Origin of the sequence: Pontibacter oryzae (assembly GCF_003576375.1) — a bacterium.
Taxonomy (GTDB): domain Bacteria; phylum Bacteroidota; class Bacteroidia; order Cytophagales; family Hymenobacteraceae; genus Pontibacter; species Pontibacter oryzae.
Genome location: NZ_QWGE01000007.1, coordinates 1 through 185,418, shown reverse-complemented (window position 1 = coordinate 185,418; position 185,418 = coordinate 1). Strand labels below are relative to the sequence as shown.

General features: G+C 48.1%; 159 protein-coding genes, 3 tRNA genes and 1 pseudogene. 93 read left to right on the top strand and 70 right to left on the bottom strand.

What is annotated here, in order from left to right; all coding sequences use genetic code 11:
• Positions 1-162 precede the first annotated feature (162 nt).
• The 3 genes from D1627_RS18220 to typA all read right to left on the bottom strand — a co-directional run bounded on the left by D1627_RS18220 (position 163) and on the right by typA (position 3,555).
• Positions 163-747 carry a hypothetical protein gene (locus tag D1627_RS18220; RefSeq protein ID WP_119433712.1) on the bottom strand — a complete coding sequence of 195 codons (585 nt, stop codon included), beginning with the start codon at positions 745-747 and terminating at the stop codon, positions 163-165.
• A 65-nt stretch (positions 748-812) separates the two neighbouring features.
• Positions 813-1,229, bottom strand: coding sequence for a hypothetical protein (locus tag D1627_RS18215; RefSeq protein WP_119433711.1), 417 nt, complete (start codon positions 1,227-1,229; stop codon positions 813-815).
• A 517-nt stretch (positions 1,230-1,746) separates the two neighbouring features.
• Positions 1,747-3,555, bottom strand: coding sequence for a translational GTPase TypA (typA, locus tag D1627_RS18210; protein ID WP_119433710.1), 1,809 nt, complete (start codon positions 3,553-3,555; stop codon positions 1,747-1,749).
• 215 nt (positions 3,556-3,770) lie between these two features.
• Between typA and msrB the strand changes: the two genes are divergently transcribed.
• The 4 genes from msrB to D1627_RS18190 all read left to right on the top strand — a co-directional run bounded on the left by msrB (position 3,771) and on the right by D1627_RS18190 (position 6,082).
• Positions 3,771-4,319 carry a peptide-methionine (R)-S-oxide reductase MsrB gene (gene msrB, locus D1627_RS18205; RefSeq protein WP_119433709.1) on the top strand — a complete coding sequence of 183 codons (549 nt, stop codon included), beginning with the start codon at positions 3,771-3,773 and terminating at the stop codon, positions 4,317-4,319.
• A gap of 135 nt (positions 4,320-4,454) precedes the next feature.
• Positions 4,455-5,231 carry a DUF3050 domain-containing protein gene (locus tag D1627_RS18200; RefSeq protein WP_119433708.1) on the top strand — a complete coding sequence of 259 codons (777 nt, stop codon included), beginning with the start codon at positions 4,455-4,457 and terminating at the stop codon, positions 5,229-5,231.
• Between the two features lie 99 nt (positions 5,232-5,330).
• Entirely contained in the window at positions 5,331-5,591 is a 261-nt protein-coding gene (locus D1627_RS18195; protein WP_233555703.1) for a hypothetical protein, read from the top strand.
• A 149-nt stretch (positions 5,592-5,740) separates the two neighbouring features.
• Complete coding sequence (locus D1627_RS18190; RefSeq protein ID WP_147383371.1) at positions 5,741-6,082, top strand: hypothetical protein; 342 nt, start codon at positions 5,741-5,743, stop codon at positions 6,080-6,082.
• Positions 6,083-6,131: 49 nt separating this feature from the next.
• Here D1627_RS18190 and D1627_RS18185 read toward each other — a convergent pair whose 3' ends face one another.
• Complete coding sequence (locus D1627_RS18185; protein WP_119433706.1) at positions 6,132-6,359, bottom strand: hypothetical protein; 228 nt, start codon at positions 6,357-6,359, stop codon at positions 6,132-6,134.
• Positions 6,360-6,556: 197 nt separating this feature from the next.
• On the opposite strand from D1627_RS18185, the gene metG reads away from it, so the two are divergent.
• A complete protein-coding gene (metG, locus tag D1627_RS18180; RefSeq protein WP_119433705.1) occupies positions 6,557-8,596 on the top strand; it encodes a methionine--tRNA ligase in 2,040 nt (679 codons plus the stop codon).
• Positions 8,597-8,686: 90 nt separating this feature from the next.
• On the opposite strand, the gene D1627_RS18175 is transcribed toward metG, so the two are convergent.
• The 7 genes from D1627_RS18175 to purL form a co-directional block, all read right to left on the bottom strand.
• Positions 8,687-9,361, bottom strand: coding sequence for a GAF domain-containing protein (locus tag D1627_RS18175; RefSeq protein WP_119433704.1), 675 nt, complete (start codon positions 9,359-9,361; stop codon positions 8,687-8,689).
• A gap of 186 nt (positions 9,362-9,547) precedes the next feature.
• The gene (locus D1627_RS18170) at positions 9,548-10,813 is read right to left on the bottom strand and encodes an MFS transporter (RefSeq protein WP_119433703.1); all 1,266 of its coding nucleotides are present in this window, start codon (positions 10,811-10,813) and stop codon (positions 9,548-9,550) included.
• Positions 10,814-10,946: 133 nt separating this feature from the next.
• On the bottom strand, positions 10,947-11,510 hold the full coding sequence (pth, locus tag D1627_RS18165; protein WP_119433721.1) for an aminoacyl-tRNA hydrolase: 564 nt from the start codon (positions 11,508-11,510) through the stop codon (positions 10,947-10,949).
• A gap of 273 nt (positions 11,511-11,783) precedes the next feature.
• Entirely contained in the window at positions 11,784-12,368 is a 585-nt protein-coding gene (locus D1627_RS18160) for a 50S ribosomal protein L25/general stress protein Ctc (RefSeq protein WP_119433702.1), read from the bottom strand.
• A gap of 120 nt (positions 12,369-12,488) precedes the next feature.
• Positions 12,489-13,418, bottom strand: coding sequence for a ribose-phosphate pyrophosphokinase (locus D1627_RS18155; protein ID WP_119433701.1), 930 nt, complete (start codon positions 13,416-13,418; stop codon positions 12,489-12,491).
• 170 nt (positions 13,419-13,588) lie between these two features.
• Positions 13,589-13,661 (bottom strand) — tRNA-Gln (locus D1627_RS18150).
• A gap of 107 nt (positions 13,662-13,768) precedes the next feature.
• Positions 13,769-15,991, bottom strand: a complete 2,223-nt coding sequence (purL, locus tag D1627_RS18145; RefSeq protein WP_394342591.1) for a phosphoribosylformylglycinamidine synthase subunit PurL — start codon at positions 15,989-15,991, stop codon at positions 13,769-13,771.
• Between the two features lie 237 nt (positions 15,992-16,228).
• Here purL and D1627_RS18140 point away from each other — a divergent pair, with 237 nt between their 5' ends.
• The 3 genes from D1627_RS18140 to atpC all read left to right on the top strand — a co-directional run bounded on the left by D1627_RS18140 (position 16,229) and on the right by atpC (position 18,696).
• Positions 16,229-16,462, top strand: a complete 234-nt coding sequence (locus tag D1627_RS18140; protein WP_147383370.1) for a hypothetical protein — start codon at positions 16,229-16,231, stop codon at positions 16,460-16,462.
• Between the two features lie 388 nt (positions 16,463-16,850).
• Positions 16,851-18,362 (top strand): F0F1 ATP synthase subunit beta, encoded by a 1,512-nt coding sequence (atpD, locus tag D1627_RS18135; RefSeq protein ID WP_119433698.1) that lies wholly within the window; start codon positions 16,851-16,853, stop codon positions 18,360-18,362.
• 88 nt (positions 18,363-18,450) lie between these two features.
• Positions 18,451-18,696: an ATP synthase F1 subunit epsilon gene (atpC, locus tag D1627_RS18130; protein ID WP_119433697.1), complete on the top strand. Its 246-nt coding sequence runs from the start codon at positions 18,451-18,453 to the stop codon at positions 18,694-18,696.
• Between the two features lie 174 nt (positions 18,697-18,870).
• On the opposite strand, the gene D1627_RS18125 is transcribed toward atpC, so the two are convergent.
• Both D1627_RS18125 and D1627_RS18120 read right to left on the bottom strand, forming a co-directional pair.
• Positions 18,871-19,251, bottom strand: a complete 381-nt coding sequence (locus D1627_RS18125) for a VOC family protein (RefSeq protein ID WP_119433696.1) — start codon at positions 19,249-19,251, stop codon at positions 18,871-18,873.
• A 253-nt stretch (positions 19,252-19,504) separates the two neighbouring features.
• A complete protein-coding gene (locus tag D1627_RS18120; protein WP_119433695.1) occupies positions 19,505-20,227 on the bottom strand; it encodes a tetratricopeptide repeat protein in 723 nt (240 codons plus the stop codon).
• Between the two features lie 167 nt (positions 20,228-20,394).
• On the opposite strand from D1627_RS18120, the gene D1627_RS18115 reads away from it, so the two are divergent.
• A complete protein-coding gene (locus D1627_RS18115) occupies positions 20,395-21,525 on the top strand; it encodes a trans-sulfuration enzyme family protein (RefSeq protein ID WP_119433694.1) in 1,131 nt (376 codons plus the stop codon).
• A 219-nt stretch (positions 21,526-21,744) separates the two neighbouring features.
• Here the strand turns inward: D1627_RS18115 and D1627_RS18110 are convergent, their stop codons facing one another.
• Positions 21,745-22,875, bottom strand: coding sequence for a DegT/DnrJ/EryC1/StrS family aminotransferase (locus D1627_RS18110; protein ID WP_317125223.1), 1,131 nt, complete (start codon positions 22,873-22,875; stop codon positions 21,745-21,747).
• A gap of 244 nt (positions 22,876-23,119) precedes the next feature.
• On the opposite strand from D1627_RS18110, the gene ispE reads away from it, so the two are divergent.
• Positions 23,120-23,929 (top strand): 4-(cytidine 5'-diphospho)-2-C-methyl-D-erythritol kinase, encoded by an 810-nt coding sequence (gene ispE, locus D1627_RS18105; protein WP_119433692.1) that lies wholly within the window; start codon positions 23,120-23,122, stop codon positions 23,927-23,929.
• Here ispE and D1627_RS18100 read toward each other — a convergent pair.
• The 3 genes from D1627_RS18100 to tgt form a co-directional block, all read right to left on the bottom strand.
• Entirely contained in the window at positions 23,885-24,826 is a 942-nt protein-coding gene (locus D1627_RS18100) for a DMT family transporter (RefSeq protein WP_119433691.1), read from the bottom strand. The genes ispE and D1627_RS18100 overlap by 45 nt on opposite strands.
• Positions 24,827-25,903, bottom strand: coding sequence for an LptF/LptG family permease (locus D1627_RS18095; protein WP_119433690.1), 1,077 nt, complete (start codon positions 25,901-25,903; stop codon positions 24,827-24,829). It lies immediately after the preceding gene.
• 93 nt (positions 25,904-25,996) lie between these two features.
• The gene (tgt, locus tag D1627_RS18090) at positions 25,997-27,127 is read right to left on the bottom strand and encodes a tRNA guanosine(34) transglycosylase Tgt (protein ID WP_119433689.1); all 1,131 of its coding nucleotides are present in this window, start codon (positions 27,125-27,127) and stop codon (positions 25,997-25,999) included.
• Positions 27,128-27,396: 269 nt separating this feature from the next.
• Between tgt and D1627_RS18085 the strand changes: the two genes are divergently transcribed.
• From D1627_RS18085 to rsmG, 4 genes are all read left to right on the top strand, one after another.
• A complete protein-coding gene (locus D1627_RS18085) occupies positions 27,397-28,500 on the top strand; it encodes a glycosyltransferase (RefSeq protein WP_119433688.1) in 1,104 nt (367 codons plus the stop codon).
• Positions 28,491-29,099 carry an RNA polymerase sigma factor gene (locus D1627_RS18080; protein WP_025609480.1) on the top strand — a complete coding sequence of 203 codons (609 nt, stop codon included), beginning with the start codon at positions 28,491-28,493 and terminating at the stop codon, positions 29,097-29,099. Before D1627_RS18085 ends, D1627_RS18080 begins: the two co-directional genes overlap by 10 nt.
• A 220-nt stretch (positions 29,100-29,319) precedes the next feature.
• On the top strand, positions 29,320-29,538 hold the full coding sequence (locus D1627_RS18075; RefSeq protein ID WP_119433687.1) for a hypothetical protein: 219 nt from the start codon (positions 29,320-29,322) through the stop codon (positions 29,536-29,538).
• A gap of 40 nt (positions 29,539-29,578) precedes the next feature.
• On the top strand, positions 29,579-30,211 hold the full coding sequence (gene rsmG / locus D1627_RS18070) for a 16S rRNA (guanine(527)-N(7))-methyltransferase RsmG (protein WP_119433686.1): 633 nt from the start codon (positions 29,579-29,581) through the stop codon (positions 30,209-30,211).
• A 147-nt stretch (positions 30,212-30,358) separates the two neighbouring features.
• Here the strand turns inward: rsmG and D1627_RS18065 are convergent, their stop codons facing one another.
• Complete coding sequence (locus D1627_RS18065) at positions 30,359-31,312, bottom strand: YheT family hydrolase (protein ID WP_119433685.1); 954 nt, start codon at positions 31,310-31,312, stop codon at positions 30,359-30,361.
• A 140-nt stretch (positions 31,313-31,452) separates the two neighbouring features.
• Here D1627_RS18065 and D1627_RS18060 point away from each other — a divergent pair, with 140 nt between their 5' ends.
• Complete coding sequence (locus D1627_RS18060) at positions 31,453-31,872, top strand: hypothetical protein (RefSeq protein WP_119433684.1); 420 nt, start codon at positions 31,453-31,455, stop codon at positions 31,870-31,872.
• A 67-nt stretch (positions 31,873-31,939) separates the two neighbouring features.
• Here the strand turns inward: D1627_RS18060 and D1627_RS18055 are convergent, their stop codons facing one another.
• The 6 genes from D1627_RS18055 to D1627_RS18030 form a co-directional block, all read right to left on the bottom strand.
• Positions 31,940-32,941, bottom strand: coding sequence for a hypothetical protein (locus D1627_RS18055; RefSeq protein WP_119433683.1), 1,002 nt, complete (start codon positions 32,939-32,941; stop codon positions 31,940-31,942).
• A 4-nt stretch (positions 32,942-32,945) separates the two neighbouring features.
• On the bottom strand, positions 32,946-34,019 hold the full coding sequence (locus D1627_RS18050; RefSeq protein WP_119433682.1) for a cytochrome-c peroxidase: 1,074 nt from the start codon (positions 34,017-34,019) through the stop codon (positions 32,946-32,948).
• On the bottom strand, positions 34,019-34,795 hold the full coding sequence (locus tag D1627_RS18045; RefSeq protein ID WP_119433681.1) for an MbnP family protein: 777 nt from the start codon (positions 34,793-34,795) through the stop codon (positions 34,019-34,021). Before D1627_RS18045 ends, D1627_RS18050 begins: the two co-directional genes overlap by 1 nt.
• A gap of 240 nt (positions 34,796-35,035) precedes the next feature.
• On the bottom strand, positions 35,036-35,413 hold the full coding sequence (locus D1627_RS18040) for a hypothetical protein (protein WP_119433680.1): 378 nt from the start codon (positions 35,411-35,413) through the stop codon (positions 35,036-35,038).
• A gap of 21 nt (positions 35,414-35,434) precedes the next feature.
• Positions 35,435-36,178: an MbnP family protein gene (locus D1627_RS18035; protein WP_119433679.1), complete on the bottom strand. Its 744-nt coding sequence runs from the start codon at positions 36,176-36,178 to the stop codon at positions 35,435-35,437.
• Between the two features lie 8 nt (positions 36,179-36,186).
• A complete protein-coding gene (locus tag D1627_RS18030; protein ID WP_119433678.1) occupies positions 36,187-37,287 on the bottom strand; it encodes a cytochrome-c peroxidase in 1,101 nt (366 codons plus the stop codon).
• A 197-nt stretch (positions 37,288-37,484) separates the two neighbouring features.
• Between D1627_RS18030 and rpsT the strand changes: the two genes are divergently transcribed.
• A complete protein-coding gene (gene rpsT, locus D1627_RS18025; RefSeq protein ID WP_025609491.1) occupies positions 37,485-37,742 on the top strand; it encodes a 30S ribosomal protein S20 in 258 nt (85 codons plus the stop codon).
• Positions 37,743-38,081: 339 nt separating this feature from the next.
• Here rpsT and pyk read toward each other — a convergent pair whose 3' ends face one another.
• Positions 38,082-39,509 (bottom strand): pyruvate kinase, encoded by a 1,428-nt coding sequence (gene pyk, locus D1627_RS18020; RefSeq protein WP_119433677.1) that lies wholly within the window; start codon positions 39,507-39,509, stop codon positions 38,082-38,084.
• Between the two features lie 2 nt (positions 39,510-39,511).
• Entirely contained in the window at positions 39,512-39,940 is a 429-nt protein-coding gene (locus D1627_RS18015) for an IPExxxVDY family protein (RefSeq protein WP_119433676.1), read from the bottom strand.
• Between the two features lie 153 nt (positions 39,941-40,093).
• Here D1627_RS18015 and D1627_RS18010 point away from each other — a divergent pair, with 153 nt between their 5' ends.
• The 5 genes from D1627_RS18010 to lgt all read left to right on the top strand — a co-directional run bounded on the left by D1627_RS18010 (position 40,094) and on the right by lgt (position 45,497).
• Positions 40,094-40,330 carry an acyl carrier protein gene (locus D1627_RS18010; RefSeq protein WP_025609494.1) on the top strand — a complete coding sequence of 79 codons (237 nt, stop codon included), beginning with the start codon at positions 40,094-40,096 and terminating at the stop codon, positions 40,328-40,330.
• Between the two features lie 59 nt (positions 40,331-40,389).
• Positions 40,390-41,643, top strand: coding sequence for a beta-ketoacyl-ACP synthase II (gene fabF / locus D1627_RS18005; RefSeq protein WP_119433675.1), 1,254 nt, complete (start codon positions 40,390-40,392; stop codon positions 41,641-41,643).
• Positions 41,643-42,386 carry a ribonuclease III gene (gene rnc / locus D1627_RS18000; protein ID WP_119433674.1) on the top strand — a complete coding sequence of 248 codons (744 nt, stop codon included), beginning with the start codon at positions 41,643-41,645 and terminating at the stop codon, positions 42,384-42,386. Before fabF ends, rnc begins: the two co-directional genes overlap by 1 nt.
• 210 nt (positions 42,387-42,596) lie before the next feature.
• Positions 42,597-44,483: an NAD(+) synthase gene (nadE, locus tag D1627_RS17995; protein WP_233555702.1), complete on the top strand. Its 1,887-nt coding sequence runs from the start codon at positions 42,597-42,599 to the stop codon at positions 44,481-44,483.
• Positions 44,484-44,651: 168 nt separating this feature from the next.
• The gene (gene lgt, locus D1627_RS17990; protein WP_119433673.1) at positions 44,652-45,497 is read left to right on the top strand and encodes a prolipoprotein diacylglyceryl transferase; all 846 of its coding nucleotides are present in this window, start codon (positions 44,652-44,654) and stop codon (positions 45,495-45,497) included.
• 63 nt (positions 45,498-45,560) lie between these two features.
• On the opposite strand, the gene D1627_RS17985 is transcribed toward lgt, so the two are convergent.
• Positions 45,561-46,412, bottom strand: coding sequence for an SdiA-regulated domain-containing protein (locus D1627_RS17985; protein WP_233555701.1), 852 nt, complete (start codon positions 46,410-46,412; stop codon positions 45,561-45,563).
• 114 nt (positions 46,413-46,526) lie between these two features.
• Between D1627_RS17985 and D1627_RS17980 the strand changes: the two genes are divergently transcribed.
• Positions 46,527-46,925 (top strand): VOC family protein, encoded by a 399-nt coding sequence (locus tag D1627_RS17980; protein WP_119433671.1) that lies wholly within the window; start codon positions 46,527-46,529, stop codon positions 46,923-46,925.
• 74 nt (positions 46,926-46,999) lie between these two features.
• Here the strand turns inward: D1627_RS17980 and D1627_RS17975 are convergent, their stop codons facing one another.
• The 3 genes from D1627_RS17975 to cdd all read right to left on the bottom strand — a co-directional run bounded on the left by D1627_RS17975 (position 47,000) and on the right by cdd (position 49,376).
• Positions 47,000-47,986 (bottom strand): alpha/beta hydrolase, encoded by a 987-nt coding sequence (locus D1627_RS17975; protein WP_119433670.1) that lies wholly within the window; start codon positions 47,984-47,986, stop codon positions 47,000-47,002.
• Between the two features lie 53 nt (positions 47,987-48,039).
• A complete protein-coding gene (locus tag D1627_RS17970; protein WP_119433669.1) occupies positions 48,040-48,696 on the bottom strand; it encodes an alpha/beta hydrolase in 657 nt (218 codons plus the stop codon).
• 197 nt (positions 48,697-48,893) lie between these two features.
• Positions 48,894-49,376: a cytidine deaminase gene (gene cdd / locus D1627_RS17965; RefSeq protein ID WP_119433668.1), complete on the bottom strand. Its 483-nt coding sequence runs from the start codon at positions 49,374-49,376 to the stop codon at positions 48,894-48,896.
• A 128-nt stretch (positions 49,377-49,504) separates the two neighbouring features.
• Here cdd and D1627_RS17960 point away from each other — a divergent pair, with 128 nt between their 5' ends.
• Both D1627_RS17960 and D1627_RS17955 read left to right on the top strand, forming a co-directional pair.
• The gene (locus D1627_RS17960) at positions 49,505-50,845 is read left to right on the top strand and encodes a saccharopine dehydrogenase family protein (RefSeq protein ID WP_119433667.1); all 1,341 of its coding nucleotides are present in this window, start codon (positions 49,505-49,507) and stop codon (positions 50,843-50,845) included.
• Between the two features lie 9 nt (positions 50,846-50,854).
• Positions 50,855-51,241, top strand: a complete 387-nt coding sequence (locus tag D1627_RS17955) for a nuclear transport factor 2 family protein (protein ID WP_119433666.1) — start codon at positions 50,855-50,857, stop codon at positions 51,239-51,241.
• Positions 51,242-51,313: 72 nt separating this feature from the next.
• Here D1627_RS17955 and D1627_RS17950 read toward each other — a convergent pair whose 3' ends face one another.
• The 5 genes from D1627_RS17950 to aroQ form a co-directional block, all read right to left on the bottom strand.
• Positions 51,314-52,030: a tRNA1(Val) (adenine(37)-N6)-methyltransferase gene (locus tag D1627_RS17950; protein ID WP_119433665.1), complete on the bottom strand. Its 717-nt coding sequence runs from the start codon at positions 52,028-52,030 to the stop codon at positions 51,314-51,316.
• Between the two features lie 93 nt (positions 52,031-52,123).
• The gene (gene rnhA, locus D1627_RS17945) at positions 52,124-52,585 is read right to left on the bottom strand and encodes a ribonuclease HI (RefSeq protein WP_119433664.1); all 462 of its coding nucleotides are present in this window, start codon (positions 52,583-52,585) and stop codon (positions 52,124-52,126) included.
• 122 nt (positions 52,586-52,707) lie between these two features.
• Entirely contained in the window at positions 52,708-53,268 is a 561-nt protein-coding gene (locus tag D1627_RS17940; protein ID WP_119433663.1) for a MarC family protein, read from the bottom strand.
• 165 nt (positions 53,269-53,433) lie between these two features.
• On the bottom strand, positions 53,434-54,495 hold the full coding sequence (locus D1627_RS17935) for an aminotransferase class V-fold PLP-dependent enzyme (protein WP_119433662.1): 1,062 nt from the start codon (positions 54,493-54,495) through the stop codon (positions 53,434-53,436).
• An 87-nt stretch (positions 54,496-54,582) separates the two neighbouring features.
• On the bottom strand, positions 54,583-55,032 hold the full coding sequence (gene aroQ / locus D1627_RS17930; RefSeq protein ID WP_119433661.1) for a type II 3-dehydroquinate dehydratase: 450 nt from the start codon (positions 55,030-55,032) through the stop codon (positions 54,583-54,585).
• A 206-nt stretch (positions 55,033-55,238) separates the two neighbouring features.
• Here aroQ and xerD point away from each other — a divergent pair, with 206 nt between their 5' ends.
• Entirely contained in the window at positions 55,239-56,138 is a 900-nt protein-coding gene (gene xerD, locus D1627_RS17925) for a site-specific tyrosine recombinase XerD (protein ID WP_119433660.1), read from the top strand.
• A gap of 153 nt (positions 56,139-56,291) precedes the next feature.
• Here xerD and D1627_RS17920 read toward each other — a convergent pair whose 3' ends face one another.
• Positions 56,292-57,434: a DEAD/DEAH box helicase gene (locus tag D1627_RS17920; protein ID WP_119433659.1), complete on the bottom strand. Its 1,143-nt coding sequence runs from the start codon at positions 57,432-57,434 to the stop codon at positions 56,292-56,294.
• 180 nt (positions 57,435-57,614) lie between these two features.
• Here D1627_RS17920 and D1627_RS17915 point away from each other — a divergent pair, with 180 nt between their 5' ends.
• The 16 genes from D1627_RS17915 (at position 57,615) to D1627_RS17835 (ending at position 73,025) form a co-directional block, all read left to right on the top strand.
• Entirely contained in the window at positions 57,615-58,331 is a 717-nt protein-coding gene (locus D1627_RS17915; protein WP_119433658.1) for a VIT1/CCC1 transporter family protein, read from the top strand.
• Positions 58,332-58,517: 186 nt separating this feature from the next.
• Entirely contained in the window at positions 58,518-59,549 is a 1,032-nt protein-coding gene (locus D1627_RS17910) for a quinone-dependent dihydroorotate dehydrogenase (protein WP_119433657.1), read from the top strand.
• Between the two features lie 76 nt (positions 59,550-59,625).
• On the top strand, positions 59,626-62,262 hold the full coding sequence (locus D1627_RS17905; RefSeq protein WP_119433656.1) for an FtsK/SpoIIIE family DNA translocase: 2,637 nt from the start codon (positions 59,626-59,628) through the stop codon (positions 62,260-62,262).
• A 25-nt stretch (positions 62,263-62,287) separates the two neighbouring features.
• A complete protein-coding gene (locus D1627_RS17900) occupies positions 62,288-62,932 on the top strand; it encodes a LolA family protein (protein WP_119433655.1) in 645 nt (214 codons plus the stop codon).
• Positions 62,933-63,087: 155 nt separating this feature from the next.
• The gene (gene pyrF, locus D1627_RS17895; protein WP_119433654.1) at positions 63,088-63,915 is read left to right on the top strand and encodes an orotidine-5'-phosphate decarboxylase; all 828 of its coding nucleotides are present in this window, start codon (positions 63,088-63,090) and stop codon (positions 63,913-63,915) included.
• Positions 63,916-64,091: 176 nt separating this feature from the next.
• Positions 64,092-64,493, top strand: a complete 402-nt coding sequence (locus tag D1627_RS17890; protein ID WP_119433653.1) for a hypothetical protein — start codon at positions 64,092-64,094, stop codon at positions 64,491-64,493.
• Positions 64,494-64,586: 93 nt separating this feature from the next.
• Positions 64,587-64,787, top strand: coding sequence for a DUF4926 domain-containing protein (locus tag D1627_RS17885; RefSeq protein ID WP_119433652.1), 201 nt, complete (start codon positions 64,587-64,589; stop codon positions 64,785-64,787).
• Positions 64,788-65,063: 276 nt separating this feature from the next.
• Entirely contained in the window at positions 65,064-65,816 is a 753-nt protein-coding gene (locus D1627_RS17875) for a hypothetical protein (RefSeq protein WP_119433650.1), read from the top strand.
• Positions 65,817-65,938: 122 nt separating this feature from the next.
• Complete coding sequence (locus tag D1627_RS17870) at positions 65,939-66,439, top strand: YkgJ family cysteine cluster protein (RefSeq protein ID WP_147383368.1); 501 nt, start codon at positions 65,939-65,941, stop codon at positions 66,437-66,439.
• Positions 66,440-66,516: 77 nt separating this feature from the next.
• A complete protein-coding gene (locus D1627_RS17865) occupies positions 66,517-66,846 on the top strand; it encodes a zinc ribbon domain-containing protein YjdM (protein WP_233555700.1) in 330 nt (109 codons plus the stop codon).
• 106 nt (positions 66,847-66,952) lie between these two features.
• Positions 66,953-67,417, top strand: a complete 465-nt coding sequence (locus D1627_RS17860) for a YehS family protein (protein WP_119433647.1) — start codon at positions 66,953-66,955, stop codon at positions 67,415-67,417.
• Between the two features lie 118 nt (positions 67,418-67,535).
• Entirely contained in the window at positions 67,536-68,819 is a 1,284-nt protein-coding gene (locus D1627_RS17855; protein WP_119433646.1) for a DUF2851 family protein, read from the top strand.
• Positions 68,816-70,111 (top strand): hypothetical protein, encoded by a 1,296-nt coding sequence (locus D1627_RS17850; protein ID WP_147383366.1) that lies wholly within the window; start codon positions 68,816-68,818, stop codon positions 70,109-70,111. Before D1627_RS17855 ends, D1627_RS17850 begins: the two co-directional genes overlap by 4 nt.
• Positions 70,112-70,170: 59 nt before the next feature.
• Positions 70,171-70,806, top strand: a complete 636-nt coding sequence (locus tag D1627_RS17845) for a NeuD/PglB/VioB family sugar acetyltransferase (protein WP_119433644.1) — start codon at positions 70,171-70,173, stop codon at positions 70,804-70,806.
• A 199-nt stretch (positions 70,807-71,005) separates the two neighbouring features.
• Positions 71,006-71,974, top strand: coding sequence for an oxygen-dependent tRNA uridine(34) hydroxylase TrhO (gene trhO, locus D1627_RS17840; RefSeq protein ID WP_119433643.1), 969 nt, complete (start codon positions 71,006-71,008; stop codon positions 71,972-71,974).
• A 193-nt stretch (positions 71,975-72,167) separates the two neighbouring features.
• Positions 72,168-73,025 (top strand): nucleoside phosphorylase, encoded by an 858-nt coding sequence (locus tag D1627_RS17835; RefSeq protein WP_119433642.1) that lies wholly within the window; start codon positions 72,168-72,170, stop codon positions 73,023-73,025.
• Between the two features lie 106 nt (positions 73,026-73,131).
• On the opposite strand, the gene D1627_RS17830 is transcribed toward D1627_RS17835, so the two are convergent.
• The 3 genes from D1627_RS17830 to D1627_RS17820 all read right to left on the bottom strand — a co-directional run bounded on the left by D1627_RS17830 (position 73,132) and on the right by D1627_RS17820 (position 74,959).
• Positions 73,132-73,431 (bottom strand): hypothetical protein, encoded by a 300-nt coding sequence (locus tag D1627_RS17830; RefSeq protein WP_119433641.1) that lies wholly within the window; start codon positions 73,429-73,431, stop codon positions 73,132-73,134.
• A 126-nt stretch (positions 73,432-73,557) separates the two neighbouring features.
• Complete coding sequence (locus D1627_RS17825) at positions 73,558-73,857, bottom strand: hypothetical protein (RefSeq protein ID WP_119433640.1); 300 nt, start codon at positions 73,855-73,857, stop codon at positions 73,558-73,560.
• A gap of 91 nt (positions 73,858-73,948) precedes the next feature.
• Entirely contained in the window at positions 73,949-74,959 is a 1,011-nt protein-coding gene (locus D1627_RS17820; protein ID WP_119433639.1) for an acyl-CoA reductase, read from the bottom strand.
• A 115-nt stretch (positions 74,960-75,074) separates the two neighbouring features.
• On the opposite strand from D1627_RS17820, the gene D1627_RS17815 reads away from it, so the two are divergent.
• From D1627_RS17815 to D1627_RS17795, 5 genes are all read left to right on the top strand, one after another.
• The gene (locus D1627_RS17815; protein WP_119433638.1) at positions 75,075-75,425 is read left to right on the top strand and encodes a 4Fe-4S binding protein; all 351 of its coding nucleotides are present in this window, start codon (positions 75,075-75,077) and stop codon (positions 75,423-75,425) included.
• A 186-nt stretch (positions 75,426-75,611) separates the two neighbouring features.
• Complete coding sequence (locus D1627_RS17810; RefSeq protein WP_119433637.1) at positions 75,612-78,245, top strand: valine--tRNA ligase; 2,634 nt, start codon at positions 75,612-75,614, stop codon at positions 78,243-78,245.
• Between the two features lie 480 nt (positions 78,246-78,725).
• On the top strand, positions 78,726-80,084 hold the full coding sequence (locus D1627_RS17805; RefSeq protein ID WP_233555699.1) for an undecaprenyl-phosphate glucose phosphotransferase: 1,359 nt from the start codon (positions 78,726-78,728) through the stop codon (positions 80,082-80,084).
• A gap of 107 nt (positions 80,085-80,191) precedes the next feature.
• Positions 80,192-80,650 carry a hypothetical protein gene (locus D1627_RS17800; RefSeq protein WP_119433635.1) on the top strand — a complete coding sequence of 153 codons (459 nt, stop codon included), beginning with the start codon at positions 80,192-80,194 and terminating at the stop codon, positions 80,648-80,650.
• A 124-nt stretch (positions 80,651-80,774) separates the two neighbouring features.
• Positions 80,775-81,599, top strand: a complete 825-nt coding sequence (locus D1627_RS17795) for a carboxypeptidase-like regulatory domain-containing protein (protein ID WP_119433634.1) — start codon at positions 80,775-80,777, stop codon at positions 81,597-81,599.
• A gap of 53 nt (positions 81,600-81,652) precedes the next feature.
• Here the strand turns inward: D1627_RS17795 and D1627_RS17790 are convergent, their stop codons facing one another.
• The 4 genes from D1627_RS17790 to D1627_RS17775 all read right to left on the bottom strand — a co-directional run bounded on the left by D1627_RS17790 (position 81,653) and on the right by D1627_RS17775 (position 88,664).
• On the bottom strand, positions 81,653-84,058 hold the full coding sequence (locus D1627_RS17790; protein WP_119433633.1) for a TonB-dependent receptor plug domain-containing protein: 2,406 nt from the start codon (positions 84,056-84,058) through the stop codon (positions 81,653-81,655).
• Between the two features lie 96 nt (positions 84,059-84,154).
• Complete coding sequence (locus tag D1627_RS17785) at positions 84,155-84,694, bottom strand: hypothetical protein (protein WP_119433632.1); 540 nt, start codon at positions 84,692-84,694, stop codon at positions 84,155-84,157.
• Positions 84,695-84,706: 12 nt separating this feature from the next.
• Positions 84,707-85,216 carry a PepSY-associated TM helix domain-containing protein gene (locus tag D1627_RS17780; protein ID WP_233555698.1) on the bottom strand — a complete coding sequence of 170 codons (510 nt, stop codon included), beginning with the start codon at positions 85,214-85,216 and terminating at the stop codon, positions 84,707-84,709.
• Positions 85,217-85,466: 250 nt separating this feature from the next.
• Positions 85,467-88,664, bottom strand: a complete 3,198-nt coding sequence (locus tag D1627_RS17775) for a WD40/YVTN/BNR-like repeat-containing protein (RefSeq protein WP_233555697.1) — start codon at positions 88,662-88,664, stop codon at positions 85,467-85,469.
• A gap of 931 nt (positions 88,665-89,595) precedes the next feature.
• On the opposite strand from D1627_RS17775, the gene D1627_RS17770 reads away from it, so the two are divergent.
• The 4 genes from D1627_RS17770 (at position 89,596) to D1627_RS17755 (ending at position 97,673) form a co-directional block, all read left to right on the top strand.
• Positions 89,596-92,559, top strand: coding sequence for a SusC/RagA family TonB-linked outer membrane protein (locus tag D1627_RS17770; RefSeq protein WP_119433629.1), 2,964 nt, complete (start codon positions 89,596-89,598; stop codon positions 92,557-92,559).
• Between the two features lie 11 nt (positions 92,560-92,570).
• Positions 92,571-94,055 carry a RagB/SusD family nutrient uptake outer membrane protein gene (locus D1627_RS17765; protein WP_233555696.1) on the top strand — a complete coding sequence of 495 codons (1,485 nt, stop codon included), beginning with the start codon at positions 92,571-92,573 and terminating at the stop codon, positions 94,053-94,055.
• 211 nt (positions 94,056-94,266) lie between these two features.
• Entirely contained in the window at positions 94,267-97,404 is a 3,138-nt protein-coding gene (locus tag D1627_RS17760; protein WP_119433628.1) for a WD40/YVTN/BNR-like repeat-containing protein, read from the top strand.
• Positions 97,405-97,591: 187 nt separating this feature from the next.
• Positions 97,592-97,673, top strand: a tRNA-Leu gene (locus D1627_RS17755).
• Positions 97,674-97,958: 285 nt separating this feature from the next.
• Here D1627_RS17755 and D1627_RS17750 read toward each other — a convergent pair.
• Positions 97,959-99,395, bottom strand: a complete 1,437-nt coding sequence (locus D1627_RS17750; RefSeq protein ID WP_119433627.1) for a dicarboxylate/amino acid:cation symporter — start codon at positions 99,393-99,395, stop codon at positions 97,959-97,961.
• A 316-nt stretch (positions 99,396-99,711) separates the two neighbouring features.
• Between D1627_RS17750 and D1627_RS17745 the strand changes: the two genes are divergently transcribed.
• From D1627_RS17745 to D1627_RS17725, 5 genes are all read left to right on the top strand, one after another.
• Entirely contained in the window at positions 99,712-100,701 is a 990-nt protein-coding gene (locus D1627_RS17745) for an enolase C-terminal domain-like protein (RefSeq protein WP_119433626.1), read from the top strand.
• Positions 100,702-100,869: 168 nt separating this feature from the next.
• Entirely contained in the window at positions 100,870-101,319 is a 450-nt protein-coding gene (locus D1627_RS17740; protein WP_119433625.1) for a MarR family winged helix-turn-helix transcriptional regulator, read from the top strand.
• A gap of 36 nt (positions 101,320-101,355) precedes the next feature.
• Entirely contained in the window at positions 101,356-102,012 is a 657-nt protein-coding gene (locus D1627_RS17735) for a YceI family protein (RefSeq protein WP_119433624.1), read from the top strand.
• Positions 102,013-102,112: 100 nt separating this feature from the next.
• Complete coding sequence (locus D1627_RS17730) at positions 102,113-102,772, top strand: YceI family protein (RefSeq protein WP_119433623.1); 660 nt, start codon at positions 102,113-102,115, stop codon at positions 102,770-102,772.
• 111 nt (positions 102,773-102,883) lie between these two features.
• Positions 102,884-103,648, top strand: coding sequence for a DUF6503 family protein (locus D1627_RS17725; protein WP_119433622.1), 765 nt, complete (start codon positions 102,884-102,886; stop codon positions 103,646-103,648).
• An 81-nt stretch (positions 103,649-103,729) separates the two neighbouring features.
• On the opposite strand, the gene D1627_RS17720 is transcribed toward D1627_RS17725, so the two are convergent.
• A complete protein-coding gene (locus D1627_RS17720; protein ID WP_119433621.1) occupies positions 103,730-104,275 on the bottom strand; it encodes a hypothetical protein in 546 nt (181 codons plus the stop codon).
• Between the two features lie 3 nt (positions 104,276-104,278).
• The gene (locus D1627_RS18480) at positions 104,279-104,902 is read right to left on the bottom strand and encodes a hypothetical protein (protein ID WP_199688470.1); all 624 of its coding nucleotides are present in this window, start codon (positions 104,900-104,902) and stop codon (positions 104,279-104,281) included.
• 363 nt (positions 104,903-105,265) lie between these two features.
• Here D1627_RS18480 and D1627_RS17710 point away from each other — a divergent pair, with 363 nt between their 5' ends.
• The 5 genes from D1627_RS17710 to D1627_RS17690 all read left to right on the top strand — a co-directional run bounded on the left by D1627_RS17710 (position 105,266) and on the right by D1627_RS17690 (position 110,480).
• Positions 105,266-105,553, top strand: a complete 288-nt coding sequence (locus D1627_RS17710) for an ATP-dependent Clp protease adaptor ClpS (RefSeq protein WP_119433620.1) — start codon at positions 105,266-105,268, stop codon at positions 105,551-105,553.
• A gap of 18 nt (positions 105,554-105,571) precedes the next feature.
• Positions 105,572-106,180 carry a recombination mediator RecR gene (gene recR, locus D1627_RS17705; protein WP_119433619.1) on the top strand — a complete coding sequence of 203 codons (609 nt, stop codon included), beginning with the start codon at positions 105,572-105,574 and terminating at the stop codon, positions 106,178-106,180.
• A 286-nt stretch (positions 106,181-106,466) separates the two neighbouring features.
• The gene (locus D1627_RS17700; RefSeq protein WP_119433618.1) at positions 106,467-107,681 is read left to right on the top strand and encodes a pyridoxal phosphate-dependent aminotransferase; all 1,215 of its coding nucleotides are present in this window, start codon (positions 106,467-106,469) and stop codon (positions 107,679-107,681) included.
• Positions 107,681-108,700, top strand: a complete 1,020-nt coding sequence (locus D1627_RS17695) for a bifunctional heptose 7-phosphate kinase/heptose 1-phosphate adenyltransferase (protein ID WP_119433617.1) — start codon at positions 107,681-107,683, stop codon at positions 108,698-108,700. Before D1627_RS17700 ends, D1627_RS17695 begins: the two co-directional genes overlap by 1 nt.
• A gap of 40 nt (positions 108,701-108,740) precedes the next feature.
• The gene (locus D1627_RS17690; protein ID WP_233555695.1) at positions 108,741-110,480 is read left to right on the top strand and encodes a TrkH family potassium uptake protein; all 1,740 of its coding nucleotides are present in this window, start codon (positions 108,741-108,743) and stop codon (positions 110,478-110,480) included.
• Between the two features lie 274 nt (positions 110,481-110,754).
• Here D1627_RS17690 and hemE read toward each other — a convergent pair whose 3' ends face one another.
• A complete protein-coding gene (gene hemE / locus D1627_RS17685; protein WP_119433615.1) occupies positions 110,755-111,795 on the bottom strand; it encodes a uroporphyrinogen decarboxylase in 1,041 nt (346 codons plus the stop codon).
• 207 nt (positions 111,796-112,002) lie between these two features.
• On the opposite strand from hemE, the gene D1627_RS17680 reads away from it, so the two are divergent.
• Together D1627_RS17680 and D1627_RS17675 are read left to right on the top strand one after the other, a co-directional pair.
• Complete coding sequence (locus tag D1627_RS17680) at positions 112,003-113,676, top strand: hypothetical protein (RefSeq protein WP_119433614.1); 1,674 nt, start codon at positions 112,003-112,005, stop codon at positions 113,674-113,676.
• Positions 113,677-113,687: 11 nt separating this feature from the next.
• Positions 113,688-114,167 (top strand): hypothetical protein, encoded by a 480-nt coding sequence (locus D1627_RS17675; protein ID WP_119433613.1) that lies wholly within the window; start codon positions 113,688-113,690, stop codon positions 114,165-114,167.
• A gap of 243 nt (positions 114,168-114,410) precedes the next feature.
• Here the strand turns inward: D1627_RS17675 and D1627_RS18620 are convergent, their stop codons facing one another.
• The 3 genes and pseudogenes from D1627_RS18620 to D1627_RS17665 all read right to left on the bottom strand — a co-directional run bounded on the left by D1627_RS18620 (position 114,411) and on the right by D1627_RS17665 (position 116,479).
• Positions 114,411-114,593, bottom strand: coding sequence for a MarC family protein (locus D1627_RS18620; protein WP_262697048.1), 183 nt, complete (start codon positions 114,591-114,593; stop codon positions 114,411-114,413).
• Between the two features lie 64 nt (positions 114,594-114,657).
• Positions 114,658-114,978 (bottom strand): annotated as a pseudogene (locus D1627_RS18615) (MarC family protein); the annotation flags it as partial.
• Positions 114,979-115,672: 694 nt separating this feature from the next.
• On the bottom strand, positions 115,673-116,479 hold the full coding sequence (locus tag D1627_RS17665; RefSeq protein WP_119433612.1) for an NYN domain-containing protein: 807 nt from the start codon (positions 116,477-116,479) through the stop codon (positions 115,673-115,675).
• A 279-nt stretch (positions 116,480-116,758) separates the two neighbouring features.
• Between D1627_RS17665 and D1627_RS17660 the strand changes: the two genes are divergently transcribed.
• Together D1627_RS17660 and D1627_RS17655 are read left to right on the top strand one after the other, a co-directional pair.
• Complete coding sequence (locus D1627_RS17660) at positions 116,759-117,724, top strand: DUF1028 domain-containing protein (RefSeq protein ID WP_119433717.1); 966 nt, start codon at positions 116,759-116,761, stop codon at positions 117,722-117,724.
• A gap of 213 nt (positions 117,725-117,937) precedes the next feature.
• Entirely contained in the window at positions 117,938-119,365 is a 1,428-nt protein-coding gene (locus tag D1627_RS17655; RefSeq protein WP_394342589.1) for a M20/M25/M40 family metallo-hydrolase, read from the top strand.
• 80 nt (positions 119,366-119,445) lie between these two features.
• On the opposite strand, the gene D1627_RS17650 is transcribed toward D1627_RS17655, so the two are convergent.
• The 6 genes from D1627_RS17650 to D1627_RS17625 form a co-directional block, all read right to left on the bottom strand.
• The gene (locus D1627_RS17650) at positions 119,446-120,660 is read right to left on the bottom strand and encodes an S-adenosylmethionine:tRNA ribosyltransferase-isomerase (protein WP_119433611.1); all 1,215 of its coding nucleotides are present in this window, start codon (positions 120,658-120,660) and stop codon (positions 119,446-119,448) included.
• A gap of 29 nt (positions 120,661-120,689) precedes the next feature.
• Complete coding sequence (locus D1627_RS17645) at positions 120,690-121,088, bottom strand: DUF2721 domain-containing protein (RefSeq protein ID WP_119433610.1); 399 nt, start codon at positions 121,086-121,088, stop codon at positions 120,690-120,692.
• A 12-nt stretch (positions 121,089-121,100) separates the two neighbouring features.
• Positions 121,101-121,643: a hypothetical protein gene (locus D1627_RS17640; RefSeq protein ID WP_119433609.1), complete on the bottom strand. Its 543-nt coding sequence runs from the start codon at positions 121,641-121,643 to the stop codon at positions 121,101-121,103.
• A 149-nt stretch (positions 121,644-121,792) separates the two neighbouring features.
• A complete protein-coding gene (locus D1627_RS17635) occupies positions 121,793-122,791 on the bottom strand; it encodes a PorP/SprF family type IX secretion system membrane protein (RefSeq protein ID WP_119433608.1) in 999 nt (332 codons plus the stop codon).
• Between the two features lie 12 nt (positions 122,792-122,803).
• Positions 122,804-130,114, bottom strand: coding sequence for an Ig-like domain-containing protein (locus D1627_RS17630; RefSeq protein WP_147383364.1), 7,311 nt, complete (start codon positions 130,112-130,114; stop codon positions 122,804-122,806).
• Positions 130,115-130,691: 577 nt separating this feature from the next.
• Positions 130,692-131,471 (bottom strand): PepSY domain-containing protein, encoded by a 780-nt coding sequence (locus D1627_RS17625; RefSeq protein WP_119433606.1) that lies wholly within the window; start codon positions 131,469-131,471, stop codon positions 130,692-130,694.
• Between the two features lie 1,055 nt (positions 131,472-132,526).
• On the opposite strand from D1627_RS17625, the gene D1627_RS17620 reads away from it, so the two are divergent.
• The 3 genes from D1627_RS17620 to D1627_RS17610 all read left to right on the top strand — a co-directional run bounded on the left by D1627_RS17620 (position 132,527) and on the right by D1627_RS17610 (position 136,647).
• On the top strand, positions 132,527-134,209 hold the full coding sequence (locus tag D1627_RS17620; protein ID WP_158607216.1) for a T9SS type A sorting domain-containing protein: 1,683 nt from the start codon (positions 132,527-132,529) through the stop codon (positions 134,207-134,209).
• 123 nt (positions 134,210-134,332) lie between these two features.
• The gene (locus tag D1627_RS17615; protein WP_119433604.1) at positions 134,333-135,280 is read left to right on the top strand and encodes an NAD(P)-dependent alcohol dehydrogenase; all 948 of its coding nucleotides are present in this window, start codon (positions 134,333-134,335) and stop codon (positions 135,278-135,280) included.
• A 194-nt stretch (positions 135,281-135,474) separates the two neighbouring features.
• A complete protein-coding gene (locus tag D1627_RS17610; protein ID WP_119433603.1) occupies positions 135,475-136,647 on the top strand; it encodes a serine hydrolase domain-containing protein in 1,173 nt (390 codons plus the stop codon).
• 81 nt (positions 136,648-136,728) lie between these two features.
• Here the strand turns inward: D1627_RS17610 and D1627_RS17605 are convergent, their stop codons facing one another.
• From D1627_RS17605 to rpsF, 7 genes are all read right to left on the bottom strand, one after another.
• Positions 136,729-137,589 carry a DUF4846 domain-containing protein gene (locus D1627_RS17605; protein WP_119433602.1) on the bottom strand — a complete coding sequence of 287 codons (861 nt, stop codon included), beginning with the start codon at positions 137,587-137,589 and terminating at the stop codon, positions 136,729-136,731.
• A gap of 250 nt (positions 137,590-137,839) precedes the next feature.
• The gene (locus D1627_RS17600; protein ID WP_233555693.1) at positions 137,840-141,139 is read right to left on the bottom strand and encodes an amidohydrolase family protein; all 3,300 of its coding nucleotides are present in this window, start codon (positions 141,137-141,139) and stop codon (positions 137,840-137,842) included.
• Between the two features lie 144 nt (positions 141,140-141,283).
• Positions 141,284-143,347 (bottom strand): thioredoxin domain-containing protein, encoded by a 2,064-nt coding sequence (locus D1627_RS17595; protein ID WP_119433601.1) that lies wholly within the window; start codon positions 143,345-143,347, stop codon positions 141,284-141,286.
• Positions 143,348-143,578: 231 nt separating this feature from the next.
• Positions 143,579-144,559 (bottom strand): GSCFA domain-containing protein, encoded by a 981-nt coding sequence (locus tag D1627_RS17590; protein WP_119433600.1) that lies wholly within the window; start codon positions 144,557-144,559, stop codon positions 143,579-143,581.
• Between the two features lie 100 nt (positions 144,560-144,659).
• Entirely contained in the window at positions 144,660-145,103 is a 444-nt protein-coding gene (rplI, locus tag D1627_RS17585; protein ID WP_119433599.1) for a 50S ribosomal protein L9, read from the bottom strand.
• 12 nt (positions 145,104-145,115) lie between these two features.
• On the bottom strand, positions 145,116-145,367 hold the full coding sequence (rpsR, locus tag D1627_RS17580) for a 30S ribosomal protein S18 (protein WP_007652662.1): 252 nt from the start codon (positions 145,365-145,367) through the stop codon (positions 145,116-145,118).
• Positions 145,367-145,735 (bottom strand): 30S ribosomal protein S6, encoded by a 369-nt coding sequence (rpsF, locus tag D1627_RS17575; RefSeq protein ID WP_119433598.1) that lies wholly within the window; start codon positions 145,733-145,735, stop codon positions 145,367-145,369. The genes rpsR and rpsF overlap by 1 nt, the downstream gene beginning before the upstream one ends.
• Positions 145,736-146,291: 556 nt before the next feature.
• Here rpsF and D1627_RS17570 point away from each other — a divergent pair.
• The 18 genes from D1627_RS17570 to D1627_RS17480 all read left to right on the top strand — a co-directional run bounded on the left by D1627_RS17570 (position 146,292) and on the right by D1627_RS17480 (position 170,873).
• Positions 146,292-147,599, top strand: coding sequence for a c-type cytochrome (locus D1627_RS17570; protein WP_119433597.1), 1,308 nt, complete (start codon positions 146,292-146,294; stop codon positions 147,597-147,599).
• A gap of 44 nt (positions 147,600-147,643) precedes the next feature.
• Positions 147,644-150,625, top strand: coding sequence for a TAT-variant-translocated molybdopterin oxidoreductase (locus tag D1627_RS17565; protein WP_119433596.1), 2,982 nt, complete (start codon positions 147,644-147,646; stop codon positions 150,623-150,625).
• Positions 150,626-150,645: 20 nt separating this feature from the next.
• Positions 150,646-152,079, top strand: a complete 1,434-nt coding sequence (nrfD, locus tag D1627_RS17560) for an NrfD/PsrC family molybdoenzyme membrane anchor subunit (protein ID WP_119433595.1) — start codon at positions 150,646-150,648, stop codon at positions 152,077-152,079.
• Positions 152,072-152,596: a DUF3341 domain-containing protein gene (locus D1627_RS17555; RefSeq protein WP_119433594.1), complete on the top strand. Its 525-nt coding sequence runs from the start codon at positions 152,072-152,074 to the stop codon at positions 152,594-152,596. The genes nrfD and D1627_RS17555 overlap by 8 nt, the downstream gene beginning before the upstream one ends.
• Positions 152,596-153,261, top strand: coding sequence for a c-type cytochrome (locus D1627_RS17550; protein ID WP_119433593.1), 666 nt, complete (start codon positions 152,596-152,598; stop codon positions 153,259-153,261). The genes D1627_RS17555 and D1627_RS17550 overlap by 1 nt, the downstream gene beginning before the upstream one ends.
• Positions 153,262-153,285: 24 nt before the next feature.
• Complete coding sequence (locus tag D1627_RS17545; RefSeq protein ID WP_119433592.1) at positions 153,286-154,557, top strand: quinol:cytochrome C oxidoreductase; 1,272 nt, start codon at positions 153,286-153,288, stop codon at positions 154,555-154,557.
• A 24-nt stretch (positions 154,558-154,581) separates the two neighbouring features.
• On the top strand, positions 154,582-155,655 hold the full coding sequence (locus D1627_RS17540; RefSeq protein ID WP_119433591.1) for a cytochrome c oxidase subunit II: 1,074 nt from the start codon (positions 154,582-154,584) through the stop codon (positions 155,653-155,655).
• A 19-nt stretch (positions 155,656-155,674) separates the two neighbouring features.
• Positions 155,675-157,501, top strand: coding sequence for a cytochrome c oxidase subunit I (locus tag D1627_RS17535; protein ID WP_119433590.1), 1,827 nt, complete (start codon positions 155,675-155,677; stop codon positions 157,499-157,501).
• 8 nt (positions 157,502-157,509) lie between these two features.
• Positions 157,510-158,586 carry a COX15/CtaA family protein gene (locus D1627_RS17530; protein ID WP_119433589.1) on the top strand — a complete coding sequence of 359 codons (1,077 nt, stop codon included), beginning with the start codon at positions 157,510-157,512 and terminating at the stop codon, positions 158,584-158,586.
• A 41-nt stretch (positions 158,587-158,627) separates the two neighbouring features.
• The gene (cyoE, locus tag D1627_RS17525) at positions 158,628-159,482 is read left to right on the top strand and encodes a heme o synthase (RefSeq protein WP_394342588.1); all 855 of its coding nucleotides are present in this window, start codon (positions 158,628-158,630) and stop codon (positions 159,480-159,482) included.
• A gap of 10 nt (positions 159,483-159,492) precedes the next feature.
• Positions 159,493-160,077: a cytochrome c oxidase subunit 3 gene (locus tag D1627_RS17520; RefSeq protein ID WP_119433587.1), complete on the top strand. Its 585-nt coding sequence runs from the start codon at positions 159,493-159,495 to the stop codon at positions 160,075-160,077.
• A 23-nt stretch (positions 160,078-160,100) separates the two neighbouring features.
• Complete coding sequence (locus D1627_RS17515) at positions 160,101-160,847, top strand: cytochrome c oxidase subunit 3 (protein WP_119433586.1); 747 nt, start codon at positions 160,101-160,103, stop codon at positions 160,845-160,847.
• Between the two features lie 80 nt (positions 160,848-160,927).
• Positions 160,928-161,272 carry a cytochrome C oxidase subunit IV family protein gene (locus D1627_RS17510; protein ID WP_119433585.1) on the top strand — a complete coding sequence of 115 codons (345 nt, stop codon included), beginning with the start codon at positions 160,928-160,930 and terminating at the stop codon, positions 161,270-161,272.
• 14 nt (positions 161,273-161,286) lie between these two features.
• Positions 161,287-161,949, top strand: a complete 663-nt coding sequence (locus tag D1627_RS17505) for an SCO family protein (protein ID WP_119433584.1) — start codon at positions 161,287-161,289, stop codon at positions 161,947-161,949.
• Complete coding sequence (locus tag D1627_RS17500; RefSeq protein WP_119433583.1) at positions 161,927-162,481, top strand: DUF420 domain-containing protein; 555 nt, start codon at positions 161,927-161,929, stop codon at positions 162,479-162,481. The genes D1627_RS17505 and D1627_RS17500 overlap by 23 nt, the downstream gene beginning before the upstream one ends.
• 565 nt (positions 162,482-163,046) lie before the next feature.
• Entirely contained in the window at positions 163,047-166,718 is a 3,672-nt protein-coding gene (locus D1627_RS17490; RefSeq protein ID WP_233555692.1) for a sensor histidine kinase, read from the top strand.
• Positions 166,719-166,746: 28 nt separating this feature from the next.
• Positions 166,747-170,199, top strand: a complete 3,453-nt coding sequence (locus D1627_RS17485) for a hypothetical protein (RefSeq protein ID WP_119433581.1) — start codon at positions 166,747-166,749, stop codon at positions 170,197-170,199.
• Between the two features lie 59 nt (positions 170,200-170,258).
• A complete protein-coding gene (locus tag D1627_RS17480; RefSeq protein ID WP_119433580.1) occupies positions 170,259-170,873 on the top strand; it encodes a DUF4369 domain-containing protein in 615 nt (204 codons plus the stop codon).
• 1 nt (position 170,874) lies between these two features.
• Here the strand turns inward: D1627_RS17480 and D1627_RS17475 are convergent, their stop codons facing one another.
• The 3 genes from D1627_RS17475 to rfaD form a co-directional block, all read right to left on the bottom strand.
• Positions 170,875-171,333, bottom strand: a complete 459-nt coding sequence (locus D1627_RS17475; RefSeq protein WP_119433579.1) for a YciI family protein — start codon at positions 171,331-171,333, stop codon at positions 170,875-170,877.
• Positions 171,334-171,342: 9 nt separating this feature from the next.
• Complete coding sequence (locus tag D1627_RS17470; RefSeq protein WP_119433578.1) at positions 171,343-171,897, bottom strand: DUF4287 domain-containing protein; 555 nt, start codon at positions 171,895-171,897, stop codon at positions 171,343-171,345.
• Positions 171,898-172,023: 126 nt separating this feature from the next.
• Positions 172,024-172,989: an ADP-glyceromanno-heptose 6-epimerase gene (gene rfaD / locus D1627_RS17465; RefSeq protein ID WP_119433577.1), complete on the bottom strand. Its 966-nt coding sequence runs from the start codon at positions 172,987-172,989 to the stop codon at positions 172,024-172,026.
• 86 nt (positions 172,990-173,075) lie between these two features.
• Here rfaD and D1627_RS17460 point away from each other — a divergent pair, with 86 nt between their 5' ends.
• From D1627_RS17460 to lpxB, 4 genes are all read left to right on the top strand, one after another.
• The gene (locus tag D1627_RS17460) at positions 173,076-173,966 is read left to right on the top strand and encodes an ABC transporter substrate-binding protein (protein WP_119433713.1); all 891 of its coding nucleotides are present in this window, start codon (positions 173,076-173,078) and stop codon (positions 173,964-173,966) included.
• Positions 173,963-174,973 (top strand): FecCD family ABC transporter permease, encoded by a 1,011-nt coding sequence (locus D1627_RS17455; protein WP_233555691.1) that lies wholly within the window; start codon positions 173,963-173,965, stop codon positions 174,971-174,973. Before D1627_RS17460 ends, D1627_RS17455 begins: the two co-directional genes overlap by 4 nt.
• Positions 174,974-175,396, top strand: a complete 423-nt coding sequence (locus tag D1627_RS17450; protein WP_119433575.1) for a 6-pyruvoyl trahydropterin synthase family protein — start codon at positions 174,974-174,976, stop codon at positions 175,394-175,396.
• 71 nt (positions 175,397-175,467) lie between these two features.
• On the top strand, positions 175,468-176,589 hold the full coding sequence (lpxB, locus tag D1627_RS17445) for a lipid-A-disaccharide synthase (protein WP_119433574.1): 1,122 nt from the start codon (positions 175,468-175,470) through the stop codon (positions 176,587-176,589).
• A 171-nt stretch (positions 176,590-176,760) separates the two neighbouring features.
• On the opposite strand, the gene clpX is transcribed toward lpxB, so the two are convergent.
• The 4 genes from clpX to D1627_RS17425 all read right to left on the bottom strand — a co-directional run bounded on the left by clpX (position 176,761) and on the right by D1627_RS17425 (position 180,618).
• The gene (clpX, locus tag D1627_RS17440; RefSeq protein ID WP_119433573.1) at positions 176,761-177,984 is read right to left on the bottom strand and encodes an ATP-dependent Clp protease ATP-binding subunit ClpX; all 1,224 of its coding nucleotides are present in this window, start codon (positions 177,982-177,984) and stop codon (positions 176,761-176,763) included.
• Positions 177,985-178,340: 356 nt separating this feature from the next.
• A complete protein-coding gene (locus D1627_RS17435; protein ID WP_262697049.1) occupies positions 178,341-179,039 on the bottom strand; it encodes a ClpP family protease in 699 nt (232 codons plus the stop codon).
• Between the two features lie 94 nt (positions 179,040-179,133).
• Positions 179,134-180,456: a trigger factor gene (tig, locus tag D1627_RS17430; protein ID WP_119433571.1), complete on the bottom strand. Its 1,323-nt coding sequence runs from the start codon at positions 180,454-180,456 to the stop codon at positions 179,134-179,136.
• A gap of 80 nt (positions 180,457-180,536) precedes the next feature.
• Positions 180,537-180,618 (bottom strand) — tRNA-Leu (locus D1627_RS17425).
• Between the two features lie 249 nt (positions 180,619-180,867).
• Between D1627_RS17425 and D1627_RS17420 the strand changes: the two genes are divergently transcribed.
• From D1627_RS17420 to D1627_RS17405, 4 genes are read left to right on the top strand one after another with little or no spacing between them, the layout of a single operon-like run.
• Entirely contained in the window at positions 180,868-183,060 is a 2,193-nt protein-coding gene (locus D1627_RS17420) for a RelA/SpoT family protein (RefSeq protein WP_119433570.1), read from the top strand.
• 27 nt (positions 183,061-183,087) lie between these two features.
• A complete protein-coding gene (locus tag D1627_RS17415; protein WP_119433569.1) occupies positions 183,088-183,588 on the top strand; it encodes a Fur family transcriptional regulator in 501 nt (166 codons plus the stop codon).
• A complete protein-coding gene (locus D1627_RS17410; protein ID WP_119433568.1) occupies positions 183,560-183,910 on the top strand; it encodes an STAS domain-containing protein in 351 nt (116 codons plus the stop codon). The genes D1627_RS17415 and D1627_RS17410 overlap by 29 nt, the downstream gene beginning before the upstream one ends.
• A gap of 8 nt (positions 183,911-183,918) precedes the next feature.
• Entirely contained in the window at positions 183,919-185,190 is a 1,272-nt protein-coding gene (locus tag D1627_RS17405; RefSeq protein WP_119433567.1) for an adenylosuccinate synthase, read from the top strand.
• The last annotated feature ends 228 nt before the right edge of the window (positions 185,191-185,418 follow it).

The window sequence follows — 185,418 nt, the reverse complement described above, 5'->3', positions numbered from 1 at the left end:
CCTTTGATGCCCTCCAGCCCCTTAAAAAGCCTGAAAGACACGCCACTTTAAAACCCGAAAATAATCCCAATCACGGCCAACGGTTAGTATAAAAAACGTGCGCGGCCGTCGGCCGAAGCATGATTTTTATACAGTGTTACCACTAGTTATTTTTATAAATTATTAGACAGTAAGTTTTAGATAACTATATAAACGTCTGGCGAAGTCGGCAAGGTTATTCTCTTTTTCAAATTTGTAGGAGTTATCTGCATATTGAATTGAAACTGTGTAAATATATCCTGCTTTTGCTTTATCTGAATAAACTACTAAGTCAAATCTACTTTGATTTAAGCCCTTTGATTTTCTATAAAACCGCGTGTTAAGCATATAGGCTTCTTCTCCTTGTGTTAGTTTAATCTTCTCCTGTCCGTCAATAAATCGTTCAGGAAATTCTCTGTCAGGATTGGTTCTATAACCATTTAAGCATTTATCTTTACAGTCATCCAGATTTTTTCCGTCTTGCTTCACAAAGAAAATTGTAACCATAACAGGTGAACCATTCATTACAGCTGGGAGAGCCTGTCCGCTAGCTTCTAGGAGTTGTTCTGGTCCTTGTCCACCCGTAGGAATATGCCTCCATTTGGAGGGAAATTTAATTTCATAATTTTCAGTCGAGATAGTTTTTAAATTATCCCATATGGATTGGTCAACTTGTCCATAAGCTGAAATAGATAAAAGGGCTAAAAGAACAGTAAAAAGTTTATTCATTTTTTAATTTTTAATTAGTGGTAACGGTTTTGCTATAAGGTGGTGTAGCTAACTTATAGGTTTGGTTAGGGCTTGTTGTTTTTAGAACTTATATTGCTTTTTAAGGAGATTGAAAACAATGTGCTTAAAAATAATCCGAATCCTAAATGAATTAAGATAAGAAGAATATTTTCGCCAAAACTATTCTCTATATTAAATTGGCCCTTAAGAATTTTATAAACAGTTGATAAAGTTATTGATACCATATAAGAGCCTAAACCCACTTGGACTTTTTCCCCAAATCTAATACCGATTTCTTCCCTTTTATAGAACAGGATACTGCTAAAAACAATAAGACCTAAAGTAATAATAAGTAAATACCCTCCAACATAATATAATTTGAAAGGGTCGTGACTTAATAAGGACAAAACGATCCCTCCACTAAATCCAGCATACAGACTTATCTTAAAACCACTAAAACTTATTACTCTAAATTTATCCAATTCTTATTTCAAATTACCCCTAACTACTGTGTATAAGGAGTTATTCCGGTTATTGGCCTTTTAGCTGGACTATACTGATCCTGTTTCTTGCGATAGCTAGACTCCAGCTGTTCCTCGGTTTTACCCTTCATACATTCAAGCTAAATTTAAAACATTTCTATAAACTATCAAGCGGGTTATCGGTTTTATCTAGTGCATAGCTCTACTGCGCATATAATCCTGTGGCATATTGCTGCATCTTTGACGTAGCAGCTATTGGTTCAGGTGCAAACAGCAGCCTAACATTCATAGAATACACAGGTTATTACTATAAAGGTAAATTGCAGTTCGGTAATCGGGGCATAGCTATTTATATACGTTTACGAACGTTTTTAAACGTATATAAATGCGGATGTTGAAGCAGGAGCAAGGCTATATCATGCCATGGAGAACTGGCCCACTGAGCTGAGGTAATAAAAAACGCCTGCCACATTGCTGCGGCAGGCGTTCCTGTATATAGTAAGCTTAGTAGTAACTACTAGTTAGCATCAGCTCTCGACATGCGGTTACGCTCGTTCTCGTCGAGGTAAATCTTACGCATACGGATGCTCTTTGGCGTTACTTCCAGCAATTCATCCTTCTGGATGTATTCCATGGCTTCTTCCAGAGAGAACTTCTTGGCAGGCGCGATTTTCACGTTGTTATCAGAACCGGAAGCACGCATGTTCGTCAGCTTCTTACCTTTCTGGATATTTACCGTGATATCGTTTTGGCGGCTGTGCTCACCAATTACCTGGCCCATGTATACTTCTACACCCGGATCAACGAAGAACACACCTCTGTCCTGCAGCTTGTCGATAGAGTAAGCAGTACCGGCACCAGTTTCCATCGAGATGATAGAACCGTTGTTACGGCTAGGGATGTTTCCTTTATGCGGCTCGTAAGCCAGGAAACGGTGGTTCATGATCGCCTCACCGGCAGTAGCTGTAAGCACGTTGTTACGCAGGCCAATCAAACCACGCGCCGGGATGTTGAACTCCAGGTGCTGCAGGTCGCCTTTAGGCTCCATGATAGTCAGCTCACCTTTACGCTGCGTTACCAGCTCAATTACCTTACCGGCAGTCTCCTCAGGCACGTCAACAACCATGTGCTCGATTGGCTCGTGGCGCACACCGTCGATTTCTTTGTAGATTACCTGTGGCTGACCAACCTGAAGCTCATAGCCTTCACGGCGCATAGTTTCGATCAGTACAGACAAGTGCAGGATACCACGACCAAATACCAGGAAGGTATCCTCACGGTCGGTTTCCTGTACACGCAGGGCAAGGTTTTTCTCAGTTTCCTTGTACAAACGGTCGCGTAGGTGGCGTGATGTCACGAACTTACCCTCTTTACCGAAGAAAGGAGAGTTGTTGATCGTGAACAACATGTTCATCGTTGGCTCATCGATAGAGATACGCGTCATTGGCTCCGGGTTCTCTGCATCTGCGATAGTATCGCCAATGTCAAATCCTTCGATACCAGTTACAGCGCAAATCTCGCCAGAAGAAACAGACTCTACTTTCTGCTTGCCTAAGCCTTCAAAAACCTGAAGCTCGGCAATTTTGCCTTTCTTGATAGAACCATCCGCTTTGCACAAGCTAATTGGCATACCTTCTTTCAAGGTACCACGGTGAACGCGGCCAATGGCGATACGACCAACAAAAGAAGAGTAATCCAAAGAAGTGATCTGCATTTGTGGCGTACCCTCGTTTGTAGGAGCAGCCGGGATCACATCGATGATAGCATCCAGAAGTGGCGTGATGTTATCCGTAGGCTGAGTCCAGTCGGTGCTCATCCAACCCTGCTTCGAAGAACCATAAAGCGTTGTGAAGTCCAGCTGGTCTTCAGTCGCATCCAGGTTAAACATCAGGTCGAATACTTGCTCGTGCACCTCGTCAGGGCGGCAGTTTTCTTTATCTACTTTATTTACAACCACAATTGGCTTAAGGCCCAGCTGGATAGCTTTGCCCAGTACGAAACGAGTCTGAGGCATAGCACCTTCAAAGGCATCCACCAGAAGCAGAACGCCATCAGCCATTTTCAGAACACGCTCTACCTCACCACCGAAATCGGCGTGACCAGGGGTGTCGATGATGTTGATTTTAACGTCTTTGTAACGAACCGACACGTTTTTGGAAACGATCGTGATGCCGCGCTCGCGCTCCAGGTCGTTGTTGTCCAGAATCAGGTCGTCGAACTGCTGGTGCTCCGCGAAAAGCTTTGAAGCATGGATGATCTTGTCCACGAGCGTTGTCTTGCCGTGGTCTACGTGTGCGATAATCGCAATATTTCGAATATTTTGCATTGAATTGATTTTTCGAGCCGCAAAAGTACTAAAAAGGCTTCATACTTTTACTAGGTAGCTCGAAATAAACAGGTTATGGGTATATTAAATTATTTTTAAGCTGCATCGGGCGCAGGTTATTGGGCAAACACCGGATCGTTAAAGTTTGTTTCCTAGTAAGTTAGTTAATTTTGGGGCGCTAAAGCCGAAAGGCAATTTGGGCCGTAAGTATACGTATGAAAGTGATACACTATTTTATGATGATCGGGGCGCTGCAACTCGCAGCCTGTACCCAACAGAGCAAGCCAACTGAAATGGCTTATACCACCGCCAGCACCGGCGATAAACCACTTCCAGACTATATCGTGCAAGCCTTAAACAGCGAATCGCTGCAGGATACAGTGGTTAAAACCGAGGAAGAGTGGCGTGCCATACTTACTAAGGAAGAATACTTTGTGCTGCGGCAGGAAGGTACCGAAAGGCCTTTTGCCAACGAGTATAACGATAACAAAACGGAGGGGATTTACTATTGCGCCGCCTGCCATAACCCGATGTTTTCATCGGGTACCAAGTTTGACTCCGGCACCGGCTGGCCTAGTTTTTACCAACCAATCGCTAACGAAAGGATCAAGGAAGTGCAGGACAGGACCTTGGGCATGGTGCGCACAGAAGTTGAGTGCGCCCGTTGCGGCTCGCACATCGGGCATGTTTTCGATGATGGCCCCGCGCCAACCGGCTTACGCTACTGCCTGAACTCAGCCGCCCTGGACTTCGAGAAAAAATAATAAAACACACCTTAACGTTTGCTGTTATACTTTTGCATTTGCAAAGCCGATACTGTTTGGTTCTGCAAATGCATTTTTAATGTTCTGCCTTGCCTGTTGCAGCGGCAATAGGGCCAGGCACACTTTCACATACCCATGAATAAGAGAATAGAAGCGCTGCAAAACGCCTTGCAGGAGCACCGGCAGCAACTGCTGCAGCACAATGTTTACCAAAGCCTGGAAACCCTGGAAGACCTGAGGCTTTTTATGGAGCACCACGTGTTTGCCGTTTGGGATTTTATGAGCCTGCTTAAGGCCCTGCAACGCGACCTTACCTGCACCACGCTGCCCTGGATGCCTACGGCCAGCCCAAGTACCCGCCGCCTGATCAACGAGATTGTGCTGGAAGAGGAAACCGACGTAGACCCGCAAGGCAACCCGATCAGCCATTTCGAGCTATACTTGCTGGCCATGGCCGAAGCCGGTGCCAGCAACAGCCAGATTGCGCAACTGCTGCAAAGTATACGCGAGGGCAAAAGCGTGAACAGCGCCCTGGACCAATTGCCGATAGATGCCTCTGTAAAAGCCTTTGTGCGCAATACGTTCCGCATCATTAACTCCGATAGCCCGCACGCTGTTGCTGCCGCCTTTACCTTTGGCCGCGAAGACCTGATCCCGGACATGTTCCGCCACCTAATCGCCGACCTCAACAAACGCTTCCCGGGCAAGCTCGATACGTTTATCTATTACCTGGACCGCCACGTGCAGCTGGATGAGGAAGTGCACACGCCCCTGGCGCTGCAAATGGTAAGCGAGCTGTGCGGAGAGGATGACCAAAAGTGGGCGGAGGCGCTGGAAGTGTCGAAAAACTGCATTACGCAGCGCATCGAACTCTGGACCGGTATCCGTAACCTGCTGCCCTCTAAGGTATAGCTTTCGTGTGGGCTGCCTACTTTATGAAAAATGAGCATCCACCAACGAATAGCATTGCTCTGCCGTAGGTAAAGGCTGAAACTAACACAGCATAAAACTATGACAGAGCTACATTCAGAAGCAGAAAATATAGAAAACACGGCACAATGCATTATAGATGCCTTTAAGCAATTTGATGTGAAAGAGGGGGCGGTGCTCCGCTACGACCAGCTATACCCATACTTGCAGGAGCGCTACCCGCACTACAAGGATGTACAGAAAGAGGCCGAGCACCATTTAGGCAAGGAGGGCTATATAAATCCGGCGCCAGATGGCCTTATGCTTACCCAAGTGGGGCACAACCATGTTTGGGGCAAATAAGCGTAGCGGTTTATAGCAGAGTACAGAACGGGGCCAGCAGGTTTTATACTTGCTGGCCCCGTTTGTTTTGCACAAGTTTTATACTTTATCGCCCACGGCGTAGCCACTCGCCCGTATACTTTAAAGTATAAATCAAGCAGTTAAGAACGATGCACGCATATAAAACTTATACCCTAAGTATGGCCCTGATCGGTTTAGGAGCCTGCACCTCGCTCTCGGAAGGGCAGGAGAACCTGCCGCCGCCGGGTGCGCCAAACAAGCGGGTTACGCTATACAACAACCCAACCGAAACGCTCCGTGACCGCATGGATGAGCAGGCCAGCGAGATTAACCGCAAGCGCAATATTGAGCAGTTCAACAGCAACAGCCCGGCCATGACGCCCAACACGCTTCGGCCACTGCAGCTGCCTTTGGCACCCATCGACTCCACGCGGCACAACATTTACTGGCCTATATCCCCGGTGGTGCGGCCACTGCCGGCAAACCAATAAGCACCACGGCCCCGGTTATACTTTAATCGGGGCCGCGCTGTTTATGGCGTTATTTCTTCTTCTTTTTCTCCTGCACATTTTCAGCTTCTTCCTCATCGCTCAGGTGCAGCTCGTCCGGTTCCAGGTCTACGTACACTTCATGGTCGGGTGGGGTGTTTTCAGATTCGCGGTCTACCTGGCGCGGAGCAGGTTTTTTGGTTGTTTTCTCGGTGCTGTCGCGCTCGCCTAGGTTGTCGCCATTGTTTTTGGAGGTTCTGAAATTATCGTTGCTCTTCATAGGTTAGGATGAATTTGATTTCTGCTTTGGTTGCGGCAAACCTTATGTAAAGGTTATGCTTTTGCGCCTGTAAACTAGTGTCTGCATCCTCTTACGGGAAATAAGCCGTTGCAGCTATACTTCTCTTTTACGGGATTGGGGCTACTTGGCGCATCTTTCCGCGCGGGATTTGTATATTTGCTTTTTAAACACACGTCATGACACATAATCCTAAAAGATATACTGTTACGGCAGCCTTGCCGTACGCCAATGGGCCGGTGCACATTGGCCACCTGGCAGGGGTATACTTGCCAGCCGATATTTACGCACGTTACCTGCGCCTGCAAAACCGCGATGTGAAGTTTATCTGTGGCTCTGACGAGCACGGGGTGCCCATCACGATTCGGGCCAAAAAAGAAGGCATTACGCCGCAGCAAGCCGTTGATAAATACCACGAGCTTATCCGCGATTCTTTCCGGGATTTTAACATCTCGTTTGATGTCTACGACCGCACATCCTCTAAAATACACGCCGAAACCGCTGGCGATTTCTTTAAGAAGCTGCATGCAGAAGGCAAGTTTATAGAGCAAACCACGCAACAGTACTACGACGAGAAGGCGCAGCAGTTCCTGGCTGACCGCTACATAGTAGGCACCTGCCCGAAATGCGGCAACGAGAACGCTTACGGCGACCAGTGCGAAGCCTGCGGGACCTCGCTCAACGCTACCGACCTCATCAACCCGAAAAGCACGCTGAGCGGCGCTGTGCCCGTAATGCGCGAAACCAAGCACTGGTACCTGCCCCTGAACGAGTATGAGCCCTGGTTGCGCGAGTGGATTGTGGAAGGGCATAAAAGCGACTGGAAATCTAACGTGTACGGCCAGTGCAAATCCTGGATAGACCAGGGGCTGCAGCCGCGCGCCGTAACCCGCGACCTGGATTGGGGTGTGCCTGTTCCCGTGGAAGGTGCCGAAGGCAAGGTGCTGTACGTATGGTTCGATGCGCCGATCGGTTACATCTCGGCCACCAAAGCCCTGACAGACGATTGGGAAAAGTACTGGAAAGACGAGGAAACCAAGCTGGTGCATTTCATCGGCAAGGATAACATCGTGTTTCACTGCATCATTTTCCCGAGCATGCTGAAGGCGCACGGTGATTATATTTTGCCAGACAACGTGCCTGCCAACGAGTTCCTGAACCTGGAAGGCGAGAAGATATCCACCTCGCGCAACTGGGCAGTGTGGCTGCACGAATACCTGCAGGATTTTGAGGGCAAGGCCGATGTGCTGCGCTATGTGCTCTGCGCCAACGCCCCCGAAACCAAAGACAACGACTTCACCTGGAAGGACTACCAGGCCCGCAACAACAGCGAGCTGCTTTCCATACTTGGTAACTTCATTAACCGCGCCGTGGTGCTCACACAAAAGTACTATGAAGGCGACGTGCCCGCACGCGGCGAACTAACGGATTACGACAAAACAGTACTGGCCGACCTGGAGGGCATGCCGTTGGTAATCTCGACCTACATTGAGCGCTACCGCTTCCGCGATGCCCTGTCTGAGCTGATGAACCTGGCACGCCTGGGCAACAAGTACCTGGCCGACACAGAGCCTTGGAAACTGATCAAGACGGATGCTGAGCGCGTGAAAACCATCATGAACATTGCCCTGCAGATATCAGCCAGCCTGAGCATTCTGATGGAGCCGTTTTTGCCAGCCTCTGCCACAAAGCTGCGTACCATGCTAAACATGCCGCAAGGGCAGTGGGCCGATGCCGGTGCCGCCGATCTGTTGCAGCCGGGCCATACCATTGGCAAGCCGGAGTTACTGTTTGAGAAGGTAGAAGATGCCGCCGTAGAGGCGCAGGTGCAGAAGCTGCTGGACACCAAAAAAGCCAATGAAATGGCAAATGCCGTGGTCGAGCCAGCCAAAGAAGACATCACGTTTGAGGACTTCACCAAGCTCGACATACGCGTAGGCACGATCTTGGAGGCCGAGAAGGTAGCTAAAACTAAAAAGCTGCTGAAGCTGAAAGTAGATACCGGCATAGACCAACGCACCGTGGTAAGCGGCATAGCAGAGTTCTTTAAGCCGGAAGATATTGTAGGGCAGCAGGTAAGTATACTTGTAAACCTGGCCCCGCGCGAGATCAAAGGCATCACCAGCCAAGGCATGATCCTGATGGCCGAAAACGCTGACGGATCCCTAGCCTTTGTGCAGCCAAGCAAGGAAATCCGAAACGGCGGCACGGTAAGCTAAAGCTTGAGGGGTACGAAAACAGAAAGCGCAGGCTGCCTAAATCATTCTAGGCAGCCTGCGCTTTCTGTTTTGTATCAGTAAGAGGTTACTTTAGAGATACTGTTGCTTTTGGCTGTGCAAGTGGTCATTAATATGAGAAACTATCTCGCGTGAAGCTTCTGCAATCTTGCTAATACCCTCTTTCCGCTCGGTGATTGGAATGCCAGCAATCTCTATCACTGTGTCCTGCAAATGTGAGCGCGTGGCTTCCAGTAACTGATTAACCTCTTTTGCCGATTTTCGGGCTGCTAACCTGAGCTCAATCTCATCCATAGCAATGCCAGCCAGTTCTTTGAGGGTTTCCTGCTGCGACTCGGTAAGGTAGCGTTGTTTATTATCAATGATAGCAAATGTGCCAATGTTAAAGCCATCTATAGTTTTAAGTGGCACAGCCGCGTAGAAACGTAACCCAAACTCTGATACCACTAAAGGGTTGGTTAAGGTGCGTGGGTCTTCAATAGCATTTTCTACAATATAGATATCGTCCGATAAAATGGCTGTTGTACATAAACCCGGGTCTGTACCAATTTCTCTAACATCCAGGCCGTAATGCGATTTAAACCAGATCCTGTCCGTATCCACTAAACTGACGACAGCAATCGGCATGTTAAACACTTTAGCAGCCAAACGAGTCAACCTGTCCCAGCTACCATCTTCCGGTGTGTCAAGAATATCATAGCGTTTCAGCGCTTTTATTCTTTCGTCTTCGTTATATTCTACATTCATAGTGTTATTCGTTAATCTGTGGGTGAGTATGCAAGCATCATTCCAGTACTGCTTAGATAGTATAAGGGATGCGCTTAATTAAGTGAAAATAAGGAAATATACAGTAATTACATAAGTATAGCCTAACTAAGTTGATTTGAGGTTAGGGCAAGCAATCTGGTTTGATGTAAGCTGCGCTGATACGGTTTACCCAATCACTATTCCCTTTGCTTCGGAAGCCGCCATAGATAGTTTGCTAGTATGATCCCCCTCCATGTGCTGCACCACAAAGTATAGACCCACCGCAGTTGTCACGGATAGCCCGCCTACAAACCACCAAAGCGTTGCAAAGCCATAGGTGGCTGCCAGCGTGGTACCCAAGTATGGCGCCACCACATGCGCCGCGGCGTAGGAGATAGTATAAAGGCCCATATAAGCCCCACGGTTAGCAGGGCCTGAGCGTTCTACGGTGATGGTGGCCATAAACGGCATTGCCAGAATCTCAGCAATGCTTAGCAGCAGCATGGCAAGGTAAAGAATGCCTGCATGTTGGGTAAGGTTGAGCAGCACAAACGAAAAGCCCAGCACCAGCACGCCACCCGCAATCAGCCATGACTTTCGGAATCTCTCGCCAATCAGGTAAACCACTATCATCTCCAGCATAAAAACGATTAGCCCGTTTAAGCCTAGCAGTATGCCGATTCTAGTCTCAGATAATGTATAAACCTGGCGGTAATAGAGTGGCAACGTAACAAACAGCTGAAAAAAGATGATGGCAAAGCAGCAGCAAAGTATGGCGAAAAGTATAAAACAGCCGTCGCGGTAGGGGGAGCGGAGCTTGGCTGTAGGCTTTTCTGTAGTGTTCTGGGTTTGCTGCGGTTGGTGGCCCTGGCGGTTCCGGAAGTAGAAATAGAAAAACAGGCCCGCTAGGATGCAGGTGGTACCATCAGCAATAAAAAGCCACTTATAAGAAACCGCCGCCAGCAAACCGCCAATGGCCGGGCCAATAGAAAAGCCCAGATTAATAGCCATGCGGTTGAGTGAGAAAGCGCGCGTTACGTTCTCGGGGCGGGCGTAAGAGGCTATGGACGATGCATTGGCTGGCCGCAGTGTATCGTTTACGAGGCTAAGTATAAACACGCCAAAAGCCAGTGAGACAAACTCCTGCAGGCTCAGTAGCACAAAGTATAAACTGCCGCCAAGCGTAAGGCTGAGCAGCTGCACCTTAAAATGACCGACCTTATCGGTGAGCCAGCCGCCCAGAAACGAGCCGCACACCGAGCCCAGGCCGTACATGCTCAGAATCAAACCGACCTCCTTTAAAGTATAGCCAAGCACCTCGGTCAGGTACACGCTCAGGAAAGGTGTAACCATGGCGCCGCTGCGGTTTATCAGCATCACCACCGACATCATCCAGGCTGGGCGGGAGAGGCCTCCGAAGGCGTTGCGGTAAAGTAGAGCGATTCTTTTCATGGGCGAGGCTAAGCAGTGGCGTATCAGCAAAAGTATACTTTCGGGGCAAGATTGGCGAGTGAAATCTAAAAGAAAAAGTCCCCGCCCAAGATTTACCTGAGCGGGGAATTTTTTATACTTCGGCTGGGGCTTTCTACTTAGTATTAAACTGGTTCATGGTACGCTCCAGCCCAATCGTGCCGAAGGAGATAACAGCGTCTGCGGCTTTTTCTATAAGCGTTTGGAGCTCGGGTTGCTCGTCTTCGCTGAACTTGCTGAGCACGAAGTCCACTTGCTTGCCTTTGCTAAAGCTGTCGCCAACTCCGAAGCGCAGGCGTGGGTAATTGTTATGCCCCAGCGTTTGCTCGATGTGCTTCAGGCCGTTGTGCCCGCCGGCGCTGCCTTTGGCGCGTATGCGCAGCTTGCCGAAAGGTATGGCAATGTCGTCGGTGATCACCAGCATTTGGTCGGCGGTAAGTTTCAGGCTGTTTAGCCAGTGGCCCACGGCCTTGCCGCTCAGGTTCATGTAAGTGGTAGGCTTTACCAGCACAAAGGTGCGGCCCTTGGATTTGATCTCCGTCACAAAGGAGTGGCGCCCGGTGTCAAAATTGCCATCATACTTTTTGGCCAGGTAATCCAGTACCATAAAGCCGATGTTGTGCCGCGTGTCAGCATACTCAGGGCCGATGTTACCTAGGCCCACTATCAGGTATTTCATACGTGTATCTTCGGTAGCGGCAGCCCCGGCAGGGGAGGGGCCGAGCCACTTTTTTATTTTTTCTAAGATGCTAGACATTAGACGCTAGGTGTAAGACATTTTATGCATGGAGTATAGTTATAGAATTACTCACCATTTCGCCTAATTTAACATCTTGGGGATGATATTTAAAATTTAGCGCCTAGTATCAATAAATCAACGTTTAAAAGAAAAAATCCTGCCCCGCTTTGGAGCAGGACAGGATTAATTTTTATTCTGAGCTGTGGCTCAAAATTACTTTTTGCCACGAGCTTCTTCAGCCTGCGCGCTCTTAAGGGCACGAGGAATAGTTACTGTAGCTACCGGAGCGCTCGGGTTAGTCAAGATCTCAAAGTTATCAGCTTTAATCTTAGATACTTTGATTGACTTACCAAGTTCCAGGTCAGAGATGTCAACCTCTACAAAGTCTGGCAGGTTAGCAGGAAGCGCCTTCAGCTTGATAGTGCGTAGCTTCGTTACTAGTTTACCACCGGCGATCACACCTGGTGAGTTACCTACAAACTTAACAGGAACATCTACCTTCACGGCCTTGTTCTCGTTCAGCTCCAGGAAGTCAACGTGCAGCAGCATGTCGTTTACCGGGTGATACTGTGCATCCTGCAGGATAGCACGGTAGTGCGTACCTTCGATGTTCAGGTCAACCTCGTGTACTTCCGGCGTGTAAATCAGTTCGCGGAACAGGATAGCTGGAGCATAGAAGTGCACTTGCTCTCCACCGCCGTACAGTACGCCTGGTACAAAAGATTCGTTGCGAAGTTCTTTCGACTTCTGCTTGCCGAGATTTGCTCTTTTAAACCCTATAATCTCTAACGTTTGCATAATAGTGTGTTGTTAAAATATATATCGCTACAAAAGTATAGCCTGGTTAAATTGCCAATTGTTAAATGGTTGACTGTTGCTCATTTAGTGTAAAAACAATTAACAATCATCAACTAACAATTAGATAAACAGCGAGCTTATCGACTCGTGGGTAACCACGTTGTTAATGGCTCTGGCAAAAAGGTCTGCAAAAGACAGCACCTTAATTTTTGAACTTTGGTGTTTCAGCGGAATCGTGTCTGAAACAATCAGTTCTTCAAGCACTGAATTCTCGATGCGCTCATAGGCCGGGCCCGAAAGCACCGGGTGCGTGGCAATGGCTCGCACGGTTTTAGCGCCTTTCTCTTTCAGGAGCGCCGCTGCTTTGGTAATCGTACCGGCAGTATCTACCATGTCATCGACCAATACCACATCCATACCTTCCACATCACCGATCACCTGCATCGAGGCAATCTCGTTAGCCCGTTTGCGGTGTTTGTCGCAAACAACCATTTCGGCGCCAAAGTTCTTTGCAAATGATCTTGTTCTTACCACACCCCCTACGTCCGGCGATGCGAAGATAAGATCGGCGCCCAAGTTCAGGTTGCGCAGGTAAGGCACAAAGATAGCTGAGCCATCTAGATGGTCTACCGGTATATCAAAGAAGCCCTGGATCTGGCCTGCATGCAGGTCGCAAGTCATCAGGCGGTCAGCGCCACAAGACTGTATAGCATTAGCTACTACCTTAGAGCCAATCGCAACACGCGGCTTGTCTTTCCGGTCCTGGCGGGCATAGCCATAGTATGGCATCACCACAATTACCTTATGTGCCGAGGCGCGCTTGGCGGCATCCACCAGCAGCATCAGTTCCATCAGGTTATCGGCAGGCGGAAACGTAGAGAGTACAATAAACACCTCTGCGCCACGCACTGACTCGTTGTAGTGTACGCCTATCTCACCGTCGCTAAAGCGGGAGATAGTAAGGTCGCCGAGTTTAGTGCCGTAAGAGGCAGCTATTTTCTCAGCCAGGTAACGGGATTCTGAACCAGAGAAGATTTTAACGTGTGGCATAATGGTGCTAAAAACTAAGTAACGGTTGTTTTAGGTTTAGTTGACTATGCCCGCAAAGCTACCAAAATTCCTGATGGTAGGCATCAAATATTTCTGATTTTTAAATAGTTACGTTACCCGTAAGCATAAAAAAAAGAACAACACTCGTTAGAGTGTTGTTCTTTTTAAAGTTGTCCGACCAGGGCTCGAACCTGGACTCTTCTGAACCAAAATCAGACGTGTTGCCAGTTACACCATCGGACAATCTCCGCATCGATTTTCGAACTGTCGTTCTGTTATCGTTTGGTGATGCAAAGATAGAGAGACGAATTTAAACTGCAAACAATTGTCTCAAAATTTTTAATAAATTTTTAGTCTAAAATCTGCTCCAGCGCCGTGTCATAGTGCTTTTTGGCGACAGTTATGCCTCCGAAAAGCTCTCCGTCGATATGGCAATCGTGGCCTGTTACAGAACCTAATTTAGTGAAATTCACGCCTTTATTTTGCAAAGCTTTCTCAAAATCGGCTTGCTTATCGGGGGCAACAGAAACTACTACGCGGCTCTGGCTCTCGCCAAATAAAAATGCGTCTTTTCTGAAGTTTTTATCCGTCTCGATATCGAAGCCGAGTTCTTTCGGCATGGCAGACTCCAGCAACGCGATGTATAAACCACCATCGGCCACGTCGTGCGCCGAGTTTATAAGCTTCTGCTCGATCACCTCTTTCACGGCGGCCTGTAGCTTCAGTTCCTCATCCATGTTAAAGTATGGCGCAGGCGTCAGCTTGATTTTGTGGTACGAGTAAACATACTCCGAAGAGGCGATGTCATTCTGCGCATCACCCATCATGTATATCGCATCGCCGGCGTTCTGGAAAGCCAGCGTCATTTTGTTGTCTTTGTTCTCCAGGATGCCCAGCATACCGATGGTTGGGGTAGGGAATACCGGACCCTCGTCTGATGACTGGTTGTAGAAGCTCACGTTACCGCCAGTAACCGGCGTTCCGAAGGCTTCGCAGGCTTTGCCCATACCTTTAATAGCGCCCACAAAGTGCCAGTATACTTCCGGCACATACGGGTTGCCGAAGTTAAGGCAGTTAGTGATGGCCACTGGCTCGGCACCGGAGCATACTATATTACGGGCAGCCTCGGCTACAGCAATTGCCGTTCCCTCTTCCGGGTCGGAGTACACGTAGCGGCTGTTGCAATCCACGGTTACAGCGATAGACTTGTTCGTGCCTTTTACCTTAACTAAAGCCGCATCAGATGGTGCGTTTGTCGTCATGGTGGCCGTGCCTACCATAGAATCGTACTGGCGGTATACCCAGCGCTTAGAGGCGATGTTGGGGTGCGTGGTCAGGAATTCGGCTACGGCCTGGTAATCGGTTGGCTCTTCTACCTGGTCGATGCTGAATTTCTTGGCTTCCTGGTAGTATGCAGGCTCGCGGTACTCGCGGTGGTATACTGGCGCGCCTCCACCCAGTACTAAATCATCAGCAGGTACTTCAGCTACCAACTCGCCATCCTGATAGTAGCGCAGCTGGCCGCCTTCGGTTACCACACCAATTTGCTCGCAGTATAAATCCCATTTGTTGCAGATATCGATGATGCTTTGCTCATGGCCTTTTTCCATCACAATCAGCATACGCTCCTGGCTTTCCGAAAGAAGGATCTCGAAAGGCAGCATATTCTTCTGGCGCGTAGGTACCTTGTCCAACCAGATATCCATGCCGTGCTCGCCTTTGGCGCTCATCTCAGACGTGGAGCAGGTAATACCGGCGGCCCCCATATCCTGCATCCCGATTACGTGGCCTGTCTGGATAATTTCCAGCGTAGCCTCCAGTAAAAGCTTCTCCTGGAAAGGGTCGCCTACTTGTACCGATGGCAGGTCGTTCACGGAGTCCTCGGTGATGTCTTTTGATGCGAAAGCCGCGCCATGTATACCATCCTTGCCGGTAGCAGAACCCACGATGAATACCGGGTTGCCAACGCCATAGGACGTGGCGGAAGCTGTTTCGCCTACCTTCACGATGCCCGCCGAGAAGGCATTTACCAATGGGTTTATATTATAGCATTCGTCAAAAAACAGCTCGCCACCAACGGTAGGGATACCAAAGGCATTGCCGTAATCGCCGATGCCTTTCACCACACCGCGTAAGAGGCGCTGCGTTTTCTCAGATTTTGGGTTGCCGAAACGAAGCGAGTTTAGCTGCGCAATCGGGCGGGCACCCATTGTAAAAATATCTCTGTTTATGCCGCCCACGCCAGTAGCTGCGCCCTGGTAAGGCTCAATGGCAGAAGGGTGGTTATGGGATTCGATCTTGAAACTGCAAGCATAGCCATCGCCGATATCTACCAGGCCAGCGTTCTCTTCGCCGGCTTTGGCCAGCATGCGTGGCGAGTCTTTTGGCAGGGTTTTAAGCCAAACAATAGAGTTTTTGTAAGAGCAGTGCTCCGACCACATAACTGAGAAGATGCTGAGCTCAGTGAAGTTTGGCGTACGCCCTAAGATTTGTTTGATGCGTTCAAATTCCTCTTCCAGAAGGCCTAGCTTCTGGGCTGTTTCTACGGTTGTGAGTTGATGTTCCACGTTTATCTGGCTTATTGTAACGGATTAACAAAAGTAAGAACTTATACTTTAAGACCACAGCAGAACTTAATGCTTTTTAATGAGATGGGGCAGAGCGAGGTGTTTGCTGGCAAAGTTTGTACTACGCGGGCAAAGATTTGCAACCTTCTCAGCATTTTACAAGCAAGTGTTTTTTTGTGGATTAAAAGTGTCACCTCGTGCAGCTTTATGCGTAAAGAACATCCAATCACTTAACTTACCTAAATGCAATCTATGACCATTGTTAACCCCGACCTGGTAGTAACTACCTGTGGCCGCGAGCTAGACCTGAGCACAACAGAGTTGGTAATTGAGCGCGCAAACAGCCTCTTTAGTTACAACATCCATAAGCTTAGCACAGGTGAGTACGTGATCGTGGAGAAATTCTTCGCCAACCCCTTCAATAACCGCTATATCCTGCTCAACGACGAGCAGATTGAGGTGCTTAAAAACCTCTAATAATACTTTTAACGGCAAAACATTACCCAACGAACAGCAGCGCAGCAAATGCGATTCCTTTCTTTTTCTGGGCTGTAACAAGGGCTGACACTGGTTTAGTAGTCTGTAGGGGCTTACTATATAGTATTAGTTTGAGCCGGAAGCAAGGCAGCCATTCCTGAAAATTACCAAAGTATAAACGGGTGCCTAGGTGGCACAGGTGCGCATAGGCCGGCGGTAGCTATAGTATAAATCTGTTGTGCGGGGAGTGCTGCCTTCTGCCAGTGCACCAGGTATAAACAGATGGGGCAAAACTTTTTAGAGCCCGGCATGGTTTTAAGAGATTTATCCATTAGTTTTGCACCCTGAAATAACTCCGTTATACTAGTTAATCAATATAAAAAGTCAAATGGCAAATATTGGCAGAATAACCCAAGTTATCGGTCCTGTAGTGGACGTTAGCTTTGCGGGTGAAAACTCTAAGCTACCAAATATTTTGGATGCCCTTCAAGTGACGAAAGACAACGGCCAGGTAGTAGTACTGGAAGTGCAGAATCACTTGGGCGAGGACCGTGTACGTACCATTGCGATGGACTCTACCGAAGGTCTTACCCGTGGAGCTGAAGTTATTGACTTGGAAGGTCCAATCAAAATGCCGACAGGCGAAGGCATCAAAGGCCGTCTTTTCAACGTAATCGGCGAAGCCATTGACGGTATCCCACAGCCTGTGAGCACTGGTGGTCTGCCAATTCACAGATCTGCCCCTCGTTTCGAGGACCTTGCCACTTCTTCTGAAGTACTGTTTACAGGTATCAAGGTAATTGACCTGATTGAGCCATACTCTAAAGGTGGTAAAATCGGATTGTTCGGTGGTGCCGGTGTAGGTAAAACCGTACTGATCCAGGAACTGATCAACAACATTGCGAAAGCGCACGGTGGTCTTTCTGTATTTGCCGGTGTAGGCGAGCGTACCCGTGAGGGTAACGACTTGCTTCGTGAGATGATCGAGGCTGGTATCGTACGTTACGGTGCTGAGTTCTTAGAATCTCTGGAGCACGGCGGATGGGATCTATCTAAAGTAGACCTGGAAGAACTGAAGGAGTCTAAAGCGACCTTCGTATTCGGACAGATGAACGAGCCTCCTGGGGCGCGTGCACGTGTGGCCCTTTCTGGTCTTACTATGGCGGAGTACTACCGCGATGGCGAGCCAGGCTCTAGCGACGCTGGCCGTGACATCCTGTTCTTCGTGGATAACATTTTCCGCTTTACGCAGGCGGGTTCAGAGGTGTCAGCACTTCTTGGCCGTATGCCATCTGCGGTAGGTTACCAGCCAACGCTGGCTACTGAAATGGGTGCCATGCAGGAGCGAATCACATCTACTAAGCGTGGTTCCATTACATCGGTACAGGCCGTTTACGTACCTGCGGATGACTTGACTGACCCAGCTCCGGCAACAACATTTGCCCACTTGGATGCAACTACTGTACTTTCCCGTAAGATCTCTGAGCTTGGTATCTACCCAGCGGTAGACCCTCTAGATTCTACATCTCGTATCCTGACGCCAGATGTAGTAGGCGAAGAGCACTACAACACAGCGCAGCGCGTGAAGGAGATTTTGCAGCGTTACAAAGAACTTCAGGATATCATCGCCATCCTTGGTATGGACGAGCTATCTGATGAAGATAAGCAGGTTGTACACAGAGCGCGCCGTGTGCAGCGTTTCCTGTCTCAGCCATTCCACGTAGCCGAGCAATTTACAGGCCTGAAAGGTGTACTTGTTGATATCAAGGACACTATCAGAGGTTTCAACGAGATCATGGACGGCAAGTATGACCACCTTCCGGAATCAGCATTTAACTTGGTAGGAACCATTGAAGACGCTGTTGCCAAAGGTGAGAAAATGATGGCCGAAGCAAAATAGGTTAAACAAGTCCTGAGTTCTGAGTTCTGAGTCTCGAGTTGTTCGGGGTAACTCATGACTCAGAACTCGAGACTCAGAACTCATAGAAATGTATTTAGAGATAATCACACCTGATAAAAAGGTTTATGCCGGTGAGGTAGAGGCCGCTCAGTTCCCGGGAGCCAACGGTTCTTTTGAGGTACTGGACCTGCACGCTCCACTCATCAGCACCCTCGATAAAGGCGATATCCGTATCACTACCAACAAAGGGCAAGAGTTCTTTACCGTGGACGGTGGTGTGGTAGAAGTGCTAAATAACAAAATCATCGTGCTCGCGGAGTCGGTGACAGCGTAACAGCCTTTTCTAAAGTATAAACAGCAAGGCCTCCTGTTCTTCGTGAGCAGGAGGCCTTGCTGTTTATTTATATCAACGATTGTTGCATAATATGGGCAAAGCGTTGCTGCAGCCTAAATTATGAACTATGTTGGGTATTAGCGATTTTGCTTTTTGTTAGCGAGCAAATTATGTTTATCGGTGTTGGTCAAAGAGTATTGTATTTCCGTCCGGGTCCGTAACCATAAAGCTTGCCGGGCCTGAGGCACTTTCATCCACCTCTGGATTTATTGTCAAACCGTTGGCTTTTAAATGTCGTTGAATTTCTCTTATATCATCAAAGGTTTCTAAGTTATTAGCATTCTCGTCCCACCCAGGGTTAAAAGTCAGGATATTGCCTTTGAACATACCTTGAAACAGCCCAATCAACGTATTCTCATTTTTCATGATCAGATAATTCTGTTCTAAGCTACCTGCAAAGGTTGTAAAGCCAAGTTTCTCATAAAACGCTTTCGAAACATGAATGTCCTTGACACTGAGGCTTACCGAAAATGCCCCTAATTTTAAATTATCCATACGTTATTATTTGAGTTTATTGCTGATTGTTGCGTAGCGGTTGTGTTTTGAGATGAAGGGAATTTAATAAAATCCATTCCAAAATGATACAAGCGGCCTAGCGATTTCTAATGTTGCCTCTTTCATTTTGACAACTTTGATTCTTTTGCTAGCCATGCTGTTGTTTTGGAAGTACGAGCTACAAGCTCGCACTAGCGGAGGAGCAAGGCGTAGTCACAGCTTTTCACATGTTCTTTGTTAGCGGAAGGAGTTCTTATTTACAGTACTGTTTCATAAAAGCCTTAATCTGAGTTACACCAAGCTCAAGGCTCTTTTGCCAATCTTTACAAGCTCCATCCATGTCTTGCAACTCCACTTTAGCGGCTCCCCTATTTTGATAGGCAAGAGCATAATCTGATTTTAACTCAATGGCTTTATCAAAAGCTTCTATTGCTTTCTTGAATTTTCCTTTTTCAAGATTGGCTCTTCCAATGCCATAAAATGCTTTTTCAGATTTAGGGTTTATTTGTGCCATACTCTCAAACTCCATTATAGCTGAATCCAGCTTACTCTCCTGAAGATACCCATATCCTATATTTTCAAATAGGCGAATGTCTGCAGGTCTTAATCCTTTTCCTTGGTTAAAGTATTTTCTCGCTTTTTCAAAATTGCCCATACTATTGTATGCGACACCAATATTCCAGATTGCTTCATAATCAACTTGTGATGTAGGATCAAAAGACACTACAATCATCTTCTGACAATCATCTATTACACCTTGATAATCTTTCAGTTTATACTTTATCTGACTTCTTAATAACAAAGCTCTTTTCTCTTCAGGATATTTTTCAAGAACAATGTTGATAGTCCTGAGCTGTTCTTCAAGCTTTTGTCTGTCCGCCTTTGAGATCGCATTATTAGCGCCATCACTTACACTTTGAGCACTACAAATGCAAAAAGTAAAAAGCGAGAGAGTTATGAGTAAAAGCTGCTTCATTCTGTTTTTATTATTACCGCTAACTTGCGGCTAGACGGAAAATTATTCGCCTTATCTGCACTATGTGCAGAGTTAGTAAAGTAATAAAATAAGAGTACCACTTTCCCTACTCCTTTACAATATAACAATTCCTGCTTACTTTTAGCCATACTAATACCCTCCTTACCATGCCAAACATCCACCCGAAAACTACACCGATTTACCAGACCTCAGTGTTTGCCTTTGAAGACCTGAATGCCCTGGAGTTATACTTTGAACAGCCAGGCCAAAGCTATATGTACACGCGCTACGGCAACCCGAATACCGATGAGCTGGCGCAGGAGGTTAATAAACTGGAGCAGGGCGCGGGAGCGGTGGTAACGTCTTCGGGTATGTCGGCGATACTGGCGGCGGTGCTGGCGGTTTGCAAGGCCGGCGACCATGTGCTGTGTGCGGAGGAGATCTATGGCGGCTCGTCTACCTTGCTTTCGCAGGAGCTGACGCGCATTGGCATTGATGTGAGTTTCGTGCCTCCGGCAGATATGTATACCCTGAGTGCCTACGTGCAGCCAACCACACGCCTTTTGCTGGCCGAAACCATGAGCAACCCGCTGCTGCAGGTACTGGATATTGCCAAAGTAGCCCAGGAAACACAGCGGCAAGGTATAAAACTGGTCATCGATAATACGTTTGCCACACCTATACTTACCAAACCGCTTCACCTGGGCGCAGACTTGGTTATTCATAGTGTAACAAAATACCTGTCGGGGCACAGCGATGTAACGGCGGGCGTGGTAGTGTGCAAAGCAGCCGAAGACCTGCAGCGGGTGCAGCGCGTTATGATGGTATACGGCCTAAACCTTAGCCCTTTTGAAGGCTGGCTGGCCGCCCGTGGCCTGAAAACCTTGCGCCTTCGCATGAAGCAGCATAGCAATAATGCGCTGGCTGTTGCCCGCTTCCTGCAGCAGCACCCTGCTGTGGAGCAAGTATGGTACCCGGGGCTGGAGGAGCATCCGCAGCACATGCTGGCTAAAGCACAGGGGCAGGGGCTGTTTGGCGGTATGCTCAGCTTCCGGATCAAAGACAATGCGGAAGCCGTAAACCGCTTTATGCAGGCGCTGCCAAGTATACCTTTCGCGCCATCGCTGGCTGGTGTGAATACGTCTATCTCTTACCCGCTGGGCACCTCGCACCGCGCCCTTACACCGGAACAACAACAGAAAATGGGTATTACAGCAGGCGTTATCCGCTTCTCTACTGGCATAGAGGAACCCGAAGAAATTATCGCTGAACTGGAAACGGCTCTGGCTGCGGTTTAGGTTGCAGCTATACTTACACGCCCTGCCATACTTTCTTGTGGCCTGTAAGTAGACAAGCTTCAGGCTGAGAAAGTATAAGTATTGATTTCTGATGATGATCGCAAACTGGAAGCTTGCTGGCATGCTAGGCCACGAGTTGAAAACTACGAGAGATTAGCGATTGGTTTTATACTTAGGTGCTGGCTAGAACGGTTGGGGAAAATGTAAAAGAGGCCTTCGCTATACTTCCAGCAGGCGTTTGAGGTGCTTTGCTACTTTGTCTAGGTCTTCGTCGGTGAGGCTGCTGCTGCTGGGGAGGCAGAGCCCACGCTCAAATAGTTTTCCGCTTAGGTTGTTGCCTTCGTAAGGGTGATGCTGGAACAGCGGTTGCAGGTGCATCGGTTTCCAGAGGTGGCGCGTTTCTATGTTTTCCTCTTCCAGGGCCAGGCGTATACTTTCGGGTGTGTGTGGCTCCGGCAAAAGCACAGTTGTAAGCCAGCGGTTAGCAAAGCAGGCTTTCGGCTCAGCTACAAACTCAAGTTCCTCAATGTGGCCCAGCTGGTTTTTGTAAAACGTATAAATTTCGCGGTGCTGCTTGATGCGTTTCTCCAGCACCTCCATTTGTCCGCGGCCAATGCCGGCACTTACGTTGCTCATGCGGTAGTTATAGCCCATCTGCGAGTGCTGCTCGTAAGGGGCAGGCTCTGTGGCTTGCGTTGCCAGAAATGCGGCATGCTCAGCTAGCTGCGCATCTTCGGTAATAATGGCACCTCCGCCAGATGTGGTAATTATCTTGTTGCCGTTAAATGAGAACACGCCCAGGCGCCCAAAGGTACCTACCTGGTGCCCGCTGTACCGTGAGCCCAAAGCCTCTGCCGCATCCTCCACGACGGGTATCCCAAACTCATGGGCCACGGCCATCAGCTCCTTCATTTTGGCAGGCATCCCGTAGAGATGCACCAGCACGATGGCGGCCGGGCGCTTGCCAAGTTTCAGGCGGTTGGCAATGGCTTTGTGCAGCGTATCTGGGCACATGTTCCACGTGTCAGGCTCGCTCTCTACAAAAACAGGCGTGGCGCCCAGGTATAAAATAGGGTTGGCAGTGGCTACGTAGGTAAAGGTGGAGCAGAGCACTTCGTCGCCGGGTTTTACGCCCAACACCCGCAGCGCCAAATGCAGGGCGGCAGTGCCGGAGTTTAGTGCCACGGCATGGCGCGCGTTGGTGTGCTGGCAAATGTCGTGCTCAAAGCCGGGCAGGTTAGGGCCTGCGGTGGTTACCCAATTATCCTCGAGTGCTTTCTGGACATAGTTTTTCTCATGCCCGCCCATGTGCGGTGCTGAAAGCGGAATACGGCCTGGCCTATACATCATAATCTTAGTATTTAAGCTGGTTTGCCGGTAAAGTAGCCTGAGTTGCCAATGCTGTTACTACGCTACGCACGTTTATTTAGCTGCCTTTCCTATGCGGGAGTATTGCAGTGCTATGCTTTAATTTACAAGTTTAGGTGATACTACTCCAACTTATTGCCGTAGATTTTTAGAAAGCGGCGCGCCAGGAGAAATCTTTTCGGCGCATTTTTATAGATTGCAGCCTCTAAACAGCACCTTTCAGACAATGCTCGATTTCCCTAACGCAAAGATTAACCTGGGCCTGTACATTACCGAGAAACGCCCCGATGGCTTCCATAACCTTCAGTCGTGCTTTTACCCGGTGCGCTGGTGCGATGCCCTGGAGATTTTGCCTGCGGAGAAAGAGCAGTTCGACATAACCGGACTGCCCGTGCCGGGCAAACCTGAAACGAACCTATGTTTGAAAGCTTATAAACTGCTGAAGCAAGACTACCAACTACCGCCTGTGCACCTGCATCTGCACAAGGTTATCCCGATGGGAGCGGGGCTGGGTGGAGGCTCTGCCGATGCGGCCTTTACGCTACGGATGCTCAATAAGCTGTTTGAGTTGAACCTAAGCAATGATGCGCTGGAGAATTACGCCCGCCAGTTGGGCTCCGACTGCGCTTTTTTCGTGCGCAACCAGCCAGTTATAGCTACAGAGCGCGGCGATGTGTTTACACCCGTTAACCTTAACCTAAGCGGCTATTCTTGTGTCATCGTGTACCCGGGCATCCATATCACCACTGCCGAAGCCTATGGAAGTATAAAACCTGAGATGCCTAACTGCGACATGCACATGCTGCTAAAGCAGGAGATAAAGGTATGGCGCGATGTACTAAAAAATGATTTTGAAGAGGCGCTTTTTCCGAAATATCCGGAGTTGCCGCAGGTGAAGGAAAAGTTGTACGAGGCCGGCGCAGCCTACGCCTCCATGACGGGCTCAGGCTCGGCGGTATACGGGCTGTTTGCCGGCGAAGCTCCCGATAACCTAGTCTTCCCGGACCACTACGCTATCTGGAAAGGGCTGCTTTAGCCTTTTCCGGCGCCTGTCAAAAGCATCCAGCACCGGGTAAATAAACACGCTCAGCAGGATAACCGCGGCCCCCACATAAAACCCGGACGACATCTGCTCATCTTCGTTAAAAATGATCCAGGCTAGGATAATGCCATAAAGCGGCTCCAGATTCACGGTCAGGTTCACGGTATAGGCGGATATGCGCTGCATCAGGCGCACAGAAGCCGTGTAAGCGTACACCGTGCAAGCCAGCGAAAGTATGAGCAGGTATACCCAATCCATGGTGCTGAGGCTGAAGTTTAATGTGCCGCCCGTGGCAAAGTATGACGTATACACCGGGAAGAAAATAAGCGTGCCCAGGCAGGCACCGGCCATCTCGTAAACGGTAATCGTGGTGGATGGGACCTTCTTTACAAAGTTGGCATTGATGATCGTGAAAATAGAACCAAGCAATGCCGCCCCTATCGCCATACTTATCCCTAGCACACTGTCGAAACTGGTTTCGTGCTGGAAGATGATGTATAGGCCCATGATAACCAGCATGGCCAGAAATATCTCGTGCGGCTTTACTTTCCCTTTGTTGAAGAGAGGATCCAGAAAGGCAGTCCAGAGGCTGCAGGTAGCCAAGCCAACCAAACAGATAGATACCGAAGAAACGCGCGCGGCTGCAAAAAACAAAATCCAGTGCCCGGCAATCACGAAGCCCACCGCCAGCATTTTAAGCGCCATGCTGCGGCCCATCCAAAAGGGAGTACCGCGCTTGTAAACTACTGCGCCTAGGGCAAGGGCAGCAATAAGCGTACGCAACGTAACCAGCTCTACTGCCGGTATCGAAATAAGTTTGCCTAGAATGGCGGTAAAGCCCCACAGAAAAATGATGAAGTGGAGCTCTACAAAATCTTTAAGACGTGGCATTTAGCGCGGAACGTAACGGTACAACAAAAAGCCTATACCTGTAAATACGATTGTCGGGATCCAGGCGGCAATTTGGGGTGCAATATCGCCAACCTGTGCTAAACTGCGGCTGGTAATCACGAAAATAATGAAGATGAATGCCAGGAAGAAGCCGAGCGCAATCTGGAAACCCACACCGCCACGCGCCTTTCGAGCACTCACTATCACGCCGATAACGGTAAGTATAACAATGGCAAACGGGTAGCTGAAGCGCTCATACTTCTCGATAAGGTATATCTCAATATCGTCGGCGCCCCGGTTGATTTTCTCATTTATAAAATCGTTGAGTTGCGTGAGGGTAAGGGTTTGCTCCAACTTGTAGGTGCTCTCGAAGTCTTTGGGCCGCAGGTTCAGCGTGGTATCCAGGTTCTCGCCTTTATAGATGGTTTCGTTTTCGCCATCGAATGTGCGCAGGGTATACCTGTCGATGTGCCATTTCTCTTTCTCGGCGTTCCAGGTAATGCTGTTGGTGCTTAGCTTGCGGGTGAGCTTGGTACTGTCTATGGTTTCCAGGGCAAAGTTGTAGCCTACGTGCGCCGTGTTGTTGTAGCTCTCCATGTACACATAGGTTTCAGGGCCTATTTTGATGTGTATGTTACGGCTGTCGTAGGTAAAAGGGCTCTTAATGTACTTTACTTGGAAGGCCACGCTCTTTTTGTTAGCGTTCGGGATCACCCAACCGATCAGCACAAAAATAGTTGCCCCGATCAAAGAGGCCCCCATAATGTATGGCACCAGAAACCGCCGGAAGCTCACGCCACTGCTCAGCACGGCAATGATCTCAGTATGCGAGGCAAGCTTGGCCGTCACAAACACCGTGGCGATAAACACGGTGATCGGGCTCAGCATGTTGGCCCAGAACGGAATCAGGTTGAGGTAATAGTCGAAGATGATCTCCGTAATGCTTGGGTTAGTCTTGATGAAGTCATCGTTCTTCTCCGTGAAGTCAATCACTAGAATAACGGCCACCAGGATCAGTACCGTAAATACATACGTCGTCAGGAACTTCTTTAATATATACTTATCGAGGAGCTTCAACTTGAGTTATAAAGTTAGAAGGTTAAAAAGTTAGAAAGTGAGCGAGCCAGAAAGAACAACTTTTTAACTTTCTAACGCTCTAACTTTCTAACTCTACAGTCTTGTCATCAGTTTCTTTACCATCACATCTTTCCAGTCGCGGAAAGTTCCGTTCAGGATATGCTGGCGGGCTTGCTTTACCAGCCACAGGTAAAATGTAAGGTTGTGCACGCTGGCGATCTGGCCGGCCAGGTACTCGGTGCTGTGGATGAGGTGGCGCAAATAAGCCTTGCTGTAAAAGGTGCTTACATAGCCGCCCAGTTCCGCATCTATCGGGCTGAAATCATCGGCCCACTTTTTATTTCTGATATTGATAACGCCCTGCGTGGTAAACAGCATGCCGTTGCGGGCGTTGCGCGTCGGCAGCACGCAGTCAAACATATCCACGCCCAAGGCAATGTTCTCCAAAATGTTAGCAGGCGTGCCAACCCCCATCAGATAACGTGGTTTGTCCTTGGGCAGTATGTCGCAAACCACCTCAGTCATTTCATACATCATCTCGGCAGGCTCGCCTACTGATAAGCCACCAATAGCGTTGCCCTCGCGGCCAAAGCTGGCAATGGTCTCTGCGGATTGTATGCGCAAGTCTTTATAAGTGCTGCCCTGCACAATCGGGAACAGTGTTTGATTATAGCCATACTTTGGCTCGGTGCTGTCGAAGCGGTCTACGCAGCGCTGCAGCCAGCGGTGCGTGCGCTCCATAGACTGGCGGGCATACCCGTAGTCGCAAGGGTAGGGCGTGCACTCGTCAAAGGCCATGATAATGTCGGCGCCGATAGTGCGCTGCGTGTCCATCACGTTTTCCGGGGTAAAGTTCAGCGTAGAACCATCAATATGCGATTTAAACTTTACGCCTTCCTCCTTGATTTTGCGCGTGCCGGCCAGCGAGAACACTTGGTAGCCGCCGCTATCGGTAAGTATGGGGCGGTCCCAGCCGTTGAATTTATGCAGTCCGCCGGCTTTCTCCAGCACGTCGAGGCCGGGGCGCAGGTATAAATGGTAGGTGTTGCCAAGTATGATCTCGGCTTTGATATCTTCTTTGAGCTCACGCTGATGCACGGCCTTTACGGTGCCTGCCGTGCCTACGGGCATAAAAATAGGCGTTTCGATGGTTCCGTGGTCGGTTTGCACCACACCGGCGCGCGCTTTGGATTGAGCGTCTGTTGCTACGAGGTTAAATTGCATGGTTGTATGGTTGCCGGCGCATCATCTTGCAAAAACAACATCAAATGCCGGCCTGCCCCAAGGGCTTCTATTTCTTTTAGTTCCGAAAAATTAACTAACCGGCAAAGATACAAACTCCACCTGCACAAACCATAGCCAACTTTAAAATTAGGACTTGCTTCCTAAATGGCTATACTTTACCTAATTTTGAGAAGGTGATGTGCCCTGGCCACGGTGACGGCAAAGCAGGCGCCTTGCAATTTAACAATCCAACAAGCAATTAATTAAAATTGGTTACAGTTCTGCTCCTCGGGGCACTGGCGCTTTGCGTGCTGGTGCAGGTATACTTTTCGCTATTCAGATTTTTGCCCTTATCCAAGTACGAGGACCCCGCGCCCGATGTGCAGCGGCCCGTGTCAGTGATTGTGGTGGCCCATGACGAGATGGATAACCTGATAGAACTGTTGCCGCAGCTGCTGGACCAGGAGTACTCCGAGTTTGAGGTGCTGCTGGTAAACGATCGCTCCGAAGACGATACTGAGTTTTATACTTACGAGCTGGAGCGCCAGTTCCCGAACTTTAAGGTAGTAACGGTTAAAAAAACGCCGGATTACCTTAACCCCAAAAAATATGCGCTGGCCCTGGGCATACGCGCGGCCAGGTATGAGCATATGCTTTTTACCGATGCCGACTGCCGCCCATACAGCAAGCACTGGATTAGCAGGATGCAGGCAGGTTACGCAAACGGTGCCGAAGTAGTACTTGGCTACTCTCCGTATGCACAATTAAAAGGATTTTTAAATCACCTTATCCGGTATGAAACCTTGCTGACCGGAATCCAGTATTTGTCTCAAGCAAACGCAGGTCGTGCCTATATGGGGGTAGGCCGAAACTTATCTTACACTAAAGCGTGTTTCTTTAAGAACAAGGGGTTTGCATCGCATATCAAATTAATGGGCGGCGACGATGATCTTTTTGTGCGCGATGCCGCCAACAATAGTAATGTTAGTCTTGTTATCGACAAGGAGGCACAGACAGTAAGCATTCCCAAAAGGACGTTTCGGGAGTGGATAATTCAGAAGCGTAGACATTTGTCGGTTGGGGGGCGGTATAGAGCGACGGATAAGCGAAGGATAGGAGCTTTTATAGCATCAAATATACTTTTTTACATACTTTCCTTTATTCTTCTTGTTCTAAATAGCCATTTCGCTATATTAGGAGCGCTTGTAGGCGTTCGCTACCTCACGGTCTTCCCGGTGTATCTGGCGGCCGCCCGCAGACTCGATGATAGGATATCCTTGTTGCTGTTGCCTGTGTTAGATGTGGTTTACTTTGTAAATTACCTGTTCCTTGGGATATCTGTGTTACTGTATAAACAATTCAGATGGAAGTAAATAAACAATTTTCTGCGAAAGCAAAGCATGACTTCAAGCTTATTCAGGCTGCTGTAGAAGAAAACGATGAGAAGGCCTACGCCGAGCTCATGAGCATCTATAAAAAGCCTGTATACCATGTGGTGCTGAAGATGGTGCGCAACGCTGACGACGCCGAAGACCTGACGATAGAGGCTTTCGCGAAAGCCTTCAAAAACCTGCATAAGTTTAACCCGGAGTACGCCTTCAGTACCTGGCTGTTCCGTATCGCCACGAACAACTGCATCGACTTTATCCGCAAGAACCGGATTAAGACCATGTCTATCGACTCGGCCATCAAGATTGATAACGGCGATGAGATCACGATCGATTTTAAGGATAAGAACCTGAACCCGCAGGAGGAGGCGATTAAAAACCAGAAGATCGAGATTATGCAGTACGTGGTGGCCAAGCTGCCCGAGAAATACCAGCGCCTGGTTACGCTGCGTTACTTTAATGAGCTGAGCTATGAGGAGATCGCCACGGAACTGAACGCACCGCTAGGCACTGTAAAGGCCCAACTGCACCGCGCCCGCGAGCTGCTTTATGACATGGTGAAGAACAAAAAGCACTTAATTTAACGTTGAATGGTTAATTGTTACATCAGCAAGAGTGCTTTAAGATAGCATTGAATTAAGGTTAATATATTTGATTACGTTTAAAGCCCCTGTTGCCTGTTTGGTAGCAGGGGCTTTATAATTTACCGCTATATCCCGTAGTTATTTTATACTTTTGCAGCATTATAGACGCAAGTAGCAAGACACAGGACACAAGATTTATACTTGTAGAGTATAAAAAGACATGCCAAAAGTAGCTGATACTATACTTGAAGGAATTGGGAGGCAGTACTTGCATTTGCGATTACGCAGCCAAGAACGAGTAGAACGAGAACTACAGGTAAAGTATGAAGGACGCTACAGAAATGCGGCGATTGTGCTGTTGGCTGATATTTTTATGGCGCTAGCCGTTGTGGCTTTTGTGGTGATAATAGCAGCCGCCTTATACTTTGTTGTGTCTTAATTGCCCATTCATAATTCGTAATTCTTCATTTGTAATTAATATGACCGCTATCCGCACCTTACTTTCCGGTTACTTCCCTGAGCTTACTGAGGACCAGTTGCAGAAATTTGAGCACATGGGCGAACTCTACAAAGAATGGAACCAGAAGATAAACGTGATCTCACGCAAGGATATGGATATGCTGGGCGTGCACCACATTCTGCACTCGCTGGGCATAGCCAAGGTGGTTAACTTCCCGGACCATACCTCGGTGATGGATGTAGGCACTGGCGGCGGACTGCCGGGCTTGCCGCTGGCGGTTATGTTTCCGGAGGTGAAGTTTCACCTGGTGGATTCTATTGGCAAGAAGATACACGTGGTAAACGAGATAGCCCGCGAATTACATTTACACAACGTATCGGCAAGCCATACCCGTGCCGAGCAGGTGCGCGATAAGTATGATTTTGTGGTAAGCCGCGCCGTAACCCGCTTAGCCAACTTCTGGCCCTGGGTAATGAACAGCTTCAAGAAAACCGGCTTGGAGACCGAAGGCTTATACTACCTGAAAGGCGGCGACCTGCAGGAAGAACTGGCAGAGTCGGGCCTCATCGCCCAAACTTACGACCTGAAGGATTATTTTAACGAAGAGTTTTTCGATACCAAAAAGGTGGTTTACGTGCCCCTGAAAAAGTAGGGCCGGTTGAGCCATTTCGGAGATATTGCTTATCTAGCGCAGGGCAATGGGAGTATGCATTAGCGAGAGTAGTTTATGCAAACAGAATCTGAGCCAAGAAACTTACATGGCAGCATACGCTCGATGAACCTTCAGGAAGCAGCAACGTTACTTTTCCTCCAGCAAAAAACGCAAGGCGCGCTCTTCGGAGTAATAGCGGTTGTTTCTAAAGTCCTCGGCAAAGCCCACATGGCCGCCTTCCTCAGGCATTTCTAAGTATAGGTTAGGGTTCTGTTTGGCTTCCGCGATCGGGTAGCACTCCTCAGAAAGGAAAGGATCGTTCTTGGCGTTTACCAGCAACGTCGGGATGCGAATATCGGCAAGAAACTGCTTGGAACTGACGCGGGCATAATAATCTTCGGCGTCTTTAAAGCCGTGCAGCGGCGCAGTATACCTGTCATCAAACTCTGGAAACGACCAAAATAAGCTATAGTTTGTCAGATCAACCTCGTCGGGGTACATCTGCCGCTTTTGTTCCAGCTTCTGGCCCAAAGACTTTAAAAACCGCTGCGTGTATACCCTTGAAATTTTCTGGGCAGAGCCTTTCAGATCTACTGGGGTGGAAAAAACTGCTGCACGTGTTACCTGTTCAGGTACTTGGCTTGGGGCCTCGCCTAGGTATTTAAGGGTAATGTTTCCGCCTGCGCTAAAGCCAATAAGGTAAATTGTTTTGTAAGCATATGCCTTGAGTGCATGCTGGATAACCAGATCCAGGTCGTCGGATGCGCCGAGGTGGTAGGAGCGGAGCAGCTTGTTTGGTTCGCCGCTGCAACTGCGGTAATTCCAGGCCATCGCGTCCACGCCTTCAGCATTAAACACTTTCACCATGCCCGTAATGTATGGCCGGCCCGTGTCGCCCTCTAGCCCATGCGAAAGTACAACCAAGGCATCAGAACCAACCCTAGACCAATCCAGGTCAATAAAATCCTCATCAGGGGTAACGAGGCGTTCCCGCTCGTAAATTACTCCAGCCACTTGCCTAAATAGCCCGGGAATAATGGTTTGCAAATGGCCGTTGAACAGGTAAAAAGGTGCTTTATGCTTTGATGGTATTAATGGCATGTTGATGGTCGCTAAAAACTTTCACATCCATATATTAAATACGCTAAAAACGCGAATTTAATTTAATTTAAGCAGTTAATATATCTATATTTTGTTTCTGCCCGTATGGAAAATAACAATACAAAATTAAGAACATAACTATGGAAATTATATCAAAGTTTAAAACAGTAGGTATGGCGCTTGCCATCGGTTCGTTTATGTTTGCCTGTAGCCAGGAAACCCAAAACGAGACAAACGAGGAAGTAAATGAGGCGCAAGCCGAAATGAGCGAGGCTAACATGGAAGCCAAAAGCTCTTACAATGAGTTTGCAACCTGGGTAAATACCAGCACAGAGCGTGCCGAGAACGTGACTGCCGACGAGTACCGCGAGATGCGTGCCGAATATAAGCGCCGCGAAGCCGAACTTGAGGCAGAAGCATCTGATTGGGATGATGAAACCCGCCAGGAGTGGGAAGAAACCAAGGCTGAATGGAATCAGTTCGAGAACAAAGTTCAGGAGCGCCTAGGAAAAATTGATGATATTGACGTAGACGTTGATGTTAAAAGAGAGAAAAACTAAGCTTTCTAGCTGATACAAGTATAAAAGCCGCTGTGGATTCCCGCAGCGGCTTTTCTTGTTTTTAGCCCTAGATGTTCATAAAAACGCCCACCTGGAAACGGCCCGCATTACCGATTTGGTTGCCGTTTAAATACTGGTTGAGCGGCTGGAAATAGCTGCCCGAAAGGGTAAACTTTTTCAGCGCCACATCCATGCCGGCCTGGCCGAAAAGTGCATTACCTCCGGTTTGAACAGCTTTCAAGCCATCCTGCGCCGATCTTTTAGCGGACTCATAGTATAAACCCAACCGTGGTATTAGCTGCACCGAGCCTTTGCGCGCCACATAAAACGCCGAGGCCGTATAGTTAAACTGATCCCCGAAACGATAGCCGTTGCTGCCCTCGCTCATCCATTGCTGGCTTATGCTTTGGTCCAAACCGATCTGCTCGTTCAGCAGCAAGGTGTAGCCTAACTTTAACAAGTAAGAAAAAGCGCTTGTGCCAGGCTGCAGGTCGGGGTCATACTTTTCTTCTGCATTTATTTTTTTATTGTGCACACCGGTTGGCAGTTTTATGCCCAGGCCAGGCCGCAAAATGTGCTTTACCTGGCCTGTGCTAAAGTTATGCAAATACTCCGTGGTGAGCAGCAGGTCGCCGGGGCCGCCTACGGTAAAGGTGGTGTCCTTGATGGGTTGCGGCAAATGGAAAACCTCTGCATAGTATACCGTGTTCCTCCGGATGGGCAGCACCGCCTGCAAGTTTAGCTTGGGCAATATCCGGAAGTTGGCCCGTATCTCCCAGGTTTCGTAGCGCTCGTAATCATCCTGATGCTCTGCTACCTGGTATACTTCGCTTTGGTCGGGCACGTGCTGCACGCCGGTAGTGCCCTCGGTGGCCAGCATACTTTGCGTGCCGAAAAAACTATGGCTTTGGTTGAGGTGGCTGTAGCCGTTAAACACACTCTGCCGGTAAAAAACACCGATGTAGCTTTTAGAGTCGATGGGGTTAAACTCGTAAAGGTTGCAAATGTCGCAGGCCTGCGCAGCTCCCGCGTAGAGGAGGGGCAGCAGCAACAGTATAAACTTCTTCATGTAGTTAAAAAGGGTTGGTAAAGGCTTGGTTGTGCACAAAGTCCTCGTCTGTTAAGGTGTTGAGAAACAAAATGATCTTCTCTTTTTCTTCTTTGGTGATAGGTATGCCCAGCTGCCCGTTTGGCTGTTTCAGCTCGGGGGCCAGCGAGGGCGAAGACACAACGCCTGTGCGGTAATGCTCTACCACCTCATCCAGGGTGGCAAAGCGACCATCGTGCATGTAGGGTGCCGTAAGGGCGATGTTACGGAGGGTAGGCGTTTTATACTTGCCGATGTCCTGCTGCTGCCGCGTTATACGCCCGCGCCCAAAGGCCAGCTCCTCAAACTCCGCCGAGAACGCTGCGTCTAAGCCATTGTTATGGTACGCCTGGTCGGTGAAGAAATCAGAAGTATGGCAGGAGGCGCAATGCTGCTTAAACAAGGCCAAACCCTGCAACTCCGGCCCGGACAGCTGCCCGCCGGCTTCTTGGCGCACATACTTATCATACCTGGAGTTGGCCGAGATGAGCGTGCGCTGAAACTGGGCCAGCGCACGCGCTATGCGTGCCGAGGTAATGGAGTCGGAGCCGAAAGCAAGCCGGAACAATCCTGGGTACTTGGGGTGCTGCTGCAACTCGCTGGCTAGCGCCTTCAAATCCTGGCCCATCTCGTCGGGGTGCGTTATCGGCCCAAACACCAGCGACTCTATGTCCTTGGCACCGCCATCCCAAAACAAGCCATCCATCCAGGCCAGGTTTAGCAGGGCAGGGGCATGTCTTTTCAGCGGGTTGCCGGTTACGCCAGCCACACTCAGGGCCGTTCCATCCGAGAAGGCTTTGCCCTGCTGGTGGCAGCTGGCGCAGCTAACCTGGTTGTTAACTGACAGGATAGGGTCGTAGAACAGCATGCGGCCAAGCTCCACGCCCTCCACGGTAAACGGGTTGCGCTCCGGGTAAGGCACGGCACTGGCCAAGTTAGCGGGCACCGCCGGGCTGAAGCGCCTGGTTTGTGGGGCAGGCGCTTCAGAGGCAGGCTCGTCGCAGGCTGTAAGCAGCAGGCTAAGTCCAAGTATCGCTATGTATCGCAGCGGGCAGGGCATTACTCCATTTTCATACTATGGGCGTGATGCACGGTAAACATACTTGCGTAGTTGTCTGCCACCTGGGTAGCCACCTCAGCCGTCGCAGACCCCGACATCACTGTTTTATACTGAAGTATGTTTACTTGGTTAAACAGCTTGCTTAGTTCCGCCACCAGCATCACTTCGCTGGTTGTGCGCTTCTCTACCTCAATGGCGGTAGGCAAAGCCAACGTAACAGTGCGGTAGTTGGCATCGGTACCGATGTGGTAAGTTATGCTTTCCCAGGCATCTGTTTGAGGGTCCAGTGCTTGCCCTTCGGCCACAATAAACTTATAGCCGGTGTTCCAGCTCCAAGCCATCCCCGATGTTGTTTTCAAGTCGCCGGCGGCTAGGTCAAGGCTGTGGTTTACGGCTTGGTCCACGCCAACCGAAAAGGTAACCGATGTATACTTGCCAGCCGGGATGTTGGTCAGCTCTACCTTGCTGCGCTCAGCAGCCGAAGTTTTCTCGAGTACATAATAGCTCTCCGGTACCTTATACTTGCTGCCGTCTGCGGCGGTAAGCTCCACATTGCTGATGATGTAGCGCAGCTGCGTGAACTTAAACTTCGTGCCGCTGCTGGTGTTGTACTCGTTGTCAAGCTGCAGTGCCTGGCTATTGTACTGGTTATGCACGTCGAGGGTGATGCTTCCAGGTTCCTGTACCCCGGGCGTGCCGTCATCATTGCAGGATGTGGTGAAGAGGGCAAGCGGAAGAAGTATAGCGTAAAGTATGATTTTGTGTAAGGATTTCATCTGATAAAAATTAATTAGGCAGGTACGCGCTTTCTGCCCTCGTTTCTGCAGTATCCAAAGTATAGATTTTATGACTTTAGGTGCAGAAATAAGAGCTGTGCAAACCAGGTTATAATGTGATTAGGTGCCTGCCCTCAAAACAACAGGCACTGGCGCGTAAACCTTCAGTTTTAGATCCAAAGGAATAGGCAAGGCATGCCACCATCGTATGGTGGAGCCAGTGTAAGTATGCAGATGAAATTATACCTGCGGCGGATGCAGAATTTTAGAGGAGTAAGCGTTATAAGCGCTCAGGCTATAATACCCGTAGGTACGTGCCGGCAACCAAACCTTAGCAACAGGAGTTGCGGCTTCTGTAACGCTGATGAAATCGTATGAAAGCGATTTAGCTTTGAAGTTGGTCTGGTCCTGGCTTTCTTGGTTAGCCGCTTTCACACTTTTGCTGAGATGGCATTTGCCTTCGCACTGCAGCTGCGGCTTATCTCGGTTTACGCAGAGGTTCTGGATAATGTATTCTTTGTTCAGCTCATAGCCAAGCCGGATCAGGGGCATAGACAGCACGTTCACCATCACAAGGATGGCCAGGCTGATGCTCCAGATATATTTTGCGTGTGGCATGTGCTGCAAAGGTACGGCAGGTTATCTTAATTCTGCTAACGAAAAGAAACCGTTGGTATAATTGTCTGCTATTTTTCGGGCATTGGCACCGCCCATGGCAGTATTCAGCTCGTCGAAATCAATGGTATGCGGATTCTGGAATAAAGCATCAAGCTCAGTAGTTACGCGCAAAGTATGGTACGGCTCTGTTCTGATATCCAGTGGTACCTGCAACGGAATGTTGAATGTGGTGTAATTGGCATCCTCTCCGATATGGAAAATTAGGCCGCCGCTTTTTGTATTGCCGGTGTAAGTGCCCTCCAGCAGTAGAAACTTATACCCTGTGTCCCAATCCCAAACCATGTCTGAGCTCGGGTCGAGGTCACCTTCCTGGTCGGTGGAGTGGTTGTGTGCCTGGTCTACGCCCAGGCTAAAGGTAATCTGGCTGTAGCTGCCTGCCGGCACATTCTTGAGCACGAAGCTGGTTTTGCCTGCGGTTTGGTTTATCAGGTGGTAGCTGTTGGGCTCTGTAAATACAGCAGCGCCGTTAGCATCCAGCAGCTTCACGTTACTAATAAAATACTTGAAATCTTCCACGGCATAGGTATCGCCGGCGGGGCTGGTGTAAGTTTTGCCCAGCTCAATTTCAGCGCCATTAACGGTGTTCAGGAATTCGACTGTAATATCAGCCTGTGCTACTGTGTCGTCATCGTCATCACAGGATGTGAGCAGCGGCGTAACTGCTACTAACAGAAAGGCAAGTAAAGTATGAATCGGTCTTTTCATAGGTATGGTTAATTAAAAGGGTCTGAAAAGCGCTTATCAGTAATAAACGTGGAGTCGGTGAGGGTGTGCAAAAACCTTATGATCTTGCGTTTCTCGTCGGCGGTAAGCATCAGTGTCTTGCCGTTTGGCTCGTTACTGGCCTCGATAATAAGTGGGTCCAGATTGGGGCTGTTATACTTGATATGATCGTTGTAGTGATCCAGTACTTCCTCAAGGGTGGCAAAGCGACCATCGTGCATATAAGGTGCCGTAAGGGCGATGTTGCGCAACGTTGGCGCCTTAAACTTGCCTTTGTCTTTTGCCAGCCCTGTCACGTCGCCTAGGCCGTTGTCGGTAAAGGTGGCGTCCAGGCCGTTGTTATGGAAGGTTCTGAGAGAGAACAAGGTGCCGCCGTGGCAGTCGCCGCAGTTTCCGCCGCGGGTGTTGGTGCTTGGGTCCGGGTGAGTAAGAAACAGCTTCATGCCCTCCAGTTCGTCTTTAGAGAGTTGGCCCTTTTGGTTCATGTAGCGGTCGTAGCGGGCATCGGCTGAAATAAGCGTGCGCTGAAACTGCCCCAGGGCTTTTAAAACATTTGTTTCAGTGATGATGCTATCGCCAAAGGCTTTCCGGAACATGGCCGGGTAGGTTTTTGTGGCCTGCAGCTCGGCAACGGCATTAGCCAGGTCCTCGTGCAATTCTATCTCATTCTCGATCGGGCCGCGGGCCTGTTCTTCCAGGCTCAGGGCGCTGCCGTCCCAGTTAAGCTGGCTAAACCAAAGCATGTTTGCCAGGCTCATGGCGCTGCGCCTGTGCTTAATGCCGTCTATGCCAACGCTAACGGCAAGCCCATCGGTAAAGGCTTTATCCTGCTGGTGGCAGCTACCGCAGGACATAGTGTTATTGCCAGACAGCTTCACCTCGTAAAATAAATGGCGGCCCAGCTCCACGCCTTCTTCGGTTAGAGGGTTATTAGCCGGTGTAACAAAATTCTGCGGCAGGTGCTTCGGAATTGTGAGCTGGTAGGGAGTGGGTTCTTCGTTTGCCGCAACCGGGTCCTGGTCCTTATCAGCGGAGCAGGAGAAGAAAAGTAGCGGTAAAATAATGAAATGGGTGTAGCGGATCGTTGCCATACTTCCTGTAACTGTTAAATTTGCAACGGAGTTTCGATAACAAAGGTAGGTTAAAGTCGCTGAAATTGTTACCTTTGGAAGAATGATCCGGGCTGAAATATTTTTGTTTTAGCTACTTTGGAAATTAAGTGTAAAGGGTTTACCTTTGCAAACTCATTTAGGAAACGCATCAAAAGAATCAATTATTATAGGATAACATGGCTAACCATAAGTCGGCATTAAAGAGAATCAGAGCGAATAACGCTAAACGTCTTCGTAACAGATATCAGGCGAAAACTACTCGTACGTTTATCAAGAGACTGAGAAACACAACCGATCAGGCTGAGGCGCAAGAGCTGTACAAGACAGTTTCTTCAATGCTTGACCGTTTGGCTAAGAAAAACATCATCCACAAAAACAAAGCGGCTAACAACAAGTCGAAGTTAGCGAAGTTCGTTAACGGACTGGCAGCCTAGTTTTTAGGGTATCCCAACACAAAAAGCCTTGCACATACACGTGCAAGGCTTTTTGTGTTGGTGCCGTACAGTAGTGCTTTAAGGTTACGCTACTAGTTTTAACACGTGTGTTGATGAACGATTTTAAAGATAACGTATGTGGTTGGGGCAGCTTAGACAGAATATATACCGAAGGCGGCTGATAACGCTAGGGACGGAGCAAGATATCAAGGCTTCTTACGTATGCTTGTGTAAAGCCAGGTAGCATGATTGAGGTATAAAGATAAAGAACCGCTACTAAACAGAAAGGCCTGCCATGATAACATGGCAGGCCTTTCTAGTATAAAAGCAATTGGCCTTTTAAGCTACACTCAGTTTAATCATGTTGGTGCGTTTCTGCTCGTTTATTGGCATGCTGGCTGTGTTAATGAATACATCGCCTTTCTGAATATAGCCGCCATCCAGCAGTATTTGCTTAATGTCGCTGATTGTGCCGTCGGTAGATTCCACTTTATCATAGAAGAAGCCGCGTACGCCCCAAACCAGGTTCAGGGTGTTCAGCAGCCTGTGGTTACCTGTGAAGATAAAGATGTCGGCCTGCGGGCGATACTTAGCCAACTGGAACGCAGTATAACCAGACTTTGTCATGCCAATAACTGCTTTAGCATTGGTGTCGCTGGCAAGGTTGCAGGCATTAGCTACCAGGCTATCGCTCAGGAAAGTTTCAGAGTTCGGGTTAATCGCGAAGCTTCTGTTGAACACGCCGGAGTGCTCCTCCACCATGCGGATTGTCATGTTCATGCTACGGATTGTCTCGATAGGGTAGGCGCCTACCGCTGTTTCTGCGCTTAGCATAAGGCAGTGGGCTCCGTCCAGCACGGCATTGGCCACGTCATTGGTTTCGGCACGGGTTGGGCGCGGGTTAACGATCATGCTTTCCATCATCTGGGTAGCTACAATCACTGGCTTGGCGGCTTCGTTACATTTTGCTACCAGCATTTTCTGGATCATCGGAACCTTTTCCATGCCAACTTCTACGCCCAGGTCGCCACGAGCCACCATAATAGCGTCTGTCGCAGCAATAATCTCATCAATGTTTTCGATGGCTTCCGGCTTCTCAATTTTAGCGATTACACGGGTGTCCTTTCCGCGCTCCTTAATAATGCGCTTAATCTCGTGGATGTCCTCTACTTTGCGCACAAAAGAAAGTGCTACCCACTCTACATCGTTATCGAGGCCAAAATGTAAATCCTCTATGTCTTTTTCGGTAAGAGAAGGTGCTGACACTTTAGAGTGAGGCAGGTTTATACCTTTGCGGGGCTTCACGATGCCACCATAGATAACTTCTGTTTCAACCTCGAGCTCATTATCGGTAGAGATAACTTTCAGCTCAAGCTTGCCATCATCTAAAAGTATGGAGTCGCCTGCCTTTACGTCTTTTGCCAAGCCTGTGTAGATAGTCGAAAGCCTATCTGCTGTGCTGATAGAGCCATCGCAAACTAACTTTACGCGCTGCCCTTCCTCAATCTCCACGCTTCCGTTCTCAATGTCGCCCAATCTAATTTTCGGGCCTTGCAAGTCTTGCACCAGGCAGATGTTGGTGTTGTGCTCACGGTTTACCTGGCGCACATGGTCAATCACTTTCTGATGCTCTTCATAGGCGCCATGCGAGAAGTTCAGGCGGAATGCATCAACGCCCTCTTGCACAAGCGCAACCAGGCGCTCGTAGGAATTACTGGCTGGCCCAACGGTGGCCAGTACTTTAGTTTTATTAAAAGAAATTTCCATACTTAGAAAATCAGGTTCTCCTTAAATTTAAGTGTAAGCGGGTCAAATTTTTTTACGTACTGTACCAGCGGAACACCTCGCAATCTATTGATTAGTTCCGATGGGTACAACTGCTGCATTGCCCCGGTTATCTGCAGCACGTAATCATACTCTTTTATATCAGGCAGCAAGAACGGCTTTTTAAGGGTGGAGTTGCCAAGGGCTTTATTCCGGAAAAGCCTTACTTCGCTGTGTTCGGTTGCAAACTGGTAGTTCGAAATTTCCAGGCATCCTATCCCGGGCAGTTCATAACATAGGTCCTGCTGCTTAGTCAGGCGCAGGTGTAATAGCTTGTTAAGTGCCCAGGCCAGTTTATAATCTCTCCCCGACGATACGAGCCCGTATACATCGAAGCTATAGTCATACGCTATGTCCAGGCGGTGCTTCGTCATATTTTCAATTGATCTGCTAAAATAAGAAGCTCTGCCCGCAAATGGGAATACAAGGTATAAAACTTTTGTTAGATAGCGAATAGAGTAATTTTTTTTGACATTGTCTGTTAAAAACTATTTCTTTGCACAGTGTTTTAATTAACTATAAGAAAAATGTCAGAAATCGCAGAAAAAGTAAAAGCTATCATCATCGATAAGCTTGGTGTTGAAGAGTCAGAGGTAACGCCAGAGGCTAGCTTCACAAACGACCTTGGCGCTGATTCACTGGATACTGTTGAGCTTATCATGGAATTCGAGAAAGAATTCAACGTGTCTATTCCAGATGATCAAGCTGAAAACATCTCGACCGTAGGTCAGGCAGTTAGCTACCTGGAAGAGCACGCGAAGTAATATATCCTTCCCTTAGTTTATTAAGAATTTTCAACTATCTATCCCTCTACTAACAGCTTATGGAGCTTAAGAGAGTCGTAGTTACTGGGTTAGGCGCACTCACGCCACTTGGGAAAACCGTTTCAGAGTACTGGGACGGATTAGTCAATGGCGTGAGTGGCGCTGCGCCTATTACACGCTTTGATGCGAGCAAATTTAAGACCCAGTTTGCCTGTGAGGTTAAAGGATACGATCCTGAAACATACTTCGATCGTAAGGAGGCCCGCAAAATGGACCTGTTTACGCAATTTGCGATGATAGTAGCCGATGAGGCGGTTATCGACGCGAAATTAACTGAGGGAACTTATAATCCTGACCGTGTAGGTGTGGTTTGGGGTTCTGGAATCGGGGGCTTGCGCACCTTCCAGGAAGAGTGTGTGAACTTTGCCAACGGCGACGGTACACCACGCTTCAACCCATTCTTCATTCCTAAGATGATCGCCGACATCAGTGCCGGTCAGATCTCAATTAAACATGGCTTCCGCGGGCCTAACTTTGTTACCGTTTCTGCCTGCGCCTCTGCTACCAACGCCATCATCGACTCGTTTAACTATATCCGTTTGGGTATGGCCGACGCAATCGTGACGGGCGGTTCTGAGGCTGCTGTTACAGAGGCTGGTATCGGTGGTTTTAATGCCCTGAAGGCCCTTTCTGAGCGCAACGACGCTCCAGAAACCGCTTCCCGACCGTTTGATGCAGACCGTGATGGTTTTGTACTGGGCGAAGGAGCCGGTGCCCTAATACTGGAGGAGTATGAGCACGCCAAAGCGCGTGGCGCTAAAATCTATGCCGAGATCATAGGCGGTGGTATGTCAGCCGACGCTTACCATATCACGGCACCACATCCTGAAGGCCTGGGCGCACTGAACGTGATGCGTAATGTGCTGCGCGATGCCAACATCCAACCCGAGGAAGTTGATTATATCAACGTACACGGTACATCTACGCCACTAGGCGATATCAGTGAGGTAAAAGCCATCCAGACAGTGTTTGGGGAGCATGCCTATAAACTGAATATCAGCTCTACCAAGTCGATGACCGGCCACTTGTTGGGTGCAGCGGGCGCAATTGAGGCTATTGCTTCTATCCTGGCTGTTCAGAACAACATCGTGCCACCAACCATTAACCACTTCAACGACGATCCGAACATCGATACCCGCCTGAACTTTACGTTCAATAAGGCGCAGGAGCGCAACGTGAAGATCGCTTTGAGCAATACCTTTGGTTTTGGTGGACACAACACTTCTGTTATATTCCGTCAACTGATTGATTAGTGTTTGGGCCTTTTAAACCAGTTCGTCGCGTTTACCACAGGTTATTTAACAAAGACAAGGTACTAGTACGCGCACTCGCTGGCATTATTGGCAGTACTCCCGATAATCTCCGCCTGTATAAATTAGCCCTGACGCATACTTCGTTTGCCCGGCAGAATGCTGCCGGTAAACACGAAACCAATGAGCGTTTAGAGTTTTTAGGTGACGCTGTGTTAGGTGCCGCCGTAGCGGAGCATTTGTTTAAAAAGTTTCCTTACGAGGACGAAGGCTTTTTAACAGAAATCCGTTCGCGCATCGTTAACCGGGAGTCGCTGAACCAGATGGCTGTAAAAATAGGTTTAAACCTGTTGGTGAAGATCGATACCAGCAGCCATGGAGGCATGCGCCATAAATCCGTGAACGGCAATGCCCTAGAGGCTTTGGTGGGCGCTATCTATCTGGATAAAGGCTATAATACCACGCATAACTTTATACTTAACAAGCTGGTAAAACCACATGTGGATCTGCACAAGCTGGTGAATACCACGGCTAATTTTAAAAGCAAGCTTATTGAGTGGGCACAAGGCCAGAACCTGGAAATCCGTTTCGACATTATCAAGCGTAAGCAGCAAGGCAATACCACGGAGTTTACCTCTGAAGTGTACATCGATGATAAGCCTATTGCCATTGGTGTTGGGCTCTCCAAGAAAAAGGCCGACCAGGCCGCTGCTGAAAAAGGACTCGAGTTCCTGAAAATCGGTTAAAGACTTTCCTGAGTTTTAAGTAGCTGTTTGTAGGCTGGGTGTATGCTCAGCCTTTTTTATTGCCCGCTTCCAAAGCCAATCATACTTTTACCCGCAGTTATACTTTAAAGCAAACCTTCGCGGTATTTTTGCAACAAAATAGCCCTTAATCAATTTAACAAATGCATTTAAGGCTTAACTTGCTTTCATAAAGTTGCGTTAAAAAACCCCATGAAAGAAACTAGACTGATGCTGGCTGCGGCCGCCCTTAACCAGACGCCAATGGACTGGGCCGGCAACCTGCAGCGTATACATACCGCTATCACAGAAGCAAAACAGAACAACATACAATTGCTGCTCCTGCCCGAGCTGGCCATAACCGGTTATGGTTGCGAGGATATGTTCCTGAGCCCTTGGGTCTCAGAAATGGCGTTTAACCAATTGCTGCAGCTAAAAGAGTGGTGCGATGGAATTACGGTTGCGGTTGGCCTGCCGGTTTTTCTGAACAAGAGCGTGTACAATACAGCCTGCGTCATAAAAAACAAGGAGATTGTGGGGTTTACGGCCAAGCAATTTCTGGCAAATGATGGCGTGCATTACGAGCCGCGCTGGTTTACGCCCTGGCCTGCCAATGAGGTGCAGGAGTTCGAGATGCTGGGGCAGAAGTATAAAATCGGCGACATTATCTATGAAGAGCAGGGAGTAAAGTATGCTTTTGAGATTTGTGAAGATGCCTGGCGGCCCAACCGACCGGCAGAGCGGCACATGCCCAAAGGCGTGCAACTTATACTTAACCCAAGCGCCAGCCACTTTGCCCTGAGCAAGACCGATGTGCGTTACCGCTTGGTGGTGGATGCCTCCAAAAAATACCAGTGTGCCTACTTATATGCTAACCTGTTAGGCAACGAATCTGGCCGTATGATTTATGATGGCGAGGTGCTGATCGCCCAGAATGGTAAGCTGATCCGCAGAAATGAGCTACTTTGCTTTAAGGACGTGGACATGGAGTGCGCCGAAGTATGCTTTTCGGCTAACCCTGAAATTGCAGAAGTAATAGAATACCTTCCACCGATCGATGAGAACAAAGAGCTGATCTCGGCGCTGAGTCTGGCCCTATTCGATTACATGCGCAAAAGCCGTAGCCGTGGCTTTGTGCTCTCGCTGAGTGGTGGTGCCGACTCCTCGTTGTGTGCCGTGGCTGTGGCCGAGATGGTGCGCCGCGGTATAGAGAGCTTAGGGCAAAACGAATTTATGGAGAAAGCGTTGCTCTTCTCTGCCGATGATAAAGCCGCTATTGCAAAGCTCCCAAGCGATGAGGCCCAGAAAGCCATCGTTAACAAGCTGCTCACTTGCGCCTACCAGGGCACTGTAAACTCCTCCGACGATACTTATACTTCGGCAAAGGAACTGGCAGAGTCTATCGGGGCAAAGTTTTATAACTGGACCATCGATGAGGAAGTGCAGGGCTATACTTCGAAAATTGAGCATGCGCTGGGCCGCCCATTAACCTGGGAGCATGACGATATTACGCTACAAAACATACAGGCGCGTGTGCGTGCCCCAGGCATCTGGATGCTGGCTAACATCCAGAACGCCCTGCTGATGGCTACCTCAAACCGCAGCGAGGCTTCGGTGGGCTACGCTACCATGGATGGCGACACGGCTGGCAGTATTTCCCCGATTGCAGGTATAGACAAAGCCTTTATCCGCCAGTTCCTGGTTTGGGCGCAGCAAGAGCTTGGCTATATTGGTCTGCAATATGTAAACAACCTGCAGCCAAGCGCAGAGCTACGGCCATCGGAAGAGGAGCAGACCGACGAGAAAGACCTGATGCCTTACGAGGTGCTGAACCAGATCGAGCGCATGGCCTTCCACGACCGCTACTCGCCGGAGGAGGTGTATACTATACTTCTGGAGCAGCAAGTGGCCGAACCGGAAATGCTCAAGGCCTGGATCACGAAGTTTTACAGCCTCTGGAGCCGCAACCAATGGAAACGCGAGCGTTATGCCCCGGCCTTCCACCTGGATGACTACAACGTGGACCCGCGCAGCTGGCTACGCTTCCCGATACTGAGCGGTGGTTTTAGAGAAGAACTGCTGCGGGTGCGGAATAGATAAGCAAAGAAGGCTTCCGAAAACGGGAGCCTTTTTTGATGCTTGCGTCTATACTTAACTACCTATTTCATATGTATAACATTAAATTAGAGTTGCTGCTGCACGGCTCATGCTGCATGAATTTTTTCGGTGGCTGATTTATCGTAACTTTGGGACACAAGTATCACCCCTATGAATCTACTAAACTATATCCTCTGGAATGTTGATCCGGAGATTTTCAGCATTGGCCCGCTCAGCATCCGTTGGTATGGGCTGCTTTTTGCCCTGGGCTTCGTTTTCGGCCAACGTATCCTCACCAAAATATACGTTGCTGAAGGGCGCACCGAAGGCGATGTGGACGTTATCACGCTGTACATGATCATCGGTACCGTGGTTGGCGCACGCCTTGGCCATACTTTGTTCTATGCCCCGGATTATTACCTGAGTAACCCCATCGAGATCCTGAAAATTTGGGAAGGCGGACTGGCTAGCCATGGCGCTACCATTGGTATACTTTTCTCGCTGTGGCTGTTTAGCCGCAAGCAAAAGTTCGATTATATGTGGGTGCTTGACCGTATCGTGATTGTAGTGGCCCTGGGAGGTGCGTTAATCCGGATGGGTAACCTGATGAACTCTGAGATCATTGGCCGCCCAACAGATGTGCCCTGGGCCTTTGAGTTTGTGCGCCTCGGAGAAAACCCGCTGGTGCCGCGCCATCCAACGCAGCTTTACGAGTCTTTGAGCGTGTTTGCCCTGTTTGTGCTGCTGCTTTGGCTGTGGAGCAAGTATAGAAGTGCCCTCCCGAAAGGCCTGCTCTTCGGCATATTTGTAACGGCGCTGTTCACTTTCCGCTTTTTGGTAGAGTTCTTGAAAGAAAACCAGGAAGCCTTTGAGGATCAGCTGACGCTTAACATGGGCCAGATACTCAGCATCCCACTTATACTTGTCGGTTTGGTTATTTTGTTCAGAGTATGGCAGAATCCAACGCCAGCACTGCCCGGGGGCAGGCTCCCGGAAAAAGAAAAAACTAAAGTATAACCCAGTATAAAAAGAGCCCCCTTTCGCAGCTGCAAAAGGGGGCTCTTTTCTTTTCAGGATGCTCTATAACGTATAACGGTATAAGTTGCCGCCCTCGCTGGTAATTATCAGTACATCCTCACTTTCAAAGGCAACACCTTCTGTTTGGCCAGCCTCTTTCAGGCTCTGCCGCTCATAAACACCTTCATAAAACTTTGCGGGAGAATCAAAGTCGGTGAAAAGATGCAGTGCGCCTTCGCTTAGCAACACCACGGTGCTTTGGTCTGGGCTGATGGTGGCCCCTGTAACCTGAGCCTTTAACTTATGCTGGCCTATCAACTTCGCCTTGTGCGTGCCGGCTTGGTCTGGTAGTTGGTATACTTTGGCAGTCTCGCCGCGGCCTCGGTCTTTAGAGATAACATACAGGTTGCCCTCGCTCCAGAACAGTGCTTCGCTATCGAAATTGCGGTCTTTCTTTTTAGGCGGATACTTTGTTTGGTCCTCGTAGGTAAAGCGTATGGCCTGCACGTTCTCGGGCTCGTCGGGATTTACCTTGTACACAGCCAGCTCTGTGCGGTCGTTTTCGTTATTGCCTGTGTCAGCGATGTATACATTTCCGTCATCGTCTTGCGCAAGGTCCTCCCAGTCTACATTTGGCAGCTTTAGCTTAATGGTTTGCAATAGTTTACCCGATGCATCCAGCTCGTATAGATAGGGCCGATTGCCCGCATCGTTGTGCGTTAGATAGTGCCCCGCAGCTAGTATGGCTAACCCAGAGCTCTCGTTAACCTCGGATGGCAGCTTGGCCAGCCGCTCAAAAGCGGCAGAAACTGCAGGGGCGCCTTCGGTGGCAGGGGGGGCAACGAACAATTCGTTCCGGAAAACAATAAGCATTAACCCGACAAGGGCAACAAATATTATAATCGTTTTTGTCATGAGTTTCATGTGTAACTGGATATCAGGAGTACTTTATAAACGTGAAGCAGCTGTATGCGTTAAGACAAAAATTAATTTGCAAAACATACCTATGCACATCCAGTCTTAAGAAGTATGGAAATCAAGAAGATTAAAGAAACCTGTTTGTACGTGCAAAACCTAGAGGCGACTAAAAAGTTTTATCATAACAAACTAGGGTTTAAGGTGATAGGAGAGGTGCCGGGGAGGCATGTATTCTTTAGGGCCGGCGCTTCGGTATTGCTATGCTTCAACCCCGAGGCCTCGAAAAAAGGGGGAACCTTGCCGCCGCATTACGGCACAGGGCAATTACACTTGGCTTTTGAAGTGGCTAAAGAGGAGTATCAGCCCTGGAAAGACAATATCCAGAAGCTGGGCATTACTGTGGAGCAGGAATACGATTGGGGCAATGGCTTCCTATCGTTCTACTTCCGTGACCCGGACCAGCACCTGCTGGAGGTGGTGATGGAGGGAATGTGGGAGAAGGGAGGGTGAAGAAGTAGAGTGTGTGTTGGGCAATGGACTTGGTTAATAAATGTCAGTATGATTTAGTTGAACTTTGTCGATTTCTAATTCAAATTTCCTAACCATTCTCTAATTTTGCTCAATGATTCACTGTTATCAATAACAGCCAAATGAGCTGCTCCTTTAATAACATGTGTTTCTGCATAATCTGATTTAGCAAAAACCTCTGCGAATTTATCTGGATAAAAACTTTCATCATCCCCGCCAACCAATACTATAGTTGGCGCATAAATATTTTCAATATCAGCTCTAAAATCTTCAGGATCCATACTCATTGCCATCCGATACGAGTAGCTGGCAACCTGTAGGCTATCGTTCCATTCTGATGCTCGGTTGAAAAACAGCACCGGTTGTCCGTTAAAACTATTGATGCCAACATGGTTTAGCATAGAAAGCCCAATATACCGCTTTACTGAAACAGTGACCCAATTACCGTTTCCAGGCCTGAGTGTTGGAGATTTGTAACCAAGGTATGGTGAAAACATAATGGAGCCATTCACTTTAATCAGTTTGTTGTTACCTAGGTACCTTAATGCTAAACCTCCTCCGGAAGAATGCCCTGTAAGGATGATGTTTTCAGCATGAAGGTTTTCTTTTGCATACCGCACAATATCTTCAAGGTCTTCTTCCAACTGCCCTATGTGTTCTATATCTCCACGGCTACCAGAATTTCTACCGTGCCCTCTTAGATCTGGGGTAATAACTGTGAATAATTTTGAATCAGCAAAATGCTTGCTGGCTTTGCTTAAGTAGCGACTATCAGAACCTGAGCCATGTAAAAAAATCAAGACATTCTTTGTCTCCCCATCGTAAACTCTGCTAAAAATCTCTTTCCCGTCTCTTAGTTTTATCCAAGCTTCTTTGGCAGAAATTTCATTCCCTGAACTTTCCCTCACAGAAGAAAAATCATAATTTTCTGTGTTTTCAATTTTAGGTGTGGGCCAGTAAGTCAATGCAAAAGCTGCTATAAGATAGATGGCAGCATTAATTATTAAGAATTTAAGCAAAAACTTCAGAGCTTTACTTTTCATGTTTATGCATTATATATGAAGATGATAGACCAACGATCAAGTTAATTTAAAAATTAACAGGTTAGCAACTCCCCATCCACGAGTTTTAAAGTTTCGGGGTGCAAAGTATGGCTGCCCTCAAAAGTATAAACCTGAGGCGCGATACCAAGTTCCTGCATCAGCTGCTGTTTGCGCTGCAGGGTTTCAGGCGTGATAAATTCATCCTCAGTGCCGTAGACCATGGCTACAGGCAGGTTGGTAAAAGCGGCTTTTCCGGTAGCAAAGTCAATATCTTCGGGGAAGGAAGCGGCCCAAAGTATGAGGCGGTGCACCGGCACTTGCTGCGTAGCGAGCCAGCGGCTCACCGTAGCCCCGCCCTGCGAAAAACCTAGCACTGTTATGCGTACATTCTCCGGAAGCTGGGCCAATTGCTCTTTTAGCAGGAGGTTCAGATAAGCAGCCTGGTCCTCGATTTCAGAGAGGCGATCTTCTTTGGTCATCCAGGTAGCGCCAACACGGCCCGAGAAACCATCCAGATAGAACCTCGATAACGCCTCAGGCGCTACTACTAACGTATGGCCATTATCCAGCACGCTGAAGTGCCTCAGGAAGTAGCGGGCCAGCTGGCCATAACCGTGGCACACAATCCAAAGATCGGTTATACTTTCAGAAGGAGTGCCTAGGGTATAATACCGGGCCGTGCGAGGCACGGTTAAGTTATGCTCAGTCATAATCAATGTTAAGGTATTTTACACTTCCGCCATTCCTGCCCTGACGGGTACTCAGGTTTAAAGTATATCTGGCTCTCCAAGCAAGTTGGGTTGCAAACTCAACATTAAGGAAAGATACAGGTTGAAACCCGCGCCAGCCCGGGAACTATGAGTAGAAAAGTACGGCAGCAAGCCTAAATTCTCTACCTCCTAACCTCCTACAAATGTTCTTTGTTAAACTGGAAGGGCAGCAAATCGGCTACGGCTTTAAAACGGTAAAACTTGCCATCAGGTGCCTGCAGCAACACCGGAATCGGCTCTTGCTGCTTGTGCTCATACTCGGCCATTACCTGGCGGCAGGCGCCACAAGGCATCGCAGGAAGGTATTCCTGTTCCTGGCGGCGGCGTGCCGTTACGGCTAGTAGTTTAATTTTGGTGTGCGGATGGTAGGCGCTCAGGGCAAAAAGTGCCGTACGCTCTGCACATAACCCCGATGGGTAAGCAGCGTTTTCTTGGTTGCTTCCTTTAAACAGGGTGCCGTCTTCCAGCAGCAGTGCAGCGCCCACCAAAAAATTGGAGTATGGCGCGTAGGCATCGTTGGCAGCATCTTGCGCCAGTTGCATGGCCTGCTGCTCTTGGGCGCTCAGTTCTGAGGTCTCCAGCACGTCTACACTAATTTGTACTTTCAGTTCACTTGCCATTCAGTTACAAGTAGGTTCAAAAATTAGAAAAGGGCTATAAATTTAAACTATTATCCCGATAAAACCATAGCTTTTGTTGGCCTTGCCCTAGCTAATTTCTATCTTATGCCTGAACCTAAGATGCTGCTATGAAAAAAATTCTGCTGTTGGGAGCAGGCCGTTCGGCCATGGCCCTGATCAAGTATCTCTTCGATAATGCTACTGCCGAGCACTGGTATATCACAATCGGGGATATTCAGGTGGCGCACCTAGAACCATTGGTGGCACCTATAGACTTTGCCAAAACCATCACGTTTAATGTGCACCATGCCGAGCAGCGCGCCAAAGAAGTTAGTGAGGCTGACCTGGTCATTTCGCTGCTGCCAGCTATTTTCCATATTGAGGTGGCAAAAGAATGCTTGCAACAGCAGAAGCATCTGATTACGGCTAGTTATGTGTCTCCTGATTTTCTAGCACTGCATGCTGAGGCTCAAAAGAATAACCTGACAATCCTGATGGAGTCGGGCTTAGACCCCGGTATCGACCATATGTCGGCCATGCAGGTCATCAGAAATATACAAGGGGCTGGCGGAAAGCTTATTTCTTTCAAGTCATACACGGGCGGGTTAGTGGCCCCGGAATCCGATAACAACCCATGGAACTATAAGTTTACCTGGAACCCGCGCAACGTGGTGCTGGCCGGGCAGGGTACGGCCAAGTATATCAAAAAAGGGCAGTACAAGTATATTCCATATCACAAACTGTTTCAGCGCACCGACGAATTTTATGTAGATGGTTTTGGGTATTTCGAAGGTTACGCCAACCGCGACTCCCTGAGCTACCGGGAGCCTTACGGCCTGCTTGATATTCCAACTATGCTGCGGGGTACCCTACGCCGCAAAGGCTATTGTGAGGCTTGGAATGTGTTCGTGCAGCTTGGCCTCACCGACGACAGTTATACCCTGGATGGCTCCGAGCGCATGACGCATCGTACTTTTTTAGAATCTTTTCTGCCTCCAGCTGCTGCGCAGGGCCAAAGCATGGCTGAGCGCGTTAGTTTATACTTAGGGGTACCTCGAGAGAGCGAAATAATTCAGAAACTGGAGTGGCTGGAGCTGTTTGAAGATACTCCTGTAGGCTTAGAATCAGCCACACCTGCCCAAGTGTTGGAGAAGATCCTGAAACAAAAACTAACACTAGCCCCAGGCGATAAAGATATGATTGTGATGCAGCACCTTTTCGAGTATGAGTTTGACGGGGAGCAGCGCGAAATTACATCCACGCTAGTGGTTCTTGGGGAAGACGAAGTGCAAACCGCCATGGCTAAAACCGTTGGTTTGCCAGTGGGCATCTTGGCTAAACTGCTTTTACGGGGTGAAATCTCGCATCGGGGCATTGTAATACCCATTTACCCAGAACTGTACGAGCCGGTGCTAAAGGAGCTGGAGCAGTATGGGGTAAGGTTTGTGGAGACAGAGCGAATGCTTTAGAAAAATGTAATGAGTAACAATGCGCAAAAAAAAGAGATAATAGAAAGTTACGTGAAAGCCTATAACGCTTTTGACGTGGCCGGCATGAGTAAGCATATGCACCCGGATATAGTATTCGAGAACATCTCTAATGGCATCACAAGCATCAGAATTATGGGTATTTCAGCTTTTAAGCAGCAAGCTGAGGCAGCCGCGCATTACTTTCTAGAAAGGCAGCAGCAGATTAAAAGTATAGCATTTAAGAGTGATGAGGCAGAAGCGGAAATCGCTTACAAGGGCATTGTGGCAATGGATTTGCCCAACGGAATGAAAGCCGGAGATAAACTAACCCTGGCAGGAAAATCAATCTTCTATTTTGAAGGCGATAAAATTACGAGGCTTCAGGATATTAGCTGACTCATCAATATTGCTTTAACGTAAAAGACCCATGTATTAAGATGCTGATGTGTGCTCTACCCAATAGGGCAACTAAAACATGAGGTAATACGCCTGTAGCAAATCTGAAAAGTCTGAAGTATAGGTTACTTTATCTACTTCCCTAATGAAAAACTCTTTGGTGTAAGCCGCTGCAGTAGCGGCAAAAGTATAAGTTTGAATATGGCGTATGCATTTGCCACCGTGATATGTATGCATGTGTAGCACATCGGACAGGTATAGATCCGAGGCCTTTGCAAGCTTTTCGAACACAGCGGCCTCGGGCGGAGGGAGCAGCAAGTATAGCTTTCCGGCTTCGGTCAGGTTTTGCTGTGCAAATGTAAGTATGTCTTCAAATAATAATTCGCCAGTATGCCTTGCTGTATTTCGAGCCGCGTCCGGAGATTTTAGCGAGGAGATGAAAAACGGCGGGTTAGAAAGTATGACATCATACTTGGCGCGTGGCTGTTTGGCAAATTCCTGCAGGCTCACGGGGTGCAGGTGCAGCCGCTGCTGCCATTGGCTCGCTGCAAAGTTTGCCTGCGCCTGCTGCTGCGCCTCAGGGTTAATCTCAACGGCATCAATTTCAGCCTCGCTGCGCTGCGCCACCATCAGCGAAAGCAAACCCGTACCTGCGCCAATATCAAGCACACGCTTGGCCGAAGACACCTCAGCATACGCACCAAACACGCAGGAATCGGTGCAAACCTTCATGGCGCACCTGTCCTGCTCTACCCGGAACTGCTTAAACTGAAAGTATGAATTGCGCATGACGAAAGGGAATTCTGAATGACTGAATAACTGACTTTTGAATGGGTGGCTTTGTTCTTATTCAATCATTCAAAAATCAGTTACTCAAAATTTCTAGTTGTTATACATGCCGGATTCGAAGCCTTCGTCGATGAGGAGTTTGGGGGAGAGGGCGCTGGCCACGGCCAGTTCGTCGCAGCGTTCGTTTTCGGGGTGGCCGGCGTGCCCGCGCACCCATACAAACTTCACCTTGTGCTTGGCATAGATGCGCAGGAAGCGCGCCCACAGGTCGCCGTTGGCTTTGCCTTTAAAGCCTTTTTTCTGCCAGCCAAACACCCAGCCTTTTTCCACGGCATCCACCACATACTTAGAGTCCGAGTAAACTGTGATCGGGATGCCCGGCTTGGAAATAGCCTCTAGGCCCACGATCACAGCCAGAAGTTCCATGCGGTTGTTGGTGGTTTTCCGGAAGCCGGCGGTAAGTTCTTTTTCGTGCTGTTTCCAGCGAAGTATAGCGCCATAGCCTCCCGGCCCCGGGTTTCCACGTGAAGCCCCGTCAGTGTATAGTTCGATCATGGATTTAATGTTGAATAATTGAATAACTGACTTTTGAGTGAGTTTGGCTGAGTAAATGAAGTTGAGGGTTAGGAATGAGTTTACCTTTTCAATTCAGCTATTCAAAAGTCAATTATTCAAAATTAAAGATTCGTCTTAAAGAGTTTTATGGCGATGGCCAGCAGGATGATGCCGAACACTTTGCGCAGCACATTGGCTCCGTCTTTGCCCAGTTTGCGTTCTATCCAGCTGCTTGCCTTCAGTACAATGTATACAAACACGAGGTTCAGCACAATACCGACAAGCACGTTCGGTAGCGAATAAGCGGCACGCAGTGAGAGCAGTGTCGTCATGGTGCCGGCACCCACGATGAGCGGGAAAGCCAGAGGCACGATAGAGCCGCTCTTCGTTTCAGGGTCGGTATGAAAAAAGTCTTTGCCCAGGATCATCTCAAGGCCAATCAGGAAAATAATGATGGCACCTGCCATGGCAAAGGACTCAAAGTCGATGCCGAACAGACTTAGAATAGACTGCCCCAGAAAAAGAAATGCAATCATCAGCACGCCTGAGATAATTGTTGCTTTCTCAGACTCAATCTTCCCCTCCCGCTTGCGCAGGTCAATGATGATCGGGATAGAGCCGATGATATCAATCACGGCAAATAAGGTTAGCGTAACCGACGCTATCTCTTTTATGCTAAACATGACTAGAGGAAAGAGTTAAAAATTATGAGTTAAAAGTTAAAAAGTTTAGGTGTTTGTGAGTTAAAGATTTAGAGAGTTAGGTTTGATTTGAGAGCCTTTAAACTTGCAATGCAAAATAACTCTTAAACGCTCTACCTTACAAACTCTTTAACTCCTCAACTCCAATCAGGCGTAATAATGCAGGAAAAAGCGCTTTAGTTCTTCATACTCCTCGTCCTGGATGGCTGGGAAATTAGCAATACGGAACGTGTTGCGGGCCCAGTTGCCGTAACCGTTGCCTAGGCGCATGTTGTGGTGCAGCGCGCGTTTCTTGGCATCTTCCACCAGTTTTTCGTTTGCTTGCAGCGTTATGACGGTTTTAGAGCGAACGTCGGGGTTCTCGATCAGCATCTGGAAATCGGAGAACTGCTCAAAGAAAGTATACAGGTCGTTGGCCCGGTCGGTGAGGTGCTGCTCTATGCCCTTAATAAATGGGCGCTCTTCGAGCACGCGCTTCATCAGGTAAATGTTAAGTATGTTTGGCGTGTGCGTGGTCTGGTAGTTCAGCATTTTCTCATACATAAACACCAGGCTGTTGTAATGCGCCCGCTCGGCCATTTGCTTGGCCCTGAAAATAGCGCGCGGCGAGCAGGCCATCACGGCCAGCCCCGGCGGCAGGCCAAAGCACTTCTGCACCGAGGCAAACCAGATATCAGCCTTAATCAGCTTCAGGTTTAGCCCGGCCATAGAGGAAGTGGCATCCACGGCAATCAGCGTATCGCGGAAGCGGTTGTGCAGGTTAAGTATAGTTGTGGGTGTAACCTGCGTGCCGTTGGATGTCTCGTTCTGCGTGAAACAGATCAACTCGGTGTCCGGGCTGATGGGCAGCTCGCTGACAGGGATGGCCTCGTTTATGCCATAGGCGATGCCCTCGGAGTGGGGGCGCAGCTTTTGCGCATACTGGAACCACTTCTCGCCGAACGCACCGTTGTAAATGTGCGAGCTTTTATACTTGGTTAGGCTTTGGATCAGGATCTCCCAGCACTCGGTGGCCGAAGAGGCGAAAAAAATATAGTAATCCTGCGGGATGTTGAGCTTACGCTTAATAAGGCCTACCACTGCCCGCGACAACTGCACGAACTGCTCTCCCCGGTGCGGAGCCTCCAGGATACCCTCATCATAGGCATCCAGCAAGTACTGGCGAACCTCAGGGTATACTTTAGACGGACCGGGATAGAAGTTAAGCATGCGGCAATCGATTTTATATAGTAAATATACTATATTTTGGGTTAAATCTTATTACAGACGAAGGTATAACGGTATGGGTTTCAGAAATTATACCGAAAACCCGATTTGTTTTGGCTTGAGGCGCTCAAAGTACTGCAGGGCAAGGCGATAGCTTTCCAGGCCAAAACCGCTGATGCTGCCTGTGCAGAACGGGGCCATCATACTTTTGTGGCGAATGGCATCGCGGGCAAACACGTTGGAAATATGCACTTCCACCACGGGCGTGTCGATGGCCTTAATCGCGTCTGAGATGGCCAGGGAAGTATGGGTATAGGCGCCGGCGTTAAAAATGATGCCTTTATACGCGCCAAAACCAGCCTCATGTAGCTTATCGATCAGCGTGCCCTCGGTGTTCGACTGAAAATACGACAGCTCCAGCGCCGGGAAGGCCGCTTTCAGTTCCTCGTAGTAATCTTCGAAAGAGCGGTTTCCGTACACCGATTTCTCGCGTACGCCCAGTAGGTTCAGGTTCGGGCCGTTCAGGATGAGTATTTTCATAGTATGGCTTTTAGCAAATTTCCAAGGATACAAAGGTAAGGATTAACTATCTTTGCTGTTTAAAAATTGTTTAATTGTTAGCTAGGGAGTAGTAGTTGATTGTTAATTGATGGTTGTTAGTTGATGAGGACTAATCATACCTCACTAACTCTTTACCCCTTTAACTCTTAAACTCTAAATCGTTCTAACTTCCAAACTTCCCACCTGTGAACTGGCGCATCTGTATCAAGCAATTTGAGGAGTACCTGAAACTGGAGAAATCGCTATCGAAGCACTCCGTGGAAGCTTATGTGCGCGATGTGCGCAAGCTAGTAGAGTTTATGGATAGCAAAGGACTGCAAGTGGCTCCCGAAGACATGAAGCCAACCATCCTCCGCGATTTCCTGGAGTGGGTACACGAACTGGGCATGACGGCACACTCGCAGGCACGCACGCTTTCTGGCATCCGGGCATTCTACAAGTTCCTGATTATGGAGGACATGATGCAGACCGACCCGACCGATACCATCGAAGCGCCAAAGCTGGACCGGAAACTGCCCGATACGCTGGCCTTTCATGAGATTGAAGAGCTGCTTGCGGCCATCGACCTGTCTACACCTGAAGGTACCCGCAATCGCGCCATGCTGGAAACGCTGTATAGTTCTGGCCTGCGTGTTTCCGAGCTGCTGGACCTGCGTATCAGCAACCTTTACGAAGATGCAGGTTTCCTGAAAATAGCCGGTAAAGGTGAGAAAGAGCGTTTGGTGCCCATTGGCCGCGATGCCCTCAAGCATATCAAGTTGTACCGCGAAGGCATCCGTTGCCACCTCAACATCAAGAAAGGCCACGAGGATATACTTTTCCTGAACCGCCGGGGCGCTAAGATGTCGCGGGTTATGGTTTTTACAATTATAAAAGAGTTGGCTTTAAAGGCAGGCATCCAGAAAACCGTGAGCCCACATACGTTTAGGCACTCTTTTGCCACGCACCTGATAGAAGGCGGCGCCGATTTGCGTGCCGTGCAGGAAATGCTAGGCCACGAGTCTATCACCACCACCGAGATCTATACCCACCTCGACCGCGATTACCTGAAACAAGTCATCAAGGATTTTCACCCAAGAAGTTAATCATACACACCCACACATGCCATACATGCCGCAAGTTTTCAACTTGTGGCTCACCATGAGGCCAGTTTTCAACTGGCGCAAGTATAAATACCAATGTATCGCCTTCACTAAAACCGGAGTAACAGGCGGCTTAAGGCTAAGAAATTCCCGGACTTAAAATCCTTTCAAATCAATATTCTCAGTTTCGAGGATCTCGACCTGCTTGCCCATTTTTTTCTGGATGATCTTGAAGTGATGTTCGTCATCGGGGCAGATCAGGGAAATAGCCTGGCCAGCGGCTCCTGCGCGCCCGGTGCGGCCAATGCGGTGCACGTAATCTTTCGGCGAGCGGGGCAGGTCGTAATTGATGACATAAGGCAGCAACTGTATGTCGATACCGCGCGAGGCAAGGTCTGTGGCAACTAATATGCGCAGTTTGCCTGTTTTAAACTTTTGGAGTGCATCGGTGCGCGCGCCCTGGCTTTTCTTGCTGTGCATGGCTGCTGCCTCAATGCCGTTTTTGGTGAGCTTATCTACCAGGTTATCGGCGGTGCGGGTAGCCGACACAAACACCAGCACCTGCTGCAGATCGCCCTGCTTAAGTAAGTAGCGTAAAAATGGGCCTTTCTTCTCGGGTGTTAGGCGGTAAGCAATTTGCTCGATCTGCTCTGGGCTTATACTTTCCGATTCGATTTTGATGGTGAGCGGGTTGTGCAGCATCGTATCGTTGATGTTTTGCACGCCCTCGCCCAACGTGGCCGAGAAAAGTATGTTCTGGCGCTTGGCAGGCAATAGCCCGAAAATCTCATCCATTTCATCCTTAAAGCCCAGGTTCAGCATTTTGTCTGCTTCATCCAGCACCAGCAGCTCCACCTGCGCCAGGTGCACCGCCTTCAACCTTACCAAGTCCAGCAAACGGCCGGGCGTGGCAACCAGCACATCGGTGCCGTGCAGCTGCATCATCTGCGGGTTTATGGATACCCCGCCATACACGGCTACTGTTTTAACACGTCGGGATAAACCTGCACTAAAGGTTCTGAACACCTCGTTAACCTGCATGGCCAGCTCGCGGGTTGGCACCAGCACCAGCGTTTTCACAAAACGGTTGCCGGCAATTTCGGTGCGCTGCAGCTTCTCCAGTATGGGTAAAGCAAAGCTGGCCGTTTTGCCCGAGCCGGTCTGCGCAATGCCCAGCACATCCTTGCCCTGCAAAATAGCCGGAATGGCCTGCTGCTGAATGGCATAAGGTTGCTCATACTTCTGGGCTTCGATATTTTTAAGTAACGGCGCTGATAAGCCAAGCTTGGAAAACGACATGGGTTCCGGGGATAAAGTATAAAATGTACAGCCAACCTAAGCATTGGCACGCTGCAAAGGTACGCTATTTATACTTTTGAAATCTGTTCTGGCAAAAGTATGAGGTCAGGTATGCCACACCCCCAGCAATTAAGTCAAAGTTTTGTATCTTACTAAGGCAAACCTTTAAAGCTCAACTAGATGGATGAGGCGCACAGAACAGGTCGGTTGCTTGGCATCAACATCGCGTTTTTGCCCGAGTTCGTGTATGGTGGCATCGATGGGGCAATTACCACCTTTGCCGTGGTGGCCGGTGCCACAGGCGCTGACCTGGATATACCGGTGGTGATCATACTTGGCTTCGCTAACCTGATAGCAGACGGCTTCTCGATGTCGGTGGGTAACTACTTTTCAACCAAAGCCAGTGTGGACGATTACGACAAGCACAAGGCAACCGAATACTGGGAGATCGAGAACAAAAGAGATACGGAGGTGGAAGAGGTGCGGGAGATTTACCGCCAGAAAGGCTTTACAGGCGAACTGCTGGAGCAGGTGGTTTCCGTGATCACTGCTGATAAGGATGTGTGGGTGGACACCATGATGAAGGAGGAACTGGACATGACCCGCGACCATAAATCGCCTTACCAAACAGCAGGCATGACTTTTTTCTCCTTCCTAATGATTGGCTTTATACCTTTGGCCGCCTATGTTTTCGCCCTGCTTTTCGACACAAGCACCGAGCGCTTATTTCTTTATGCCTGTATACTTACAGGGCTTGCGCTAAGTATAATTGGGGTGCTGAAAAGTACGGTAACCGGCAAAAACATACTTCAGGGCATTGCCGAAACGCTGGTCTTAGGTGGCGTGGCTGCTATACTTGCCTATTATGTGGGCGCTGTGCTGGAGAACCTGTTTTAACCAGTGCTGCTTTATCAGCTTTATACTTAAGGCATCAACCCGGGATTTATACTTTCAGCATTGTGGCAACCTTAGTATAAAAGTGCTTTATCTCTGGTAAGCTGAGTTATTTACATCTTTCGGCCTGCAATCCTAAGTTTCAGACCTTATATTTGTAAACTGCAACCAAACTCAAAATTAGCTGCCGTGTATAAAAGCCTTCTCCGTCCGCTGCTGTTTCAGCTTGATCCCGAAAAAGTACATTACCTCACCACCGATGCCCTGCGCACTTCCCTAAAACTGCCTTTCGCCAAAAGTATAACCGAAAGTATGTTCAAGGTCGAGGACCCAAGTTTGGAGCGCGAGCTGTTCGGCCTGAAGTTTCCGAACCCGGTAGGCCTGGCCGCTGGCTTTGATAAGGATGCGAAACTGGTGGATGAGCTGGCCGAGCTTGGCTTTGGCTTTGTGGAGATCGGCACCCTAACGCCCAAACCGCAAGCCGGCAACGAGAAGCCGCGCCTGTTCCGTTTGCCGCAGGACCAGGCCATCATTAACCGCATGGGCTTTAACAACGAAGGCGTGGATGCGGCCGTGCGCCGCCTGGAGAAGCGGAAAAGCAACATCATCGTAGGCGGAAACATCGGCAAGAACAAAGTAACGCCTAACGAGGAGGCCCTCAGCGATTACCTGTACTGCTTCCGGGCCTTGTTCCACGTGGTAGATTACTTCGTTGTGAACGTTAGCTCGCCGAACACGCCCGACCTGCGCGCCCTTCAGGACAAGGAGCCATTGCAAAGGCTGTTGGTATCCTTGCAGGATGAAAACCAGAAAATGGGAACGCCCAAGCCGCTGCTGCTTAAAATAGCCCCGGACCTGAACCTGAACCAGCTAAACGACATCATCGAGATTGCCATTGAGGCCAAGCTGAGCGGTATTATCGGCACCAACACCACCGTTAGCCGGCAAGGACTGTATACCCCGGAAGCGCGCGTACAGGAGATAGGTATGGGGGGCTTGAGCGGCAAACCACTCACTACGCCATCTACGCAGATAATACGGCACTTGCGCACCTTTTTGCCGCCCGAAATACGCCTGATCGGGGTTGGAGGTATAATGACAGCAGACGATGCCGTGGAAAAAATTCAGGCAGGCGCGGATCTGGTGCAACTCTACACGGGCTTTATCTACGAGGGCCCCTCGCTGATTACGCAGATCAATAAAAAATTACGCTCCAGATAATGCAGATTACACACCGGACGCACAAGGCATTGCCACGAAAAAGTGTAAATTTGAAATCTTAACTAGAGCTGAGGGTATGGCCAAGAACACTTACAGAGACGACACGCTGCAAGCAGGGCGGAAGAATGAGGTGCGTGGTAAGAATGAGCCGCGCAAGGCAAATATGCCAAAAGGGGAGAAGCCGAAGAAAGCTAAGAAAAAATGGTCCTTCCGGATTCCCACACCTAAAATAAATCTACAAATCGGTTTTTTGCAGGACCGCCGTTTTAAACTCACGGTGGGCTTCACGTTCCTGCTGTTTTCCTTTTTCCTGACGATCGCCTTTGTTTCCTACCTGTTTACAGGCAACGCGGACCAGAGCGTGGTGGAAACTGTAAGCGGCACCGGCCTGAAAGAGTCGGGGCAGGAAGCAGAGAACTGGCTGGGGTTGTTTGGAGCCTGGCTATCGCACTTTTTCATTAGCGACCTGGTAGGTATCGGAGCCTTTTTCCTTATACCTGTGCTGTTCTTTACAGGCAGTAAAATCGTGTTTAAGCGCGTCAACGTGTCGCTAAGCTATGTGCTGGGGCTTTGCAGCTTTAGTATGCTTTGGCTGAGTCTGACCATGGGCTACATCGTTTTCTCTTCTGATACCATTGGCCGGCTTGGCTTTCTGGGCGGAGCCATTGGCGTGGAAACAGCCATTTGGCTAAACAGCCTGATTGGTTGGGGTTCTTGGCTGCTGCTGGGCTTCCTGCTGCTGATATTTGTGGTGAGCTTCTTTAACGTGACAAGTATAAACTGGGGCACTGCCAAGCCTGCCGTAATAGGCCCGGATGCCGATGCCGCCCCTGAAAGAAACTATGCCGAAAGCCTGGGCGATGTGCTGGGCTCAAAGGCCAACAGCGTAAACCACAACGCAGACCCAACGGCCTCGCTGGAGTATGATGAAGACGACGAAGAGGAGGTGCCGTTTGATGATAACGACGATGAAGAAATAAACCGCGCCCTGGAAATGGAGTTAAGTGCCCTGCAGCAGCAGGAGCGAAATCCTGAACCGCCTGCCGCGCCCGAAAAACCTGCCATACCTGCCCTGGAACTGGATATCGACCTGCCGGAAGATACGCTTCTGGATGATGCCATGGCAGATGACGAAGACGAGGAGCCGGAAATGGCGCTGCAAATTGAGGAAGTGCCGGAGGAGGAAACTGCCATCGGGAACATGGAAAACTATGACCCGACCCTGGACTTGGCTCGCTACCAATACCCGCACATCGACCTGCTGACGGACTATGGCGTTAATAAAATTCAGGTAAGCAAGGAAGAGCTAGAGGCCAACAAGGATAAGATTGTTGAAACGCTTGGTCATTACAACATAAGCATAGCCAGCATTAAAGCCACCATCGGCCCAACCGTAACGCTCTACGAGATCGTGCCGGACGCCGGGGTGCGTATCTCCAAGATCAAAAACCTGGAAGATGACATTGCCCTGAGCCTTGCCGCCCTGGGTATCCGTATTATTGCCCCGATTCCGGGTAAGGGTACGATCGGTATTGAGGTGCCGAACACCAAAAAGGAGATGGTATCTATCAAATCCATACTTTCCACGGAGAAGTTTATGAAGAGCGATATGGATCTGCCGATCGCTTTTGGTAAAACCATCACCAATGAGGTATTTGTGACGGACCTTGCCAAAATGCCGCACTTGCTCATGGCGGGTGCCACGGGGCAGGGTAAATCCGTTGGCTTAAATACCATACTTACCTCTTTGCTGTACAAGCGCCACCCCTCGCAGCTCAAGTTTGTGCTCGTAGACCCGAAGAAGGTGGAACTATCGCTGTTCAACAAGATTGAGCGCCACTTCCTGGCCAAGCTGCCGGATAGCGAGGAAGCCATCATTACTGATACCAAAAAGGTAGTGAACACGCTGAACTCGCTCTGTATGGAAATGGATATGCGCTACGACCTGCTAAAAGATGCCGGCTGCCGTAACCTAAAAGAGTATAACCGCAAATTTGTGGAGCGCAAGCTGAACCCGCAGAAGGGCCACCGCTTTATGCCATACATTGTGCTAGTTATAGATGAGCTCGCCGACCTGATGATGACCGCCGGTAAAGAGGTGGAAACCCCGATTGCGCGTTTGGCACAGCTGGCCCGGGCCATTGGTATACACCTGGTAGTAGCCACGCAGCGCCCATCGGTAAACGTAATCACGGGTATTATCAAAGCAAACTTCCCGGCGCGTATCTCCTTTAAAGTAACATCTAAAATCGACTCGCGCACCATTCTGGATGCCGGTGGCGCCGACCAGTTAATTGGCCAGGGTGATATGCTCTTCTCCATTGGCTCAGACATGATCCGTATTCAGTGTGCCTTTGTGGATACCCCGGAGGTAGACAGGATCTGCGAGCACATTGGCGAACAGCAAGGTTACAGCGATGCCTACCTGTTGCCGGAGTTTGTGGGCGATGAAGGCGGAAACGATAGAGCCGACTTTGACGCCAGTAACCGCGATGCCCTGTTCGAGGAAGCCGCCCGTGTTATTGTGCAGCACCAGCAGGGAAGCACCTCGCTGCTGCAGCGCCGCCTGAAGCTGGGCTATAACCGCGCAGGCCGCCTGATAGACCAGTTGGAGTCGGCGGGCATTGTTGGGCCGTTTGAAGGAAGCAAGGCGCGCGAAGTTTTAATTCCGGACGAATACAGTTTGGAACAGTTATTGAATACCCTCGGGTAGAATGTTTAAACGACTTACTTACGACATGAAAAATTTACTATCTCTACTGCTGGTTATGCTGATGTTTGTATCTGTGGCGAATGCGCAGCAGGATCCTCAGGCCTCAAAAATACTGAACGCCATGAGCCAGAAGTATAGAAGCATGAAAGCCTTTAAAGCTGATTTTGCGCAAACCCTGGAAAACCCTTCCGCTAAAGTAAAGGAAACCATGAACGGCAACATTACCGTGAGCGGCGACAAGTATAGATTGGGCGTAAGCGGCCAGGAGATCATCAGCGATGGCAAGAACATGTACACTTTTCTGAAGGATGCCAACGAGGTAACTATTACCGAAGCCGACGAAGAGGCAGAGGCCATGGCACCGAGCAAAATCTTCGACATGTATAAGAAAGGCTACAAGTATGCGTATGCGGGCACAGAAACCCTGGGCGGCGTGAAGCACGACGTAATCGAGCTTTCTCCGGAGGACCGTAAAAACCCGATCTACAAAGTACGCCTGTACATCAGCCAGAAAGACAAGACCTTGAAAAGCTGGAAGATGTTCCGAAACAACGGAAACCAGTACAGCTACACCATCAATAACTTTCAGGCAAACCCAACGCTTGCTACGGATGCCTTTACCTTTAACAAGGCCAAGTATAAAGGCGTTACCGTGGTTGATTTAAGATAACACAACCTTTATGATATAGAAAAGGCTGCTCCGTGTGGGGCAGCCTTTTCTGTTATAGGCCCATGTTAAAGTATGCATCCCGTAAAATAGACTGCTAAAGTTTCCGGCTGTGCGCCAAATTCATACTTTTGTAGAAACCAAACAGCCCGCAAGCCATGACAAGAGAGCAGCTTTTTGAGCAGATCCTGAAGAAAAAATCATACTTATGCATCGGCCTCGATACGGACCCCCAGAAATTGCCGCAGCACCTGCTGGAGTTTGAAGATCCGGTTTTCGAGTTTAACCGCCAGATAATTGAGGCAACCGCCGATTTGTGTGTGGCTTATAAGCCGAACATCGCTTTTTATGAGGCGCAGGGGCCGCAAGGTTGGGTAAGTCTGCAGCGTACACTGGATATTATCCCGAAGGAGATCTTTACGATTGCGGATGCCAAGCGCGGCGATATCGGGAACACCTCGGAGCTGTATGCGCGCGCCTTCTTCGAAAACATGGATTTCGACTCGATCACTGTTGCCCCATACATGGGCGCCGACTCAGTGAAGCCGTTCCTGAAGCAGGATGGCAAGTGGGTTATACTTTTGGCCCTTACCTCCAATGCCGGCAGCCAGGATTTTCAGATGTTGCGCCTGGAGGATGGCAATGAGGAGTACCTGTTTGAGCAAGTGCTGCGAACAAGCAAGGAGTGGGGCACAGCCGATAACATGATGTATGTAGTGGGTGCCACCCAGGCCGATTATGTGCAGCGCGTGCGCCGGATAGCACCGGACAGCTTCCTGCTGGTGCCGGGTGTGGGTGCCCAAGGCGGCAGCCTGGAAGAGATTTCGCGCAATGGCATGAACCGCCAGTGCGGCCTGCTGGTAAACTCTGCCCGCGCCATTATTTACGCCTCCTCTGGCTACGACTTTGCCGAACGCGCCCGCGAAGCTGCCTTCATGGTTCAGCGCGAGATGGAAGCGCTGCTGGAAGAATTGGTGTTGGGGTAGGTTTTGCTTGTCAGAAGCATTATAAAATTCATATATAGTATATTCGTTAGTCCGATTCCGTTTAGCCACCGTATTTGGGTGTATATATGGAATAGACATCCTTATATACAGTAGTTGAGCTTAATAAGAATTTATAGACCTTCGTTGCCTGAAGGTAGAGGTGAACCATAGCACTAATGCAAAAGCTTAGCAAAAAATCAAGGACTCTAATTGTAGCTGGTGCAGTTATATTCTTGCTGTTCCTATACTTTCGAAGTATAAAAATAGATAAGGGAATTAAAAAAGAGCAAGCACAAGCAGTAGCAACAATAGCAGAATTGAAGGCAGGTTATCGAGGTGGCATAACCATGACTTATAGATTCTTCTACAACAACAAGAGTTACTCAGGAACAAGAAAAGTATTTATCAGCAGTTCATATATTAAAAGGTTCAAGGACAAACACTTTATAGTCGTCTTTAATAAACTTGAGCCAAGTAAAAACAGGCTGTTACTATTGGCTAAAGATTTCGAAGAGTTTGACGTGGCCTATCCAGATAGTTTGGAATGGATAGAAGTTTTGAAAAGAAAGTCTCTATGACACCTATAAAACCTGAAGAATTACTGAGCTCAACAAAAACTATAGGTTAGCGTTGCCACCCTATAGCCCAGACCGTTGTGCGGTATCCTAAGTATGAAAATAGAACAGTACGACATAATCGAATTAGCTGAAGACTTAAATGCTAACCTCAAAAAAGGTATGTGTGGTACTGTTGTTGAAAAATTCAGCGAAGATGAATTTGAAATAGAAGTTATAGATAACAAGGGTAGTACTGTACAGCTCGGAAATAATTTCACCTTCACAGTAAGGAAAGACCAAATAATTAAAATTTAGAAATGACTAAATCAATTCGGATAATTCTTTTGGTACTTCTTATCATTGTAGGGTGGTTGCTGGCTGGAATTGGCTTCACAACAACTATGGGACATCCAGTAAACACGATTCTGTTCCTAGCAGGTATAGGTCTCTTTATTGGCGGAATAGTAAGTGTAGCAATATCAGCAAATAGAAAATAAGAAGGTCCATCGCACAACAAAACCTATAAGTTAGCTACGCCACCTTATAGCAAAGCCGTTGATAGAAATTTTAATAATTTAATTAGTAGAGGAAATGCAAAAGCTGCTTTCTAGGATCATTATTGTTTTAGTATTTATATTATCAGTTGGCTGTTCATCGGATGAACCCGTACCGGAAGTAACAACAGGCAATCTCGTAGGTGCTGTAACTCTTTTTGACAAATTCCAAAAGGAACTTCCTAGTAAGGAAGGAGTAATAGTGGAAGTTTTAATGGGGGATAATAAGGTTTCATCTACAACTAACGACAAAGGAGAGTTCTCTTTCAATAATATAGCTTTCGGTAAGCTAATTATCAACTTCAAAAAAGATAATTACCGTGGTTTTGACTCCCTAAGCTATAACTATACGTCCTCCACAGACTCACTTAAATTCATTAAGTTGGTAGAATTACCTCCTGCATCGTCTACCTTATTAGATCCGAGTTTTAAGAATGGTCAAGTTGCTATACCAATTATTACAGAGTTCAATTCTACAGAATGGTATTTAGCATCTCATTGGTTCTTCTTTAGCAAAAGCTCAACAGTATCTTCCTCTGATTTTAAAATAATAAGAAATATCGGCAGTTTTGGAGGAGAAACAGGCAACGCTGCTTCTTTTTCTTCTCTAATACCTCTTCAGCTTTTTCGCGATAACGGTTTTGTGTCAGGAGACAGAGTTTATTTAAAATTATATCCAGGAAATTCGATGTTTATATCATACAACAAGCCAGAAGATGGATATACTAACCATCTTTTCCCGACTTATGGGAATAATTCTTCTAACACTGTCAGCTTTATTTTGCCCTGAAAAGGTTAGATTATCAACAACACCTAATCTTTAGCTATGCCACAGTTTAGGCCTATACCGTTACCACCAATTTAAAAATGCGCTAAGAGAGCGCATGAACAAAGTATCTACAATTAGAAAACGTGAACGATTCGACGAATATTTGTTTGGCTTGTGGATGCTGCTGCGACGGTACCATGATTGGTTTTGTTGAGGTTGACTCTGAAGAAGTGCCGAGGTTAAGAGAGTTGTTAGAACTGGAAGAGGCAAACGAGAAGGGCTTCTTCATGCAACCCTGCAAAAGGTTTTGCGATGGCTGTACCATCTACGAGCAAAGGCCCAAGAGATGTGCGAGCTTTCAATGCGGACTTTTAATAGCTGTCGAGCAGAAGGAGATAGCTTTCAACGCGGCTGTCGAAATAGTGAAGGTAGTGAAGCAAAAAAGGATTGATATAGAGGAAAAGCTGGCAAAACTAGATATAGAGTTGCAATCTAAATCGTTTTACTTTAAAATGGTCGAGTTGAAGAACCTGTTTAATAGAACAACTCGTGAATCATCCTTATTGCAGGGCCATCAAGATCTAAGGTCTGATCTAGAGCAACTCGATCAATTGCTGTCAGAAAAGTTTGATCTCTCTTTTTGATAAAGCTTGCAAGGTAAAATATTAGTAATCAGTTTGAAATAAAATAGTATAAATAGAATAGTGCTATGCCAGAAGAAATGAAACAGTGCCCCAAATGCAATTCGCCGTATGGCTATGCGATGGGCGACGAAACCTATGCCTGCCCGGAGTGCGGAAATGAGTGGAATGTTAATGAAGTTGAGCAGGAGGCAGGAGTAAAGGTACTGGACGCTAACGGAAACGAACTTCAGGATGGAGATGCTGTTGTTGTAATTAAAGATTTGCCGGTAAAAGGTGCGCCAAAACCGGTGAAAGCAGGTACAAAAGTAAAAAACATCCGCTTAACAGACGGAGACCATAACATAGACTGCAAAATAGATGGCTTTGGCTCCATGGCGCTTAAATCCGAATTTGTGAGAAAGGCATAGTTCTCCCGGAAAATATTAGGAGCCATACTTTGGAATAAGTAAAAGGAAATACAAATACTATGTGCGCCAGCCAATAGCCTGCTGCACACATAAAGTTTAATAACTGATGAACAATAACGATATACTACGCCGCATCCGGTACACTTTTGATTTTAACGATGACCAGATGATTGCACTATGCGGTTCTGGCAGCATGCAGGTAACGCGTGCCGAGGTTAGCGACTGGCTGAAGAAAGAGGACGACCCAGAATGCAAAGAGTTGGGTGATGAGCAACTGGCGGCTTTCCTGAACGGATTTATTAACGAAAAGCGCGGCAAAAAAGAAGGTCCGCAGCCCGAGCCGGAGAAAAAGCTGAACAACAACATCATTCTGCGTAAGCTCAAAATCGCCCTGAACCTGAAAGACGAGGACATGCTGGATATATTGGAGCTGGTGCGTTTCCGGTTAGGCAAAGCCGAACTGAGCGCTTTTTTCCGGAACCCAAGCCAAAGCCAGTACCGCGCCTGCAAAGACCAGATCCTGCGCAACTTCCTGCACGGCATGCAGCTAAAGTATCACGGCAAAAGCTAAATGCCAAACCGGTTTCTGTAGCACAAGTATAAACGCCTGTTCCCGCACTGGAGCAGGCGTTGCTGTTCAGGTTGATTTTAAAGTATACTTTCCGCATCTTGAAGTATAAATCTGGCTCATGAAAGAAGACTTCCTGCACTATATCTGGCAGCATCAGTATTTTGATAAAACAGCGCTGGTCACCACCAATGGCGAGCCGCTGCAGGTGCTGCGTGTGGGCTTTTACAACACCGATGCCGGCCCGGATTTTAAGGAAGCCATACTTCGGCTGGGAGAGGTGGAGTGGTCGGGTAGCGTGGAGGTGCACCTGAAAGCCTCGGACTGGCACCGCCACTACCACCAGCATGATCCAAAGTATGACCAGGTGGTGCTGCACGTAGTATGGCAAGCCGACCAGCCAGTGCTGCGAACCGATGGCTCGGCAGTTCCGGTGGTGGAGTTGCAGGGGCGTGTAGACCTTGGCATGATTCATACCTATGAGCAGCTGCGCGAGTCTAAAAACGAAATACCCTGTGCCCCTTTTTGGCCAGGCGTTCCGGAGGTTACCAAGGCCCTGATGCTGGAGCGCGCCCTGATAGAGCGCCTCGAAGAGAAAGGCCACGATGTGCTGCAAGTATACCAGGCTGCCACCCACGACTGGGAACAAGCGACGTACCATGCTTTACTCCGGGCATTTGGCTTTAAGATAAACCAGCAGGCTTTTGAGTTATTGGCAAAGGCATTGCCTTTTCAGGTGGTGCGTAAACACCAGCGCAACCTGTTGCAACTGGAGGCGCTGCTACTGGGCCAGGCCGGCTTTTTATCCGACCCCGAAGATGAGTACGCCGAACAACTGCACCGTGAGTATGCTTTCCTGAGCCATAAATATAGCCTGCAGCCGTTGCAGCGCCACCAATGGAACTTCCTGCGCATGCGCCCTGCCAACTTCCCGACGGTGCGCTTGGCCCAACTGGCGGCCATGCTGCACCAAACAAATTCTCTGTTCTCTAAAATATTGGAGACTGATGCTGTTAAAAAGTATGAGCAGTTGTTTCAGGCACCTGTTTCAGATTACTGGCAGCGGCATTATATGTTTGGCCGGCCCAACAAAACCAGCAGTAAGAGTATGGGAAAAAGCAGCGCCCATAACCTTGTGGTAAATGTTGCCGTGCCCATACTTTCGGCCTACGCCATACAAAGCAGCGAGCGCACTTATCTTGAAAAAGCTGTTAACTTGCTGGAGCAGGTTCGGGAGGCAAGCAATAAATACACCCGCTTGTACGAGGAGCTTGGCTGGCAGGCCAAATCCGCAGCCGACAACCAAGCTGCGTTGGGGTTGTATAAACGCTACTGCCTGCCCGTTAACTGCATGCGCTGCGCTGTCGGTAACAAAATCATGAAAAAGAATTCGGCTTCCCTGTGAGTTTACTACTAGTTTACCTGTTTAACGCACTCATACTTTCGGGCTTAGTTTACTGGATGTTCCGCCAGAACTGGGTGCGTTCCATCCGGCCATACGTTTTGCCGGCGCTTGGGCTTAAACTTTTGCTGGTCGTTTTTCTGACGATACTATACTTTCGGGGCGAATTCATCGGCGACAGGACCACGTTCCATAAAGCGGGCATTACTTTGTGGGAGTATGCGCAGGCGGAGCCTTTGGCGTACCTCAGGCTTCTGTGGTTTAATGAGTTGGAGAGCGAGCAGCTTCGGCAGGATTTGCCTTTTACGGCCTATCATACGTACTCTAACTCCTTTTACTTCATTAAGCTTATCAGTGCCCTAAACTTTATAAGTGCCGGAGATTACTTCCTGAATAACCTGTACCTGGCGCTCTTTAGCTTCTGGGGCAGTGCGTACTTGGTTGCCATGCTGGCAAGGCAGTTCGCAGGCTGTAAACCGGTCGCTGCCATCGCCTTTGTCTTCTTCCCGACAGTGCTTTTCTGGAGCGTTGGCCTACTGAAAGACCCGGTTATGTATGGCAGCATGTGCTGGCTGGTGGCTATGGCAATTGCGCTGGCGCATAAGCAGACTGTAGGGCCATGGCAGCTATTCCTTCTGCCCCTGCAAGTTTACTTGTTCTTAAAAATCAAGATGTTTTATGCTGCCGTGCTCTTACCGCTTTTGCTGGTATATGTTTTGATTAAGCGCTTGCAGGTAAATATTAAGTGGCTTCGGCAGATAGAGCGGCAAATAAGCTTATTGATTATACTTGTAGTAGTAGTAATGCTGTTAATTGTACTTAGAATAAAATATTTTGATATCGACTTCTTGCTCTATAATGTGATCTACAGTTATGAGGGCATTTTGCCCCGATCACTTGATGACCCTCATATTTCATTTACAAACCTGCAGCCCACGTTGCAAAGCCTCATCGTTAATTATCCCAAAGCGACTTTAAGCTCCATTTACCGCCCGTTTATTGGAGAGTCTTGGAAGCCATTATACGTAGCAAGCGCCCTGGAAAACCTGCTGTTACTGTTCTTGACGATTTTAAGTATAGCGTCGGCATTTAGGAAAAAGGCAAGTATAAAGATAGAGTTGCTGTACGTGGTGTTCCTGGTTTTTATACTTGTGATGGCAGGCGTAACGGGGCTTTCAACACCTAACTTCGGCACCCTGAGCCGCTACCGTATTGTATACCTTCCGTTTCTGGTTTTCCTGCTGCTGCAGAACGTATATGCGCAGCGCCTGTTGCGGTGTTTGCGCCTACCCTAGCCCATACTTTCAAACTCCCACACTTCTTCGTACCTTTGCGCCTTATTTAAGATTGACTTATGCAAAATCCGGTAATCATATTAGGTGCCCAAAAGCTAGGTACCACAGCCCTGGATATCTTTAACAGCAACAGCGTTATTGTGTATTGCTTTTTAGATGACAGCCAGCAGCTGCAGCAGGAAGAAATAAACAACGTAGCGGTGATGAGCAACACCGAAGACAATGAATTTCTGAAACTGGTAGGCAAAAAGTGTGACGTGTTTGTTGCCGTAGAAGATACCGCTGCCCGCAAAGGCCTAATAAAAATGCTGAAGGATGAGCACAAGGTTGTGCCGGTAAATGCCATCCATCGCTTTAGCGCGGTATCAGAGTTTGCCTGGTTAGGCCACGGAAACATGGTAGGAGCGGGTGCTGTTATCAATAACAATGCAAAGGTTGGCGATAACTGCATTATCCAATCCAGAGCATTGGTTGATACAAAAGCCGAAATTGCCAACTTCGTGGAGATCGGTGCGGGTGCCATTATTAACTCGGAGGTTATTGTGGAAGAAGGAGCCTTTATCGGTTCTGGTGCAGTGATCGTGTCTGGCGTAAAGATTGGTAAGAACGCACGCATTGGCGCAGGCTCTGTGGTAGTGGCAGATGTACCGGCCAAAGCAACCGTATTCGGAAATCCGGCGGCACCGATAAAGTAAACTTTTATAATTGCCCTTGCTGTTCCACAACTAACAAAGGTCATTGTGCGGCAGGGAGGCACCTATTAGCTTTGTATTATATTGTTAGTTGTTGATCATCGATTGCTGGAGTATGAGCATGATGCTCTGCTTGAGAAACAACAATTAGCAATCAACAATTTAACAATCAATTTTAACACTAAGCCGAAACTTAGCAGTTATGAATAAACCCTACAGCATACTACTGTACTATTGCTATGCGCCGATCGAAGACCCGGAGGCGTATCGTGAGCAACACCACTTACTCTGCCTGGAGCTTAACCTGCTGGGCCGCATCATTGTATCCAAGGAAGGCCTTAATGGCACCGTTTCCGGTCTGAAAGAAGACTGCGAAAAGTATATGGCCATTATGCATGCCGATCCGCGCTTCGCTAAAACCGACTTTAAGGTAGATGCCTCGGATGCCCACGCTTTCACCAAACTGCATGTGCGTACGAAGGCTGAAATCGTGCATTCAGGATTGCTGCACATCGACCCAAACAAGCGCACAGGCAAGCACCTGGAACCTAAGGAGTTTAAGGCCATGAAAGACCGCGACGATGTGGTGGTACTGGATGTGCGCTCAGATTATGAGCACAGCGTAGGTCGCTTCAAGAATGCCGTTACCCTAGATATTGAGAACTTCCGTGAGTTTCCGGAGAAGGTGAACGAGCTGAAGGAAAAGTATAAGGACAAGAAGATTCTGACCTACTGCACCGGCGGCATTAAGTGCGAGAAGGCGAGTGCCTTTTTGCTGGAAGAAGGTTTCGAGAATGTATACCAATTGCACGGCGGTATTATAAAGTATGGCATGGAGGCCGGAGGCGAGGACTTCGAGGGCAAATGCTATGTGTTTGACAACCGCGTGGCTGTGGATGTGAATAGCGTAAACCCGACAATCGTTTCGGAGTGCCACGTATGCAAGACCAAAAGCGACCGCATGGTGAACTGTGCGAATCCGGTTTGCAACCTGCATGTGCCTATTTGTGAGGCCTGTGGCTGGGAACTGGAAGGCGCCTGCTCTGCGGAGTGCAAAGAACACCCTGAAAAGCGCCCTTACGATGGTACAGGCTACTACCAGAAGGAGCTTAATGGCTACAATCCACTCAAGGGATTCAACCGTAAGAAGAAAACTGACGTACAAGTATAAGTATTCTCTAAAGCTCAGAAAAGCGTGTGCCTTATAGCCACGCTTTTCTCTTTTTAGGCATGCTTCATGCCTATTTATCTTGATTTCTTACGCTTAAGTACTTTCTATGCATGCATTGGCAATGTATTGAGCTTTTGCGTCTTTTAAATTCAAGAAATATTGCCCAAGTTGCTATTCAAACTTATATAACTATATGGCTGCGATTCCAGAATCAGAACTGATAATTAACTCCAATGGCACGGTTTACCACCTTAACCTGCTGCCCGAGCATATTTCCGATACTATTATAACCGTAGGCGACCCGGAGCGCGTAGCCAAAGTAAGCCAGTACTTCGATGAGATGGAGATACAGATTGCCAAGCGCGAGTTTGTTACTCACACAGGTTACTATAAAGGCAAACGCCTCACCGTGATCTCGACCGGGATGGGCACCGATAACATCGATATCCTGATGAACGAGCTGGATGCGCTGGTAAACATCGACTTCCAGAGCCGCGAGGTAAACGAGGAAAAGATCAGGCTTAACATTATTCGGATCGGAACATCAGGCTCGTTGCAGCAGGATATACCCTTGGGCAGCCACCTGGCCTCCCATACTAGCATAGGTTTAGACTCCCTGATGGAGTTTTACCCGCTGGAGCAAAGCGAGCAGGAGCAAAGTATAACAGCGGCGCTGCAGGAGCAACTTGGCATTGGTTTCAGGCCATACTTTGTAAATGGATCCGAGAAACTACTAAAGCAACTCGCCTTCGACATGGTGCCGGGAAATACACTTACCTGCCCGGGATTTTATGCGCCGCAAGGTCGTGTGCTGCGTGGCGGCTTGCGTAACCAGCAGTTGCTCCAAACTTATAACGGATTCCGGCACAATGATTTTCGGTTAACGAACTTTGAGATGGAAACAGCCGGTTACTATAGCATGGGTCGGATTCTGGGGCACGAAATGCTGTCGCTGAACGCAATTGTGGCTAACCGCATCACGCAGAAGTTTGCCGAAAATGCCGAAGAAGTGATTGACAGCCTGATCAGAAAAGTACTGGACCGCATTTAAAAATAACAAAGGCCCTAAAACATAAACAGCTTGCCAGTTTTATACTTTGGCAAGCTGTTTATGTTTTAAGCTTTATGAATACATGTACGGACAGTGTTTGCATGGCCTAGCAATAGTTAATTTCTACAATGGAGCGCAACGGCAGGAACATCCCAGACTTCAAAAGAACAAAATCCTTATCTAAACCCCATAAGGCAGCTTCAACGCATTTTTTCTCGCCGGAAGCGGTAATAAAGGTAATAATAGACTTGTTCTTATAAACGTTGCTAAGAATGGTGGCGCGGTTAGCGTCGTAATAACGGCGGCTTCTAGCTGATGCGTCTTTTAATACATCCTGCTTGCTGAAACGTAATGTCGGGATGCGTTCTTTCTGAATTCGTGCGGTACTTGTGGTCTGTTGTTGCATGATTTATATAGTTGGTTCAGGCTATATAATGCAGATACCATACCAAACAGTGTTGAAACTTCGTTCTTTAGCCAATTCGATGTGATTAAAGTAGGCATCCCTACCAAGAAGGAAAAGGGCTCTTCTTTAGAAGAACTCTATTCCGATGATAGAAGTAACAGGGATGGAGCATCCTGCTTTAAGGGTCATATACTTTTCGTCTACGGCCCAAACGGTGGTATCAACGCGCCTTTGCTCGCCGTCAGCTGTCTGAAACGTAATTTCCACTTTGCCCTGGTACACGTTACCGAGCGAAGTGGCGCGGTTTAGGTCCCACATGCGTCTCTTGCGCGCCTCTGGATCGGTTAGCACATCTTCTTTTCCAAAGTGGAGGGCAGGAATTTGCTCTTTCTCCACAATCGGGATGGTGTTTAAATAGGTTTGCATAATCGGTAAACGTTAAATTCTATATGAACTGTTTATCAATATAGAAAACCGTCTAAACCAATGCAATGTTTTAACGATGAATTTTATTGGACTAAATTTTCTGTAAAAAGGCAATAGTGTCTACGCCGTCGGCATAGTCCCATACCATAGGGCACTGCGCTTCGCCAAAAGCTATACTTTCATCCATCCAGCTGTGGGCAGAAACAATGCACTGGGTCTTATCCTTAACAGCGTTAAGTTTTTGGCGCAAATCTGCCAGCGAGCTGAAGGTCTCGTAAAACAGAACCGAGATAGGGGAAACCAGCTTTTCGCTGGGCTGCACTAGCATAAAGCCATTATCGAAATGCGGCACGCGGTTTACCAGAAGTATGGATTTGTTGTAATCGTAGTTGTTCTGATACTTGTGCAGGTCCAGGATGTTGGCGCGGTGCTCGTTAGCCTCAAAAAACTTATCAAAAGTATAACCCTCAGGCACAAACACTTTAGAGACGTTGCGGCAGCCCAGGCCGTAGTAACGGAAGATATCCTCACCTAGCGCTCTCAGGTCATCAGCCTCCTCGTGGCCCGTAAGCACGCCTATGCTGCTGCGGTTCTTGCGGATAATGTGCGGGCGCTTGGCAAAATAGTACTCAAAGTACCGAGCGGTGTTATCAGAGCCGGTAGCGATAATGGCATCAGCTTTTTTCAGCAGGTTCACAAACTCTATGCGCGTGGCAAAGGCTGGCTCAATGCCGATCAGCATATCGGCGATACGCTTAATAAGAACTTCGTCATCAGAGCTGAGTTTGGCCATTAAGCAGTGTCCGCTTATCAGAACAGATAGGAAATCATGGAAACCCACCATCGGGATATTGCCTGCCATGACCACGCCAACCTTTTTCGGTGCAACCTGTTTGAGGTGATATGGGTAAAGCCATTCGCGGAGGTATTGCTCCTCTAGCATGGTAATAACTCCGTTTAGCGCACAAGCGACGTTCTCTTCAGTAAACCAGGTATTGCGCGAAGCCGCTGCAAAAGCCCAGGCCTGTCTTTCTTCCGGTGTAAGGTTGCGCAGGCGCTTCCCCAGCTCAACAAAGGCTTCAATCCTGTTTTCGAGTGTCATGGCAAATTGGTGAGTTTATACAAATTTATTTGATAGGGATACTGTTTGTTCCTAATTTTGTTCATTAATAGAAACCAGATTACAAAAGTATAAAAAATATACAGGAGATACGACTATGGCTATAATGATAACCGATGAATGTATAAACTGCGGAGCCTGCGAGCCGGAGTGCCCAAATACTGCCATCTACGAAGGCGGTATGGAGTGGACTTGGGGTGGCGGCACCGAGTTGACTGAGGTTGAGATAGAAGGTGGCGAGGTCATCCCGGGCGATGCGGCCCAGCAACCGATTTCAGATGAGTTTTACTACATCGTTTCAGATAAATGCACGGAGTGCATGGGCTTCCACGAAGAGCCTCAGTGCGCTGCCGTTTGTCCCGTGGATTGCTGCGTGGACGACCCTGATTACCGCGAAACAGAAGAAGAACTGCTTGCTAAAAAAGACTGGTTGCACCAGGCTAGCTAATAATAGCATACGTACGCCAAAGCGCCCGCCCCGAAACAGGGCGGGCGCTTTTGTTTTGGCCTCCATTAAAGCATTAAGCAGCTGCCTTTAGCAGGAAAGCCATCCAGATAACAATCAGCGATTAACAATCAACAATTTTCACTAATTTTGCCTTTTAGCTTATTTAGCAGGAAAATAAAGTATAAGATGTCGATTTCAACGAAGTATAACCCCAAAGAAGTAGAGAAGAAGTGGTACGACAGCTGGATGCAGCGCGGCTTCTTTCACTCCAAGCCTAACCCAAACAAAGAGCCATACACCATCGTGATTCCGCCGCCAAACGTAACCGGCGTGCTGCACATGGGCCACATGCTGAACAACACCATACAGGATGTGCTGATCAGGCGTGCGCGTATGCAGGGCAAAGAGGCTTGCTGGGTACCAGGCACCGACCACGCGTCCATCGCGACGGAGGCGAAGGTAGTGGCCATGCTGAAAGAAAGAGGCATCAACAAGAATGATATTACCCGTGAGGAGTTCCTGAAGTATGCATGGGAGTGGAAAGAGAAGTATGGCGGCATCATTCTGGAGCAGCTAAAGAAACTGGGCGCCTCCTGCGACTGGGACCGTACCCGCTTTACCATGGAAGAGGACATGAGCGCCGCCGTGATCGAGGTGTTTGTGGATCTGTACCGCAAAGGCCAGATCTACCGCGGCGTGCGCATGGTAAACTGGGACCCCCTGGGCGGCACGGCCCTTTCCGATGAAGAGGTTATCCCGAAGGATACGATGGCCAAAATGTACCACCTGCAGTATGAGGTGGTGGCAGCGGGCGCATCGGAGCCTACGTATATCACGGTGGCAACATCCCGCCCCGAAACTATTATGGCCGACGTGGCTGTGGCCGTAAACCCGAACGACGAACGCTATATCCACCTGCATGGCAAAAGCGTGCGCATTCCGTTACTGGGCAAAGAGATTCCGATTATACTTGATGAATACGTTTCCATTGATTTCGGAACGGGTGCCCTGAAAGTAACACCAGCCCACGACCTGAACGACTACGAACTGGGGCAGAAGCACAAACTGCCAACCATCGACATACTTAACAACGACGGCACGCTTAACGAGCTGGCGCAGCTGTATGTAGGCCAGGATAGGTTTGCCGCGCGCCGCAACATTGTAAAAGACCTGCAGGAAGCCGATTTGCTGGTGAAGATAGAGGAGTATGCCAGCGTGCTGCAAACCTCTGAGCGCACCGGAGCCGTAATTGAGCCGCGCCTTTCGATGCAGTGGTTCTGCAAGATGGATAAAATGGCCGGCCCGGCCCTGGAGTCTGTCATGAACGATGAGATTCGCCTGCACCCGCCTAAGTTCAAGAACATGTACCGCTCCTGGATGGAGAACATCCGCGACTGGTGTATTTCGCGCCAGCTGTGGTGGGGCCAGCGTATTCCGGCGTTCTACCTGCCGGATGGCTCTCATGTGGTGGCTACCACTGCAGAGGAGGCGCTTGTGCTGGCTCGCAGAGAAAGCGGAAACGAGAACCTGCAGGCCGAAGACCTGCGCCAAGACGAAGATGTGCTGGATACCTGGTTCTCTTCATGGCTGTGGCCGATCTCTGTGTTCGATGGCTTTAAAGACCCTGATAACAAGGACATCCTATACTATTACCCAACCAACGACCTGGTAACTGCCCCCGAAATCCTGTTCTTCTGGGTAGCGCGTATGATCATGGCCGGCTACGAGTTCCGTAACGAGATGCCATTCAAGAACGTGTACCTGACAGGTATTGTGCGCGATGCGCAGGGCCGTAAAATGTCTAAATCGCTGGGCAACTCCCCAGACCCGCTCGACCTGATAGACCAGTATGGCGCGGATGGTGTGCGTGCCGGTATGCTGTTCAGCTCGCCTGCCGGCAACGACTTGCTCTTCGATGAGAAATTGGTAGAGCAAGGCCGAAACTTCAGCAACAAGATCTGGAACGCTTTCCGTTTGGTTAAGGGATGGGAAATAGACGAAAGCCTGCCGTTCCCGAACGAAACGGCTGTAAACTGGTTCGAGTCGCGCTTTAACGAGGCCTTTGTGCAGATCGAGGATCACTTTAGCAAGTTCCGTATTTCGGATGCGTTGTTGGCTGTGTACAAACTCGTTTGGGACGACTTCTGCTCCAATTATCTGGAGATGATCAAACCGGCGTATCAGCAGCCGATAGACCCGCAGACTATTGCGGCTACCTCTGCTTTCCTGGAGAAAATACTGAAGGTGCTGCATCCGTTTATGCCTTTCATAACAGAGGAAATATGGCACGAACTGGCTGAGCGCAAGGATAAGGAATACCTGATTGTGGCTGCCTGGCCAAAGAAGTCTAAGTTCGACAAGGAGTTGATCGGGCAGATGGAAAATGTGTTGCAGGTAGTAGGCGCAATACGCAATATCCGTAACTCCAAAAATATTCCTAACTCCAAGCAACTTGAGCTTTATATTAAGGTGATGGGCCAAAATGAGTATGCGCCGTTCCTGGGCATTATCAGCAAGCTGGCTAATCTTAGTGAGGTGCAGTTTACTACTGAAAGCGTTGATGGCGCCGTTAGCTTTATCGCAGCCGGTGATGAGTTCTTTATCCCGATGGAAGGTAACATCGATGTGGAAGCAGAACGCGAGCGCCTGACAAAGGAGTTAGAGTATACCAAAGGATTTCTGGCGTCGGTAGACAAAAAGCTCAGCAACGAGCGTTTTGTAAGCGGAGCCCCAGAGGCTGTTATTGCCAATGAGCGCAAGAAAAGAGCCGACGCCGAAGCAAAAATTCATGCCATAGAGCAAAGCCTGGCTGCGCTGTAAGGTACAGCTGACTTTTAAAGTAATAAGTATAAACCTCCTGCTTTGGCAATGTATGAATGCATTGTTGAGGCAGGAGGTTTTTTCTTGCATCAAAACTTCTTTTCATTATCTCAACAGTATCCTATCTGTTGCTTAGCCAAAACACTTGTACGGAAAGGCTACTAACGGCCTGCTCAGATGTACTTTCAACATAGAGACTCATAATACAGTAAAAGTTTAGCTTATGTTATCGTAAGGTAGTGCCTTACTAGCAGAACTCCTTTTTTTGCCGCTTGTACTAATCATTTAATTACCTCCACCTAATATATTTTTTTTTAATACAACCCAAACAACATATTTCGGGAATAACGTATTACTATTGTAATCTTTATTTGTAGATTACTTATATATTAATAGGCTTTGTTATATGTAACATTTTTATAATTCAAAATATATATGACATGTAAATATGCTACTTATATAAAGTGGGTGAATGTTGCTGTGGATTATACTGTACTAAACGTAGCATTAATTGCAGTATACTTTACAAAAGATCTGCATACAACCCTACAAAGCGGCTCAGAGTTTTTCAGGCTTAACATACTTTTGCTAAACCTTTTCTGGTTTTACAGCTCACAGATAGTCAAGCTCTATGATAATACCCTAAAGCGAGATGCCATACCGACGATAGAGGCAACCATATCCTGCCTCATTTTATACTTAATCATACTTTCTGCCTTAAAAATGCTGTTCCCGATGTTCAGTATTTTAGGAGGTCAGATCTACTATTTCTTCTTGCTTTTTGCGTTGCTAATCTTAATATCAAAAGCGTTTTTTCTGCTATTGAGGCGGTCTAAGAGAAGATTATGGATTGATTATGAAAAAATAATTATTGTGGGTGCGGGTCCTCAAGGGCTTGGCTTACACGACTACATCGCTGAAAACCCCCAGTTAGGTTACAAAGTGGAAGGAGTTTTCGACGACTCCCTGCCCGTAGAGGCCAATTCGTTGAAAGACAATGTGTTCAAAGGCCCTTTGTCTAGTTGTCTTGATTTTGCGATTACAAACGGTATCCGGGAGATTTACTGCGCCTTACCTAACCGGGAGCTCGATAAAATTAAAGTACTTATGCAGGAAGCCGATAAAAATATTATCCGTTTCCGATTAGTGCCCGAGGTAGAAGGCATTTTCAATAAGAGCACCATACTTGAGCTTTATGGGCACATCCCGATACTTATACCTCGGCAGGAACCGCTTGATAATAAGGCAAACGAACTGCTAAAGCGCGTCTTCGATATCTTGTTTTCTTCGTTAGTAGTTATTTTTCTGCTGAGCTGGGTGATCCCGTTGATAGGCCTTATCATTAAAATAGATTCTAAGGGGCCGGTGTTTTTTAAACAGTTGCGCTCTGGCAGAAATAATAAGCCATTTTACTGCCTGAAATTCAGAAGTATGACGGTAAACGCTGACTCTGACAGCAAGCAGGCCTGCAAAGGAGATGCCCGGATTACCAAGGTTGGGGCTTTTCTAAGAAAAAACAGCCTTGACGAGCTGCCACAGTTCATTAACGTACTGATGGGTGATATGTCGGTTGTTGGGCCGAGGCCGCACATGTTAAAGCATACACAGGATTACTCGCTGCTGATCAATAATTTTATGGTCAGGCACTTTCTTACGCCAGGTATAACAGGTTGGGCGCAGGTGCACGGCTATCGCGGCGAAACCAAGGAGACAACGGCCATGTCGAAAAGGGTGGAAGCTGATTTGTGGTACCTCGAAAACTGGAGCTTGTTCCTGGATGTGAAGATTATTTTCCTTACTGTTTGGCAAGCAGTAAGAGGCAATGAAAACGCCTACTAACTCATACTTCTTCTCCTCATACTTCATCAGAACTATTTTCTAGCGGGATGCAACCCTTTGCCATCGTTTGTGAATCTAACGTATAGAAGTGCTTAACCACACGAACTATGGCCAACTACCTGATAACTTTTATGCTGGTGCTTTTGATGTCTCAGTGCCGCGATACACAGACAACCGAACCTATGCCTCAGAGTAATAGTGGGAAATTTGGACAGGTATTTACGCTGGAGCAAGGCCAGGAAATTACTCTTACCAACGACAAGGAATCCCTAAATCTGGGCATTAGCAAGCTTGTGGATTCTCGTTGCCCGGAAGACGTATCCTGCATCTGGCAGGGCAATGCAACCCTTACGCTGGAAGCCTCTAACGCCTCAGAATCTAAAAAGCAGCTAACGCTCTGCATTGGCGATTGCCGCCCAGACCCAGTAAGGGAGGAGCATACCATCCGCGCTACCATCGGCGGTAAGGCCTACAGCATCACACTGCAGAACGTGACGCCATACCCCAACACGCAGGAGCAAATAACCGCTAATGCCGTAACCTTACTGGTTGAGCCTGCGGAGTAGTGCGGGCCTAATAGCTTTATACTTTGCGCTTGGCATATTTGTGTGCCTGGCCACGGCTTGCTCCAAAAGGTCCTCACTTGTCTTTTCTTCCTTTAAATTGACCCCTTATAAAACAAACTTATCCATGAAGTATAGCGCCCTGTTACTATTGTTTTTCCTGAGTATTGGTGTGTGTGGCCAAGCAATAAAGCTGGAAGGGCAGGTGCTAACGGCACAGGGGCAGAAAGCGCTGCCTTATGTAAACATTGGCATACGTGGCAAAAACGTGGGCACCACCACTAACGCGCAGGGGCGGTTTATACTTGTGGTTCCGCCAGAAAATGCCCTGGATACACTTTCTTTCTCTGCCATAGGCTACCAAGCCCATCATATGGCTATAAAACAAATTTCGCCTGCAAAACCGATGCAGGTAAAGCTCCAGGAAAAAGCCGTGAGCCTAAAGGAGGTGCTTGTACGCAGCCATAAACTGAAACGAAAAAAACTTGGCGTGACTGGGCGTTTACCACTTGTGTGGGGCAGCCCTGAGAACATCGAAAACCGCGATATTTATGAGTTCGCCAACCTGATCCGTGTAAAAGCCAAGCCTTCTGAGTTAGTGTCAGCACACTTTTATTTAGCAAGCACCAAATTAGATTCGGCATTGTTCCGCATTAACCTGTATCGCGTTAGCGATGGGTTGCCCGGCGAGCGCCTTGTAGAGAAAAGCATTGTAGATCGGCTGTCTGCCAAAGCGGGATGGGTAAGTATAGATTTGCAGCCTTATGCGCTTATGCTGGATGAGGATTTCTTTCTGGGTATAGAATACTTACCCGCCGAAGGTGCGGATAGGTTGGCTGTTTCACTGGGTGCTAAATTGGGAGGAAAGGCCTATTCCCGTAAATCCAGTCTGGGAACTTGGGATACCTTTAACGGGGCTAGCCTGAGCGGGTATGTGGAAGTATGGCAATAGCTGAATCTATACTTTAAAAGCCCCGCATTTTTCTTAAATGCGGGGCTTTCAATTTAGAAAGTAGCTCTCATGGAAAGTATAAAGTTTCTGCCCGGCGCTACAATGCCAGACGAATAGGGCCTGTAACGCTGGTTGGTGATGTTCTCCACGCCGGCGCTTGCCATTAAGTAATCTGATATTTTATAGAGCGCCTTGATGTTCAGGGTTGTCCAGGCTGGAGAATAAGGTTTTCCGTTCTCATCAATAGCATACATATAGTCCTTATCCTGCTCCTCGGGGGCTAGGTTTGCATTGCTTATTTCGCCGTTGTATACCGCATAAACATCTGCCTTAAACCTGTTTATACTATAGGTTAGGTGCGTGGCTCCGAACCAGGGGGCAGCGTGGCGTAAAGGTGCTGTTTCGCCGTTCTCTAGTTCTTCTTCCCCTTCCTGGTAGTTAAACCTGGAAGATAAGCCAATACCGCAATTAGTTGTTAACTCAACTCCAGCCTGAATGCCCCATACTTTCGCGTTTGCCGCGTTTTGGAGCGCTTGCACCTGGCTTTTCTCCCCATCGTACATAATGCTGTCCTGGCCGTTCAACAAGAAATCGCGGCGCACCAGGGCGTTTTTCAGGTGCGTGTAAAACGTAGAGGCATCTACTTTTAAGAAACTTCCAAACGTTTTGGCAATGCCAAAATCAACGTTGTAGGCATATTCCGACTCCAGGTCTGGGTTTGGCACAACCACTATGCCCGGTGCTGAGTCGAAAACCTTCCCGATATCATCGATATTCGGCGAGCGGAAACCAGTAGACAAGTTGCTGCTGATCTGCCAGGTTGGCGACGGGTGATACACCAAACCTGCGCTACCTGTAAGTGCCCCGACATTAACCGCAGCTTCGGAAAAAGGAAAAGGGTAGAAGGTGTTGTCAAACGCGGCATTAAGTATAAAGTGGTTATACCTGGCGCCGGTTTGCAGGCTTAATCTTTCGCTGGGCTTAAACTGATAAGTGGCAAAAGCTGCGTAAGAGCTCCAATTAGAGCCATCAGGGTAGCGTGCGGGGCCAGCCACTTCTTCGCCGCTACGCACATTCTCATCGGTACCGCTAGAGTTTACCTTATTGTAAACGGCCTCGGCGCCATATAAAAGCAAGTGTTTCTCGGCAAGCTGCTTTTCAAAATCCAGGTTGGCAGACCAGGCGTTTACCTTTTCGATGCGGTTATACTTGGTTGGCTGGCCAAAATCCCGGTCGTGGCGACTTTCTTTGAAAAACTGGTGCGCTAGGTTTATACTTAGCTTATCGAATAATTTGCCTTGTGCTTGATTGTCGATTTTAAGATGGTTCATCATCCATTCCTGTGGGCCGTAGTACCATTCCGCAGAGCGGAGCGCACCCTTGCGGTAACGAATCAGGCGGTCATATCTGGCGTAATCAGAGGTGGTGGAGTAATGAAAGCCATAGTTGATATCCCAAGCCTCGTTTGGGTTAAAGCGCACCTTCTGCATCAGGTTTATTTGGTTGTAACCCGATGATACCTGCTCGCGTGGATTAGGATTAACTAGTACCTCATCGGTGCCATTGATAGTTTTGGCATATTCGGGACGTAGGTATTCCTCGGGGCCGTGGGTACCCATGGTCAGGTCGTCGTAGTCGCTGTATGTGGCGCTGGTCAGGAAAGCCCATTTCTTTAAGCCAATAGAGAAATCAATATGGCCGGTCTTCTCATTATTCGCAGACGACCAGCGGCTCGCAGCGCTGCCATTTACCTGTATTGTCTCGTTGCTTGCCAATTGCGGCGACAAGGTATAGAAACTCATGACGCCGCCAATGGCATCGCTTCCGTAGCTTACAGAGCCTGGTCCAAAAAGCACCTCGGTTCTGCTCAGCGCAAATGGGTCCAGAGAAATTACGTTTTGCAGGTTGCCGCTTCTAAAAATAGCCGAGTTCATGCGCACACCATCAACGGCCAAAAGCACACGGTTGGTGGCAAAACCCCGGATCATCGGGCTGCCGCCACCTAGCTGGCTTTTCTGGATGTATACTTCCCCGCTGGCTCCGAGCATATCGGCGGCAGTTTGCGGGTTTTGCAGCAACACCTCTGTCGGGCTGATAGTAGTTACCTTACCGGGCACCTCTCGTTTCTCCTGCTTCCAGCGCGCCGCAGAAATTACCACCGCATCCAACGACACATTATCTTCTAGTAGCAGCACCTGAAATTCGTTATTCTGAAGCTCGGCAAAACTTAGCGAAATGCTTTTGTAGCCAATGCTGCGCACGGTAACCTGAGTGGCACCCTTTAAGGAGCTTATATCTGCCTTGCCCTGGCTGTTGGTAAGTATGGCATTATCCGGGTTGCTGTATATCAGCGCCGCCTCAACAGGTAAGTGGGTAACCTGGGCTTTTACGGTTACTGTTTGTGCTTGCGTGGCAGTGGCAAGCACGAGTAACATGCCTATGTATAAAAATATTTTCATATGGATTAAGTATCTTAAGTTATACGTTTCAGGGCATAGCTATTCCACCAGCGTACCTAAGCATGCACCTGTATCTTTAATACTATTCGTTATAACTTAAAAAACTTCCGGGGGCGGGGTAAGCGGGGTTTGCGCTATGGTTAAAGTATGGCTGTGCCGCAAAGAACGCGGCTTTTCTACAGGCAGTGTTGCAACATAGATACGGGTGAAGGCTGTGCCTACGAACGGGGTTTTGAGTAAATGCTTAAAAAGCTCATGGCCGGCTTTCGGGGTTTTAGCTTTATCTGCTGTCTCGGTTGCCAACCGGTCGAGCTGTGCCACAATCTCTGTTTCCTCTTCATCCCATACGCACCAATACCAAGTAGTGTCGCCGCGGGTTTCCTGGCGAACGACATCGTACATGTTTCCCTTATACCTGAACTCGCGCGCGTGCATGCGCTTAAATTGGGTGCCGGGGTTCTCTTCCAGGGCACGCGGGATTTTGAGTAAAACCAACTGGTCCTCCTCAATGCCTGCTTCTATATGCTCCCGCATCTCCTGCCGCACGTGCTGCTGCTTTACCTTTAACGTAAGGTAAAGGCTGCAAACAGGCAGGAAAAATACCAGCAGGAAAAATATGGAAGCGATTTTGGGCATGTAGCGGCGTCGTTAACTTTTGAGTTGCCTTACCTTTCTAGGGAATAGCCATAGTATAAAACCTGAAATAACCAGTGCCAGCAGGCCGAGGCCCACTACATTCATACTTAGCAGTTTAAACCCATCGCTGATGATGGAGCCATCGTGCAGATGTTCAATCCAATCGGAATGGCGGCGGGCCACAGAGAGTACCTTGCCTGTGCTGCCATCAAGCTGCACTTCCCAGTAACCTTCGGCAAACAATACTTTCACAATACCTTTGTCCGGTCGGGCTTCCAGCCGGTCTATGGGTGTGTTTGCGAGCTGCTGCGCAGAATCCAGGGCAGTTTGAGCAAGCGTAGCCATCTCGGCTACTGAAATCCATTGTGCTAAATCTGTTGTAGCGCCTTTTTGGGTTGGGGGCTGCAGCAGGTCTATGTCCTTTTTCCAGCCCAACAATAAGCCTGTTACGCTGCTAATTATCAGGAATACGCCAAGGCCAAGGCCCAGGTAGCGGTGGTATACCCGGTACGAGCGCAGCAAACCTGTAAGTCGCTTTATTTTTGATTTATGTGTTTGGGTAGTGTTCAATTATAAATTGATGAAGTCTGATCCTCAATGTATGAATTTTAATTAGCATAAGACATGCCTCGCATCCGGTTGCTAAAGCCGCAGGCGTGTTTGATACTCCCTGAAGTGTTGCTTCTCGTTCGCTTCTTTTAAAGCAAAAGCATCTCCCAGCACGAAATAAATGCTGAGAGATGCCGAAGATGCAGTAGTGCGCTGCTTTAAACTACTCGATGGAAGAAGTTGCTTTGCTTTGTGCCTTATCTTTGTTAAGGCTGATCGCATTTACGCCTTTTTCCTTCACCAGCTTATTCAGGGCTGGCACATCCTGAGCTTTTACCTGCTTAAAGGCAGTCAGTTGTGCGTCAATTTTAGATGTTACTTCCTGCTTAAACTCATAGGCTTGCTTTGTAGGCGCAAAGTCGCCGGAGCTTACCTGTGTGGCAAGGTTTGCCAGTTTGTTGTTTAATCGGATAGGAAAGTTTAGCGGGTCTTGGTTACTGCGGTTTTTGGTTTGGTACAGTGTTTCCTCGATAGTAGTGATTTTCTTATCTATCGCCTTCGCCGATTCCACCACATCAGAATAGTTATCCTGGCCTTTAAGATTGCTCTGCAGGGTGTTAAGCTGCGCCCGGATTGCTCTTATCTCCTTAATGGCATCGTGGGTTTCGGTTAGCTTGTCGCGCACATCCAGCATAAAAGTGAACTGCGCCTGCAGGTCTTCCGGTGTAGCGTTTGAGCGTGGATCCTTAAGAATAGTAAAGGCAGTTTCCTGGGTTTGGCCACCAACAGTTAACTTGGCTTTGTACTCACCTGGCATGGCTTTCGGCGATAAGTTGCCGCGCGCGCCCCAAAGGATCATGCCGTCGAAGGTGCTGGCTGCCGGATAATACATATCCCAGACAAAGCGGTTCAAACCTTTCTTCACCTCAAGCTTCTCTTTTTTGTCTTTGGCGTTGGTAGCGTAGCTGCTGATAAGCTTACCGCTCTGGTCCATGATCTCCAGTTTCACCACGTTTGCCGAGTCTGGCTTGGCAGGTAGGTAGTAATGCACCATTACGCCGCCTGGGTGGTTCTCGCCGGCGGTTTTGCTATCACCACGGTTGCCGCCATTCATCTTGTAAGCATCCATGGGCTTGTAGAGGTGGAACTTGCTGCTGGCAACCTCTTTGTTAAGTTGGTGCAGCGGGGTAAGGTCATCAATAATCCAGAAGCTGCGGCCTTGGGTAGCGGCAATCAGGTTATCGTTTTTGATGGTCAGGTCCGTAATCGGCACGATAGGCAGGTTCTGCTGGAAAGCCTGCCAGTTATCGCCGTCATCAAAGGAGACATACATGCCATACTCTGTGCCTGCGTAAAGTAAACCTTCACGCTTAGGGTCCATGCGAACAACGCGTGTAAAGTGCGTATCCGGAATGCCGTTTGTTATTTTGCGCCAGCTTTTACCGTAATCCGATGTCTTGTATAAGTATGGGCTAAAGTCGCCGGTTTTATACTTTGTGCCAGCCACATACGCCGTGCCTTTTATACTTGGGTGCACGTCGATGCTGTTGATCATCATCCACTCCGGCATGCCCTTCGGGGTTACGTTCGCCCAATTTTTGCCACCATCGCGGGTAACATGTATTAGGCCATCGTCGGAGCCAGCCCAAATCACGCCTTCTTCCACCGGAGATTCGTTTATGGCGAAGATAGTGCCGTAATATTCCACGCTGGTGTTGTCCTGTGTAATCGGACCACCTGATGTGCCAAGCTTGGAGGCATCGTTGCGGGTCAAATCCGGGCTTATTGTCTCCCAGGATTGGCCGTTGTTTGTTGTATAGTGCAGGTGGTTAGAGGCTGCATAAAGCTTTTTGGAGTTATGCGGGGAGTACATGATCGGGAAATTCCACTGGAACCTATACTTCATACTTTCCGCGCCTGCGCCCATCGGGTTGTCTGGCCATACGTTTACAACGCGTTGCTGCCCGTTCTCGTGATTGACCATCTCTAGGAAGCCGCCATAGTTGCCGCCAAACACAACGTCCGGGTTTTCAGGGCTTACAGCCAGGTGGGCACTCTCGGCGCCTGCTGTTTCCTCCCAATCGTTTTCGGTGATGGCGTAGCCGCTGGAGCGGTGCGAAATACGGATAGTAGAGTTGTCCTGCTGCGCACCATAGATGCGGTACGGGAAGTAATTGTCGGTGGTGACGCGGTAAAACTGGGCCGTTGGCTGGTTCATATACGTGGTCCAGTTCTCGCCGCCATCCGTAGATACCTGCGCGCCACCATCATCGGCAATAACCATGCGCTGCGGGTTTTCAGGGGCAATCCAAAGGTCGTGGTGATCGCCATGCGGGGCGTTGAAGCTTTCAAATGTCTTGCCTCCATCCTTACTGCGGTGGTATGAAACGTTCATTACGTATACCTGGTCCTCGTTTTTAGGGTCGGCGTAGATGCGAGTATAATACCAGGCGCGTTGGCGCAGGTTGCGGTCGTCGTTTACCTTAGTCCAGGTTTCGCCGGAATCATCCGAGCGGAAAAGCCCGCCTTCTTCAGCTTCTACCATGGCAAACACCCTGCGTGGGTTAACCGGGGAAACTGTTACGCCAATTATACCTAAGGTTCCTTTCGGTAAACCTTTGTTGCTGGAGAGTTCTTTCCAAGTTTCACCGCTGTCGGTGCTTTTCCAGATTCCGGAACCAGGGCCACCTGAGGAGAAGCTGTATGGCGTGCGGCGCACGTTCCAGGTGGTGGCATACAGGTTTCTGGCGTTGGATGGGTCAATGATAAGATCTACAGCGCCGGCATCTTTATTGGCGAAGAGCTTTTTTTGCCAGGTTTTACCGCCATCAGTGCTTTTATAAATACCGCGGGCTTCGGTAGGCTTATACAGATCGCCCATGGCGGCCACATATACTATATCCGGGTTGTCCGGGTGTATCCGGATGCGGCCAATGTGCCGGGTATCTTTCAGGCCGATGTGTTGCCAGGTTTTGCCGGCATCTACCGATTTCCAAAGGCCAAACCCGGAGGATACGTTGCCGCGTACGGTCTGCTCTCCCTCACCCACGTAAATCACGTTTGGGTCAGCCTCGCTTACGGCTACAGCCCCAATGGATCCGCCAAAGTAACCATCTGAAATATTCTCCCAGGTAGAGCCACCATCCATGGTGCGCCAAACACCGCCCCCGGTAGCACCGCCATAGTATAGGTTAGGTTGGCCAGGCACGCCGGTTACGCTGCTCATGCGGCCACCTCTAAAAGGACCAATGGAGCGCCAGTTTAAGCCGTCGTAGAGTTCCTGCGGAAAGGTGGCTTTGTCAGATTTCCGGTCTTTAGACTTCTTTTGAGCCTCTGCCGGGTGGCTGGTAACGATAAGCGCCAAAGCCGAAGCGAGCATGAGCCGCCGGGGCTTAAGCGCCGAGCGTAAAGCTGTGATCATATCTGAAGGTTTTTAGTTGATAAAAGTTTAGATTTTAGTGTTGAGCTAGTATTTGGTGGCGTAAGCTATAGTATGGTGAAGGTTGTTATAACTATAACAATGTATGAGTTAAGTATAAATACTTGTTTTTGCAAAGATTTTAATATGATTATTTTAAATTATTGGCTGCTTGTTTGTACAGCTGCTGTTAGTTTGAGGGTGAGTATCTAATACAGTTGGTATAGTATAGGATGTATAAACATGCGTGTTTGGACGCAGAAACGAGGTTTTTGGGGGTGTTTTGATACGGTGTTAATACAGTAAATATTGTATAATAAACCCGCCAGAGTTGCCAAAACCTTATATTCAAGGCTGAAGTGTTTAAAAATTTGTTTGGTAAAAGGTTGGTTTACTGGAAAATAAAAAATATACTTACAGTCGTAAGCCTAGTAAATTGGTGAAGCCAGTTAAATAGGAGCTAATAATAAACATCAAAGGCAATGTCAGATCTTTGCTTTTACAATGGCCTGGTGAGCTGTTTTAGGTGTTGTGATTTGCTCTGCGGCTGGTATCTCTTTTTTTTATTAATACTGTTTTATCGATTCTGAAATTCTGCTTTCCAGAATTTTTCGGTTTTATAACAGTGCTTTTCAGCGCATCTAACGGATTGGGGTATGCGCCCTATTCGGAGCTGAATGCTTTTCTGTTACTCGCATACTATTGATCTACAGCTGGTTGCCTTCAGTTGCTTCTTTATAAGTAAGCTTTAAGTCAACCACGGAACCCTGGAATTATTTTTCTTTTTTTAATGCCTGTAACATCAGGTGTAAATTGCATTTTTACAATAATGTGATTATGGCGAAGCTATGCCTTTTATGCAGCATTGTTTTGTATTTTATCCTTTTGCTGACAGAGCTAAACTGATTTTATCCAACAAGTAAATGATTTACTTATGAAACACTATTTACTCATTATATTTTTAACACTTTGCGCCCCATCCATGCATGTTTTTGCGCAAGGGCGAACTATTTCGGGGAAAGTAACCTCCGAAGCAGATGGATCTGAGTTGCCTGGAGTAAGCGTGGTGCTGAAAGGCACAACTACCGGTGTAACAACAGGTTTAGACGGTTCCTATCAGCTGACTGTGCCAAGCAACACAGGCACGCTAATGTTTCGCTATATTGGTTTTCAGACGAAAGAGGTTGAAGTTGGTAACCAAAGCGTTATCGATGTGCGCCTGTCTTCTGACGTAAAGCTGCTGAAAGAGATTGTGGTTACTGGTTACGGGGAGCAGGACCGGAAAACACTGACCAGCGCCCAGACATCGGTTAGCTCCGAGGAGATAGCCAACCTGCCCGCCGCCAGCAGCGACCAGCTCTTGCAGGGCCGCGCAGCGGGGGTTAACGTGGCTGCTAACTCCGGTACGCCAGGAGGTGGCGTGTTTGTGCGGGTGCGTGGCTCATCTTCAATTAACGGTTCCAGCGATCCGCTTTATGTAGTAGATGGTGTTCCAATCCAAGCCAATAATTTATCTGGTGTAGATTTAGGTGGGGGTACTACTAGTCCGATTGCGGATATTAACCCAGCCGATATTGAATCGATGGAGATTCTGAAAGATGCCTCTGCCACGGCTATATATGGTGCCCGGGCTGCAAACGGTGTGGTGCTGATCACTACCAAACGCGGCAGCAGCGGCAAGGCAAAAGTGAGTCTAGGGGTTTACTATGGTACACAAAATGCCGCCAGGAAACCTGAGGTAGTTGATGGCCCAACCTATGAGCGCCTTATCAACGAAGCATTCATTAATAATGGCAAGCCTGCTCCATATGCTAACCCAGATGCAGCCATTTCTACAGATTGGGCCGATGCTATCTTCAGATCCGCAAGCATTTCAAACTATGATCTATCAGTAAGTGGTGGGGCTGATAAAGTGCATTACTTGGTTTCAGGCAACCATTTCGATCAGGAAGGTGTGTTAATTGGGTCCAGATTTAAACGTAACAGTGCCCGTATCAACCTGGATTTTTATCCGATGGATAAATTAAAAGTAGGTACGAGTATTTTATACTCCAGCAACAAGCGCGATCGCCTAAGAAACGATGACAATATTTCAGGAGCAATGCCTGGTGCCATAAACTTCCCCTCTGATCGCCCATACTATCAGCCGGATGGCTCCTACTCTAAGTTCAGCATTTTTGAGAACCCAATTGCCGCGGTGGTGGAGAGTGATATCCAAATGAACACGAATCGCTTCTTGGGTAGCCTGTATGCTGAGTATGAGATTGCAAGCGGCTTCCGGCTGCGCTCCAGCTTTAGCGTAGACAATAGCTCTATACAAGAAGACCTGTATGATAACACTTTACTAAACAACGGGGCAGGAACAAATGGGTATGGCCTGTCTCAGGCTACACAAAACGAAAACTGGATACAGGAAAACGTATTAAGCTACCAGTTCTCTAAAAGCAGCCACTCGTTCAACGTTCTGGTAGGAACTACGCTTCAGGAATCAAGATACTCATTAACAGAAGCTATTGGAGAGCAATTCCCGAGCAACGACTTCAGAAAAATAACCTCTGCCGCTGTGCAGCGCGCCCGGTCCGATGGATCTAGCTGGGGAATAGCCTCTTTGTTTACGCGTATGGTGTATGATTACAAAGATAAATACCTGGCTACCGTTAATGTTCGCCGTGATGCGTCGTCTCGCTTTGGTAAAGACAATCGCTGGGGTACGTTCCCGTCGATAGCCTTGGGCTGGGTTGTATCTGAAGAAGCGTTCTTCGAGCCAATGCCTGAATTTATCGGTGACGTAAAACTTAGAGCAAGTTACGGTATCACAGGTAACCAAAGCGGCATAACCGACTTCCAGTCGCGGGGGTTATGGACAGGCTCATCGGCCTATGCAGATATACCAGGTATTAGTCCATCGCAGTTAGGAAACCCAGATCTGAAATGGGAGACTACAGCCCAAACTGATATCGGCTTGGATATTTCATTATTTAGTGAGCGCGTAAATATCATCGCTGATTACTATGTAAAGAAAACATCCGATCTGCTATTGGCGGTACCGCTTCCTAGAACTTCAGGTTTTAACTCACTGGTGCAGAACTTTGGTAGCCTAGAGAATAAAGGTCTGGAGTTGGCTGTGATTGCCAATATCATAAACACAACAGATTTCACATGGAACACCAACTTTAACATTGCCTCTAACAAGAACAAAGTAACTAAACTGGCGGCACCATTTAACGTGTACAACCGTGACCTGTTCAGGTATCAGGAAGGTTACCCGATGTACTCTTTTTACTTCCATGAGCAAACCGGCGTAGACCCTGCCACCGGGGACATACAGTTTGCAGACGTGGATGGAGACGGTGAGTTTGACCCGAACGTTGACCGTAAAATTGTAGGTGATGCTAACCCAGATTTTTTTGGAGGGCTTACAAATAGCTTTAAGTATAAGGCTTTTGACCTTTCTTTCTTCCTGCAATACTCTTACGGCAATGACCAACTGAACTGGAACCGTTTCTTTAACGAGCACGGTGGTACACGCGACTTTAACTTTAATGTAAGCCAACTGGATAGATGGCAAAACCCTGGTGACCAGACCATGATCCCGAAGATGACTGCTGCCAACTATGCGGGCAACTTAAGGCCGTCGCGTTTTATGGAAGATGGATCATACTTGCGCCTAAAGAACATCACTCTGGGCTATACACTGCCGCAAACAGTGCTTAGCAAAGTGGGCATATCTTCGGCAAGGGTCTATCTAACTGGCCAAAATGTGTTTACTGTCACAAATTACACAGGCCTTGACCCAGAGCTAACGGGCATTGGCGATAACTCTTTAGTCCAGGGAGTAGAGTTCTTTAGTTTACCACAGCCTCGTGTATTTATAGGTGGTTTCAATGTTAGCTTTTAAGGAGGAATTTTATGCAGACAACTATAAACAAATCAATGGCTAAAGCGGCCAGAAAGCTTAAAAAGAAGTTAATTAAAGAAGCTGCTAGGAAGAATGCTGTCTATATGATCGGACTGGCCTGCCTGTTGGGAGGCGCCAGTGCCTGCGATGTATTAGACCATGAGCCACAGGCAGAAGTATCGGAAGACACCGCAATCTCTAACCGAAAAGGAGCGCAGGCAGCACTGGCTGGCATGTATGACCAGTTGCAAAGCAGCAATTACTATGGCGGTAACTTTCTGATCATGTCAGATGTGTCGTCGGATGTGGCGCAAAGCATTGGCTCCTGGGATTTTTACCGGGAAATGGATACTTACCTCATTGATAAAAGTAATTTAGAGAACGGTAACCTCTGGACGAGAGCCTACAGGGCAATAAATGTTGCCAATAACATTATCGACCAAGTGCCTCCACTGGCCGATGTTACTGAGGAAGAGAAAAAAGCCATACTTGGCCAGGCTTATTTTGTAAGAGGCTTGGCATATTTTGACTTATCCAGAGTGTATGGCGGCGTACCAGGAGTTGTAGGCACATTAGGTGTGCCTATCGTTACTACTCCATCAAGGCAGGTTGATGATTCCTTTTTCCCGGCTAGGGCAAGCCTTGCTGATTCTTACGGACAGGCAGAGGCAGATTTGCTGAATGCGCTCGACCTGCTGCCCGAAAAGTATGGAGACGATAATAAGTTGACAAAATCTCAGGCTGTGAAAGGAACGGCGCGGGCGCTTCTCTCCAGGTACTATCTCTATGTTAACCAACCGGAACAGGCCGAGGATTATGCTGATGCCGTAATCGCAGACCCTAAGTATACTTTGTCTCCAAGCTTTGCTAACATCTTCACGAGCAAGTTTACCTCAGAGGCTATTTTTGAGCTAAACTTTAACAGTGCAGACCAAAGCACGATTAATAACTGGTATTTCCCATCATCGAAAGGAGGCCGCGGGGATGTGGCAGCACACTCAGACTTTTATGCTGAGGCAACCGCTGACCCGGATGATGTTCGAGGCAAGATGTTTGGATACTACGAGGGTAAAAATGTATACTACCCAACTAGGTATGGTAATACCAGCGGAATTGATAATATCCAGATCATCAGGCTAGGCGAAGTATACTTAAACCGTGCAGAGGCAAGAGCCAAAAACGGTGATCTAGCGGGTGCGCTGGAAGACCTGAACAAGATCAGAGTACGTGCCGGAGTTGACCCGATCAAGGATCTGACAGGCAAGCAGGAAGTGCTGGAGGCAATCTGGCATGAAAGAAAGCTGGAACTAGCCTTTGAAGGCCACAGCTTCTTCGATCTTGTGCGCACGGGCCAGGCACTGAGCGTGATTACCGGAGTGCCTCGCACCAACGGCCCCGATGTGGACTTGAAGGACCCGAACCGGCAGGTTTTCCCGATTCCGGCCTTCGATATAGATGCAAACAGCAACCTGGTGCAAAACGATGCCTACAAATAGGATGCGATGCAAAAGCCACTAAACATACAGCCTAAAAGCAAGCGCTTCAGATTTTCATAAGTTAGCCTGCCGAAATCGGTGTAGGAATTCCTGCACCGATTTTTTTATGCTTGTCTGCTGTACTGTGGCCGGTGCAAAGCCACCTGGAAATCAGGCTTCATATTTCCATATTGAATTATTCTTTCAGACTCATATTTAAAAGATAACGCTTATGAAAAGTATACTTACGCTTATTTTTCTGATTGGCCTGGTCTGGCAACCGCTTGATGCAGCGGCGCAACGGAACAAGAAAAAATCAAAAGCTGGTACGAGTAAGGCCAGTGCTGCAGAGCCTGAATTTTATAAAGCGATGGAGTGGCGCAACATCGGGCCTTACCGAGGTGGCCGTTCCGTGGCCATTACCGGCGTGCCCACTAAGCCAAACACATTTTACGCGGGCTATACCGGCGGCGGACTCTGGAAAACCACCGACTCCGGAAGCTCCTGGAAAAATATCTCCGACGGATACTTTACCTCTAGCTCCATCGGGGCAATTGATGTAGCCACTAACGACCCGAACGTGATTTATGTGGGTACCGGCGAGGCTGCTGTGCGGGGCGTGATGACCGTGCATGGCGACGGCGTTTACAAATCAACAGATGGAGGCAGCACCTGGAAAAATATAGGTCTGAACAACACCAGGCAAATATCCAAGGTAAGAATCGACCCTAAAAACGCAAATATTGTATATGTTGCCGCACAAGGCAGCCCTTACGGAGCCAACAAGGAGCGCGGCATCTACCGCACAAAGGATGGCGGCAAGAACTGGGAACTGGTACTGCACGTGGACGAAAACACAGGCGCCAGCGACCTAAGTATGGATGTTACAAATCCTAACGTGCTGTATGCCGCTTTTTGGCAGCACCGCCGCTACCCCTGGAAGGTAGAGAGCGGCGGCCCGGGCAGTGCCATCTATAAATCCACGGATGGCGGCGATACCTGGAACAAACTGGAAAATGGCTTGCCTAAACTGATGGGTAAAATAGGAGTAGCTGTGTCGCCGGCTAACCCGCAGCGCGTTTGGGCCATTGTAGAAGCTGAGGATGGAGGGTTATTCCGTTCCGATGATGGCGGAAGTACGTGGGCAAACATCAACAAAGACCGCACACTTAGGGCACGCAGCTGGTACTACATGCACGTGTTTGCTGACCCCGTAGACGAAAACAAGGTATACGTGATGAATGCGCCATTCATGAAATCATTGGATGGTGGCAAGAACTTTACAAGGCTGGAAACACCACATGGCGATAACCACTTTCTATGGATAAACCCATTGCAGCCACACATCTGGGCCAATGCAAACGATGGCGGTGGCAACATCTCGCATAACAGCGGCGAAACCTGGTCTACGCAGCAAAACCAGCCTACCGCCCAGTTCTACCGCGTTAATGCCGATAATAAGTTTCCGTACACCGTGTACGGCGGCCAGCAGGATAACTCTACGGTAGCCATACCGAATGCACATCCGGGGCCAGGCATTCCGTGGTCTGCTTTTTATCCGGTGGGTGGTTGTGAGTCTGCGTATGTAGCCTTTAATCCCGATGATCCGAATTACATTTATGCAGGCTGCTACCAGGGCATCATCAGCGAATGGAACGCCGAAACAAAAAGTACGCAGGATGTCATGGCTTACCCGTTCCTGGGCCTTGGCTCCAAACCGCTGGATCAGAAGTATCGTTTTAACTGGAATGCGCCTATCATCGTGTCTAAGTTTGACCCATCGGTTATCTACCATGCCGGAAACGTGGTGCTGCGCTCTAAAAATAGAGGGCAATCATGGGAGGAGATCAGCCCGGACCTGACGCGCAACAAGCCGGAGTTTCTGGAGAATGGCGGTGGCCCTATCACGAACGAAGGCGCAGGTGGCGAAATATACCAAACAATTTACTACCTGATAGAGTCGCCGCACGACCCGCAGGTGCTCTGGGCCGGCTCCGATGATGGACTGGTGCACGTAACCAAAGACGGCGGTAAAAGCTGGCAACAGGTTACGCCCAAAGGACTTACTTCTACCACGCTTATCAATGCCATCGAAGTATCTCCACATGAGCCCAATACGGTTTACCTAGCCGTTAACGATTACAAATCCAACGACTTTACACCGCATGTCTTCAAAACTACTGATGCCGGAAAAAGCTGGAAAAGAATGGTGAACGGTATCAAGGCAGAGCATTTTACAAGAGTGGTAAGAGAAGACCCAAAACGCAAAGACCTGCTATACTTGGGCACAGAGTCGGGCATGTACGTTTCGTTTAATGGGGGAGAAGCGTGGGAGCAGTTCCAGTCGAACCTGCCCATAACGCCCATACTTGACCTGAAGGTGCACCAAGATGATTTGATTGCCGCCACCGGTGGCCGTGCCTTCTGGATACTGGACGACCTGACGCCGCTGCACGCGCAACAGAGCCAGCTTACTTCATCAGATGTGGTGCTGCTAAAACCGGCAGATGCCATCCGTGCAGACTTTGTGCAAAGTAAGAAAGCAGCTGAGTCATTATTAGGCGAGAACCCGCCACATGGTGCCCTGTTCCATTTTACGGTCAACAAGGCAGTAGATACAACAGCCCTGAAACTGGAGATCTTCGATACAAATGGCCATCTTATCAGAACACTATCTTCAAAAGCCGAAAGCGAAAAGGATAAAATCAAAGTAACGCAAGGCCTGAACCGCGTGCTCTGGGACCTGAACATACAGGCAGCCAAACGCCCTGATGGGCTGCTTGCCGGTTTTGGAGAAGGAACATACCGAGCGGTGCCCGGCAAATACAAAGTAAAGCTTAGCTACGGAGGCAAAACGCTGGAAGAGGACTTTGCCGTGAAAGGCGATCCGCGCTATCAGGTTCCTGCCATGGCCTATGCAGATCAGGCCAAAATGCTGGAAGCCATACAAAACAATCTCACAGAAATTTACCAGTATGTAAACAACATTAGGCTGGTAAGAAAGCAAGTAAACCTTGTGAAGGAGATTGTACAGAACACCAATAAAAACGAGGCGCTTCTGGCATACGCTGACTCCATGATAAAGCAGACCGAAGCGATGGAGAAATTACTGGTGCAGCCGCAGCAGCAAACCTTCCAGGATGTAATTAACTTCGATAACAAGCTGGACAACCACTTTATTCACCTAAACGGACTGGTTGATGAAGTTGTGCCGCCCGTTACCAGCGGTCAGAAGCAACGCTTTCAGGACCTACAGGCGCAATGGCTGGCTGCTAAAAGCAAAATAGACCTGTTTATGAAAGAGGATGTGAAGCGCTTCCACGAAAAACTGCAACAGCAAAACGTAACCCTGATTGGGCTCATGAACTAGCGCAATTTGCTTAAAAAGTATGCTTGCGAGTCGGGGCCAAATCTTATAGGTGCTAATCGTAAGCATACTTTTACATGCCTGAAGAAGGAAGAAAATTGCAAGAAAAAATTTGCGGGCGCATTGCTATTTACAACTTTCTGCTACCTTTGCATTCCCGATTTGCTACAAAGCAAGCAGGGAAGTGAATGCGCAAGTGGCGAAATTGGTAGACGCGCTGTCTTCAGGCGGCAGTTCCGCAAGGTGTGAAGGTTCGAGTCCTTTCTTGCGCACATTCAGACAAAAGGCTGGTCTCAGGATCAGCCTTTTCTGTTTTTAGACCTGTCTTGTTTGCCGCTCTGGATCAAACCCATTATTAGACTTCGGGATATTTTTTCTGTTGGCGCAGAAAGCAAGTTGTTAATTTGCTCAGAGGTAAAGGCACTGATTGAGAACTTGCAGCAGGTGTAAGTATAGCTGCTAGGCAAGCATCATGATATAAGTAGTTACTTTCACTGAGCCATACCTATAAAGCACACAGGCCCTCTCCGGGGAAGGAGAGGGCCTGTGTGCTTTCTTTAAACCAGTTCCGGGGTTCTGTCTTGCTCAGGCAGCTCCGGGGCAAGGTCTGGGATCGTGGTTTCTACCAGGCCGGTTTCTGGCTGCAGGTCAAACTCGCCTTCCCAGCGGGCTACCACAGCAGTGGCAAGGCAGTTGCCGGTTACGTTTACCGAGGTGCGTGCCATGTCCATCAACTCATCAATCCCAAGTATGGCAAACACCGGCCACACAGGCAGGTTAAATGAGGCAACGGTTCCCAGAAGTATAACCAGCGAGGCACGTGGCACACCGGCCACACCTTTTGAGGTTAGCATGAGGGTGAACACCATTACTAGCTGTTGCTCCCAGGTCATGTTTATACCTGCGGCCTGCGCCACAAACACCGAGGCCAGCGCCAGGTATAAAGTTGTGCCATCCAGGTTAAAGCTATATCCGGTAGGCATTACAAAGGCCACAATCTTGCGCGGCACGCCCAGTTTCTCCATTTCCTCCATGGCACGCGGCAAAGCGGCTTCAGAGCTGGTAGTGGCAAAGGCAATAGAAACCGGGCCCGAAATAGCTTTCAGGAAGCGCTTAACCGGGATGCGGGCAATAAGCGCCACCGGAAGCAGTACCAGTACTGCAAAGGCAAACAATGCCACATACAGCGTAGCCAGCAACTGGAACAGATTCAGGAGAATGCCGAAGCCCATGTGGCCCACTGTATACGCGATAGCTGCACCTACACCAATTGGGGCAAAGTACATAATCACGTTCGTGAACTTAAACATGGTTTCGGAGAGGCTCTCACAGAAATCGAGCATGGGCTTGCGCTTTTTCTCGGTAACCATGGCCAGGCCAATGGCAAACAGCACGCTGAACACTACAATTTGGAGCACCTGCCCCTCAACCACAGATTTGGCAATGTTCTCCGGGAAAACGTGAAGTATGATATCGGATGTGCTTTGTGCGGCCACTGGCGTGATTTCTTCGTGGCTCTGGGCCAGACCGGCATCAATGCCTTTGCCCGCCTGGCTGATGTTAATGGCGGCAAGGCCGATAAAAAGGGCCAGCGTGGTCACGATCTCGAAGTATACAATGGCTTTCCAGCCCATGCTGCCCACCTGCTTCAGGTTGGAGTGGCCGGCTATGCCCACCACCAGTGTTCCAAAAATCAGCGGCGCGATAATGGTTTTGATGAGCTTGAGGAAAATCTTGCTCAGCACGTTGAGGTTAACGGCAAAGGAAGGGAAATCGTAGCCGATCTCGGCACCAACCACCATGCTAATTAAAATCCAGGTGGTGAGCGTGCGCTTCTGCAAGCCGTACAGCAGCAGTACGCTAATGCCAGCCCATCGGATCGCCATGAGGGCATCAGGAGGTAAGGCTATAACACCATACTGTTGCAGCACGGTAAAAATGGCCGCAAGCGTGATACACAGCAGCGTGGCCAGGGGTAAAAAGGACTTTTTCATAAAAACGATTAGAGACAAAGCAGAGGCCTGGCTGGGCTGCTGCCAATAAAAAAGCCTTTGTAGTGAACGCTGTTGTTTTACCTAAACACGAGGATTTTGCCGACAAGGCACACCTACATTAGCTTAGCAAATATAGGTGTTGGAAACACACTGGCAAATAGGGTAGTACCCCGAAGTATGCTAATTTTTTTCAGGGATTTTGGGACTAAGGCTAAGTTTATACTTCGGATGGCGTAGTTGCGGTAAAAAGTGGCTAAACCGGGTTGAAAAGTGCAATTTAAGCCGTATCTTTTACTTCAAATTTTTCTGTACCGCTATGCTAACCTGGCACATGGAGGCCCTGCACCTCAAACTAAAGCAATCCTTTGTTACTGCGCGAGGCGCCACTACCGATAGGCTTAACTTTCTGGTACAGGTTTCTGATGGCACGTACAACGGCTTTGGGGAGGCAGCGCCCAACCCACGTTACTCCGAAACTCCGGAGTTGATTTTGCAACAGTATAAGGTGCTACTGGTAGCCGGCCTTCCGGCGGTTAAAAGTATGGAAGAGCTGCTTGAGTTGCTGCTGGAGCATGCACCTGCCAACTCGTTGCGTTTTGCCATAGAGGCAGCCTACCTGCATTATTTTTGCCAGCACCAGGGCATTGCTGTGCATCAGATGTTAGGGCAGCCTGTTCCAAAGCCGCAGCCTACCTGCTTTTCGCTGTCGCTGATGGAGCCTGGCGCAGTGGAGAAATATCTTGCAGGGCAGCAGCTCGAGCGCTTTCATTTCCTGAAGGTAAAGGTAAACACTGAACTGGGGCCAGACCTGGTGCAAGAGGTGTTGCGCCTAACAGATCAGCCGCTGGTGCTGGATGGCAACGAAGGCTGGCAAGACCCTGAGGAGTTATTGCGCTTTCTGCATGCCTTGCCTGCAAACCGGGTTTTGTTTGTAGAGCAGCCCTTGCCTGCCACGCAAGTATCGGCGTATGCGCAGCTAAAAGGTATGAGCCCGGTGCCCCTGGTAGCCGATGAGTCGGTTACGGACACCCCTGATTTTGCGCTTCTGCGTTCTCAGTTTCATGGCCTCAATATAAAGCTTATGCGTGCCGGTGGCTACTTAAACGCTGTCAGGTTGTTGCAGGAAGCCGAGAGGCATGGCTTAAAAACCGTAATTGGCTGCGGAGTCGAAACATCTTTGGGCGTATGGTGTTCTATGCAACTGGGCAGTGCCTTCGATTTTGTTGATCTGAACAGTTTTCTGCACTTGCAGGAAGACCCTTTTAATTTGGTAAAGGAGCAAGATGGCATGGTATACCTTAAATAGCTCAAAGTTTATAGTTACCCTTAGCGTATAAATATGTGTGGTATATGCGTTAATCTTTCTGTCTTTTAGCCTGTTCCTGAAACCTTTTTGGAAAAACATTGTTGATATGTTTGTACATTAAATGTATGTACATATATTTGCATCACTATTCGGAAGGACAGCTGTGATATGAAGATAGAAGAGGAAATCAAACAAAGTGCTTTTAAGAACGAGTACCAGAAGGCATACATTAATGTAATTTTTACTTCTGGCTACCTGGAGCAGGCGCAGTCAGCATTATTCAAGCCTTTCGGTGTGACCTTGCCGCAGTACAACGTGCTTCGTATTCTGCGGGGGCAGCACCCGAAGCCTGCCACTATCAGCCTGATTATTGAGCGCATGCTGGATAAAACCTCTAATGCCTCGCGCATTGTGGATAAGCTGGTTGCCAAAGATTTGGTTACGCGCAAGCAATGCCCCGGCGACCGCCGCACCGTTGACGTAACCATTACTGGAAAAGGCCTTGAGCTTTTAAAGCAAATGGATGAGCTGGAAGGAGGCACAGGTACAGGCATCGGAAACCTGACCGAAGAAGAAGCATCCCAACTAAACACGTTGCTGGATAAGATCAGAGATTAACACAAATTACTATAACCACACGCAAAAAAAATACAGATGAAGAAGTACGTGATTTTAGCCTCTTTGGCCAGCGCGCTGATGTTTACAGCATACGCAGGCAACACAACTAAAGTAGCCGACAAAGCTGCATCAGAGGTAGCCGCTCCTGTAAAGGCTCGTGCTTACACAGTAGATGTTGCCAAAAGCGACCTGAAGTGGCATGCGAAAAAAGTAACCGGCGAGCACATGGGGAATATAGCCCTGAAAAGCGGCCAGGTTATGGTAAACGGCAACAAGATAGTGGGTGGTACCTTCACTATCGATATGAACGCCATGACGTGCACGGACATTAAAGATGCAGCGTACAATGGCAAACTGATCGGCCACCTGAAGTCTGATGATTTTTTCAGCGTAGAGAAAAACCCTACCGCCACATTTAAAATCAACAGCATTCAGCCAATTGCCGGTGCCAAAGCTGGTAAGCCAAACGCTACTGTAACCGGTGACCTGACGATTAAAGGTATTACCAACCAGATTAGCTTCCCGGCTGCACTTGCCGTGAAAGACGGAGTGGCTACAGCCAAAGGCGATGTAACCATTGACCGCGCTAAGTATGACATCCGTTACGGTTCTAAGAGCTTCTTCGATAACCTAGGCGACAAAGCTATTTACGATGAATTCGTGGTAAGCCTGGACGTAACTGCCAAACAGTAAGCACCCAAATGAGGTAACAACATGCCGCTCCGCCCAAAAGTCCGGAGCGGTTTGTATTTAAAGATCAACCAAAGTCTAACCTATACTTAATCAAAACACCATGAAAAAGACAGCCATTTACGCCACATTTGCAGCAGCACTATTCTTTACTGCTTGCGGAGGCGAAACAGAGACAACCACTGACGAAACAACTACAGTAACCACAGAAGCTACCGGAGAAGGGGAAACGTACCAGATAGTGCAGGAAGAAAGCAACGTGAACTGGCATGGCACCAAGGTAACCGGCGAGCATAAAGGCGAAATTGAGCTGGAAAGCGGCGAGCTGACTGTTTCGGGAGACCAGCTGACAGGCGGTACCATCGTGATGGATATGAACACAATCACTAACACCGACATCACATCAGAAGATGATAATGCAAAATTGGTAGGCCACCTGAAGTCTGAAGATTTCTTTGGCGTGGAAAAATACCCTACTGCCAAATTCGAGATAACCGGAGTTTCTCCGATTGCTGATGCCGCTGCCGGCCAGCCAAACTATAACGTACAGGGCAACCTGACGATCAAGGAAAAAACGGAGCAAGTTAGCTTCCCGGCTATTGTAACGATGAATGACGGTGTGGTTAACGCGAAGGCCGATATCACCATAGACCGCTCGAAGTATGATGTGCGTTATGGCTCCGAAACCTTCTTTGGGAACCTAGGCGACAAAGCCATTTCTGATGAGTTTACCGTTTCTTTCGATGTTACCGCAAAGAAATAAGGTATAAAAACCACACATGAAAGACCGCCCTGGCTGCAAAAAGCCGGGGCGGTTTTTTATTTATACTTGGCCGCCGTTTTCATACCTTTGTACTATACCTTACCAAGAACTATGCGCCTTTTCCTGAATCATACTTTTTCCTGCCTGCTATACTTTGGCTTGCTTTTAAGCTTCACTTCCTGCTCCGATGCTGATAAACCCGATGCCCAAACCATTGTGGATAATGCCTTGTTGGCACACGGCTCCCAGCAACTCGACCGCAGTGTGGTTTCTTTCACCTTCCGCGACATAAAGTACCGTGCTCTCCGCGATAACGGCGCTTTTGTGTATAGCCGCACCTTCACCGACTCCACGGGCCAGCGCGTGCACGACGTCCTGAGCAACAGCGGCTTTAAGCGCACGGTAAATGACGCCGAAGTGGCGCTTGATGATGAAAAACAACAGGCATATAGCGCTTCCATCAACTCGGTAGTATACTTTGCGCTGTTGCCATACTTCCTGAACGATGCAGCAGTGCAGAAAGAATACCTCGGCGAAGCCACCATTAAAGGCGAGCCATACTATAAAGTGAAAGTAACCTTTGCTCAGGAAGGCGGTGGAGATGATTTTGAGGATGAGTACGTTTACTGGTTCCACAAGGAACGGCATACCATGGATTACCTGGCCTATAATTTCAAAGAGAATGGCGGCGGTTCACGTTTCCGAGAGGCTACAAACACACGTGAGGCAGGTGGTGTGCGCATGCAGGATTACAACAACTATAAAAGCAACGACCAGGATTTCCCGATCCAGAATTACGATAGAGCCTTTGAAGCCGGTAAGCTTGAGAAAGTATCAGAAATAAACCTGGAACAGCTGCAGGTAAGTGGCTTGTAATCGCCAAGAAAACTACTTGCTTATACTTTAGCCAGCCGATAAACCGGTAGCAGGTACGGGAAATTATGAACAAAGCCGGGCTTACTCTACCTCAAATTCCTGGGGCAGGTCTACTGTTAAATGCTTGGGCCTGGAGTGGATCTGCTGTAGAAAATCATCCAGCTCAGATTTATACTCTAAGTGATAATCCTCGTGTAGCTTTTTGCGGATCAATTGGATAGTGCGCAGTAAGAGGCGGGCTGTTGCTGTGTAAAAGCCTTTGTAATAGCTATCGAACTGGCCCGTGAAGTTATCGAAAATAAGGCGCAGTGTGTACAGGTGCAAATCTATTTCTGCCTTTGGTTCTTTGGTAACGCGCTTAAAGCGGGCGATTTCCTTCATTGCCTTGCGTAAGGCTTTGGTGAGCGCTTTAGTTAGGCTGCGGCCACTGGCGTTCAGCAGTAGCTCGTGTATCTTATCGGCGGCTTCTTCATAAACTTCTTCCAGCGTAACCTCATCCTGCAGTTCAAATCGTAGCATGTCATACAACTCGGCATCGCGCCGGGCAGCCTTTAGTATAACAGCTTCTTTTTCCTTATCGCTCAGTTTTTTAACGGCCTGGCGAAAAGCAGGAGAGATGGTTGGCATAAGCTACTTGGGCAGGTTTTGTAAGTCGAGGAGGTCTTGCTGGCGTGCAGTGGCTAGCTTGTTCTTTTTAAGATCGTCCAGGCTGATGAAGTTTGCCATAGTATCGCCGTAAGGCATAATGGCTTTATTCTCCCAGCAGGTTTCAAAATCTACGCCAGCCAGGCCGGTAGCCAAATCAATGCGGTTTGGCGGGTAGCCCAACTGCACCACAATATCGAGCGTAGTCAGGTCCTCGAGATTAACCTGCTGCTCGTCATAGCCTATTTCGCGCAGTACGGGCATCACCTTTCGGGCGTTCTCTTCGGTAGGGTTAATCCAGATATCGATATCGCCGGTATAGCGTGGATACCCATAAACGGCTACTGCAAACCCTCCAGCAATAATGTACTCTACATCAGAGGCGTTTAACTTTTTAACAAAGTCTTGAAAGTTAGTTGTTAGCTTCATTTGTACTAAAAGACTGTATTGTGCCCGCAGCTGCTCTGCAGCCGCCAGCCTAAAAGCTGCAGGCTGTTTGAGCCAATATGATAAGTCATCGTTGCTGTCCGACAATCTTTTTTTGCTAACCGCTCTGTTTGCCGGGTGGGGCAGAGGGGCGCTGGCTTTTCTATCCAAAGTATAAATCATTTTCGCTTGATGTATAACCTACGGAAAAGCAGCGTAAAAGTATACCGGGCTACTTCCTTAGAAAGCAACCTGATGCAAAAATATATAATTTACAGATTCTCGACAAAATATTGAGCTATCTTAGGTAGGTAATATTTGTGGCTAAGAGTAGATAAAGCGAGCGAATCGAGGTGATTAAACCAAGTATAAAGTGTATTGTTTATGCCACGAACCAGACAGGGGTATTCTAAGAGCAGGGGAATTATAGCAGGCCTAGGATTGTTAAAAACTACGCTTCGCACACGCACGATGGAAGCGCTTACCGTAAGGCTTATATTGGAAAGGAGACTTCCTATAGTGCGTATAATTTAGTAATTTTGTACTATGAATTGGGATACAGATATTTTGCATAAGGAAGAGTTAGACGTTGAGTTACTGGAAGAAAGCACCGACCTGCGCAACCTGGTAGTTTACAACGACGACGTGAACACGTTTGACCACGTTATTGAAACGCTGATTAAAGTATGTAAGCATACCGCCGAGCAGGCTGAGCAGTGTACGCTACTTATCCATTACAAAGGCAAGTGCACGGTTAAAGTTGGCTCTTACGAGGAACTGATGGGCATGTGCTCTGCCCTGCACGATAAAGACTTGTCAGCGGATATAGAATAGGGGAGGCGTATAAAGTTGATGAATTTTCCGTCTAAACTGATTGAGAACGCCGTGGAGGAGCTGGCGAAGCTGCCAGGCGTTGGCAGGAAAACTGCGCTCCGCCTGGCCCTGCACTTGCTTAAGGAAGAGTCTGAGGACACCGTGTCGCTAGCCAACGCACTGGTGAAAATGCGGACCGATGTGAAGCACTGCCAGGTATGCCACAACATTTCCGATACAGAAGTATGCGATATCTGCGCCAACCCGCTCCGCGATAAAAGCGTGCTCTGCGTGGTCAGCGACATCCGGGATGTGATCGCCATCGAAAACACTTCACAGTACAAAGGGCTGTACCATGTATTGGGAGGCGTTATTTCGCCCATTGAGGGCATTGGGCCATCCGACCTGCACATTGAGTCGTTGCTGGAGCGCCTGCCAAAATCCGAAGTGCGCGAGATCCTGCTGGCCATTAGCCCGACCATGGAAGGCGATACCACTGCTTTTTACCTCACCCGTAAGCTCCGTGACTTCGACCTGCGCATCACCACCATTGCCCGTGGCGTGCCTGTGGGCGGCGAGCTAGAGTATACCGATGAAATAACGCTAGGCAGAAGCATTGTGGAGCGCACGGCTTACGGCAAAGTATAGCTCCCTGAAGTATAAAGTATGAAAGGCTGCAGAATATTTTTCTGCAGCCTTTTTTATTAACAATAGTTTTAGGCAAGCGCTATGCATCAAAGAAAGCATACTGGGCATTAAAAGGAAGTATTGCCCTGGTGATGCTGTGATGGCTCAGATTGGCCCAAATACCGTGGTGTATCTTATACTGGTGATTAAAAATTCAACCAAAACCATATTTCTACACCTGATTATCAGGCTTGCTGCTGGAAAGTCTGTAGCATAATGAGTAAATTGCCAGCTTAACCTATAGCTTATGCAAGAAACTGAAGCGGCGAAAGCCATCCTTTCCGATAGAATTTTGTCATTGGCTGAGTCGCAGACCATTGCGATGGCCAAAAAGGCCCGCGAACTGGCGGCTCAAGGCCTGGATGTGATCAACCTGAGTTTCGGGGAACCTGACTTCCAGACACCGCAGTACATTAAAGACGCGGCCAAGCAAGCCATCGACGAAGGGTTTACCTTCTATACGCCTGTGGCAGGTTACCCGGAGCTGCGCCAGGAAATCGTGAAAAAATTCAAGCGCGATAACAACCTGGATTACGCACCCGAGAACATTGTGGTATCCACGGGAGCGAAGCAAAGTATAGCCAACGCCATTTTATGCCTTACCAACCCCGGCGACGAAGTAATTATTTTCTCGCCTTACTGGGTGTCTTATGAGGAGATTGTGAAGCTGGCAGAAGGTGTGCCGGTACCGGTTATGGGCCGCCTCGAAAACGACTACAAGGTTACGGCAGAGCAACTGGAAAAAGCCATCACGTCTAATACCAAAGTGGTAATGTACTCTTCGCCGTGCAACCCTACAGGTGCCGTGTTTGATGAGGCAGAGCTGATGGAGATTGCCCGCGTGCTGGAGAAGCATCCGCAGATTTATGTTATTGCCGATGAGATCTATGAGTACATCAACTTTGAAGGCAAGCACTTTAGCCTGGCTAACATCGATTTTATCCGTGACCGTGTGGTTACCGTAAACGGCTTCTCGAAAGGCTACGCCATGACGGGCTGGCGCGTGGGCTACCTTGCCGCTAACAGAGAGATTGCCGCAGCCTGCGATAAAATGCAGAGCCAGGTAACATCCGGAACCTGCTCCATTTCGCAGAAGGCCGCTGCAGCTGCGCTTAAAGGCGGTAACGCCAGCGCCCTGGAAATGACGGAGGCCTACCGCCGCCGCCGCGACCTGGTGTTAAGCCTGATGAACGAGATACCGGGCTTTAAAACCTATCTGCCAAACGGAGCCTTTTATATCTTCCCAGATGTTAGCCATTACTTCGGAAAGTCTTTCGAAGGCCATACCATAGCAAGTGCCCAGGACCTGAGCATGTTTATCCTGACAGACGCCAACGTGGCCGTGGTAAGCGGTGAGGCCTTTGGGGCACCGCAGTGTATCCGTTTCTCGTTTGCCACCTCCGATGATAAACTGACCGAGGCGCTGCGTCGCATTAAAATCAGTCTTGCAAAATTGCAGTAATGAGCAACATTAATAGTTTGGAAAGTATGTTTGAGGCGTTTAACGGCCTCAAGGTACTGGTGGTGGGAGATGTGATGATTGACTCATACTTGTGGGGCAAAACCTCGCGCATTTCCCCGGAAGCACCGGTGCCGATCGTTAACGTGGTGAAACGCGAAAAGCGCCTGGGCGGTGCTGCCAACGTGGCCCTGAATGTGCAGGCCATGGGCGCAACGCCGCTGCTCTGCTCCGTTATCGGCGATGACCAGGACGGCGCCGACTACCTGCGCCTGATGGAGGAGAAAGGCTTGCCAACAGCTGGTATTGTGCAAAGCCCGGAGCGGGTAACCACTATTAAGCACCGCATTATTGCCGGCGTGCAGCAGCTGCTTCGTGTGGATTCGGAGATTGAGCATAACCTAACCGATTACGAAGAGCGCCACCTCGAGGAGCACTACCTGCAATTGCTCGATCAGGCCGATGTCGTGATTTTTGAAGATTATGATAAAGGCGTGTTTTCGGAAGCGAACATCAAACATTTTCTGCAGTTGGCTAACGAGCGCAATATCCCGAGCGTAATCGACCCGAAGAAGAAAAACTTCCTGAGTTACGTGGGCTGCACCTTGTTTAAACCTAACCTCAAAGAGCTGAAAGAAGGCCTGAAGCTGGAGTTTGCAGACGAGAACCTGCCGGCCTTTGAGGCTGCGGTAGAGGAGCTGCAAGAACAGCTGCAAGTGAAACAGGTGTTGGTAACTCTATCAGAAAGAGGAGTCTTTGTTGCCGAAGGCGATGAAAAAACATATATCGGGGCGCACCGCCGTTCCATATCCGACGTTTCCGGCGCCGGCGACACCGTGATCAGCATAGCGGCTCTGTGTATGGCGCTGCAAACTTCCATGCCTTTTATGGCTGGCCTCAGCAACCTGGGCGGTGGCTTGGTTTGCGAACAAGTGGGCGTGGTGCCCGTTGATAAGCAAAAATTGTTTGAAGAGGCGCAGCGCATAAGGTTGTACGATACACATGAACACAGAAGCTCTTAACAGGTTATTGTACGACAGTAAGTTGACCGCATATAAGATTATGCGCCGTACAACTTATGTGCTTACATTGGTGGCCGTCGGCCTGCTAATCTATGCCCACGGGGTGGTAGAGAAGCAAGCCACGCTGCAAATGCTATACTATGCCATTGACGGCATTCTGGCCATTTTCGTGATCATCTATTTCCTGCGCATACTTTATACGTTTGAGCGGAAAAAGTTCCTGAGGCGAACCTGGTTTGAAGGCATCCTGATGGGGATTGTGTTTGTGAACCAAGTGTTCACGTACATGCTAGGTATTCCGCTGATATACAACATCTTCGATGGGATAGGTATTCCGCTCTCGGTGGAGTTATACCGTGTCATGGTGTCGATGTACATGCTGGTGTTCCTGATCGTGGAGTTGCTGGAGACCCGTGTGCACCTTAAAACCCTGCAGCTCAAGCCTTCCATCACTTTCCTGTTCAGCTTTGTGTTCCTGATTTTGTTGGGTACTGGCCTGTTCATGCTGCCTAAAATGACGAACTCACCAGATGGTATACGCTTTCTGGATGCCCTGTTTATGGCTACCAGCGCCTCGTGCGTTACCGGTTTGGCCGTGGTTGACCCAGGTACTTACTTTACCTTTGCCGGGCAGGTAGTGCTGTTGGTGCTGATACAAATGGGCGGTTTGGGCATACTTACATTTGCCACGTTCTTCGCCTCGCTGATGCGGCAAGGCATCGGGGTGAAGCAGCACGTTGCCATGCACGAGCTCATGGAAAGCGAGTCGCTGTTTTCTACTAAAGGCCTGCTTCGCCAATTAATCTTCCTGACACTTACTATTGAGGGTATTGGGGCTTTGGTGATTTTTATGATGTGGGGGCAGGATGTGCCATTTACAAACCTGGGTACCAAGATTTTCTTTTCAGTGTTTCATGCCGTGTCAGCTTTCTGTAATGCAGGTTTTTCGCTGTATCCCGAAGGGCTTTACACTCAGCCGGTGCGCTTTTCTTACCTGATGCACCTCACCATTGCCGTGCTGATAATATTCGGAGGTCTGGGCTTCCCGGCCATCATCGACGTGTTCTCGCCATCGGCCATGCGCGCACGTATGAAGGCACCCTGGAAGAACTGGAAAATGCTGACTCGCGTGATCATGTATACTTCTGCTGCTTTACTGGCGCTGGGTACGGTGGGCTTCTTCCTGCTGGAATACTTCAACACGCTCGCGCACATGACCTTTGCCGAAGCGCTGATCACTTCGTTTTTCCAATCAGTAACCACAAGAACTGCCGGCTTCAACACCGTGGATATTTCTGCGCTGACCGTGCCAACGCTGATGATGTTTATTTTCCTGATGTTTATCGGGGCATCGCCGGGCTCTACGGGTGGCGGTATCAAAACCACCACCTTTACGGTTATTCTGTTTGCCGTGGCTACCACTATCCGGAACAAGCGTAACATGGAAATCGGGCACCGCACCATTCCGCACTCTGTGGCCTATAAGGCCTTTTCGGTGTTTACCTTTGCCGCGATCTTCAACATCACGTTTATATTTATACTTTCCATTTCTGATGGGCAGTTTGATATTATGAAGCTGGCTTTTGAGCAGGTATCTGCGTTTGCCACGGTTGGTTTGAGTACCGGCATCACGGCGGGTTTATCTGACGTCGGGAAGTGTGTGATTATACTTTCGATGTACCTGGGCAGGGTAGGAACGCTTACGCTGGCGCTGGCGCTTAGCAGCAGGGCATCGTCTACGGCCTATAAATATCCGGCCACACACCTGGCTGTAGGTTAAAAGTAACGTGGGCTTGGGAACGGCTTTGGTGTTGTTGGCATAGCAACTGGCAATACTCAGCCTTGCAAGCCTAAAGTTTCAGATAGACAGTTTTGCGCGCCAAGTTCGCGAAGTCTCGTTTTGACTTGATGGCGTGGATAAATTACTAACATCTACATAAAAAGTCTTGTTGAGGCGTGTTTACTTAAAAGTATAACCCATCAGCACAAACTATAAATAAGAAGGGCCTGCTATACTTTAGCAGGCCCTTCCTATTTATGGTAACTATGTTATACTAGCCGTTAATAATGCTACCGTATTCCTTCACTGTCTGCACAAAGCACTTCACTTTCTCAGGGTCAGTGTCTGGGTACACGCCGTGGCCAAGGTTAGCGATGTGGCGCTGCGGGCCAAACTCCTTCAGCATGTTTATGGTCTCGCGCTGGATGTTCTCGAACGAGCTGTAAAGCAGGCATGGGTCCATGTTGCCTTGCAGGGTTTTGTTCGGGCCAACCTCTTTGCGTGCTTTGCTGATGTCCATGTTCCAGTCCAGGCCAATGGTTTCGCAGTTCAGCTTGCTGAAGTCTTCCATGGCAAAGAATGCGCCTTTTGCAAACACCGTTACAGGCACCGTGGTAATAGCATCACACATCTCGGAAATGTATGGCAAGGCAAACTCACGGTATAGCGCCGGAGAAAGTATACCTGCCCACGAGTCGAAGATCTGGATAAGGTTAGCGCCTGCCTCCACCTGTGCTTTTAAGTAAGCAATGGTAGTATCCGTGATCATGCGGAGCAGTTGGTGTGCCAGCTTAGGGTTGGTGTACAACATGCCACGCGCCTGAGAGAAGGTCTTAGATCCGCTGCCTTCCACCATGTATGCCAGGATCGTCCAGGGGGCGCCGGCAAAACCGATGAGCGGTACGCGTCCGTTCAGGGCTTTTTTAGTGATCTTGATGGCATCCAGCACATAGTGCAGGTGCTCGTGCGGGTCGGCTACGCGGAGTTTTTTCAGGTCGGCCTCTGTGCGAATGGTGTTCGGGAACAGCGGACCGCGCTTCTCTATCATTTCGTAGGTACAGCCCATCGCCTCCGGCACCACCAGGATGTCAGAGAAAATAATGGCGGCGTCCACGTCCAGTATGTCTACGGGTTGTATGGTAACCTCAGCGGCAAGTTCCGGCGTTTCCACCAGTTCTTTAAAGCCACTCAGGCTCTCGCGTACGGCACGGTATTCAGGTAAAATGCGGCCAGCCTGGCGCATCAGCCAAACCGGGGTACGCTCTACCGTCTCCCCCTTCGCGGCTCTTATAAGCAAGTCGTTCTTCAGTTGCATGGGGCAAAGATACGGTTTATACGGCATTGCCGAAAGCCGGAGCCGTCATTCTGCCTATACTTTGCCATGTTGGCTCGAAAGCCGGCAGCCTGTGCACACTAGGCAGCACGCATCTTCTCGTCTTACAAAAAATAATTTGAATAATTATTTTTTGTACATATACATATACATATATATATGTATAATTGGTAAAAAAATATAAATCCTATGAAAACATTAAAAACAATTTTACTGGCAGTGCTGGTACTGCTGTTTGCATGTGCAAAAGAAGCGGAAAATATCGTGCCTAATGGGGCTCCTGACGTCCTGCTCGTGCAAACTGCTAAGCAGAATTTTGATGAAATGCTGTTAAACTGGAAGCAATTGCCTGATACGGTATCGCAAATGAGTACGTCTAATGATAACCCCCGCCACCATCTTGCTAAAGCTGTGGATTGGCAGAAGGCAGAAGTTAAGCAACTTACCATTGGCGAAGCGGTTGTGGTTCCACTTAAGTACTCTAAAGAACTGTTCGCTAAATTTCGTGGCAGCAACACAACTTTTGCTCTAAATAATGCAGCTTATATGATGCTGTATAAGCACAAAAGTGGCGAGTGGCGCACAGAGGTTATTACAGTAGTTGCCGATGAAGATTTTTTAAACGGTGCAAAAGGCAAGCAGCCATTTTCGGGTATTGTTGTAGTTGAAGATTGGAATGGAAAATTTATAAGAGGCTTTAAGTATAGTGGTGGCCGAATATTTTCATTATCAGGCCCGAGGCAAGTTGTGGAGCAGCCAACTACTCAGGTGCAGTTGTATGACCCAGGCAGTTGCACTTACGTTGACTGGTATTCATGCGGTGGCGGCGAATGTCACTATATGTATACAGAGGTTAGCTGCACAGGCGGTGGTGCCGGTGGTGGTGATGACGGAAATCCAGGCGGAATTGATTATGGTGGACCTTATGATGGCGGAACAGGTGGTAGTTATAACGACGGCGGCGTCAGCGGGGGTGGCAGCTCTTATTTAACTCCTCCTAGCACAGACGCTTTGAATAGCCAAATACAGTCTAAGCCTTTTTCATTGCTGGGAGATGTGCCGTGCGATTTGATAACCAAATGGTTGAATTTGGCGGCTCACCAGACAACCGCCGCTCAAAAGCAGAAAGTAAATAATATTATTGCAAAGGTTATAGTGATGTCTAATCCTTATGGAATGCCTATCAGCTATTCTTATGCTGGTCAGGTGTTAGACATAAATAACGCTTATAGCACAGTCGTGAACATGGATTATTTTAGTGTTAACGTTACAAAGCTGCCGGTTATCAACGGTCAGCAATTAACTCCTCAACAATTGCTGGATAGAATTAGGAGGGACATTAACTCATTTGTAGATGTAAGCTTGTCAGAATTTACACCTTACAACCATTATGGGGTTGATGATACAGGGCTTTGGTACTCTTCAAATCCTACTGGCGCAGTTGTGAGTATTGCTATTCCAGGTAATTCGGGTTCTGTAATAACTTCAAGTTATTCTCCTAACAGCTGGACATTCTCCACAATCCGAGATCCTTTTAATGGGAATCATCCCGTAAGTGGAAACAGAGAGTTCAGCTATGTAGCAAACGCTGACGGTAGCTACACTTTTTATACAAGAGGTGTAGACCGACTTACAGACATGTGGGGCACACTAGCACAAAATACTACAGGAATACCGTTTAATAAGGCAGATGCTCTTTGGACATCTTTTCAGACTAAAATCGAAAGCTATGTAAATCATAATAGTGGTAGTGCCAGAGTTGGTGAAACCTATAAAGAACGCCCAGACTGGGCAAAAGTAAAGGAGGTAATGGAGGGTAAACTGCCCTTGAGTACTTTGTCGAAAAACTGTCTTTGGGATTAACCTTATACCTGATGAAAGCAATGGTTTCACAACCTATAAGAAAGGCAGGCGAGATAACCTGGCTACTGCTCATTTTGCTGGTGCTGTTTCCGGCCTTCACCGCCTTTTTATGGCAGGTAGTGCAGGTGTTGTTTAATGCCGACGGGGCAGACAAGCTTAACCTGGAAAGGATAGACTTAAACGCGAGAATGACGCTGTTTTACTTTGGCTGGTCTTTTTTTCTGTTCGTGCTGTTACCTTACAGTCTGGCTTATAGGTACACCCGTGTTAATAACTGGCCTGTCTTCTTCCAGCTTCTGCTGTTTTATATGCTGTTGCTGTTGATGGGGATCCTGCTGCCTTATGCCTCCATCATAGATTTGTATAACACGGTAGATCCTTACCCGCGGGTGCTGGTGCTGTATCTGCTACTGACGCTTACGCTTGGCCCGCTGGTCAACATCCCGCTACGCTGGAGGCTGAGGAGGCAGAGCAACAGTCAGCAGGTATAACGCTTGGCCGCGGTTCGCCGCGCCTGAGGAACGCGCAAACCTTCGGTAAACCAGTTGCTGTGGCTTATGATACGGGCTGCGGCAACTGGTTTTGTCGCTACCAGTTGCTGTGGCTTATGATACGGGCTGCGGCAACTGGTTTTGTCGCTATAGGTAGGTGGCGTATGTTTTGCTCCCTCTCCGCTTATAGTTTAGTTCTGGCAAGCCGCCGATGCAGCTTCAAATCATTTCATTAAAATAAACCTACCGCTCGGTAAAGAACAGCGCCGTGAGCGCCGACACGATGAAGTTGACGCCGATGGAGAGCACGATGAAGCCCATGATGCGCGAGAGGGCCGCCAGGCCGGACTTGCCCATAAAGCGGGTGAGCTGATAGGAGAACCGCAGCACAATGTAGCTCACGATGGCCAGCAGCACGATGCCCACCAGGAATCATGGCCATGTCCGGGATGGTGAGCGACTTGGTGAACATGCCTATACTCACGGCAATAGAGCCAGGCCCCGAGAGCATGGGCATGGCCAGTGGCGTGAAGGAAATATCGTCCTTCTCCAGGCCTTCCCGAAGCACGCCTTTGGACACTTTCTTGCCCCGGTGCGCCTTGCTGGTGAGCAGGCCAAACCCAGCCCGCATGATCATCAGGCCTCCGGCTATCCGTATGTCAGACAACCTGATGCCGAAGAAGTTGAGCACATACTGCCCAGCCAGGAAGAACACGGAGAGCATCAGGGCCATGTAGATGCAAGCGCGCAACGCCTGTTGATTTCTGTTGCTGGGTGTGTCGTCTTGAGTGAGGGTGAGAAAGACCGGCATCGCGCCGAAAGGGTTTACTACTGTAAAGAGGGCCGAAAACGTGGCTAATACTAGCTCCATAGTGCGTTTATATCGGCCGCAAAAGTAGGTGGGGCAGGTTAAGGCAGGGTTATAGTTTTGTTGTGGATTGGTTAATGTTTCTCCTCTGGGGAGAGGTTGTAACTCGTGTCTATACTGTAGCCGCTGCTTTTTGCAACTGGAGGCAAGCTGTACTTTTTAGCTGCGATTTATCCACGGCTTCACTTCTTGCCTTTTCCACCTCTAGTTTTGGAGCGCTCACGGCCGCGGGGCCTCGTCCTTGGGCATCGCGCTGGGAGCTTTTCTTTGCTCGCTGTCGCTTTGCAATCCCTGCGGGACCGAAAAACTCCAAAGGCGCTCAACCCAAGGACTGGGATCATTTCCAATAGCTACTACTTTTGCTATAGAACGTGAACAAAGTCCCCCTTCGAAGGGGGTAGGGGGATGACCTTGTATAGCCGAGGCCACAGCGCTTATACTTGCACAGTAGCAATTACAGATTCCCCTCCTTAGCCAAGGAGGGGTAGGGGTGGTTGGGCTGCAGCAAATCCCCTTACTGGGAGGGCAGGAGTGGGTAAACTAGAGCTGCAAGACTAACTAAAACAAACCAGCCGGAACCATGAAGTATGGTTCCGGCTGGTTTCTTCTCAAAGCGTTAGCTGCTACTTACTTTAAACTACGCATTATTTGTAGCGGGCTCCTGCGTTTTTTTGCGGGGTTTGCTGCGGCGCTTGTCTTTGCGCTTGATGTACACGGCCGAGCGGCCTTTGTCTTCTTCTTTACGGATGGTGAAAAGCTCCTTGTGGGCCTTAATGAGCTGCAGCAACTGTCCGTACCCAAAGGTGCGAGGGTCGAAGCTAGGGTCTAGCTGGCGCAGGTTGCTGCCCATCATACCCAGGTGTGCCCAGCCGTCCTCATCCGCCGACATCACAAAGGCCTCCTTTAGCAAAGGCACCGGGTTCGGGCGGTGGTGGTGCGCGCCGTTCTCATCGGATTTCTCCGCCTCCGCAATCTTGCGGTCATCAATGTCGTCCGTCAGGTTTTCGGTGAAGATGAATACGTTACAGGCGTTTACAAAGGGCTTGGGCGTTTTGCGCTGCCCAATGCCCATCACAAAAATACCCTCCTCCCGAATGCGGGTGGCCAGGCGGGTGTAGTCGCTGTCGGAGGAGACGATGCAGAAACCGTCTACCAGTTCGGAGTGCAGCAGGTCCATGGCATCGATGATCAGGGCGCTGTCGGTGGCGTTTTTGCCCACCGTGTAGCGGAACTGCTGAATCGGCTGGATGGCGTGGTTGTTCAGGCACTCTTTCCAGCCGTTCATCTGTGGGGTGGTCCAGTCGCCGTAAATGCGGCGGATGGTAGGGGCGCCGTACTTGCCGGCCTCAGCTAAAAGTTTTACAATCAGGCTGGGCTGGGCGTTATCGCCGTCAATCAGCATGGCCATCTTGTCTATTTTCTTATCTCTGGTTGTGTTCTTCATGAATAAAGGGTTAGTAGCGGGTAAATTCCCGCCAAAGCTAATACATAGTTATACTACTATTTTTAAAGGAAGTTGTAGCCGAAGAAACCCGGCATCGGGATCGATAAAAAACTATATTTGTTAAACGCTATTATTCAGGCAACTAGCACGCAGAAGTATAAACAGGCAAGAAATCATACTTTAACATAGCCTTCTAAAGCCTGATGTAAGTATAAACCGGAAGCTGCTTTAACGTATACACACATCGATATGAAAAAATATAAGCAAACAATAATTGCCATGGGAGTTACCTTACTGGCCTCGCTTGGGGCGGCCAAAGCGCAAGTATATAAAGCAGAGGAGCCACTGGCGCATACTTATTCCATTGTGGCCCGCGACCCAAATACCGGCGAGATGGCCGTTGGCGTGCAGAGCCACTGGTTTTCGGTGGGCACGGCGGTGCCCTGGGCCGAGGCAGGCGTTGGGGCAGTGGCCACGCAGTCGTTCACTAACAAATCCTTCGGCCCGAGAGGGTTGGCTTTACTAAAAGAGGGCAAAACCCCGGAGGAGGCGCTGGCTATACTTTTAGCCGATGATGAAGGGCGCGAGGTTAGGCAGGTGGCCATTATTGATGCCCAGGGCCGGGTGGCAGTGCACACGGGCAAGCAGTGCATCCGCTACGCCGGCGACATAACCGGCAAAAACTTCTCGGTGCAGGCCAACATGATGCTAACCGACAAAGTATGGCCAGCCATGGCACGCGCCTTCGAGAAGAGCGAGGGGCAACCCCTGGCCGAGCGCGTTATGCTGGCCCTGCAGGCAGCCGAGCGCGAAGGCGGCGACATCCGGGGCAGGCAATCGGCGGCACTGGTGGTAGTGCCCGGGCAAAAAGCAGAACCCTGGGAAGCCAAAACAATAGACCTGCGTGTAGATGACCATGAACGGCCGCTGGATGAACTGGAGCGCCTGCTGAAAGTATACCGCGCCTACGAGCACATGAACAAAGGCGACCTGGCCGTAGAGAAAGGGCAGATGCAGCAGGCCATGCAGGAGTATGGCAAGGCTGAAGAGATGTTCCCTAAAAACCTGGAGATGAAATACTGGCATGCCATAACACTGGCTAACAACGGGCAGGTAGACGAAGCTGCCAAACTGCTGCGCGAGGTTTATAAGAAAGACGAAAACTGGCGCGAACTCACCAGCCGCCTGCCCGAAGTGGGGCTGCTGGATGTAAGCAAACAGCAAATGGATAAGCTGCTGAAGTAATTCTGATAAAGCACCATATATAGGGCAAAGGCCATAAGGCGTTTGCCCTTTTTTATTTTATAGGTTTAGTGCTTACAAGTATCCGGCAAGCCGGGTTTGCGGCTGGTAAAAGTGCGTGCCATCCTATACAAAGTATAAACATCAACCTGAACAAGTATGGAATAAAATTTTTAAATTGAGGTCTCTAACCAAATTTGTACATCACCTTAACCTATGCTAACTAAAAAGAACCTACGCCACCTGATGGTTGCGGCGGCCACGGCGCTGACATTGCCAGCCATGGCCCAGCAAAACTATGCTCAAGATTCAGCTACTATCAAGAAGATTTATGATAACGCACTTACCAGCTTCGAGAGCTACGAAAACCTGCGTTACCTGACCAAGAACATTGGTGCGCGCCTGAGCGGCTCGCCGCAGGCCGCTGCTGCCGTGGAGTGGAGCCGCCAGGTAATGGAAGAAATGAGCCTGGATCGCGTATACCTGCAGGAGGTGATGGTGCCGCATTGGGTGCGAGGCGATAAGGAGGTTGGCCGTATCATCAACTCAAAACTGGTTGGCACTGCAGATGCCCCGATCTGTGCCTTAGGTAGCTCCGTGGGCACCGGCGATGCGGGCCTTAGTGCAGAAGTGGTAGAGGTAAAGAGCTTTGAGGAACTTGAGAAACTGGGTAAGAAAAATGTTAAAGGCAAGATCGTGTTCTTTAACCGCCCGTTCGATAACACACACATAGAAACCATGAGAGCCTACGGAGGCGCCGTAGACCAGCGTGGCGGCGGCCCGGTTGCCGCTGCAAAACTTGGTGCTGTGGGCGTGCTGGTGCGCTCCATGACCAACGATTTCCAGGATGTGCCGCACACAGGCAATACCCGCTACGAGGAAGGTGTAACCAAAATACCTGCCGCCGCTATCAGTACCAATGGTGCCGAGCAGCTTAGCAAACTACTTAAAAACGACCCGGGCCTGAAGTTCTACATGCGCATGACCTGCCAGACTTTGCCGGATGTGCTGTCTTACAATGTGATCGGGGAGATTAAAGGATCTGAGAAGCCAGACGAAATTATAGTAGTAGGCGGCCACCTCGACTCCTGGGATTTGGGCGAAGGCGCCCACGACGATGGTACCGGCTGTGTGCAGTCTATAGAAGTGCTGCGCCTGATGAAGGACCTCGGCCTGAAGCCGAAGCGTACCATTCGTGCGGTTATGTTCATGAACGAGGAAAACGGCCTGCGTGGTGGCCGTAAGTATGCCGAGCTAGCCAAGGCGCAAGGAGAGAAGCACGTAGCTGCCATCGAGTCGGATGCAGGTGGTTTTACACCGCGCGGCTTCGGCATTGATGGCACAGAGGCGCAATACAATAAAGTACTTACCTGGAAGAAACTGCTGACACCGTACGGGCTGCACGACATTGTGCGTGGCGGCGGCGGTGCAGACATCGGTCCGCTTAAAGGCCAGGGAAGCGTTGCCTTAATCGGTTTCGACCCGGATTCGCAGCGTTACTTTGATTACCATCATACCCAGATAGACACGTTTGAGCAGGTTAACCGCCGTGAGATGCAGTTAGGTGCCGCCTCTATGGCCGCCCTGGTATACCTTATCTCGGAGCACGGCCTGGAAGGAGGCTCTGCCAAAGCCCAGAAGTAACCGAACTCAACTCAAATAGAAACGGCCTCTCTTGGTATAAGGGAGGCCGTTTGCTTTTAAGTCAAAGTATAAATTGTCTCTTAGGGTAGCAATAAAGAGCTGTCGCCGTAGCTCAGGAAGCGGTAATCGTTGTCCAGGGCATGTTTGTATACTTCGCGCCAATCTTCCCCGATCAGGGCTGAAACCAGCAGCAGCAAGGTGCTTTCCGGCTGATGAAAGTTGGTAACAAGGCCATTACAAATTCTAAAAGTATAGCCTGGTGCAATAATGATCTGCGTACTGGCATGCAGGTAGTCGGTGCCTTGCGCCTCCATGTAAGTTAGCAATGCCTGCAGCGCTTCGGCAGCCGTAGGCGGGTTCATACTTTCGTAGGCTTGCCACTGGCTAACTGTCAGTTCTTGGGCAGGCAAATCGGGTTGTTGCCATACTTTGGCACCCAGCCAATACAGGCTTTCCAGAGAGCGCATACTTGTGGTGCCCACCGGTATAACAGGCTTGCCCAACTGCTGAAGCAGGCGCTGAACCAAGGGCTTGGTAATGTAGATCTGCTCGGCGTGCATTTCGTGCGCCTCCATCACATCGGCCTTTACGGGCTTAAATGTGCCTGCTCCAACGTGCAGTGTCAGGTAAGCGGTGTCCATGCCTTTGGCTTGTAGCTGCTGCATCACGCGGTCCGTAAAGTGCAGGCCAGCGGTTGGCGCGGCCACGGCTCCCTGTTGGTTGGCGTAGATGGTCTGGTAGCGGGAGTGATCCTCGGGGGTGAGCTCGCGGTTAAGGTATGGAGGCAAGGGCAGGCGGCCGCAACGCTCCAGCACCTCGGCGAAGGTAAGCTCCGCAGGCTCCCAGGTAAAACGGATCAGGAAGTGCCCCTCTTGTTGCGCCTCACGCTCGGCTTGCAGCAAGCCACCCTCAAAGTATAGCTTCACCGGACCGCTTTTCCAGCGCTTGTTGTTGCCAACCAGGCACTTCCAGGTGCAGCTGCCGGTTTGCTGCATTGCCAGTTGCACCTCGCGGTGCGGGGCCACGGGCTCCAGGCAAAAGATTTCTACCAGGCCACCGGTTTCTTTCTGAAATAAAAGCCTGGCTTGCACCACTTTGGTATCGTTGAAAACCAATAAAGTATGAGGCGGCAGCAGGTCGGGCAGGTCGGTAAACGTATGGTCTGCCAGCTGGCCCTGGCAGTAAAGCAACAGCTTAGACTGGTCGCGCTCAGGCATCGGGAATTTGGCGATGCGCTCATCCGGCAAATCATACACAAAATCCTTTATCGCCAGTTTCTTCGGGTTGATATTCATGGTAAGCTAATTCTAAAATTGGGCGATGCTTATTTTTCCTGGCGCTCCAGGTCATTCAGTTCCAGCTCAAGTGCCTTCACCGAAATCTGGATCTCACGGATGGCCAGCGCCAGCGAGATAAGCATCATCAGGAGGCTAAACCCAAACACATACTTGCCCAGTGTTTCGTAGCCGGCAAAAAGCATAAACATACAGAGCACGCAGCCAAACATACTAAAGCTACCGAAAGCCTGCATGTTACGGATAAGCACCAGCCGCACCCTCAGGTTTTGTATCTGGCTATAAACCAAGCTGCTTTGGGTGGATGAATAACGGTCTTTCAGGCTGCGGATAAGATTGGCCAACCCTAGAAAGCGGTTCGTAAAGGCCAGCAGCAATAAAGACAGCGCCGGGAACAAAAGGGCAGGAGTGGTCAGGGTGATCTCCATGGCAAGGTGTGTTTACAGGTTTTTCAGAAAATCTTCGTCCAGCGGCTCTATGTCGCTGTCGTCGTCATCGCTGTGCGTATAATCCCAGTCTACCTCGGCCAGCAGTTCCAGGCCAGTCATAATCAGGTCGTCCAGTTCTTCTTTGGTGCCGGCATCCAGGGTTAGCTCGAAAAGGTGCAGGATTTCCTCGCGTTGCGGGTTTACAAAGATTTCATGGTACAAGTGGTCGAAAGAGGCAATACGTTTCTGGATGATTTTGTCGATCTCGCGGGTGTTTTTTGCCTGGATGGCATCCTGCAGCACCTCCAGTACCTCTTTGCTTTTCTCGTTATGAGCCAGGCGTACAAATGCTTTTACAAAGGCGATGGCTACGCCCAGGCGCAGGCGCTCAAAACTATAGCTAAGGTTACCTTTATCGGTTCCGCGCGCGAATTTGGAATCGCGGAGGGCTCGCTCCAGCTCTATGTAAACCGCGGCAGCACCGTCTTCAAACACGGCAGGGGTTGGGGCATCGTAGGCCATTTCGAGCAGCAGCTCAAAGCTTTTGGCACTCATATAGTATATCGTTTAGCTTCTGAAAATTAGACTGCAAAGGTAATGGATTATACTTTGAATGCCTATGGCTAGTTCAGGAACCGCATTAAAGCAAACAGCCGAAGCGTTTTACTGCCCCGGCTGTTTGTTTTATACTTTCTGATAAGTGTTTACCATACCCAGGTAGGGCAGATGATCTTGCCACGGTTATTCAGCTTAAAGCCTACTGTTACCTCATGGCTTCCCGCGCTTACCTTGTTCAGTTCCGAAGTAGTTACGTCATATGAGTAGCCTACATCCAGCAGGTGGCTCACGTTCAGGCCAGCCATCACGGCAACGGCGTCTTCATGCCTATACGACACGCCTCCCCAGATGCGCTGCGCGTAGAGTGCCCGCACGTTTAAGTCAATAGATGGCGCGCTGGTATCCGTCATTTTTACCATCACCGATGGAATAACGGCCAAGAACTTGTTTGGCTGCATACGGAAACCTGCGGTGCCGTAGAAGTGTGGCTGCTGGCGCATCAGAGGTTGTGTGGAGCTTCCGTTATTGTCATAATCACCACCATTGCGAAGCAACTGCAAACCAGATACGCCAATATAAAAGTCGGGGCTGTATAACCACAAGCCAACGCCCAGGTCAAACTTTGCGGAGTTGGTCAGCTTGTTTAGATATGGGTCGCCTGAATCGATGGCATCAGCTTTCTGTGAGTTAATGCTGAACTGCGTGGCGCCGCCCATCAACCCGCTCGAAAGCGTAAGGTAGCGGTTGAGTGGCTGATGGTATGAATAACTGGCGCTGAAGCTCGTGGATTTTAGCAATCCTGCCTCATCCGCCTGCACCATGGCCCCAACGCCGTGGTGCGGCACGGCGCGTTTATACTTGTTGCGTTGCGAAAAGCCATACTTTGATTTGGTTTCCTTCGGCGAGTTTGAGTTATAACCCAGCGATCCCTGAATAGAGGCGTAGAACGTTTTAGGTGCGCCTTCCAAGCCAGACCATTGTGTCCGATACCCTACACGCAAATCGGCGTAGCTCTCGATGCCCCCTACAGCGGGGTTTGCCAGGTAATTGTTGGTTACATACTGCGTATACTGTGGGCGCTGTTGCGCAAAGGCGGCTCCCAGAGTTACCAAATAAATCAGCGCGCTTACTAAAATTCGTTTCATACTCTTCTGCTGTTATCTGATGATGGTGACACTTCCTGAGACTGGCTCCTCTGTACCCTCGTTTAAGTGGATGATATAGTAGTAAGCCCCGGTTGGCAGCTGTACTCCCTGGCGCGTGCCATCCCATTCCTGAAGTTCTGTATAGCCTTTAGACTCGAACACCAACTCGCCCCATCTCGAGAAGATCTGCACGCGGCAGTTCGGGTAGTTCTCGATGTTGCGGATCTTGAAGCGGTCGTTCTTGTTGTCGCCATTCGGGGTGATCACATTGGCCGCGTCCACGCGTGGCACTACCGTTACGGTTACCTTCGCTGAGGCAGTACAGCCTTCTTCGGTCGTCGCGGTTACGGTATAAGTAGTGGTCTGCTTCGGCGATGCCTTTGGTGTGGCACTGTTTGGATCGCTAAGTCCGGCCGCTGGCGACCAACTGTAGCTCACGCCGCCAGATGCAGTCAGGGTTACTGCCTTGCCTTCCGTGATGGTCACATCCTCGCTTACCACTGCTTTAGGCTCCACCACCTGTACCTTCACCTCGTGGCGGGTTGGGCTCACGCAATCGTTGGCGTTGGTTGCTTGCACGTAGAAGCTAGCGTTGTTGTAGAGCTTACCCGAAGTATAAGTAGTGCCGGTTCCGATCAGCTTGCCGCCTGTTGGCTTATCATACCACTGCAGCGACTCACCAGCCTTGGCTTGTGCCGTTAGGTTGGCGGCTGAGCCGATACATACTTTCACATCAGAGGCGGTTGGCGCGTCGGGCACCTTCACCATTCTAACTTCCACGGCATCGCTTTCAACTTCCTGGCAAGGTCCGGCATACACCACACGCTTAAACCATGTGGTGCGTGCTAGGTTGCTTGGCTGGTAGTTTTTACCTGTGTTTGTTCCCGGGGCAGGTACAAAGCCCGTTGTTGGCCCCTGCTCGCTGGCAAGCCATTGATATGTTGGGTTGCCGTTGCCGCCGGTTATGTTAGAGCCCTCAAGCAGCTGCAGCGGCTGGCCGATACAGGTTGGTGCAGGTTTGGTAAGTATAAAGTTATCCTTAATAGGCTGGTCTACCTGCACTCTTAGCACGTTACTTTCCGTTTGGCCACATATTGTGGAGCGTACGGTGCGTTTAAACCAAGTGGTTTTAGTAAGTGCTTTTGGCTGATAGGTAGCATCCACAGCTCCGCTAATGGTTGAATAGTTTATACCATCGGTACTTTGTTGCCAGGTATATGTATATGGGTCGCTGGTGCCGCCAAGCATTGCAGAGATAATTCTATCTGGCACAGTGCCGGAGCAGATATGGTTGTTTGCAATGCTTATCTGGTTTACCGGGGCCGTTTTCACATCTACTGTCACGGCATCAGACTCGCTGGTGCAGCCACCGGAAGTAATAATGCGCTTATAGTATGTCAGGGTCGAAACGTTTTGCGGGGTGTAAGATGCATCATTAGCACCGGCCACAGTATTGTAGGTTGTGCCATTGGAGCTATACTTCCACACATAGGTGTAGTTCTGGCCGTCTCCGCCGCTTACCGGCGTGGTGCTACCAATTGCTGTAACTGGGCTGCCTGCGCAAACCGTTTGGGAGTTACCGATTTTGTTTACGATTTCTGGGTAATACTCCACCTTCACAAAGTTACTATAAGCTTCGCTGCACGCATGGCCGTTTACGCGCACCATAAACCAGGTTGGCTTGCTTATAGCCACAGGCTGATAAGTATCAGAGGTTGCACCAGGGATAGCAACATACGGGCCAGCCGCACCGGATTCGCTCTTGAGCCACTGTACCACATTACTGCTGCTGCTACCACCTGTTAGGCTAGTTACCTTTAGCGGATTGAACGTGCCGCCAATACACAGGCTTTGGGCGCCGCTTATCTGTACGGCAACAGGCTGCTGCACTTGCACCTCAATGGCTGGGGAAATACTCTCGCAGTTATCAGATTTCACGATGCGCCGGAAGAAGCCGCGCTCAGTGGCTGGTACAGTCAGCTTGCTTTCTTCCTGGCCGGTAATAGTGAAGAAATCAGTACCGTTTATACTTTGCTCCCAGGCATAAGTATACCTTCCGTTGCCGCCACGCAGGGTTTCAGCGCCGGTTATCGTTATAGTGTTGCCCACGCATACAGGTTCCACAGCATTAAGGGTATTTCCTTCTATGGCTGTGTAAACCGTAATGCTAATGGTATTGCTCATGCGCTCCTCGCAACCGCCTGACTCGGCTGCCCTACGATACTGCCATGTTCCGGCTTCTAGGCCTTCTTGTGGCGTGTATATTTCCGAGCTAGCCACTACTTGCCAGTTGCCGCCGTTATAGCTGCGTTCCCAACGGAAGGTGTAATTGCTGTTTTTGCCCCCGCTAACTGGTGTAGCGCTCACAAATGGCTCTGGCACCTGGCCAACGCACAGGCTATTATTAGCCGAGCTAATCTGGTTAACCACCTGCGGAATAACCGAGATGAGAACCTCTTGGCTAATGTTCTGACTACATGTACCAGACGTAACGATTCTTCTGAAATATACTGACTCCGTTAGCTTCAGGGCTGGGTCGTTCGGGTTAGGCACATAATCATTGGCAGTGTTGTTACCAGGGGCAGATTTATAGTTGCCGGGCTCACTGGCCTTGGTCCATTGCCATAGGTACGTATAGTTCCCGTTGCCGCCCTCTGGTTGCTCTCCAGAAATTATGTCTGGGCGGTCGCCGTAACAAAGTTCTGTTTTGTCGGTACGGATGGTGTTTTTCGCCAAAGCAGGCTCCACTTTCACAAATACGGTGTTCGACATAGAGGTACAGGTTCCGGAGATTATCTCGCGTCGGAACCAGGTCGGGTCGTTGAGGGTGCTTGGAATCAGGTCACGGTCAGTGGCGCCCTCTATTTTCTCAAAACCTGCCGTAGCGCTGGTTGTACTGGCATACCATTGGTAAGCAAACGTGCCGCTGCCATTGCCTGTAAGTGTGGCTGGCGTGCTACCAGCACAGATAGTCTGGCTTCCGGAGATCAGGTTGCTGGAAATGGTATTGGCAATAGTAATGGTAACCTCGTTCGAGCGGGTTGTACAGCCACCGGATGTAACCAAGCGGCGGTAGGTGGTTGTGGTTGTCAGCGCACCCGGGCTATAGCTCTCTTCGTTGTTGTTGCCTGGTGCAGGACCAAAGGCTGCTCCGCCGCTGCTGTATTCCCAAAGTATGGTATAACTATCAGAGCCATTCCCTCCGCTAATGCCGCCGCCAAGCGCTGCCGGGGCCTCGTTGGAGCAAATCGTCTGGTTCGCAGAGATGCTGTTGGTGATTGTCGGCACAACCGTAACCGTAATCTCGGTAGCCGGGCTGGCACAACCCGAAGCGCTTTCTGCCTTCACGAAGTAAGTTGTGGTGGCCTCCAGGTTTTGCGGGCTAAAGCTGCTGCCTGTATGTAGCCTGTTGCCGCTGGCATCGTACCAGTTATAGGTTCCGCTAGCAGCGGATGCTGTCAGCACGGTGCCACCTCCAAAGCAAATATCCGTGTTGCCGTTTACAGTTGGCGCAGTGGGTGCATCTTCCACTACCACACGAATCACGATAGATGTTTTCATGCAGCTGGCAGAATAAACCTCTCGCTTAAACCAAGTGGTTTGCTGCATGTTCTCGGGCACGTAGGTTCTATTGGTGGCATTCTCAATTTTCTCGAAGCCTGCCGTGGCGCTGGTCGTGCTGGCATACCACTGATAAGTATAAGAGCCCGTGCCGCCTGTCGGCTCTTCGCCGGTAAGCATGCCCGGTGAGCTTCCTGCACATACAGCTGCCTTCGGGGTGCTGATTATGTCTCCGCCGAGTAATTGCGGCACAATATCTACCATTACTCTGGTGCGGCTCTCTGCTACACAGGCATTGGCATTGTTCAGTACGGCTTCCACAAAGTATACTTTGCTGGACGTCAGGGTTGGAGTTTGATAGGTTGGGCCTACTTTCACCACTGCATCACTTTCGTCGTACCAGATATACTTTACACCGTCTTCCGGGCTTTGAACTTCTAAGGTTACTTTGCTGGCGTAGCAAGCTTCTGCATCTGGCACAACAGGTGCAGTAGGCAGTGCCAATACCGTTACTTTTACCAGGTTGCTTTCTGCATCCAGGCACGGGGCCGAGCTTACTTTTCTGCGAAACCAAGTATCCTGAGTGAGCGCAGCAGTTGGAGTATACGATTGCGAACCATTGTCTCCCGGAGCTGGCTGGAACGTTACACCCTCATCGGTGCTGTATTCCCAATAGTAAGTATAAGGGCTTCCGGAGCCCCCCGTTGGTAAAGATCCTCCTAATTCAGAAGGGGTACTGCCGCTGCAAATTGTTTGGTTACCGCTGATGTTGTTGTTGGCGATGGCTGGGACGATGGTTACCGTAACCGCTTGCTGGGCACCTTCGCAGCCCAAGGCGCTGGTAGCGCTTACATAGTATGTTGTGGTAGCCTCCAAGGCTGGCGTTTCAAAGCTGTTGCCTTGTTGCAGTGTGTTGCCATCTTTATCGTACCAGATGTAGGTGCCGCCGGGGGCAGTTGCCATTAAGGTAGTGCTGCCACCAAAGCATAGCAAAGTTGTGCCGCTCACGGTTGGCGCCACCGGCAACGCTTCCACGTCTACTTCCACTACATTCGATGCAACCATGCAGCTGCCAGAGTATGCCTCTCGCTTAAACCATGTTTTTTGGGTGAGCGGGGCGGGTGTATAATCTGGGTCGGAACCTCTGTATACTTCGGCATAGCCGCCAGTTGAGCTGCCGGTACTGGCAAGCCAGATATAGGTATAAGTTCCATTTCCGCCTGTAGGAGCATTGCCGGTCAGTTTGCCAGGCGAGCTGTTATAACATACTGTGCTGGCAGGCGAGCTAATGGCATCGCCGCCTACCAATGGAGGCGTAACGGTTACTGTTACCGTGCCACGCTCTGGCTGGGCGCAGGCTAATGCATGGTCTGCGGTTGCGCTTACATACAGGGTGATGTCGTTCTTAAGTGTATTTAAAGTATAGCTTGTGCCGCTGGCTACAATGTTTCCGCCTGAAGGAGCATCATACCAGGTATAATTAACCTTTGTATCGGCATTGTCGATGGTCAGAGTTACGTTTTGGTTATAGCATACTTCCTGGTTTTGGAGTTCAGGCTTTTCTGGCGTAGGGATAACCTCGAGCTTTACCTCGTTCGAAATTACTGTTTGGCATGGGTTGTTGAATACTTTGCGGCGCACCCAGGTATTGCCGGTTAGTGGCTGACTTGGTGTGTAGTCGCGTTCAGTATTTGTGCCTGTGGCATCGGTAAATGTGCTTCCGTCGGTGCTTATCTCCCACAGGAAAGTATAAGGCGCGCCGCCGCCGCCTGCCGGATCACCTCCGGTAAACTTATCCGGTACAGCGCCCTCGCAGAAAACAGTTTTGGTGGTGCTGATGCTGTTGCCTGTTACTGCCGTAAGCACTTTAATGGAAACCTCCTCGCGTGGCAATGGGCTTACACAGCCTTTATCGCTAACCGTTTCTACATAGAACTTAGTATCGGAGGTAAGTGCATTGGGTGCCGTAAAAGATACGCCGTTGCCCGAGTTTAACTGCGAGCCTCCAGTTGCCTGGCTGTACCAACGGTAGCTAAAGCCGCTCTGCGGCGATTTAACTGTAAGCGTTGGCTTATCGTTCTGGCACACAGTCATGTCATCTACTTCCGGGATAGAAGGTAGTGAGTTAATGGTTACCACTTGCTCTGCCGTAGTGGAACTGCCGCACTCGTTCTGCACCGTAACGCGCACACGGTAAGTGCCTGCTGCCGGGAAGCTTATTTTTGGGTTAGCAGAACTGCTGTTCGTACCGCCGGTAAAGGCGCCGCCATTATCAACTGACCAGGTATAAGCGGAGATGGTGCCGTTATTAGAGCCCTTGTTCAGGCTATTGTTATAGTCTACCGTGTAAGGCCCGCAGTTTTCAAGGGTAGGGTTTTTAAAGGAAACCGTCGGGAGCCCTTTCACTACAACGTCTTTAGTGAATGTGCTAGACGAGCAACCATTGCTGGCTACCAGTGTGAGTTTGTAAGTTCCTATTCTAGTAAGCAAAAACACAGGGCTAGCGCTGTTAGCGTTGCCGCTTACGTAGTTATAGTGAGAGCTGTTAGCGTTGCCGTTGTTATACTTTACACTCCAGGCGTATGTCAGGTTGTAGCCTTTAGAGGTATTTACAGCGGTTACTTTAAGGTCTTCGCAGCTGTTGCCTTTATCAAGGGTTACATCAAATTTGGCATCGGCAGCCTCACGAATCACTACGCTTTTAATCACTTCATCCTCGCCGCAACCTGCTGTTATCGTTTTAAGGCGAACACGATAGGTGCCATCTTTTAGGAACTTAACACGGATAATAGCGGAGCTTCTTGTACCCTGTGTAAATACCCAATCAGTGCCTTCCACGCCATCAAGTACAGACCAGTCATAGGAGATAGGGCAGAGCTCTGGGTTTTCGATGTTCTGGCCAAAGGTAATCTCGTTTCCGGCGCAGTAGAGCGGTCCGCCGCTTACGGTAAAGTCAGCTTCTGTGCTTTTGTTGATTACAATACCCTCAATGGAGCCCGGTGTGCTCATCTTGGTGGCGCCGCACATGTACTCTGCACGTCCTTTTATACTGAAAGACTGCGTTGGCATGCTGCAAGAGCTTTCCACGAACGTGTGCACAATCTCTTTTTTGGCGATCATTTCGGCGTGTGTATATACCTCAGCCGGAGAGCCGTCGTCGAAGGTGAACGTATAAACCGTGTTATCGGGGTTAGACTCGATGGCTGAAACCGGGAAGCGGAATGTTACGGTTGGCTGCTCCGGGGAAAGGCAAGCTGTGGTGCTGCCGGGGTTACCCACCGAAAAGCCGGGGTTGCTTAGGTTGTATACTTTGTAGGTAGTGCTGGTTTCGCAGCCGCTGTTGTCGATAGCAGTGAAGGTAAGCACAAAGGAGCCGCGCGAAGTATAATTGTGTGTAGTGCCGGTAAAGTTCGCACCAAAAGTTTGAGTGGCAGTGCCGTCGCCCCAGTTTATGCGGTAGCCCGTATTAGTAGATTTAGTTGTGGAGTTGTTCTGTACCTGCAATGTGTAGGTAGAGCCCACAGACGAGCAGTTCATAAACGGCGAGCCAAATGGCCCGGCACCCGAATCAACAAGTGTGGCGTTAGCGTTACAGGGTGCCATTGTGCTGGCAGGCGTAGGCTTGCTGCTGAACACGCTGCTGTAAAACAATGCTTGCTTCTTGCCTTCTACCGCGTCAGCTGCCTGTGGCAGTGGGGTAGGGGCAGGGGTTTGGCCTGTTAATACAAGTAATGCATAAAGCAGGGGTAAAAATATTTTCATACGCGTCTGGTTTGCAACAACATTCTGCAAGTCTCCCTTGCCCAAACCCAAAAATCAGGGAACAAGTGGGAAATTGTAAGTACAATTCCTTAAATTGTACTTATTCAATAAATAATTTTATTATGCCTTTTGGTTACAGTTGTGCTATCTCTGAATTAATTTTGAAATTTATCATGAAAGCATACTTCTGTACTTATAGAGCAAAATTAATAATATTACTATATAATCAAACTAGAGATGTTGTTATTCTTGTGTATAGATTAGAATAGGGGAATTTATCGGAAGTGCCTGAAACTATACTAATATATAGTAAATTATATATTAATCGCCAAATTATTTGGATAGTGTTTTAGGGGTTAGGATTATTTAATGTGGTTACATCAAAATCTAATATTTGAACTTATCAAAGTAAGCTCTGCAGTGCTCTTATATTCATTTCAAGATTTTACAGAAGCGAAAAGCTGCTTAGCAGGCATAGGGTAAGCTAACGAAAGCCGGTTTGTGCTTAGGCATTTGTATCTATAAAAATATAGGCCCCAATGGGGCACTTATGGATTGCGGTTAGGAGGTATTTTCTTTACCGAAGGGCTGCTGGGCGTGGTGTTGGGTTTTTTATTAGTTTTCTATTATTACGCCGAAAACTGATGAAGTATAAAGCGAATCCAGAGAGTATGGTAATCATCCCGATTACAGAAAACAGCCTTAAAAGCAGATTGCCAAAGTTATCACGGCCCTCATAATCCATAGTATGCAGCATCCACAGAAAGTCGAAGGCACGCCACTTGTTATTTCTGAACTTGGTTACTTCGCCGCGCTCAGTGGCCACATAAACGGTGGTATTGGAGGGGTGCTCCATGGTAACGGCAAAAGCAGGCAATGGGCTTTCCCTGTATTCATGGTGCCTGCCAACGTTTTCTTCTGTTAAATACTCTGTCTTAATCACGTGCACCGGCTCATTAAAACTTTGGAGAGCCATTAACTCCGCTTCCTGTTCTGTTAAAGGCGCGCGCAATTCTCCATTGCCTGCCCAGGCTAGTTGCGTATGTAACTTAGGTTTGCCATGCTGATTTGCGAAGTATAGAATCTGGTATGCAGGTTTGCCTAAAACATCGATCAGCTTAACCGATTTTAGCGAGTCGGCTTGCGGAAGTTGGCTGAATACCTGTGTAGGAGCAACTAAATTTAAAGATGCTTCAAACGAAGAAGGTGCCTTTTTTTGATAGTCACCATGAATCTCATCAATATTAGACCAGCTAAAATATAAGCCGCCAGCCGTCCAAAGTATAAACTGTATACCAGTAAGCAAGCCCAAGTAGCGGTGTGCTTTACGGATAAACAGATGATTACGTCTTTTCATACCCAATTTTATGATCTTAAATTTATCTAAATCTGCGCAAAATTTTTAGAGTACTTCTAAATAAATATAATTGAGAATATGATCGACGTTTAGCTACTCAACATAGCAATATGAAAATAACTGTATTATTTTATTTTTATTTGTAACTAAATTAACTGAATTGAGTAATTAAGTTTTAAAAGTTAAATAAATTAAAATAAACGTTATATTTAATTGCTTTAAAGAATTAAGCTTCTACCTCAAACTTAAACCATTATAATAACCACCTAAGTTATACTGGGTTTTGTTATTTAATGTACTTATCAATGTTAAAAATGTAGTTAAGCATTGTTTGTTGATCTTGATTACATTTTTTTATCTGCTATTAATACCAGTCTCCCTGTAAAGCTTCGCGCTTTTGTTCCGTGTTGTGCCTTTTTAAACCTAATAAGCCGATAAATAAAAGGCTTCTTTAATTTAACCCTTATCCTATGTATTCAAACTTTACCCAATTTGCATTTACTGCTATCCTTCCTAAGAAAAATCTTTACCTATTTTTGGTTACCCTGCTTTGGGTGTGCTGCTATTACGATGCACAGGCGCAGGTAATAGTAAGCCAAAGAGCTGAGCCATACACTATTTCAGCGGATAAATATGTTAATGGGCCAGAAGCAGGTTTTACCAGCCTTGATGATGTGATAATAGAAGAACGCTTAGTAAGTGATTTCAAACATAGTGGAAATTTGATTATAGATTTACCTTCAGGTTGGGCATTTAAACCTACAGGCATAGCGGTAAAAGTAACATCTGCAGCCACTGATGTTACTTTTAATAGCTCAATTTCTGTAAATGGCAGTAAGATTACTATACCATTTACAGTGCAAGACACAGCTATTATATCCTCTATTGTAATTAGTGGATTAGCTGTTCAGGCAACTGTAGCTACTCCCTCACCAGCACCAAGAGATATAAAGCTTAATGCAAGAACACTTCAGGGAACAAGAAATCCAGTCAAAGGACTAGAAAATGCCTTTATAATCGCAAAAATCGCTCAAGTAGCAGGAGCACCCGCAAAGTTGAGCTTTGCTGAACAACCGGGGAATGCTGTAGTAAACGCCAGCTTAGATACCCAACCAATGGTTGAGGTAACTGATGCTGCCGGCAACAGGGTTACAAATACATATAATAACGAAGAGGTTAAGCTGGAAATAACTCCATCAACTAACCCTTATGGCGCTGTTTTAAAAAATGGCACAGCACCTTACCAAGCCACTGGCGCTACTTTTTCTAACGTTTCCGTGGATGAAGGGGGAGAGTATACCTTGACGGCTAAAATGGGGGATTTACAAGGAATAAGCAATGTGTTTACTGTCTCTAACACAACTGCAGTAATTAGCCAGGTGCAGGGTTGTGTTTTGACAGGTGCTACAGAGGGTGAAATTACGGTAACAGGCCAGGACTTTGTGCGTGCCTCTGTAGTTAGGGTAAATGGTTTTGATAGAGCAACAACGTATGTAAGCGGGCAGCAACTAACCGCAATGCTTACCGCTGACGATCTTGCCAGTGCAGATCCAATGCAGATATCAGTATTTACGCCCAGCCCCCCAGAAGACGGACTTGTATCAGGAAACTTCGGATTTACACCAACTTCAGGTTTGGATGCTGGCAATACCCAGGAAGTTACATGCTCTGAAAATGCAACTGGTACTAGCTTCCCGCTGGAAGCCACTGCTCCGGCAGGAACATATTCTTGGTCGTTTGTAAACGGGTTAGGAAGCATTTCAGATGACAGTGCGCTAAACCCAACCGTTGAGGTGAAAAGCGCCAGCGCTACGCTACGCCTAACTGTGACTACTACTAACGGGTGCACATTTTCTGATGATGTTGCGCTAACGGTAAAAACCATAAAAGAACCTCAACAGGAACCTTTGCTGGTTTCAAAGCAAACAAATGCCGCTAACAACATTTGGGAAATATCCATTGATTTATCGGAGATGAAAAGCATAAACCTAGGCTCAGATCCGGTTTATATGTGGTATACAAGCAATACGCCTGATGGAGACTGGGGAAACCCTGTGCAAACCACTGTAGAGAACAGGTTTGAGTTGATTAATCCGCCAACAGATCTTAAAGTACAGGCTCGCGTGCTGAATAGAGGGAACTGCCAGTTATATATGTTTGGCTTTGGTCAGGCTACTCCGCTTCCGGTAGAATTGATGAGCCTGAAAGCTGTAAAACAAGGAAATGATGCTGTCATAACTTGGGCTACAGCCATGGAGCAGAATAACAGAGGCTTCGAGGTAGAGGTTTCCACGGAAGGGTACATTTACAGGGCGTTAGGGTTTGTGCCTACTAAAAACGGGGATTCAAGTATAAAACAAGAGTATACTTTTAAGGATACAGAGAACGGCAAACATGGCACCCGCTACTACCGCCTTAAGCAGATTGATGAGGATGGAACAGTTGCTTTATATGGACCTCGGTTGGTGCTGTTTGAAGATGTGCGCAACCAGGTAAAAGCCTATCCGAATCCGTTTATAAACAAACTGAATGTAGATGTTGCTGCGGAGCAAGCCCAGGAAGTGCATATAACCATACATGACATACTGGGGAAAGTAATAACAGCGCGCAGCCTAAAGCTGGACAAAGGTACGACCTCCAGCATGTTTACCCTACCGGATAGCTTGCCTCGCGGGCTCTATATCTTAAAAGTACAGCAAGGCAACCTCAGCAAAACAGTTAAGGTAGTCAAAGAATAAACTAACAACGTGAAGAATTATCTCTTAAAGCGTCAGGTGGAGTGCCTGGCGCTTTAATAAGTGAAAAGAATAAACTCTCAAAACCTTACCTTAAGTATGTAACTACCACATCAAGAAAGGCACATGCAAGCAGTATTCTATGAAAAGTATGGAAATGCGGATGTTCTGCGATTTGGAGAGCAACCAAAGCCAGTGCCGAAGGAAAGCCAATTGCTAGTGCGTGTACATGCCACAAGCGTAAACCCAATTGATTGGAAAGTTCGTTCCGGACAATTACTGCCCGTTTCTGGCTTAAGTTTCCCTAAGATTCCGGGCAGGGATGTGGCTGGCGAAGTGGTAGCGCTTGGGAGCAAGGTGCTGGCTTTTGAGTCAGGAGACCGCGTGTATGGCATGGCAGACAATAAGCTTGGCGGCGCTTATGCAGAATATGCCGTTATTTCAGAAGAAACAGCGGTGCCTATCCCTGCTAACCTGGATTACCTGAAGGCAGCAGCAGTGCCTCTCACAGCCCTTACCGCCCTCCAAGGGCTGCGAGACAAAGGGGAATTAGCCTCAGGCGATAAAGTACTGATAAACGGAGCATCCAGTGGTGTGGGTACTTTTGCCCTACAGATAGCTAAGGCACTCGGAGCTGGCAAGGTTGTAGGGGTTTGTGGCACAAGCCATATAGAACTTGTAAAAAGTCTAGGTGCCGATGGAGTCATCGATTACACCAAAGACGACTTTACAGAAACAAGAAACTGCTATGACCTTATTTTTGATGCTGTGGCCAAAAGTAGTTATCTGGAAAGCAAAAGAAGCTTATGCCACCACGGCCGCTATGTAACAACTGTGCCCGACCCTAAAGACATAGCTTTCGGCTTTGCTTTCTCGGTGTTCTCAGATAAAAAACTGAAAGCGATTTTTACGGATGATAAAGGCGAGGACCTTGCCCTAATCAGTGCCTGGATTGAGAAAGGAAGCATAAAACCGATCATCGATAGCGTTTACCCGTTGCATGCGGCAGCAGAAGCTCATAAATATAGCGAGCAAGGCCATGCAGCCGGAAAAATAGTATTGCAGGTAATATAGCAAAGTCATATAGATATGGTATACCATGCGATTCTGCCCTCAGAAAATCTTTCGGCGTAATTTATACTTCTCTCTTCCCTTTACCCGATCAGAAACCCAATAGCCAAGCAGTTAAACAATAAGCTTAAAGGCGATATACTACTGAACCTTTGGCAATTTTTAGTAGCTTGTAGGGCTCAAACATCTCTTAACATATGTTCCGGAAGCTATACCTTATACTTGGCCTGGCGTTAAGCGTAGCAGCCTGCCAGCCGCAACCGCAGCGCGCCACCACTGAAGAGCAAAGCGGTAATTCATACTATTACCCGGGTGCCGGCGATGCCTGGGAACACCGCAAACCTGAAGACTTGGGTTTCGATGCGGCCAAACTTCAGGAAGCCGTGACTTGGGCTAAGCAACAGGAAACGCAGCAAATGCAGAAGGATTTTTCCACGCAGGCTGAGATCTTTGGGGAACCGCTTGGCCCTCTTCCCAACGACAGGGCATCTACAAACGGCATCATTCTTAAAAACGGCTATATCGTGGCCGAGTGGGGCGATACTGAAGCTGTAGACCCGACCTATAGTGTGGCTAAAAGCTTTCTTTCAACCATACTTGGGCTTACCCTGGATAAAGGCATGATTGAGGGTATAACCGACCCAGTGGCCAAGTATGTGCAGGACGGCGGGTACGCATCGGAGCACAACAAACCTATAACCTGGGAACACCACGCGCGGCAGACAAGTGAGTGGCAGGGCGAGATGTGGGGAAAGAAGGATGACTTTGTGGGAAAGGAAGCCTATGGCCGTGGCGAGCGAAAACCGCGCGAACTACAGCAGCCAGGCACCTTCTACGAGTATAACGACGCCCGCATTAACCGTTTTGCGCTTTCGCTGCTGCGCGTATGGCAGAAACCCTTGCCCGACGTGCTGAAAGACAAGATCATGAACCCAATCGGTGCGTCTGATACCTGGCAGTGGGTGCCTTACCGCAATTCTACGGTTGAGATTAACGGCCAAAAAATGCCTTCCGTTAGCGGTGGCACGCGTTGGGGCGGCGGCCTCTGGATTAGCGCCCGCGACGAAGCACGCTTTGGCTACCTGTTCCTGCGCAACGGCCGCTGGAAGGATAAGCAGCTTATCTCTGAAGAATGGGTGAAAGAGGCCACTACCTCTCGCGGCCCCGTGGGCCCAGACTATGGCTACCTCTGGTGGCTGAACACAGGTGGCGAGGCCTGGCCCGATGCACCCAAAACCAGCTACGCAGCCCTGGGCGCCGGGCAAAACACCATCTGGGTAGATCCTGAGCACGACATCGTTATAGTATGGCGCTGGCACGATGGCAAGCAAAATGAGTTATTTAAAAAGGTACTGGCCGCGGTGAAGTAATTGTTGGTTGTTGATTGTTAATCGTTGTATAAAATAACACCTGGGTACGGTGTGAGCGGACTCGCTCACATTATGGTAACTTTAAAATCTTTTTAACTGATTCTTCTGAAAAGTCCATTCAGGAGTTAGCAGTGGCCCTTGAAACGTAGTGTTATACCAAGGACTGAGATTTGGAGCGGTCGGGTTTTGAAGGATTTGAATCTCTTGGGCTGGCATGTAGCTTTGGGCAAGTATAAAAAGCTTCTCGCCTATTGCCTTGTTTTCGGCCATATCCAAAACAATGACTGCATGGCCGGGGCTACCGCCTTTAATGAACACATCTCCGATTTGTAAGTCGCTCAGGTCTGCTGGTTTCAGTTCTTTGGCAAGCGATAAAGTGCCGGCATAGGTAAACACCACGTGCAGGTAATCTTTAAAAGATGCGTAGCTCGTGGATGGTATACTTTTGTTAACCCAGCTGCATACGTTCCCTTTTACATTGATCCTGTACCCTTGCCGCCACTTGTTATAATCTGCTCTGAAACCGTTAGTGAAATTAAAGTGAATGTCGTTAAAGCGTTTTTGCTTAAATAAGTATTCGGCCCGCAAACGCATCACAGCATCGGCACATTGCTGTAAATCATACTTGCCTACGTCAATATCCAGCACCGCCTCATAAACACCATCGTTAGGCTTAACGGCACCATGATAGTAGTGCATCATAGCGCCATCCGGTTTGAGCTTGAAGTTCTGAAGATACGCTGCAAAGGAACCAACTTCTACGTTTACCCTCGTAAATCCTGCCGGCACCGGAAACCTTTCTGCTACTGTTTTACCTGCTGGGTTTACTGAAACTCCTGGCGTTGCGGAAGCATCACTTTGCTTTTCGGCCTTGATTTGTTCTGCGTTGGAGCTGCAGCAACTGAGCAGAAGTAAAAGGATTGGTGTGAGGTAGCGCGTCATACGTTCGTTTTTTGGAAGATATCATTAATCTGGCTCTATAACAAGGGTTTATGGTGAGCAAGACCTCGCAGCGTGCGCAGTTCCTGCGAGAGATTAACGTGCTAGAATGGCGAAATTGTTTGTGTAAAAGTTGAACTCTCTAACTCTTTAGGCACTCGCGGCCCCTCAGACACCGCGAGTGCCTGAAAACAAAACGGCTGCCCCAACAGGGGCAGCCGTTTTTCATACTTCATACTTCATACTTTACCGCTTAGTGCCTACAAACGCAGTGCTCACCAGCGATGCCCTCGAAGCGGGTATCCGTGCCTTCGTGCCAATCAAAGGCGGTGGCGTATTTATCGTTTTCCCACCAGAATTTGCCGGGCTTGCGCTCGTAGTTTCCGAGCTCGGCCATGGTGGCGGCATCGTAAAGGCGCCCGTTGATCATGGTATACTTTACGTGCTCCGAGTTCTGGATATCCTCAAGCGGGTTCTTGTCCAGCACGATCAGGTCGGCAAGCTTGCCTGTTTCCAGCGAGCCTATTTCTTTGCCCATGCCCAAATATTCGGCACCATTAAGCGTGGCCGCGCGAAGTGCCTCGTGGTTGCTCATGCCGCCTTGTTGCAGCATCCAGAGCTCCCAGTGTGCGCCAAGGCCCTGCAGCTGCCCATGGGCGCCCAGGTTTACTTTCACGCCGTTGTTTGTGAGTGCTTTGGCTGCTTTAGAAGTGGCGATGTGCCCGTTTTCATACTCCTCGTCGGGTACCAGCGTCACGCGGCGGGAGCGGCCATCAATAATAGAGCGAGGCGTAAACTTAAGCAGGCGGTCCTTTGCCCATACATTGGTTTTCTGGTACCAGTAGTACTCGCCGGAGTTACCGCCATAGTTCACGATAAGGGTTGGCGTGTAGCCCACTTCGGTGGCTTTCCAGAGTTCGGTTACGTCTTTGTAAACAGGCGCTACAGGTATGTTATGCTCAATGCCCGTGTGGCCATCCATCACCATGGTCATGTTATGGAAAAACGTGGAGCCGCCTTCCGGGTAAACGCTCATGTCCAGTTCACGGGCTGCCTCAATTACCTGCTGGCGCTGCTCGCGGCGCGGCTGGTTATAGCTCTTCACCGAGAAACCGCCCACAGCCTTTAGCCTGCGCAGATGCGAGCGTGCATCGTCCAGGCTATTGATCACGGCTTTAAAGTTGCCATCGGCACCGTAAAGTATGGTTCCTGTAGAGTAGATGCGCGGCCCAACCATCGCTCCGGATCTTACGGCTTCCGATTGGCTGAAAACCATTTCGGTGGTAGAAGAAGGGTCGTGGGTGGTTGTAACGCCGTAGGCCAGGTTAGCGAAGTATGACCATTGCTTCTGCGGGCTCATACCCAAACGGAAAGTGCCTAAGTGCGCGTGCACATCCACAATGCCTGGCATGATCGTTTTACCGTTTGCATCGATCACCTTCGCATCTTTCGGTACGGTTACATCCTTGCCGACTGCAATAATGCGGTTCCCGTCTACTACGATCGTTCCGCCTTCAATTACCTCATTGCCTTTCATGGTGATGATGCGGGCATTGGTAAAGGCTACTTTCCCTTCCGGGATATCGGTTTTCAGCTCCAGGCCAATTTTTATACCTGTGGTGTCAATGGCTGGTAACTCTGCGGGAGCGCCGGTCACAAAGGCGAAGCGGTCTTTCAGGTCATTCGAATAGTACTCATCGCCCAGCACCCAGTTCACCTTCTTGCTGTCTCCGGACCAGTGGATGCTTGTGCCGGCATCGCGGGTGAAGCGGGCTACCGGAACAGCCTTGGTGTCGGCGCTCAGGTCCAGGCCTGCGCCATTGGCGGTAAACGGAGCCACATAGCCGTTGAACAGCTCTACAAAGGCAATCCACTTGTTATCGGGGCTTGGGTAAAACTGGTCGGTATACTTGGAGGTATAGTGCGTTTGCGGCTCTTTGCCGTTTAGGGCCACACTCTTGAAAGCATACTTATCGCCCTCGCGCCCGGTAAAGAAAATCCTGTCTGAGGTGGCGTTAAATAGCGGTGTAGAGCCGTTTTCCTGCACCAGCGTGGCTTTGCCGCCATCGGCTGGCATAAAGTAAATGCCTTGCTGCTTGCCATGCGCGTAACCCATGTGGTTGTTGCCGCCATCCTTGCTGTATACTATGTACTTGCCGTTCGGCGAGAAGACCGGCTCGGTGTAAAAGCCTTTTTCGGTGGTTAGCTTGGTTGGCTTGGCGTTTTTCTTACGGATGTCCAGTTTATAGAGCGCTCCGAAGGCATCATCGTTCCAGGTAGAATATACAATGTACTTGCCATCCGGGGAGAAAGAAGGGTAGAACTCAAAATCCTGGCCGTTGGTAATGCGCTCCGGTTTGCCGTTGGGCAGTGCTTTGCGGTAAATGTAGCCGGCGGCATTAAATACAAGCGTTTTCCCGTCCGGTGAGGTTATGGCATGGCGTATGGCCTTTGCCGTGAATTGCTTTGGCGCGATGCCTCCGTCCTTGCTGTGGTCGTGGCGAACGGCTCCGGTAACATAGTGCGTAGCCGTGGCCTCAAACGGAATGTTGGTTACTTTTTGCGTAGCCACATCTACTTTGTTGATCTTTCCATCGGCCCAAAAAACGATGTTCTTATTGTCGGGCGTCCAGGAGAAGTATGGATATACGCCAAAAATAGCCCAGGATTCCTGCTGGTCGTGATTTAGCTTATCATAGATTGGCCATTGCTCGCCTGTCTGTATATCGTGCACAAACAGCACAGACTTGGTCCGCACCCTACGAACAAAGGCGATATACTTGCCATCGCGGCTAAGTACCGGACGCACCGCGCCGCCGTTACCTGTAATCACATTCTCTACCTCGCCGGTATGGCGGTCTACGCGCCGGATAACGTAGATCTGGCCGTTAGGGTCTTTGTTATACTCGAAGGTAGAGCCGCCGCTCATGTCCTCGGAGAAGTATACATACTTGCCGTCTGGCGATGCAAATGGCTCCCCGGCATCCTGCTGGTCGTTTTTGCGCTTGGTAAGCTGCACGCCCGTGCCGCCGGTGCGGTGGTACATCCACATCTCGCCGGCTCCCAACGAGCGGGTGTTGGTAAAGTGCTTGCGTGCCACAATATACTCGCCGTCGGGTGTCCAAACGGCGTTGTTCAGTAGCCTGAAGTTCTCATTGGTTATCTGCTTGGCCTCAGAGCCATCGCGTTTCATCACCCAGATGTTATCGCCTCCGCCTGCATCCGAGGTAAACGAAATATACTTGCCATCGGGGCTAAAGCGCGGCTGCACTTCGTAGGGCCGGCCTGTGCGCAATACTTTGGCCTTGCCGCCGGAGATGGGCATGATGTAAATGTCGCCGAGCATGTCAAATACAATCTCTTTGCCATCGGGGCTTACGTCCACGCTCATCCAGGTGCCTTCCGAGGTCGTTATCGCTATTTCTTTCTGCGGGCCGTGGGCTGCATCCACTTTCCACTTGGCGTCTTCTTTTTTGTCCTGAGCTTGTGCGGCGCCAACAGGAAGTGCCAGTGCAGCCGCCAGTAACATACTCAGGTAAGTATGCTTCGTCATGGGTAATAAAGGTGTAAGATTAGTTCAGCCTCTAAGGTAAGGATTTAAGCGCTCTCTAGAAACAGTGTTGCACGGCTAAAATAACACAAGCCGCTCAGCGAGAGTAGCTGAGCGGCTTGCGGTGCCTAATTTGGGCTGCGTTGGTTACAGCGACGGAAACTTGGATGGCTGCTGCCTGCCCTGTAGTTGCTCCAGTGCCTCTGCAGCAGTATGCACGGGCAGCTGGCAGGCCTTGTTATAGCAAACATACACCGTGGTCTTTTTATTGATGGAAGTCCGGTCTTGCAGAAGCGGCACTTTGCTGCCTTCGTTTATACTTCCGGTTAGTAAGGTGTTGGGCAGGTAAAACGAGCTAAGCTCGGCACGCATTTCCGGAGCTTTGGCGCCGACAATAGCCACCTCAGCCGTAGGCGTCAGCTTTAAGAAGAAAAGGCAGGCCCAATTACTCAGGTGGGTTGGCTCTTTGATAACCAATTCTTTCATACGCGCCAGCATGCTGTCTGATAACTCCGTGTACCGCGCCTCATCAAAGTATAAACCCAGGTAGTGCAGGTTGGTGGCCATAACAGAATTGGAGGACGGGATAACGTTATCAAAGATTTCCTTTTTGCGGGCGATGAGTTTCTCGGCACTCTTATCTGTAAAGAAGAACATGCCCTCTGCCTTGTCAAAGAAGTTTTGCAAGGTATAATCTGCCAGGTCTTTGGCCTCCTGTAGCCACTGCTCATCGAAAGTTACCTCGTAAAGGCGCAGGAAAGCCCGTATCAGCAAGGCATAATCTTCTAGAAAGCCGTCAATCGTGGCGTGACCTTTTTTATAGTTATGATAAAGCTTGTCGCTTTTTTTCAGCTTATCAAGTATAAAGTGTGCGTTTTGCAGTGCCAGGTCCACAAAGTGTTTGTTGCCGAAAACATAGTATGCATCGGCCAGCGCTTTTAACATTAGGGCATTCCAGGAGGTGAGTATCTTGTCGTCCAGACCAGGGCGGATGCGTTTGGCGCGCACGTCCATGAGCTGCTCTTTCCAGGTTTGCACCATGTCCTGCAGCACGTCCAGCTCCAGCTCGTTTTCCTTGGCAAACCTTTCATCAGAAATGCGCCGGTGAAGTATATTGCGGCCATGCTCAAAGTTACCGGCGGCCGTGGCGTGGTAATACTTCGAGAAAAGCGGCTCCTCAGACCCTAAGATCTCATGCAACTCATCCTTGGTGAACGTATAAAACCTACCCTCCTCGCCCTCGCTGTCGGCATCCAGGGAAGAGTAAAAACTGCCTTCGGTGCTCATCAACTCGCGCTCTACAAACCCGATCGTTTCGTAAACTACGTCATGGTACAACGTTTCACGTGTAGCCTGGTATGCTTCAGCGTAAAGCGTGATCAGCTGGGCATTGTCGTAAAGCATTTTCTCGAAATGCGGCACCAGCCACTCGGCATCCACAGAGTAGCGTGCAAAACCGCCACCAACCTGGTCGTATAATCCGCCGAAAGCCATTTCCTGCAAGGTGCGCTTCAGGTGTTCCAGGGCCTGCTCGTCTTGTGTGTGGTGGTGGTAACGGAGCAGAAAAAGCCAATCGGTGGGCATCGGGAATTTCGGAGCCGGAGCAAGGCCGCCGTGCTGCTTGTCAAAGCGTGTGCTGAAGTTGTAAAACATCAACCTGAAGTCCTCTTCGCGCAAACTGAGCTCGTCGGGTTTCAGGCCGTATGACTCCAGTTCGCTGCGGTTCAGGTGCTGGGCAAACTGCTCTGCGGAGGTATCCAGTTCCTTGCGGTTTTTCTCGTAAGCCTCGGCCACATTTGCCAGCAGGCTTACCCATTGCTGCGGCGGAAAGTATGTGCCGCCGTAAAAAGGTTTTGCCTCCGGGGTAAGTATAACGTTAAGTGGCCAGCCACCTTGCAGCCCCATTGCCTGAAGGGCATCCATGTACACAGCGTCTACATCGGGGCGTTCCTCGCGGTCAACTTTGATGCACACAAAATGCTTGTTCATGACCTCCGCGATCTTATGGTTCTCAAAAGACTGATGCTCCATAACGTGGCACCAGTGGCAGGCGGCATAGCCTATACTTACAATAATGGGTTTGTCTTCCTGCCTGGCTTTTTGCAGGGCTTCATGCCCCCAGGGGTACCAATCCACAGGGTTATAGGCGTGCTGCAGTAAGTAGGGGCTACTCTCTTTTATAAGTCTGTTGGGTTGTATTTCTTTTGCCATAGTTCTAGTAGTTCTGTAAAGCGCACTCCGGAAAGTGCTTCTGCTTTAAGTATACTTTTTATGTACGAAAGAAATATTCTAAACGAAAGCTATTTAGTGCAAATTATAGGCATACGCACTGCAGAAGTATGCTTTCTGGCTCAGCTACAAGTATAACATCTGGTTTAAACCTGTTAGCGCGGCTTATTGCTAGCTGCACTCCCGGTGATAAAGTGTCGGGCAGAAATTGTATTACTTAGTCAGTTGCGCTAGTAGCAGTTGCATCTCGGGCTCTGCGTTGAAAGTATACTTTTGCTGCAGCGTTTGGAGCTGCTCCAGGGTGCTTCTTAAAAAGGCCTGATGCGCCTCGGAACCAGGGTGAAATGGCTTGTGCGCTGCTGCTTTCTGTATTTTTTGCCATTGGCCCATGAACTGCCTGAACTCAGGCGCATAGTATGCATCCACAAATTTCTGCCAGATGTAATCTTCTGCCACGGCGGTTGGGTGCAGCATGTCCTCCTTGTAGAAGCGGTAATCGCGGAGGTCGTCCATCATAATCTCATACGCCGGGAAGTATAAAACATCGGCATGCGCTTCCTCCAACTGGTGGCACAGCACGCGTAAGGTGGCTTTGCTCACGCTGTTCATCGGGATGGTTTCTTTGATATGGCGCACCGGGCTTACCGTTAGGAGTATCTTGAGGTCGGGGTTGATCAGTTTCAGCAAGCCATACATATCCTCAAAGGCTAGCCTGGCTTCCTCAGTGCTCAATAAAACCCTGCTAAACTGTTTGGCCGGCAGCTTGTGGCAGTTGGCTACCACCTTCCCGCTCTGAGCCAGGCGGTACGCCACAGCCGTGCCAAGCGTAATGATCAGTAAAGAGGCCTGTTGCAGTTGTTCGCTGGTTTGCTGCATGCGCTCCTGAATCATGTGCAGCAACTCCTCTTTGTCCGGGCTCGACAGGGAGGAGTGTAGGTCGTAGGCGTACCAAATGCCGTTATGCTGCACCAGATTGTTCTCGAAATTATAGGGCTTGCCCGAAGCAGCTTTCAACAGCAGGCAAACCGATACCGGGTTAAAGATGGTACCGAACGGGTTTACCAGCGCATTTACTTTGTGCTGCTGCAGCTTGCTGCCAATTACCTCGGCAAAGCAGGAGCCCATTGTCAGCACCTGGTGCTGCAGCATAAGGTTTAAGTCTGATTTCGAAACCTGAACTTCTGTGCGGAACATAAGATTAACGGCCTGGTTTTTTGATTATACGTGAAGTATGGATAAAAAAAAGCGTCCTGCCAGTAACGGCAGGACGCTTGTAGTAGTCTTCTCGGAATGCTTATTCACCAACAACGTTGAAGTTGATCTGGTGCTTCACTTCTTTGTGCAGGTTCAGCGTAGCAGTGTATTCGCCGGCTGTTTTCACATCCTGGTCGAAAGTGATGCGCTTACGGTCTACATCGTATCCTTTAGCCTTAAGGGCCTCAGAAAGCTGCAGTGTAGTAACTGAACCGAAGATCTTGCCAGTCTCACCAACTTTAGCCGGAAGCTCAAGCGTGATATCACCGATGCTGTTAGCCAGCTCCTGTGCATCGTTCTTAATTTTCTCAGCTTTGTGAGCAGCCTGACGGATGTTCTCAGCTACGATTTTCTTGTTAGACTTGTCAGCCAAAACAGCTAGTCCTTGTGGGATCAGGTAGTTACGGCCATAACCTGGCTTTACCTCAACGATATCGTTTTTGTAGCCCAGGAATTTTACGTCATCTTTAAGTATTACTTCCATCGTGTGCTCTCCTTATTTTAAAGAATCTGTAACATAAGGTAAAATAGCAAGGTGTCTTGCTCTGGCAACCGCCTGAGACACTTTACGCTGGAACTTTAGGCTGGTGCCTGTAAGTCTTCTTGGAAGGATCTTACCCTGCTCGTTCACGAACTTCAGCAGGAAGTTACCATCTTTATAGTCGATATACTTGATACCGCTCTTCTTGAAACGGCAGTATTTCTGACGGTTTTCTTGTTTGTGTACTCTTTCGTTAACTAAGCTCATTATCCTTTAACCTCCTCTTTTTTAGCTTGTGATTTGAACTCGCCATTTCTTCTACGCTCGTTGTAAGCCACAGCGTGCTTATCAAGGGCAGTAGTTAAGAAACGCACTACTTTTTCATCACGGCGATAAGCCAGTTCAAGAGCGTCTACAACGTTACCTGGAGCTTTGAACTCAACCAGGTGATAGAAACCTGTAGACTTCTTCTGGATCGGGTAAGCCAATTTGCGAAGACCCCAGTTTTCTTCGTGGATAATCTCGGCGCCATTTTCCTTAAGCACCTCTCTGAACTTCTCGACCGTTTCTTGCATCTGCGCCTCGTTCAACAGAGGAGTCAGGATGAAGACAGTTTCGTAATTTCTCAATTCCATCGGTTCGATTTATGGTTATAATTTTAGCCTGCAAAGGTAATTCTCTTATTTTTATTTAACAAGCGCTACAAAGTATAAAATTGTAAAAGGAAGCAAATATAGAGTGTGTCTACTTTTAACTATCGCAAGCCTCCTGTACTTTTACATTCAATTTCTGTGTATACAATAGCAGCACTGTATAAAGGTATAATCGAAGAGAAAGATTTTTAAACAGAGTAAAAATGTATTTATATAAGTGCATCTCCTTCGCGGGTAGTATAAGATTCACCATCAAATAAGTGCAAAAACAAAATAGGAATATATTGTCTGTTTTTAGGGTTTTACCAATGAGCAAACTGGCCTATTACAGCAACTTTTATTTAGAATGAATTTAAATAAAAAGCCTTAAAAATCGTCAGAGACAAGATTTTAGTAGACGACAGGGGTAGGGGCGAGCGATCGTGCCATCAGGTCCAAATAATAAACTTATTCTATTTGATTAATGGAATTCGCATAGTAGATTTGTGGCCGTAAAGTAAATTCACCATATACTAAACACACACAAGTGATCTTGGCTATGATTGGCTGTATACTTAAATCTAAAATTAAAGTCCTTTACACCTTCTTGTTTGCCCTCGTGGTTTCATTTGGTGCGTTAGCCCAAGAAGCCAGTGAGCAGGCAGATATTGCAACTAAAGGAGTGACGCCTGGAGCAACTGAAGGCGCAGAAGTGTCTGGAGGAGACCCAGCGGTAATTTCGGCTGGAGAAGCCCTGTTTAAAAACAACTGTGCTGTTTGCCACTCTGCCGGCAGTGATGTGATTGTGGGCCCCGGTCTACAAGGCGTTAACGGTAGACACAGCGAAGCATGGCTGATTAAATGGATCAAAAACTCGCAGTCGCTGATTCAGGCTGGTGACGCTGAAGCGATTGCTGTCTATGAGGAGTATAGCAAGCAGGCGATGCCGTCTTTCGCTTTCTCTGATGACGAGGTTAAATCCATTTTGGCTTACATCGAATCAGGTCAGGGCGTAGTTTCTGCTCCAACGGAAGGACCAGAAGGTGCAACTGCCGGGGAGAATGTTGGTACAGACGCTATCGGTGCTGTTGGTGGTTACCTGGACATTGTTCTGGTGGTGCTGATCGTGGTGCTGATCGTGTTGGTAGTTACCTTGTTGCTGATCACCTCGTTGCTGAGAAACTACCTGAATAAGAATCGCACGCTTAACGAGTACGATGCTGAGGTTGTTAACCAGCGCTTCGATTTCTCTAAGATCTACAAGTCTAAGGCTGTTCGCACACTGGTAGTGTTAATATTTGTTGTAGTTGTGCTGGACCTGACGCTGGATAAGGTGATGGGTATTGGTATACAGCAAGGGTATGAGCCTAAGCAGCCAATCGCGTTCTCGCACAAACTGCATGCTGGTGAGCATCAAATCAACTGTAATTACTGCCACTCAACTGTTTATAAGAGTAAGAGTGCTAGTATTCCTTCTGCAAATATCTGTATGAACTGCCATAGCCAGATCAAAACAGAATCTCCTGAAATCCAGAAAATCTACAGAGCCATTGAGCGCAACAGGCCGATTGAGTGGGTTCGTATCCACAACTTGCCTGACCTGGCATACTTTAACCACTCGCAGCACACGCAGGTTGGTGGTATTGAGTGCCAGACTTGCCACGGTCCGATCCAGGAAATGGATGTAGTGTACCAATACTCTCCACTAACAATGGGCTGGTGTATCGACTGTCACCGTGAGACGCCTCTAAATACTGAAGGCAATGCTTACTACGACAAGCTGGTTGAACTTCATGAAGAGTCTTCCAAAGGAGCCTTTACAGTGTCTTCTAATGGTGGTACTGAGTGTTCTAAGTGTCACTATTAATTATTATCGATTTCAATTAAGTATTCGAGTTTTCTAGATATAATATGCAAGACAGAATAAAATACTGGAAAGGAATTGAGGAGTTGGACAACACTCCGGAATTCGAAAAGAATGCTCATAATGAGTTTCCAGAATTCCTGCCGGTTAATGAAGCAGAAGGAGGGGAGGCCAACGGAAAGACACGTCGTCGCGATTTCCTGAAACTTCTCGGGTTTAGTATGGCTGCCGTATCACTGGCATCATGCGAGGCACCAGTGCGTAAGGCTATCCCTTACCTTAATAAGCCAGTAGATGTTGAGCCAGGTGTTGCAAACTGGTATGCTTCTACCTATTACCAGAATGGTGATTACAATAGTATTCTTGTTAAAACACGTGAGGGCCGCCCTATTAAAGTAGAGCCGAACCCTAGCTCATCGCTAACGCCGATGGGTACTAGCCCACGTGCACAAGGTTCACTTTTAGGACTTTATGATAACAATCGTCTTCGTTTCCCGCTTATTAAAGGCAAGGAAGCAAAGTGGGAGGAGGTAGATAAGCAAATCAAGTCTCGCCTTGCCAGTGTAAGCGGTAAAGTGGCATTTGTTTCTTCTACCATTATCAGCCCATCCACACAAAAACTGATCAATGAATTTGGTGCTCGTTTCTCAAACTTCGAGCACGTAACATACGATGCTAACTCGGCCTCAGGGCTATTGCAAGCCAACGGCGGCGTAATACCAGGGTATGACTTCAGCAAAGCAAATGCTATTGTTAGCATCAACGCGGACTTCCTTGGTACTTGGTTAGCCCCTGTTCCATTTGCGAAGCAGTACATCAAAAACAGAAAAGTAGATGCTGATAGCCCGAGCATGTCTCGCCACTATCAGTTTGAGACAATCTACTCACTGACAGGTGCCAACGCCGATGTGCGTGTGCCTATCAAACCGTCAGAAGAGGCAGCTCTTGTTTCTGCTTTATATAAGGCTATCACTGGCCAGGGTACTGCAACTGGTGCCATGGCTGACTCCAAAGTACTTGCAGCAGCAGTAAAGGACTTACAGGCAAACAGAGGTAGAGCCCTTGTAGTTTCTGGTTCAAATGATCCTGGTGTTCAGGCAATGGTAACTGCTATCAATGCTGCTTTGGGTGCTGAAGGCAATACCATTGACGCTGCTCCGATGTATGTGAAGCAGGGCAATGATGCGGATATGATCCGTCTGATCAACGAAATGAATGCAGGTTCTGTTGGAGCTGTGTTCTTCTACAATGCTAACCCGGCTTACAATCACCCACTTGCTGCCAAAGTAGTAAGCGGCCTGAAGAAAGTTGGGTTAACAGTTTCTTTTGCTGATAGAGTAGAGGAGACAGCTGCAAATGTAGAGTTCGTTACCCCAGATAACCATTACCTGGAATCTTGGAATGACTTTGAGCCTAAGAAAGGCTTCTTGAGCTTAGCGCAGCCAGCGATCAGCCCAATTTTCACAACTCGCCAAATGCAGGACAGCCTGCTAGTATGGAATGGCAGCAATAGCGATTTCTACGAGTATATGCGCAACAACTGGAGATCAGTAGCTGGAGGAGGAGACTTCAACAAATTCTGGGAGAAAGCTGTGCATGACGGTGTGCTGGAAAATGGCGCTACTTTACTAACAGCAAAAAGCATGGCCCCGGCCTCTACGTCTGTAAAGACGATCAAGCCAAGCGCCATTGAAGCAGTTATCTACGAAAAAGTTAGCATCGGTACTGGTGATTTGACTGGAAACCCGTGGCTGCAAGAGTTACCAGACCCAATCTCTAAAGCTACTTGGGGTAATTACGTAGCGATGCCACGCAGAATGGCCGAAGAGATGAGTGTGGTGCAGGGTGATGTGCTGAAAGTTACATTAGCTAATGGTCAGAGCATTGAATTGCCTGCCTTAGTACAGCCTGGCCAAGCAAATGGTACAGTAGCAATTGCCATGGGTTACGGACGTAATCTAGAGTCGATGCCGGTAGCGCAAGGCTTGGGGGCAAATGCTTATCCAATTGCAACAGTAATAGACAACTCTGTACTATACACCGGTCCGGTAACGCTGGAAAAAACTAACTCGACTTCACCAATTGCACAAACTCAGACACACCACACGATCATGGATCGACTGGTGGTGCAGGAGAGCACATTGGCCAAGTATAAAGAAAACCCGAAGGATGTAACAGAGTATATCAGGGTGGCTACGCATGAAGGCCCTGCTAAGCCTGCTACTATCTCTCTTTGGGATGACTACGAGTATAAGAACCACCATTGGGGAATGGTAATCGACCTGAACTCATGTATCGGTTGTGGGGCTTGTACCATGAGCTGTAATGTGGAGAACAACATTCCGGTAGTAGGTAAAGCGGAGGTTCTGAACCGCCGCGAAATGCACTGGATGCGTATCGACAGATATTATAGCGCGGTTGAACATGAGGAAAAGGATTATGCTACAATGGAAGACCCGGCTGAAAACCCTTCAGTTATCTTCCAGCCAATGCTTTGCCAGCACTGTAACCACGCGCCATGCGAAACGGTTTGCCCGGTAGCCGCTACAATGCACAGCTCTGAAGGTATTAACCAAATGGCATACAACCGCTGCGTAGGTACACGTTACTGCGCAAACAACTGCCCTTATAAAGTACGTCGCTTTAACTGGTTCTCTTATGCCAACAACGATAAGTTTGGCTTTAACGAGGCAATGAATAGCGATTTAGGTAAAATGGTCCTTAACCCAGACGTAACAGTGCGTGGCAGAGGTGTTATGGAGAAGTGCTCTTTCTGTGTGCAGCGTGTGCAGCTAGGTAAACTGGAAGCTAAGCGTGAAAACAGAAGACCTAAGGACGGTGAAATTGTTACAGCTTGTGCTCAGTCTTGCCCTACGGAAGCAATTGTTTTCGGAGACATGAAAGATCCGGAAAGCCGTATTTCAAAGACACTTGCGCGTCAGAATGGGGAGCGTGCTTTCCACGTACTAGAGGAGCTTAACACGCAGCCAAACGTAACGTACCTGACTAAAATTAGAAACTTAGCTTAATATTAAATTTCGATAGCGTTATGCAGCATGTATCTCCGATAAGAGAGCCTCTTGTAACGGGGGGGAAAACATACCATGACATCACGGAAGATGTCTGCAGACAAGTGGAAGCAAAGCCCAATGCACGTTGGGCGATTGCTTTCGGTGTGTCTTTAATTGGTCTTGCTATTTTCTTCTACTCCGTTTACCGAACTCTGTGGTTTGGTATTGGCGAGTGGGGCCTTAATAAAACTGTAGGCTGGGCATGGGATATCACCAACTTCGTGTGGTGGGTAGGTATTGGCCACGCCGGTACGCTAATCTCAGCCGTATTGCTTCTTTTCCGTCAGAAATGGCGTAGCTCTATTAACCGTGCAGCCGAGGCGATGACCATCTTCGCCGTAATCTGCGCCGCGATGTTCCCTGTACTGCACATGGGCCGTCCGTGGTTAGCTTACTGGGTACTTCCATTGCCAAACACGTTTGGCTCGCTTTGGGTTAACTTTAACTCACCGCTTCTTTGGGACGTATTCGCGATTTCAACTTACTTCTCAGTATCACTTGTTTTCTGGTACATTGGTCTAATTCCTGACTTTGCTACCATCCGTGACCGTGCTACCGGTCCGATTGCGAAACGAGCGTATGCCATACTTTCAATGAACTGGACTGGTTCCGCGAAATCATGGTCACGTTATGAGACAGTATCCCTGATCCTTGCCGGTGTGGCAACCCCACTGGTACTTTCGGTACACACTATTGTATCCATGGACTTTGCAACTTCTGTAATCCCTGGATGGCACACAACAATCTTCCCTCCATACTTCGTGGCAGGTGCGATCTTCTCTGGTTTTGCCATGGTGTTAACCCTGATGATCATTACCCGCAAAACTTTTAAGCTGGAAGATTACATTACACTGGAGCACGTTGAGTCGATGAACAAAGTAATCATCGTAACGGGTTCGGTTGTAGGTATCGCTTATACTACTGAGTTCTTTATTGCATGGTATTCTGGTGTAGAGTATGAGGCATACGCATTCATCAACCGTGCATTCGGTCCTTACTGGTGGGCTTACTGGTCAATGATGACTTGTAACGTAATTACCCCACAACTTTTCTGGTTCAGAAAAATCAGAAGAAGCTTAACAGCTACATTCATCATTTCCATCTTCGTGAACATTGGTATGTGGTTTGAGCGTTTCGTAATTATCGTTACCTCGCTTCACAGAGACTACCTTCCATCATCTTGGGCAATGTTCTCTCCTACAATGATTGATGTGGGAGTTTATGTAGGAACCTTCGGATTGTTCTTTACGCTGTTCTTCCTGTTTGTGAAATTCTTCCCTGTTGTAAACATGGCCGAAGTGAAAGCTATCCTGAAGTCTTCTTCTGAAGTTCCTCAAGGACATCATAACCATGCAAACTCGATGCACGGCACAACATCAGAATCAACAATAAAAACACATCACAATGAATAAGAAGTTTGTTCTAGGTATATATGATGATGAAGATGTGCTGTTGACAGCCATCGAAAACATCCGCGCTGCCGGTACTAAGATTTACGAGGTGTTTTCCCCTTACCCAATTCATGGAATTGATGATGTGTTAGGCATAAAGCGCTCAAGACTCCCGATCGTAGCATTCTTTTGCGGGCTGTTCGGAACATCGTTCGCCCTGTGGATGCAGATCTGGATGCTAGGATTTGACTGGCCAATGATTATTGGTGGTAAGCCACACATTGCGCTGCCATCTTTTATTCCGGTAACTTTTGAGTTAACTGTACTTTGTGCTGCATTCGGAATGGTTATTACCTTCTTCATTGTAAGCAAGTTAAAGCCGACTTTACGAGTTAATATGTTCGATAAGCGCTCAACAGACGATAAGTTTGTAATGGCGATAGAAGTTAAAGATGGCGTAACCGATATGGCCGCTCTAAACGAACTGCTTCGCTCTAATGGTGCCATTGAAGTTAATGAGAAGGAGGTAGTAAAATAATGAAAAAATTTACATCACTAGGTTTAAAAGCCTCTACTATACTTTTCTCGTCTGCCGTGTTTTTTGCATGCAGCAATGAGCAAGAACCAGGTCTGGAGTATGCTCCGGATATGTACCACTCAATTCCTCTTGACCCTTACTCTCAGATTAAAGAGAATAAGTTTAACCCAGGCGGAATGAATATGCGCGAACCTGCAAAAGGTACTGTAGCACGTGGGAAAGAAGGATATAACTTATATTTATCAGTTGATACAGCTGAGGTAGCAGGCGTTGAATTAACGAACCCGCTGGCTGCATCAAATGCAAACCTGGCAGAAGGTAAAGTACTTTATACACGTTTTTGTGCTCCTTGCCACGGTGAGCAAGGTGATGGCCAAGGTTTGGTAGGCGTGAAATTCAAGGGTGTCCCTTCTTACTCTGCTGGCCGTGTGGCTGAGCTGCCTGCCGGACATATTTTCCATGTGATTACCAATGGTAGAGGCCGTATGATGCCGCATGGCTCACAGGTTAACCCAACTGAACGCTGGAAGATCGTTATGTACGTGCAGCAATTGCAGAAAGGCGAAACCAATGTTCCTGCAGCAGGTGCAGAGGCAGAAGATACAGCAGCCGGGGAGTCTATCACAGATAATCCTGTAACGGGCACTGAAACCCCTAATAACTAAGTCTAAGGCATAATTAATAGGATAATGACAGAAGAAAGACTCATCATTTCCAGAAAAACGAACAATAAGTTTTTCTTAATGATAGCTGTAGGTATAGTTTTGCTTATAGCAGGTATCATTTTAATGGCCACAGGCGGGGGAGCAGAGCACCATGCTGAAGGGCATGGAGAAGCCGCTGCAGCAGGCCATGAAGCTGCATCTTGGGGAAAGCGTTTATTCATGAACCTATGGTTAAATAACGTTTACTTCACAGGTATAGCGCTTATCGGTACATTTTTCGTTGCCGTACAATACGTGGCTTACGCAGGATGGTCAGTATTGATCAAGCGAATTCCAGAAGCCCTAAGCTATTACCTGCCGATAGGGGGGGTATTAATGTTATTAATTTTCTTATTTGGCTCTCATGATATATTCCATTGGACGCATGAGTACCTATATGATGTAAACGATCCTAGATACGACCCAATCATTGCTGGTAAATCTGGCTATTTGAATACTGCATTCTTCCTAATCAGAATGGTTGTATACTTTGGGCTATGGATCATGTTTTTCATGTGGTTAAGAAAGAACTCCATCAATGAAGATATCCATGGAGGGACTGATTATTACCATAAAAGCATTCGCATTTCAGCGATGTTCCTAGTGGTATTCGGTATCACTTCTTCAACTTCAGCCTGGGACTGGGTACTTTCAATCGATACACACTGGTTCTCTACTATGTTCGGTTGGTATGTATTTGCAAGCTGGTGGGTATCAGGTTTGGCAGCTGTAACATTAACGGTAATCATTCTAAAGCAGAATGGATACCTGAAAATGGTAAACTCAAACCACCTTCATGACTTAGGTAAATTCGTATTTGCCTTCTCCATTTTCTGGACATATATCTGGTTCTCCCAGTTCCTATTATACTGGTATGCCAACATCCCGGAAGAGGTAATCTACTTTATCGATAGATTAGGTGGAAATGAAGGACACTATAAGTGGGTTTTCTTTGTTAACCTGCTTGTAAACTTTGTATTCCCATTCCTTGTTTTGATGACAAGAGATGCAAAGCGGCAGATGATTATGCTGAAAATTGTATGTATTGCCATACTTGCCGGTCACTGGTTAGACTTCTATCTTATGATGATGCCAGGTACTATGCGTACTTCAGGCGGCATTGGATTCATCGAAATTGGAACGGCTCTTACCTTCTTAGGTATTTTCCTACTGGCCTTTACGAAAGGGTTGACAAAAGCATCTTTGGTGCCGGTAAACCACCCGTTCTTAGAGGAAAGTGTTCATCATCATGTTTAGAGATTATACTAAAAGCGTTATATAATGATTACGTTCGCCATAGTTTTATCCGTCCTTCTTCTTTTTATAATTCTTTTCCTGCTTTTCAGGATAGGAACACTGGCTTCAATTTTTAGAGGCTCTTCAGAACGTGCTGCGGGTACAACTAAAACCAGCAATCGTGTAAACGGTACGCTTCTTCTTCTTTTCTTAATAGGAGGTGGGGCAGCTTTTGCATGGTCTTTCGCAGATGCGTGGGACACAATGAATCTTCCGTTGGCCTCTGTGCACGGAGAGTGGACAGATAATCTGTTCTGGACAACTATGATTGTCATCGGAATTGTATTCGTGATAACTCAAATCCTGTTGTTCTTTTATTCTTATAAGTACCAGCACCAGGATGACAAGCGTGCTTATTACTACCCTCACAATAACAAGCTAGAGATTATTTGGACTTTAATTCCAGCTGTTGTGATGGCCGCGCTAGTGTTTGGTGGCTGGAAAACATGGACCAACATAACAAGCGCAGCTCCTGAAGACGCCGTTGTTGTGGAAATCATGGGTAAGCAGTTTAACTGGATGGTGCGTTACCCTGGAGCAGATGGTAAGTTAGGTGTTGCGAAGCACACATTAATTGATGCAACAAATGAGTTCGGTGTTGATTTTTCTGACAAGAACTCTCATGATGACATCATTAACCCGCTGCAGATCCACGTACCAAAAGGCAAGCCAGTGCTTCTCAAAATACGCTCTCGTGATGTAATTCACAGCGTGTTTATGCCGCACTTCCGCCTCAAAATGGATGCGGTTCCAGGTATGCCTACTAAATTTTGGTTTGTGCCTAGCAAAACCACATATGAAATGCAGAACGAAACGGGAAACCCAGACTTCAAGTATGAGCTTGCTTGTACAGAAGTTTGCGGCCGCGGTCACTTTGCAATGCGTTATGTGATTATTGTTGATGAGCCAGAAGATTATGAAGCCTGGTTAGCTGAGCAAACCCCTTTTGCGGAGCAGAATCCTCAAGTACTTGCAAAGTTCTCTAACGAAGCTTCGTCGCAGCTTGCCGCGAAGACAAATGCTGAGCCTAAGGCAGAGGAAGTTAAAACTGAGTTGTAGCATTTAAATACTTTTGACTATGTCTAGTACAGATATTTCTATCAACGAGGAGGTGCATCATGCTCATGAAGAGCACGATCATCATCACGAGCAGAACTTTATAGAGAAGTACATCTTTAGCCAGGACCATAAAACTATTGCAAAGCAATTTTTATTTACTGGTATTGCCTGGGCGTTTATTGGTGGATTCTTATCCATACTTTTCCGTCTTCAACTTGGTTGGCCTGAGGCTACATTTACCTTCCTGGAGCCTATTTTAGGTGGATGGATTGAAAATGGTAAACTGAATCCCGAGTTTTACCTGGCATTGGTTACAATGCACGGTACAATCATGGTATTCTTCGTGCTAACTGCTGGTTTGAGTGGTACATTCTCAAACTTCCTGATTCCGCTACAACTTGGAGCGCGTGATATGGCTTCAGGATTTATGAACATGCTTTCATTCTGGATCTTCTTCCTGTCAAGCATTGTTCTTTTTTCTTCGTTGTTTATTTCAACGGGTCCTGCAGCAGGTGGTTGGACAGTATATCCACCATTAAGTGCCTTGCCAGAAGCTATTCAAGGTTCAGGTGATGGTATGACCATGTGGCTCATTGCCATGGCTTTATTTATTGTTTCTCAGTTGCTGGGTGGTGTTAACTATATCACTACTATTATCAACTTAAGAACAAAAGGTATGTCGATGACAAAGATGCCACTTACAATTTGGGCATTTTTCCTGACAGCCATACTTGGTCTTCTTGCATTCCCGGTATTGCTTTCAGCTTCGTTGCTGCTGATTTTTGACCGTAGTTTCGGTACAAGCTTTTTCCTTTCAGATATTTACATTGCCGGACAGGCCCTGACGAATACAGGTGGTAGCCCAATCCTATTCCAGCACTTGTTCTGGTTCCTTGGTCACCCGGAAGTATATATAGTAATTATGCCTGCGATGGGTCTGGTTTCAGAGGTAATTGCCACCAATTCACGTAAACCTATTTTTGGTTACCGTGCGATGATTGGCTCCCTGATCGGTATATCTGTACTATCTTTCGTTGTGTGGGCTCACCACATGTTTGTTACGGGTATGAATCCATTCCTGGGGTCAGTCTTTATGTTCCTTACCCTGATTATTGCAGTACCGTCAGCGGTAAAAGTATTTAACTGGATCGCTACACTATGGAGAGGTAATATACGCTTCACAGCGGCTATGATGTTTGCCATTGGTTTCGTATCCCTGTTTATCTCAGGCGGTCTGACAGGTATAATTCTAGGTAACTCATCGCTGGATATTCAGCTACATGATACATACTTTGTAGTTGCTCACTTCCACCTTGTAATGGGTGCAGCTGCTTTCTTTGGTATGTTCTGCGGTGTTTACCATTGGTTCCCGAAGATGTTTGGTAGAATGATGGATGAGAAGCTTGGTGCTGTGCATTTCTGGCTTACATTTATTGCCGTATACCTAGTGTTTATGCCAATGCACTACCTGGGCATAGCTGGTTTCCCAAGAAGATACTATAACTGGACTGGTTTTGAAACATTCAATATCTTCACAGATATGAATACGTTCATCAGTATCTCAGCTATTTTGGGCTTCTCAGCGCAGTTTATTTTCTTATTCAACTTTATTTACAGCATATACCGCGGCCGTAGAGCATCAGCTAACCCATGGCATTCTAACACGCTTGAGTGGACTACTCCAGCATTGCCAGGGCATGGTAACTGGCCAGGTGAGATACCGGCAGTTTACAGATGGCCATATGATTACAGCAAGCCGGGTGCAGCCGAAGATTATATTCCACAAACAGTTCCTTTCTCTCAAACGGCATCTTCAAACCTGCCGCATGAGAGAGAACTTGAATAGCTTAATTGATGGCTAGCAAATCTTTTCAGTACAAAAGATTTAGAAATATTGGATTATTGACGGTCTTTGCCGTCTACTTTCTAATATTAGTCGGAGGGATCGTTCGGAGTACAGGATCAGGTATGGGTTGCCCAGACTGGCCTAAGTGCTTCGGAAGTTGGGTTCCTCCGACTGATGTTAGCCAATTACCAGAAGACTACCTAGAAGTATACAAGCAGAAACGAATAGAGAAAAACGAGAAGCTTGCCGGATATTTAAATAAGCTTGGCTTTGAAGAATTATCTGCCAGTATCTTTTCTCATCCGAGCCAGTTTATTGAGACGGAATTTAACGTTACAAAAACCTGGATCGAATATATAAATCGTTTGGTGGGTGTGCTGATAGGTTTTTTTATTTTATGGACGCTAATTGTTGCTGTTCCATATTTAAAAAAGGATAAGACTGTTTTTTACCTTTCATTGATCAGTTTTATTTTAGTAGGTGTTCAAGGTTGGTTAGGTTCTATTGTCGTATCTACAAACTTACTGCCTGTTACTATCACTGTTCACATGGCTCTGGCCCTTATTATTGTGGCCATACTGCAATATGCTGTGGTGAGGGCTCATAAAGATGATATTACAGCAGACCTTAGTTCTTCGACTAAAATTACCGGTGCTTTGTGGCTGCTGGCCATTATCACTTTTATTCAGATTTTGATCGGGACACAGGTTAGGGAAGAAGTAGACTTAGTGGCTTACATGATGAACGGTGCTGACAGGCATCTTTGGGTAGATAGACTTGGATTAAGTTTTTATATCCATCGGTCTTTCTCAATTATAGTTTTGGCTTTACATGTATATGTAGCAGTATTACTCTATAATCTTAAAAGCCAAAAATTCAACAAGTTGACGACTTTGATGCTTTCCCTGGTTGGAGCCGAGATCATACTTGGAGTTTTTATGGCGTATTTTGCGATACCGCCTGTGCTGCAGCCATTGCACCTAACATTCGCGGCACTGTTGTTTGGAGTGCAGTTTCAACTACTGATTATGTATTACTATGCCTCTAATAAGGCTATTAAACCGCAAGTAGCTGTAAATATTTAATGTTTGTTCAGAAATCTGATACAGTACTGCATAACTTTACCATGGCTAATAAGGCATCAGCATATTTTCAGTTACTAAAGTTTCGCCTAAGTATAACTGTTGCTTTCTCTAGCGCCATTGGTTTTATTTTAGGATACCCAAATACGCATTGGTATGACATACTGATGGTGATGCTTGGGGGCCTTTTAGTTACTGGTTCAGCAAATATTATTAACCAAATCTTAGAAAAAGATTTGGATAAGCTGATGAAGCGCACCGCCAAAAGGCCATTACCTACTGGTGTTTTAAGTGTACAGGAGTCAGTTGTGTTCTGTATACTTTTAGGTCTTGCTGGGGTAAGTGTTTTAGGATTTTATTTCAATCCGTTAACAGCTGCCCTCTCATTGCTGTCGCTGGTTTTATATGGCTTCGTTTATACGCCGTTAAAAAGAATCAACCCAATCTGCGTATTTGTCGGTGCTATTCCTGGTGGAATGCCGCCTCTAATTGGATGGGTGGCAGCTACGGGAGCAATTGAAGTAGAGGCGATCATCTTATTCGGTATACAGTTCTTTTGGCAGTTCCCTCACTTTTGGGCAATTGCCTGGGTTTTGGATGATGATTATAAGAAAGCAGGTTTTAAGATGTTACCAATGGCTGGGGGCAAAAATTTGAAAACTGCTATTCAAATCATGATCTATACGTTAGTCTTAATCCCGCTAAGCTTACTTCCCTTGCAATTCGGGATGACAGGGATTACCTCTGCAATGATTGCAGTAGTGTGCGGAGTTTTGTTTCTGGCTCAAACTTTTTACTTAATGCGCACATGCTCCAAAAAGGCAGCCATGAGTATAATGTTTGGTTCCTTTTTATATCTGCCTATCGTGCAGATAGCTTTTGTATTAGATAAAATTTAGTTTTTTAGCCATGGCTAATTTTAGAATAGATGAGCAGAGTAGCCGAAGTGGATTACATCCACTAAAGTTTTCGCTGTGGTTGATTATTATAAGTATTATTATGATGTTTGCAGCCTTTACAAGTGCATACATTGTAAGGCGCGAGGAAGGAAATTGGTTAGAATTTGACCTTCCAAGCATACTTTTGGTTAATACCGCCGTGATTATTTTAAGCTCAGTATCGATGCAGTTGGCTCATAATGCAGCCAAAAAAGATAATTTAGGTACCTTAAAGACTATGCTGCTGATTACCTTGGTTTTAGGTATTGCATTTCTTGTTGGCCAATGGTATGGGTGGGCTGATTTGGTGCAGCATAACATCTATTTTGGAGGAACAGGAAGTAACCCTTCAGGTTCGTTTCTGTACGTATTAACTGGTGTGCACGGGTTTCACTTGATTACAGGGCTTATCTTTGTCCTAATTGTTTTCCTGAGCAGCCTCAAGTATAAAGTTCATTCTAAAAATATGCTGCGCATACAATTGTGCACAGTGTACTGGCACTTTTTAGGCGGACTTTGGCTATATTTGTACATATTCTTAAGAATAAATCACTAAACACGTTTTTCATTATATAAACTATGTCTACTTCAACTACGCTGGAAGCACCTAATTCAGGCACATGGGACGGTGGTAACGAGCCGATGAAAGCGAGCTATGGTAAACTCATGATGTGGTTTTTCCTGCTCTCTGATGCGTTTACTTTTGGGGCTTTTCTAATCGTTTATGGTCTTTCTCGCCACAAGCATATGCCTTATACAGGCGAAGCTGAGGCATTTCAGTTTTCTACACAGTGGTGGCCAATTCCTGAGAAAGTATTTAATGCATTCCCAGGTTTTCATGGTGTTGATCTTCCGTTAGCGTTCGTAGCGTTAATGACCATGATCCTGATTCTAAGTTCCGTAACTATGGTGCTTGCTGTTGAAGCTGGTCATAGAATGGATAAGAACGATGTCCAGAAATGGTTGCTGTGGACTATTTTATTCGGTTCAATTTTCCTTGGTTGCCAGGCGTGGGAGTGGGCACACTTTATCACTGGTACTGATGAAGGCATGGTGCTGGCAGACGGAACCCGCATTAGTGGTGCGAACCTAACAGTAAACCAGTATGGTCCTCCGTTGTTTGCCGACTTGTTCTTCTTTATTACAGGTTTCCACGGAACGCACGTGTTTTCTGGTGTAGTTCTACTATTAATGATTTTTATAAACACTGTTAACGGTGTTTATGAGAAGCGTGGGCATTATGAAATGGTAGAGAAGGTTGGTTTGTACTGGCACTTTGTAGACCTTGTATGGGTATTTGTATTTACCTTCTTCTACCTTATCTAAATCTATAATAGAAATTAAGAACCCGTAGCTTAATTATGATATAAATAAGCTACGGATTTTATAAAGTATATATCTGTATTATGGCACATCATCATACTGACAACAGCCTCCACCACAATGGAGAGATTCCAGAGCCGCAAACTAAAGCGATATGGAAAACATTTGGTATCCTAGTCGCATTAACTGCTCTTGAGTTCGTTTTTGCTTTCTTTATGGACGCCGGCACCATGCGTAACGCGATCTTTATCATTCTTACGCTTTTTAAGGCTTTCTATATTGTGGCTGAGTTTATGCACTTAAAGCATGAAACCAAAGCGCTAATCTGGTCAATCATTATTCCGATGGCATTAGTTATCTGGCTTATGGTAGCACTTATTTCTGAAGGAAGCTATTACTTTGAGTCAGTAAACAACTACTTTAACTAAGGAACACATCATTGATGAAACCTATTAAGGCACTAATACTAGGTATCCTATTATTAGTGCCTATTCTTATTTTTATATTTGTGAGTGTCTTTGGCACACATCACTTCTCGCTCAAAACCTACTATCCCCGGTTTGATGATGCCGGTAAAGTCGTCTATGACGCAGCCGGTGATACTGTATTTCAACAAGTCTCCTATTTCACGCTTACGTCTCAAGAAGGTGTCACTGTTACTCAGGATGACCTAGATAATACAATCTATATCGTAAACCTTTTTAACACAGCATGCCAGGATACCTGCCAGGAAACTTTCTCAGAGTTACAGCGGGTAAATGAGGTTTTTGCGAACAACCCGCAAGTTAAACTTGTTTCTATCACGACATCACCTACCACTGACAGTGTGCATGTACTGAAGGAATTTGCGGATAACATGGGAGTTGATAGCCAAAACTGGCTGTTGCTAACAGGTGATCAACTTGAAGTTTACACTCTTGCCGATAAGGGGTTTCACAGACCAATTACACTTGCAGATTCTGAACCCCAGTATAGCCATGATGTGTTACTGGTTGATAAGGAAAAACTTATCAGAGGTGTGTACAAGGGGACAGATAGAACTGACGTGGATAGGCTTGTAACAGAAATTAAAGTTTTGCTGGATGAATACAGTAAGAGAAAATAATCTCACAACCGAAAAAGACAGAAAGTACTTAACGCTGATCGCAACACTTTCTGTGGCTATTCCAATTGTGGTAGCAGTTTTGTTTTTTATGCCAAAGGCTGATAATCCTTCCGTTGATGTTTCATACTTGCCGGGGTTTCATGCCATTTTGAATTCCCTTACGGCTATAGCCTTACTCATTGGGTACATTAATGTTAAGCAAGGAAAAACTAAGGCGCACCGTGCTGCCATGCTTGCCGCTTTTGGTCTATCCTCTATTTTTTTGGTATCTTATGTAACGTACCATTTCTTAGGGCAACGAACCATTTATGGCGGCGAAGGGCTTATAAAGTATATTTACTACTTTATCCTTCTAACGCATATTGTTCTTGCCGCTGCTATAGTGCCGCTTGTGTTATTGTCGGTTTATTATGGTATTACAAACCAACTGCAACGCCATCGACGTATTTCCAAATGGACGTTCCCAATCTGGATGTATGTGGCAGTAACAGGTGTTGTAGTCTACTTCATGATATCACCATACTATGCATAATGTAAAGTCAGTGCTTTTTTAAATAGGATTGCGATGAGACAGAATTTAAGCAGAATAATAACTATACTAGTTTTCTCCCTTGTAATGGTTCTTGCCACTACAGATGCTTACAGCCAGTGCGCTATGTGCCGCGCAACCGTAGAGTCTAACGTTGGTACTGGGAGCAAGGAGGCTGAAAGTGAAGTTGGTTCGGGCCTTAATACAGGTATACTTTATTTAATGGCCGTACCATATGTCCTGATCGGTGCGGTAGGTTTGTTATGGTATAAGTATAATCGCAAAAATTCTAGCAAAGCTTAATCAGCCTAATAAAATATCAAAAAAAGCCGGCCCTTGAGTATAAACTCAGTGGCCGGCTTTTTTTGATATTTATAAGCTTGAGGCTCATAGTTTAAAATATGCTGCACCTATTCCAAAGTTACTTAGCCTGCAAATGGCTTAGGTTATGGCAATAAGTCGTTAGCACGATTGTTGAGGTTATGGTGCTTATGCCGCGTTTTGCTTAATTTAGTAAATCAATTGTTTGATTTTGAATCGGAACTCCACACCCCTTATACTGTTACTATTGTCACTGGTTTGCTTTTTAGCTACAGCAGGACTTTATTTTAACCCAGTTTCATCCCGTAACACGCAGCAAGACCATCAAAATGAGGTGGAGGCTATTACGCAACACGTGCAGGGAAGTATAGGCAAAGCTTATAAACAGGCGGATAAATTAGCGCCTGATTTAGGCGAGAACACAATTTCCTTTTCTAGTTTACTCAACAAGGTTGATTATCCTGTTTTCATTTACCGCTCCGATCAATTAGTTTTTTGGTCGAACCATACTTTGGTTCCTCAACTGGATGTTCCGGAGGCATTTACAAAACCACTCGCTATCGAAAATGAATATGGCCGGTTTATCATTGTGCCGCGCCAAGTAAAAGAGTATCATGTTGATGTATACATCCCGCTTCAGCTAGAAGATGTAACTGAGAGTGCTTTTATGTTGCCGAAACTGGACAAAGTAATTTTCAACAATTCCAGCGTTCGGGTTGTCCTTAACCCAGTAAAAGACTTGCCTCAAGTGTTCACAAACGATGGTGACTTTTTGTTTTCGCTTGCCTTCGATGACACTAGCAAAACCGATACCTTCGCTAAGTTGCAATTAATCCTGCTAACAGTTGGTGTATTGCTGCTTATACTTTTCGCCATATCTCTGAGCAGGGCCTACTTCCTAAAAGCAAAGTATAATCAAGGCATTGTTTTGCTACTGGCACTTTTAACTGGCCTTAGGCTTGCATTGCTACTTTTAAATTTACCTTTTGCCATTGCAGAGGTTGAGTTATTTGACCCTAAACTATATGCAGCATCGTTCTGGTCGCCATCTATTGGTGATATGCTGTTAAACATGCTGTTATTGGTTACGGTAGCGGGATCTGCTCTATTCTTGTTCAAGCGAAACCATGCAATCGGGCACCTCCGAAAACTGACATCAAAAAGAGCAAAGCTAATGCTGGCAGGTTGTTTCCTGTTGTTTCTGTTTCTGCTGCTGCTACTGTTTCAATTTTACTACGATATTTATCATAACACGCCGCTTATATTAGATATTACTAGATCGTTAGAAATAGCAAGCTACAAGGCGGTAATTTATGGTGTGATGCTGGTGCATACAATAGCACTAAGCATTTTTACCTATATGCTTGCCACAGTAGTATCAGTACTTGTCGCGAAAGAAGAGAGATTATGGCCTTACAAGATGCTGATGAGTATCTCTGCAGTACTGCTTCTGCTGTCTGCTGTGTTTGCCACCGAGCTATTTGCGGTGCTAAGCATAGGTTTACTCTTCTGGATAATTATCGTATTTGCGGCGCAGCACCAGAATGCCGTTAGCCTTGCTTATCGTACTTATCTGTTCTTTTTCTTGGTGATTATAGTGAGTGCATTGACGGGTGCACTGTCGCTGTATTCGCATTACCACAACGACCTCAAAACCTATAAGCAGAACCTGGCATTCAATATTTTGCAGGATAATGATGTGCTAGGTGAGTACCAGCTGAGCCAAATTGCAGAAGAAATAGCCGCCGACGAACTTATCCAGGCCAAAATGATGGGGCCGTACGTGGATGAATCGTTTATAAAACGAAAAATCACCAAACAGTACCTAAGCGATTACTTTGATAAGTATGAAATTAACGTTTTGCTCTTCGATGGAAACGGGAATTCTTTAGAGAGCGCAGACACGACAGCTGGTTCGTTACAGGAACTGCGCGCAGTTTTCGATAAACCACAAAGCCAGACGGAGCACAAGGAGCTATTCTTATTAAAAGACCCAACCCGCTATAATGCCAGAGTTTACTTAAAATTGATCCGGATACCGATTGGGAACCTACAGACCGGAACCATAGGCTTACAGCTTACACTTAAAAAGCTACTCCCCAACAGTGTCGTCCCTGAGCTAATCACAGACCAAAAGTATGATCAGCCATTCCGGCGCGACATGTTAAGTTATGCGATTTATGAGCAGAACAAGTTACGTTACAGCGAAGGCGAGTATGATTATGCAATAAACTTCAACCAGGATTTGCTTAAACGGCCCGACTTTTTTAGGCAAGGCCTTACACATCAAAATTTTCACCATTTCGGTATCAGCACAGGCAGTGGCAAAACACTTATTATAACAACTGAAAAATACGGGGGGCGCGAGGTGCTTTCTAATTTCTCCTTTCTGTTTCTGGTGTTTGTGGGCGGTATGGCTGGTTGTGGGCTGTTTTACTTGTTTCTGCAACGGCATAGACTCCGGGAATTCAGTCCCAACTTCAGTACAAAGATTCAGCTGTTCCTGAATTTCGGAATTCTTCTTCCGATGCTGCTGGTGAGTGTAGCTACCGCAGGCCTGGTAACCGCCTCTTACAAAAAAGACCTGATGCAGACCTATGAGCAGCGCGGAGAAGCCATTCAAGAGCATTTATCTAAACAGTTAGGCAAGCGCCTGCGGCAGCGCCGAGAGCGTTTGCAGGAAAGTATAAGCGACATAGCTTCCATCTCAGAATCAGATATCAACCTATATGATCGCAACGGGGAGCTGCTGGTAACCAGCCAACCGTTGATTTTTGAAGCGGGGCTGCTCTCCGAATTGGTTAACCCTTATGCATTCGCTGCAATTTCGGAGCGACAGGCTTTACGTGTGCTACTTGAAGAGCAAGCCGGTAACCTGAAGTTTAACGCAGTCTATTTGCCCCTGCGCGACGACAGCAACCCTTCCGAGCTGGCCGGTTTTATAGGCATCCCGTTCTTTGATTCAGAAAAAGAACTTGACCTGAAGCTGATCGAGTTGATAACAACCACTATGAATATCTTCACGGTGATGTTCATCACCTTTATCGTGCTGACATTCTTTGCCTCGCGCGCGCTTACGGTGCCACTCCGAGTATTGGCAGATAAACTGAAACGCACCTCGCTCACTGGTAAAAATGAAATGCTTGCTTACGAAGGCGCCGACGAAATTGGGATGCTGGTGAATGAGTACAACCGCATGCTTTTAACCCTGGAGCAAAACAAGCAGGATTTGGCGATACAGGAAAAGGAGGCTGCTTGGCGTGAAATGGCAAGGCAGGTTGCCCACGAGATTAAGAATCCGCTTACGCCAATGAAGCTCTCATTGCAATACCTACAAAAAGCAATCGCCGAAAACAGGCCAAACACGGAGCAACTTATCCAGAAAATCTCACATACGTTGATCACGCAGATAAACATCCTGAATGATATTGCGTCCTCGTTCTCTAGTTTCACCTCCATGCCCGAGCCTAAGGCTGAGCTGATTGATGTAGCGGCCTCGCTGCACAAAGCCATTGACCTGCATAACGACCCAGCTACGGCAATGCTTTCTAAAAGTATCCCGGAGCAAGAGGTGATTATACATGCAGATGAAAGCCTGATGGTTCGGACATTCAATAACTTGCTGATTAATGCCATACAGGCAGTGCCGGCAAGCCGCAAACCAAACATAAGGGTTAAACTGGAACTGCAACCGGACCAACAGGTGTTAATCTCCATCAGAGATAATGGCAGCGGCATCCCGAAAGACATCCAGAGCAAAGTGTTCATCCCAAACTTCAGTACCAAGTATAGCGGTTCTGGTATTGGGCTGGCAGTGGCGAAGCGCGGCATCGAAAATGCGGGTGGCCGGATCTGGTTTGAGACAGAGGAAGAACAGGGAACAACGTTTTATATACAACTACCGCTGGCCAATGCGTAGTAGTGGCTTGCTCTTACTGTTGGGTTGTTTGCTGTTGAGCTTGCCCATACTTGCGCAAGCGCCCCTCAGTAACAAGCGCTGTAAATGGATAATCGTAAACAGCCTGCCCCAGCAACTCGATTCGCTGACGCTATTGCCCAGTTCAGTAACATTCCAGCACCCCAAGAAAGAGCAGTTCCGCTTCGATTATAACTATACTTCCAACGAGTTCAGACTCACCGCTTTTCCTGCCCCGGATTCTGTGGCAACAGATACCCTGGGAACTATGCGTGCCCAGCGCGATTCGGTGCTGGTTTGCTTCCGGGTGATGCCGCTAAGCCTGGCGCAACCGGCCTTTAAGCGTGACATTACAAAATTAGAACTGAAGCAAAGCGGAAGCGGTTTCCTGCAGGAAAACATCAACACTAAAGAAGAGATTTTCCGGACGCCGGGGCTGAACAAGACTGGTAGCATCTCGCGCGGGGTATCGTTCGGCAACACCCAGAACGTATTTGTAAACTCGGCACTTAACCTACAGTTGGATGGCAAGCTAACCGACGACATAAGTATAACCGCCGCTATTACCGACCAGAATATTCCGTTCCAGCCCGAGGGGAACACGCAGCAACTGCAAGAGTTTGACAAAGTATACATTACGCTGCGGCACAGGCTCTGGCAGCTTACAGCCGGCGACGTGGTGCTTAAAAGCAAGCCCTCATACTTTATGCAGTTTTACAAAAACGTGCAGGGCGGTGCCTTTACCTACAAACTCGGTGAAGACCCGAAACGGCAGGGGGTAACCACGGTGGCCGCATCTGTGTCTAAAGGGAAGTTTGCCTCCCAGATTGTTAAACCGCAGGAAGGTGTGCTGGGCCCTTACCGGTTGCGCGGGCCTAACAATGAGCTATACATTATTGTGCTGGCAAACTCTGAGCGGGTTTTCCTGGATGGCGTGCTGCTTCAGCGGGGCTATGACTATGATTATGTGATCGATTACAATCAGGCGGAGATCACTTTCACCACCAACCACGTCATCACTAAAAACTCACGGATTAAGGTAGATTTTGAATACTCTGACCAAAACTATAGCCGCGGCATTTACCACCTGAGCCATTACCAGAACCTCGATAAGTTACAAGTATACGCCAACTACTATAACGAAAGCGATAACCCAAACAGCCTGCTTAACCTAAACCTGAATGCTGAGCAGAAGCGCTTACTGGCGAGTGTTGGCGATAGCCTGCAGCTTGCCATTGCTTCCGGTGCCGATAGTGTGGCGTTTGATCCGGCCCAGGTACTTTACGCTCGCCGCGATACCGTTTACAACAGTGGGCAAAGTATGGATCGGGTGTATGTATACTCCAACGATCCCGAGCAGGCGCATTACAGCGTAAGTTTTACCAACGTAGGTTCCGGGAATGGTGATTATGTAGCTATCAATGGAACGGTAAACGGGCGGGCCTACCGATGGGTGGCCCCCGTAAATGGCCAGAGGCAAGGCAGTTATGCGCCCGTTCGTGTGCTGCCTACACCCAAGAAAAAGCAGCTTATCACGTTTGGCGGTAATTATGAATTGCAGAAAGGCATCAGTTTCTTTGCCGAAGGCGCCGCCTCTGAGTATGACATTAACCGTTTCTCTGACCTTGATGCGCAGGATGATAATGGAAAAGGGTTACGGGTGGGCTATGTGGTAAAAGAGAAGGAGTTGGCGTTTCTGGGCAAGTATAAACTGAACAGCACCCTGAACTACGAGTACGCCGATGAGTTTTTTGAGCCCATTGATCGGTACCGCCCCATAGAGTTTGACCGCGACTGGAGTTTAACTACTACGGAAAAAGCGGAGGACCATATCTTCAACTTTTCGGTAGGTGCGTCGCAAGATCTAAATAACCTCTTTAATTATCGCATGAGCCGCAGGTACCGGCAAGACCAGCTCGATGGCGTACAACATTACCTGGATGCCATAAAAACGTTGGATAGGCTAACATCGCGCAATCACTTTTTCATGCTGCGCAGCACACAGGGCGAGCGGGAATCGGAGTGGTACCGGGGCGATATGAACTTGGAGTATAAGCTGGGCAAGGTAGCTCCAGGCTATGTGTACAGCTTCGATAAAAACCGCATTACGGCACTAAACACTGACTCGGTGATCGGCTCAGCCCAGTATTTTGAGCAGCACATGGTTTACCTGCAAAGCGGCGACACGGCCACTACCAGGTTCAGGGTGGATTACAGCTACCGGACCGATAACTTCGCCACGCAGGAAGGCACGCTTGGTAACAAGGAAGTGGGGCAGACTTACAACGCCAGCTTGCAGACGCGCCTTAACCCGAACAACGACTTGGCCATTCTTGCCACCTACCGGAAGCTAAGCGTTAGAAATGGCAAGGATGAAGAAACGATTCAGTCGCGTGTGGATTGGAACGGTAGCTTTGCCGATGGCAGTTTTAAATCGGAGTTGAGTTATGCCACGGGCACAGGCCGCGAGCTAAAGAGAATTTATATTTTTCAGGAGACACTGCCGGGGCAAGGAACGCACTACCTGCGCGAGGGCGGCGACCCCAACAACCTGAACGACTACCTGGAGGCGCAAACCGTGGATCAGCGCCGCTATATTAAAATATACTTGCCAACCGATGAGTACATAAATGCCTATACCAATACATTTTCGTACCGGCTTATTACCTCAGCGCCGCGTAACTGGCGCCAGGCCCCGGGCATAAAGGCCACGCTATCCAACTTCTCCATGCTGACATCGGTGAGCATCAATAAAAAAACGACGGACGATAATCTGGCGCAGCGCTTTAACCCGTTTAGCCAGGATGTTGAAGACCAGTTTCTGATATCGTTGGTGAAGCAGCTGCGGCACACGGTATACTTTAAGCGCAGCGACCCGAAGTATGGCCTAGAGTATACTGTGCAGCAAAATGAGCAAAAGCAACTATTAAATAATGGTACCGAAACCCGGAATGTGCTAAACCATACTGCCATTGGCCGCCTGAACCTAAACGAAGTGCTGAGCTCGCAGCTAAGTGCAGGGTATAATGTGCGCGAAAACCAATCGAGTTTCCTAAGCTCCAAGAATTTTAAGATTCAGGCGCAGGAGCTCTCGCCGGAGTTGGCGTACCAGCCAAACACCAAGCTGCGTTTTACAGGCAAGTACCAGTACTCGCTAAAGAAAGATGTGCTGGAAAGCGCAGAACAAAGCCAGGAAGCCGTTTTCCATGAGTTGGGCCTGGAAACGAAACTGAACCAGGTGGGCAAGCGCACGCTATCTGGGAACATAAAGTATGTGAACATTGCCTTCGAAGGCGTGCAAACCTCCTACGTTGGCTACGAAATTCTGAACGCCCTGCGCCCCGGCAACAACATGACCTGGTCTCTGGTGATGCAGCAGCGCCTGAGCAACGGCCTGAACATATCTTTCAATTACGATGGCCGCAAAGCCAATGGGGTAGGGGCAGTGCATACCGGCCGCACACAGGTATCGGTGCTGTTTTAAAAATTGTTTTGTAGCCAAGTGGGTTTTGCTTTATTTTAGATACAGCTTTTATTCCTTCCATGAACAAACTTAAACACGCGCTATGGCTGGCTTCGCTGGCAGTACTTTTCTCGGCTTGCGCCGCACAAAAACCTGTTTCCAGAGCAGGTTATACTTTACATGGTAGCATTGCTGGCGCTACGGATAGTACGTGGGTGTACATCCTTAACCAAGACAAGTTCAATAGCGCACCGCTCTCAGACTCCACACAAATCAGAAAAGGGAAATTTATACTTACAGGCACGGTACCGAACGAGGCCATGCTTGTGTTTGTCGGGATAAAAGGACCGGTTTACGCTGCCGATGGAAAGAATGTGCAAAGGTATAGGTTAACCGATGCCGCGCCGGTGTGGCTCGAGAATAAGGTAATTCCATTTGATGGCACTAAAGGATCACTTTATAAAACAAGCGGAAATATTGCGCAGGATTATTTTAGGAATAATCAGGCAGCGGATGATGCAGCGTTTATCCAAAGAAACCCGGATGAGTATTTTAGTGCCTATGTGTTGAATGTTAGAAAAGAGACTTGGAGTAGAGACCAGGTTGCCGAGCTATACACCTTACTCAGCCAAAAAGTAAAAGATAGCCTGTATGGTAGGCAGTTGGCTGAGTTTCTGGCTCTTTCCGATCAATAGCTTAGGGCCGGATTTTCTCTATCTGGCCGTGCACGGGCAAGTAAACGGGCAGTGCTGCAGAGCCATACCATTCGTAAAGCTCCGCATCCAGTAGCTTGGCTTTTACGGCTGGGTCGGTTTGCAGCAGGGCTTTGGCCTCGTCCAGAGTCTTTACATCAAGTATAAAAATGCCCCGGTAAGCTTTGTCGTTCTTTCCGAGCGGGCCAGCTACAACCAATTTACCGGCTTCGGCCATCTTACCTATATTGTCCATGTGGCCTCGGAACAACTCGCTTACCCTAGCTTGGTCCGTGATTTTGGCAGTGCCGGTTTTCAGCACCACCAGCACATAAGATTTCATGCCATAGTCATCAGCACCCAGCGAGTCGGCGAGGGTCTTGTTATAGGTTGGGTTGGATGATTGCGCGTCGGCGGCAAATCCGGCGGTACAAAATATAAGAAGGGCTAAAAGCTTTTTCATCGTTTAAAATTATCCGGCTTGATTGTATGCAGTGCGGAGCCATTCCAGAACCTCAGGCGAGATATCGTTAAGGCCATTAAGGTTTATCTTGTGAGAGCACATGGCGTTGGCTTTAGTGATCGGCTCCAGTATACCGCTTGGCTCCTGGCCCTTAAGGTTTAGGCCAACTTCGAAGCGGGTTTTAGTGGCCGGCTGAAGTATGGCAAACTGCTTTTTGCGGCGTAAACTTATATAAGCATTTTTAGGGGCAACCTCCACATCGTTTCCGAAGCGCTGCACTTCTGCGATTAACGTTTCATATACCGGCAGAAAGTGCTCTTTGCCCTTGTATTGCTTCGCGATCAGGTCATCTTTGTTCTCCACCGACCCGGCATCGGAGCCTTTGGCTTTGTGTGCCACCAGGTTTGCAAAGCCGTGCGTAAAGTTGTGCTCCTCCTTCAGGAACTTGATCACCTCGCCGTGCCTGGCCAGGTTTTGCTCCCGTACAACGGCAACCCATTGCTCCAATGTTTTACCTGTGTTCTTGTATAGGTTGTCGATCATGGTTTTCTCGGCTTGCTCCATAAAGTATACGTTACAAAGTATGCCTTAAGATAAAGCTTTACCCAGTAGCCTCAAAAGAAAAATGCTGAAGTATAAACCTTTCAGATTATACTTCAGCATTGCTATAATATTAAGCTGATTTTATACTTAGTAATACTTACCTGGTAGCAGGTAATTCTGCACGTAGTCTTTCACGCCTTCCTCTAAAGTATAGAATGGCTTGTTGTAGCCAATGGAGCGTAGCTTGCTCATGTTGGCCTCGGTAAAATACTGGTATGTGTCGCGGATGCTTTCTGGGGTATCCATAAAATCGATATCAGCTGGCACACCCATAGCCTCGAAAGTATTCAGGGCAAGGGCCATAAACGTGCGGGCTTCGCCTGAGCCAAGGTTATAGATGCCGGAATTCTTGCGGTGGTGCATCAGGAACACGCATACTTCCACTACATCCTTCACATACACAAAGTCGCGCATTTGCTCGCCGTCGGCATAGTCGGGGTTGTGCGAACGGAAAAGCGTCATGCTGCCCTTCTCTTTGATCTGGTTGTAAGTATGGAAAATAACGGAGGCCATGCGCGCCTTGTGGTACTCGTTGGGGCCGTATACGTTAAAGAACTTGAGACCTGTCCAGAAGAAAGGCTTGGCTGTTTGCTCCAGTGCCCACTTATCGAAGTCGTTTTTGGAGTCGCCGTAGGGGTTCAGTGGCTTGAGCAGCGGAATGGTGGCTTCGTTATCATCGTAGCCCAGCGAGCCGGAGCCATAAGTAGCGGCAGAGGAAGCATATACCATCGGAATCTGGTACTCGGCACAGGCATTCCACATCTTTTTGGAGTAGTTCAGGTTCAGGAGATCAAACACGTCCTTGTTAAACTCCGTGGTATCAGTGCGGGCGCCCAAATGGAAGACGAACTCTACTTCTTCATAATTATTATCCAGCCATTCAAAGAAGTTCTCGCGGTCTACAAACTCCTTTATTTTCTTTCCTTTTAGATTGTCTTCTTTTTTGGCAACGGAGAAATTATCCACTACCACTATATCGTTAAAATTGTCCTGGTTCAGCCTGCTTACGAGGCAGCTGGCAATAAAACCTGCGGCACCTGTTACTACTATCATGGTTCTTTGTTAAGCCTATAACTAAAATTGCGCTAAATTTACGAAAATAAACCGAGCCGCCTGCGCACGTGCAGGCCATCTATACTTTGAAACAAGCCAGATTCATACTTCAAACGCTGCTTTGCCTGTTGCTGTTATCTTGCAGCCCTCAGGAAAAGCAAAAGGAGCAGCAACTCGTGCTGCACGACGACCTAGGCCGTGAGCTTAAACTGCCTAAAAGGCCGGAGCGCGTCTTTGCACTGGCCTCCTCTATGACGGAAATGCTTTTTGCCGTTTTGGATACCAGCAGCATTGTTGCCCGCACCCCCAACTGCGATTACCCAGCGGCGGTACTGCAGAAGCCCGAGGTAAACAACTACCCCGTGGATTATGAGCAGGTGCTTGCCCTGAAGCCGGACCTCATTTTTACCGTAGAGGGTATTACGCCTTTGGAAGTAGCCGAGCGTTTACAAGAACTAGGTGTGCCGGTCTACTATCAGAAGTATGAAACGGTGGAGAGCATTTTTGCCGGCCTGGAAGATATTGGACGCATTATGGGCCGGGAGCAGCAGGCAAAGCAGCTGACAGACTCGCTACGCCAGGAGGTAGCTCAACTCAAAAAGCGCCATCAGCAAAGTAAAAACCAACAACAAGTGCTGGCCATTACCTGGGTAGACCCGATCTATGTTTACGGGCAGAATACCATACTTACGGATAAGCTGCGCATACTTGGCGCAGAGAACGCCGTGAAAGAGCTTTTTGAGCAGCCGTATCCAGCCCTTACAAGAGAGTATATCCTGAAACTGAACCCGGATGTACTGTTGGGCGGAACGAAAGAGGAGCTGGAAGAAAAGTTCTTTAACCAATATCCTGAGCTCCGAAAGATAAAGGCCTATCAAAACAACCAACTGTATAAACCAACGGATGATCTAATGTCGCGGCCCAGCCCGCGGGTAGTGGCTTCATTGTGGGAGTTGGAGGAATTCCTGTATAAATGATGCGGCAAAGCTCATACATTATACTTGCGCTGCTGCTGATTTTGGTAGTATTGATGCTTGGGCTGCAGGTAGGTTCTTTCAAGACGAACTTTGCAACCATAGCCGATACTTTCTTAAACTATAACCCAAATAATACCACCCAGTACGCTATCCTGCATTTGCGCTTGCCGCGCCTGCTGCTGGCTTTGGTGGTAGGAGCCTCGCTGGCATTTTGTGGCTACCTTATGCAGGCCATGGTCAATAACGGACTCGCCGATCCATACTTACTGGGTACTGCTTCTGGTGCATCGTTGGGCGCAGTCATCGTTTTTTTTGGCTTTGTGCCGATTAGCGTTGCAGGTATTTATTTGCCTCCTGTTTTTGCGCTGGCGGGTGCTTTTCTGGTTACTTTAGTAGTTGTAGTACTTGGTTACCGTAAGCGGCAAATCATACCATCGCAGCTTCTACTGGCAGGTATTGCTTTAAGCTCGCTGGTTACCGCTGTGGTGGGGCTGCTCACTTTTCTGTCAGATTCAGAAGGCAAGCTGAAATCAGTTATTTTCTGGTCGATGGGTAGTTTTGAGCGGGCCAGTTGGAGCCTGGTGCCTTACCCAAGTATGGCTTTACTATTGGCTCTGTTGTTTTTCGTCTTTTATCAGAAAGAGCTAAACATACTTTTACTCGGAGAAGAACGGGCACAGGCCATGGGCATACGGGTAGCACGCACACGCTGGGTTATTTTGGCAACCATCTCGGTAGTTACAGGCTTTGCGGTGGCCACGTCGGGGCCGATTGGTTTTGTGGGCCTGATCGTGCCGCACGTAACGCGTGGCTTGCTCGGAATTACTGGCCGCACTAACCTGCTTTTCTGCGCGTTTATCGGCGGTTTGTTCATGCTGCTCTGCGATTTAATCTCCAGGATAATTTATCCGCCAGCCGGATTGCCGATTGGAATCATTACTTCGTTCTTTGGTGTTCCTTTCTTCGTATATTTGCTGTTCAAAAAGAATTACAATTTTAGAGGATAAATGATTTACGTTAGCAGGTTAGAGCACTTCAATGCCGCTCATAAGCTATTCAACCCGAACTGGTCGTTGGCAAAGAATAAAGAGGTTTTCGGGCCATGCGCCAATACTAACTGGCATGGGCACAATTATGAGCTGATTGTAACGGTAAAGGGCAAACCCGACCCGGACACAGGCTTCGTGATTGACCTCAAAAAACTAAGCACACTGATCCGTACTCACATTATTGATAAAGTAGACCACAAGAACCTAAACCTGGATGTTCAGTTCATGGAAGACAAGCTGGCAAGCACCGAGAACCTGGTGGTTGAGTTCTGGAAAATTCTGGAGCCGCGCATTCAGGAAATATCAAACGGTATCGCCACACTGCACAGCCTGAAGTTATATGAAACTCCGCGTAACTACGTAGAGTACTTCGGAGAATAAGTACAGCAAGTCTGCGTTTATACGTTGATGGTTTAAGACGCAAGCCTGCCCGCTCCAAAAGATTCAAACCCATGAAATATTACATTATTGCCGGGGAGCGCTCCGGCGATCTGCATGCTTCCAACCTTATCAAGCAACTCCGTATCCAGGATCCGGAAGCAGAAATAAGAGGCTGGGGGGGCGATATGATGCAGGCTGCCGGTATGGACCTGGTGCGCCATTACCAGGAAATGGCTTTTATGGGCTTTGCCGAAGTTTTTAAGAGCCTGCGCAAGATCCTGGGGTTTCTTAAAGAGGCCAAAAGCGACATAAAGGCTTACCAACCCGATGTGGTGATCCTGGTGGATTACGCCGGGTTTAACATGCGCATTGCGCGTTATGCAAAAAAGCAGGGCATCAAGGTTTTCTACTATATTTCTCCTAAAATCTGGGCTTGGAACCAAGGGCGTGTGCATGGCATTAAGAAAGCCGTGGACCGGATGTTTGTGATCATGCCCTTCGAGAAGGATTTTTATGCCCGTTTCGATTACAAGGTAGATTATGTGGGCAACCCGGTAAACGACTCCGTAACCGACCACGTGGCTAGCGATGATTTCAGGTCGCGCAATAAGCTTTATAATAACAAGCCGATTATAGCTTTACTTCCGGGTAGCCGGCGTCAGGAAATAGAAAACATGCTGCATATAATGCTAAGCGTGCTACCCAACTTCCGAGATTATCAGTTTGTAGTGGCTGGGGTAAGCAATTTCTCGAAAGAGTACTATGAGCAGTACAACAAGGACCCTAACATCAAGATCATTTACGACCAAACCTATGACCTGCTGGCGCATGCCAAGGCAGCGTTGGTAACATCGGGTACAGCTACTCTTGAAACGGCATTATTTGGCGTGCTGCAAGTGGTTTGCTACAAGACAAGCGCCATTTCCTATACTATAGGTAAAATGGTGATCAAGGTGCCATATATATCGCTGGTAAACCTGATCGCAGATAAACCAGTGGTAACCGAACTGATTCAGGATGAGTTTACGGCAAAACAGATAATAGCAGAGCTCAAGCGCATCCTATTTGATAATCATTTCATGAAGCAGCAGCAAGAGGGCTATAAACTCGTGCGCCAGCGGATAGGGGAGTTCCGTACTGCCAAAAGGGCAGCAGAGCTAATGGTGCAGTACCTACGGAAAGAGCGATTATAAATCTCAGTCTAATGTACAAATTACAACTCCTGGCGCTACATACGTCAGGAGTTGTAGTTTATATCAAAGAGGAAATCTATGCGGTGATAAAAACAGAAAGACCCGGTACATATACCGGGTCTTTCTGTTATAAGCAGTCAACACGAAGGCTGACTATGTTTTTATGTAGCGTTAGGCTACTTTCAGCTGCTTTAAACCTGATTTCTCAAATTTATCACGAGCATAATCACCTGTAATAACCAGTTCTTTGGTTCCTTCTTCGGAAGGTAACTCGAACATAGCATCGGTCATAATACCTTCACAGATTGACCGCAGGCCACGGGCACCAAGTTTATACTCTGCCGCCTTTTCTACGATATACTCCAGTGCACTGTCATCAAAGGAAAGATTGATATTTTCCATTTCAAACAGGCGTTTATACTGTTTCACGATAGAGTTTTTCGGCTCAAGTAATATACGGCGTAACGTTTCTGCATCCAGTGGGTTCAGGTGCGTAGCAACTGGTAAGCGGCCGATAAGCTCTGGTATTAAGCCAAAGTTTTTTAGGTCTTGTGCTGTCAGGTACTTCAGGAAGTTTTCGTTTTCCTCAGCTTCGTCCAGTTTAGATTTAGAGAAACCAATTGGGCGAGTATTCAGGCGGTTTTTAATCAACCTATCAATGCCTACAAAGGCGCCTCCACAAATAAACAGGATATTCTCTGTGTTTACCGTGATCATTTTCTGCTCTGGGTGCTTACGCCCTCCTTGTGGCGGTACGTTAACGGTAGTTCCCTCCAGCAGCTTCAGTAAAGCCTGCTGCACACCCTCGCCACTCACATCGCGCGTGATGGACGGGTTATCGCTTTTACGGGCAATCTTGTCTATTTCATCAATGTACACGATGCCGCGTTCAGCAGCTTCCACATTATAATCAGCAGCTTGCAGCAAGCGCGTAAGTATACTTTCCACGTCTTCGCCCACATAGCCTGCTTCAGTTAATACAGTAGCATCGGCAATACAGAATGGCACTTGCAGGATACCGGCCATCATGCGTGCCAGGTATGTTTTGCCCGTACCGGTTTCACCAACCATGATAATGTTTGATTTCTCGATCACAACATCATCGTCGGTAGGCTGTTGCATTAGGCGCTTGTAGTGGTTATACACCGCCACCGACATCACCTTTTTGGCCTCATCCTGACCTACTACGAACTGGTCAAGGTATGTCTTCATTTCCTTCGGCTTCATCAGGTTAAACTTCGGAGTACGACTGCTTGCGCGAATCTTGTTCTCTTCGTTCAATATCTGCTGTGCCTGTCCGATGCAACGGTCACAGATGTGCGCGTTGATACCGGATATCATAACCGATACATCCTTTTTGTTTTTGCCGCAAAATGAGCAAGTAATTTCTGCCATAAGAAACGATTGATCCAGAGTAGTTTACGCAACTAATTCAGAAGCGTAAAGCAAAGGTACAAAATTGGAATTTTAAATGGATATAAAATTTTAGGCTCAAACGCTTGCTCACGCTCAAAAGACCTTTATAAATTTTAAGATAAATATTTTTCTATCTTTGAGTAAGTGATTGGTAATCATATTGTTAATGCTTGTCTGTTTCCACAATACTATGTGGATAAGTTTTTCAAGCATTGCACTATCAGAGCTATGGTAATGAGATTGCAATAGCCCTGATTAGTGCAATATAAAGTATAAAAGCCTGTACCTCTTAGTAAAGGACAGGCTTTTATACTTATATAAGCTTTAACTAATACTTACGCGTTTTTACGGATAAGCACTTCATCGATCAGGCCGTATTCCTTGGCTTCTTCGGCACGCATCCAGTAGTCACGGTCAGAGTTGTCATATACTTCCTGATATGTTTTGCCAGAGTGGTCTGCCAAAATCTCGTACAGTTCCTTCTTCAGCTTGAGTATCTCACGGGCAGTAATCTCGATATCTGATGCCTGGCCTTGCGCGCCACCCATTGGCTGGTGAATCATGATGCGGGAGTGCGGCAATGCAGAACGCTTGTTCTTAGCACCGCCTGCTAGTAATACCGCACCCATAGAGGCAGCTAAACCAGTACAGATCGTTGCCACATCCGGGCTAACATACTGCATGGTGTCGTAAATACCCAGACCGGCATAAACCGATCCGCCTGGGCTGTTGATATAAAGAAGGATGTCCTTTTTTGCATCCGCAGACTCCAAGAAAAGAAGCTGTGCGGTAATAATATTGGCAATAAAATCATCAACCTGCGTACCTAAGAAGATAATGCGGTCCATGATTAAGCGTGAGAATACATCAATCTCACGGAAGTTAGTAGGGCGTTCCTCAATTACAGAGCGTGTCATGCTTTCCACGGTGTGCATAGCACGGCCTTCTACGTAGTTTATATATTGATCTACGCCCAGGCCACTCATGCCTTGGCCTTTCACGGCAAATTTGCGGAACTCGTCTTTGTTAAACATCATATTGTTTAGATTTACGGTTTACTCAAAAATAAAAAAGTCCTTCTAATATCGAAGGACTTTTTTATAAGTTATATAAATGTACTCTTTTTTATTAGAGCGACATATTTCTGAAGTCCTCTGAGGAGATAGTCTTCTCAACAACAGTCATCTTCTCTTTAAGTTTAGCGAGCACCTTCTCGGCAAGCAGTTGCTCGTACTCATTGATGTAGTTGCGGCCATTCTCCTGCTGCAGATACTGCTGAGCGTAACCATTCATGCTTTCTTTCAGTTCTTCTGGAACCTCCGGCATGTTAAACTGCGCAAGCATCTTCTCTTTAGTGCTTTCAAGTACCTCTTCGTTAGTTACTTTCAGCTCGTTCTCCTCAACTACCTTGTTTTTGATCATTGACCACTTCAGCTCACGAACATACTTATCGAAATTCTCCTCGATTTGCTCTTCGGTAAGCTTGCCTTCGTTGGTAACTAGGATCCAGCGCTTGAAGAACTCTGTAGGAAGCTCGGCCTCCACGTTATCAACCAGCGTGTCGATGATGTTACGGAAGATCAGGTTATCAGCCTCGCGCTCGTAGTTCTCAAGAATAGTTTCACGGATTTTAGCGTCAAACTCTTCTTCAGTCTTTACTTCACCTTCACCGAAAAGCTTATCGAAAAGCTCCTGGTTCAGCTCAGACGGCTCTGTGCGGTTGATTTTCTCTACTGTAAACTCAAACTCACCGTTCAGGTCTGCAACAGCCTCTTTGCTCAGGCCAGTTACGTGTGCTAGGGCAGCGTTATCATCACCGAAAGTCTTGCGGATATCGAAACGGATAACATCATCAGCCTTAACGCCAACGAATTTATCCTGACCTTCTACTACACGGCTTGTAGGGATAAGCGTTTTAGACTGGAACTCGCCGTCTACCTGCTTCAACTCGCCAGAAATAAAATCGCCTTGCTCAGACGTTTCCGGGTTTGTTGTTTTGCCAAACTGGCGCTTCAGGTTTTCGTAAGCCTCGTCAATAGTTTTTTGGTCTAGCTCAACTTTGTAGCCCTCTACGCTTTTGTCAAGCGGAAGGTTAAAGTCTGGCAACAGACCTACCTGGTAGGTAAACTCAAATGTTTTCTGGTTATCCCAGTCAATATCAGCCTGGTTTGGCTCCGGAAGGGGCTCACCCAGTAATTTTACGTCGTTCTCACGGATGTACTTAGAGATCTCCTCCTGAAGCGTTTTGTTGATTTGCTCCACTAGGATGCTCTTTCCATACATTTTCTTTACAAGCCCTGCAGGCACTTTGCCAGGTCTGAAGCCCTTAATCTGAGCTTTTTTGCTGTATTCTTTTACCTGCTGGTCTACCTTCGGTGCGTAGTCCGCCTCTTCCAGTACCACCTTCAGTTGTGCATTGGTGCTGTCGGTTTGGTTTAATGTAATATTCAAGGCTTATAAACTTTTAGATTTTAAAAATACCCAGTAAAAACAAACCCCCAACAATGGCTGTTGAGGGTTTGTAATTTGTGTGCGGATGGAGGGACTCGAACCCCCATGCCTCGCAGCGCTAGATCCTAAGTCTAGTGCGTCTACCAATTTCGCCACATCCGCTTGAGTGTGCTTGTTCGTTTTAGTGTTGCAAAGGTAAGCAACGTTTTTTTAAATGCAATACCCTGCTCAAAATTTTTTAAATATTTTTCATCCTGCATATAGTAACAACAGCATAAGGCTTTGCTGCCATGGTATTGGTTGCATCTTATAATCAGTTATATTTGAAACTTATAAAGCAGCTACCATATTTATACTTGTAGTGCATGCCAACCAAAAATAAATGGCCGTACTATACTATTGTTGTTTAACATGATTGATCTAGAAGCAGAACGCAAAGAGATATTGAGGCATTACAGAAGGTTGCTCCGCTATGCGAAGCCATTTCTGAAGGATAACGACGCCAAGATCATCAAGAAAGCTTTCAACACCTCGCTGGAGGCGCACAAAGATATGCGCCGCAAATCCGGGGAGCCATATATACTGCACCCGCTGGCTGTGGCCCAGATCGCCGTGGAGGAAATCGGCCTTGGCACTACATCTATCGTAGCCGCGCTGCTGCACGATGTGGTAGAAGACACGGAACTGGAAACGGCAGACATTGAGCGTGAGTTTGGGCCAAGCGTGGCACGCATCATTGAGGGGCTAACCAAAATATCCGGCGTCTTCGATTACGGTACCTCGCAGCAGGCCGAGAACTTCCGTAAAATGCTGCTTACCCTTAGCGATGACGTGCGCGTTATACTTATAAAGCTAGCCGACCGCCTGCACAACATGCGTACGCTGGACAGCATGCCGCGCCACAAGCAGCTCAAGATAGCCTCCGAAACCATGTACCTGTATGCTCCGCTGGCGCATCGACTGGGTTTGTACGCCATTAAATCGGAGTTGGAGGATCTATACTTGAAGTATACCGATACGGATACGTATAAAGACATCTCCAACAAGATCCGGCAAACGCGCAGCGCACGCAATAAGTTTATCAAGGATTTCATTCACCCTATAGAGGATGAGCTGAACAAGTATGGTTTTAGGTTTAACATAAAAGGCAGGCCTAAGTCAATTTACTCCATACTCAAAAAGATTAAAAAGCAGAACATCACCTTTGATGAGATCTATGACCTCTTCGCGATCCGAATCATACTTGATGTGCCCCAGGAAAACGAAAAGGCCGCCTGCTGGCAGGTGTACTCTATCATCACAGACTTCTACCAGCCAAACCCCGACCGCCTGCGCGACTGGGTGAATACGCCTAAAGCCAATGGTTACGAGTCGCTGCACACCACGGTAATGAGTAAATCGGGGCAGTGGGTGGAGGTGCAGATACGCACCAACCGCATGGATGAAATTGCTGAACGCGGATATGCTGCCCACTGGAAGTATAAAACAGAAAGTTCGTCTTCCTCAGAGTCTGGCCTGGAGCAGTGGATAAACAAGGTGCGCGACATGCTAGAGACGAACAACTCTAACGCGCTGGAGTTTATGGATGAGTTCCGTAAGAACCTGTTTGTTGAGGAGGTGTTCGTGTTTACGCCTAAAGGCGAGCTTATCATACTTCCGGATAAATCCACGGCTTTAGACTTTGCCTTCGAGATTCACTCGCAGATAGGCTTGCAGTGTTTGGGCGCGAAGGTTAACCAAAAACTGGTGCCGCTGAGCTACAAGCTTAAAAACGGTGACCAGGTGGAGATCCTTACCTCACAGAAGCAAAAGCCTAACGAGGAGTGGCTGCAATACGTGGTTACCTCGCGTGCCCGAACGCGCATTAAAGATGCGCTGCGCGAGGAACGCAAGAACAAAGCAGAACAAGGCAAAACTATGCTGGAGGCTAGAATGCAGATGCTGGAGGTAGCCGACACGCAACAGAACCTTAACAAGCTGCAGGCTTTCTTTAACTTGCCAACGCTGCAGGATTTATACTATAGAATTGCCACCGGCCATATAGACATTAAAAACATAAAGCAGGTAATATTCACTGCCGCTGCGGATAAAGGGGCTTCTATGCTGGCACCTAAGTCTTTTGATAAAGAAGTGCAGAAAATACGCGGCGTAAACTCCGACATGCTGGTGATTGGCGAGGAAACCTCTAACTGGGACTATAGCATGTCTAAATGCTGCAACCCGATTCCAGGCGACGATGTGTTTGGCTTCCAGACGGAGGACGATGGCATTGAGATTCATCGCACAAGCTGCCGCCGCGCCATGGAGTTGATGTCGAACTACGGTAACCGCATCATCAAGGCTAAATGGACGGAGCAGAAGGAGCTGGCCTTTTTGGTAGGTATCCGGATTAAGGGCACGGACCGCGTAGGTTTGGTAAATGACCTTACTAAGGTGATCTCAACAAGCCTTAAAGTAAACATGCGTTCCATCACCATCGATTCTAACGACGGGATTTTTGAGGGGAACATCATGGTATTTGTAAACGACACTAGCCACCTCGATAAGTTAATGCAGCGCATGGGCAAGGTAAGTGGTATACTTACCGTGGAGCGCTTTGAATAGGAGGGGCTACATAATAAAGAGTAACAGATGGCATTAAATCAGATTAGATTCGAAGAGGTAAAGAAAATCTTCACGGCATACTTAGAAAGCAAGGGCTTGCGTAAAACCCCTGAACGCTATGCTATACTTGAGGAGATCTACTCCCGCGACGGGCACTTTGACGTGGAGTCGCTTTATATAAGTATGAAGAATAAGAATTACCGCGTGAGCCGTGCCACCGTATACAACACGCTGGACTTACTAGTCGAGAACGACCTGGTGAGCAAGCATCAGTTTGGGCGAAACCTGGCGCAGTATGAAAAGTCTTATGGCTACCGCCAGCACGACCACGTAATCTGTACCGAGTGCCACAAGGTAGTAGAGTTCTGCGACCCGCGCATTCATAATATACAGACGATGGTGGGCGAGCTGTTAAATTTTCATATCTTGCACCACTCCCTGAACCTATACGGTGTTTGCGGCGATTGCCGCGCAAAAAAAGCGACAGAGGAACCAACGCATGAAATATCAGACAGAACTCAAGGATAACATCGTTTTTATCCGGCTGGAGGGCGACCTGGTTGCAGGCACAGATACGCAGCAGATGATTGATAGCGTTGACGAGCTGCAGCAAGGCGAAGTGCTGCTTTGCGCCATAGATCTGTCTAATGTTCGCTTTATGGATAGTGGCGGAATGGGGGTATTGGTGTCGCTGCTTACCAGGTTTCGAAACCGGGGCGGCGAGTTAGTCCTTATCAAACCTTCCGACCATATTCGAAAGCTTTTGATCGTAACAAAGCTGAACGCTATCTTTACGATTGCTGAGAATGATGATTTCGCAGCGCAATTCTTAAAGGAATCAATATACTAAATACTTAAATGGCAGTTGACATTTTAATAGGTCTGCAGTGGGGCGACGAAGGTAAAGGAAAGATCGTTGACGTACTTGCACCAACCTATGACATTGTAGCCCGTTTCCAGGGCGGCCCGAACGCAGGCCATACATTAGAGTTTGAAGGCACAAAGCACGTGCTGCACCAGATTCCTTCTGGTATCTTCCATCCCCATATTCAGAATATAATCGGCAATGGTGTCGTACTCGACCCAATTGTGTTCCGCACCGAAATGCAGAAACTGCAGGACCGGGGCGTTGATGCTGCCAATAATTTGTTCATATCTAAAAAAGCATCACTCATACTTCCGTCACACAAAGCCTTGGACCGCGTGTCTGAAGAAGCGCTTGGTAGCGGAAAGATCGGCTCTACACTAAAAGGTATCGGGCCAACATATCAGGATAAGATAGGCCGCGTGGGTTTAAGAGTAGGTGATATACTTGCTGATGACTTCCAGGAGCGATATAATAAGCTAGTAGACCGTCACCGTAAAACTGCCGAGTTCTACGGAAGTGCACTAGACCTGGGCGAGCAGGAGAAAGAGTTCTTTGAGGCTGTTTCTTACCTGCGCACCCTGAAGCTGGTTGATTCTGAGTATATGATTAACGAGGCTATCCAGAACGGCAAGAAGATTTTGGCAGAAGGTGCACAAGGCGCGTTGCTCGATATCGATTTCGGAACCTATCCGTTCGTGACATCCTCTAACACAGTAGTGGCAGGAGCGTGCACAGGATTGGGTGTAGCGCCTAAACATATAGGAGAAGTATACGGTATCTTTAAAGCGTATTGTACACGAGTAGGTAGTGGTCCATTCCCAACAGAGCTTCTAGATGAAGTAGGAGAGGAGATCCGCCAGGCTGGTCGCGAGTTTGGTTCTACAACAGGCCGTCCGCGCCGCTGTGGATGGGTTGACTTGCCAAGCCTGAAGTATAGCATCATGCTAAATGGTGTTACGCAGCTAAACATGATGAAGGCCGACGTGCTAACGGAGTTCGATAAGATCCAGGTGTGCACACACTATAAGTTGCCTTCCGGGGAAATTACAGATAAAGTGCCACACTCTATTGAAGATGGAGAATTGGAGCCGGTATATGTAGACTTGCCAGGATGGAGGGTTGATCTGAATAAAATTGAGTCGGTAGGTGAGCTACCAGAAGCGTTTAATAACTACCTGACCTTCCTGGAGGAGCACTTGCAAGTGCCCATTACAATAGTATCTGTTGGTCCGGACAGAAAAAGCACGTTGAACCGCGCATAATCCTTACATAAAATAGTAAGTGCTTATATAGTAGTAAAGCCCCTGCAGCCGTAGGGGCTTTATTTTTTTCAAAGGATTTGGAACAACAAACCGGCCTAAGGGTGTTCTTTCTAAGCTGCGTAAAAGCGAGCAAGAATACTTTACAAAATTAATCCTGTTCATTTAGAGCGCGTTAGGCATTTATCTAAAGTTTTTTGTGCTGTGGGTGTTGCGGGGGCGGGAATTTTG

Coding starts and splice junctions, on each gene's coding strand:
- D1627_RS17450 (WP_119433575.1), top strand. CDS start 174,974: ATGATTTACGTTAGCAGGTTAGAGCACTTCAATGCCGCTCATAAGCTA.
- typA (WP_119433710.1), bottom strand. CDS start 3,555: ATGCAAAATATTCGAAATATTGCGATTATCGCACACGTAGACCACGGC.
- rsmG (WP_119433686.1), top strand. CDS start 29,579: ATGACCGCTATCCGCACCTTACTTTCCGGTTACTTCCCTGAGCTTACT.
- D1627_RS17555 (WP_119433594.1), top strand. CDS start 152,072: ATGAATAAGAAGTTTGTTCTAGGTATATATGATGATGAAGATGTGCTG.
- aroQ (WP_119433661.1), bottom strand. CDS start 55,032: ATGAAAATACTCATCCTGAACGGCCCGAACCTGAACCTACTGGGCGTA.
- D1627_RS17600 (WP_233555693.1), bottom strand. CDS start 141,139: ATGACGAAGCATACTTACCTGAGTATGTTACTGGCGGCTGCACTGGCA.
- D1627_RS17975 (WP_119433670.1), bottom strand. CDS start 47,986: ATGAAAAGTAAAGCTCTGAAGTTTTTGCTTAAATTCTTAATAATTAAT.
- D1627_RS17540 (WP_119433591.1), top strand. CDS start 154,582: ATGATTACGTTCGCCATAGTTTTATCCGTCCTTCTTCTTTTTATAATT.
- D1627_RS17770 (WP_119433629.1), top strand. CDS start 89,596: ATGAAACACTATTTACTCATTATATTTTTAACACTTTGCGCCCCATCC.
- D1627_RS17710 (WP_119433620.1), top strand. CDS start 105,266: ATGAATTGGGATACAGATATTTTGCATAAGGAAGAGTTAGACGTTGAG.
- D1627_RS17535 (WP_119433590.1), top strand. CDS start 155,675: ATGTCTAGTACAGATATTTCTATCAACGAGGAGGTGCATCATGCTCAT.
- D1627_RS18195 (WP_233555703.1), top strand. CDS start 5,331: ATGACAGAGCTACATTCAGAAGCAGAAAATATAGAAAACACGGCACAA.
- D1627_RS17630 (WP_147383364.1), bottom strand. CDS start 130,114: ATGAAAATATTTTTACCCCTGCTTTATGCATTACTTGTATTAACAGGC.
- lgt (WP_119433673.1), top strand. CDS start 44,652: ATGAATCTACTAAACTATATCCTCTGGAATGTTGATCCGGAGATTTTC.
- D1627_RS17800 (WP_119433635.1), top strand. CDS start 80,192: ATGGCCAACTACCTGATAACTTTTATGCTGGTGCTTTTGATGTCTCAG.
- D1627_RS17730 (WP_119433623.1), top strand. CDS start 102,113: ATGAAAAAGACAGCCATTTACGCCACATTTGCAGCAGCACTATTCTTT.
- pth (WP_119433721.1), bottom strand. CDS start 11,510: ATGAAATACCTGATAGTGGGCCTAGGTAACATCGGCCCTGAGTATGCT.
- D1627_RS18050 (WP_119433682.1), bottom strand. CDS start 34,019: ATGCCCTGCCCGCTGCGATACATAGCGATACTTGGACTTAGCCTGCTG.
- D1627_RS17700 (WP_119433618.1), top strand. CDS start 106,467: ATGCAAGAAACTGAAGCGGCGAAAGCCATCCTTTCCGATAGAATTTTG.
- lpxB (WP_119433574.1), top strand. CDS start 175,468: ATGAAATATTACATTATTGCCGGGGAGCGCTCCGGCGATCTGCATGCT.
- D1627_RS17790 (WP_119433633.1), bottom strand. CDS start 84,058: ATGAAAATATTTTTATACATAGGCATGTTACTCGTGCTTGCCACTGCC.
- D1627_RS17475 (WP_119433579.1), bottom strand. CDS start 171,333: ATGAAAAAGCTTTTAGCCCTTCTTATATTTTGTACCGCCGGATTTGCC.
- D1627_RS17665 (WP_119433612.1), bottom strand. CDS start 116,479: ATGAAGAACACAACCAGAGATAAGAAAATAGACAAGATGGCCATGCTG.
- atpC (WP_119433697.1), top strand. CDS start 18,451: ATGTATTTAGAGATAATCACACCTGATAAAAAGGTTTATGCCGGTGAG.
- D1627_RS17410 (WP_119433568.1), top strand. CDS start 183,560: ATGAAATATCAGACAGAACTCAAGGATAACATCGTTTTTATCCGGCTG.
- D1627_RS17785 (WP_119433632.1), bottom strand. CDS start 84,694: ATGCCCAAAATCGCTTCCATATTTTTCCTGCTGGTATTTTTCCTGCCT.
- D1627_RS17915 (WP_119433658.1), top strand. CDS start 57,615: ATGGATGAGGCGCACAGAACAGGTCGGTTGCTTGGCATCAACATCGCG.
- D1627_RS17570 (WP_119433597.1), top strand. CDS start 146,292: ATGATTGGCTGTATACTTAAATCTAAAATTAAAGTCCTTTACACCTTC.
- fabF (WP_119433675.1), top strand. CDS start 40,390: ATGGAGCTTAAGAGAGTCGTAGTTACTGGGTTAGGCGCACTCACGCCA.
- D1627_RS18160 (WP_119433702.1), bottom strand. CDS start 12,368: ATGCAAACGTTAGAGATTATAGGGTTTAAAAGAGCAAATCTCGGCAAG.
- D1627_RS17480 (WP_119433580.1), top strand. CDS start 170,259: ATGAACAAACTTAAACACGCGCTATGGCTGGCTTCGCTGGCAGTACTT.
- D1627_RS18035 (WP_119433679.1), bottom strand. CDS start 36,178: ATGAAAAGACCGATTCATACTTTACTTGCCTTTCTGTTAGTAGCAGTT.
- D1627_RS17610 (WP_119433603.1), top strand. CDS start 135,475: ATGTTCCGGAAGCTATACCTTATACTTGGCCTGGCGTTAAGCGTAGCA.
- D1627_RS17420 (WP_119433570.1), top strand. CDS start 180,868: ATGATTGATCTAGAAGCAGAACGCAAAGAGATATTGAGGCATTACAGA.
- D1627_RS17830 (WP_119433641.1), bottom strand. CDS start 73,431: ATGCAACAACAGACCACAAGTACCGCACGAATTCAGAAAGAACGCATC.
- D1627_RS18015 (WP_119433676.1), bottom strand. CDS start 39,940: ATGACGAAGCACCGCCTGGACATAGCGTATGACTATAGCTTCGATGTA.
- D1627_RS17650 (WP_119433611.1), bottom strand. CDS start 120,660: ATGAATATCAACCCGAAGAAACTGGCGATAAAGGATTTTGTGTATGAT.
- D1627_RS18040 (WP_119433680.1), bottom strand. CDS start 35,413: ATGCCACACGCAAAATATATCTGGAGCATCAGCCTGGCCATCCTTGTG.
- D1627_RS17795 (WP_119433634.1), top strand. CDS start 80,775: ATGAAGTATAGCGCCCTGTTACTATTGTTTTTCCTGAGTATTGGTGTG.
- D1627_RS17815 (WP_119433638.1), top strand. CDS start 75,075: ATGGCTATAATGATAACCGATGAATGTATAAACTGCGGAGCCTGCGAG.
- D1627_RS17510 (WP_119433585.1), top strand. CDS start 160,928: ATGGCACATCATCATACTGACAACAGCCTCCACCACAATGGAGAGATT.
- D1627_RS17955 (WP_119433666.1), top strand. CDS start 50,855: ATGAGTAACAATGCGCAAAAAAAAGAGATAATAGAAAGTTACGTGAAA.
- atpD (WP_119433698.1), top strand. CDS start 16,851: ATGGCAAATATTGGCAGAATAACCCAAGTTATCGGTCCTGTAGTGGAC.
- D1627_RS17960 (WP_119433667.1), top strand. CDS start 49,505: ATGAAAAAAATTCTGCTGTTGGGAGCAGGCCGTTCGGCCATGGCCCTG.
- D1627_RS17740 (WP_119433625.1), top strand. CDS start 100,870: ATGAAGATAGAAGAGGAAATCAAACAAAGTGCTTTTAAGAACGAGTAC.
- D1627_RS18045 (WP_119433681.1), bottom strand. CDS start 34,795: ATGAAATCCTTACACAAAATCATACTTTACGCTATACTTCTTCCGCTT.
- D1627_RS18155 (WP_119433701.1), bottom strand. CDS start 13,418: ATGCCACACGTTAAAATCTTCTCTGGTTCAGAATCCCGTTACCTGGCT.
- rpsT (WP_025609491.1), top strand. CDS start 37,485: ATGGCTAACCATAAGTCGGCATTAAAGAGAATCAGAGCGAATAACGCT.
- D1627_RS17675 (WP_119433613.1), top strand. CDS start 113,688: ATGAAAGCAATGGTTTCACAACCTATAAGAAAGGCAGGCGAGATAACC.
- D1627_RS17810 (WP_119433637.1), top strand. CDS start 75,612: ATGTCGATTTCAACGAAGTATAACCCCAAAGAAGTAGAGAAGAAGTGG.
- msrB (WP_119433709.1), top strand. CDS start 3,771: ATGAAAGTGATACACTATTTTATGATGATCGGGGCGCTGCAACTCGCA.
- nadE (WP_233555702.1), top strand. CDS start 42,597: ATGAAAGAAACTAGACTGATGCTGGCTGCGGCCGCCCTTAACCAGACG.
- tgt (WP_119433689.1), bottom strand. CDS start 27,127: ATGCAATTTAACCTCGTAGCAACAGACGCTCAATCCAAAGCGCGCGCC.
- D1627_RS17515 (WP_119433586.1), top strand. CDS start 160,101: ATGTCTACTTCAACTACGCTGGAAGCACCTAATTCAGGCACATGGGAC.
- D1627_RS17500 (WP_119433583.1), top strand. CDS start 161,927: ATGAATACAGTAAGAGAAAATAATCTCACAACCGAAAAAGACAGAAAG.
- D1627_RS17980 (WP_119433671.1), top strand. CDS start 46,527: ATGGAAATCAAGAAGATTAAAGAAACCTGTTTGTACGTGCAAAACCTA.
- D1627_RS17765 (WP_233555696.1), top strand. CDS start 92,571: ATGCAGACAACTATAAACAAATCAATGGCTAAAGCGGCCAGAAAGCTT.
- D1627_RS17565 (WP_119433596.1), top strand. CDS start 147,644: ATGCAAGACAGAATAAAATACTGGAAAGGAATTGAGGAGTTGGACAAC.
- D1627_RS18125 (WP_119433696.1), bottom strand. CDS start 19,251: ATGGATAATTTAAAATTAGGGGCATTTTCGGTAAGCCTCAGTGTCAAG.
- D1627_RS17505 (WP_119433584.1), top strand. CDS start 161,287: ATGAAACCTATTAAGGCACTAATACTAGGTATCCTATTATTAGTGCCT.
- D1627_RS17625 (WP_119433606.1), bottom strand. CDS start 131,471: ATGAAAAGACGTAATCATCTGTTTATCCGTAAAGCACACCGCTACTTG.
- D1627_RS17835 (WP_119433642.1), top strand. CDS start 72,168: ATGGCTGCGATTCCAGAATCAGAACTGATAATTAACTCCAATGGCACG.
- D1627_RS17890 (WP_119433653.1), top strand. CDS start 64,092: ATGCAAAAGCTTAGCAAAAAATCAAGGACTCTAATTGTAGCTGGTGCA.
- D1627_RS17455 (WP_233555691.1), top strand. CDS start 173,963: ATGATGCGGCAAAGCTCATACATTATACTTGCGCTGCTGCTGATTTTG.
- D1627_RS17605 (WP_119433602.1), bottom strand. CDS start 137,589: ATGACGCGCTACCTCACACCAATCCTTTTACTTCTGCTCAGTTGCTGC.
- D1627_RS17940 (WP_119433663.1), bottom strand. CDS start 53,268: ATGTTTAGCATAAAAGAGATAGCGTCGGTTACGCTAACCTTATTTGCC.
- D1627_RS17745 (WP_119433626.1), top strand. CDS start 99,712: ATGCTAACCTGGCACATGGAGGCCCTGCACCTCAAACTAAAGCAATCC.
- D1627_RS17405 (WP_119433567.1), top strand. CDS start 183,919: ATGGCAGTTGACATTTTAATAGGTCTGCAGTGGGGCGACGAAGGTAAA.
- ispE (WP_119433692.1), top strand. CDS start 23,120: ATGCTCGATTTCCCTAACGCAAAGATTAACCTGGGCCTGTACATTACC.
- rplI (WP_119433599.1), bottom strand. CDS start 145,103: ATGGAAGTAATACTTAAAGATGACGTAAAATTCCTGGGCTACAAAAAC.
- D1627_RS18115 (WP_119433694.1), top strand. CDS start 20,395: ATGCCAAACATCCACCCGAAAACTACACCGATTTACCAGACCTCAGTG.
- D1627_RS18080 (WP_025609480.1), top strand. CDS start 28,491: ATGGAAGTAAATAAACAATTTTCTGCGAAAGCAAAGCATGACTTCAAG.
- D1627_RS17825 (WP_119433640.1), bottom strand. CDS start 73,857: ATGCAAACCTATTTAAACACCATCCCGATTGTGGAGAAAGAGCAAATT.
- D1627_RS18175 (WP_119433704.1), bottom strand. CDS start 9,361: ATGAATGTAGAATATAACGAAGACGAAAGAATAAAAGCGCTGAAACGC.
- cyoE (WP_394342588.1), top strand. CDS start 158,628: ATGGCTAATAAGGCATCAGCATATTTTCAGTTACTAAAGTTTCGCCTA.
- D1627_RS18200 (WP_119433708.1), top strand. CDS start 4,455: ATGAATAAGAGAATAGAAGCGCTGCAAAACGCCTTGCAGGAGCACCGG.
- hemE (WP_119433615.1), bottom strand. CDS start 111,795: ATGCAACTGAAGAACGACTTGCTTATAAGAGCCGCGAAGGGGGAGACG.
- D1627_RS17435 (WP_262697049.1), bottom strand. CDS start 179,039: ATGTTTAACAAAGACGAGTTCCGCAAATTTGCCGTGAAAGGCCAAGGC.
- D1627_RS17820 (WP_119433639.1), bottom strand. CDS start 74,959: ATGACACTCGAAAACAGGATTGAAGCCTTTGTTGAGCTGGGGAAGCGC.
- D1627_RS17735 (WP_119433624.1), top strand. CDS start 101,356: ATGAAGAAGTACGTGATTTTAGCCTCTTTGGCCAGCGCGCTGATGTTT.
- D1627_RS17470 (WP_119433578.1), bottom strand. CDS start 171,897: ATGGAGCAAGCCGAGAAAACCATGATCGACAACCTATACAAGAACACA.
- recR (WP_119433619.1), top strand. CDS start 105,572: ATGAATTTTCCGTCTAAACTGATTGAGAACGCCGTGGAGGAGCTGGCG.
- D1627_RS17695 (WP_119433617.1), top strand. CDS start 107,681: ATGAGCAACATTAATAGTTTGGAAAGTATGTTTGAGGCGTTTAACGGC.
- D1627_RS17635 (WP_119433608.1), bottom strand. CDS start 122,791: ATGAAACGAATTTTAGTAAGCGCGCTGATTTATTTGGTAACTCTGGGA.
- rpsF (WP_119433598.1), bottom strand. CDS start 145,735: ATGGAATTGAGAAATTACGAAACTGTCTTCATCCTGACTCCTCTGTTG.
- D1627_RS18065 (WP_119433685.1), bottom strand. CDS start 31,312: ATGCCATTAATACCATCAAAGCATAAAGCACCTTTTTACCTGTTCAAC.
- D1627_RS17645 (WP_119433610.1), bottom strand. CDS start 121,088: ATGGAGATCACCCTGACCACTCCTGCCCTTTTGTTCCCGGCGCTGTCT.
- D1627_RS17855 (WP_119433646.1), top strand. CDS start 67,536: ATGAAAGAAGACTTCCTGCACTATATCTGGCAGCATCAGTATTTTGAT.
- D1627_RS18110 (WP_317125223.1), bottom strand. CDS start 22,875: ATGATGTATAGGCCAGGCCGTATTCCGCTTTCAGCACCGCACATGGGC.
- D1627_RS18100 (WP_119433691.1), bottom strand. CDS start 24,826: ATGCCACGTCTTAAAGATTTTGTAGAGCTCCACTTCATCATTTTTCTG.
- D1627_RS17595 (WP_119433601.1), bottom strand. CDS start 143,347: ATGGCAAAAGAAATACAACCCAACAGACTTATAAAAGAGAGTAGCCCC.
- D1627_RS17905 (WP_119433656.1), top strand. CDS start 59,626: ATGGCCAAGAACACTTACAGAGACGACACGCTGCAAGCAGGGCGGAAG.
- D1627_RS17845 (WP_119433644.1), top strand. CDS start 70,171: ATGCAAAATCCGGTAATCATATTAGGTGCCCAAAAGCTAGGTACCACA.
- D1627_RS17970 (WP_119433669.1), bottom strand. CDS start 48,696: ATGACTGAGCATAACTTAACCGTGCCTCGCACGGCCCGGTATTATACC.
- D1627_RS17550 (WP_119433593.1), top strand. CDS start 152,596: ATGAAAAAATTTACATCACTAGGTTTAAAAGCCTCTACTATACTTTTC.
- D1627_RS17865 (WP_233555700.1), top strand. CDS start 66,517: ATGAAACAGTGCCCCAAATGCAATTCGCCGTATGGCTATGCGATGGGC.
- D1627_RS17775 (WP_233555697.1), bottom strand. CDS start 88,664: ATGATCACAGCTTTACGCTCGGCGCTTAAGCCCCGGCGGCTCATGCTC.
- cdd (WP_119433668.1), bottom strand. CDS start 49,376: ATGGCAAGTGAACTGAAAGTACAAATTAGTGTAGACGTGCTGGAGACC.
- D1627_RS17520 (WP_119433587.1), top strand. CDS start 159,493: ATGGCTAATTTTAGAATAGATGAGCAGAGTAGCCGAAGTGGATTACAT.
- D1627_RS17615 (WP_119433604.1), top strand. CDS start 134,333: ATGCAAGCAGTATTCTATGAAAAGTATGGAAATGCGGATGTTCTGCGA.
- D1627_RS17720 (WP_119433621.1), bottom strand. CDS start 104,275: ATGCCAACCATCTCTCCTGCTTTTCGCCAGGCCGTTAAAAAACTGAGC.
- clpX (WP_119433573.1), bottom strand. CDS start 177,984: ATGGCAGAAATTACTTGCTCATTTTGCGGCAAAAACAAAAAGGATGTA.
- D1627_RS17545 (WP_119433592.1), top strand. CDS start 153,286: ATGACAGAAGAAAGACTCATCATTTCCAGAAAAACGAACAATAAGTTT.
- D1627_RS17680 (WP_119433614.1), top strand. CDS start 112,003: ATGAAAACATTAAAAACAATTTTACTGGCAGTGCTGGTACTGCTGTTT.
- D1627_RS17760 (WP_119433628.1), top strand. CDS start 94,267: ATGAAAAGTATACTTACGCTTATTTTTCTGATTGGCCTGGTCTGGCAA.
- nrfD (WP_119433595.1), top strand. CDS start 150,646: ATGCAGCATGTATCTCCGATAAGAGAGCCTCTTGTAACGGGGGGGAAA.
- D1627_RS18170 (WP_119433703.1), bottom strand. CDS start 10,813: ATGAAAAGAATCGCTCTACTTTACCGCAACGCCTTCGGAGGCCTCTCC.
- D1627_RS17690 (WP_233555695.1), top strand. CDS start 108,741: ATGCGCCGTACAACTTATGTGCTTACATTGGTGGCCGTCGGCCTGCTA.
- D1627_RS18480 (WP_199688470.1), bottom strand. CDS start 104,902: ATGATTTATACTTTGGATAGAAAAGCCAGCGCCCCTCTGCCCCACCCG.
- pyk (WP_119433677.1), bottom strand. CDS start 39,509: ATGGAAATTTCTTTTAATAAAACTAAAGTACTGGCCACCGTTGGGCCA.
- rnhA (WP_119433664.1), bottom strand. CDS start 52,585: ATGATCGAACTATACACTGACGGGGCTTCACGTGGAAACCCGGGGCCG.
- D1627_RS18220 (WP_119433712.1), bottom strand. CDS start 747: ATGAATAAACTTTTTACTGTTCTTTTAGCCCTTTTATCTATTTCAGCT.
- D1627_RS18190 (WP_147383371.1), top strand. CDS start 5,741: ATGCACGCATATAAAACTTATACCCTAAGTATGGCCCTGATCGGTTTA.
- D1627_RS18010 (WP_025609494.1), top strand. CDS start 40,094: ATGTCAGAAATCGCAGAAAAAGTAAAAGCTATCATCATCGATAAGCTT.
- D1627_RS17950 (WP_119433665.1), bottom strand. CDS start 52,030: ATGCGCAATTCATACTTTCAGTTTAAGCAGTTCCGGGTAGAGCAGGAC.
- D1627_RS17660 (WP_119433717.1), top strand. CDS start 116,759: ATGGGAGTTACCTTACTGGCCTCGCTTGGGGCGGCCAAAGCGCAAGTA.
- D1627_RS18185 (WP_119433706.1), bottom strand. CDS start 6,359: ATGAAGAGCAACGATAATTTCAGAACCTCCAAAAACAATGGCGACAAC.
- D1627_RS17725 (WP_119433622.1), top strand. CDS start 102,884: ATGCGCCTTTTCCTGAATCATACTTTTTCCTGCCTGCTATACTTTGGC.
- trhO (WP_119433643.1), top strand. CDS start 71,006: ATGAATAAACCCTACAGCATACTACTGTACTATTGCTATGCGCCGATC.
- D1627_RS17590 (WP_119433600.1), bottom strand. CDS start 144,559: ATGTTCCGCACAGAAGTTCAGGTTTCGAAATCAGACTTAAACCTTATG.
- D1627_RS17860 (WP_119433647.1), top strand. CDS start 66,953: ATGAACAATAACGATATACTACGCCGCATCCGGTACACTTTTGATTTT.
- D1627_RS17750 (WP_119433627.1), bottom strand. CDS start 99,395: ATGAAAAAGTCCTTTTTACCCCTGGCCACGCTGCTGTGTATCACGCTT.
- metG (WP_119433705.1), top strand. CDS start 6,557: ATGACACATAATCCTAAAAGATATACTGTTACGGCAGCCTTGCCGTAC.
- D1627_RS17530 (WP_119433589.1), top strand. CDS start 157,510: ATGGCTAGCAAATCTTTTCAGTACAAAAGATTTAGAAATATTGGATTA.
- D1627_RS17985 (WP_233555701.1), bottom strand. CDS start 46,412: ATGACAAAAACGATTATAATATTTGTTGCCCTTGTCGGGTTAATGCTT.
- rpsR (WP_007652662.1), bottom strand. CDS start 145,367: ATGAGCTTAGTTAACGAAAGAGTACACAAACAAGAAAACCGTCAGAAA.
- D1627_RS18030 (WP_119433678.1), bottom strand. CDS start 37,287: ATGGCAACGATCCGCTACACCCATTTCATTATTTTACCGCTACTTTTC.
- D1627_RS17920 (WP_119433659.1), bottom strand. CDS start 57,434: ATGTCGTTTTCCAAGCTTGGCTTATCAGCGCCGTTACTTAAAAATATC.
- D1627_RS17885 (WP_119433652.1), top strand. CDS start 64,587: ATGAAAATAGAACAGTACGACATAATCGAATTAGCTGAAGACTTAAAT.
- rfaD (WP_119433577.1), bottom strand. CDS start 172,989: ATGATAGTAGTAACAGGTGCCGCAGGTTTTATTGCCAGCTGCCTCGTA.
- D1627_RS17640 (WP_119433609.1), bottom strand. CDS start 121,643: ATGAGTGCCAAAAGCTTTGAGCTGCTGCTCGAAATGGCCTACGATGCC.
- D1627_RS18075 (WP_119433687.1), top strand. CDS start 29,320: ATGCCAAAAGTAGCTGATACTATACTTGAAGGAATTGGGAGGCAGTAC.
- D1627_RS18055 (WP_119433683.1), bottom strand. CDS start 32,941: ATGAAGAAGTTTATACTGTTGCTGCTGCCCCTCCTCTACGCGGGAGCT.
- D1627_RS17875 (WP_119433650.1), top strand. CDS start 65,064: ATGCAAAAGCTGCTTTCTAGGATCATTATTGTTTTAGTATTTATATTA.
- D1627_RS17655 (WP_394342589.1), top strand. CDS start 117,938: ATGCTAACTAAAAAGAACCTACGCCACCTGATGGTTGCGGCGGCCACG.
- D1627_RS17415 (WP_119433569.1), top strand. CDS start 183,088: ATGGCATTAAATCAGATTAGATTCGAAGAGGTAAAGAAAATCTTCACG.
- D1627_RS17935 (WP_119433662.1), bottom strand. CDS start 54,495: ATGCTTAACTTCTATCCCGGTCCGTCTAAAGTATACCCTGAGGTTCGC.
- pyrF (WP_119433654.1), top strand. CDS start 63,088: ATGACAAGAGAGCAGCTTTTTGAGCAGATCCTGAAGAAAAAATCATAC.
- D1627_RS18060 (WP_119433684.1), top strand. CDS start 31,453: ATGGAAATTATATCAAAGTTTAAAACAGTAGGTATGGCGCTTGCCATC.
- D1627_RS17900 (WP_119433655.1), top strand. CDS start 62,288: ATGAAAAATTTACTATCTCTACTGCTGGTTATGCTGATGTTTGTATCT.
- D1627_RS18140 (WP_147383370.1), top strand. CDS start 16,229: ATGCAATCTATGACCATTGTTAACCCCGACCTGGTAGTAACTACCTGT.
- D1627_RS18120 (WP_119433695.1), bottom strand. CDS start 20,227: ATGAAGCAGCTTTTACTCATAACTCTCTCGCTTTTTACTTTTTGCATT.